Source organism: Paenibacillus ihumii (assembly GCF_001403875.1).
Lineage (GTDB): Bacteria > Bacillota > Bacilli > Paenibacillales > Paenibacillaceae > Fontibacillus > Fontibacillus ihumii.
Genome location: NZ_LN884299.1, coordinates 1,961,679 through 2,192,364 on the forward strand (window position 1 = coordinate 1,961,679; position 230,686 = coordinate 2,192,364).

Sequence of the window (230,686 nt, forward strand, 5' to 3'; positions counted from 1 at the left end):
CTCGTGCTCACCCGTCCTGATGTGATCCAGGGGATTCACGAGAAGTACTTGGAAGCTGGAGCAGATTTAATATCGACGAATACGTTTGGTGCGACGTCCGTCGTACTTGCCGAATATGATATACAAGACAAAGCTCGAGAAATCAATCTGGCTGCGGCTCGCCTCGCGATCGCTGCGGCCGACAAGTACAGCACGCCCGAACATCCGAGATATGTGGTCGGAGCACTCGGGCCGACGACAAAGACGTTGTCGGTTACAGGCGGCGTTACCTTCGACGAGCTGATCGAGAGCTATGAGGAACAGGCGCTTGCGCTGGTTGAGGCTGGCGTAGATGCTCTTCTGCTTGAGACGTCGCAGGATACGCTCAACGTGAAGGCGGGCAGCATCGGAATTACACGCGCTTACGAAGCAGCTGGCAAGAAGCTGCCGCTCATGATTTCGGGAACCATCGAGCCGATGGGCACGACGCTGGCCGGACAGAATATCGAGGCCTTCTACATTTCCCTGGAGCATTTGAAGCCGATTTCCTTTGGTCTTAACTGCGCTACGGGGCCGGAGTTCATGCGGGATCATATCCGCACCCTGTCCGATATGTCGAGCGCTGGCGTGAGCTGCTATCCGAATGCCGGCTTGCCCGATGAGAATGGTAAATACCACGAGTCGCCGGAATCGCTGGCAATGAAGATGGGCGCCTTTGCGGAACAGGGCTGGTTGAATATCGCCGGGGGATGCTGCGGAACGACGCCGGAACATATAGCCGCACTAGCGGAGACAATGGGCCAATATGCACCTAGGGCGATGAACGGCAAGCATCCGGCAGCGGTATCCGGGGTTGAGACGGTATATATTGAGGAAGATAACCGTCCGATAATGATTGGCGAACGGACGAATATTTCCGGATCCCGGAAGTTTAAGCGCTTGATCAAGGAAGGCAAATTCGATGAGGCTTCGGAAATTGCCCGTTCCCAGGTGAAGGGCGGAGCGATGGTCATCGACATTAACCTTCAGGATACGGATATCGACGAGGCTTATGCCGTACAGAATTTTTATCCTATGGTGACGAAGAAGATCAAAGCACCGATCATGATTGATTCCACCTATGATCATATTATTGAGCTGGCGCTAAAATATTCCCAGGGCAAGGCGATCATTAACTCGATTAACCTTGAGGATGGGGAGACGAAGTTCCAGCAGATCGTTCCGCTTATCCATCGTTATGGCGCGGCTGTTGTCTGCATTCTCATTGATGAGCGCGGGCAGGCCGTATCCCGAGAGGCGAAGATGGAGGTGGCCACGCGTGCTTATGAACTGCTCGTCAATAAGTATGGCGTGCAGCCGGAGGATATTATATTTGATCCGAATATGTTCCCGGTAGGCTCGGGCGACCCTCAGTACATCGGCTCTGCGGTGGAGACGATTGAAGGGATTCGCATGATCAAGGAGAAGTACCCTAGAGCGAAGACGATTTTAGGACTGAGCAACATTTCCTTCGGATTGCCGGATGCCGGGCGCGAGGTGCTCAACTCTGTGTACCTGTACCACTGCACGAAGGCCGGCCTCGACTATGCCATCGTCAATACGGAGAAGCTTGAGCGTTACGCCTCGATTTCAGAGGAAGACCGCAAGCTGGCCGAGGAGCTAATTTTCAACACCAATGACGAGACGCTGGCCGCTTTTGTCGCTGCGTTTCGGGACAAGAAGGTGGAGAAGAAGTCCAAGGCCGACAATTTGACGCTAGAGGAACGGCTTGCCAATTACGTTGTAGAAGGCAGCAAGGAAGGGCTGATCGCGGATCTGGAGGAGGCTCTCAAGAAGTACAGCCCGCTGGACGTCATTAACGGACCGCTCATGGCGGGAATGGAAGAGGTCGGCCGCCTGTTCAACAACAATGAGCTGATCGTGGCCGAGGTGCTGCAAAGCGCTGAGGTGATGAAGGCGTCCGTCGCTTTCCTGGAGCCGTTCATGGAGAAGAACGAGTCCTCGGTGAAGGGCAAAATTCTGCTGGCTACTGTCAAAGGCGACGTGCATGACATCGGAAAGAATCTGGTGGAAATCATTTTATCCAACAATGGTTACCAGATCATTAATTTGGGTATAAAAGTACCACCGGAGCGTATTATTGAAGCTTACCGCAAGGAGAAGCCGGATGCGATCGGACTGTCTGGACTTCTCGTGAAGTCCGCGCAGCAAATGGTGCTCACCGCTCAGGACTTGCGCAATGCGGGAATCGAGGTTCCGATTCTTGTCGGCGGAGCGGCGCTCACCCGCAAATTTACGAAGACCCGGATCCGCCCGGAATATGACGGCATGGTCATCTATGCCAAGGATGCCATGGATGGACTGGACCTGGCGAACAAGCTGATGGACCCGGCCAAAAGAGAAGAGATGCGCTTGGAAATGGAAGCCGAGCAGGAGGCGGAGGCCAGTGTGGCCGTAGCGGTCAAGGAACTGCCGCAGCTTACTCGCGTTGAAAGATCCAACATCTCGACCGATGCGCCGGTGTTTACGCCGCCGGATCTGGAGCGTCATATCCTGCGCAATTATCCGATAAGCCATATCATTCCGTATATCAATATGCAAATGCTGCTTGGACATCATTTGGGGCTTCGCGGCTCCGTCGAGCAGCTGTTAGCCAAGGAAGATCCTAAGGCGGTCCAGTTGAAGGAGACCGTCGATCAAATTCTGTACGAAGCGGTCACGGACGGCATCATTCAGGCTCAAGCGATGTACCGGTTCTTCCCTGCGCAATCCTCGGGCAATGAGATCATCATCTATGATCCTGAGAACCATGCAAAGGTGCTGCATAGATTTGACTTCCCGCGTCAGCGTGTAGAGCCGTACCTCTGCTTGTCCGATTTCCTGAAATCCGTTGACAGCGGCATAATGGATTATGTCGGCTTTCTCGTCGTGAGCGCTGGCCAGGGCATTCGGGATCGCTCCGAGAAGCTGAAGGAGCAGGGCGATTATCTTCAGTCTCATGCGCTGCAATCGGTGGCCCTGGAGGTTGCCGAGGGGCTTGCTGAACGGGTTCACCACATGATGCGCGACTCATGGGGCTTCCCTGACCCGCAGGATATGACGATGAAGCAGCGCCTCGGCGCACGTTATCAAGGAATCCGCGTATCCTTCGGCTATCCGGCTTGTCCTGACCTTGAATATCAAGGTCCGCTCTTCGAGCTGATGAAGCCTGAGGATATCGGGGTCGAATTGACGGAAGGCTTCATGATGGAGCCGGAAGCATCGGTATCCGCCATGGTATTTGCCCATCCGCAGGCGCAATATTTTAACGTCGACAAAGCTTAGCGAACATTCAGCAAAACCCTCCGATCCCGGAGGGTTTTGACCATAAGAAAAGCAACTGAAGACAGAAGGAGAGAGCAGAATGGAGCTGTACTTTTTGGGAACTAACGCCGGCGTTCCATCATTGGAGCGAAACGTCACTTCGATCGCCCTCCGCATGCTCGAGGAGCGTCGGACCTTCTGGCTGTTCGATTGCGGGGAAGGGACGCAGCATCAAATTCTTCGTTCTCCTCTCAAGCTCAGCAAGCTGGAGAAAATATTCATCACCCATCTGCACGGGGATCATTTATTCGGTCTGCCCGGGCTCATCTCCAGCCGAGCCTATCAAGGCGGTGAGGACCCTTTGACGATATATGGCCCGCCAGGGCTCAAGCAGTATATTCATACCAGCCTAGAGCTGAGTGAATCTCATATCAGCTATAGCCTGGATATCGTTGAGCATGAGGGGGGAGTCCTGTTTGAGGATGACTCCTTCCGCGTGGAAGCCTCGCTGCTGGAGCATCGGGTTGCCAGCTATGGATACCGAATCACCGAGAAGGATTTGCCGGGCAAGCTTAATGCTTCCGTGTTGGAGAGCTATGGCGTTCGTCCAGGCCCGCTATATGGCAAGCTGAAGCGGGGAGAGAGCGTGGAAGCGCCGGACGGCCGATGGCTTCATGCCTCCATGGTACAGGGCAAGCCGAAGAAGGGCAGAATCATCACCATTCTCGGCGATACTCGGCCTTGTGCTTCCGTGCTGCCGCTGGCGCGAAATGCAGATGTTCTCGTTCATGAGTCGACTTTTCTTCATGAGATGAAGGATACGGCGCATACCTATTACCATAGTACAGCCCGCCAAGCTGCTGAAGCTGCGCGCGAAGCGGGGGTTAAGCGCTTATTTCTGACGCATCTAAGCTCCCGTTATAAATACGAGGATCAGATTCTGCAACTGGAAGGGGAGGCGCAGGAAATATTCCCGAATGCCCGAATTGCGAGAGAGCATGTAATGTACGGGATAGAGCGGAGCCTAGACGCCTGATTATTTTCCGGGAAAGCGCAGAATTTGACAGACCGCTTCAAACTTTGCTAAGAACGCCGCAGCGCCCTTTTCCCGCTTCGATGCCTTTCGACTCGATACGGCTCCATTTTGCCAGAAGGGCTTGGGATTGGAGAGAAATTTGCCTCTGGTTTGTTTTTCTATGTAGAATATACGTAGTTAACGTTTACGGGAGGGCGAGTCATTGAAGAAAATTCCTTTTGTACTGCACGGCTTTGGTACGATCGCCAGAACGCATATCGTTGCACTGCGGACACTGCCGGTGATCAAAAAAACATCATTTGTGCCGGTGCTCGATACGCTAGTGACGCGCGAGCCGGATTTACATAAAGAGCAAGCCTATGCCATGGGCTTTGAACATATAACGGATAGCCTGGAGGAGGCGCTTGGCCGGGAGTCGGTGGCTGCGGTCAGCGTGTGCACCCCGAATGCCCTGCATCCTCAGAGCATTCACCTGGCTGGCAAGGCTGGCAAGGCGCTTTATTGTGAGAAGCCGATTGCTGATAATTATCAGGAATCCGAGCGTGCCGCAGAAGGATTTCCTAGCCGCTTGACGGCCCAGGTTGCCCTAGTGTTCCGTTACCATCCGGCGGTTCAGCGAACTTCCGAGCTGCTGCGTCGCCGGGCAATCGGTGAGGTTCTGCAATGCAAGATATCCTATCTTCGTTCGGGATATCTGGATCAGGAGAGGCCCTTTAGCTGGCGAGTCAGCAGAGAGCTGTCCGGCGGCGGGGCTATTACCGATATCGGAGTGCATGCGCTGGATCTGGTATGCCATTGGTTCGGAGATTTGGCGCGAATCGACGGCACGACCGAAACCTTCATAAGCGAGCGCCGAGCCGAGCCGGGAAGCGAACGCAAAGTGGACATTGAAGTCGATGATTGGGCAGCCATGAATTACGAGACGGTTACAGGTGTCCGTGGTAGTGTAGAGGTATCGCGCATAGCATGGGGAAGCGATGCCTTCGCGATCCAAATCGTCGGTACCGACGGAAGCTTGATCATGGACCTGGAGAAGGACGCTTACCCGAAGGTGCATTTGCTGCGCGGAGGATTGAGCCATCTTCCAGAGCCGGATGGACTTAAGCTGCTGCCTGACGCCAAGGCGACGATGGGACTGTTCGTCGACTCTCATTTTGCAGCGCTGCATCATTTTATGCTGAGATATATCGGGCATGATGAATTCCAGGGGCTGGCCCCCACGCTGGACGATGCGCTGCGCGTAGAGAAATATGTGGATCAAGTGCAGATGAAGGAGTGTGCGCGTTGACGAATTGGAGAGCTTATCTGATTGACCTGGACGGTACGATGTATCATGGCAGCCGCATGATTTCTGGTGCCGATCAATTAATTAATGCTATGAAATATCACCATATTCCCTATTTATTTGTTACCAATAATTCTTCGCGTACGCCGGATGATGTCGCCGAGCATTTACGTCAAATGGGCATTCCTGCAGAGGCGAAGGATGTATGCACTTCAGCTGTGGCTGCCGCAGAGTATATCGCGAACATGCAGCCGGGGGCCCCGGTCGCGCCAATCGGGGAGCATGGCTTGATCGAGGCGTTGAAGCAGGCCGGTTTGTCCATCGATACCGAGCGGCCGGAATTCGTAGTACAGGGCATCGACCGCTCATTCTCTTACGAGAAGCTGGCCCAGGCCGCAAATTGGATCAGGAATGGAGCCCGCTATGTCCTAACCAATCCGGATCTGCTGCTGCCGGGTCAGGATGGCCTGATGCCTGGCGCAGGCACGATTTCCGCGTCAATCGCCGCTGCTTCGGGAGTGAATCCGGTTATCATCGGAAAGCCTTCGAAAATTCTGATGAAGCATGCGATCGACCGGTTAGGCGTCCGTCCTGATGAGACTGCGGTAATTGGTGATAATATGCATACCGACATTTCAGCGGGTGCGCATGCAGGCTGCGGCACCATTCTGGCGCTGACCGGGGTGACGAACCGCGATAACCTGGCCGAGCTCATGGAGAAGACGGGGGTTAGACCACATATCATATGCGACGATCTGACCGAGGTTCGCAGCTTGGTTGTCGGTTCAATCGAATCAGCGACCTAAAGGTATATTGAGATAGAGAAAGGAAAGATGAGAATGCCGGAACTGCCGGAAATGGATAATTATCGAATTCAACTATCCAATCATATTTTGGATTTGCCTATATCAAATATCGTGATTAACCGGGAGAAGTCCATAAATTTGGAGCCGGCTGACTTTACGGATGCCCTGCTGGGCAGACAAGTGATTTTTATTGAACGGCGGGGCAAGCATCTGCTGTTTCACTTGGACAATGGACGCCGTCTCCTGCTGCATCTGATGCTTGGAGGGCTCTTATATCTGGGGTCTTCGGAGGATCGTCCGAACCGCAGCACGCAAATCGAGATGATATTCAATAACGGGATTGTGCTGTATTTTATAGGCCTAAGACTTGGCTATTTGCATTTGCATACGGCTAAGGAAGCGGAGGAGCTTCTGTCTGGCTTGGGCCCGGAGCTGTTTGACCGCAAAATGAACGAGGAGAGGTTCAAGGCGATTTTCAGCAAACGCCGAGGCAGTCTGAAGACAGCTCTCGTGAATCAGGAAATCATCGCAGGGATAGGCAATTGCTATGCCGATGAAATTGCGTTCGCTGCCGGGCTTAGACCGTCCGCCAAGCTGCAGAATTTAACCGGGGAGGATCTGTCCAGATTGTATCAGGCTGCGCGTGATGTTCTCATTCACGCAACCGAAGCCGGCGGCTACATGGAGCTCCCGTTGACAAAGGATGATAAGCTCACTGGCGGCTTCAACGAATTGTGCCAAGTGTATGACCGGGAAGGGGAAAAATGCTACCGCTGCGGGGACGAGATTGTAAAGACCGAGATTTCAGGCAAGAAGGTCTTCTACAGTCCGGGCTGCCAGCATGAGTATTAAGGAGCCCATCGTAGGCGGACATCTAAGCATACGGGGAGGCTACGCCGGCGCTGCTCAAGCAGCAGTAGCTTCCGGCGCAGGCGCATTTCAGTATTTTCCTAAGAACCCGAGAAGCTTGACCGTCAAAGACTTCGACAGGCAGGATGCCGAACGCTGCCGCAAGCTGTGCGAGCAGCATGGGATATTGTCGGTGGCCCATACTCCTTATCCGAGTAATTTGGCCGTGGACAGGAATGCTCCCCGCGAACAGTTCGAAAGAACCGTGGATTCGCTGCGAAACGATTTGGAAATAGCGGAGGCTTGCGGCTCTTTAGGAATAATCGTTCATTTTGGCACATATAAGGCTGGAAACCCCTTACAAGGTTATCAAAATATTATACAATGTATTAATGAGGTGCTCTCCGGCTGGCAAGGCCAGGCGAAGCTGATCATAGAGAATCAGGCCGGGGATCACGGAGATATGGGGATTACCTTGGAGGAGCTGGTTCAGATCCGCAAGCTGTGTCATCTGCCGGATAGCATCGGTTTTTGCCTGGATACCTGCCATGCCTTTGCATCCGGAATGTGGGGCGGCCGAGATGACCGCGCCTTTGACGGCAGAGCTTCGGAATTGGGCTATTGGGACGGGTTAACCGTAATTCATCTGAATGATTCGAAATATCCGGCTAACTCCCGTAAAGACCGGCATGCCCGTGTAGGCGAAGGTTATATAGGAGAAGCGGGCTTTCGCAAGCTGCTTAAGCTGGATGCGGTACAGGGTATACCTTGCATTTTCGAGAGTGAGAAGGGCGAGGATGGAACCTATAGAGAAGATATGGAACGGGTGAGGCGGTGGGTTAAAGCCTAGTGCTGGAATTCCGCGGGAAAGGACGAAGAACATTGATTCATGTATATATGGATGATTTGCGGCGTTGTCCCATAGGTTTTACTTTAGTAAGGACCGTCGATGAATGCATAGAGCTTCTGAGAATTTCGGAAGTCGACATCCTGTCGCTGGATTACGATATGGGTCCGGGAGAGAAGACAGGGGCGGAGGTGGCTTCTGTAATCGCAAGGGAAGGGCTGTATCCCAGGGAGATCTTCCTGCATACTTCTAGCATGGCCGGGAAGAAGAGCATGTACGAAATTTTGTATCAGAATAAGCCAGAGTGCGTCATTCTGCATAACGGACCGATTCCATTTGAACGTCTGGATGAAATTGAGAGTTTAACCAGAAGAAGCGCCCGCAAATAGACGAGTTAACGAGGCCGTGCGAGGGTACGGCAATTACTTCTGGGGGTTGTACGAGTTGAGAAGCCAAGAATTAGAACGAAATGAGGAAGATGATAAACGAGATGACATTGGGATAAGCCATTGGATTTGTACGGCAAATCACGGGTTTGCCCCTTATGCACAAGAGGAGCTGCGCCGATTATTTGGCGCGGTGAAGAGCACAGTACTGATCCCGGGAGAAGTGCTGCGCGTCGCGCTGCAGAACTCAGCCGAGCAGGTAATCGAGGCGGTATCCAGCAGCCCCCCTGTATTTTTACGCCACCTCTTTCCTATTGAATGGGAATGGCATGGGGAAGAGGGGGGGAAGCTTGAGGAGTCAATAGAGAAGCTGGCTGCATTCGCGCTTGCGGATCCGAGGCTTCAAGGCGCTTCCAGAATTGCCGTCCAGCCCCGAAAGACGGAGCAATCGCTGTGGGAAGGTACGACGGCAGAGCTAAAGGATACGCTTCAAGCCAAATTAAGCGGGCTTCATGCCGAGTTCGTTGTTCGTGAGGCCGATATGATTCTCTCTGTCTTCGTAGGCCGAGAGGCTGTCTATGCAGGAATATCCCGTCCGGAGCATAATATTTCCGATTGGAATGGCGGGGCTGTAAGATTTCAGCGGGAGGAAGGACAGATTTCCCGGGCCAAATTCAAGCTGCTTGAAGCTGAAATGACCTTTGGCATTGATTTTAGGGCTTTCCGCGAGGCGCTGGACATCGGTGCCGCCCCTGGCGGTTGGACTTCATTTTTGTTGGAGCGCGGACTAACAGTAACAGCTGTAGACCCGGCAAAAATGCATCCCTCGCTGTTGAACTCGCCGAATCTTACCGTGCTGCGAAAAAATGCCGGAGAGGTGAAATTTCAGGAGCAGCAGTTCGACCTGCTGGTTTGCGATATGAGCTGGAGCCCGAAGCTGACGGCGAAGCTGGTAAGCGAACTGCTGTACGCGTTAGTGCCGGGCGGCACGGCAATCGTAACGGTCAAGCTGCTGAGCAAGAAGCCGATGGCATTGATCCAAGAGGTGATCGATACGTTTCAGCAATCCCGCATGCAGGTGCAGAGGGCTAAGCAGCTGTTCCATAATCGGGATGAAATTACGCTATATATGATTAAATATTAATGAAGTTAATTAGTGTGGAAAAAAAAGACTTTACAAGTAGCGGCAAAATCACGTATACTAATTCCAAAATTATACATTAGCCAATGAAGGGAAAGCATCCCATGATTCTGCTCCGGCATGTCCGGAGTCTGAGCGTGGGGGCTTTCCTTTTTTTGCGTGGGAGGAGGATGGATTCATGGTGCCATTGAATGAACCGCTCGCCGCCGGCGCAATCATCGCGGGCAGATATCAGGTTGAGCGGATGATCGGTGCCGGTGGCATGAGCCGTGTGTATCTCGTTTCCGATTTAAAGCTGCCTGGCAAAGCATGGGCTGTGAAGGAAGTCGCTGCGGCCCCGAGCCTTCATATTTCATTGGAGGAAGAGGCTGAACTGCTGATCGCTTTGGATCATCACAGATTGCCAAGAATTATAGACATTTGCAGACCCTCCGAAACGGGATATGTGTACATGGTTATGGACTATGTGGAGGGCGAGCATTTGGATCGTTACGCTTCAAGGCAGAGAGGCCACTTGACGCTGCAATCCCTGGCTGCCTTCGGGCGGCAAATATGCGAAGGGCTCCATTACTTGCATAGCCACCATCCGCCGATTGTCCACCGGGATTTGAAGCCGGCCAATCTTCTGGTCGACCGGAATGGAGAAATCAGATTTATTGATTTCGGCATTGCCCGGAGATACAAGGAGGATCAGCCGGAGGATACCGTCTTGATCGGCTCGGTCGGCTTTGCCGCTCCTGAGCAGTATGGAGGAAGGCAGAGCGATTGCCGGACAGATCTGTACTCCTTAGGGGCGGTACTCCTCTATCTAGGAACCGAAGGGCTGCACAGCAGCTGGTCAGAGGAGGCGGCAGCCGTTATGAGGCGCAACGGCTTCAAGTCCCTGCTTCCCGTCCTGCATCGCCTGCTGCAGTCTCAGCCCCAAGACAGATATGCCTCCGCTGAAGAGACAAGCCGGGCGCTGGCGGCGATCGCGGGGGAGCCGGTGCGAAGAGGGGGCGAGTCTGCAAGGCGTTGTGCTGTCATTGCCGTGATGGGAGCCTGTCCGGGCGTAGGTGCAACGCATACGGCTATTATGCTGGCTCATGCCTTGTCGCAAATATTCAAACGGGTAGCTGTTGTCGAGATGGAAGCGAAGGCAGGCGCATTTCGGCAGCTGCAGCAAATCGTTTCGGGACGGGCGATAGCGAAGACAGATCCTGGCCCGGGAGCACCGCGGCGCTTTCGCATCCACCAGGTTGATTATGTCCGTCATCCGGCCCGGTCTGAATGGATTGAGCTGTTATCGGACGGATACGACTATGTAGTTTGCGATCTCGGCTCCTCCGGGCGGAGGGAGCTGCTGGAGGAATTCGCGCGTGCTGATCTGCCGATCCTCGTCGCCTCCGGGGCCGAGTGGAGGGAGGAGGAAGCAGCGGCCATCCGCTTCCGGATGGGCGAGGCTGCCCTTCGCAGGTGGGCCTGCTTCCTTCCCTTGGGCGGGAGAGGGGCTAGTCGCCGGCTCCGCAAGCGTCTAGGCATCGAGCGAGTGTATGAGATCCCGATGGAGAGTGATCCTTTTGAACCCGGGCGAGAAATCGCCGTCCAATTGATTGATATATGCTGTCCCGGGTATGCGGACAATTTGCGGCTGCAGGGCAGAGGTTTTGGTTTTATTAGAAGAACGTTGGAAAGGAAGCGATAACTACATGTCCAGACTGAGGCAGCGCACTAAACAGTTGCTTGTTGCCGGCATCGCGGGAGGGGGGATCGTCGGTATTCTGTTTGCGGGCTATGCGGTATACCAAGCAAGGCAGGTTGATGAGATGAGGACATCCCTTGTCCGGGAATACGAGATTCAAATTGAGCGGCTGAAGGAAGAGAAGGCTTCGATATTCGGCTGGACGCTTGCCCGTAATATTTCCGCCGGCCACCCCATCCGTGCCGAGGATCTGAGGAGGGTAGAGCTCCCGGCCGACAGCGTCCCTGCAAATTATATTAAATCAAAGGATGAGATCGACGGCAGAAACGCCAAAATCGATTTGACGTCACAAACCCTGTTGACTCCGGAACTATTGTATAAAGAGGCCCCTACGCCACATGATCTGCGCTGGCGGGAAATGGGATTCGTACAGCTGCCGGCGTCGCTGCAGAAGAATGATGTCATTGATGTTAGAATTCAATTTCCTACCGGCCAGGATTACATACTACTGTCCAAGAAGAAGGCTGAACAACTGAATGGGGGCTCAGTGACAGTAACGCTGGACGAAATGGAAATCCTGTCCTTATCCAGTGCGGTTGTTGACGCTTACTTGCATAAGGCTTCGATATACGCCCTTGCTTATGTAGAGCCGCAGCTGCAGGCCAAAGCTATTCCGACCTATCCCGCCAATAAGGCTGTTCTGGAGCTTATCAAGAAGGATCCCAATATCGTATCGCGGGCCGAGTATGCTTTATCCCATGCATCGAGGCAAATATTGGAGGCAGATTTATCCGTTATGTCGCCCCAGAAAGCAGCGGAGTTTGCCGGACACCATGCCGAGCGAAGCGCGGCGGCGGCGCAGCCTACCGGCGATTCCTTCGATCTAGATTCCTGATATAACGATAAGGAGGTGATGGGGTGGAGCATTGGATTTTCACCGGGACTGCGGACAAGCGCGATTTGCTGCTCTACATATGCAAGGTGCTGGCTTCAGCCGGCCGGCGTGTCCTGTTGGTGGACGCAACCAGCAAAGGAAAATACGGATATGTGATCGAAGGGATATCAACCGGGGAAGGAATGATTGAGTTCCACGGCTTCGACGTGGCATTGGCCAGCGCTGGTAGTGATAAGCTGGAGCGCTGCGATGGCTATGATTACTGCCTTTATGATGTTGATTATGCTTTCTCAGCCGGAAGGAAGCTGTGGAGCGAGGCCGGACAGATCATATGGGTAACCAGCTATGATCGCTTTGAAATAGCGGACAGCTGCGGTTTCTTCAGCAGGCTGTTCCAGACGTGGCCGGAGCTGCGGGGGATCAAGGTGCAACCCGTATTTACCCGTACGATGGACACTCTTATCGATGAGCAATATGTGCTGAGCTTCATGGAGCAGCTTCCGATTGAATGGCAAGCTGCGGACATTCGGATTCCCTGGGACGAAATCAATTTCGTTGTGCAGATGGAGAATGAGTACTCGCAAACCTTGCGGATGAAGGCCATCACCCGGGCTTACAAAAGGGCAATTACGGAATTGATCAGCCGGTTGGCTGGCTGGGAATCCAAAAAAGTAAAAAGAGCGTTTCGCAAAGCGGAAAGGAGAAAGGCATGAGTAAAATTGTGTTTTGGGATATGGGTTATGGAGGATCAGCGGAGGTAGCGGGAGCCTTTGGAGTACAGGCTGGGCTGCATGAGAAATATCATTTGCTATTGCTGAATTGCGGCTATGCCGGCACAGGCATGGAGGAGGGCTTTCCCCCGCGTGATATGGTGCTGGATCATGATTTGCGCTTGCCCGTCCGGGATCAGGGCATGGAGGCGCTGCAGCGGCTTGCCGAGAGCGGACGTTTGCCCCAGTGCAATTTGATGGACTATACCTATCCCCTGCTGCCAGGCCGGCTTGATTTAGCGGATGGCTTGCAGGCAAAAGGTGAATCTGTAAGGCATTCCCTTCCGCCTGCTGAGCTTGGGGCTATCGTGAGTATGGCGGAGCAGTGCTATGACATTGTCATTATGCAGGAATCCGCCCTAAATGCTTCATTGCTGGACAACCCAGGACTTCGTAAGGACGATACTTTAATTGCAGTATTAAGGCAAAATCGGGTCGAGCTGGACACATTCTTTGAGATGTCCGGGACAAGCGCTTTTTCTAACGGCAGCACGCCTCAGGCCATCATCGTTCATCAATATGATGCTGCATCGAAATGGAGCCTGCAGAACATTAAACGCCGTTATAACTGCGATGTGGCGATGATCGGCATTCCGTACCATACCGAATTTAGTGATGCATGGAACGGGCAGGATATCATCTCCTTTTTCCGGCGCTACCGGCTGCTAAAGGGCAGAGGGTATGAGAGGGAGCAATTTCTTTTTAGCTGCAAAGAGCTTGTACGCATAGCGTTGGCCGCAAAAGAACGCAGCGGTGGTCCTATGATGGATAGCAAGGTGAAAGGAGCATAGCGCGTGAATCAATTCGCCAATCTGGTCGGTATTCTGTGTGTCCTGCTGCTTGTCACAGGCTACGTATGGGTCAAAGCCCGCTCTACGGGCAGTACGGCTTCAGGGACAGACGAACAGGAGGAGACTTCCTCCCTAGATCGGCTTGCTGCCTATGTAAAGAAGCAGCTGCATGAAATGAGCCGGGCTGAGCTTAACGATTGGGGCATGAGCGAGGAGGTCTGGCAGCGAAAAGTAAAGAGCCGGGCAGAACTCCGCAAAGCGATCCGGGGCTGTACATGGGGCGATCGCAACGACAAGCGGTATGTGAAGGCCTACATCAAAGATTTGCTGTTAAAAGGCTGCGGCATAGATGCCCAGACCATAGACAGGTATATTCCTTTTCAGCGGCGGGAATTGCTGACACCCCAGGATCAGTTCGAAATCCTGCTATATTTGTACACCCAGCGTTATGGGGACGAAGCTTTAATGATGTTGATTGAGACGCACCGTTTGGATGAACCGAAGTACTCGGCGGGGGGGCAAGACAGGCATTATGAAATTACGGCCGAGGATATCGGACATGTATTTTATGCGGAATACCGGGAGCTTGAATTTCGGGAAAAGCTGGACATCGTTGTACAGCGCGTCTATCAGCAGTACAAAGGCTTCTCGGTGGTCGATGAAATTCGGGAGCAGCGGATCGATGGGGTTAGCGGGGGAGTGAACGGCATTCCTGCATTCGAGGACGCCGGGCAGCCCGTACGTTCAGGCATGCTCCCGGATTGGGAAAGCTCCGGTGAGACGGAGGATGCGGACGGACGCGCGACATCGCGTTTGTGGGAAAGCGTATGGATTTTTTATATGGGAAAAAGCATTCGCTTGTCCTTCCTGGGTTTTGGGAATGAAGCCGAGCTCAAGCGGGTTTGCCAGAATATATATAAATACAACTTGCCGGGGCAGTTAACTGAGGCGAATGGATATAAAGTTAATGAAATGAAGGACGGGTCCCGGGTCGTCGTTGTTCGCCCGCCCTTTGTCGAATCATGGGCCTTCTTCGTTCGAAAATTCGATTTGAGAAGCGCGGCGCTGGAACAGCTGATCGAAGGCGTCAATGCGGAGCTGCCGATAGAACTGCTGAAATTTCTGATGAAAGGCAGCCGGATTACGTCGATTACCGGCTCTCAAGGCTCCGGCAAGACCACGCTGCTAATGGCTTTGGTCAAGCATATTTATCCATCCTATACTCTAAGGGTTCAGGAAATGTCCTTTGAACTGAATTTGCGAAGGCTATACAGCACAAGAAATATTTTGACCTTCCGGGAGACGGAGTATATATCGGGTCAGGCTGGTCTGGATTTGCAGAAGAAGACGGACGGTACTGTGAATATTCTTGGCGAGGTAGCCAGTGATGACGTTGCCGCCTGGATGATCCAGATGGCTCAGGTGGCAAGCTTGTTCACTCTGTTTACTCATCATGCCAAAACATTTCGCGATTTGATCGAATCGCTGCGCAATTCGCTGCTCAAGACCGGTATGTTCCGGGATGAACGGATAGCGGAAATGCAGGTTGTCAGTGTAATCGATTTCGATATCCACTTGCGGAAGAATATGTCCGGGCAGCGTTATATTGAGAAAATTACCGAATGCGAGCGTCAGGTGAGGGGTTATCGCGAGAGGGTGGTGCTGGAGTACAAAGACGGCAAATATATGTCCGTCGAACCGATTTCCCCGCGAATGATAGAGGAAATGGCTCGAGAAATGACGGCAGAGGACAGCGAGGCCTTCACGCTCTTTGTTGACCGTTACTGGAGGGAAGAGATTGGAGCTTAAGACGGTATTAATCTGGATTTTCTTGATTTCTCTGCTGTTATTCATCGGTTTATTGGCGGCCTCCAGACGGACTTCCCGATTTGAGCCGCATAGCGTGAGCGGAGATCGGGGGATGGCGGTGCTTGCTCAGAAATATATGACCGCATTTCTCCTGCGCTCCTACGCAATATTCATGAAAATTCCCCCTTTGCGTTATTACGTTCGAAAGGTACGCAGCAGATTATCGTTCATGCATATGTATGCCGAATTTGAGCTGCGCAGGAAGACGATGATGCTTGTTTACGCGATATGTCTTACATTTGGCCTGGGTATGGCCATACTCACCTGGATGAATCCGAGCGTTTTGTTTTTCGTCACGTTATTAATCACGGCGGCAGTTCTGCAGGGATTATTTCTGGACGGGTTCGTGAATCGCATGGAACGAAAGCTGATGGAGCAAATGCTGGAGTTCTTGGCAGCGGTTCGTCATGCCTATCATCGTCATGGCATGGTTATCGATGCGATGGAGGAAGTGGCAGAGGGGCTGGGTGAAGAGATTGGATCACATGTTCATCGAATTAACGAGGCGCTAACCGCTCCCCGTCAGCAAGAGGCGCTGGAGCATTATTACGAGACGGCGCCCAATCGTTTCTTAAAGGCGTTCGCCGGAATATCCAGTCTCGTAATGGAATTTGGGGATAAGACAGCCAGGCAGGGCTCCGTCTATTTGCGGGCGATCGCCAGTCTTACGCAAGAAATTCACCTCGACCTGATCCGACGCAATAAGTTGGATTATTTGCTGAAGGGTCTGCATGTCATTGCGCTTGCACCTATTTTTTTTACTAGGCCTATTGAAATATGGGCCAGACGGAATTTTCCGCTAATGGATCAATTTTATTTAAGCAAAGCGGGCATCGTGATCAAGGCAGTGATATTTCTCGTCATTCTGGTTTCCTATATTTTGTTGCAAAAGCTAAAAAATGAAGAAGAGGCATCCTACCGGGCTGCTGACATCACCTATCCCTGGGAAGCGCGGCTATATAAAACAGGCTGGATCAGAGCTGTAGTTCATTGGTTTGTGCCGGCGCGCACATCACTCGCTTATTATCGCCTGACCCAGCTGTTCAAAGACAGCAATCTCAAAATGAGGGTCGAGTGGTTTCAACTGAGAAGAGTTAGCCTGTTCCTTGCCGGCTTCATATCTACTGTTGCGCTATGCCTCACACTCCATATGGCCGCTCAAAGCAGAATATTGCGGGAGCCTCCGGAGCACGCGGTATTTTTCGGCACACTGTCTCCCCAGGAGGAGCAAAGGACGGCCAGAATTATTTCTATGGAGAACGCGGCGATGGGAGAGCTCGGCATGTCTTCACAAGCAGGATACGATGCGGCGCTGAAGTCGGCGGAGATGGCCCGTGATTTGCATGGAGAAATTGTGGGTCAAGATGAGTTGAAGGCGATGGCCGTCCGGATCCTTGACAAGCTTGACCGCTATAATCAGGAGTATTTGAAATGGTGGGAGGTGGCGGCTGCTTTGGCGGCAGGCTGTTTGGCTTTTGAAGCACCGGTGTGGCTGCTTTGCTTCCAGCGAAGAATGAGGCTTGCCGATATGCGCCAGGAAGTCTATCAATTTATGACGATGGTTGGGATATTTAAAGAGCTGGAACGGATCTCGGTGGAGGAAATTTTGGAATGGCTGTATGTATATGCGGTGATTTTTAAAGTTCCGATCGAGAGATGTCTCCTGAATTACAGTCAGGGAGCGGAAGCGGCTCTCAGGGAGATGAAAGAAGAGGTCACGCTGGAAGAGTTCGGGCGTTTCGCAGACAAGCTGCTTCTGGCCGCCGAGAAAATTACCCTTGCTAAGGCTTTCGATGATCTCGAGCATGAAATGTCGTACCAATTTGAGCGCAGGCGGCTGGAGTATGAGAAGTCGCTGGATACCCGGGCCGGGCTCGGCCGTTTGATCGGCTTTACGCCGATGTACAGCCTAGTATTCGCTTATCTGGTCGTTCCGCTGATCTGGATGAGCTTCAAGCAGATGGATTTGTACTTCGAGCATATTCAAAAAATATAACCATTTGGATTTGGGAGGAAATGAAATGAATAATGCTTCATCCGCATTAAAGGTTGCCGCTGGCATCTTCCTGACGATTGCTCTCATCACGATCGTAGTCATTCTGTTCGTATCTGCACAGGAGGCGACCAAAACCGCGCAGAACAATTTTTCGGATATTCAAACCGAGCTGTCCCAGGCCTCATTTACCGTGTATGACGATACGACCGTCAGCGGATCCCAGGTGACGAATGCCCTCAGGAAATTCAAGGACCGCGAGCAGTTCGGGATACAGGTCAAGACCGGAAAGAACAAAAGCGGACAATGGTATGGCAATATGCTTCGCGTGGGGGATCATATCCCGATTGAAGATTATGGCGCGGTCATCAGCGATAAGGTCGGAAATATCAGCAATTCATGGAATGAAATTTTGGATGAATACGTCAATCCGAGCGGAAAATTCAAGGCTAGGGTCATCAAGGATAATTCTAATGTCGTTAGGGGTATTATTTTTACGCAGACGACCGTACTGACAAGTCCTTAAGGGTATGCATGATCCTTTGAAAAGCATGCTGTGGCTGCTCTTTGCTTGCATAGTCTGCCTCAGCGCTCTGTGGTTTGCCTCGGAACAGGCCGAGCTTGAGCAGGATGTGCTGGAACAGCTAGTCCCTTATGCTCAGAGGCAAAAGGATATCGTTCATACTCGAGCCGGAATTGCCGTGCAGGATGAGCGTTATAGCGGTGCAGAGATCATGCATAGTTTGAAGGTGCTGGAGGGCCTGGGCGCTGTGGTAGAAATAGACGGAAAAAGGCTGGATCTAAGAGGGGCAGACAGCGATGATTATTCCGTACAGGATGCGGCCGTGATGAGGGCAGCCGCTTTTCTGGATTTAAGGGCGAGCTATGGGGTGCAGGCTGATTATGATTCCGCAGGCCATTTGCGGAAAATAAATTTTCGCAAAAAATAAAAGGGGCTGTACGATGTCAAACGCGTTATCAAAGGTAGCTGCAGCGATATTGGCCGTTGTTTTGCTCTATTTGGTTCCCGCTGTCCAATCGGCGCAGCGGGAGGAGGATTATCGGGCCCTGGCAGCTTACAATACGCTGGTTCGCTTTACGGATGCGGTCAGAAATAAAGGCTATGTATCGCCAGGGATGTATCATGATTTTATTCATGAGCTTGGAGCGGCAGGAGGGGAATACAGGATCGAATTGGAGCACAGGCACAAAAAATATCATCCAGAATATGACGATCCAGCTGATTCCGGCACTTTTCTGGACCGCTTCAGCATTCATTATGAGGCCTTCTATAATCATGACATAATGACATTGCTGTTCCCGGAACAAGCCGCCTTCGGAACGGATGATGAACCCAAGTACAGAATGGAGGTCGGGGACTATTTTACGGTGACGATTACCCGTTTGGGACGCACGCCGATCATGGTATTTGATCATTTCCTGTATGGGGCTGCTGAGCAGAGGGGGTCCCATGTATTACATTACGGGGGGATGGTGCTTAATGAAGATTACTGACTGGGCGATCGTTTTCGTTCTGCTGGTTTCGCCCATCCTTTGGATCAATTATTTGCATACCGGGGATTTAAGGGAGGCCCATCGCCTTCAGCACCGCTACAGCTCTGCATTGCGCACGGCCGTTCAGGACGCGGCTTATGCCTTGAATCTGAACGAGCTGCAGCAGTTCGAAGCAGGCTACAGCTCAGCAAAATTTATGAGGTCGGATAAAGAAGAGGCCTTATCCGCTTTTATGCAGACTTTATCGATTAATCTGGGAATTGAGGATGATAGGCTTGCCCAGGAAGCTCTGATGACTTATATACCAGCAATCGCAATTATCGAATATGACGGGTATTCCATATATGCTCTAGACGAGAGTGAGAACGAACAGACAGGATGGCCGGAAATCTCGCATCGCTGGAGACCGAAGAAGCCATATGTATATTCGGATCAATTTGGCAACAGCGTCGCCTTTACACTGGATGATACAGTGACAGCTTATGAGAGCATGACCGGCAAGTGGCATAGGGGCAGGCAATCCGAGCTGCAGGGGATGACGGCAATTCCATTGCTGCAGGATACGAAGGCGTTTGAGCAGGTAAGAAGAGCCGCCATCGTGAGGGGTATCCAGGATGATCTTGCCGGATACATAAACCGCCATAACGAGTACGCACTGCGGCTAGGAGTGGATTATCTTTTTACATTGCCGATTCTGTCGCAGGAGGATTGGTCGAATACTATAAGCGATGTCGGAGTGATCGTCTTTTTGCAGGGAATACCGGTCGGGGATTTCTATTATAACAACTATGCCTTCGGAGGAGGACGGCTGGTCCAGAGCCGGAAACTGCTCGGGGGCATGGATGAAGCGACGGGGATCAAATACTATTTTCCCGAAGCCTGCTTGTCCCGCTATCGTGTTGAGCAAATATTCACTAACGCCCGGGAAGCCGCGCTGGCGGGTTACCGTGAGGCCGATTGTCGTTGAGCCTTAAAATAAAACAGTTTCAGACCTTCTCCTTCTTATGCTAAAATAGGTTCTTGAATGTCATATAGAAGGAGCATTGGGCGCTGATATGAGTTTATTAACTGTAGAGAACGTCTCCCACAATTTTGGGGATCGAACGTTGTTTAAGAACGTTTCGTTCCGTTTGCTGGCCGGCGAGCATGTTGGCTTGGTCGGAGCGAATGGCGTAGGCAAGTCCACTTTAATGAATATTTTGACCGGCCAGGTTCTGAAGGATGAGGGGAAGGTTGAATGGACGCCGAAGGTACGGTACGGCTACCTCGACCAGCATACGAAGCTGACACCTGGCAAGACGGTCCGCGATATATTGAAGGATGCATTTCTTCCTCTCCTGGAGCTGGAGAAGGAAATGATGGCGATAACCGAGAAGATGGCGGATGCCTCTCCCGAGGAGCTGGAGCTGCTGCTGGAGCAGATGGGTGAAATTCAAGAGCAGCTGGATATCGGTGATTTCTATCTTATCGATGTGAAGGTTGAAGAGATGGCGAACGGGCTCGGTCTGTCGGCGATCGGTCTAGACCGCGATGTCTCGGCTTTAAGCGGCGGCCAGCGCACCAAGGTGCTTCTTGCCAAGCTGCTGCTCGAGAAGCCCAATGTCCTGCTGCTGGATGAGCCGACTAACTATTTGGACGTAGAGCATATCCAATGGCTTACGAATTATCTTCAGAATTATCCGTATGCCTTTATCCTAATCTCCCATGATACGGAGTTCATGAATAAGGTAGTTAACGTCATATACCATCTCGAATTTGCGAAATTGACGCGTTATTCGGCGAACTACGAGAAGTTTCTGGAAATGGCCGACATTAACAAGAATCAGCATATTGAGGCTTACGAGAAGCAGCAGGAGTATATTAAGAAGCAGGAGGATTTCATCCAGCGGAACAAGGCAAGGTATTCGACGTCAGGCCGGGCGAAGAGCCGGGAGAAGCAGCTGGATCGTATGGAACGAATCGATAAACCCGAGGAGGCCGCTAAGCCGGTATTCGGCTTCAAGGAAGCGAGAGCCAGCGGAAAAACGGTGTTTGAAGGTATCGATTTTGAAATCGGTTATACGCATGCACTGCTCCCTAAAATGTCGATGACGATTGAACGCGGCGAGAAAATCGCCATCGTCGGCTGCAATGGTGTCGGCAAATCGACTCTGCTGAAGACGATACTTGGCGTGATTCCGCCAATTAGCGGCAAAACGTATCAGGGTGACTTCCTGTATCCGGCGTATTTCGAGCAAGAGGTACGGCCCGGAAACGCAACGCCGATCGACGATGTATGGAATGAATTCCCTCATCTTAACCAGCATGAAGTACGGGCGCATTTGGCGCGCTGCGGCCTCAAGAACGATCATATCACGCGCCAGCTCAGAGCGCTTAGCGGGGGCGAGCAGGCCAAGGTCCGGCTGTGCAAGCTGATGATGCGCGAGACGAACTGGATTCTGTTTGACGAGCCGACAAACCATTTGGACGTCGTGGCCAAAGAGGAGCTGAAGCGTGCACTGAAGGAATTTAAGGGCACTGTTCTGCTAGTATCCCATGAGCCAGACTTCTACGAAGACTGGGTAACGAAGGTGTGGGACGTCGAGCAGTGGTCCACAAAGTAAAGGAATCATGTTATTCCGGTAATTCAAGTCTCTTGCGAAAGGAGCGAAAGGGAATGCAGGGTAAAAATCGATCTGAAGCTTCCACAGCGGTCTTGTCTGCGGGTCCGAGGGACCGTACGGACCGGTATTCCAGGCAGGAGCGCTTCGTCATGATCGGTTCGGAGGGTCAGCGCAAGCTGTCCGAAGGCGCGGTACTTGTAGTCGGGGCGGGAGCGCTCGGGACGGGAATTGCCGAGACGCTCGTCCGGGCCGGCGTTGGGCGCGTGGTTATTGCGGATCGCGACTATGTGGAATGGAGCAATTTGCAAAGGCAGCAGCTGTTTGCAGAGGAAGATGCCGAGCTTCGCCTGCCTAAGGCGATCGCAGCCCAGAAGCGGCTGCAGGCCATCAACAGCGAGGTAGCTGTTGAAGCTCATGTGATGGATGTAACCTACGCTGAAATAAGCTCCTTATTGCCGGGAATCCAGCTTATCCTGGACGCTACCGATAACTTTGATACGAGAATGGTCATTAACGACATTTCGCAGAAGGAGGGAATTCCCTGGATTTACGGTGCCTGCGTTGGGAGCTACGGAATTACCTTCACCATTTTGCCAGGGGTAACCGCATGTCTGAATTGCCTGCTAGGCTCAGTTCCGCTAGGGGGGGATACCTGTGATACGGCAGGTATAATTCCGCCCACGGTGCAGATGGTTGTGGCTCATCAAACGACGGAGGCGCTGAAGCTTCTGACGGGACGGACGGATAGCCTTAGAGGTACGCTGCTTACGTTCGACCTATGGCGCAACGAGCAGGCTTCACTCAAGATGGACACGGCCAGGAAGGCGGATTGCCCATCCTGTGGTTCTCATGCGACGTATCCGTATCTATCGCACAGCGGCTCGCGAAAAACCGAAGTGCTGTGCGGCCGGGATACTGTGCAGATCCGCCCTGCCAAGCCGCGTGAATGGAACTTGGAGGAGACCGCCAAAGCACTGATGCGTCTGGGAGAAGGAACAGCCGAGTTCAATAAATTCCTCCTGTCGTATACGATCGGCGAGCGCCGGCTGGTTTTATTTAAGGATGGACGAGCGCTGATCCACGGGACGAAGGATATCGTCGAGGCTAAAGTGCTCTATGACAGATATTTCGGATAAGAAGATTTGTAAGAAGGCAGACCATTTCCGCGAAATGCGGGAATGGTTTGTTTGCATTTTGTCCATCTTAATAAATAAACTCGGGATGGGGATGCAGAAGGTGGGCAGCGAATAGAATGGAAATTCACATATTGTCGGCAGGAGGGGAGTCCCTCGAGAGCAGCCGCTTATACCGGCAGCTGAAGGAAGCGGGATATGACGTAGCATGGTTTCGCAACAAGGAGGTTACGAAGGAAGCGCTGCTTAAGCAGAAGCCGGATATTATGCTGGTTGAAAAGGGGCTATCCGACGTGGACGCTATGGCGCTGCTCAAAGCGCACGAGGGCGTATTGTCGTTTCCGATTATTACTGTTCTGCTTGAACGCAGCACGGAACAACTGATCGAGGCCTTCGCTGCGGGAGCGAGCGATGTGGTAGACGGCAGCGTGCCGTTTGAGGAGCTGGCCATACGTATGGAGCACTGGGTTCGAATGTATATGCGGTTGAATGACGGACAGCCGAGCGAGATCATATTCGAGGATTTGCGGATCGAACCGAAGAGCCGGAAGGTATTCCGGGAAGGGGAGATCATCAAGCTGACGCCGAAGGAATATGACCTGCTCGTATATCTCGCCAAGCATGCCAATACCGTCTGCCATCGGGATGATATTTTGCAGGAGGTATGGGGCTATGACTTTGCGACAGGGACCAACGTAGTGGATGTATATGTCCGTCATTTGCGTAAAAAAATCGACCGCGGCAGGGCCCGGAAAATTATCCATACCGTCCGGGGGACGGGCTATATGATGCATTAGAACGTGAAAGAGGCTTTCCCTTGGCAGCATAGCCGCTGCGGGGAAGCCTCTTTTGCAGGGTGATAGGAGTTTTTAGTGCCGATGCTGCAGCGCAGCCTCATTCCAAGCTCGCAAGCTTTTCGACATAAAATGAGTCAATATAAACTACAGTACGCGACGAGCTTTAATATAAGTTCTTTTCCATGTTCCGGAGTTCAGATCGGAGATCGTTACCCCAGGCTTGCCGTAAGTATGCAAAATTTTGCCATTGCCTGCATAGACGGCTACGTGTGTGATGTTTTTTCCAGTTGAACGGCTGCCGCTGGAGAAGAATACAAGGTCGCCAGGGCGCAGGTTCGATTTGGATACCGCTTTACCTACTTTGGATTGGGCTGCGGATGTACGCGGCAGGTTAACGCCGTAATTCTTGAAAATATGCTTCATAAAAGAAGAGCAGTCAAATACGCGAGTAGTTGAAGTCGAAGCACCGAATTTATAAGGTGTGCCCATATATTTTTTTCCGAAGTTAACGACTTGAGTTCCTTTAGAAACAGCCACGCTTTCTGCGGATTGAGATGCTGCGGCTGCTTGTGCTGTGCCTGCACCGCCTGCAAGGAAAGTTCCGAACCCAAGGGCTGAAACAATACCTACCGTCAATACTTTTTGGGATATAGTATGCATTTTCATGTTGTTTGTAGTACCTCCAAAGTTTTTTTTTGACCGGTTCGATTTGAAGTATAACAGGTTTGAAGCCAGCCATAATTTGCTAGAATCGTGAAGGTGGCTGTCTCCCGTGGCTTTGAAGGGGTTTATTAAAAAACTATTAAAGTTTACAAAAAATTAAGAATCTAAAATGGAATCAGGTCGAAAAAAGAAAGAAAACCTTGCGGCCGCAAGGTTTTCTGGATGTTTAAAATGCTGTAACCAGTAGTTACAATTTTGTCTTTTATCAGCGTTAATCCCGGCTTTGAATGATCAAGAGGAGGCCGCTCTCGATCCGAATCGTGCCTTCCTGCTCCAAGAGCCGGTTGCTGATCCCAAGTGATTGTCCCATGCGAAGCGTTGCGTTCTCCAGCGGGTACATAAATCCTTCCAGAGTGATTCCGGTCACCTCCGGGGTAAGAGGAACCAGGGATGCGTAGGTGAAGCCGCGATTCTGGATGACGCAGGTGGAACCGGTAAGGGTAATATAGTTATGTGTGTCGTAAATGGCGCTTTGGATTTGGTGCTGTAATCCCCGCAGCATGATTTGGATGTTAGCCAGCGTATGGTCTAGCCTGGAACCGGTAACGCCCATCATGATAATTTCCCTGGCCTGCTTGTCCATGGCAGTCATATAGGCCAGCTCAGTATCTGTCAAGTCCTTGTGGATTGGATCACAGGTTATGATCTGGCCGCTGGAGCTTCTTACTTTCTCCAATTCCTCCGGAGTGATGGAATCAAAATCACCGACGGCAATATGAGGCTGAATTCCATGCTCAACTAGAAATAACGCGCCGCGATCTGCCCCAATAACCAGATCATTTGGACCAATCTCTTCTATAAATACAGGGTTCATATTGCCGCCTGCAAAGATTAGCGCTCGTTGTTCTGTCATCTCTCTACTTCCTTTCATTTTGCGGAGTATGCCCCGACTCCAGTATAAAACAGATTTGACGCTTGCACAATTTTGCCAGGGGGGACTAAAATGAACTTACAGCGGGTAAAAGCATAAGAGAAGACAAGGAGCATGTTCGGCTGCGGCAAAAGGCCTGGTTAGCTGCGGCATATAAGGGGCATACAAGGCGGCATATAATATAGGAAATGAAAAAAAGAAGCCGAAAATGGCTTCCCTTTGGCAGACTGCTTTGAAAGCGCTGACACACCCGATGGGCCTACAGCTTGCAAATGGCATATTTATTGAAGAAAATGTAGCAGGGCATCCGGCAGCTCATTTTGCCAAAACCCCCATAGATGCTTACCGTCCTTCTCAAGGTACCGTATTTGGGCGCCGCGCTCTTCCAAGAGCGATTTGGTCGCCCGATTCAGCTCCACAAAGTTGTAGGTTCCCGTGTCGGTCGTATATTGATCTTCTTGCAGGCCGACGATCATGTACAAGGAAAGGAAGGACAGATCGGCTTCCTCGGCTACCAGCTGCTGGGTTTTTTCGTAAAACGCGCCGGACAAGCTGATCACTTTGGAAAACAGTTCAGGTTTTTTCATAGCGATATGCAGCGAGATGGTGCCTCCTAGCGAATCTCCGGCCAAAATACGTTCGTCCGCTTCGCGGCGAACCGGATATTTGCTCTCAACGTAGGGAATAATTTCTTCAGTGAAGCAGGAAATATAAGCGTCGAAGCGGTTGCCGAAAGGAGCATACTCCTCGGTACGCACCGATGTATCAACCTCGACACCCACAATGATGAACGGGTCCAGCCCTTCATCCAGAATCAGGCGGTTCGCATGGGTGGCAATTCGGCCGTAATTGAAAAACTCTTCTCCATCCTGGCAGTAGACGACAGGATAGCTAAGGATTTCATTATAGCCCGGAGGCAGATAAATGCGAAGAGACCGTTTCTCGCCCAGGTATTTGCTGTCGATTTCTTCCTTGACGATCGTTCTTTTTAAATAGCGCGAATCCGTCATAGTACAACACGCTCCCGTCTTTGCATTTTGCTTTTAAATGGCTGATAAGATAAGATAACCGTTAGAGTAACTGTACTTTTGATAGGCCCTAAAACGGCCGACTGTTATAGTTAATTGTATACCCTGTTATACATACAAAAATAAGTGTAAAGTACAAATTACCGGAATATCTTTGACTTATTGAGTGAAACAGATGTATAATAATTCTATAACAGCAGCACATGATAATCAAATTTTTTGTCGAGGTGAAGAAAATGAGCAAGAACAAGAGCAGGGTTCCTTACGAAGTATACACTGAGGAAGTCGAAGCTTTGTCCGTGCTATCCCCGGACGGTGAAATCGTTAACAAAGATAAAGTTCCTAATTTAAGTGATGATCAATTGAAAGAGTTAATGTACCGCATGGTATTTACCCGAACATGGGATGAAAGAGCCATTAACCTGGGCCGTCAAGGCCGTCTTGGGTTCTATGCGCCTGTATCCGGCCAAGAAGCTACGATGGTGGGCAGCGAGTTCGCTCTGAACAAGGACGACTTCATTTGCCCGGGCTACCGTGATATGCCGCAGCTCGTATGGCACGGTCTTCCGCTGTACCAAGCGTTCCTGTATTCCCGCGGACATCAGCACGGCGGTCAAATTCCGGAAGGCGTCAACGTACTTATGCCACAAATCATTATCGGCGCCCAAGTGCTTCATGCCATGGGTATCGCAATGGGTTACAAACTGAAGAAGCAGCAGCAAGTCGCTATCACATACACAGGTGACGGGGGATCCTCCGAGGGCGATTTCTACGAAGCACTCAACTTTGCTGGAGTTTATAAACTGCCGGTTATTTTCTTTGTGCAAAACAACGGGTATGCGATCACAACTCCGTTCTCCAAACAAACTGCAGCTCTATCTATCGCTCACAAAGCGGTTGCAGCGGGTATCCGCGGCGTGAAAATCGACGGTATGGACGTGTTTGCCGTTATCAGTGCTGTTCAAGAAGCGGCTGAGCGCGCTCGCAACGGTGAAGGTGCTACATTGATCGAAGCCGTTACTTACCGTTTCCGTCCACACTCCTTGTCCGATGATACTTCCAAGTACCGTACGAAGGAAGAAGAAGGCCAGTGGAGCGAGAAGGATCCAATCGCACGTCTTGCCAAATACCTGGAGAAGAAAGGCCTCTGGACGGAAGAAGATACAGCTCGCGTGAAGGAAGAAGCTAAAGCTACGGTGAACGAGCATATCAAGAAAGCAGAGCAAACCGAGAAAATGACCATTCCTGGTCTGATCGATAGCATGTTCGAAACGACGCCTAAACATCTGGAAGAGCAAAAAGCAGATTTCCAGTAAGACGATAAGCAGGACCTAAGAGCATTAATGAATGCTTGGCAGTAAAAGTCTGATTGTTTCTTAATGAGGAGGATATGAATCTAATGGCACAAATGAATTTAAAAGAAGCGATTCGTGATGCGATGCGCGTGGAATTAGAACGTGACCCTAACGTTCTGATCTTCGGGGAAGACGTCGGTAATGTCGGTGGCGTATTCCGTGCTACGGAAGGCTTGCAAAAACAGTTCGGTGAAGAGCGCGTTTTCGATACGCCGCTCGCAGAATCCGCAATTGGCGGTATGGCAGTAGGTTTGGGAATCCAAGGATTCCGTCCGATTGCTGAAATCCAGTTCGTAGGTTTTATCTTTGAAGCGCTCGATCAAATCGTGGTTCAGGCAGCCCGTATGCGTTACCGTTCCGGCGGCCGCTACAACGCGCCGATCGTATTCCGTACTCCGTTCGGCGGGGGCGTTAAAGCAGCTGAGCTGCATACAGACGCTTTGGAAGGTTTGATCGCGCAAACTCCGGGTATTAAATTAGTAATTCCATCCAACCCTTATGATGCAAAAGGTCTGATGATTTCTGCGATCCGCGACAATGACCCTGTATTCTTCATGGAGCACTTGAACCTTTATCATGCTTACCGTGAAGATGTGCCTGAAGGCGATTATACAGTTGAAATTGGTAAAGCCAAAGTCGTTCGCGAAGGCTCCGACGTAACGATCGTGGCCTACGGACTGATGGTTCACACTGCGGTCAAAGCAGCAGAAGAGCTTGAGAAGAACGGCATCAAGGCAGAGGTAATCGACCTCCGCACGCTTGTGCCTCTCGACATCGACACCGTGATTGAATCGGTGAAGAAAACAAACCGCGCTATTATCGTTCAAGAAGCGCAAAAATCTGCAGGTATCGCTGCAGAGGTTATCGCTCAAATTAACGAGAAAGCGATCCTTCACTTGGAGGCGCCGGTTCTTCGCGTAGCTCCACCGGATACCGTATATCCGTTCGCGCAAATCGAAGATCAATGGCTTCCGTCTCCGGCAAGTGTTATTGCAGGAGTAAATAAAGTACTCGAATTCTAATCTTAATGAACTAGGAGGTCTTCCAGGTGGCTAAATTTGAATATCGATTCCCTGAGCTCGGCGAGGGGCTGCATGAAGGCGAAATTATTAAAATGCATATCAAAGTCGGCGACAAAGTAACCGACGACGATATTATTATGGAAGTGCAAAACGACAAGGCGGTTGTAGAAGTTCCTTGTCCGGTAAATGGTACAGTGCAAGAGGTGTTCGGTACGGACGGCGCTGTGTTCCGCGTAGGTCAAGTCGTCGCTGTTATCGACGCTGAAGGCGACATTCCAGAGCAAGAGGGCGCAGCAGAAGAACATAGCGCTCAAGAAGCCGATGCAGCACAAGGCGGAGCGGATACGAAAGATTCTCCGGCAACCGAGAATCCGGCGGCTGGCAAGGACAGCGCTGCTGCTCCAGCGGCACCTAACCGCGAAATCCTGGCTACGCCTAGCGTACGTAAATTCGCTCGCGAGAAAGGCGTAGATTTGAGCCAGGTTCAAGGCTCCGGCAAAGCAGGCAAAATTACACGCGAAGACGTGGAAGCATTCCTGAGCGGTGGCGGAACACCGGCTGCAGCCCAAGAGAGCGCGAAAGCTGCAGAAGCAGCTCCAGCAGCAGCACCGGCAGCGGTCAGCGTAAGCGCCGAAGAAGAGCGCGTACCGTTCAAAGGCATCCGCAAAGCGATCTCCAATGCGATGGTTAAATCCGCGTACACAGCTCCTCACGTTACGATCATGGACGAAGTTGACGTAACCGAGCTGGTAGCGTTCCGTACGCGTATGAAACCGATCGCCGAGAAGAAAGGCACGAAAGTGACTTATCTTCCGTTCATCGTCAAAGCGCTCGTTGCAGCAGCTCGTCAATTCCCTGCGCTTAACGCTTCGATCGACGAAGAGAACAATGAAATTGTATACAAAAAGCATTACGATATCGGTATCGCAACCGATACGGACAACGGTCTGATCGTTCCGGTGATCAAGGATGCGGACCGCAAGAGCATCTGGATGATCGCAGACGCGATTCGCGATCTGGCTGCCCGTGGACGTGAAGGCAAACTGTCCCCTAACGAAATGAGAGGCAGCACGATTTCGATTACGAACATCGGCTCAGCAGGCGGTATGTTCTTTACTCCGATCATTAACTACCCAGAGGTAGCTATTCTCGGAACTGGCCGCATTAGCGAGAAGCCGGTTGTGAAGAACGGGGAAGTTGTCGTAGCTCCGGTTATGGCTCTGTCCCTCAGCTTTGACCATCGTCTGATCGACGGTGCTACTGCTCAATACTTCATGAACTATATCAAAGAGCTGCTCTCCAACCCTGAGCTGCTCGTAATGGAGGTATAACAACATGGTCGTAGGAGACGCTTCTCTTGATATTGATACACTGGTAGTCGGTGCAGGTCCCGGCGGTTATGTGGCAGCCATTCGCGCTGCCCAGCTCGGGCAAAAAGTTCTGATCGTCGATAAATCGGAGCTTGGCGGTGTGTGCTTGAACCGCGGATGTATTCCTTCCAAGGCTTTGATCTCTGCTGCACACCAATATGAGTCTGCGAAGCATGCGGATGCATTCGGTATTTCTGTGGAGAACGTAAAAGTGGATTTCTCGAAAACACAGGAGTTCAAAAACAGCGTTGTTAAAAAAATGACTCAAGGCGTCGGCGGCTTGCTGAAAGGCAACAAAGTCGAGGTATTCAATGGCGAAGTGATGTTCATCAATGAGAACGAAGCTCGCGTATTCAATGATTACGAAGCACCTCGCTACCGTTTCAAGCATTGCATCCTGGCAACAGGTTCCCGTCCAATCGAACTTAAGCCATTCCCATTCGGGGGACGCATTCTATCTTCTACTGAAGCTCTGGAGCTTCAAGAAATTCCGGAAAGCCTGGTCGTAATCGGCGGCGGATACATCGGCGCGGAGCTTGGCCAAATGCTGTCCAAATTCGGTACGAAGGTAACGATCATTGAGGGCATGGATACGGTACTGCCTGGCTTTGATAAGGATATGACTCGTCTTGTGGCGAAGAGCATGGAGAAAACAGGCATCGAGATCGTAACGAACGCGAAAGCGGAAAGTGCAGTTCAAACCGATAAGAACGTTACGGTTAAATATTCCGTTAACGGTGAGAACAAAGAAATTACGGCAGACTACCTGCTTGTTACTGTAGGACGTCGTCCGAACACGGACGGAGAGCTGGGCCTTGACCTGGCTGGGGTTGAGCTGGACGATCGCGGGCTGGTTAAAGTCGACCATCAAGGACGCACCTCCAATCCGAAAATCTTCGCAATCGGCGATATTGTCCCTGGCTTGGCGCTTGCTCACAAAGCTTCTTATGAAGGTAAAGTAGCGGCTGAGGCCATTGCAGGACTGCCATCTGTTGTCGATTACAAAGCGATCCCTTCCGTTGTATTTACGGATCCTGAGTGCTCCAGCGTCGGCTTGACCGAGAAGGATGCGAAGGAAAAGGGCATCAAAGTGAAATCGGGCAAATTCCCGTTTGCTGCTAACGGACGCGCTACATCTCTGAACCAGCCGGACGGCTTCATGAAGCTTGTCGCTAATGCAGAGAACGATCTTGTTATCGGCGCACAAATTGTGGGTATAGAAGCATCCAACCTCATTACTGAAATCGCGCTTGCGATTGAAATGGGCGCGACGCTTGAAGATATCTCTCTGACGATCCACGCTCACCCAACGCTTGGTGAAATCGCGATGGAAGCAGCAGAGGTTGTCGAAGGCAAGCCGATCCACATTATTTCTCGTTAATTACACGTAACTCTTAAGAGGTACGCTAACTCCTAAGCATATTTGATGAGCTGTCTCCGCGGGTTGGGATTTAACCTGCGGGCAGCTCTTTTTTTGTTGGAATGCATGAAGCATCGGCACCCTAATACGATGTACAATAGTTTTAACATTTATAAACATACAGGAGAGATTGGAGAGGGTTAGGAGCGCGTACTAACAGGGTTCCATGTGCTACATGATGGAGAAGGTTGGGAACATGTACTAACTGGAATCCATGCGCTACATGATGGAGAGGTTGTGTACGGTAGTAACTAGATTACGAATACAAATGATGGGGACGGTTGTATAGACGTGCTAACTGGATTCCATGTATTTAAATGAAGTTGCTAAATAGGAAATGTAATATTAATTGTAATTGGTGTAGTTAAATTGAGATTTTAGGATGATACGGCTCATAGGGAGAGTATTATATACATGAAATACAGCTATTTTCTCAAGAATGCCCGGATCAATGAAAATAAGGTCATAAACTCCAATTAAACTCATCAACTCATCAACTCATCAACTCACCAACCCCACCAACCCCACCAACCCCACCAACCCCACCAACCCCAAAAAATGTTTATCACTATAGCTGCTGAAATTTACCTGTATTATGGTTGCTGTAGGAATTACCTGCTGTTGATTACAACTTTGGGTTGGGCATCATCAAGTGCTGAACTGCTAAATAGATCTTTTGTCATTATCTTAATAAAAGCCTAGATAATCTACAAAAGAATTACAAAAAATATACCAAGAGCTGCTAGGTTAATGGTAAGATGTAACTATAGTTTATAGAGCTTGCACATAGATTTGAAATCGCTTGCGAAATTAGGGAGGGTGGAAGGATGCAGTATAAGGATAAGGCCAGATCCTTAGCTGTGGCAGCTTTGCTGCTGGTAGGCATAACGGTAACCCCTCCGGTGGAAGCGGATCACCCGCTAATCGTAACGCTGAATGGACAGGAGCTAAAGTCCCGGTTTGAGGTAAATGACGGCGAAGTTTATGCTCCGCTTCTTCCTCTAGCCGCAGAGCTAGGCTATACTGCGAATTGGAATGAGCAAGACCATAGAATAGATATTCTTACCGATTCTGCGACAACCAACAGGAATCAGCTAGAAGCTAAGATAACCAAGCAGCAGGTAGCCGATTGGATTATCGAGCAGGGCGAAGAAGACCGTTATTATGTAGAGGGCTTGTCCTTCGAGCTGGTCGATTTGGACGACGATGGGGATGCAGAAATCGTAGCTGCGATTGACGGTGGCGCGAATATAGGGAATTATTTTATTTTTAAAAGAGCTGCAGATGGCCATTATCAACTAATTTTCGAAACCAGCTGGAAGGTGGACTCTTTAAAGCTGGGTGAACCTGTCCAAGTCGAGGGCAAGCGGTTATACGCGACGGTTGAGCGAACCGGCGGGACTGGACTGGACGTTGAAATAGCCCATCTTTGGTATCTCGAGCAGGGACAGGTGGTTGAAGCCTGGACAGGAATCGTGAAGAAAATGAACGCGATGCTGGCGGGCTCTTATTCGCTTGTTGTAGGAAGCTACCGCGTTGAAGACAACGTACTCTATGCTTGGAAGACGTTGAGTTTGCTTGAAGATGACGCAGAGACCGTTCGAGGAACGCCAGTTACTACGATGACTACATTTACGTTCGATGGGAGTTTTTTTAAAGAGAAATAACCTTCAAAAGACAGCAAGAAAGAAGAGTGCGGGAGACGCGCTCTTTTTTTGGTGGGAGCTCATTTATACCTAATCTGTATCTTTCTAATTGACATTTTCATTCAACGCCTCTATCATTGAATGTAAACCAGATATATACTAGGTTATGTCCTTTTGTCACGCTGTTGAGGAGGAAATAGGATGGGTCAAAAACCAAGCCGTTCAACATTTAGACAGAGACTGGATGAAATGGTGTCTGTGTTACGGGAAGAAATTGTAACGGGCAAGCGTGAGGTCGGAGAATATCTGCCATCTGAGGTGGCATTAGGTGAGCAGTTTAATTTGAGCAAGAATTCTGTTCGCAAAGGGCTGGAGAGGCTTGTCTCCGAAAATTTGATTATTAAAGTGCCCCGTATCGGCAATCAGGTGGCCAGGCCTGAGCAGGAGGGACGCACGACGATAAGATTCGGATACTACAAATCAGTCATAGAGGAAGCAGCGTTGGATGAGCTGTTAGCGGAGTTTGAAAAGGAACATCCGCATATTCGCGTGCAGCTTATTCCGCTTCCATACGATAATTACGGTGAGACCATATCCGAATATATGGAACGGGAGCTGCTCGATGCTGCAACCGTAAATAATAATGATTTTCAGTCATTTCTTGGTTTAGGCCATAGCGATTTACTGGAGCCGCTGGGGGATAAACCGGAGCTGTATCCATTTCTGTCGGATGCTTTTCGGCATGGAGAAAGGCTTCTTGGCCATCCGCTTATCTTCTCGCCGGTTGTCCTATGTTATAATCGGGATCATTTCAAGAATAGTGCCATGGCTGAGCCGGACAGCAGCTGGAAATGGAATGATTTGATCCGGGTTGCAGAGGAGCTGACGGACGATAACCATTATGGCTTCTACTATCATCTGCTGTCCAACAACCGTTGGCCGATCTTTATGCTGCAAAGCGGGATGAAGCTGGAGCGTAACGAGGCGGGAAAGGTGCGGCTTTACAGGACCAAGCTCATGGACGGGATGCGCGTATGCCGGGATATGATCGCCAGGAAGGATATTCTGCCGAGCTATATGTCCGAATGCGACCACGACGCCGAAGAACTATTCCAGCAAGGCAAGGTATCGATGATCATGGCCACTTATTTCAGCTTGAACTACTTAAGAAACTCCGAATTTGAATATGACGTGGCCCCGCTGCCTTATTTGGAGCACGCAACTACCCTTCTGCTTGCGATCGGTGTGATGATAAACCGGAAATCCAAGTGCAAGGAAGCCGCTAGGACGTTTCTTGATTTCTTGCTGTCTTATAAATCGCAGCTGCTCATCCGGCAGCGTACGCTGAGCATTCCCGCCCATAAGCAGGCTGCGGAATGGACGGGCAGCGATTCGATGAATAGGCCGAGCCGGTTCTTTATGTATCGGGAAATCATCCCTTCCTTTAGGTACATTTCCGAGCTGAATATCAAGCCGCATCAGATAGATGTGATTCGCAATGAAATGAAGCTGTATTGGTCGGGCATGGAGGACGAACAAGCTGTTTGTTCTCGTCTAGAGCAGCTATTGAGCGAATAAAAAATGGGCTGAGCCCATGTTAAAAAGCAGCTTATCCCTAGGGGACAAGCTGCTTTTTTGACGGCTTTTGGGCTGTCTTTAATATGACGAAAAATCAATGGCTGATTGACAGCGTTTACAAATCGCTTTAAAATCAGTTTAAGAACCAGATATATACCAGAGAGAAGCGATTCAAGGTGTTTTTACCGAAAATGATCGATGATAACGCAAAAGGTGGTGGGATTTTATAGAAAGACAACGAAAAACCGAAGCTGCAGCTTGTTGGTACTTAACTAGTATATTAATGCAGTTATCAAGATGTTAAGAAGGGATGGTCAACCTACATGACAAAAAAGACAAGCGCATTATTACTAACGGTGATGTTCCTATTCTCTGTACTGCTTGCCGGATGCGGCGGGAAAGACTCCGCGCCGCCTGCACCGGCACCGGGCGATACGAACAGTTCCAATGCTTCCAGCGATGGGAATCAGAGCGCGAAGAAGCTGTCAGGCAATATTACCGTTTGGGTGCATCCTTATGTCGGAGATGAGCTGAAGGACGAAATGAATGTTGTCTGGGATCAGATCGTCAGCTCCTACAATAGCAAATACCCGGACGTAAAGGTCAAGATAGAAGAAATTCCATGGAAGAACCGGGAGCAGAAAATTCTGACCGCTCTCGCAGCCAATAATGGCCCGGATGTGTTCTATCAGCTCCCGGACCAGATTCCGCAGTTTGCCACCAAAAATGTACTTGAGCCTCTTGATAGCTATATGGACGACAACAATATGGAGGATTTCAACCAGGGCGCGCTGGCTGCCGGAATCTACGAGAATAATTTATATGCGTTGCCGATCCTGCAAGAAGCCCAGACGCTCATTTACAATACGGACATTATTCAGGCGATCGGCGAGGATCCGGCCAAGCTTCCTGCCACCTGGGATGAATTCAACGTTTGGGCTGAAAAAGCGGTTGCTCAAGGATTTTTTGCCCGCGATTTTCCGGGAGGAATAGCCTGCTGTAACTCCACCTTGTACCCGATGCTTTGGCAGCAGGGCGGAGATGTGATTGACAGCGGCGGCAAAGTGATCATTAACAATGACAAAGGCGTGGCCACCTTCCAGATGATCAAGGACATGTATGATAACGGTTGGATTCCGAAGGATTCCATCTCCAATCAGGATCAGTTCCCGGAATTTTTATCCGGCAAGATGCTCGCCATTTGGGGATCCGGCTATTCGCTCGGCATTTTGAAGGAAGAGGGTAAGAACTTCGTGCTTGGAAGTCCGCTTAGGGGACAGGAGGAATCCAGCTTTGGAACCGTAGGACTGTTCGCGGTACCTTCCAACAGCAAGAATAAGGAAGCAGCCGTAGAATTCATTAAAGAATTGACCAACACGGAATCACAAAAGCTTTTCAATCAGTTGACCAAGTATATCCCGGCTAGACAATCCGCGGCTGGCATCTACGATGGCGATGAGGAAATGCAGAAATTTATCGAAGTGGCCGCCGTGTCCAGACCGGGTGTCATGAGTCCGGTAGCAAGAACGATTATGCCAAAAATCCAAGCTGAAATTTCAGCCATGCTTGAAGGCAGCAAAACGCCGCAAACAGCTGCCGATGATGCAGCCAAAGCCATTGAAGAAGAGTTGAATAAACGTTAGATTCTAGGCGGGATTCATCCAGGGCAGAAGCCGGGTGAATCCTGCCACTACCAAACTAGAGAACCGTAGGTGATTAAGCTGAATAACACGAAACGTCCAAATGTTGGCGTAGGGCAGGCGATTTCCGGGCAGCCGGGAGCATCGCCGGGGGAGAAGCTCATGGCGCAGCTGAAGCGAAACGGTATTATATATGTCTTTTTAATCCCGATATTGATTCACTTCATAATTTTTCAGGTCATTCCGCTGGGATTCAGTCTTGTATTGACCTTCATGGACTGGCCCGTTATTGGAACGCCGACTTATATCGGCCTTGAGAATTGGCAGAATTTCTTCACGGATAAAATTGCTTGGAAATCAATATGGAATACGGTTCTGTTTTCCGTTTATTATATTATCCCGGCGATGGCTGTCGGGCTAGGCTTGGCTTTATTAGTCAACTCCCAGGTCAAGGGTACGAATTTCTTCAAAGCGGTGTATTTCCTGCCGGTCGTTACCTCCTTCGTCATCATTTCCGGGATTTGGGCCTGGATGTTCAAGGGTACGGATTACGGCATTATCAACTATGTGCTGAGCTGGTTCGGCATCGATACCCAGCTGTTCTTCTCCAATTCCAAGCAGGCGCTCTTACTGCTCGCCGGACTGAGTGTGTTCAAGGTTTGCGGCAGCAATATGGTTTATTATTTCGCCGGGCTGAAATCGATCCCTAAGCATCTGTATGAAGCAGCGCGAATCGACGGGGCATCGTCATGGCGAATATTTTGGAAGGTCACCTTCCCATTGCTGCTCCCGATCCATTTCTATGTCGGGATCATGACGACGATCGGCTCCTTCCAGGTGTTTGATTCCGCCTTCCTGATTACCGGCGGCGGACCGAATTACGCGACGACAACGATCGTTTATTACTTGTATGAAGAGGGTTTTACGGGTCTCAGATTCGGTTATGCCAGCGTTCTGGCCTATATGCTGTTCTTTATCATCTTTGCGATTTCGCTCGTACAGCGTAAATATCTTGGCAAAGAAGTGACCTATTAGGTTGAGAGAGAGGGGTTTTAGGACTTGTCAATATCACTTCAAAAGCGGATTGTGCTGTATATTTTGCTGATCGCCTTTGCGATTATTCTGTTCTTCCCGTTTGCGATGATGATTCTTGGCTCCCTGCAAAAGGTGGAGAGAGCCACCTCGGATCCGTTATTCTGGATACCTACGGACCCGACGCTGTACAACTTTGATCGGATCCTCGGCCGCAGCGAATTTGTGTCCTGGATCAAGAACTCGCTTGTGCTTACGATTATTCCCGTCATTTCACAAATTTTTCTGTGCGGGGTGCTCGGTTATATATTCGGCAAGAAGAAGTTTCCCGGCCAGGAGATCATATTTTGGACGATGATGGCTGTGGTCATGGTGCCCAGTCAGCTGCTCATTATTCCTAAATATATCATGTTCAGCAAGATGGGCTGGATTAACACGTATGCAGCCATTATTGTTCCGGAGCTATGGACGATTATGGGCGTCTTTCTCGTAAGGCAGTTCATGATGTCGATTCCTAAGGAAATGGAGGAGGCGGCCTACATGGATGGCGCCAACGACTTCACGATATTCTTCCGAATTATGCTGCCGCTGGCCAAACCAGCGATAGCGACGGTAGGAACCTTCGGATTCATCGCGTGCTGGAATGATTTGTTCACGCCGCTCATCTTCATGACCTCCGAGAGCATGTACCCCATTACGGTAGGGTTGGCCTCCATACTGACGAAGGAAGGAAATTTCGGAATTGAAATGGCGGGTTCGGCCATCTCCTTTATCCCTACATTCCTGATCTTTATTTTCTTCCAGCGATATTTCACCGATGGCATCGCGATGTCAGGGATCAAGTCGTAGCATCACGCTCGGGAGCAGCACGCTCTGAACCAGCATGATCAGAATCAGGAGCAGTACGCATAGATAAAAAACAGCGAATGGAAGGGAGATTCAACAGTTGAAAACGGTTGTAGCAAGGGATGGAATCATACAGACGATGGACTATCCGAAACCGATTCTTAAGCCGAATTTCGTATTAATAGAAACCATGTATTCGGCGATCAGTCCCGGAACGGAAATGTCGATGCAGAGAAGAACAGGCATGGAGCCGATTCAGCTGGGCTATAGCGCAGCCGGGATCGTTAGGGAAATCGGTCCGGACGTCACCCATATTCAGGTCGGCCAGAAAGTAGCCTGTTATGGAGCGCCTTTCGTAAAGCATGCCGGCTGGCTGGCTGTGCCAAAGCATTTGGTCGCGGAAGTGCCGGAGCATGTAGATATCAGGGAAGCGGCTTTCGCCGGATTAGGGGCGATCGCTATTCACGCCTTAAGGCAAGCGAATATCCAGTTTGGGGAGCGGGCGGTCGTTATAGGGCTCGGCATACTCGGTCAAATTATTGCCCAGATTGGCCATGCTGCCTCTTATCAAATGATGGCCTGCGATCTGCTGTCTGAACGGTGCGAGAAGCTAAAGGATGCAGGTATTCCTGATGTGTTCACGAGCCTGGAGGAGCTTGAGGCGGCTATCCCGGAGGAGGGCGTGGACACCGTCCTGCTCTGCGCCGGCGGAGATTCTTCCGGCTTGATTGACCAGGCGCTGACCTGGCTGCGCGATCGGGGGAGAATCGTGATTGTCGGAGACATTAAAATGCAGTTCGAACGCGAACTAATGTTTGCCAAGGAGGCGGAAATTATTATTTCCCGCGCCGGAGGACCTGGGCGGTACGATCACAACTATGAAATATCCGGCTTCGACTATCCGCCTGGATATGTACGTTGGACGGAAGGACGGAATGTCGGCGAGTATGTCCGTTTGCTGGCCGATAGACGGGTAAGCGTGGGTCCGGTTATATCCTCTGTCCTGCCGGTTGAACGCGCCTATGAGGCCTATCAGCTGCTGGAGAAAATGCCGGATAAGACGATTGGCGTTCTGCTGGATTATGGAGTGAGCAAGGGGGAGAAGAAATGGTGAACAAGGTGAAGGTAGCCCTGATTGGCGCTGGCCAGCGGGGCGAGGTATATACGGATTATGCCCTTAAGCGTCCGCTGGAGATGGAGCTGGTTGCGGTCGCTGATCCGAATGAGCGACGCAGAGAGAAATTCAAAGCCGCGCACGGCATTCCGGAGGAAAACTGCTTCAAGGATTGGCAGGAGCTGCTGTCCAAGCCGCGACTAGCGGATGCCGTCCTGATTTGCACGCAGGATAAGCAGCATTTCGAGCCGACGATGCAAGCCTTGAAGGCCGGATACCATGTGCTGCTGGAAAAGCCGATGTCAACCAGCCCGGAGGAATGCCTGCTCATGGGGCAGGAAAGCGAGAAATCGGATCGCATCTTCTCGATTTGTCACGTGCTGCGGTTCACTCCTTTTTTCACAAAAATCAAGGGATTGCTTGCGGAGGGACGCATAGGCAGGCTGATGTCGATTCAGCACAATGAAAATGTAGGCTATTGGCATCATGCGCACAGTTATGTGAGAGGAAATTGGCGCAATACGGCGGAATCCAGCCCGATGATCCTGGCGAAATCCTGTCATGATATGGATATTTTGCTTTGGCTGGCCGGAGATGAATGCACTCATATATCGTCCTTCGGGATGCTGTCGCATTTCAAATCCGAGAATGCTCCTCAAGGTGCGCCGCTCCGCTGTCTTGATGGCTGCCCGGCGGCCAGCACATGCCCTTATTACGCGCCGGATATGTATCTCACCGAGAATATCGATTGGCCGACATCTGTCATCAGCACGGATCTGAGCTTTGAAGGGCGAGTAAAGGCGCTGAAGGAAGGTCCGTACGGCCGCTGTGTATACCACTGTGATAACGATGTGGTTGACCACCAGGTTGTCAATATGGAATTTGCCAATGAGGTTACCGCCACTTTTACAATGAGCGCATTTACGAATGAGCCGAGCCGAACCATCAAGCTTATGGGGACTGGAGGTGAAATTCGGGCGGCGCTGGAGAAGAATGAGATCGAGGTCACTTACTTTGATAGCGGATACAAGGAGACGATCTCCTTGGAGGTGCCAGGCGGACATATTGGACATGGCGGGGGCGACCATCGTCTTATCGAGGATTTCCTTGCGATGGTCAGGGAAGGGAAGACAAGCCGGGGACTTACCTCAGCTTCCTATTCCGTATCCAGTCATTTGATGGCATTTGCTGCGGAAACTTCAAGGCTGGAGAAGAGGGTTGTTCATCTGCCCGATTACGTTCGCAGCATTCTGGCGTGACACGCTCAAGGGGAGGGAGCAGGTGGATGCTGAATGCTTAATTCCATTTTGCATGCTGAACAAGGAATATCGATCGGTATTGTGACGCCCATCGAATTGTTCGATGAGGTATCCCGCATCTTAAAATCGTTTCCTTCCTTTGTCCCGGTTTACGGAATTTATCATCAAGAGGAAGAAATGGCCTCCCTGATTCATAATATGATACAGCAGCGAGTCGAGCTGCTGTTCTTCACGGATCAGGCGGCTTACCAAATCTCGAAGCAGGCGGCGCGGCTGTGCGTTCCCGCTTATTATGTTCCTGCGACGGACAGCGGCCTGTATCGGGCCTTATTTCGAATGACCCGGCTTCATCATGCGTCGGCGCTTTCGATCGACGGCATCTCTCGCGGGGCTCTGGAAAGGATGGATAGGGAGCTGGGCATGTCTGGAGTCAGGTTCATGCTATTTCCCGGAAGCAGCCAAGCGTCCGAAGAAGAGAGGGCCGCCTTTCATAGGGGGCAAATCGAGTCGGGAGAGTGCGAGGCAGTGATTACAGGCTCGCGCAAGGTGGCAGGCATGTTGGGAAAGGCAGGGGTGCCTCATGAGTGGGTAGCCCCAACCGAACAGGATCTGACCGTTTATTTGGAGAGGGCCTTGCTTGCGACAGAAACGCGGCGAAGCAAAGAAGCGCAGATCGTTGTTGGCCTCATACAAATCGATCATTTCAAGAAGCTGATCGAAGCGCAGCCCACCGAACATGACGTGCAGCGCTTGAAGCTGGATATTCAACGTTCTATAGTCGGCTATGTCGAATCACTGGAAGGCCACCTATCGGCGCTTGGCGGCAAAGATTATTTATTCATTACGACGAGAGGGGCATTCGAGCGGGAGACTGGCGGGTATAAGTATATGAGGCTTGCCGCAGAAATGAAAGAATTATTTGATATTACCCTTAGCATCGGCATTGGATTCGGGCATTCGGCTCACGAAGCGGGTGCTCATGCGAGAAGCGCATTGCGGCACGCAAATGACGCTGGCGGTAATATGGCTTATATCGTCCGGGAGGACAAGAGCCTTATCGGACCGTTGGAAATGGCGGAGCCGCTCGCTTGCGATCTTGCGCTCATTGATCGCGAGTTGATCGCAAGGGCGGAGAAGTACGGATTGACCCCGGGCTATTTAAGCAAATTAATCAAACGCGTTACCCAGTCGGGGCTAACCGACTTCAACGCCCAAGAGCTGGCGATGACGCTGAACGTCTCCGTGCGCAGCGCGCATCGTTTCTTGGTCGGATGGGTGGACGCAGGAATGGTTGAGATCGTAGGCGAGGAAAGGAAATCCCGAGGCAGGCCGAAGCAAATTTTCAGGCTGTCCTTCCTAAGGCAGTTAATTCGATAAAGAGAGCGCGGTGATCAAGCTGGAGCGGCCCCTTCAAATCGGCATGATCGGCCTGGATACTTCGCATGTCAGTATTTTTGCCAAGCTGCTGGAGCATTATCGAACCGAGCCTTCCTCCTGCCTGGCAGGCACGATGCTGGGATGCGCTTATCCCGGCGGATCTTCACGGATGGAATTAAGCTACACTCGCGTAGAGCAGTATAAAAATGAGCTGGTTCAAAAGTATGGTGTCCAGATGGCGGGCAGCATTGAAGAGGTAGCGGCGGCATCGGATGCCGTTATGATTGAATCGGTTGATGGCAGCACGCATTTAGAGCAGTTCAGGAAAGTTGCGCCTTTCGGCAAACCTGTGTTTATAGATAAGCCCTTTGCAACTAGTCTGGCCGATGCTTATGAGATTGTCGACCTGTCAGAGCGATATGATGTGCCGTTAATGAGCTCTTCCTCACTTCGTTATGCGGAGGCTTTGACAAATGCGCTGCAGCATGGCGAGCAGGGGGAGATCATCGGAGCGGATGTGTACGGCCCAATGCCCTTCGTTCAGGGACAGCCGGGTTATTTTTGGTACGGCATTCATGCCGTCGAGATGCTGTTTGCGATCATGGGCCGGAACTGCCGGCAGGTTCAAACGGTATGCAGCGGCGAGCATGAAATGATTGCGGGAACCTGGGAGGACGGCCGAATCGGCACGGTACGCGGAAGAAGGCAGGGCGGCAGCTTTGGGGCACTTATTCACAGGGAAAGCGGCAGGGACTACGTGGATATTCAAGCTGCCAGCAAGCCTTATTATGAAAGCCTGCTGGAGCAGGTCATTGATTTTTTCCGCACCGGCCGCTCCCCCGTAGATCTCAAGGAGACGCTCGAGGTTATCGGCTTTGTTGAAGCGGCTAACAAGAGCCGGGAGACGGGGAGAGCTTGTTCGTTGTAACTTCATTTTTTGCTATTGGCAGTCAAGCACCGGAAGGTGCTTTTTTGTTGTGATCAGACGCGACGGGCCAAAGCGGAATGGGATAGGCGGAACGGGGAGTTGGAATAAATGTAATTTGAATTCACGGCTGTTTGCTTTACAATATGATGTACGTACTTAGTAGACGGCCTATAGAGAATCATAACAAGGGGTTATGAAGGAGGTAAGGAAATGATTCAAGGTCTATATGAAGCGCATCTGCCGGTCAAAAATTTGGAGGCCTCGATGAGCTTCTACAGCAAATTAGGCCTGAAGCTGGCTTGGCGCGATGAGGATACGGCTTTCTATTGGATCGAGGAAGGCAGAAGCTGGCTGGGGCTGTGGGAAGGCCGGGAGCATGCTACGCCATACCATCCTTCCTTGCGCCATATCGCCTTTCGCGTATCTTATGAGGATTTGAAGCAGTCTTTGGCATGGCTGGCATCCATCCAGGTTGAAGCGGTTCCATTCGGGCGAGGAACGTCGGTCGAACCATTTGTTCGTCCCTATCAGGGCAATGCCTCGGTGTATTTTAATGACCCGGATGGGAACAGCCTGGAGCTGATGTGCTATGTTCAGGTTCCAAATGAATTAAAGCATATTACGGAGAAGCTTTCCTTGGAGGAGTGGGAGAGCTTAGCCCGTCCATATTAATAAATGTGTTTACTTAGAGGAGAGATAAGGGCATGTGTCCGGAGCGAGAGGGGCAATTGAAGCAGTGGATTATGGATTGCGAGCCGCTGCTGAGCGATTTACATACCCTGAGGAGGCGGGGGCTGCCCGAATGTTACATTGCAGCTGGGTATATTCGGGGCTACGTGTGGGATCGGCTGCATGGCTATGCATTCCGCTCGCGGCATGACGATATTGATGTCATCTACTTCGATCCGTATCACTGCGAGGAGGAGAGGGATTTGGCGCTGGAGGCGCAATTTATCTCTGAGACGGGCAATCAGCGCTGGTCGGTGAAAAATCAGGCGCGGATGCACTTAAGAAATGGAGCCGCGCCATACAGGTCAACGCTGGACGCGATGAGCCGATGGCCTGAGACGGCCACGGCCATCGGCGTCCGCCTGACGGCGGAAGATGAGCTGGAGCTCTGTGCCCCGCATGGATTGGACGATCTGATGGGCATGGTGGTGAGGCGGAGCCCTCTGTTTGCCGACCGCCAGTACTATTTGGAACGGGTCCGCGCGAAGAAATGGCTGCAGCACTGGCCATTGTTGACCTGGATCAAGGACTAGCTCCCGGGTACAATTCGATTTGGCAGTACAGGGTGCTCATAGAGGATGCTAGGATCGGTTGCATTCCGTGTTCAGGGGGTTATACGGTCAGCCGAATAACATATTGCATGCAAAATGGAGAGGAGAAGGAATTGCAGATGAGACGGGTAGATGTGGTTTACACGCTTTTGGTGAATGAAGACGGCACGAAAATTTTAATGGTCAAGAATAGCGGCAGGAATGCCTGGACCCTTCCAGGCGGGGCGGTAGAGCCCAATGAGACGCTAGAGATGGCCGCGATCCGCGAAGCGAAGGAAGAGACGGGGCTGGATGTGGAAATTACCGGCGTGGTCGCAGTCAATGAAGGTTTGTTCACGGAGCTTGATCAGCATGTTGTGTTCGTTACTTTTCGCGGACGGATTGCTGGAGGGCGCATGGAAATCGTCAGGCCCGATGAAATTCACGCCATTGAATGGATCGATGTGGAGCAGGCGGATGAGCTTATGCCCTTCTACAAAGAGAAGCTTAGAGATATCGTGCGAAGAGATGTTGAAGTCGCTTATTACGATGAGGGTGTCCGGGCAAAGTAATCCGTAAATCGCGCAGCTTAATTCGAGTCTTTGCTCCCATTCGGCGGGACACTTTGCTATAATGATTGAGAATTAGATAATAGACTACAGTGCGGGGTGCGATACATGAGAGCATATTTAGATTTGCTGCAGGATGTGCTGGATAACGGAACGGTAAAGGAAGACCGCACGGGCACGGGAACGCTGTCCGTATTCGGCCGCCAGCTTCGCTTTGATCTTAGCAAGGGATTTCCGCTTGTCACGACGAAGCGGATCCATTTGAAATCAGTAATCCATGAGCTGCTCTGGTTCCTTAGAGGGGATACGAACATAGCTTACCTGAAAGAAAACGGCGTGCGTATTTGGGACGAGTGGGCGGATGAGAACGGCGATCTCGGCCCGGTATACGGCTCCCAATGGCGATCCTGGGAAGCGCCGGACGGCAGAAAGATCGACCAGATTGCCAATGTGATTGAAGCGATCAAGCAAAATCCGGATTCGCGCCGTCACCTTGTCAGTGCCTGGAATGTCGCGGAGGTGGACCAGATGAAGCTGCCGCCATGCCATTTTGTGTTCCAGTTCTATGTTGCGAACGGGAAGCTGTCATGCATGCTAATGATGCGTTCCGTCGATACGTTCCTGGGCCTGCCGTTCAACATTGCCAGCTATGCGCTTCTGACTCATATGGTAGCGCAGCAATGCGGGCTGGAGCCAGGCGAATTTATCTGGTCCGGCGGAGATGTCCATATCTACAGCAATCATTTGGAGCAGGTGAAGACGCAGCTGGCCCGGGAGCCTTATGAGCTGCCCAAGCTGGTCATCAAGCGCAAGCCCGACTCGATCTTCGACTATGTCTACGAGGATTTTGAATTCGTCGGTTATCAGCATCATCCAACGATCAAAGCGACGGTCGCTGTATAACGATGAAAGATGAAGAAGGGGAAGGGGTGTGCTGGATGAGCGTATCGCTGATTTGGGCCATGGACCGGAACGGCTTGGTCGGCAAAGGCAATGATCTCCCTTGGAGGCTGCCGAACGACATGAATTTCTTCAAGCAGCAGACCCGGGGCAAGACGGTCGTCATGGGGCGTAAAACATGGGAGTCCTTAAGAATCAAGCCGCTTCCTCAGCGCAGGAATATCGTGCTGACGGGTGACCGATCGTATGAAGCCGAAGGCGCTGAAGTGGTTCATTCCGTGGAAGAGGCGCTGGATATCGCCCAGGACGGCGATTTGATGATTATCGGCGGTGGAAGCGTGTATGGGCAGTTTATTCCGCATGCCGACCGATTGCTCGTGACCCGGATCGATGAGGAGTTTGAGGGGGATGTGCATTTTCCATCCGTGGATTGGTCCGGGTTTGCGCTGGTTGAGGAGATTCCGGGAATACGGGATGAGAAGAATTTATACGACCACCGATTCATGATCTATGAGCGGCGTAAGAGCTAAGGAGCATAGAAATTTGACCAGTAATCTTCTAAAATATGATATAATATAGTGTGCATCGGAGCTGCGCAGAGCGCAGCTCTTTGTTTTGGCTAACGAGAGGAAATGAAGACGTAATAGTGAAAGAAAGGCGGCTTAAACGATGAAAACGCTCGTTATCGCAGAGAAACCGGACATGGGTCGAACGATCGCTGCCGTCATCGAACCGAGAGCGAAGAATAACCGATCCTATTTGGAGGGCGAGCAGTACATCATTACCTGGGCCATCGGGCATTTGCTCGGCCTCGCCGAGCCGGACGCTTATGATGACAAGTACAAGCGCTGGAATTTCGGCGATCTGCCAATCCTGCCCGAGCAATTCAAAATCGTGCCTAACCCGAAAACGAAGGATCAGCTGAAAACGATCGGTGAGCTCGCCAAGCGCTGCAGCGGTATCGTGAACGCCTGCGATGCCGGGAGGGAAGGTCAGTACATATTCGCCCTGATCCAGCAGCAATTGAAGCTCAAGCAGCCGGTGAAGCGGCTGTGGATTTCCGATTTGACAGCGGAGAGCATTCAGAAGGGCTTCGATTCCTTGTATGAGGAGGCGGAGTTCGAGAATTTGACGCAGGCGGCAAGAGCGCGGAGTGAAGCGGATTGGCTGATCGGAATGAACGCTTCGAGAGCTTTTACGACCAAGCACCGCACGCTGCTGTCGGTCGGCCGGGTGCAGACACCGGTGCTGGCGCTAATCTACGATCGGCAGAAGGAAATCGAGAGCTTCGACTCTTTGACGTACTACGAAATTAAGGCGGAGCTGGAGCAGCTGGGCCGCAAATATACGGGGACGTGGCAGGGAGACCGCCTTACAGATGCGGAGAAGGCGGCTGCTATTGCGGATAAGGTGCGGGGCAAGGAGGGGCGGATCAGCGAATACGAGGTGAAGGACACGAAGGAATATCCGTTTAAGCTGTATGATTTGACGCTGCTGCAGCGCGATGCGAACGCGAAGTACGGCTATTCGGCCAAGAAAACGCTGGACTTGGCCCAGGCGCTCTATGAACGCCATAAAGTCATCTCGTATCCCCGTACGAATTCAAATTACGTGACGGAACAAAATATCGATGGAATGCATAAAGCGCTGCATATGCTGAAATCCGGCCCCTACCAGCAGCTGGCGGAGGGCGCGAATCCGCAGCTCGTGCATGTGAACAATAAATCGGTCTGCAACCCGGCACGGGTCGAGGATCACCACGCGATCCTGCCTACGCTTCGGCGGGCGGGGACACTTAGCAAGGAAGAGCAGAATGTATACGATCTGGTCATCCGCCGCTTCCTCTCGCATTTCTATCCGCCTGCGGAGTACAAGCAGCATTCCGTGCTGACTGAGGTAGCCGGTGAAACGTTCAAGACCAACGTGAAGGAGCTCTTGTCCTTAGGCTGGAAAGTATGCCAGCCGGAAGATCCGCGGGCAAGCAGCCGCGGGAAGAAGAAGGACGAGGAGGAGGAGCAGGAGGAGCTGGTCAGCGAACCTTTCCACGTCGAGAAGGAGAAGTCTGTACAATGTCTGGATGCCCAGGTCAAGGAGAAGGCTACTCAGCCGCCGAAGGCTTATACGGAAGGTACCCTGCTTAAAGCCATGGAGAGCGCCGGGAAGCAGCTTGAGAACGAGGAGCTGCGGGACGCGATGAAGGACGCTGGACTCGGCACGCCGGCTACGCGTGCAGCGACGATTGAACGCCTTAAGAAGGTCGGCTATATCACGATGCAGGGCAAGCGCATTACCGTGACCCAGAAAGGCAGAACGGCAATCGAGCTTATCCGCCATGCGGGGATCGAGCTGCTGACTTCCCCGGAGATGACCGGGCAGTGGGAGCGCAGGCTGTATCAGATTTCCAAAGGAGAGGCCGCCAGGGAGAAATTCATGGATAACGTCAAGCGGTTCACGCTATCGATTATCGATAAAGTCCGGGTGCAGCCTAAAGCCGATGCTTCATTATTCGAGATGGCGGAGGGAGACCGTAAGGGCGGCCGGGGCAAGGGAGCGAAGAGCCCAGGGCAGCGGAAAGCGCCGGGAGCAGGTCAGAGCGCAGACGGTAAGCCGAAACGCCAGGGGGCATCGGCGAAGCAGGCTTCTTCCGCATCGCCGCCGGGTTCCTTGCAGCCGCTGGCGCCTTGTCCGCGGGAGGGCTGCGGCGGCCAGTTGATTGAAGGACGCAAGGGTTATGGCTGCACTCATTATAAACAAGGCTGCGGCTTTGTGATCTGGAAGGAATTCGAAGGGAAAACCATTTCCGTGAATATGCTGGCTGCATTGGCCAGCAAGGGACAGACGCAGCTATTGACCTTCAAACGGCCTGAGGGGGACTTTAAAGCCCGGATCGTTCTAGCCGACCCCATGAGCGGGCGGCTGGATTTGCAGCGGGCGGAAGCATGATTGTCCGTAATTAAGAAAAATTCGTGCATAAAGAATAAGGTTGCCTCCGAAGCAGGCAACCTTTCTTGTGATTCTATGCATGGCGTTAAATCAGGCTTAGCGCAGCGGCTTTATAAACAGCTCTTGCGGGCCGTTAGCGCCAGGCTTTCGGCAATAATCCCCGGCACTTCCTCCAGGGACGAAACCGTATACATAGACGTATCTGCATTTTGCTTGATATCGACCAGATTGTACGACCATTCATTCGGATGCTTGATATAAATCGAGTGGATTCCTGCAGTCAGCGCCGGGGAAATATCGGTGCGCAGGCTGTTGCCGATCATCCAGGTGCGCTTCCGCTTGAAATGCCGCGACTGCAAAATTTCCTCCAGCGCTTCGGCGTTCTTGTGGGTACGGATGTAGATCCGGTCGCCAAAATAAGCGGACAGCTTCATTCGCTCGATCTTGCGCTGCTGGATGGACTCATCGCCGCCGGTATATAAATGTAGCTCATGGCCTTGCTCGCTCAGCAGGTTCAGCGTGTCCACCATGCCGGGATAGGGCTCTACCTCCTGGTCATACACGCTCATGCCGAGCCGGGTCAACTGCTCCTCTTCCGTGAAGCGGGTATCGCGGCCGATCATAGCGCAGAAATACCGGTAGGTGTCGACGAGCGATGCAGCGAAATGGCTGCTGACGAAGCCCAGCTTGTTCACGCCCGCGACGTCGATTTCAATTTGCTTGGCGATGATGTCCTGCGCCGTCAAACGCTCGGCCGGAAGCCACTCCAATAACTGGCTTGCGAACCGATCCAGGATTTGATCAAAGTATTTATTGCAATGGATCAGCGTATCATCCAAATCAAAAATGATCTGCTGATGCAGCGTAATGCTCAATACGGGTCACCCCTTTGCAGCGGTACGGTATTACTATAACCGGATATAGGATTCCAAAAACATCTGCAGCTCCGAAGCCCCGTCCGGACGAATGCTGAATTTCTCCGAATTTACATCAACGAGATGCACGCGGAGCAGGCCGGCTACGCGCAGCCGCATAAGATGATGCATAAGCCTGTCCCCGGACTCATCAAGATTGTGAATCATTTCTTGCAGCGATTTAGGCTCGTTCGCCACATAGCGCAGCAAGCGCAGTCGTTCCGGATTGGCCAGGGCGCGTGTTAGCCGCAGAAGGCAAGTAGGCGGCTCGTCCTCATCCAGCTCGGGAATGTCGATCGGGTATTGAATCAGCAGCGCGCCGTGATAGAAACAGTAAGTGTTAATGGGCCTGAAATGCACCGAGGGGACAAGCACGACCTGCTGGATCGGCAGGTCCTGCTCTAGCACGATTCCGCCGGACGCATATTCTACGAGCGCTTCCGGATCCATTTTGTGCAGCAGGGTGTCCTTCTCGGCAGCGTCCTCCTCCAGAAGGGGGGTATATTGCGGAGCGACATCGAGGAAATACAACTCGTTCCATTTGCGCAGTAGCGGAACATAGCTGCGCCGTATGCGCTCGACTTCATCTGTATTCATATCGGGAATATAGGATTTAACACGATGGAGAAGGGTATCATTCGCAGCATGCTCCAGATCGTTGAGAAAGTCATCGACCGTATGATTTTGGCGATGTACGGCCCAGGCGTAAAGCACGTCGTAATCGGAAAAAGGGTACTGCGCCGCGGCTGCGAACTCCAGCTGTGTATCGCGGCTGAAGCGGGATCCGATCTCTTCCAGCCATTCCAGTCCTACATCCAAATTATTTACCCATTTGCGGGTGGTAAATACTATGAAGCTGCTAAGGAGCTCATATATTGAAGAAACGTCAACTTTGACATCGTATGCCATGACAAGAAACCTCCCTGACATCTATACATCCATATCCATTATGGCTTGTTTGCTATGAGATTGTCCACTATAATGTTTATTGTTGCAGGCCGCCTCAGGCGGATGCCTTGATAGAAATTATATCTTACAAATGAGTGTTGAAAGTCGTCATCTGTTGACGATTTTCTTTCTTTTTAGTGAAGGAGCAGGATTGACAACAATGGAATTTCAACGAAAAAGCCTGGTTTCACCCGTATTCATTCTCATTATGGTCGTCATTGCCGCCGGATTGAGCCAGGGGCTGCTGCTCCCGGTATTATCCATATTCATGGAGGAGCGAGGCATATCCTCCTCTGTGAACGGTCTGCATGCAGCGGCGCTGTATATCGGTTCCTTCGGGATGTCGCTGATTGCCGTAAAGGTGCTGGAGCGCATTGGCTTCAAGAAGCTCATTCTTGGAGGAATGGTGCTTGTCATGATCGCACTGCCGTTATTTCCGCTCATCTCCAGCCTCGAGGTCTGGTTTATTCTTCGCTTGCTCGTAGGCATTGGCAATAACGCCCTGCATTTCGCGTCCCAGCTTTGGATGCTGCTCATTACTCCTCCGAATCAGCGCGGCAGGAATATTTCGATTTACGGCATGTCCTACGGCATCGGCTTCAGCATCGGGCCGCTGGCTATACGGCTGCTTCCTTACGGGCAGCTCGTTCCATTCCTGCTGCTGGTTCTCCTCTTTGCACTGGTCGCGCTGCTCGTCTACTGGAAAATACCGAATACCGTTCCTGACAAAATGGACGAGAGCAAGGAGCCAGCCGTAGAGCGCAAAACGATCCGGATCTACCGGCTGGCCTGGTTTGCCCTCATTCCTTCGCTGCTGTACGGATATATGGAGGCGGCGATGAACAGCAATTTCCCGATTTACGGTCTGCGTACCGGACTTACGGCCGGCGATATTTCGACCCTGCTGCCGTTCTTCGGCATCGGCGGGCTGATCCTTCAGCTGCCGCTCGGTTATTTGAGCGACCGGTTTGGCCGCAAAATCATCCTCATGCTCGCCGGCAGCCTGGGCGGTCTCTTGTTCCTGATCGTACCTTTAATAGGAAGCCATTTTTTTGGACTGATGCTGATCTTCATGGTTACCGGCGGACTGGTCGGCTCCTTTTTCTCTCTTGGCCTGGCGTACGCCGCCGACATATTGCCGCGGCACCTGCTGCCTACGGCCAACGTGATCGCTTCCATTCATTTTAATCTCGGCAGCATCGTAGGACCGAACCTGGGCGGGATCGCGATGCATTACGGCTCGGCCGGCTTATTGTTCGTATTCCTCGGACTGCTATATTTGGCATTTACGGTATCAGGATTCGTATTCCGGCCGGACGCCGGGAAGAAATCAGCAAATATGAAGATGGTGTAATGGATTTTCAGCGCCATTTCCAATAAACTAGAGGAAGAGAAGCATTGACCAAAGGAGAAATGACATGTTTAAGGTGAACAACCTCAAGAAATCGGTAGAAGGCAATACCAAGGAAGTGCTGCACGGAATCAGCGCCGAATTTGAAACGGGCGAAATGATCGGCGTTGTCGGCCCAAGCGGAAGCGGCAAAAGCATTCTGCTCCAATGCCTCGCTCTCCGGGAAAGCTGGAATGACGGAGATTATACTTGGGATGGGAAGACGGTCATCCGCGGAGGGGGCAAAGGGGCGGGGAAATATCGTTCAAAATGCGCATACTTGGAACAGAACCCCACGCTGAATCCGGAGAAAACGGCTCTGAAAAACGTGCTGATCGGACAGGCCGGACAGACTCCGCTGCTGCGCCGCCTGACAGGCATGGTTCGCTCGGATGACTATATGGGCGCCATGGACGAGCTGGAGAAATTCGGCTTGCTGGACAAGGCGCATCTCAAGGCCGGGAATCTGAGCGGGGGAGAGCGCCAGCGCGTAGCGATTTGCCGGGCGCTCGTTCACGGGGCCGGGTTTATCGCTGCTGACGAGCCTGTCATCGGCCTCGATCCGCATTCGGCGGACAAGGTAATGGCTACGCTTAAAGGCCTGTGCACCGAACAAGGGAAGACGGTAATCGCAGCGCTGCCGATCGAGCTGGCCGAGCGGTTCTGTACGAGAATTTGGGGCATTTACGATGGACAGCTGAAGCTTGATGTGAAGGGGAGAAGACTCACCGGGGAAGAGAAGCGCCAAATCGATTTAGCATGAAAAGAGTGATACGATTGAATGTAAATAGATGGCTTCCCCTGCTGGGAAGCGCCCTGCTGCTGCTAGTGCTTAGCGGCTGCAACTTTATGATGGATCCGAAGCTGCTGATGAAGACGCCGGAGCTCAGCTCGGAGAAGGAGACGCTGAGAAGCGTCATCAATGCGGAGCTGAAGGGGGCGGTCATCCGGCCCCGGGATGCGACGGACATCAGCTCGATAAGGGTAGTCGATCTTAATAAGGACGGCATCATGGAAGCGGTGGTCTTCTATGAGACTCCGCTGGAGAAGGTCAAGGTTCACGGGATGATTCTGGAGAACCAGAATGATACGTGGGTGCCGAAGGTAAGGTTCGACGGGGAAGGCCAGGTGCTGGAATCCTTCGAGCTCAAGGACGTTACCGGAACCGGAGAGATCAATATCGTTGCCGGATTCTCCAGCGGGGAGAACCAGACCCAGAAAGGATTGATCGTCTATTCATATACCGGCTCTTCGGTCGAAAGAATTCTGGAGCTGCCCTATAATTATTTTATCATCGATGATCTGAATGATGACGGCCAGCTGGATATTACGGTCGTGTCGCTGAGGAAGGATCAGTACACAACGGTTACGACGTATCAGTACGAACAATCCTCGTTTCAGGAGCTGGATAAGCTGCAGCTCGACAATGCAGTTAGCGGCTACTATAACGTCGTCCATGGCAACATTACGCCGGAGAAGCGCGGAATTATCCTCGATGCTATTTCCGGGGAGCTTTCCGGCTATTCGATCATCATCATCATGGAGGACGGGAAACTGATTGACCTTATTCCCGACCAGAGCTCCACGCTCAAGGATTATCAGATCATGAGCGGGGACGTCAATGACGACGGCATTCTGGAGATCGGCATGCTGGAAACGCCGAAGGGCTGGGAGTACATCGCCTTCGACGATATTCCATGGCTGTTCTCCTATTACAGATGGGATCCGGATAAAGGATTAACGTTCGTCATGCAGCAATATATGGACTTGGAAGGGCGGTTCTATTTTAATCTTCCTAAGGAATGGTGGGGCAAGGTCACGATTGATATCAAGTCCGTCAAGGACGAGCATATCAAATTCGTCGATATTGATACGAATGCCACGCTGGCGGAAATCCGCTTCTTCTCTTTGGCGGAGTGGGAGCAGGTTCAGGAGGATTGGGAGCTGTTCGCCCGCGATAATGATAAAGTGATCGGGTTCCTCAGCCACACCGATTTGAAAGTGAATAAAGGCGAGAAGGAAATTAAGCGTTAGATGGCTTAATGCAAGGAAAAGGGAGGAAGGCAAAGTTGAGTAAAGTGTTGATTTTGGAAGACGAGGAGTCCATCCGCAGCTTTATTGTGATCAACTTGAAGCGCAACGGCTTCGATGTGATCGAAGCGGCGGACGGCAATGAGGCATTGGACCGGTATAACAGCATCCCGGATATCGATATCGCATTGCTGGATGTCATGGTACCGGGAATGGACGGATTTGAGGTATGCCGCAAGATCAGGGAAACGAATGAACGGATCGGCATTATATTCCTGACCGCCAAGGTTCAGGAGCAGGATAAGGTCTATGCGCTATCGGTCGGGGCCGACGACCATATCAGCAAGCCGTTCAGTCCGACCGAGCTCATCGCCCGGATCCAGTCGCTGCTGAGACGGGTCAATGTATACCGGGAGAACAGCGCGAAGGTATCCTTTACCTCCGGTCCGTTTACGCTCGATCTGATCAGCAAGCAATTCAAGAAAAACGGTCAGCTGATCGAGCTGACGCCAACCGAATTTTCGCTGATTCAGTATTTTCTGGAGAAGGAGAATACGCCGCTTAGCCGCGATTTGCTGCTGGATCATGTCTGGGGCAAGGAATACATGGGCGATCCGAAGATCGTTGACGTGAACATTCGCCGGCTGCGCCAAAAAATTGAGAACAACCCTTCCGAACCGATCTTCCTGCAGACTGTGTGGGGGCACGGTTATAAATGGAAGGGCGAGGGGCAATGATCAAAAAAGGAATCGGACGCCAAATCGTCCTGCATTATTTCATCGTAGTATTTGTAACCTTGTTTATGGTAGAGGTTATTTTCGCATTTGCCTTAAGAACGTATTACTATCAGACCATTGAGAATCATATGTCCAACCACGCCACTAGGACGACGGATTATTTCCAGAAATTCGTGAAGCTGTACGCCGAGAGGGATCCGGATTATTTCACAGAGATTCTGCGCACGTTCGAACTGGATAATACGGAGCTAATGATCTTGAATCGCAAGGGCGAAGTCAGGGCCAGCAGCACGCAGTTTCAGGCGGATCGGCCGATTCAGACGAGCGATGTGCCGCAGGCCGTCGCCGGCGGCGTGGGCAAATGGGTAGGACGCCAATCGACCGGGGAGTGGGTCATGGCCGTATCGACGCCGCTGCAAGTACGGGGGGAGAACCGCTATATCGTCAGATACGTCACCTCGCTCGAGGATGTGAACGCCAAGCTCATGAATTTGACGCTGCTCTCCGTCGGCGTCGGCTCGGCCGTCCTTGCCCTGGTCACCTTGTTCAGCATCGGCCTGGCCAATTCGATCGTGAAGCCGATCAATAACATCAGAGCTGTATCCGCCCAGATGGCCCGGGGGAAATTCGATGCGCGAATCAAAGGGAACTATAAATACGAGCTTGGCGAGCTGGCCGCAACCCTGAACTATATGGCGGAGGAGATCGTCCGCAGCAATCAGATCAAGGATGATTTCATCTCCTCGATCTCCCATGAGCTTCGTACGCCGCTGACGGGAATCAAGGGGTGGAGCGAGACATTGACCTCCGGCGGCTTCGATCCGGAAGAGACGAAAATCGGCATGCAGATTATCTCTAAGGAGACGGAGCGGCTGATCGGCCTTGTCGAGGAAATGCTGGACTTCTCCAAGCTTCAACAAAATGAAATGAAGCTTGTGATCGGCCGGGTGAACTTGAAGGAGCTGCTGCAGGAGACGATGCTGAATGTCTGGGCCAAGGCTGAACAGAAGCAGATTCAGTTGAAGCTGGATGACCGGACGGATCGGCCCGTGATTATCATTGGCGATGGCAATCGCTTGAAGCAGGTCTTCCTGAACCTGGTGGATAACGCGGTTAAATTCTCGAATGAGAACAGCTGGGTTCATCTCGTCATTTCGCTGAAGGACAGCAGTACGGCGCTCGTCCAGGTGGTCGATAGCGGAATCGGAATCAGCGAGGAGCATCTTGCCAAAGTCAGCGATCGCTTCTTCCAGGTTAATCATAACCGGGGTGGCACGGGGCTGGGCCTGGCCATCAGCAAGCAGCTGGTCGAGCTGCATAAGGGAGAAATGGACATCCATAGCGAGCTGGGTGCGGGAACTACGGTATCCGTTACGCTGCCAGTTCTGGAAGTGGTGGGCGAAGCGGATTCCGGCGAGACTGCCGACGAGGATGCGGGGAGCTCCGGCGCTGTGAATGGGAAGGACACAAGTAGTTCAGATAACCGGGATACGCGAGAATGATTAAATGATTGGAAGACAGTGCCATAGCCTGTATGAAATAAATTTAAATATGCGGTAATGACAAAGAGCGGATCATGATGATCCGCTCTTTGCTATATACATAATAATATGGGGATGGACAAAGCTCTTAGGATGACAGGCCTTCTGCCCGCAAGCGGGCGGTATTGTCGTATACTTCCTTAAGTAAGCGGGAAGGCTGGGTACGGACGGCAGGTTTAGCCAGAACGGTCTCATTCGGTCCGATCACGATGATTTCGTTCGCGGTACCCTTGATGATGGCTCCGTCCTTAATGACGGCACCTTCGCCGATGATCGCCCGTTCGATCAGGACATTGCGGCCGATTTCCACGTTCGGCATGACGATGCTGTCCTTGATTTTGGTATACCGGCCAATGATGGCTCCTCCGAATATGACCGAGCGTTCCGCGCATCCCTCCAAGCTGCAGCAATCATGAATCATCGATTTCTTAATCTCGGCGCTGCGCGCTTTGACGGAGCCCAGTTTCGTGCGCATTTCACGCGTATACATCGGCCACTGCTCGTTCAGCAAGGACCATCCGCCTTCGCTCAGCAGATCCATATGGGCATCCCATAAGCTCTGGACGGTTCCTACGTCACGCCAGTAGCCCTTGAATTCGTAAGCGTGAAGCGGCATGGAACCGGCCAGCATTTTAGGGATGATGTCCTTGCCGAAGTCATGACTGGAATGAGGGTCGTTTGCATCCTCAATCAAATGGCGCTTCAAGAAATCCCACTTGAACAGGTAGATTCCCATAGAGGCCAGGTTGCTTGCCGGCTGCTCCGGTTTCTCGGCAAATTCGGTGATCCGATGCTGCTTATCAATGGACATGACGCCGAAGCGATGGGCTTCGTCCCAGGGAACCGGCATGACGGATATGGTAGCCGTTGCCCCTCGGCTGACGTGGGAATTCAACAGCTCGCGATAATCCATATGGTAAATATGGTCACCGGACAAGATCAGGACATTGTCAGGCGAGAAACGGTCTACATACTCGATATTTTTATAAATGGCATCGGCGGTACCCACGTACTCCTCATTTCCTGTATGGCCTGTGCTGTATGAAGGAAGCAAAGCAATTCCACCGTTCTCCGTTCGGGGCAATCCCCAGGCTTCGCCGTCTCCGATGTGCTGATGGAGCGATTCTGCTTCGTATTGTGTCAGAACACCGATGGTATCGATTCCTGAATTTACGCAGTTGCTGAGAGGAAAATCGATAATACGGTATTTGCTACCAAATGGTACTGCCGGCTTTGCCTGTTTGGACGTTAGAGGGGATAATCTTCGGCCTTCCCCTCCGGCCAACAGCATGGCAATGCAATCCTTTTTGTTCATGTCGTTTTCCCTCCCTGTGGATTTTCAAGTAGTAGTACTTACATAAACGAGATATGCAGACCTTGAAACGAGAAGAAGAAAAAATGGATGAAAGTATACAATTTATTTTTCAAACGAGAAAATCGCTATTCAGTGATGAAATTTATGGGTAATTTAGTTGGTGGAACTTATAAGAAAAAGCAGGTGATCCCTTGTCATTGGCAGAGCAATCGTCCAAGCAAGTTATTTCCGAAAGCGATATTTACTTGTTTCATGAAGGCACGCTGTATCGCAGCTATTTCACGTTCGGTGCTCATCTGACGGTAGAGGATGGCCGTACGGGGGTCAGATTTACCGTGTGGGCACCGCATGCATCCCGGGTTGGCGTAGCTTCGGACTGGAACGAGTGGAGTGGGCAGAACGATTTACTATATAAGATACCCGATTCGGGAATTTGGACTCGCTTTTTCCCTGGAGTGGGGGAAGGAACTTTTTACAAGTACGAAATTACGGGGCCAAGCGGCGAAACCTTCCTTAAGGCTGATCCGTTCGCCTTCCATGCGGAGGTGCGCCCAGCCACGGCATCCATCGTCAAATCGGTATCCGGATATAAGTGGAATGACGGAAACTGGAGAAGGAAGAACAGAGTACCTTATCGCAGGCCTTTGAACATTTACGAAATACATTTTGGCACCTGGAAGCAGAAAACGGATGGCAGCTTTTATACGTACCGGGAAATGGCTGACGAATTAATCCCTTATGTCGTAAGTATGGGCTATACCCATATTGAAATCATGCCGCTGGCCGAGCATCCCTATGATTTATCATGGGGTTATCAGGCTACGGGGTATTATGCGCCTACGAGCAGGTATGGCGAGCCTGCGGATTTGATGTACTTCGTCGACCGCTGCCATCAAGCGGGAATCGGCGTGCTGCTCGATTGGGTGCCCGGGCATTTCACAAAAGATGCTCACGGGCTGCGAATGTTCGATGGAACACCGCTGTTCGAATACGGCGATCCCATGCTGGCGGAGAAGCCGGGCTGGGGAACGCTAAGCTTTGATTTCTCCAAGCCGGAGGTCCGCTCGTTCCTGATCTCGAATGCCCTGTACTGGATGGATGTGTACCACTTTGACGGACTTCGCGTCGACGCGGTAACCAGCATGATTCGCCTGGATTTTGAGAAGCATGCCGGACAGTACCGGCTCAACGAGCATGGAGGCATCGAGAATCTCGAAGCGGTCTCCTTCCTCCGTCAGCTCAATCGGACCGTATTTCAATACTATCCTCACGCTCTGATGATGGCCGAGGAATCCAGCGCATGGCCGCTCGTAACCGCGCCGATCGAGGACGGCGGACTTGGCTTCAACTATAAATGGAATATGGGCTGGATGAACGATACGCTCGCCTATGTCGAGAAGTCCTTTCAAGAGCGGAGGAATCACCACCATTTGCTGACTTTTCCGATCTGCTACGCCTATTCGGAGAATTTCATTTTGCCGTTATCGCATGATGAAGTCGTCCATGGCAAAAAGTCCTTGCTGGACAAAAATCCGGGCAATTATGAAGAGAAGTTTGCAGGACTGCGGCTGCTGCTGGGTTATCAGCTTACTTCGCCAGGGAAGAAGCTGCAGTTCATGGGCGGGGAGTTCGGTCAATTTATCGAATGGAAGGATCAGGATCAGCTCGACTGGTTCCTTCTGGAGTATGAGTCGCACCGGAGAATGCTGGAATATACGGCAGCTTTGAATAGACTATACCTGCAGGAGCGCGCGCTCTGGGAGCTCGATCACAGCTTCGATGGCTATCAGTGGATTAATCCGCATGATGCAGCCCAAAGCGTGATTTGTTTTTTGCGCAAAGGCAAAAAGGCTGGCGATACGCTGCTTGTCATCATCAATTTTCAAGCCGTTTCACGAACGGATTATCGTGTAGGGGTGCCAAAATCCGGGGAATACAAGCTTGTATTCAACAGTGACGATCTCGCTTATGGCGGCACGGGAACGATGAAGGAACAGACGCTGGCTTCCGTCAAAGTGCCTTGGCATGAGCAGCCTCATAGTCTGGTGATGAGTATGGCCCCGCTAAGTATGACGATTTGGAAGAAGACGGTGAAGCGGCAAGCTGCTTCAACGAAGAGGAGGACGAAGAAATGAAAATACTGTTCGCTGCGGCGGAAGTAGCGCCGTTCATCAAAACGGGCGGATTGGCTGACGTCATTGGGGCGCTGCCTCAAGCGCTGCGCCAGGCGGGCCATGATGTCCGGATCGTACTGCCGAAATATCGGGATATGTCCGCTCGCTACAGTGACCTCCTTGAACACTTGGGGGCGGTAGAAGTTCCCGTCGGCTGGCGCCGGCAGTATGGCGGTATCGAGCATCTGGTCTGGGAGGATATTCCGGTTTATTTTATCGATAACGAGTATTACTTCGGCCGGGACGGAGTATACGGACATTGGGACGATGGGGAAAGGTTCGCATTCCTCAACCGGGCCGTGCTGGAAATTTTGCCGACGATCGAATTTTGGCCGGACATCCTTCACTGTCATGACTGGCATACCGCCATGGTTCCGCTGCTGCTTAAGGAGCACTTCCGCCATGACCCTAATTACGCTGGCATTCGTACCGTATTCACCATACACAACTTGCTGTATCAGGGACTGTTTCCTTACGAGGTGCTTGGTGACCTGCTGAGTTTGCCGCACAGTTATTATACGCCGGAGGGCGTCGAATATAACGGTGCTGTAAGTTTTATGAAAGCAGGCTTGGTGTTTTCAGATCATGTTACAACCGTCAGTCCGACCTATGCCGAAGAGATCAAAACAGCATATTACGGTTACGGGATGGACGGGCTACTTCGCTCTCTAGGCGACCGTTTGTCGGGAATTGTCAACGGGGTGGATACAAAGCTTTACAATCCAGCAACGGATCACGTTCTTGCGGCCCGCTACAAGACTAGCGCCAAGAAGAAGCAGGAGAATAAAGCCGCTCTGCAGGAGGAGCTGGGATTGCCGGGATCGGCCCGAATTCCGCTCGTAGCGATGGTCACACGGCTGGTCAAGCCGAAGGGACTGGATCTGGTCATACGGATTCTCGACGAATGGCTGCTTGGCGAGGACGTTCAATTCGTCATTCTCGGCACCGGGGATAAGGCTTATGAGAATTGGTTCCGGGAAGCGGCGCATCGTCATCCCGAGAAGCTGTCGGCACAAATCACGTTCAGCGACGAGCTATCAAGAAAAATCTATGCAGGAAGCGACCTGTTTCTGATGCCGTCAAAATTCGAGCCCTGCGGGATCAGCCAGCTGCTTGCGCTGCGTTATGGCAGCATCCCTGTTGTCCGCGAGACCGGCGGGCTGAATGACACGGTAAAAGCTTATAACGAGGCGACCGGCGAGGGAAATGGCTTCACATTCAAGAACTTCAATGCTCACGACTTGCTGTATACGCTGCGGAGAGGGATCATGTTCTATCATCAGCCCGAGCACTGGAAGCAGCTGCTGCGGAATGCCTTTGCCGGTGATTACAGCTGGGGAACATCAGCGAAGCAATATCTCGGCATTTACGAACGATTAGTTGTCAGCGAATAAATACGGTTATATACGACGGCGAATACCCCAATGCTTCGATTAAAGAAGCATTGGGGTATTCACGTTGAGCAGTCAGCTTAAGCGCACATCCTGCCAATTATTTCAGCTTGCGGTACAAAATTCGATAACCGAAGGGATCCAGGCTAATATTCATAATCCCTTTATCAGGCATGACGCGTTCATGGGTCAGTGCGTCGAGCCAGTCGTTCGTAACGATAGGGTGGGACAGCGTACGTTTCTTCTCGGTATTGTTCATCCAAATCGTAAAATGGGCGTTGTCGTCGATTCGCTCATAGATGATGCATGGATCATTAGTGTCTGCGTGCAGAAAGCGGAATCGGCCTTCGCGAAGAGCCGGATGCTTCTTGCGCAGCGCAATCATCAGCTTGTAGAAGTCGTACAGCTCGCGGTCCTGCTTGTCCGGATCCCAGATCATGCATTTGCGGCAGTCGGGATCGCCTTCCCCAGTCAGGCCAACCTCATCACCGTAGAAAATGCAGGGGGTGCCGATGTAAGTGAACAAGAAGACTACGCAGAGCTTCAGCTTGCGCTTGTCATGGCCAACGCTGGTCAGCAGCCTCGGCGTATCATGGCTGCACAGCATATTGAAGATGACTTCATTGGTTTGCTGCGGGTAGCGCATAATAAGTGAACCCATTTCATTGGAGAAGCTGTACCCGTCCATGGCCCCGTTAAAGAAGGCGAGCACCTTGTCGGCAAAAGGATAGTTCATGACCGTATCAAATTGATCCCCAAGCAGCCAATTGAGGGAGTCGCTCCATACTTCGCCGATAATATAGGCCTCGGGATTGGCCTTTTTGACAATTTGCCGGAAGTCGCGCCAGAAATGGTGGTCGATCTCATTGGCGACGTCCAGGCGCCAGCCGTCGAGATGGATCTCTTTAATCCAATATTCGGCTACGCCCAGCAAATATTCCTTCACTTCAGGATTCGCGGTGTTGAATTTCGGCATGTTGCCGAAGAAACCGAATGTATCGTAGGTTGGAATGCCGTTTTTGATGGACACCGGAAATTCGTTAATGTGAAACCAATCGATATATTTTGAATGCTGTCCATGCTTCAGCACATCCTGAAACGGAGGAAATTGCTCGCTGCAATGATTGAATACGGCATCGAGCACCACTCGAATCCCTTTTTCATGACAGGCCGCAACCAGCTTTTTCAATAGCGCATTATCCCCGAAATGAGGGTCGACGTTCTTATAATCGATCGTATCGTACTTATGGTTGGATGGGGACGTGAAGAGCGGCGTGAAATAAATAGCGTTAATGCCGAGGTCTGTCAAATCATCGAGATGATCGAGTACTCCCTGCAAATCCCCTCCAAAAAAGTTGTCGGTTCGCGGTTTGCCTCCCCACGGCTCCGTATGTTCCGGATCATTCAAAGGGTCGCCGTTCGCAAAACGCTCGGGCATGATCTGATAAAATACGGCCTCCTTGGCCCACTCCGGCACCTTGAAAACATCGATTTCGTGAATATAAGGAAATTCGTACAATTCGCCCGGCGGCGTCGGGGGCTGATGACCGATTCCGCTATCCTGCATATACACGGTCTCGCTGCCGGCCACCAGCTTGAAGGCATATGAGAGCCGTTTGAATTTAGGCTTCACCGCGACCTCCCAATAATCGAACATCGAGTCATGGGCCGCTTTTTCCATAGCTAATTCCTGGTAGGTCGTTTGCCAGTCATATTTATCCCCGGTCATGGCGAATACCTTCTCTACGTCATCCCGTTTTGTGCGCACACGCAGATGAATCGTCGTGGGATTATAAGCGTAAGCCCATTTATCGCGAGGCACATGGTACAAAGCTTCAAGCAGCATGCGGTCACCTCCTTAACTTCATGGTACAGCTAATTAATAACCAATTGTCCCTGAGTATGAACCATTATTCCCTGAATAAGGGGAGCTCATGAATGGCTAGGTATTCAGCGCTTATGTCTGATCAAACAGAAGGCGGAGCTCTGAAAAACGTCAATGAACTTTGTCACAAATCCGATGTATAAAATGGTTGATTTAGGTAATGCGCTGCCGTGATAAAGCGATAGGAGTTCCAAGCCATAATTAAGACTGGGCGGGTAAAAATGGATATAGAATCCAATTTATACGGGATTGATTTAAACCGCTAAAGCATTGGAGGAAGCGCGGCAATTGACCAGGGGTATAATCGGGAATGGACGAAGGAAGGAAAAATGTCGAAAATTTCTTTTGCATATATATGCATAATGATCTATAATTAGCCCAGTGAAATCATGAGACGATGATTTATTTTCAGAACAAGCAAGGAGAGAGAGACAAATGAAAAAATGGGGTACATTATTAATGGCTGTGCTGCTGCTTACTACGGTGCTGGCGGCCTGTGGACAGGACAAGGAAACGAAAGACAACAGCTCGCAAGGAGCTGGCGCGGGAGAGACGAAGAAGCTCATTCTCGGATTGAGCGCCGACTTCCCGCCTTATGAATTCCATATCAAGAATGATAAAGGGGAAGACGAAATCGTTGGTTTTGATGTGGAAATCGCCAAAGAGATTGCAAAGGATATGGGCGCGGAGCTGGAAATCAAGGACATGGTTTTCTCCTCCCTGCTGAACGAGCTTGGCAGCGGCCGGGTGGACATCGTTATCTCCGGACTGAGTCCTACACCTGACCGGGCTAAGGAAATCGAGATGTCGCAAATCTATTACAACGCCAAGCAGGCCGTCGTGGCCCGAGAAGCGGATAAGGACAAATATTCGACGCTTGAATCGCTGGAGGGCCTGAAAATCGGCGTCCAGAAGAGTTCGATTCAGGAGGACATCGCCAAAGAAATTCCCGGCGCAAAGCTGACCTCCCTGGCTAAAATTTCCGACATCATCATGCAGCTGAATTCGGGGCGTGTGGACGTCGCAATTATCGAGGGTCCGGTGGCTGAATCGTTCGTGAAGAACGTCGAGGGAATCGTAATTACGGATGCAGTGCCGGAAACAGAGGACGAGGGCTACGTAGTCGGGATCAAGAAAGGGAACAAAGAGCTGCTTGATCAAGTCAACGCTACCTTGGATCGCCTGAAGAAGGATGGCAGCATTGATAAGTTCGTACAAGAAGCCAGCGATCTGTCCATTCGTTAATCGGCGCTGGTCACTATGACGATACAGCTTGATGGCAGGAAAATAGCGGAGCACCTTCGCTATTTTTCTATTTTATTTAAGAAACGGGCGACAGCGGGGCAGTTTGTCTTTTCAATTGGAGGAATGATAGGTTTATGGATTTTTTTGTTGACTTTGGAACGATGTTTTGGGAATACCGCAGTTACTTTCTGACCGGGCTGCAGTATACGTTATGGCTCGCAGCGCTCGGTGTATTCTTCGGGTTCATTCTGGGCTTGGTCGTCGCCCTGATTCGAATGTCGCCATGGGGAATCGTGCGCTTTGTCGGCCATGCTTGGGTGGAATTCCTGCGCGGCACGCCGATGCTAGTGCAGCTGATGATTATCCACTACGGCTTGTCCTACATGTTCGATATCAATTTTGATCCTATCGAATCCGGGGCCATTACGCTGTCCATTAACAGCTCGGCTTATTTGGCCGAAATATTCAGGGCGGGCATTCAGGGCGTAGACCGGGGCCAGAGCGAAGCGGCGCGTTCGCTGGGGATGACGCAGGGGCAGACAATGCGGTTCATTATTATTCCGCAGGCGATCAAAAACGTGCTGCCGGCGATCGGCAACGAGTTCGTGGTCATCGTTAAGGAATCGTCCATCGTATCTTTTATTGGGGTGACCGAGATGATGTTCCAGGCTGGTGCGGTGCAGGGTATTACATACAACGGCATGCTTCCGTTCCTGATCGTGGCCGTGATGTATTTTATCGTGACCTTTACGCTTTCCCGCATTTTGGGTCGTTTCGAAAGGAGATTGCAGGCTAGTGATAACCGTTAAGGATTTGCATAAAAAGTTCGGTCAGCTGCATATTTTGAAAGGCATCGATCTGGAGATCAACCGCGGTGAGGTGGTCGTTGTTATCGGGCCCAGCGGATCGGGAAAAAGTACGTTTCTGCGCTGCCTGAATCGGCTAGAGGAGCCGACGAGCGGTGAAATTAATTTCGAGGGCGAGCTGATTACCGGTAAAAATCATAATATCAACAAAACCCGCGAGAAGATGGGCATGGTGTTCCAGCATTTCAATCTGTTTCCTCATAAGACGGTGCTGGACAACATCATGATGGCTCCGATCCAGGTGAAAAAGCAGGGCAAGCCGGAGGCCGAGACCAAGGCGCTGGAGCTGCTGCGCAAAGTGGGCCTTGAGGACAAGAGCAAAGCTTACCCGTCCCAATTATCGGGGGGCCAGAAGCAGCGTATTGCAATAGCACGGGCGCTGGCGATGGAGCCGCATGTGATGCTGTTTGACGAGCCGACGTCCGCGTTAGACCCGGAGATGGTAGGCGAGGTGCTTGAAGTCATGAAGGAGCTGGCCATGGGCGGTATGACGATGGTGATTGTTACGCATGAGATGGGCTTTGCCCGCGAGGTTGGCGACCGCATTCTATTTATGGATCAAGGCGTTATTATCGAGCAGGGAACGCCGCAGCAGGTGTTCGGTTCCCCTCAGAACCGGCGTACACAGGATTTTTTAAGCAAAGTACTATAATTCCAAAATAATATAGTTATTATGTTATCGAGCATGGCCCATGGCCGTGCTTTTGTGCTTTTGTGCGTTCTTAGCTAAAAATTTAATTTTTTGTCATGGTTGGCGAATTGATATTTTCTTGATAATAGCTGGTTCGTTTACCATTGGAAACAATTGCATGCTCCATAGGTTACAAAATTGTGATATATTCATTACGGCCGAAACTCTGCGATAGCAGGTGCGGGGGACGATTTATGCAAGCATTGGCGTTAAAGTTCGCACAGGGCTGCTTGCTAGGGGTGAAGCGCATGGATTTAAATCTGCGCCGGGAGCTATCCTTTTTCCCGAATCCGACAACTAACTCCGCAGGCACTTAAAGGAGGAACAGCATGTTAAAACAGCTTAGAAGCCGTAAATGGAGCAGAAGTATCAAGGTGGCGGTGATTGCAGCAGGAATAACAGGCGCACTGAGCGTCATGCCAGCTTATGCCGATTCAGTACATAAAGCGAAGGATGGAGATACCTTCTTCCTTCTAGCTAAACAGTACGGAGTCAACTTGGACAAGCTTATGCAAACGAATCCGAGCATTGAAGCAACGAATATCTACGAGGGACTGAGCATAACGATTCCCGGCCAAGGTGTGCAGGCCATGTCTGCTCCAGCGAGCGAGGTACAGGCGCTATCGACGCTTAAAGTGCTTTCATCGGAACGGGTCGTGAAGGCCTGGGGGAAGTCGTTTAATTACAAATCTACGATCGACGTCAAAGCAACCGCCTACTCCGCAGCGGCCAGCGAGAATGGAAAGTGGGGGGCCGTCGATTACTACGGCAATCCCCTGAAGCTTGGAACCATCGCCGTTGATCCTAAGGTAATCCCGATGGGAACAAAGGTGCTGGTGACCGGACACAGCCATCCTGATTTGCCGAAAAATGCGTTCGTTGCGACGGCAACCGATCAAGGCAGCGCAATCCAAGGCAACCGCATTGATATTTTCATTCCGGCGAGTCCGCAGAAGGTTAGCCAGTTCGGGTTTCAGGATTTGAAGCTGTATGTCATAGATTAATAAATACACAATGGCCGGCTGATGTGGCAGGGAGACATCGGCCGGCTTTTGGTTTGCTGATCGACTCCTAAATTGATGATTTAGTAAAAAAGCGGCACCAACCTAGTCATCCTTCCGTATAGATAAGGGAAGTATTCACAAGGGAGAGAGGCTGCTCACATGAAGCGGATTGGAATCATAATTGCGGTGATAGGCATTCTAATTATGGCAGCCCTCACGCTGCTTGGCGGATGGGGGAAGTACATTTTAATTCTGTTAACGTTATTTCTTATGCTTTATTCGGCTCTTTTGATTCATGAGCTGGGTCATCTTGTTATCGGTCGATGGCTTGGATATTCGTTTCGCTTTTTGATTATCGGCCCGGTGCGTTTCACTAAGGAAAAGGGCAAGCTGACCATCGCTTTGAATTCTTCAAGCAACTGGGGGCAGTGCGCTATGCAGGTGAAGTTTAGTGAATATGAAACGGATCGCCATAGGCTTGTTTGGTATTTGGCAGGCGGAAGCCTGGCTAATTTGGCGATCGTGGTGACGGGGTGCGCTTTGTATGCAGCGACTGGCAGTATGCCGTGGTTATTGCTTGTGTTGTTTCACTTTGCTTTTGGCCTTGTGGCGATTGTTCCCTTGAAGGCGGAGGGCGGAGCTTATAGCGATGGACTTGGCATTCGGTTACTGCGGCGAAATGGTCGTTCCGGCAGACTGTTTTACGCTTTGTTTAAGCTCTCACACAAGTACGCATTTGCGGCGGATAAGGAGGGGATTGATCGCCATCCGCAGGGGATTTTCATCGAGCTGGAGGAGGAACTGCATAGGGAAGCGCGGCTTCAGTGCAATGATCGTTATGAACTCGACATGATCATGAATTTGCTCTATTTCGTCGCTGCATGGCAGACAATGAATGAAAGGTTTCAAAAAACCGTTGAACTGCTGCAGCCATGGATCGAGCAAGACCGTTTAACGGGTGCAATGAAACAGGAGCTTCTTTTATCATACTCGTTTGCCAAGCTGGCAACAGGTGGAGATATCGGGACCGTGCCGGATAAAACGACAGTTCGCCATCCTGCCATGCTGACCATCCTCACCCCTAAAATCGAAGCGCTTCGTTACTGCCGCAAAGGGAATGCGGAGCAGGCGATCGCTGTATTGCAGCACGCCAAGAACGGTATTCTCACAAACAAACCATATTTGCTTGGAAAAGCAGCGGATGCAGCGTTGTTGGACAAATATATTCAAATTATGCGTAATCATGCTGCAAGCCGGTAGCAACAATAATTATTTGCTCGGCTTGCCGGCTTGCAGCAGTTCGGGAACGGTGACGAATTGATATCCTCGCTTTTTCAGTGACAGGATAATTTCGGGGAGCGCTTTAATTGTTCCTGTCAAATCAGAGCCATGGCCTCCACCGGCATGTTGAAGCACGATGGAGCCTGGGCCGACAGACTTTAATATATTTTGTTTGACTTTATCCTTATTTAATCCTTTCCAGTCTAGTGAATCCACATTCCAGTTGATAATGCGATACCCTTCCTTTTTAGCCCACTTTAGCTGGGCTTCATTTATTTCCCCATAAGGTGGCCGTATGTAACGAGGCTTGATGCCGATCGTTTGGTAGATGATCCTTTCTGTTTGTAGAATCTCGCGTTGGAACTCGTTTACGGACTTATTTTTGAATAGGGGATGAGAGTAAGAGTGGTTTCCGATTTGATGGCCTTCGCGATATATCCGTTTCAAAAGATCGGGATGTTTCTCCACTCGGTGTCCAACGACGAAAAATGTCGCTTTTATCCCATGTATTTTTAATATGTCCAGCACTTGAGGCGTAAATCGCGGATCAGGAACATCATCGAAGGTGAGAGCAATCTGTTTGACGCGCGGACCGCTGAATTTGAAGGTTTCCGAATATTTACGCCGCAGCTCGCCAAGAGATGGAGGGTTGCTTGACTTTGTTTCTGTTGTGATGCTTGTGAATCGGACTGCTTTTGCCGCGCTACTTAAGAGCATATTGAAATTCACCGCTTCAACAGCTTGTCCGCTTAACAAGGAAGCGAGAAGGGTGAGCGTAAAGGCGGCATGGACCAGATTCAACATGGGATAACCATCTCCTTTGACCTTATGGTGTATTTAATGGTATGCCCACTCCATGCGCAGATTATGAAAGCTAATTTTTAATGTATTGTGATAATAATCACAGACTTGACAGCTTAAAAATAGCATCTTAAATGAAGCGAGAAAGTGAGGTTTATTGTTAAATCATCAAACTGGAGAGGTGAGGGACATGGCAGAGGTGATAGCCAATATCGAAGTGGCCCCTGGAATATTCAGGATACAGGCTTCTGGCAGTTATCCTGGCAGAATGGGGCAGTTCTATATGGTTCGGGCGTGGGACAACTATCCGTTGCTCTCCAGGCCGCTCAGTATTTTTAACCGTACGGAAGGAAAAATTGAATTTCTTTATCATGTCGCAGGTGAAGGAACGGAACGCTTTAGCCTTTTGAAGCCCGGAGATGAGCTCCATCTGGAAGGACCATTCGGCAACGGCTTTCCCGAGGCAGAAGGCAGAATAGCTCTCGTTGGCGGCGGCATCGGCATTGCTCCGTTGTTTTACGCTCTTGGAGCGTATCGTCAGGCAGACGTATATCTGGGGTTTAGCAGAGAGCCATATTTGGTCGAAGAATTTAAGGCGGCGACAAGCGGAAAGGTCGTTGTCAATGTTGGGGGCATTATTCTAGACGAGGTGAATTTCTGTGTCTATGACCATATCGTAGCCTGTGGCCCCGAGCCCATGCTCCAGGCCGTTCAGCGCAAGAAGCTGGAGTCGGCTAGCCAGGCCAATGTGTATGTCTCGCTGGAAAACCGCATGGCCTGCGGTATTGGCGCCTGCCTTGTATGCAGTGTCAAATGCATCGATCAACGGCGGAAAGCCTGCAGTGATGGACCAGTCTTTCTTGCCGAGGAGGTGGTGTTCGGATGATCAATACGACATGTATGATCGCAGGCATTACATTTAAGAATCCGGTTGTTATGGCCTCGGGCACATTTGGATTTGGCCAGGAGTACAGCAAGCTGTACGACATTAATCAGCTTGGCGGCATATCCGGCAAAGGACTGACTCTGTATCCGAAGGATGGGAACGACGGAATTCGGGTATATGAGACACCCTCAGGCATGATGAATAGCGTTGGACTTGAAAATCCAGGGGTAGAGGCGTTTTTGCGAGACGAATGCCCTCGGTGGGAGAAGCTGGATCTCGTACGCATTGCGAATTTGGGCGGCAATACAATAGAAGATTATGTTGAAGGGGCTAGATTGATTGATGAGGACAACCGTCTGCGCGAACGGCGGGGAGCCAAGGCGGTAGATATGATCGAGCTGAACATTTCCTGTCCAAACGTTAAAGCCGGCGGATTGGCCTATGGCATCAAGACGGAGGTAGCCCGCGAGGTCGTCCGGGAAATCCGCCGGTCAACGACGCTGCCGTTGATGGTCAAGCTGTCGCCGAATGCGGAGGATCTTGTAGGGATGGCCGCGATGTGCGAGATGGAGGGGGCTGATGCGGTGTCGCTCGTTAATACATTTTCAGCGATGAAAATTGATATTTATCAACGGCGGAGTGTGTTTGACAACTTGTACGCCGGCCTGTCGGGACCTGCCATCAAGCCGATCGCGCTGCGCATGGTTCATCAGGTGAGCAAGGCTGTCTCCATTCCGGTGATGGGGATGGGGGGAATACGAGGCGCCGAGGATATCGTCGAGTACGTGATGGCCGGCGCGACGGCTGTTCAGGTAGGCACGCATAACTTCGTGGATTTGCGGGCAGGGAAGCAGCTGGTTGATGAGCTGCGAACCTTCATGGAGCAGGAGAAGATCGGCTCGCTGGATGAAATAAGGGGGATCGTATAGATGGGGCGCTTTGCGGATCTGTCGCTGCAGGAAATCGTCCTGGGCCGGGATGTGCTGCTTCTCGTGTCCGGCGGCGAGCGGCATATCGGCGCCTCCTCCACGGCTTATTGGGTGGATGGGCAAGTGCGGGTGCATACCTGTGCCGTTCCGGGGCATAAGGAGCATTTATTAAGCGAAGCGCTGGCGCTGCGGGCCGCCGCAGCGCTTGAACGGACAGTCACGCTCATCATGGGAATTCATTATGAGCAGCTCGGCCGGGATGAAATCGGGGCCGTTTCCTTGAAGGCTGCGGCGCTGGTGGACGATTATTTGACTCGGGCGGCGCACGGTTAAGAAGGTTTGAAAGAGCAGCCCACCAGGTTAATAAATAGAGCAGGCCTTCCAGCGCTGCTCTTTTTCGTCCTGCACATTGATTCCTGAGGGAAGTAAGCTGTAACATGGATAACATGAGCTTATTGCTGGATAGCATGGATGGAGGAATGGACTGATGTTAAGGAAGAAGAGCGAAGAAGATAAATTCCGGCGCAATGCGCTTAATGTTCCCGAGGCGCAGGCCAGAGTATTGGCCTGTGCCCGTCCCGGCGAAATGGAGCTGGTTCCCATACTGGAGGCAGCAGGTCGTATTCTCGCCCGCGATGTGAATGCCCCGCATCCGTTTCCTCATTTTCGCCGCTCAGGGATGGACGGCTATGCCATACATAGCTTGGATACGAAAGGCTGCGATAGTGACCGGCCTGTCCAATTAGAGGTCGTTGACGATATTCCCTGCGGCAGCCTACCATCGGCCGAGGTGGAACGGGGCATGGCTGCGCGCATCATGACCGGGGCTAAGGTGCCGGATGAGGCTGATTCCGTCATTATGCTGGAAATGACCGAAGCCTTTGAGCAGGAGGGCAGACGGTATATACGCATCAAACGGGAGGTAGAGGCCGGCAGGAATATCACTCCGGCCGGATTCGAGCTGGCCGCGGGGGAGCTGTTCATGGAGAAGGGTCGGCGAATCGGCGCCGGAGAACTGTCGGTGCTCGCTACATTCGGCATCCATCAGGTGCCGGTGGCCAGGAAGCCGAGAGTAGCCATCTTCTCGACCGGCTCCGAGCTGCTCGCCATTGATGCGCCCCTTCAGGACGGCAGAATCCGCAACAGCAACACCTACATGCTCGTTCAGCAAGTACGTGAAGCAGGCGGGGAGCCATATATGCTTGAGGCCATCGAGGATGATTTGCAGAAGGCGAGGCAGCGTGTGGAGAAGGCCTTTGCCGAGTATGATATCGTCATCACGACCGGAGGCGTGTCCGTCGGTGATTATGATATCATGGCCGAGCTGGTTCGCGAAGAGTCGCTCGAATTGCTGTTCAATAAGGTGACGATGCGTCCGGGGAGTGTCACGACAGCAGCCGTTAAAGAGGGCAAGCTGCTGTTTGCCCTCTCCGGTAATCCGGGGGCCTGTTTTGTTGGCTGCGAGCTGTTCGTCCGTCCATTTATCGGCACGATGCTGGGGCTGCAGGAGCCATTCCTGCCCCGAGCTCAAGCGGTGCTGGGCAGGACGTATGCCAAAGTCAATAACTATACCCGGTTCGTTCGGGGCAGCCTGGCGTTTGAGGATGGGCGGCTCGTGGCTTATCCTGCCGCACTGGATGAATCCAGCGTCATGATTACGATTAAAGACAGCGATGTTCTTATCGTGATCCCCCCGACAAATGCGGGCGTAAAGGCCGGAGAGCTGGTTGATGTTCTTCTTCTGCCCGGATGCAGGCTCTAGCTGGGCTTACTTTGGATTTTTCCTGAGAGGGGAGAGGATACCATGCCGGTAATTCAAATCGTAGGTTATAAAAACAGCGGAAAAACGACGCTGATTGGCAAGCTGCTGCAAATCCTGAACGCCATGAATTTAAGAGTCGCGGTCATTAAGCATGATGTTCATGGATTCGAGGCGGATCGCGTGAGTACCGATACGTTTCGCCATCGCCGCGCCGGCGCAGTCGCAACGGCAATTACTTCTCCCTGGCGCACGGCGATTATTGAGGAGCGGGAGACAAGGCTTCGCGAGCTGGTCAAGCATTTCGAAGATTATGACATGACGATTGTAGAAGGGTTTAAGCAGGAGACTTACCCGAAAATCGTTCTGATTCGCGATAAGGCGGATCTTCCACTGCTGCAGGAGCTGACGGAAGTCCGGGCCGCTGTGTTCAGGCAGGAGGCGGAGGGCTGTCTCGATAATGACGGAACGGGAGGCATTCTCGCCGGATCGGATTTGCCTTGCTATCATATAGATGACGTTGAAGAAATAGCCAAGCTCATCATCGTGTCGATTTTGTCGTTGGAAGAATGAGCAAGCAATCCCCTTCGGGCGTACCCGAAGGGGATTTTGCGTTACTCAACCAGATCGACTAAGTATCCGAGCTGGCCCGCCGCTCGATCGCTTCGGACATCGTTTTGTCCGTAAGATGCGCATATACTTCCGTTGTCTCGGTCGAGGCATGTCCCAGCTGTTCCTTTGTCTTGTAAATATCATTCTGCAAGTAGTAGTCGGTCGCGAAGGAATGCCGCAGCTTATGAACGGTTAAATAAGGCTTGCCGAAGCGCTTTGCATATTTAATGATCATGGCTTGAATGGCCCGCTTCGTCATCCGCTTGCCTTCCTTCTGGCCATTGGGAAGGGCAACGAACAGCGCCTTTTCCCGTTTTGGCGTGTTATATCGCGTCTGGCGCAGCTCCAGATACTCGATTAGCTCATCCTTGGACTGCTCGCGGAAATAGACGGGGGTCTTAAAGGTCTCATCATTGTTGCCCTTCCGGAATACATAAATGATTTTGTTGGCTAAATCCAGATCATCGACATTCAGGTTAACCACCTCCGAGACGCGAAGCCCGGAGTTCAGGATCAGGCTGGCGATGCAGGCGTCCCTTTCCTTATTCAGCTCGTGGGCATATAAAGCTTGTTTATTATTATGCACGTCTGCTCCATAGCCCTCGCGAATATACCCGATGAATTCCAGCAGCTCGTCGTCCTCCAGCAGCTTTCCCTTGAGCTTAGCAGCGGTATCCTTGGGCTTATGTATTCGTTTGATTTCAACCTTGGCCATAATATTGCGTTTGAGCAGGGGATAGAAATCCTCGTCCTCCGCAATTTGGCTCAAATAGTGGAAGAGAGAACGAAGCGAAGACATTTTGCGGGAGACGGTAATTTTGGAGTTGGCCCCTTCGATCCGCGTCGTCAAATACAAGCGAAAGCCTACGATGCTCTCCATGCGGAGCGTCTCCAAATCCAGCAGCGTAATTTCGGCATTCGACTGTGCGGATGAGAGCCCCTCCGCGCGCAGCCAGCTAAAGAATGCTTCATAGTCCCGGATGTACTCCAGCAAGGTGGAGGGGGAGAGGTCAGGAAGCTTATAATCAATAAATTGCTGCACGAACCAAGGCATATGAACAACTCTCTCGTCCAGCTTTTTCCGATCGATTGCTTTTTGAATATTCATACGGCGTACCTCCGATTCAAACGGTGATGCTTTTATTGTAGCATAAACCATGACCGGGCTGCCGCCAGCCATAGGGGCAAAAGCCCTCAGGCTGAAAGCAGGTCAAAAACGCGAAATCAAATGAAGAGCCTAAAAAAGCATATAAATGAAAAATACAATACATGAAAAATTCACAATAGTAAAATCATTAGCTTCGACGCGCTCTAGCTGCTTCTCTCAAATCCAACATATATAACATTCTATCAACTATGAAGGTTTAAAAGGTAAAGATGCCATCCTCATGTTATAATAAAAACACATCATCCATATTTCCTGATAAACAGTCTGCTGCCATTAGCAGTAGTTTTTTTGTGATTCTATCACTTAGCAATGCTCACAATTTATATATTCTATTATTTTTATAAAAAAGAAGGGGCCTTACTTCATGAATTTTAGCGTAATGTATTTATCCTTTTTCGTACTTCAGGTGGAAGGGAAGGAAGGACAAGCATCCAACTCGTACAAGCATTATCAAACGCTGGACGGGTATGAATACATGGACAGTGAAATCAAGCTGTTCCTGGACGGGGAATTTGCGCGGATCGCCAAACGGAAGGTAGAGAAGAATCCGGCAGCCGAACAGGCGCCGACCAAAATCGGCCGCTTTATCGTGGAGCCTGGCCATGAGCTCGACAGCAATCCGAACTTCAATATGTTTGCCCGATTGCGAGGGGCTGACAATAAGGAGGATTTCAAGAATGCATGCGACGATCTCGTGCGCAGCTACCTGGATACGAGCTCGGTCCGCGGCGGTGCGCTGATTATCGTACAGGCAACCTTGCCGAAATATTCGGACGATCCTTTTATTTTCGTATTGAAATGCGATTTCGAGCAGAAAATCGCCCGAATATCGGATGAGCAGAGCTTGATAAGCCAGGTCGAAATGGCGATCAGTGCCCGGAATATGAAATCCATTCAATATCCCTACATGCTGGAGGAAGGCATGGTCGATGAATGGGAGCTGAAGATCCATCAGTCGTCCCATGCGCGATATTTTGAGGATTTCCTTAAATTCGTAAGCTATGAGATGTCTATCCCGGAGATCGTCAACGAGCAGGTCATGGAGTTTGTCCACACCTTTGTCGAGACGAAATGGCCGGATGAGAACGAAGAAGAGCGGCAGCAGATCGAGAAAGAGCTGGAGCTGTGGGCTGCAAGCGAGAAAAGGGATATCCAGGCGAAATGGGAGCCAGAGCAGGTCGTAGAGGCTGCCGAGCGCATTGTGGAAATCAAGCCGGAAATCGAGCTGAAATTCAGAATAGGCGATACGCTGGTCAAAGGGCGCCTGGCTGATTTTGGGGACCAGATTCATATCGCTCAGTTAGACGGGCGTTATGCGGTCATTCTTGAAGGAGATTCCTTTCTGTTTGATAAAGCATTTTCTCCAGTAGAGCTGCTTCAGCCAGAGCCGTTTGAGGTTGTAGCGAAGCGAATTGCCGAGAAAAAGGTGGATGACGATGAGGTTCCGTTTTGATTCAAAACAATTAATATCGTTAATCAATTTATATTGTTAATGTCATTAATTAAACGGGCGTAAAGCTATTTTGGCTTTCCTTGCTTGTATTTCTCATATTTTTAATGTCATTAAATATATATGAATAAAGCAATCCCGAAATAAAAAACAAACCTGAGGCTGTAGAACCCCAGGTTTGTCGTATTATAGATCTAATTTTTTGATTTCGGATTTCAGCTTATTGGCCGAGTGCTGGAATTTCTCCAATTCCTCACCGCTCAGCTTCAAGTCGAGCACCTCGCGGACACCTGTCCGGTCAACGATGCTTGGCACGCCCAGATAGATATCGGATACGCCGTTATAATCCTGAAGCAGCGTGGATACGTTTAGTACGGAGCCATCGTCCTGAAGAATGGAGGTGACGATCCGGTCGAGTGCCAGAGCGATCGCGTAGAAGGTAGCGCCTTTGGCATTAATGATCTCATAGGCTGCATTTTTGGTGCTGTTGAAAATATGGGTGCGTTCCTCCTCCGTGAATTCCAAATCGATGCCGGCCACATTGGCCAGGCTCCAGAGAGGAACCTCCGTGTCTCCGTGCTCGCCGATGATATGCGCATGGATACTGCGCGGATTGATTTGCTTGGCCTGGCCGATCAAATAGCGGAAGCGCGCACTGTCGAGCAGTGTACCGGAACCGATCACGCGGTGGGAAGGGAATCCGCTCTTCTTGAGCGATACGTAAGCCAGAATATCTACCGGATTAGTCGCAACGAGAATAATTCCGTGGTTGTTGTATTTTACAATATTTTTGATAATCGTGTCGAAAATGCCGGCATTACGCTTTAACAGATCGATACGCGTCTCTCCCGGGGCTTGGGACGCGCCGGCCGCGATAATGATAATATCCGCGTCCTTGCAATCGCTGTAGTCGCCAGCCCATAGCTTGACGCCGCCGGTAAAGGGGAGGCCATGGTTCATGTCCAGCGCCTCTCCGAGCGCTCTGTCTTTGTTCGCATCGATTAACACCAATTCGGATACCCGTTCACGCAGCAGTAATGTATAGGCGGTGGTAGCGCCTACAGCTCCTGTGCCGATAATAACAACCCGGCTGGATCGTAATTGTGTAGTCAACTCATCATCTCCTTCTAAGCTATGGCGGTATGTATTAACCTTCTTCATTGTACATGAATCGATTAGAAATGAAAGTAAATTCTCAAAAGTTTAAACTATTGAATTTTAAGCATTATTTCGGGAGTTTTCAACAAGCATAATGATATTTTGCTATTTTCTGAGATTTTTCACAGATTTTAATGAGAACTTTGTAACCATAGGGTAACCTTTCTGTAAGGACGAAACCCCTCGTTTTATATTATTCTAGTAATACACATAGAGAGAGGGAAATGGTGATAATCATGATGATGTCGAACAACAAGCAGCTTGAGCCTAGGAGAAAGACTCGAAAAAAGTCGAGAAGAAGGTTGAGAAAGCCGATCATCTTTCTTGCCCTAGTATTATCCTCAATTGCGATAATTATGTCCGCAATCGCTGCGTCAGAGCATATGAACGTACGATCCGCCGGGATGAATACCGCATCTGTCGTTATCCCTAAATTGAACGGCGGCAACGAGAAGAACACGGAGCAGGGAATCATACCTGGAGAGAGTGAACAAGAACAGCAGACTGATGCACCTTCAGCGTCTGGAAGCGATTCTGAGGCAAAAGACGCACTCCCCGAGAACAGCCAAGAGCCGGAAAGCCAGGCAGACTCCTCGGCTAACGCGACCAAGCCTGCTAAGGATTCGAAAGCCAGTGTACCTAAAGTGGTCTACCTGACTTTTGATGACGGGCCAAGCAAATATACCGATGATATTGTAGCTATTCTGAACGAGCACGGCATTCATGCTACTTTCTTCGTGATCGGCAGCCAGATCAAGGGCCGTGAAGACTCCCTTAAGGCCGCTTCTGAGCAAGGAAACTACATCGGTTTACATAGCATGACCCACGATAAGAATATATTGTACAAAAGCGGCAGCTCCGCCAAGTTCCTCAAGGAATTCAGTAAAGTGCAGGGCATGGTAGAGGAGATTACAGGAACCGCTCCATGGCTCATTCGGGCACCTTATGGCAGTATGCCGCAAATCGGCAAGGAATTTCGGAACGACATCGTCAAAGCAGGGTTTAAGATGTGGGATTGGACCATTGACTCCAAGGATTGGAAATACACGAACCATCCGGATAAAGTCATGCAGGAAATCAAGAGCCAGACGCACCGGGATGTGGAAGTGATTTTGCTGCATGAGAAGAAACAGACCGTTGAGGTTCTGCCGCAGATCATTGAGTATTTAACCAATAAAGGATATGCCTTCGCGGTCTATAAGCCGGAGCAGCACTTTTCCGTGAATTTTGCGGACGATCAGCGCTTGTAGGCACGCCTCTTAGGAAGCTATTAATCTGCGATTCTCCTGTATGATATAATTGATCTGCAGGTTCAACTGGTAAGTGAGGTGCTGATATTTGAGCTTATGGTGCAAATTAACCGGAGCAGTGCTGATTTCCTGCCTGCTTATCACAGGGTGCTCCTCCAAGCCAAGCGAGGTGGCACCCCCGGTTCAGGAGGAAGCCGCCGAGGAAGGGCAGGTCATTACGATCGAGAACCCTGAAGCGCTGGCGGAGCCGACATCCGCCAATAAGTCCGTGAATATGGAAGAGGGGAAGCGGTATCAAATCCAGACCAGGCTTACGGATTTCCATCTTCTCAGCGAAAGCGCAGGCATTGCCTGGGGATCAACGCGCAGCGAGCTGCGGCTGTATCTGACCCAGAACAGCGGCAAGACATGGACAAGCATATCACCGGCCGCCTCGGTCCAATTTCCATACCATCCGAAATATAATCGGGATATCTTCTTTATCGATGCATCGCATGGCTGGATCGTCCGGAACCCGGTCGGCTCAAGCGATGCCATCGTACTGCGTACCCAGGATGGAGGAGCGACCTGGAAGATCGCTTCGCTGCCGGGCTCGGATAAAGTGGAGGCGATCTATTTCGCGGATCACACTCATGGCTGGATATTGGCGGCCAGATCGTATCCGGACAAAGAGGAGAAGTCGTTGTACCAGACGCAGGACGGAGGAGCGACCTGGTCCAAAATCATGAGCAGCCCGTCTATGGCGGACGCATCGCAAGACCATATGCTTCCAAGCACTGGGAGCGAGATTTCGATGGTATTCCGCGACCGGCTGCACGGTTACGTCAGTATGATCAACTCGGGCATTCCCAAGCTATATGTTACCGATAACGGCGGCGTCAGCTGGTCCGAGATCAAGGAGTTCTTCTCCACTGCCAAATATAAATCCTGTGAGAGGTTTGTAGCGGGCGAACTGCAATTTTTCGCCAATGAAACTTTAAGCGGCTGGATTCCCATTGGTTGCGTGAAGGAGGGCAGCACGAAATTCAATGGTTATTACACGGCTGATAATGGAGCTTCCTGGCGCCTGGCGCCTTTTGAATCTTTCTGGCAGAGCGGGTTGAACGAATCGCTGCCTCCTTCTTTTATAAGTAGCGGGGAGGGCTGGCTGTACTTCCAGTCGCAGATATATCATACTTTGGATCAGGGCAAGAGCTGGACGGCGCTGCCGGAGAGCAAGGTTCTGACCGAGATTCTGGCGGAGTATCCAGAGATCGTTAAGCTGGAATTCTCGAGCGATCAGGTGGGCTGGCTGCTTGCGGCTCAAAGCAACCAGAAGCGCTCTCTACTGCTGCAGACCTTAGATGGAGGTATCAGCTGGCGGGTACTATAGCTAAATGCAAGAGCCATTTACTCCTGGAAGGATGGGAGTAGATGGCTCATTCTTTTTTGAAAATGAGATTATTTATTTTATTTGTGAAAATAATCACAAAATAATACGGCTGATTGTGATATATTTTACTCAGAAGGAACAATGCTTCACTTCACCTACTTGAATCCTATAGGAGTGATTGAGATGAACACGAATAAACAAGACCAAGTGACCCGCAACCTGCTCCAATTTTGCTACAATTGCGAGGATGCTCATCTGTGCACCACAGAAGAAGCTTGCAAGGCCTGTTGGGCGGAAAACGGATTGTACGAGGAGGAGGCAGAAGCAGCCGGGGCGGAGGAGACTCGTCAATTGCTGCAATTCTACTATGCATAGTCCCATATTCAGGGCAGGGTCAACATAACCTTCGGTTCAGGGATTTAGAACCGGAGGTTATGTTGTTTTTAGCATGGAAATTATGATCCGGGCTATGACAAGTTTCACTCCCCATGGCATATACATAGAAGTGAAGAACAGGGATGACCAAAGAACCATTTCATATGTGTTTTTACCGGCGTGAATGTAAGGGAGGGAGAAGGATGCAAGCTTGGGTGGAAATGTTCAGCGTCATGAATACTGCGCTTCCTATTTTCTTCATTATCATCCTAGGGATCATTCTCATTTCTGTAGGCCGGGGAATACTGCGTTACGTATTGAACTCCAAACAGCCGCTGCTCACGGTCCAAACAGTTATCGTAGGCAAACGTACCGAGGTTTCTCATCGCCATAATACGGAGACGTCAGTCAGTCAGTCGGACAGCAAATACTACATAACGTTTGAGGTCGAGAGCGGAGACCGCTTGGAATTTCCAGTGAGCGGATATGAGTATGGACAATGTGCGGAAGGAGATCGGGGCAAGTTATCTTTTCAAGGGAACCGTTATTTGGGATTCGAGCGTCTGGCCAAATCGTCCCTGAATATCGATGAAGGATTTCGTGATTACAGGAGAAATTATTGAATAGCCGCTGATAATGACCGGGTGCCTGGTCGGTACCTTATGAAAATAAAAAGAGCTGCCCGCAAAGGCAGCTTTTTCGTATTTGTACTCTCATGAATAGGATAACGCTTTAACTTTGGCTGTATTGGCCAGAATATCCTGGGCAACCTTGCGGCCGCTAGAGAACGCGCGCTCCGCCAGCTCGCCCTTGCCCTCGCAGCCGTCGCCGCAGAAGTAGAACGGAACCTGATCGAGCTGATTAGGCAGCAGCTTATTGGAATGGATATTCTTCACGCTGGCGACCATGGCCTTCTTGGATACGCGCTTGACGGCTGTATTGTCGCGCCAACCTGGATAGTAAGTGTCAAACAGCGCTTCCATCTGCTGCGTCTTGCTCTCCAGATACTGCTTCTTCTGGTCTTCATCCGCGAAGTCGTCATTTAAATAAGCAATGCCCTGAAGCAGTTGACCGCCCTCCGGTACAATAGTATGATCCGTCGCCGAGACGTCGCTGATGAACAGCTTATTGTTCATATCGCTGATATAGTGGAAGGGACGATTGATGACCTTGGAGAAGCCCACATCGTATACAAGCACCTCAGTTGATGTATTGTTCTTGTAAGGCTCCAGCGCCGGTCCCCATGGCGTTGATTCGAGCAGCTTGGCAACCTGCTGTACCGGCATAGCGAAGATAACCTGATCGAAGACTAATGATTCGCGAGTTTTGGTGTTCAGTATGAATTTGTTGTTTTCCATAGCAATCGATTCTACAGGCTCTTTGCAGGCAATTTCCCAATCCGGGTTCCGCGAAATTTTATCGACAAGCTGATTCGTGATCGTCGACCAGCTGCCGAGAATGTAATTCACGGGCTTCTGGGAGAGGAACAAATTATGATAGTACTCGGCGATTACTTCGCCGGATACTCGTCTTGCCTCTTCCGGAGTGATAAAAAAATTAGAGCTGACCAAATGCTCCCACAGCTCTTTGACATCGGAGGAGGCATTGAATTTGTCCAAATACTCGCCCAAGGTCGGATAATTCTTCAGCTGGTGAATATTAGTGATGACTGCGGCGACTTCGGCAACGAAACGGATTTTCTCCATTGCCGTCAGCACTCCGGTCTTCATAATATTAACGAAATCAAGCGGAGCCGGAGTAAGCTGCCCATTCTTCGCATACACAACGTTTCGTTTGTCTACCTGTTTGCTATGAAAGCGAAGATTAAGCTCGTTCTCCATATCCAGAAGCGTATGTCTGTCAATGCCATAAACTGCATGTGCTCCGTAGTTTAACGTAAAACCTGATTTCTCATAAGTAAAGGCTCTTCCCCCCAACTGTGGGCTACGCTCGAACAATGTTCCCTGTATGCCCGGACTGTCGGACAGATAAGCAGCGGCCGTTAACCCAGCAAGTCCACCGCCAACAATCGCGATTCTCATTAGTCGTACCTCCCGTTCGTTTTGTGAAGCGGATATGCCCCCGCTTCTCGCAACAATTCTGCCCCGGATGATTTCGATGATCGAGGCATGGATTCATTACTAGTATATGCTATTCATGTAAGCGCGTCCATAGAAATAGACACGATTTGTTCAAAAATGAAATCGTATTCACCTAAGCTCCCGGCATAGCGGGCTTGACATGGCGATCGATAAAAAACCAGGCACAAATATAGGCGAATGCACATAGGATATATCGTTCATTAGAGATTGAAGGAGGAAAGCCAATTGGCTGTCATAAAAACAAACTCCGAGGATGTCAAGCTGCTGGCAAGGCTGATGCGCGCCGAGGCGGAGGGGGAAGGAGAGCAGGGCATGCTGATGGTTGGAAACGTAGGCGTTAACCGGATTCTCGGCAACTGTCTGGACTTCAGGGGCATCCGCAGCATGGATCAAATGGTATTTCAGTCGCCGGGCGGATTTGAAGCGACGCAAAGGGGCTATTTCTATCAAAGGGCGCGCAATTCTGACATACGCCTGGCGCAAAGGGTGATTAACGGTGAACGGATTTGGCCGGCGAGCAACGCTTTGTGGTTCTTCAGGCCTGCCGGAGAATGCCCGGGGACCTGGTACAATCAGCAGAACACAGGAAGATTCAAATCCCACTGCTTCTTTACGCCGACTTTTGAGAATTGTCCATCCGTATTTTGACGGGAGCCTGCTCCCATAAAAAATCATATCGACTTAGAGGAGGTCTATATTTATGTTCAATCCAAACTATCGGCCCGTCAGCTATAAAATCGGCAGCAGTCCAGCCGGAGCCTATGGCGGCGGAGGCGGTCAGCCGGCTTCATATCCAGCCCAAGGAGGCACGGCTCCATATCCGGCTCAGACGGGTGCAGCCTATCCGCCTCAGGTGCCGAGCGGCAGTCCGATGACGGCGACGGGAACGGTTGTGCCTACGGCAATCCCTCAGTTCGAGCAATCCTACATCGAGAACATCCTTCGTTTGAACTTGGGCAAGGTAGGCACCTTTTACATGACCTACGAGAACAACTCCGAATGGAACGCCAAGGTGTTCAAAGGAGTGCTCGAAGCCGCGGGCCGCGACCATATTATAATCAGCGATCCGGCAACGGGAGTCCGTACAATTCTGCTTATGGTGAATTTCGACTACGCAACCTTCGATGAGCCGCTCGCCTATCAATATCCGGGAACGATCGGAAATCCGCCAAGATAATACGGGTGAGGCTGTCTATATCCGGTACAGCTTCAATAACAAGCAAGGCTGCCTTTGCAGGAAAAGGGCAGCCTTGCTGATTTGTAGGGGCTATTGCCGGGCACAAGCCGGCTTGCAGGAGCCGAATCGCTAGGAAAAGCCAGCAAAAGCCATGCCCGGCTGTAACAAGTGCAACTTTCTGTGGAAAACAAAATAAATTAGACCTTTACTCTTGTCTGTTGTCATACCGTGCCGTTTGACTGTGTAGTGTATAATAATATAATTAGATGTAAAAGGTCATGAACCTGCCACAGTCAAAATTAATTCAAACCGCGAAGGAGGTGCACCTGTTCTCCGCTTGAATCAGCGGGAATAGGAAACGTATTGACTGACCCTTTACCGAGTATTTATCATGTGGGACTTATGATTATATTAGTTCTGCTTAACGGATTTTTCGTATCGGCCGAATTTGCGATCGTGAAGGTTCGCGCAGGCCGTATCGATGCCTTGATCGAGGAGGGGAAGAAGAGCGCAATGACAGCAAAAGGGCTCATGAGCCGGCTGGACGGCTATTTGTCCGCTTGTCAGCTAGGAATTACGCTCAGCTCTCTCGGTCTGGGGTGGCTTGGCGAGCCGGTTGTGGCACGTCTGCTGAATCCGCTCTTTCAGCTCACGGGAATAGGGAGTACGGCTGCTTACACCATATCGCTAGCTACTGCGTTTTTGCTGATCGCCGTGCTGCACATCGTTTTAGGGGAGCTGGCCCCCAAGACCGTAGCTGTGCGCAATGCAGAGAAAGTTACGCTGCTGTCGGCGCGCCCCATGCAAGTGTTCTATCGTTTGATGTATCCGATGATCTGGGTACTGAACGGCTTGTCGAACGGACTGCTTCGCATATTTGGCATTGAGCCGCTTAAAGAGCAGCACGATTCGGCCCACACCGAGGAAGAAATCAGGGTAATGATGAAGGAGAGCAGCGAGAGCGGCTTGATTGACAGTACCGAGATGTCGCTCGTCGACAACATCTTTGAATTCGCGGATACTACAGCACGAGAGATCATGATACCCCGTACCGAAATGATTTGTTTGTATACCCAGAATACTCTGCATGAGAACTTAGAAATCGCTTTAGAAGGAACACGCACACGTTATCCGGTATGTGCCAACGATAAGGATCACGTGATCGGATTTATTCATATAAAAGATTTGATACGTTCGAATTCCGCAAATTATCTGGATCTGCTGCGTCCGATCATGGCGGTGCCCGAATCAACACCGATCAGCGACTTGATGAAGCGCATGCAGCGCAACAAGACGCAAATCGCCATACTGATCGATGAATACGGCGGAACGTCGGGACTCGTAACGCTTGAGGATATCGTCGAGGAAATCGTCGGCGAAATTCAGGATGAATTCGACGAGGAACGGCCCGGCATCGAACAAATTGGCGAGAACGCTTATTCCATCGACGGGCTCATGCTGATCGAGGCGGTAAACGACAGATTCGGCTTTGAGCTGGATTCCGATGATTACGATACGATCGGAGGCTGGCTGTATTCCAGGATCCAGGTTCTGCCGCCGCAGGTTGGGCAGTCCGTGGAATTCGGCGGATATTCATATATTGTGGAACAAACCGACAACAAGAGAATATCGCGCGTGAAGCTCGTCAAGCAGGAGCTTATCCCGCTGGAAGGAGCAGGCGCGTAGCATAGATGATAATGAAGCTCAAGAAGGGTGCCCATTCGGGGGCACCCTTCTTATATATCCAGACCATTTGCAATCCCGAGCAGTTGACTCTTGCCCAGCTGACCGGCAGCCATAAAGTAAATATCTTCGATCATAAAGGTAATTTGGGCTGTCTTCCCAGGGGTATAATAAGCCACTGTTCCGTTATCCAGCGTAAGCGTCTCGATATTCTCCTCATAGGGCATCCGGATGATCTCATCCTCCCTAAGGGTCCTGAACATCATGGTTAATTGCTCTCCGCTCCTGCTCTCGAACAATAGATATACGCCTGCGGCCGGGCTGTTCTCTTCCGGATTCGTGACGAGGGCTTGACTGGGGATTAATTCAGCCGAATTAAACACATAGCCCTCCGGCAGGTAAGTGATTCTAGGCAGGGGGAAAGGGAGGCTGTCCCGCAACTCGCCCAGCTGCGTTTTCATGGACACAGGAAATGCCTTCGGACAGAGCTGTTCCTTCAAGCTCCTTTCGTCATTCGCAGAGTTCTGGGCGTACGTTACGCTGCCAGGCTCCGCTTTGCGTCCGTTGCCAAAAATGATCTGGCTCATTCCGTTCCCCCAATTTCTCAATTCCTGATAGATGGGAGAGACCGCCTCCGTCACAAGCGGCGGCGTAAACAATACCGCTGTGAACAAGACAAATACAGCAATCAAGGCGATTACCTCGAAACGGCGCAGCCATGCCCATCTATTCCGGCGTTTGGCCCGCTTCTTAAGCCGGGGCTGAATTCTGCCCCAGGATTGCTGCTTATAAGCATCCGTATATAGAGGCAGTTTCTGGGCGGCCTCCTCAAAAGCATCATCAAACCAATCGTTAAACTCCGCGGGATATCCGGGAGCGCGGGGATGGCTTCGCTTCAATTTGATCACCCCACTCTTTAAACAGCATTTTTTTGATACCTTCCCGGGTACGGTACAGCCGCTGCCTGACGACATCCTCGCTGATCTGCAGCCTTTCGGCGATTTCCCGGTAGCCCAGGCCCAGCTTCCAGCGATACTCTATCAGCAGGCGATATTCCGGCTTTAGCTTATGCAAATACTCGATGATAGCTTCTTCCATCAGTTTCGTCTCCACCATCTGTTCGACGGAGCCGCTGGAATTTATAAACGGATCCATTTCTATATAAACACTGTCCGTATCCAAATGGTTACGGTACTTTTTACTTTTTCTTAAAAAATTGATGGCCGTGTTGCGCGTAACGACTTTGAGCCAGGATTTCATTCCGGCCTCGCTATCGAAGGCAGGCTTGTTCTCCACGACTTTAAGGAAGGCTTCCTGTATGATGTCTTCACTGGTTTGGTGATCCTTCACTATATAATAAACAGAGCCGTAGACAAGATCGTAGAAAGCATAGTAAATCTCTTCCTGAACGGTCTCTGCCAAGTCGTAAAAATCAGCGGCGAGCAACCACTTAAGGCGTTCCGACATGATTTTCTCCTCTCCAGTTCCCCGTAACGATAATTCATAAACACCTACTAAGCATTCTACATGATTTTTGCCTATAGAGGAATCTTTTGCCTGTTACCCTGAAGCCTTGCGTTAGATTGCAATTGTTTTCCGCTTCTTCCAGGGGGGTGACGCCATCGTGACTTTCATCTACAATGGAGTAGGTTGTTGTCCTACATATCAAATACAGACACATCAGGAGAGGAGCTTTGCATTAACATGAAACGGCTAATATGGATGGGATGTTGGGCGTATCTGCTGATCGGTCTGGCGCATGTCGTCGTCGGATCGATTATGCCTAACCTTCTTGAACACTATGGTAAAGAATACACGGCGGGGGGAAGCCTCATTTTCGCGCAGTTTGCGGGATTTTTGGTGGGAGTGCTGGTGTCGCCGCTGCTTATATCCAATTTTGGCAAAAGAACGGGGCTGATCATTGCGACAGGAATGCTCTGCCTGGCGGAAGTATGCTATACCTTACTGCTCCCGTGGGAGCTGATGTATGTTGTCGGGACAGTGGCCGGATTTGGCTTCGGGATGATCGAGGCCGTCATCGGAACGCTCATTATCGTTGCCGTTAAGGAAGGGACTGCGGTGGCGATGAGCAAGCTCGAGGTGTTCTTCGGCGTTGGCGCCCTGGTTATGCCGCTGATTGCGGGCTGGCTGATTCGTACGGAGATGTGGCGCTTCTCCTTCCTGTTCATCGCCCTATCGGCAATGCTGATGCTGCTCGCCTGGTTGAAGAGCGATTTCGGCGAATTAAACGGATTGTTGAACGCGAAAGAGGCGAAGCGGGAGAAGAAAGGGTCGCTGCTGGCCCAATATAAGGGGGTCCGCGGCCTGCTGCTTGCCGTATTCACCCTGTTCTTCTTCCTATACGTTGGAACGGAAATGAGCTTCGTGAACTTCCTCCCTTCCTTGCTCATTGAGAAGCTGGGAACCGAGAAATCAACGGCTGCATTCAGCGTGACTTTGTTCTGGCTTGCTATGACGATTGGCCGCTTGTTCTGCGGCATCATTGCGGAGCGGATCTCCTACAGCCGCTATGTGCTGTGGAGCTGTGCGGCCAGCCTTGTGCTGATATCGCTATTCTCCATAACCGGGCAGCTATCCATCATGTTCGTGCTGATATCGCTGTTCGGGCTGTTCATGTCCGGGCTGTTCTCCATTGCCCTGGTGTTCGCCAGCAAGCTGCTGCCGGGCGCGGAGAAATCTACACCAAGTATTCTGATCGCCGCGGGCGGAACTGGGGGAGCTGCTTTGCCGCTGGCCATGGGCAAGAGCATGGATGCCGCCGGGGCGGATACGTCAGCCTGGATGCTGTCCGCATTCGTCGGACTATTATTAGTACTCAGCATTACCGCGATCGTGATTGAACGGTTTCGCGCAAAGCGTATTGCCGAAGCCTGATACTTTTGCCATAATCAAATGGGAGAAGACGAAGAAGGGGGAGCTAATTTGAACTGGATGTATGTTGTTATTATCGTTATGGTAATCATTGCTGCAGTAGGTACGCTCCTGGTGGGAATGTCAAGACAGAATCGGGCGGGCAATCCGAATTACGATAAGCGGACGAAGAAATATATGGTGGGGCTGACGGCCATGTACGCCTTATCGATTATAATCATTACCGCATTGTTCGTAATGATTCTCAATTGAGCCTAAATTGAGCGAGCTTGATTGGAGGGAGAAGTAAACGAAGAGCCAAGTCGGCGCGAAGATCCGCGTCCGCTTGGCTCTTGTTTTTGTCTATTCCTGAGATTAGATCGCCCAGTTGCCTTTGGAGAAAATCTGCTCCTTCTCCCCGTTGGCTGAAATGCCGTAAATATCCATTTCTGCAGATCCGATCATGAAGTCCACATGAATAAGGCTTTGGTTAATGCCCGCTTCCCGGAGCTGCTCCTGCGACATGGTGGTACCCCCATTCAATGTAAAGGCATAGCCTACGCCGATGGCCAGGTGATTGGAGGCGTTCTCGTCAAACAAGGTGTTGTAGAACAGCAATCCGGATTGGGAAATCGGGGAGTTGTGCGGTACAAGCGCCACTTCCCCCAAATATCTCGAACCTTCGTCCATCTCAATAAGCTGCTTTAACGTAGCCTCGCCTTTCTCTGCCTTATAGTCAACAATTTTGCCGTTCTCGAAGGTCAGGGAGAAGCGATCTATAATGTTCCCGCTATAGCTAAGCGGCTTCGTGCTGGATACCGTGCCGTTTACACCGGTCTTCAGCGGAGCGGTGAAAACCTCCTCCGTAGGCATATTCGCCAGGAAGCTGACGCCCTTGTCGTTATCACTCTCTGCAGCCACCCATAGGTGGTCCGCCGGAAGCTCGATCGTCAAATCGGTCCCGGGAGCGACATAGTGCAGCTTCTGGAACCTCTTGTTATTGAGATATTCCGCTTTCTGGCTCAGGTTCGCGATATGCTCCTTCCAGGCAGCGACCGGGTCAGGCTGATCGACGCGCACTGTGCGGAAAATCGCTTCCCATAGAGCATTAACCTGCTGGTCTTCCGGGAGATCCGGGAACACCTTGGCAGCCCAGGCTTTAGAAGGGACTGCAACGATCGACCAGGTGAAATAATTAGCCATTTGCAGCTGGCGGTATTTGCTCATCGCTTTGGAATAAGTCTTCTGATGATTGGTCAGGCGCTCCGGCGCAACCCCGTTCAGCAGGTCTGGATCTGAGGAGATGACATGCAGTACTGCTGCATCATTCTCGACATATTCCAGCATTTCCCCGGCATACCATTTTGGCTCATCGAGGAACGATTCGTCTGCAGCCAGATCATAACGCAAACGGGTCACGGTATCGTCGCTCCAGTTGACCTTCACGAAGCGGGCCCCTTCGTTATAAGCCTCCTTCACGATCAGCCGCACCAATTCGGCGGAATCCAGGGTGGCGTTGATGATCAGATTCTGCCCTTTTTGGATTTGAACCCCGATCTTTACCGCCAGCTCCGCATATTTCTGCAATTTCTGTTCGAAATTAGCCATACTCATAACTCCTCCATTAGTGTCTTAGAAATTTTAGCTATTTATATATTGTACTACGAATCGGAAAGGGTATCCAAAAAGAACACGCTTCTTAGACATGAATTGCATCCTTAGCCGATAATAAAATCCCCCTCCGGATAGCGGAACAGTTCCTTTCGCGATTTTGGGGTTATAGCGTAAGCGAGCGTTAGCGGGCCGATTCGGCCCAGAAACATAACCAGTGTGAGTACAACCTTGCTGAAATCCGTCAGCTTCGTCGTGACGTCCAGACTTAGACCCGAGGTGGCGAATGCCGACGTCGTCTCAAAGAGAAGGGCCAGGAAGGCGCGGTCTTCAACGGCCGACAGGATCATTGCCGTGAGAATCACCAGGAACAGAGCCAGCCATGTCTGCGTGATTGCCCGGAGTATGGATACCTTCGAGAGCCGCTTGCGGAAGAATACGATATCTTCTTTTCCCCGCAGCATCGCGTACATCGCTCCGATCAGGATTGCAAAGACAGTAACCTTGATGCCGCCGCCCGTCGAGCCGGGGGCCGCCCCGATGAACATGAGCAGCAGGAGCAGAAACTGCGTGGATTGCTGCATCTCAGCCACGTTGAGGGTTGATACTCCGCCGGAACGCGCACTGACCGAGTGGAATACCGAAGCGAAGATTTGATCCATGAGCGATAATTCCTGAAAAGCAGGGGATTTAAATACCTCCATTACATAGATCAACACCGCGCCGGCGACGATCAGAATTCCCGAGACGGTCAGCACTACTTTGGAATGCAGGGTTAGCCTTCGCGTTGCCCGGAATGACAGCAAATCCGACAGCACGATGAAGCCGATCCCGCCTAGAATGATCAATATGATCGTGACGATATTGACAAAGGGGTCGCTGACGTAAGCGGATAATCCGCTGTAAGGACCATGAACCGTGCCGAACAAATCGAAGCCCGCATTGTTAAATATCGAAATGCTGTGAAATACTCCATAATAGATCGCTTGCCGCAGCGGCATATCGAAAGACCACCTGGCGGCGAGCAGGAGGGCTCCGGCCGATTCAATAACTACCGAATAAATCGTAACGCGCCGGATTAAGGACACAAGTCCCTCCATCGTATTCTGCTTCATGGCCTCCTGAAGCACCAGGCGGTCGCGCAGCGAAATGCGCCGGTTGAAGGCGAGAGCGATCATCGTTCCCATCGTCATGAAGCCAAGGCCGCCGATTTGGGCAAGTATGATTAAAGTAATCTCACCGAATAGCGAAAACTGGGTGGCTGGATCGACGACGACTAGGCCGGTGACGCAGACGGCTGACGTGGCCATGAAGAACGCGTCAATCAGGCCCAGCTTCTGTCCGCTCGCGGAGGCTGGGCCCAGTGACAGCAGAAACGTACCCATTACAATGATGATAGCGAAGCCGAAGGTTAATACTTTGGCTGGAGATAAGGAATCCTGCTTTTTTTTGCGCTTAAGCACTTTAGAATGCACCTCAATATTGACTTCTTGAATTTGATCCAAAACATGTTACGATATGTAAAGCTGCATAGGATCAGGGTTAACTGCTTGCCGCAGGTATACCGATTATAGAGCAATTCTCTAAAAATTTACACCGTTATCCGTAAACAAAATAAAATTCGTAGAGCAGAGGAGAGACGTCAAATGGAGCTGAGCATCATCAAGGCGGATATGCAAAGACAAGAGGACGGGACCTACATAGGCAGGACGGTTTTTCAGGTTCCGTCGCATAAAGCTAACTATGAAATTACGTTCTTCAGCAAGAAGGGCAATGATTGGGACTATAGCCTGCATTATGCGGACGAACCGGGGATCGAGGAGCAATTTCTGCTCGTGGATGAGCGGATCGAAGAGGATGACGAATGGTTTGACCGGCTACTGGATGCCGCGTGGGAGACGCTGCCTTCTGAATGAGTATGTCCTGGCGGCGTTATACATTGAGAGCTAAGGGGAGGAGATTGTTTGCTGCAAAGGCCCTTTTACCGGATAAGTTTAGGAATTATCATGATTCTGACCATTATTTTATTATTATCCAAGGTCAGCTTTATTTTTAATCCAGTCGTTACCTTGATTAATATTTTGATCGTTCCGGTGATGCTGTCCGGATTTTTGTATTATTTGCTCCGGCCGATCGTCCAGTTCCTGGAACGCAAAGGCTGGAATCGAATGCTGTCCATTCTTGTGATTTACTTGTTGTTTGCCGGCGTTGTCACGGTCTTTCTGATCGTCGTGTGGCCGCCGCTGCAAAAGCAGGTGACCGATTTCCTGAACAATGTGCCGCTGCTGCTCCGGGAGCTGCAATCCCAGTTCAACGAATTGCGGCAATCCAGGCTGTTCTCCATGTTCAGTGAAGAGAACTCGCAGATATCGAACAAAATTACGGAATCCATTAACTCGATTATCGAGGCCGCGACCAAATCGATTTCCCATGTCGTGACCTTTCTGAATGATTTCTTCATCGTCGTGGGAACCGTGCCGATCCTTTTGTACTACATGCTGAAGCAGGATGATCGGGTGACGCCGTCTTTGACCCGCATGCTGCCGAAGCGCTACCGCCGTGACGGTGAGCAGGTTATCCATGAAATTGATAACGGATTGAAAGGCTTCATTGCTGGGCGGATGATTAGCGCTGTCTTGCTGGCGATTATGGGATTCATCGGATTCTGGCTCATCGGACTGCCTTATCCGCTGCTCCTGGCTGTCGTTGGGGCGCTGTTCAATTTCATCCCTTACTTCGGTCCATTTCTTGGCGCTATTCCCTGCGTGATTGTCGCCTTTACTGAATCGACGTCAATGGTCATCTGGGTCATCGTGATCGTTGTGGCCTCCCAGCAGATTGAGGGGAATTTGATCTCTCCTTATATTTACGGCAAGACGATCAACATCCATCCGCTCACCACAATTATACTGTTATTAATTGCAGGTGATTTTGCCGGGATCCTCGGTATGATTCTAGCGATTCCCGTGTACATGATGGCTAAAATCATCATCGTCCGCATCTATCAGCTATATATGGCCCGCAAGCAGGGCGAAGAGGAGAGCGAGAATTTAACGGATCAGGAGAACGGCGCTGCGGTTCCTGCATCGGAGGATGCGAGGCCTTAAGCTCATTTCCCCGCAGCGGTGATGAATGTCATATCTCATCCCCGTCCGTTGCGAGATGATGAATACACATCAATTCTCGGGGGATGATAAGTATGGCAGTAACCGCCAAGGGCGGGAGGTACTTCTACGCCTGGAGTACAATACTTCCTGACGGATCTTTGTGCCTGCCGGATCAAGCCCTGCAGGAATACAATATCAAACCGAACTCCAAAATTATCTTGATGACAGGCCGCAATACGGCGAAGGGCTTCAGCGTCGTGTGCAAGGATTTGATACCGAATTCACCGCTTGCCGCAATCTTTAGCAGCCTGCCTGAACTGCAGAATCATACACTGCCGGAAGGGCAGACCGTGACTTTTAAAGAGCGCATGTTCTGCTGGGCCCTGTTGAACAAGGACCGCTATCTCAAGCTTCCTCTGGGGACGTGGCAGCAGTTTGGCTTGGAGCCCGGGGATCAACTGCTTTGTCTGCGGGCGACCCATTTGGCCTTCAATATTCTTTCAGAGGGTCCTTACATTGAATTAGCCAAACAAATGCGGGATATTCAAATCTACGAGTAACTGTGTAACCCAAGTAACTGCTATCATTATTTTATTGAATACGGTTCCACCCTTGGGCATCCATCTCGCCGGAAGGAGAGATGGGTGCCCTTTTTTTGCGGGCCATAATAGCGCCGGTCTTGGGTAATGATACAAGTAACCCAAAAATACTCAAGAAAGGGGCTGCTTGCTTGAAGGCAATTACTTATCAAGGAAAACGGAATATCAAGGTCAAGGAGGTCGCTGATGCCAAGCTGCAAAAAAAGGATGACGTGCTCGTGCGGGTTACCTCGACGGCGATTTGCGGCTCGGATCTGCATATTTATAACGGAGAAATTCCCGGGATATACGATGATTATGTGATCGGGCATGAAGCGATGGGAATCGTGGAGGAGACAGGGCCCGAGGTGACGAAGGTCAAACGGGGCGACCGCGTCATCATTCCTTTCACGGTAGCTTGCGGCGAATGCTTCTTCTGTACTAACCAGATGGAGAGCCAATGCGATTCCTCCAATGAAAGCAGGGATACGGGCGGTTATTTCGGCTACTCCTCGCGCTACGGCGATTATGCGGGCGGCCAGGCGGAATTGTTCCGTGTGCCTTATGGCAATTTCATCCCTTTTGCCATCCCTGAACAGGATGAAATGGAAGATGAGCAAGTCTTGTTTCTGTCGGATATTATGCCGACAGCTTATTGGAGTGTCCTTAACGGCGGGGTTAAATCCGGTGAAACCGTCATTATTCTCGGCTGTGGGCCGGTGGGGCTGCTGACCCAGAAATTCGCCTGGCAGCTTGGCGCCAAACGGGTCATTGCCGTGGATCATGTGGATTATCGGCTTGAGCATGCGAAGCGCTCCAACCATGTAGAAGTGTTCAACTTCGAGAAATTCCCGAATCTGGAGGAGCACTTGAAGGAAATTACCCGCGGCGGCGCTGACGTCGTCATGGACTGCGTTGGGCTGGATGCGAAGAAATCCGTGGCAGAGATGGTCGAGACGGCGCTGATGCTGCAGGGCGGCTCGCTCAGCGCTTTCAATTTCGCTACGAAGGTCGTGCGCAAATTCGGAACGATCCAGGTTACAGGAGTATATGGCTTGAAATATAATCTGTTCCCTTTCGGTGATCTGTTCGAACGGAATATTTCCGTCAAAATGGGTCAGGCGCCGGTGATTCACCTCATGCCCGAGCTTTACGAGCAGGTGCGAAGCGGAAAATTCGATCCGACGGACATCATTACGCACCGTCTGCCGCTCTCTGAGGGGGAACGTGGATATGAAGTGTTTAGCAAGAAAGAGGAAGATTGCATAAAGGTCATCTTGAAGCCTTAGCGGCTGCGTTGGAATCCATTTAGCACCGCCTGCTCCACACGGTTGCGGGCGGTTTTTTGCTAGTAAAAAAGGGGGGAACGCGGTGTATAATGAAAGAGTAATTTGGGGAATTGGGCTTCAATTTATTTGGTTTACATTGGCCGCAGCGGCGGCGAAGGCCGCCTATTGACAATTTGCCTATAATGTAACTACACTGGTTACATTATAGGCGGGAGGGATATCCATGACGATCAGCTCGCGGTTCGCCGTCGCAATTCATATTTTGACCGTTTTGGAGCTCAACAGGGAAGGCGTTAACACATCCGAATATATATCCGATAGCGTGAACACGAATCCGGTCGTAATTCGGCGCATTACGGGGATGCTGAGCAGAGCTGGCCTGGTCGATGTAAGGCCCGGCGTCGCCGGCTCGAAGCTGGCCAGAGCCGCTGCCGACATTACGCTGCTGGATATTTACCGCGCGGTACATGCCGTCGACGAGAACGGACTGTTCGCCGTCCATGACAAGACAAATGACAAATGTCCGGTGGGGCGCAATATCCAGTCAACGATTGAACCTATATTTTCCGAGGCTCAAAGGGCGATGGAGAGTACACTGGAGAAGGTGACGATGGAGGATATTGTGCGCGATTTGAAGAGTAAACCGTAGGAGAGCGTTGGAGTGCGGATGCTCTATGGATATGCAAGAAAAGGTCGATTTCTCGGATGAGAATATCGACCTTTTTTGTATTGGCGAGAATCGGTCTACGATTCCTGCTTTTCGATTTTGGCGATGTTGTTGAGCTTGTATTTCACGGGATGTTTGGTTAATTTTTTAGCAACGATTTTAGCCTCGAAGGTGATCGTATCTCCAATCTCCAGCTCAACCTTCTTCATGGTCGCGCTGTGGCTGGACCAGGCATCGCCGATTTCGAGTTCGGGCTCGGTGACGGCTGCATTCTCGTAAATGACCACTTCGTCGTCGTTATCGGAGAAGTGGTTGGGGATTGTAGTGAAATCCTTCACGACAGCCACCATTTTCACCTTGCCTTCGGGCAGCTCCAGCTTGGCTTTTTTGGTTCTTTTAGCGCCGGGCTTCGGGGCCTCCTCAGCGGGGGCCGATGCTGTTACTGCCGCTTCATCAGTCTGCTTCTGCACGGCCTTCTGTTCCGGTGCGGGCTTCGCGGCAGCCGCTGCTTCATTCCCGGCCGGCTTGTCTGCTGCTGGCTCATTAGCCTTGCCATCCGCAGCTTCCGCGGGATCCCCGGCTCTTACCCCGTAATTAGCGGCCTGCATTTCCTTCAGGTAAGAAGGGTGAATGCAGTGCTTTTGATGATTATCCAGCTGGATGACAGCCGTAATATGGTCAACATAGCCGATAATGCTGCAAGCCTCATTTAAGCCGTGGCCCTTGTAATAGAAAGTTTTAACCTTAGACGCTCTGTCGGATAGCAGTCCCCATTCCTTGCATTTGTCCATGAGTTCTGCCTCGTCCGCAAAGGCCGTGTACGTATCCGGTTCGATCAGAAACGAATGCACCATTTATTCTCCGCCTTTTTTGTTTATTCCCTCATATTTTATCATGTTTTGCCCATAATAGCGGAATTCTTAATATAGGAATCTCCATAAATAAAATGTGGCATACGCTTCCCAGCCCGGCCACGCCGCAAACAGGCTGCGGATTTGCTGCTTCGTCGGCTTATGCTGGCTTCCCGTTAAATGCTTAATCGCATGATGGAGGCCGACATCATCAACCGGTAAGGCCGAAGGCATTCTCAGGCAGCGCATCAGCACGTAATTCGCCGTCCAAGGACCGATTCCGCGAATGGAGACCAGCTGTTTCTCAGCTTCTTTTACACAGCCAGCCATTTGCAGCTGCTCCTTCGTCAATTTCCCCTCAGCGATCAACTGGGCCGTGCCGATCAGGTACTCGCATTTCTTGACAGTCATCCGAAGATCGGCTAAATCCCCGGTTGTTAATGCGGCGATCTCTGCTGCAGAAGGGTAGAGCCAGTAACGCTCGCCATTGCAAGCGATATGTCTGCCATAGCGCTCCACGAAGCGTCTTTTTAGGGTGTAGGCATATTGCAGATGGATTTGCTGGCCAAGGATTCCCCAACTGATCGCTTCAAATAAATCCGGGATGCCGACTATGCGCAGACCGGGAAAGGAAGATATGGCGTGCTTCAGCAGTTTGTCTCTTTGCGCCAATTGATAAAAGGGCAGCAGATCCCGGTCCAGATCGAACCATTCCTTGACATAGTTTATGGCATTGGTAAGGAATAGAGGACACGAAGGAGCCGTGCCGCCTTGAAAGGAAATTTGCAGAGTGTTGTCCCTAATTTCTCTGATTTCAATGACCGCTGTTAATGGCCCGGAAGCAATGGCTCTATAAATTCGCCCCTCTCGGATTTGGTACAGACATTCATTGGGCGACCTCTGTAAATACCCCAGGATTTGCTTGAAGCTAAACGGCTCGGGAACGGTTATGATACCACTTAAATTTGAGCTGGAAGCCAATGCGCTTCCCTCCATTCTGACTTTATTATTCTACTATTTGGTTTTAGCATAAAAGTTCATTTTTTAGTTTCGAAATCTTGCTATTACAACCGGGTAAGCATCCCAATTAGCGAATCAGGAGTTATACTTGTGATGGAGGCGAGCAAGTTATGGTGAAACCAGAATGGCCTATGACCGATGAGATCTGGCACGCGATTATTCGCAACGATGCGTCCTACGATGACCAGTTTATTTATGCGGTGCAATCAACCGGGATTTTCTGCCGGCCCTCCTGCAAATCCAGGGCCCCGAAGAAGGAGCATATCCGCATATTCGGCAGCCCGGCTGAGGCTATAGCCGCGAATTTCCGTCCCTGCAAACGGTGCAAGCCAGCGCATGGGCGAATGCCGGACGATGAGTGGGTGGAGCAGATTACAGATTATATTGATGCTCATTTCCGCGAGAAGCTCACACTGGATATTCTGGCCGATGTGTGCCACGGCAGCCCGTATCATTTGCAGCGCACGTTTAAGCGAATTAAAGGGGTGACGCCCGCCTTATATATTCAGCAGAGAAGAATCAGCAAGGCTGCGGAATATTTGGAGAGGACCGACAAAGCGATCGCGGAAATCGCCGAGAGAGTCGGCTTGGGCAGCACAGCTTATTTCATTACACTATTCAAAAAAACAACAGGGCAGACTCCTGCGGAATATCGCGGCAAAAAAGCGGCTGTCCTGCAATCGGAGGTGGATTTGCATGAAATCGACAACTGAAACAGTACTGTACTGGTCACTTCTGCAAACGGATCAATGGCATATGCATCTGGCGGCTACAGCAAGCGGACTATGCTATGTCGGCTCTCACAATCAGCCTTTTATGGAGCTGTCCGCCTGGGCCAGTAAAAGATTCCGAAATCATCGTTTGATAGAGGATGCGAGGAGATTGCAGCCCTATACTATGGCGTTGACCCTGTATTTGCAGGGGGAGGCAAAGGAGTTTGGCGGAGTCCCATTGGATTTGCCCGGGACCGAATTTCAGCGAAAAGTGTGGCAAGCCCTTATGGAAATTCCGTATGGAGAGACGCAGTCCTATTCCGAAATTGCCCGCAGCATTGGGCGATCTTCCGCTGTCCGCGCCGTTGGCGCGGCGATCGGAGCCAATCCGCTGCTGATCGTCATACCGTGCCATCGCGTCTTAGGCAAGCATGGAGCCCTTACCGGTTACCGCGGGGGATTGGACATGAAGGCGCGGTTGATGAAGCTGGAGCAGGAATACAGGGCACATGCTGGAGAAGTTTCTTAAGGCCTGTTGAAATCTCCATCAAGCTAACGAAAAAAATGCTGAATAATGACGAACATGATTTAAATTTTCTATAATTTAGTATAGATGTAAATATGTGATAAAAGTCCTATTGATTTCTGATCCATCCTCCTCTAATCTGTGAAAGGGAGATGATGTTCACAAAACCGTCAAAAAATGCAGACGTGTGCATTGCCTCACCATTCCATATCGGGAGGATGAATTGTATGAAGAAGAAAGTCAGTTTTTTTCTCGCCCTATCGTTAGTGATGACGTTATTCGGAGCGCTCCAGGCTTCCGCTGCGTCCATTACGGTAGACTCTACAATTATCGTTAAGGCAGGAACGACGTTTGATGGCAAAGGTCAAACCTATGTTGCCAACCCGAAAACGCTTGGTGACGGCAGCCAGGCCGAGAACCAGAAGCCGATTTTCCGCTTGGAAGCGAATGCAACCCTGAAAAACGTCATTATCGGTGCGCCAGGGGCAGACGGAGTTCATTGTTACGGCAATTGCAACATCACTAACGTGACTTGGGCGGACGTAGGCGAGGATGCGCTCACGCTCAAATCTTCTGGAACCGTTAACATTAATGGTGGAGGCGCTTACAAAGCCTATGACAAAGTATTTCAGATGAATGCCGCAGGAACGATCAACATCAAGAATTTCGTAGCCAACGATATCGGCAAGCTGGTGCGGCAGAACGGCGGAAGCACGTTCAAAGTAGTTATGAACGTTGATAACTGCGATATTTCCAAAGTAAAGGATTCCATTCTGCGAACCGACAGCAGCACATCGACGGGAAAAATCACGAATACGAGATATTCCAATGTTCCAACCTTGTTCAAGGGCTTTGCATCCGGGAATACCAGCCAGTCCGGAAATACGCAATATTGATTTCGTACCGTCATTTACAGGAATTACGGCCTGCCATTGACAGCAGCAGTTGTCAATGGCAGGCCTTTTATATATTTTAAAGATAAATGTTGACCTTCACGTTGCGTCAAGGTGTACAGTGAAAATTGTCAGGAGGGGGTCCTATGGAATATACCGTGCAGAAGCTGGCTCAGCTCGCTGGAGTCAGTACGAGAACACTTCGCTATTATGACGAGATTGATATTCTTAAGCCGGCAAGAATCAACTCGTCGGGTTACCGGATCTATAGTCAGGCCGAGGTGGACCGGTTGCAGCAAATCATGTTCTACCGCGAGCTGGGCCTGCCGCTGGAGCAAATCAAAGCGATAGTCACCTCGTCTGACTTCAATAGCGTGCTGGCGCTTAAGCAGCACCGGGAACAGCTCCTTGACAGAAGAAAGCAATTGGAGCGTCTCATCACTAACGTAGATAAGACGATTGCCATGCATGAAGGGAGAATCAGTATGTCTGACCAAGAGAAATTCGAAGGCTTCAAACAAAATTTGATAGAAGAGAATGAACAGAAATATGGCAAGGAGATCCGCGAGAAGTATGGGCATGAGAGGGTGGAGCAGTCCAATGAAAAGCTGCGGGGAATGACCCAAGAGCAATACGAAGAGATGATGCGCTTATCGGAAGAGGTGAACCGGACGCTGGCTGAAGCGTATAAAACGGGCGACCCGGCGGGTGAGCTGGCTCAGCGGGCAGCGGACCTGCACAAGCAGTGGCTATGCTATCATTGGAGCGAGTACAGCAAAGAAGCTCACGCGGCAATCGCGCAAATGTATGTGGATGATGAACGCTTCACCGCGTATTACGATGCAGAGCAGCCGGGGACAGCGCGGTTTCTGCGGGATGCGATTCTCATTTATACAGGGATGCGCCAATAAAGCGGAGGAGATAGATCCTGCCGATCTGATTCATCTCTTAATAATACGGGTAATCATAAACAAGTGGGAAGTGGTTATGATCAATGAACAGACGGAAGGACAGAATCCTGTATTCCGAAAGGTAGTTGATTCACCATGTACTCTCTCAAAAGAAAGAGAAAATCGATACTTCGTCGATTGTTCTCTGGTAAGGCACCCTAGCTATTGGAAGGCAGAACCAAGGACGGCAGCGCCTTAAGGCCAGCGCCGTAAACGGGTTGTCCCATAGATTGCTTATAATTAAATGAAGCAGCCGCTTCCCACGTTTAAAGACTCTGCGCCCCTGGCGCGGAGTCTTTTTTGAATATTGAATTTATTAGTTTTCCTAATCGAAGATATAAGATCATTCTAATTGACCCCCTGCGCAGGCTATGATAAGTTTTATTAAATGATAAATTAGATAGTAATACTAGGAATTAAAATTTTTAGTTTCTATGTATGCTGCGTGAGGTGGATATGTTGGAACTACAAGTGAGTAACAGCCCTTTTAATCAGGAGCAGGCAGAGCTGCTCAATCGTCTTCTTCCTACGCTTACGGATCATCAGCGGGTCTGGCTGAACGGATACCTGTCGGCTTTGCAGGGAGCTGGCGCGGCTGCCGCGGCAGCTGCGCTCGTTCAAGCGGTTGCTCAAGCCGAGCCGCCGGACGTTTCCAAGGAAGTCACCGTGCTGTATGGATCACAGACGGGGAACAGCCACAATCTGGCTGCGAAGCTGTCCAAGAAGCTGGAGGAGCAGAGCTTCCAGGTTACTTTAGCGTCGATGAGCGATTTTAAACCGAATGCGCTAAAAAAAATAGAGAACCTGTTTATCGTCGTAAGCACGCATGGCGAAGGAGAACCGCCGGACAGCGCGATTGCCTTCTATGAGTTCCTGCACAGCAAGCGGGCTCCGAAGCTTGAAGGCCTGCGATATTCCGTGCTGGCGCTCGGCGATACCTCTTATGAATTCTTCTGCCAGACAGGGAAAGATTTCGATAAACGCTTGGAGGAGCTTGGCGGCGAACGGATAGCTCCACGGGTAGACTGCGATGTCGATTTCGATGAATCCGCTGCGGAATGGATGGGGAATGTCATCGGGGCGCTTGGCAAGCTGTCGGCTTCGGGCACCCAAGCCAGCAGTGGAGTCCCGGCGATTGTGAGCAGCGGTGCCGAGTCTGAATATTCCCGAAGCAACCCGTTCTATGCGGAGGTTCTGGAGAACCTGAACCTGAACGGCCGCGGCTCGGATCGGGAGACCCGGCATATCGAGCTTTCCCTGGAAGGCTCGAACCTGAAGTATGAACCGGGTGACAGCCTGGGCATTTATCCTGAAAATCATCCGCAGCTGGTCGAGGATCTGATTGCAGCGATGGGCTGGAACGGCGAGGAAACGATCACTGTGAACAAGAACGGCGAGCAGCGGACGCTGCGGGATGCGCTGCTGCGTTATTACGAGATTACAGTGTTGACGAAGCCGCTGCTGGAGCAGGCCGCTCAACTGAGCTCAAGCCCGGAGCTGAAGAAGCTGCTTGAAGCTGGACGGGAACAGGAGCTGCGCGCTTATTTGGACGAACGCGACCTGCTTGATTTGGTAACGGATCACTCCTTTGCAGGGGTAAGCGCCAGCCAGTTCGTATCGATTCTAAGAAAAATTCCTGCACGTCTGTATTCGATCTCCAGCAGCCCGCTGGCTTATCCGGACGAGGTGCATCTCACCGTACGCTCGGTTCGTTATGAAGCGCATGGCCGGAACCGCTACGGGGTTTGCTCGGTTCAGCTTGCCGAGCGGGTAGAGCCTGGGGATACACTGCCTGTATTCATTCAGCATAACCCAAGCTTCAAGCTGCCGGTGAATCCTGACACGCCGATCATAATGATCGGACCGGGAACGGGTGTTGCGCCTTTCCGGGCTTTTCTCGGCGAGCGGGAGGAGACCGGGGCGGAAGGAAAGACTTGGCTTTTCTACGGGGATCAGCATTTCTCCACGGACTTCCTGTATCAGGTAGAGTGGCAGCGCTGGCTTAAGGACGGTGTGCTGACCCGTATGGATGTCGCGTTCTCCCGGGATACCGACAAGAAGGTCTATGTCCAGCACCGGATGCTCGAGAAGAGCAGGGAAATTTATGAGTGGCTGCAGGAAGGCGCAGCAGTATATGTATGCGGGGACGAGAAGAAGATGGCTCATGACGTGCATGCGGCACTGGCCACTATTCTTGAACATGAGGGTGGTCTTAGCCCGGAGCAGGCTGCGGAGTATTTGACGCGGATGCAGCAGGAGAAACGTTATCAACGGGATGTTTATTAAGCGGGGAATCCCGAGGATTACGAGAGGAGAATTCCAGTATGTCAGACAACAATTTATTGTCACCTAACAGCGCGCCTCACAGCGATGTGGAAGATATTAAGATAAGGAGTAATTATTTGCGGGGAAGCCTTGAAGAGACGCTTCAAGATCCGATTACGGGCTCTATCCCGGAGGACGATAACCGCCTGATGAAATTCCATGGCAGCTATATGCAGGACGACCGGGACTTGCGGAACGAGCGCCAGAAGCAGAAGCTGGAGCCAGCCTATCAGTTCATGCTGCGGGTCCGCGCGGCGGGCGGCGTCGTTACACCGGAGCAATGGCTTATGATGGATAGGGTGTGCCAGAAATATGCGAATGGGACGATCCGCTTGACGACACGGCAGTCCTTTCAGCTTCACGGGGTCATTAAATGGAATCTGAAGAAGACTATTCAGGAAGTGAACGAGGCGCTGCTCAGCACATTGGCCGCTTGCGGGGACGTTAACCGCAACGTCATGTGCAACCCGAATCCGTATCAATCGGAAATTCACTCCGAGGTATACCAATGGGCCAGCAAAATAAGCGATCATCTCGATCCGCAGACGAATGCTTATCACGAGATCTGGCTGGACGGCGAGAAGATCATCGATAGCCAGGACAGCCAGGTTGAGCAGGAGCCTATATACGGACGCGTCTATTTGCCGCGGAAGTTCAAAATCGGCGTAGCCGTACCGCCGTCGAACGATGTTGACGTTTTCTCGCAGGATTTGGGGTTCATTGCAATTATCGAGGACGGACAATTAATAGGCTTCAACGTTACAGCAGGCGGCGGGATGGGCATGACGCACGGGGATGCAAAGACGTATCCGCAGATATCCAAGGTGATCGGCTTCTGTCTGCCGGAGCAAGTCATCGACGTAGCGGAGAAGACCGTCACAATCCAACGGGATTACGGGGACCGTTCCGTTCGGAAGCATGCGCGCTTCAAGTATACGATCGATGACCGGGGCATCGATTGGTTCATCCAGGAGCTGACGAATCGCCTGGGCTGGAGCCTGCAGGAAGCAAGACCGTTTCATTTCGAGCATAACGGGGATCGTTACGGCTGGGTGAAGGGCAGCAACAACAAATGGCATTTTACACTCTTTATCCAGAACGGGCGCGTCAAGGATGAAGAGGATTACAAGCTGATGACAGGCCTGCGGGAGATCGCCAAGATCCATACCGGGGATTTCCGGCTTACGCCGAATCAGAACCTGATCATCGCAAATGTAAGCAGCCAGAAAAAGAAAAAGATCGAGGCTTTGATCAGCGAATACGGCCTTACCGACGGCTCGCATTATTCCGCGCTGCGGAGAAATTCCATGGCTTGCGTGGCATTTCCGACCTGCGGACTGGCCATGGCCGAATCTGAACGTTATCTGCCGACCTTACTCGACAAAATTGAACCGATGCTGAAGGAGGCCGGCCTGCAGGACGACGATATAGTCATTCGGATGACGGGCTGCCCGAACGGCTGCGCGAGGCCAATGCTTGCGGAAATTGCCTTTATCGGCAAAGCGCCCGGCAAATACAATATGTATCTGGGCGGAGGCTTCTCCGGGAATCGGCTGAACAAGCTGTATAAGGAGAACATCGGTGAGGCGGAAATCCTGGAATCTCTGCAGCCGATCCTTAGCCAGTATGCGAAGGACCGCCAGGAGGGCGAGCATTTCGGCGATTATGTGATCCGGGCCGGATATGTTCAGGAAGTTACCGATGGGCAGAATTTTCACGCTTAAGACGGTTCCAAATGCACAAGCGTCTCACTCGAAAAGTGAGGCGCTTTGTTTTTTTGACCTCAAAAGTTAATTATTGACATGAAAAAAATATTATGTCATTATTGTGTCAATATTGAAACTATGTTGCTAGAATCGAATAGTAGGGGGCCTATTATGAGAATCAAAGATATGATGTATGTGGCATTATTTGCTGCAGTCATGGCTGTTTTAGGTTTATTGCCTCCTATCCCGCTCCCGTTCATCCCGGTGCCGATCACGGCTCAAACTCTGGGAGTTATGCTGGCTGGCAGTATACTAGGTGCTAGATTAGGCGGTCTAAGTCTGCTCATATTCGGGATTATCGTCATTGCGGGAGCGCCCCTGCTGTCCGGTGGAAGAGGGGGCTTAGCCGTTCTGGCCAGCCCTACCGGAGGATACTTCCTGAGTTGGCCGATCGCTGCCTTCGTGATCGGTTATCTGGTGCGGCGCGTATCAACGCGGATGAACCTCTGGAAGCTGCTGCTAATCAATGTGGTTGGCGGAATACTGGTCATTTACGCCATCGGTATCCCTTATATGTCCCTCATGACGGATGTCCCGATCGGCAAAGCCATCATCGGCAACATCTCCTTCATGCCCGGCGACCTGATCAAGGTTGTAGTGGCATCGCTGATTGCGATCCGTATGCTGAAGGCGAATCCTCATATGCTTTATCAGGCAAGCAGCCGCTCACACAAAGCCTGATATCTGCCATTGTGAATGATAACGTAAGGTTTGCCTTATATTGGCAAACCTTTTTTCAACCAAACAAGTCCACTGCTTAACTGGTCTTAATCCATCATTTGGAGGTCATGCCTATGATTCGATTTTCGGGTGTCTCGTTCCATTACCCGCAGCACAGCGACATTCTGAGCGATATTTCCTTTGAGATTCAAGCCGGGGAATATGTGGCCATCGCCGGGATGAACGGCATGGGGAAATCCACCGTAGGCAAGCTGATGAACGGTCTGCTGCTGCCCACGAAGGGCGAGATCCGGTACCAGGGCCGCTGCACAAGCGATGAAAGGGAGCTTGGAATGATCCGTGACAAGATCGGGATGGTGTTCCAGAATCCCGAGAATCAGATCGTTGCTTCCACTGTCTTTGAAGATATTGCCTTTGGCCTGCAAAACAACTGTTTGCCCCCCGAGGAAATCTCCGCGAGAGTCATTCATACTTTAGAGCTCGTGGGTATGCTCGATTACATCGATGCAGACGTCAACTCCCTGTCGGGCGGTCAAAAACAACGAATCGCGATTGCCGGCATTCTGGCTGTAGAGCCGGAAGCGATCATTTTTGACGAATCTACCTCCATGCTCGATCCTGAAGGCAAGGAGCAGGTGCTTGGCCTGATCCGGGAGCTGAACCGGAAGGGGATCACCATTATTTCGATTACCCATGATATGGAGGAGCTGGTCGAGGCATCAAGAGTGATCGTGCTGGATCAAAGCGGCATCCGGTACGACGGGCCCCCGGCAAGCCTGTTCGAAGAAGCTTATTTGTCGATTCCCGGGCTCGCTGCGCCTTTTGCCGTAAGCATGAGAGAGGCTTTGAGAAGCAAGGGGCTTCCGCTGCCAAACACCCTATTTCGGATGGAAGAATTGGTGGAGTGTTTATGGAAATTACATTGAAAGACGTATTCTTCTCTTACAATGCCGGGACGCCGCTGGAGAACGAAGTGCTTCGCGGGCTTAATATGACGCTGGAGAGCAATAAAATTACCGCTGTCGTTGGAAGGACAGGCTCCGGCAAATCCACCTTCGTGCAGCATTTGAATGGCCTATTATATCCGACGCGGGGAAGCATCAAAGTTGGCGATGCATGGATTATGAATAACAGCAAGAAGAAGACCGTACTCTTCGACAAGGTCGGTATCGTATTCCAAATGCCGGAGCATCAGCTGTTCGAGGATACTGTCATCAAGGACGTTTCTTTCGGACCCAAGCAATTAGGCTGGCGCAATGAACTGATTCGCAGCAAGGCGCTGGAGGCGCTAAGATTGGTCGGCCTGGACGAATCCTTCGCGGACAGGTCGCCGTTCGAGCTGAGCGGCGGGGAGAAGAGGAGAGCTGCGATTGCCGGAGTGTTGGTCATGGAGCCGTCCGTACTGATTCTCGATGAGCCTACCGCCGGTCTGGATCCTGCGGGGAAGCAGTCGCTCATGGAATTGCTGCTGAGCTGGCGCGAGGAGCAGCAGCGAACCCTTGTTATCGTAACGCATGACATGGATTTACTGGCTGAATACGCCGAAGATGTTATCGTTTTCGAAAGCGGTAAAGTCAATGTGAGAACAGATCCGCTGACCCTTTTTACGAAGTACCGGGATCGCATAGAGGCCTTGGGCCTGAAGCTCCCGATGGCGCTGACACTGGTCGAGCATTTAAATGCCAGGCTCAGAAGCCCTATGGTGATAAATTCGGTGAAGCGGGAAGCCATTCTGGCGCAGGTTGCCGATCATTTTTTGGTTGCCAGCGGAAAGGGAGGGAGCTGACAAGCATGGCTATATCCCATCATCTGATATTCGGCCAGTATGTCGATAAGAAATCGATCATTCATCAGCTGGACCCGCGAACCAAGCTGCTGATCGTCATGGCTCTGATGATCGCGGCGCTTTTCCTCACGAGCCTGGCATCTTATGTCATGCTGGCGCTTATGGTTGCGGCTGCGATTGCCGCTTCCAGGCTCCCCGCTTCCTACATTATAAGAGGATTAAAGCCCGTATGGCTGATCGTCATTGCGACGTCGGTCTTTCATCTCTTCTTGACGCAGGGCGGAGAGGCGTTGATCCGGCTTGGCCCGCTCTCCATCTATGAACTAGGCGTGTTTAAGGCGATTACGATTACAGTCCGCATCGTGCTGATGTTAGCTATGGCGACCCTGCTGACGTTAACGACCAAGCTGAGCGATTTGACGAGCGCGATCGAAGCCCTGCTGTCCCCGCTTCGAAGAATAGGCGTTCCGGTGCAGGAGATCGCCATGATGATTACTTTTACGATCCGCTTTATCCCGATTCTCATGCAGGAGACCGACAAAATCATGAAAGCCCAAAGAGCCAGAGGCGTCGATTTTTCCTCCGGACATATTTTTAGAAGATTGCTGAGCTTTATTCCGGTCATCGTACCTGTTCTGATGCTGGCTTTCCAGAAGGCTGAGAGCGCCTCCCAAGCCATCGAAGCCCGGGGATACCGGCCGGGGATGAAGCGAACCCAGCTTAGAACGCTTGCTTTTCAAGCCATCGACTACAAGGCCTTGCTCCTGTCCGGATTATTATTAATCATGCTGATCGCACTAAGAATGTGAGGAGGAAATATGAGAGTATATCCATGCAGTCTTGAGGAATACCGCGACCTCATTTCCGTTTCCGTTGGCAGCAGGCCGTCTCATATATGGTTTAAAAACGCAGCCTACCTGAACGTATACACGGGGCAGGTGGAGAGGGGCCATATTTACATTTCCGGCAAACGAATCGCCTATGTCGGCAGCAAGGAATATGCGGTATCGCCGAATACGCAAATCGTTGAGATGGAGCAGGGGCAGATTATCGTTCCCGGTTATATTGAGCCGCACGCGCATCCCTGCCAAATGTACAATCCGTTTGCCTGGGGCGCGAGTCAGCTCCGCGGCGGGACGGTGCTGTCGATGAACGATAACTTGTCCCTTCTAATGCAGCTAGGCGAGAGGGCGATTCCATTCATCGAGGAGCTGGAACGCATCAGCAGCCATATGTTTATGTGGTGGTGCAATGTTGATCAAGTGGGGGCTGGCGACCGCGGGACGCTTCAGGCATGGCTCGAACATCCATCCGTGATCCAAGGCGGCGAGTTTACCGAGTGGTTCAAGCTTCTCCAAGGCGATGAAGAGCTGCTGGAAAGGCTGTATATGCTGAAGAGCAGGCCTTTCATGCGGGCAGAGGGGCATCTGCCAGGCGTCTCTGATGAGAAAATCAGCGGGCTCGCGGCGGCTGGCATTGGAGCGGATCACGAGTCCCTGAATGCGGAGGACGTGCTGAAGCGACTAAGGCTCGGGCTGTATGCGACCCTGAGATACTCCTCCATAAGGCCCGATCTGCCGGATATTTTGGCGGGCCTGGTAGGCAATCCGCGTTTTAATTTGAGCCGCGTTATGCTGACGAGCGACGGTCCGTCTCCGCATTTCACGGAGGCGCACAATACCGCCAGCATGATCAAGCTGTGCATGGAGGCCGGTCTGCCCGCCGCCGACGCCTACAGGCTGGCGACCTTGAATCCGGCGACTTATTACGGCCTGGATGAAGATCTGGGCGGCATCGCTCCAGGGCGGCTCGCCAGCTTCAATGTCCTGCCCTCGCTGGACGAGCCGTCTCCGCTCCATGTCATGCAGAACGGTAAATGGTGCATTTGGAACCGGAATGACCTGCATCCAGCCGACGAAGCCGCTGTGGCAGGCTGGCTGCGTTCCTGGTTCCCGGCTCGAAGAATACCGGTTGAGCTGCTTCCGGAGCAAATCACCGTCCAAAGCCATACAGGCATCGAGCTGATCAACGATGTCATTACCAAGCCGTACGAATTTGTCCCCGATGACCTGCTGGACGCTGAGGAGAGCTTGATCACGCTGCTCGACTCCAAAGGAAAGTGGGCGCTACATACCCGAATCAAAGGCTTCGCTGCCGGGGTGCTTGCGCTTGCCAGCACTTACAGCGCCTCCGGCGATACATTGCTGATCGGAAGGAATGAAGCGATCATCTGCAGCATATTGCGCGAGCTGAACGAGCGGGGCGACGGAATTCTCGTGTACTTCAATAACGGCAGTCAGCTCTATATCCCGCTCCCATTAGGCGGCACAATGAGCGACGGGAGTATGGGCGAGATCAGCAGCGCTCTTGATCGTTTTACTTGTATGATGCAAGAGCACGGCTATTGCTATCGCGATCCCGCGTATACGCTGCTTTTTTTGACTGCTTCGCATTTGCCTTATATTCGCATGTCCGCCAAAGGGCTCTATTTGGTTAAGAACGGGCAGGTCATAGCCAGTCCTATCTCCCTGGACAACGGCTAGCTATCCTCAATGATATTCCGAAGGGACGGTGAAATTAATGCGGATTACAGATGCCATTCATTTGCAGGCTGCGGAGAATCCGGACAAAACCGCTCTTGTCGTCGATCAACGCCGGCTGACGTATAGAGAGCTGGGCGAGGCGATCAACGAAGCGGCTTGTGAACTTCTGGACCTGATGGACAGCTTCAATAACGAAGGGGACACGAGGGTCGGCTTTTTGCTGGATAACAGCGTGGAGTTCGTGCAGTATTTTTTGGCGGCAACCGGGCTTGGCTTATGCTCTGCCTTATTCGATCCCAAATGGGCTGACGCGAACATCGAGACGGTTCTGGAGGAATGCAAGCCGTCCATCCTGATCGTTGGCCTTGATTTCCTTCCCCGCATCACAAGCATTTCTGATTCCGCAGGCATTATTGTGATCGATGAGAACACCGCAGAACAGGCTATTGCTGGCAATAGAGGCAGCGCCGTTCATACACCCGTCAGCGACAGCCCAGACCGTTCCCGACTTCACAGCATTTCTGCGGAAGACAGTCTGTTCTATATGGGGTTTACCTCCGGCACTACCGGAACGCCCAAAGGCTTTCTCCGCGCCCAGCGCTCCTGGATAGAGAGCTTCCGCCGGGCCAGGGAAGCATTTGGGCTTAGCGCTGCCGACCATGTCCTCGGGACCGGGCCGCTGGTTCACTCCTTGACAATCTATGCAGCCATTCAAACGCTGTATCTTGGCGGAACCTTCTACCTGCAGCGAAAATTCGAGCCCGCTCAAGCTCTTGATTTGCTGCACACCTACCCGATTTCCCATATTTATTTGGTTCCTACGATATTCGAGGCGCTGTATCATACAGCGCATTCCCGTTACTCCAGCTTCGTCCCGTCACAGGTAAGTACGCTAATCACAACGGGGGACAAATGGACTCCAGAGTCCAAGCAGAAGGCAGCGCAAATCTTTCCTCTGGCAGGCATCTACGAATTCTATGGCGCCTCCGAGCTGAGCTTCGTCACGGTGCTGGACCCGGCAGGCAATCTAGCCAGGCCAGACTCTATCGGTAAGCCGTTTAACGGCGTGGAGGTGTCGATTCGCAAGCCCGACGGCACGGAAGCTGAGGAAGGCGAGGTGGGACAGATCTATATTAGAAGCGGTATGATTTTCTCCGGCTATTTCAAGAATGATGAAGAAACGAAACGGGTCATACACGGGGAATGGGCCACGGTAGGAGACCTGGCGAAGCGGGATTCGGAAGGCTTCCTCTATATGGTGGGCCGCAGCAAGAATATGATCATCAGCGGAGGCCTCAACATTTATCCCGAAGAGGTCGAGAAGGCGCTGCTCACGATGGAACAAATCGAGGAAGCCGTTGCTGCCGGACTGCCTGACGCATATTGGGGGCAAAAGCTCGTAGCCCTCATCAAGCTCAAGGCAGGCGCCGAAATCAGCGACCAGGAGATCCTTGCGTTCTGCCGTAATCAGCTTGCCAGCTACAAATGCCCGAAGGCCATCCTGCGGGTGGATTCATTTCCTTACACGAATAGCGGAAAAATATCGCGGACGTCAGTCCATGATTGGCTGACCGGAAGGGGGGGATAAGCAAGCATGTCTGTTCCTGTTATTGCTGCTGCAAAAAGAACAGCCATCGGCAGGTATGGCGGAATGTTCAAGGAGGTTCCGCCCGAGCTTCTCGCCGCCGAAGTCATTCGGGCCATCCTGGACGAAACTCGCATTGAGCCTGGCGACATCGATGACGTCATCCTCGGCAATGCGGTCGGTCCCGGCGGGAATATCGCCAGATTGTCCGCATTAACCGCCGGACTGCCGGTCGAGGTGCCGGGGGTTACGGTCGACCGGCAATGCGGCTCGGGGCTCGAAGCGATTCATCTGGCGGCGCGGCTGATTCAAGCTGGCGCGGGCGATATTTACTTGGCGGGCGGCGTAGAGAGCACGAGCCGGGCCCCGTGGAAGATCGAGAAGCCCCTCTCTCTATATGGCCGGGGACTTCCCGTTTTTTCGGGCCGCGCAAGATTCTCGCCGGACTTTATCGGTGATCCGGACATGGGCAAGGCCGCCAACAATGTCGCCGACAAGTACGGGATTACCCGGGAGCAGCAGGATTTATATGCATTTCATAGTCAGAGGAAGGCCGCTGACTCGATTCGCAGCGGACGATTTCGGGGCGAAATCGTGCCGATCTCGGTTATGACCGGCCGGGAAATGAAGGTTATCGATACGGACGAATGTCCCCGCCCGGATACAACGCTCCAGAAGCTCGCGGCATTGCCGCCTGCATTCGATGCCGAGGGCACAGTAACGGCGGGGAACGCTTGCCCGGTCAACGACGGTGCGGCCCTGGTTCTGATCATGTCCTGGAAAAAAGCCCGGTCCATGGGCTTGCAGCCTGTTCTGAAATTCGCCGATTCGGCTGCGGCCGGTGTGGATCCGAATTATTTGGGCATCGGCCCGGTGCCGGCGGTGAACAGGCTGCTGGCGCGAAGCCGATTGACGGCAGAGGATATCGATATCGTCGAGTTTAACGAAGCCTTCGCCTCGCAGGTACTTGCCTCTTTGCAGCAGCTGAGCATCCCGGAGGAGATCGTTAATATCGGCGGCGGCGCGATTGCGCTTGGCCATCCTTATGGCGCCTCCGGGGCGATTCTCGTCACGCGCTTGTTCAGTGAAATGACGAGGATGCACGGCGGAAGGGGGATTACGACGCTAGGCATCGGCGGCGGTATGGGGCTTGCGACGTTATGGGAGAGATGCGAATAGACGGAAAAGGAGGCAGCCGCATGCAGCTTGATCAGCAAACGGCGGTCATTACCGGCTCGAGCCGCGGCATCGGCAGAGCCATCGCGGTAAGAATGGCGCAGGAAGGCGCCCGGGTCATCGTTAATGGAACCGAGGCGAGCCGTGTTAACGAGGTCGTACAGGAGATTCGCCATAACGGAGGCATTGCGCTTGGCATCGCCGAGTCGGTCGACACGATGGACGGGGCAGCCCGGATCATCGCGGCGGCGCTGACCGAGTTCGGGCAGATCGACATTCTGGTGAACAACGCCGGAATTATCCGCGACAGAATGGCGCATAAGCTCAGCGAGGAGGATTGGGACGCGGTCATCGCCATTCATTTGAAAGGCGCCTTCGCCTGTATCCGGGCAGCTCTGCCCGCTATGAGGGAGAGAAGGCAAGGCTGCATCATCAATATGACCTCGACCGCCGGTCTGGCCGGAATGGCGGGGCAGCTCAATTATAGTGCGGCCAAAGCCGGTCTTCTTGGCATGACCTGGACACTGTCGCAGGAGCTTCAGCATTACGGAATCAGCGTCAACGCCATTGCTCCTGCGGCTTTGACGGACATGACGGCTCCGTATATCGAGCGAGCGAGGCGGGAGGCAGAGGCTAAGGGTCAAAGCCTCCCCGAGTATTGGCATATCGGAACGCCGGAGGAGGCAGCCGAGCTTGCGGTCGCGTTAAGCCTGCCGCAAAGCCGGGAAATTTCCGGCGCCATATTCTCCGTCAACGGAGGCGATATTGGATTATGGGCACGACCCGAGCATCAACTGCTGGCCTCGCGCTTGGCGGGCAAATGGGAAGCAAGCGAAATCGCCGCTGAATTATTCACCAATTACTTGAATTGAGTCAAGCTATGGAGGAATGAGCTATTGAAGAAGAAGCGTATATTTATCGGCATGATGGCCGGAATGGGCCGGGTCAACCGCTGCCTGCCGATCGCGCTCATGCTGCGGGATATGGGGCATGAGGTCGCTTTTACAATCTGGGGCAATGCGGGTGCAGCCATGGAGCAAGCCGGCTTTCAAGCAATCCCGATCCCGCCGATTCCAGGGCCGAAAGTCCAGACATTCGATCCCGATTTTGCGAATTTCCATCACTTCCTGGCGATGATGGGCTACGCCGATCCGGTGTATATGAAGAACGAGCTCGAGTCCAGGCTGAGCGCGACGGCGGACTTCAAGCCGGATCTCGTGCTGACGGATTCCAGTCTGTCGGCGGCTTTCATTGCCCGCAAGCTCGGCATTCCGCTCGTTTCCATTCATCAATCCTGTTCTTTACCCGGGGGCATGCCATTTAACCCAGATGCAGCGGCAAATCTGGCTGAGGGAGGTAAAAGTGGCGGAGATGATGAAGGAGATGGTCAAGAGGATGGTAAAGAGGGTAGTAAAGAGGGTGGTAAGGAGAGTGGCGAAGGGAACGTCGTAGGGAACGAGGTCACTGCGGCGCTTAACGAGACGCTGGCATTACATGGAATGGGGCGAAGCGATGGCGTGCTGTCTTTTCTGGCCGGTGATTTGGCGATCATACCGAGCATTCCTGAGTTTGATCCCGTTGACCCTCAGGCCCTCTCCATCCCGCTGGAGTACGTCGGACCAGTCGTTTGGAGGGATGCCAGCGCAGAAGGGCTCCCGTCCTCGTGGCTGGAGCGGGAACGGGGCCTGGCCGGGCGAAGGCGGGTATTCGTCTATACGAGCAGGCTCGTAGAGTGGGGCGTCGAGAGCGGCGGGCATATTTTCAGGGAGGTGGTCAATGCGCTGGGCCATACTTCAACGGAAATATTAATCGCTACGGGGTTCAATCCGCTGGAGGGAGTCCAGGGGGATATCCCGCCGAATGTAACTTTTGCTGCTTACGTATCCGGGGTGATGGCTGCCGAACGAAGCGACCTCCTGATCCATCATGGCGGACACGGGAGCTGCATGACAACGCTGCTGACAGGCACGCCTTCCTTGATGATCCCGACCTGGGCGGAAAGGGAGTTCAATGCCAGGCAGCTGCAGGACATCGGTGGCGGATGTATGATCCGTCCAAGCGAGGTAACGGGCCAGCGGCTGGCGGACATCGTAGAATCGATGCTGAGCGGCGGCGCTTTGGAGCAGGCGCAAAAATTAAGAGATGATATCGCTGCCCGCCATTATGGGGGGGCCGAACGCGCGGCCGCTTTGATTCATGGCCTGCTGTAGGCGCAGGCAGCACGATCGCCTGACGATTCGCACAGTGGTAGCATCGCCCCTTTACAAGACGGGAGCTCGGGATTGCTTTTAATATCAGAGCTTATTCATAAGGAGCTGAGAAGAACCATGAATTTTGAACTGACCGAGGAGCAAAAGCATATTCAACGTACCGTACGCAATTTTGTCGCCGATGAGCTGATCCCCCTGGAACGCCAGCTTCTTCTCAACGAGCGTGAAGGACGGGATGGGATCAGCCGGGAAGAGCTTAGAGCGCTTCAGAACAAGGCTAGAGGCCTTGGGCTCTGGGGCATAGAGACCCCGGAAAAATACGGGGGAGCCAATCTGGGCACGGTCACAAGCGCCATCATAAAAATGGAGCTGGGCCGCACCTGCGTCCCTTTTGTGCTGGGAGGGGAAGCCGATAATATCCTGTTCATGTGCAATGAGAAGCAGATGGAGCGATATCTGTACCCGGTCATTTCCGGCGATCGGCAATCCTGCTTCGCGCTTACCGAGCGGGCAGCCGGTTCGGACGCAGCACGCATTCAAATGTCAGCCAAGCGGACGGTGGGCGGTTGGATATTAAATGGCGAGAAGGCATTCATTACGAATGGGAATGAAGCGGATTTTGCCATTGTCTTCGCCGTTACGAGCCCAGCGTCCGGGAGGAAGCAAGGGATTACCTGCTTTCTTGTTGATCGGGAAATGGGCTGGACGTCGGAGCCGATCCTGACGATGGGCGGAGATAAAAGCCCGTCTCTGCTGACGTTCGATCATGTGCTTGTTCCGGATGAGAATGTATTGGGTGAGGTGGATCACGGGCTGACGATGGCGATGCAATGGATCAGCAGAGGGCGCTGGGTCGTACCCGCCATTGCGGTTGGGGCGTCAGAGAGGCTGCTGCAAATGGCGGTCGACTATGCGAACGAAAGGGTAACCTTTGGTGATACGCTGGCTTCGAGACAGAGCATTCAATGGATGATCGCGGATTCCGCCGTTGAGGTTGAGGCGCTGAAATGGCTTGTCCTGTATACGGCATGGCGGGTAGAAAAGCAGCTGGATGCGCGCCATCACGCCTCGATGTCGAAGCTGTACGGCGCTGGCATCGCCAATCAAATCGTGGATCGGGTGCTGCAAATTTACGGCGGCATGGGTTATTCCAAAGACCTGCCGATTGAGCGCTGGTACCGGGAGATGAGAGTATGGCGAATCTACGAGGGCACGGATGAAATCCAGCGGCTCATTATTGCAAGAAACCTGTTGAAGGGGAATGTTGAAATCGGCCACTGGGATTAAACGAATACATAGACAGCTGCGCCGCTATATGCCAATGTTCGCTGTCCCTGGCTGGATGAAGGGGCCGCTGCCTGCGGATGGGGTTCGGAAATGGAAGCATCGGGCCGCGTGATGAATATTTCCAGCAGGCAATGAATTGCCTGCTCGTCTCCGGCCGCTGCCGGCTCGGCGGAGGCTTCTTTTCCGCCTGTCCCGAAAGGGCAGGCCGATTGGACAACAGCCTTGGCGTAGACGGTATCGCCTTCCACAATCGGAATGTGAAAGCGGCACTGCAGGCTGCTAAGCAACATATTATCTGTCTCCAGCTCCTGCAGCAGATTTCCGACCATGCCTAATATGAGCATGCCATGGGCTACCTGGCCGGGAAGGCCGAAATCGGCAGCCTTCTTCCTGTCCAAATGAATCGGATTGCGGTCGCCGGAAGCAGCGGCATAAGCCAGCAGCAGATCTTTGGTGATCGTCCCTAGGCAAACATCGAGCAGAACCGTTCCGGAGGCGAGAGGGCTCTTCGTATCCCATATGCTGTACACCATTGGCGGTATAAACCGTCCTGTATTTACAGGCAGGGAATGGTCTGGGTTCGGGTGCGATGGCGGCCGATTCAGCAGCAGCAGCGTTGTATTCGCCTGCAAGAGCGGCTGATGATATGAATCCGTGAGCTCCATGATGCAATCCAGCAAGTGCATCCTTCCCTGGGAGCCCTTTGTTTCGCGAATGCTGGCAGGGCGGATCCGGTAGATCAGCTCCTCGCCATACTGAAGAGCCCGATGATATTGCAGCGATTGCTGTCCATGAATGACGATTTTGCCGTCGTTGTCGCCGGGCAGCCATGGAAGATTGACGTTCTGCCAGAGCGTAAGGGGAAAAGTTACAGGAACGCGGCAGCCATCCGGGCGAAAGGTTCTAGGAAAGCCCTCTAGGAAGGAGGCGATGACATCCTTCGTAATAATCGTCCGCTGATGCGGCGCTGCGGCTTCGTGCTTCAGCCGTTTATGCTCCATGATGGACCACCCCCATGAAATCTTCGATCATCATTCTACTGTTGTTCCACATTCTACCTTTACCTTGCATTATCCTTCAATCAGTAACCAATAGATTCATATATCTCCGATAATATCTACGGAACATCTATGGTAACATCTCGATAACCTCTATGGTAGCATCCCTGATAATATAGTCGATAATTTCAAAGTACCGCCAACGAACAAGGGGCTGTCCAAAAGTAAACTTTACGACCGGTTGTTCATGAAGTGACCAAACACGATCTCTGTCTCCGGTCGCTCATGAAGTGACCAAACACGCGGTTGTCCTTGAAGTGACTAAACACGATCTCTACCTTCGGTTGCCTTTGAAGTGACCAACATGCTCTCTGCCTCCGGTTGCCTTTGAAGTGACCAAACGAGCGCTCTACCTCCGGCCGCTCATGAAGTGACTAACACGCTCTCTATCTTCGGTTGCCCATAATGACTAAACACACTCTGTACCCCTGGTTGTCCTTGAAGTGACCAAATGCGCTCTGTACCTCCCTTTTACGCCGAGCATGAATCGCGGTTTCACGTTCTAAATGGATTTATAGTAGTTAGTTTCTGCTGAAAAGAAAGGAAAGGAGATTTAAATGGATTTCATGTCGCTAGAAGAAGGGAATTGTTCTTTCTGGGCGGGATTGTTGATTTTAGGTACATGAAATCCATCTACTCCCCTGAAACATTCGTTTAGAGCATAATTAGAACCATGAATTCCATTTAGTGTTTGAGTTCTATAGCTTACGTTTGAATTTTATAGCTTACTTTTAGTTTTATAGCTTCCGTTTGAGCTTTATAGCTTACTTTGAGTTCTATAGCTTGTGTTTGAGTTCTATAGCTTACGTTCGAGTTCAAAGTTCAATAACTTATCTAAGACGAGCAAAAAAATGGGATGCAGGCAAGGGTGAAATCGATTCCCGCAAAATTGGATTCCTCAGAAACGAATTACTAGAAACGAATAGCTTTTGAAAAGAAGGGGCGCTCCTCAGTCATCTAAGATAACTTCTGGGACAGCGTCTCTATTTTTTTACCCAAAATCAGAAAAAATTGCATGAAAGCCGGCCCAACACACGAAAACAAAAGTATTACCCCACATAAAGTAAACAAAAACAAATATAAAACAAGAAATAATTATGTATTTCTGTTGACTTGTATGGTATTTTGGGATTAGGATGATGACATACCTTATTTTTAAGGAGATGGGTATGAATGAATAATTATATGGCTGTGGACATCGGCGCTTCTAGCGGCCGTCTTGTGAAGGGGAAGCTTCACCGTGACAGACAGAGGATCGAGCTGCAGGAGATTCACCGCTTCCGCAATTCATTTACCGAGACAGAAGGCCATCATTACTGGGACGTTGATTATTTATTCGCGGAAATTGTGAAGGGGCTGCAGAAAGCGAAGAAGGAGGGAGTAAATGCTTGCACGCTCGGCATCGATACGTGGGCTGTCGATTATGTGCTGCTTGACGAGAATGGAAAGCGTATTCACGAGGTGTATGCTTACCGCGACGGGCGGACGAAGAATGCTCCGGACCGCCTGCATCAAAGCATTAGCAGAGCCGAGGTATACAGCAGGACGGGAATTCAAGAGCAGCCCTTCAATACGCTGTACCAGCTCTATGTTCATGACCGCGCCCAGCTCTCCCGGGCCGACAAAATCGTGATGGTGCCCGACTATCTATATTATCGCCTTACCGGCAAACTTATGAACGAGGTGACAAACGCGTCAACGATGCAGCTGCTGAATCTGGCAGGCAGAGATTTTGACGAAGAGCTGCTGAGTCTGCTTGGACTTCGCCGCGAGCAGTTCGCGAGACTTACGGAGCCGGGTGTGAAGCTGGGCACCCTCTCTCCAGACCTGCAGCGCGAGCATGATCTGCCCGGCTGCGAGCTGATCGTCATTCCAACGCATGATACGGCTTCAGCCGTCGTAGGGGTGCCTGCGCAGGCGCATAAATCCTGGGCATATATTAGCAGCGGAACTTGGTCCTTGCTTGGGGTAGAACGGAGCACTCCGCTGAATAGCGGCGAGGCGATGAACGCCAACTATACAAATGAATGGGGCGCTTACGGAACGTACCGTTTTCTTAAAAATATTATGGGACTCTGGATGATCCAGGAGGTGCGCAGGGAGACACAGGACGCCTACAGCTATGCCGAGCTGGCGGAGCTGGCTGTGCGGGAAAAGCCGTTTCAGCATTTGGTTCCTTGCAATGACCAGCGGTTTCTGAACCCCCGCAGCATGATGGAGGAGATCCGGGATTGCTGCCACAAGACAGGGCAGTCCTCGCCGGATACGATCGGCAAGCTGGCGCGCTGTATTTTCGATAGTCTGGCACTGACATACAAGGACAGCTTGGAGGAGCTGCAAGGCCTGACAGAGCGGCGCATCGATACGCTGCATATTGTCGGCGGGGGAGCCAATAACGAGCTGTTATGCCAGCTGACCGCGGATGCCGCGCAAATCGAGGTGATCGCCGGGCCATCTGAGGCTACCGCCCTTGGCAACATCGCCGTCCAAATGATCAGCACCGGGGAGCTGCAGGGGCTGGAGGAAGCCCGGAATGTTATTGCCGGCTCCGTTCCGCTGAAGATTTACCACCCCCGCCCGGCCCCCGGCATGGACGACATCGAGGCGCGCTGGAAACAAATCAAAGCCAGAATAGGGCAGCGCAGCTGAACCTTTACTCATTTATCATCTAAATCATTCGGAGGTTATCGACATGGTACAAAATTTATGGGACTCATCCCAAGCATCCAATTTTCAAGGAGGACTCGAAGAGCTTGTTTATCGCTCCAATCTTATCGGCTCGGATCGCCGGGTATGCAACTGGGGCGGAGGCAATACGTCGAGCAAGACCGTTATTAAGGATTTCAGGGGCCGCGACATCGAGGTGATGTATGTCAAGGGAAGCGGCTCGGATCTCGCGACGATGAAGCAGGGGAATTTCACCGGCCTGCGCATGGAGGATGTCCAGCCGCTGTTCGAGCGCGAGGAAATGTCTGATGAGGACATGGTTGCCTACTTGGCGAATTGCATGATTGATTCGAAGCATCCGCGCGCTTCCATTGAAACGCTGCTGCACGCTTTCCTGCCCTTCAGGCATGTAGACCATACGCATCCGGATGCAATCATCAGTCTCTGCTGTGCGGATAACGGGAAAGAGATAGCTAGGGAAATCTTCGGGGACCGCTTTGTCTGGGTACCCTACATCCGGCCGGGATTCACGCTGTCCAAGATGATTGCCCAGGGCGTTCTCGATAACCCTAAGGCCGAGCTTGTGCTGATGGAAAAGCATGGACTGGTCACCTGGGGTGACACCTCCGAAGCCTGCTACGCCAAGACGATCGCAATTATTAACGAAGCTGAACGATACATCGAGACTCGCGTCAACGAGGCGAAATTGTTCGGCGGCATGCTCCATCAGCCGCTGCCAAGCGAGGAGCGCCGGAGCATCGTTGCGAAGCTGATGCCATCGATTCGCGGCGCGGTCAGCGACGGCAAGAAAATGATCCTGACCTTCGACGATGAGGAGGATGTGCTTGCCTTTGTCGGCAGCAAGGATTCAGCCCAGCTGTCCCAGATCGGCGCAGCCTGCCCGGATCATCTCGTGCACACGAAGGTTGTTCCGCTCTTTATCGACTGGACGCCGGATGCAAGCGATATCGAAGGATTGCGCCGGAAGCTGATCGAGGGCGTTGCCGATTACAAGCAGCAGTACAAGGCTTATTTTGAACGCAACAAGAATGAAGGCGATGTTATGTTTGAGGCGGCTCCGCGAGTTATTCTCATACCGGGCATCGGCATGATCAACACGGGGAAGAGCTGGGCCAATTCCAAGGTGAGCGCCGCTTTGTATCATCGGGCAATAGCGGTGATGCGCGGGGCGACGACGCTCGGCAATTTTGTTTCCCTTAGCGAGAACGAATCGTATAACGTAGAATACTGGCCGCTTGAGCTGTATAAGCTGTCCTTAGCTCCCGCCGAGGCGGAGTTCTCCCGCAAGGTGGCGTTCATTACGGGCGGAGCAGGCGGCATCGGCAGTGCGACGGCTCGACGGCTCGTTAGCGAGGGAGCGCATGTGGTGCTCGCAGACCTGAACCTGGAGGGCGCTCAGCAGGTGGCTGATGAACTCAACGAGAAGTACGGAGATCATATTGCCCTGGCTGTGAAAATGGACGTTACCAGCGAGGAGATGGTCCGCGCCGCCTACGAACAGGCTGCCCTGCACTATGGAGGCGTTGACATTATCGTGAATAATGCAGGGCTGGCGACGTCAAGTCCTTTTGACGAGACCTCGCTGCAGGAGTGGAACCTGAACATGAACGTGCTGGGCACCGGTTACTTCCTCGTAGCGCGGGAAGCCTTCAAGCTCATGAAGGAGCAGGCGCTCGGCGGCAGCATGGTATTCGTAGGCTCCAAAAATTCGATTTATGCGGGTAAAAACGCGTCCGCTTACAGCTCGGTGAAGGCGCTGGAGGCTCATTTGGCGCGCTGCATCGCTGCAGAGGGCGGAGAATTCGGGATTCGCGTGAACACGATTCTGCCGGATGCAATTCTGCAGGGCTCGGCGATTTGGAATTCGAACTGGCGCAACGAACGTGCGGCGGCATACGGGATCGAGCCGGATCAGCTGGAGGAGCATTATCGCAAGCGCACGACGCTGATGGTCAATATTTATCCGCAGGACGTGGCTGAAGGCATCGCCTTCTTCGCCTCCTCCAAGGCGGAGAAAACAACCGGCTGCATGCTGACGATCGACGGCGGCGTACCGGCGGCATTCACGCGCTAGTGTCGACGATACAGCATCTACTGGTCGTTTAGCATCTATTTGCTGTATTTTTGCAGGGTTATTCACCGCTTAATTTTTTCATATGGCAATAGAAGGATTTGAAAAGCGTTGATTTCAATGGTTATCGGAGGAGGGCTTGTCGATGTCGGATAAAGCGTATATGTTATTTGAAGAGCAGCAGAAGCTGCGGGGGATTGATCTGGAGCAGGTGAAGTCCAGGCTGAAGCAGCTTAAAATCGAGACTCCGTCATGGGGCTATGGGGACTCCGGAACGCGCTTCAAGGTGTTTCAGAAGGTTGGCGTTCCGCGGAATCCGTTCGAGAAGTTCGAGGACGCTGCGGTCGTCCACCGTCTAACGGGGCTATGCCCATCCGTGGCGATCCATATTCCGTGGGATCATGTCGATGATTACGGCAAGCTGAGAAGTCATGCCGAGAGTCTAGGGCTCTTGATCGGCGCGGTGAACCCGAACCTGTTCCAGGATGACGATTACATGCTGGGAAGCGTCACGAACAGCGATCCGGCGATTCGCCGCAAGGCGACAAATCATCTGCTGGAATGCGTAGATATCGCCAAGGAGACGGGCTCGAAGGACTTGAGCCTGTGGTTCGCGGACGGTACGAACTATCCGGGCCAAGGCGATATTCGCAAACGCAAGCATTGGATGCTTGAAGCATTGGCGGAAATGTACGCAGCTTTGGCGCCGGATATGCGCATGCTGATCGAATACAAGGCCTTTGAGCCGGCTTTTTACCATACGGATATCGCCGATTGGGGCATGGCATACAATTACGCGCTGAAGCTCGGCCCTCAGGCCGAGGTCTTGGTGGACACCGGGCATCATCTGCCTGGAGCTAATATCGAGCATATTGTCGCTTATCTGATCGATGAGAAGCGGCTCGGCGGATTCCATTTTAACAGCTATAAATACGCGGATGACGATTTGATCGTCGGTTCGGTGAATCCATATGAATTGTTTCTGATCTTCTATCAAATCGTGCTTGCGGCCAATGACGCGGATGAGCAAATTCGCAGCACGGTGGAGAAAATCGCGTTTATGATTGATCAATCCCACAACATTGAGCAGAAAATACCAGCAATGATCCGTTCCGTGCTGAACGTGCAAACACAGTATGCCAAAGCGCTGCTCATCAACCACGATGAAGTCGCGGAAGCGGCTGAACGGGGCGACGTGCTCGGTGCAGAGGATGCCGTGCGCCGGGCGTTCGAGTTCGATGTCACGCCGCTGCTTCATGCGGTGCGCGAGGAAGCGGGGCTGCCTGTCGATCCGATGAAGGCATATCACGCCTCCGGCTATGGAACCGGAATACTGGCCAGAGGCAAGGGCGGAGCAAGCTGGTAACGAGCATCGACAAAGTCTGCACCCTTGGTTGAAGTCAATGCACTCGAAGTGAAGGGGCTTCTAGCCGAAGTGAAGGGCCTGTAATCGAAATTAAAGCCGGTAGCCGAATGATGAAAGAGATGGAGTGAAGCTGAAATGCTGGTAGCTGAACGCTATGAATACATCGTGCAGTTGATCAATGACAAGGGAAGCATGCGCGTATCGGAGCTCAGCGAGCTCTGCGGAGTCACTGAAGAGACGATCCGCCGGGATCTCGACCGCCTAGAGCAGGCTGGCCGGCTCCGGCGCTCCCATGGCGGGGCAGTGAGCGTCAGGCCGAAGGGAGATGTGCCGGAAATTCCCTATGCGGAGCGTGAGATTACGCATGCCGAGCAGAAGATGCGGATCGCCGATGAGGCGGTCCAGCGGATTCAGCCGAAGGAACGCATCCTGCTGGATGCGAGCACGACGGCCTGGTACATGGCGTCGAGGCTCCCCGATATTCCGCTTACCGTACTGACCAATTCGATTCGCGTCGCTACCGAGCTCAGCAGCAAGGAGAAAATCGAAGTGATCTCTACGGGCGGGCTGCTTACGAGCCGTTCCTTGTCTTTTGTCGGCCCGCTCGCCGAACGTTCGCTGGAATCCTATTATGTAGATAAAATGTTCCTCTCCTGCAAAGGGGTTCATCTTGATCGCGGGATCAGCGAATCCAATGAGCTGCAGGCCCGCATCAAGCAGAAAATGGTGGCGATAGCCGATCAAGTGATCCTGCTGGCCGATGCCAGCAAATTCGGGCAGCAGGGCTTCACGCATGTCATGAATCTCGAGCGGGTAAGCGCGATTATTACGGATGACGGGATCGGGAAGGACACGCTGGCCGCTTTGTCTGACCGGTCCATTTCCGTAACGGTCGTGTAAATGGAGGAATGTTGAATTACTTACCTTGACCAGAAGGCTCCAGGAAGAGAGGTTTGCCATGAAAGTATCCTTGTTTATTACATGCCTTAGCGATGTCATTTATCCGCAAGTCGGCGAAGCGATCGTGCGCATCCTTTCCCGGTACGGCATTCCGGTGGATTTCCCCGAAGCCCAGACGTGCTGCGGCCAGCCTTCCTACAATAGCGGATATTGGGAGGAGACGCGGACGGCTGCCCGGACACTGCTGCAGGCCTTTGACGACAGCGATTTCGTCGTATCGCCATCGGGCTCCTGCACTTATATGCTCCATCATTACAGAGAGCTGTTCAAAGATGAGCCCGAGTGGCTGGACAAAGCGAAGCGCCTGCAGGAGAAAACCTACGAGTTCACGCAGTTCCTCGTTCAAGTGTTGGGGATTACGGATGTTGGCGCAAGCTTTCCGCATAAGGTCACCTATCATCCTTCCTGCCACGGGAGCAGGCTGCTTGGCGTCAAGGAGGAGCCGATGCAGCTTCTTAACAGCGTGAAGGATCTGCAGTTCGTGCCGCTTCCGTATGCCGAGGACTGCTGCGGATTTGGGGGCACATTCGCGATCAAAATGCCGGATATCTCCGGCGCTATGGTCACCGAGAAGGCTGAGCATGTCAAGGAGAGCGAAGCCGAGGTGCTCGTCGGGCTGGATATGGCCTGTCTCATGAACATTGCCGGCCATTTGCGCTATCGCAATGAGCCGGTGCGGGTGATGCATTTGGCAGAGCTGCTCTATGAGGGAATGATTAATGAAGGAATGTTCAACGAGAGGATGCTCATTGAAGGGATGCGGGGAACATGAGTGCGATGAATCCGATGGCGGTTGATGTCAAGAAAAGGGCCGAGCTGGCCTTGAACGATGATTTCTTGAGGAAGGCGGTCCGCTTTACGACGGAGCGGCTCAGAAGCGGCAAGCTGAACGCGGCTGAGGAGCTGAGCAATTGGGAGGCGTGGCGCGAAAGAGGCCGTCAGATCCGTCTGCATACGATCGCCCACCTGGATTATTATTTGAACTTGTTCGTGGAGAATGCCCGCAGCAATGGGGTACATATCCATTTTGCCGATGATGCTGCGGAGGCCGTGCATATTTCCTTGGAGATCGCCAGGCGGAAGCAGGCCAAAAGCGCCGTGAAATCGAAGTCCATGGTCACTGAAGAACTTCATTTGAATGAGGCGTTTGAAGAGGAAGGCATCGAAGCGATTGAGACGGATTTGGGCGAATATATTATTCAGCTGGCCGGTGAAGGGCCCTCGCATATTGTTATTCCTGCAATCCACAAAAATCGGCATCAGATTGCCGAGCTGCTGTCGAAGGAGGCCGGCGAACCGCTTGCTCCCGATACGACAGTGCTGGCCGGGTTCGTACGCAAGAAGCTGCGCGAGAAGTTCCTGGAGGCCGATCTGGGCATTACCGGCTGCAATTTTGCGATTGCTGAGACGGGCTCCATGGTGCTGTTCGAGAATGAAGGCAATGCCCGCATGGTGTCCACGGTGCCGAGGACGCAGATTACGTTCATGGGCATGGAGCGGATCATCCCTTCTTTTGAGGATTTGGAGGTGATGGCGACTCTGCTGCCGCGTTCAGCGACGGGTCAGAAGCTGACGATGTATATGTCATGCATCTCGGGTCCCCGCCGGGAGCTGGATGCGGACGGCCCGGATGAAATGCATATTATTATCGTCGATAATGGGCGTTCCCTGCAGCTGGGCGATCCCGAGTTCCAGGAGCTGCTGAACTGCATTCGCTGCGGCGCCTGTCTGAACGCCTGCCCCGTGTACCGCCATATCGGCGGCCATGCCTACGGCGGCACTTACAGTGGCCCGATCGGGGCCGTGCTGACGCCCGCTTTGAACGGCAATGTCAGCGAGTGGAACGATATTGCCAGCGCATCGAGCCTGTGCGGCGCCTGTTATGAGGCTTGTCCGGTAAAAATACCGCTGCATGATATGCTTGTCTCCTTGCGGCGGCGCAAGGTTGAGCAGGGGCAGGGGAATAAGCTGGAGACCGCCGGAATGAAGGGATTTGCCGCAGTGGCAGCCAATTCCAAACGGTTTGCGGCCGCTGTCCGGGCGGCACAGATCGGGCAGAAGGCTGTCGTCCGGGATGGCGGCATCCCGTTGAAGCTCGGTCCGCTGAAGGGCTGGAACAGCTACCGCATCGCCCCGCCGGTCGCCAAGCGTACCTTCCGGCAGCGCTGGGCAGAGCTTGAGCGCGAGCTGCAGGAGCTCCAAATGGCGAACAATCAGCCTATCCGGTCGAATGGGCAGGCAGGGCATAGAGATAATGGCTTGCGAGCAGCATCGGATGCACCGGATGCATCCGATGGCAGGGGTAGGGCATCAAGTCCAATGGACCCGGCGATTCGTGAGCGAATGGAGCGAATGATTCGGCAGCGGCAGAATGGAGGGGACGGAAATTGAGCAGCACACAGACACAGGAGGAGTGGCTGAGCCGGATGGAAGCCCAGTCTAGGGCTAAGCAGGAGCAGTTCATGAACCGCATTGCCCAGCGGCTGAACCGTCCGCGGTTCACAGAGCAGCATGAGGAGATCGAGGGACTGGAGCGGCATGGGGAGACCGAGAGGCTGGAGCAGCATAGGGAGATCGAGAGATTTGAGCAGCGTGGGAAGCCTGAGGGACTGGAGCAACATGAGAAGGCGGAAGGACTGGGGCAAGGGGGGAAGACCGAGAGACTGGATAAGCATGAGAAGCCAGAGAGACTAGAATGGTCTGGAAAGGCGGTAAAGCCCGAACAGCCGCTGCGCGGAGCGCCGGAGTTCTGGCGAACGTTCCACTGGGATAAGCAGGAACGCATCGAGCGGTTCACGCAAAATTTCCGAAGCGTCGGCGGCCATGTCGAGCGGCTGGCTTCGCCAGAGGAGGCCAGCGAATTTATCGCGGATAAGGCTCGCGAGCTTAGGGCGAAATATATCGTCAGGCAGCAGGAGCCTGATCTGGAGCAGCTTCACCTGGAAGCGAAGCTTCCTGAGGCGGAGGTAGCCGTATGGAATTCTGACGGCTCCGGGACGGACTACTGGAAGGCGCGTGCAGCCGAAGCTGACATCGGAGTCGTCATGGCCGATCATGCCGTCGCTTACACGGGCTCCGTAGCCGTCATGTCCTCCCCGGAGAAAGGGCGCTCGGTCAGCCTGCTACCCACCGTTCTCATGATCCTCATCCCCGCAGATTGCATAAAGACGAGGCTCGGGGAAGTTTTGAAGGAGTTCGACGAGTTGGGCCCGGGCCGGCTTCCGGCGGGCATTCATTTCATATCGGGACCCAGCCGCTCCTCGGATATCGAGAACGACCTTACAATTGGCGTGCATGGCCCTGGGATCGTGTACGCCTTGATCGTGGGTTAAGCGAACGGTGGCAGCTGCCGCCTTAGCGGTGGAACAGACCATCGTCAATCTATCGCCAAACAGGACGAATAGAGCAAACTACTCATAGAGCAACGACCGCTGAGATGGGGCTGTCCCCAAAGCAAACTTTACCACCGGTTGCCCTTGATATGACCAAACACGCTCTCGGCCTCCGGCTACCCATGGTGTGACTAAACTCGCTCTCCACCTCCGGACGTCCAATGATGGGCCTAAACACGCTCTCCATCTTCCTTTACGCCGATTATGAATCGCGGGTTTCTCGTTCTAAATGGAATTATAGTAGTTAGTTTCTGCGGCAAAGCAAGGAAAGCAGATTTAAATGGATTTCATGTCGTTAAAAGATTGGAATTGTCCATTCTGGGCTGGATTGTTGATTTTAGATACATGAAATCCATCTACTCCCCTGAAAAATTTGTTTTGAGCAAAAATAGATACATGAATTCCATTTAGTGTTAGAGTTTTATAGCTTACTTTTAGCTTTATAGGTTACGTTCGAGCTGGATAGATTGTGTTCGAGTTCGACAGCTATGTTCGAGTTCAAAGTTCAATAACTTATCTAAGATGAGCTAAAATGGGGTGCAGGCAAGGGAGAAATCGATTCCCGCAGAAACAGATAGCTTTTTCATAGAATGGGGCGCCCCTCGGTCATCTATGATGCCTTCTGGGACCGCCAGATAGCCGCAAAACTTTGCGGCTTTTTCTTTTTCATTTTTCTTCGGACTTGGTAAGATGTGTATACTTGGTAAGATGTGTATACTTGGTAAGATGTGTATACTTGGTAAGATGTGTATAATGGAAGAAAGCGGTTCAAAAGGATCCAGCCTATCTTTAATCGATGGGGGATAGTTTTATAGGAACAGGGGGCACAGTATTGGAATTTCCCGTCTATATACATATTGGAAGCTGGCGAATTCATCCTCATTTCTTATTTGAATCGCTGGCCTACTTCATCGGCTTCCGCATTTACGTTTGGCGCCGCAAGAAAAGCGATATCTCGGTCATTAACATGTTCTGGCTTGTCGCCGGCGCGGCTATCGGTGCAGCTCTCGGCTCGAAGCTGCTGTATTGGCTGGAGTCCCCGGAATGGCTGCTGTCGATTTCCGAGCACTGGCGAGAGCTGCTGGCGGGAAAAACGATCGTCGGCGGTTTGCTGGGAGGACTGATCGGCGTGGAGCTGACGAAAAAACTCGTAGGCATCACTCGCTCTACCGGAGACGAATTTGCGTTCCCCTTGATGATCGCGATGGCGATCGGGCGGGTGGGCTGTTTTTTAACCGGACTGGATGATCATACCCATGGAACGCCTACGAATTGGATCACGGGGTTCGACTACGGTGACGGGGTAATGAGGCATCCGGCGCAATTATATGAAATTGGATTTTTACTGCTTCTGGCGCTTGTATTATTTTCGGCGAAAAAGATGAGCGCTACACGCGGAGGACTGCCAAACGGCATAATATACATCTGGTTCATGTTCGGTTATCTAGCCTTCCGTTTTGCAATTGACTTCATCAAGCCGACGCCCCATCCTTACCTCGGGCTCAATAATATTCAGCTTGCTTGCGTGCTCGGCATGATTTATTTTGCTTATCGCATGATTCAGGTTAACCGTACTGCGAATCTTCTGAAAGGGAGCCATGCCTCATGACCACCAAAAATCGGCCGTATTTATTCTATGAGCTGACCAACAGCATTTGCTCGAAGTGTCTGAAAAAAGTAGAAGCCAAGGTCATTATTGAGAATGACCGTGTTTACTTGTCGAAATACTGCTTTGAGCATGGCCGGGAAAAAGTGCTGATCTCCACCGACGTGGAGTACTACAAGCGCTGCCGCGAGTTCATCAAGCCCTCGGAAATGCCGCTGCACTGGAACACGCCCATCCGCTACGGCTGCCCCTATGATTGCGGCTTGTGTCCGGATCATGAGCAGCACAGCTGCCTGTCCATCGTCGAAATCATCGACCAATGCAATTTGAAATGCCCGATTTGCTATGCCGACTCTTCCCCGGAGAAGAAGCTGTGGCGCTCTCTGGAGGAGGTTGAACGGATGCTGGATGCTGTCGTGCGGAACGAGGGCGAGCCGGATATCGTGCAGATCAGCGGAGGGGAGCCGACGATTCATCCGCAGTTTTTTGAAATTCTGGATTTGGCCAAAAGCAAGCCGATCAAGCACCTGATGGTCAACACAAACGGCATCCGCATCGCGCAGGATCGGGAGTTCGTGAAGCGGCTGGCCGGATATTTGCCCGGCTTTGAGCTGTATTTGCAGTTTGACAGCTTTGAGAAGGAGGTGCTTCAGGAGCTGCGCGGCGCCGACCTGCGGCAGATTCGCGAGAAAGCGATTGCACACCTGAATGAGTTCAATATTTCAACGACGCTCGTAGTCACGCTGAAAAAAGGGTTGAACGATCACGAGATTGGAGATATTATCCAATACGGCCTCAAGCAGCGAGCGGTTCGCGGCGTGACTTTTCAGCCGATCCAGGCGGCGGGACGGACAGAGGATTTTGATCCCGCCAAGGATCGATTAACGCTGAGCGAGGTCAGACAATCGATAATTGATCAGTCCGGCGTATTCGAAGCCGAGGATATGCTGCCGGTTCCTTGCCACCCGGACAGCCTGGCGATGGGCTACGCGCTGAAGCTGAATGACGGAGTTGTCCCTTTAACGCGGATGATGGACCCGCAAATATTGCTTGAGGGCGGGCGCAACACCATCGTGTTCGAGCAGGATCAAAGCCTTAAGCAGCGCGTATTTGAGCTGTTCTCGACCAATCATTCGCCGGAATCGTCAGCGATGTCTCTGAAAAGTCTGCTATGCTGCTTGCCGTTCGTGCAGGTGCCTGAGACGATTAGCTATGATAACGTGTTCCGCGTGATTATTATGCAATTCCTTGATCCGTATCATTTCGATGTTCGTTCTGTCAAGAAATCCTGTGTGCATATCGTACACCCAGACGGAAGAATCATTCCTTTTGATACATATAATATTTTTTATCGGGGTGACCTGGAGGAGCGGCTGCAGGCCATCCAGGCCGAATGGGAAGGAGCCAAAGCATGAGCGAAGATCCTGAAGAGCGGGAACGTGATGACCTTCCTGCTGATGGTGAAGGGCAGAAAGAAAGGACAGAGTCCGCCGAGAGCCCAGCGGGTTTAGATGAGCAACCGGTGGAGGTTAAGGAGCAGAATCCGCCGGCCCGTGTCCATTCTGCGGAGGTGTTCAAGGGCATCGGGATCCTGCTCTTGCTTCATCTGCTGCTGATATTTGTACCCCTATCCTACTTTTTTATCGGCATCGTCCAAATCATTTATTTAGTCCCGGCTGTGACGCTGGCCTTTGTCCTAAAGCGGGTCGGCATAGGGCAGGGGCTGCTGATTGGCGGAGCCGTTACCTTTCTGCTCAATGCGGCGTGCTTCGGCGTGCTTATATTTGGCTCTTAGGCTGCCTCTGTTATATCTCTGCCATTCCTTTATTATTCATTTCTCAGCTTATAGACTATAATATCCATAGAAATGAAGGGGGATTGGTATGCTCGTTATAAGGAGATTGGTATGTTCGCTATAATAGGTATAACTGCACTCATTCTTTACGGCTTGCTAGTATTCTATGTCGGCCGCAGCTGCTGGAGCTGGATAAGAGGAAAAGCGCCGTTTTGGTTCAAGTATGTATACATAGGACTCATAGTGCTGCTGTCCACTTCTTTTCTCTTAGGCAGAATAGGAGAGGGTCTGGTGATGTTCCAGATACTTGGGGCCTATTGGATGGCCGTATTCTGTCTTCTGCTGCTCGTGCTGCCCGTCGTTCATGTCGGCCTGTGGCTGCTCCGGCTGACCAAGCTATCGCGCTCCACAGCCCAGACTGGGGTAGGACTGGCCGTGCTGGTTACGCTACTGGCAGCTATCGCTTATGGAACTTTTAACGCCTATAGTCCGGTTGTCCGGGAATATCACGTAGACATTCCCAAGCCTAATCCAGTGGCCCGGCAATTGAACATTGTGATGGCGGCGGACATGCATTTCGGGCAATTGTCGGGAAGGCAGCATGCGGTGCGGCTGGTGGAGCGAATCAACGCGCTGAAGCCGGACATCGTTCTCTTTCCGGGCGATATCGTGGACGATGATCTCCGTCCTTATGAGGAGAAGGGGATCGATGATATTCTCAGCGGCATCTCGGCAAGATACGGCGTATATGCCGTCTTAGGCAACCATGACCGCTGTCAGGGGCAGATGGATCATTTCATCGATGTGCTTGAGCAGGGAAATATGACGATTCTGTACGATGAGGCGGTGACGATCGACGACAGCTTCATACTGATCGGCCGCAAGGATCGGATTGATCGGGAACGTGCGCCTTTGAGCGAGCTTGTTGCAGGGCTGGATGCTTCAAAGCCGCTTATCCTGCTGGATCACCAGCCCTATGATCTGGATATCGCCGAGCAGCAGGGGATCGATCTGATGCTGTCAGGGCACACGCATCGGGGGCAAATCGCGCCTGCGCATCTCATTACCGGTCTGTTGTTCGAGAATGACTGGGGTTATTTGCAGAAGGGGAGCCTGCATTCCATCGTGACCTCCGGCTTCGGCTTTTGGGGACCGCCGATCCGGATGGGCAGCCGATCCGAAATCGTGCAAATCCAGGTCAACTTTTTGGAATGACCAAACAAAGCTGCCGAGATTCTCGGCAGCGGATGGGGTGAGAGACCGTTCAAGGTTTCTTTGTTATCTCCAAGAAATGATTTAATTTCGTATTAGTGTAGAATTGCAGCGGGCAAGAGCAGAGTTTAGTCTGAATAACAACACGAGAGCAATTAGTTGATAATAAAACTAATCATGTTAATTATATAGACATAAAGCCGGACTATTGTACTATTACCCCTAGTAACATCGACAAAATAAGAATATTCATAGTAAGTTCATGAATTAGCAACTTCGTTAATTAAGCTCCCTAGCGGGCGTTAAAACGTGTACTTCGCCGATGGCGAAGTTTTTTTGTGTATGGATAAAATATGGTAGGGCAACAGACGTTGAATTAAGACGCTGGAAGCAAAGGATTAACCACATTATAATGCTGATACCTATCTTGTTGCCAAGAAATAAGGCTGTATACACGATTTCAATAGAATAGATAATTTAAGTTTTGACTTACCAGGAATTCCCCTATATAATAGCTAACAGATTAACAATGATAATCATTATCAGTTAGTTCCAGGTTATATTATTATCTGAATTCTAGGGGGACATAATGATGCACAGAAGGTTATTGAACGTTTTAATGATTATTTTTGTCATACTGGTAATGGCAGGCTGCGGAGCCAATCCAACAGGTAGCCTGGCGACGAATGGCAGCTCTACCGGCAATACAGCCGGCCCGAATACTAGCAGTGAACCCGCGGGCGAGCCTATTGTAGTGAAAGATGCTAAAGGCGAGTTTAAACTGGATAAGCCTGCAAAGAAGGTTGTCGTGTTGGAGTGGACATTCACCGAAGATATTATTGCGCTCGGCATGCAGCCAGTGGGGAATGCCGATAACGAAAACTATAAAGTTTATGTAACTTCCGAAGCACCGTTAGATGAAAGCGTGACGGATGTAGGAATGCGCGGTGAACCGAATTTGGAGACGATCGCTGCGTTGAAACCAGATTTGATTATTGCTAATATGAACAGCCACGAAGCGATTTATGAACAATTGCAAGGCATTGCGCCGACATTGATTTTCAACTTGTATCCGCAAGAGGGTGAGGGTGATCAATATACGGTCATGGAGGATACATTTAAAACGATTGCAGCAGCCGTCGGCAAGACAGCGGAGGCAGACAAGGTTCTCGCTGACTTGGATGCACATTATGCGGAGGCTAAAGAAAAGCTGGCTGCGGCAGGCAAGGATGGCTTTAACTACGTGCTGACACAAGCCTACAGCTATCAAAACGCAGCCACACTACGACTTTTTACAAACAACTCACTTGCTGTACAAACTTTGGATCGTATTGGTATGAAAAATGACTGGACACCTGACAAATTCGAGCATTACGGATTCAGCTCGTCGACGGTTGAAGCGTTGCCAGCAGTTCAGGATACGAATCTGATCTACATCGTTCAGGAAGATGATAATATATTTTCGAATGAGCTGAAGGATAATTCCGTCTGGAATGGACTTACCTTTGTGAAGGAGAATCGCACCTATGCCTTGGACAGTGCCACATGGGTATTTGGTGGCCCAATTTCCTCCAAAGTTATTGTAGATGAAGTTGTAGCAACGTTAACGAAATGAGCGTTATGATGAAGCGAATCCATAGCAAACAAGCCAAATCCAGAGTGACCTGGCCATTAATCGGAATATTTGGGGGCGGCATTGCCGTTCTCTTCGTTCTGTCTATCCTTAGCCTGGGCTTCGGGGAGGCAAAAATTCCAGCATCCGCTATAATGGACGGTTTACTGAACCGGCGCGATGTGATGGAGCATAATTTGCTCTGGGACATTCGGATGCCGCGCACGGTCATCGGACTTCTAGCCGGCGCTGCTCTTGCCGCGGCAGGGGCCTTGCTGCAAACAATTACGAGGAATCCGCTTGCAGCCTCAGATACACTAGGGATAAATGCGGGAGCTTACTTTATGGTGGTTCTCGGCATGGTTGCATTCCCTGCTGCACAACAGCAATTTCCATTTCTGCTTGCAGCTGCAGGAGGACTGCTAGCAGCCCTTGCTGCTTATATTTTAAGCGGGGGCAGAGGGGCCACGCCTGTAAGGCTGGCATTGTCAGGTATGATCGTGTCCATGGTGCTTGGCGCATTTACATCGGCTCTTCATATTTTCAATAGTACCAAAACGCAAAATTTATTCTTATGGGGCTCGGGTTCTTTAATCCAGTTGAATTGGGACGGTGTCCGTTTTGCTTGGCCTTTTATTCTGACCCTTGTTGCCGCGGCAATGTTTGCTGGCCGGCAATTCGATACGCTGGAGCTGGATGAGTCAACCGCGCGTTCACTAGGACAACGAGTAGATTTAACACGGGCAGCGGGTCTTGGGATGTCCGTCTTGATGGCTGCAATCGTCGTGAGCGTGGTCGGCCCGATCGGATTTGTCGGCCTGGTCGCTCCACATCTTGTCCGGCTTAGCGGCATCCGCAAGCATCGCTTGCTTATACCCGCAAGCGCTTTGTGGGGAGCGATTCTAATTACAGCGGCAGATACGCTTGCGCGAATGGTAAGGAGTAATGTGGGGGAGATGCCGATCGGTGCCGTAATGGCCATCATTGGCGGCCCTTGGCTCATCTGGCTGGTGCTTACCAAGGTGAAAAATATATCAGGATCTGGCGCAGGACAGTCATCCATGAGTGTAGGAGGAGCTGCAAAACGCATGAGCTTTGCTCCGACCGCGATTTATATGGTCCTGATCCTCCTTGCCACCATTGTAATTAGCTTATCTTTTGGTGGAACGAGAATACCGGTTGGCGAATTATTGGGCAGTCTTGCTGGCGGTGGAGATTCATCGTACTCCGTCCTGCTCAATTTACGGCTTCCGCGTACGCTTGTTGCGGCTTTAGGGGGTATTGCCCTTGCTGTTAGCGGTGTTTTAATTCAAAGCGCAGTTCGAAATCCGCTGGCCGATGCCTCGATCATCGGTGTGACCGCAGGCGCTGGACTTGGCGCAATGATCGTGCTTGTGGCATGGCCAGCTCTGACGATAGTTGCCCTCCCTTTTGCTGCTATGGCGGGTGGAATCGTCGCTGCAGCCTTTGTATTCTTTCTGGCATGGCGCAAATCCTTGAGTCCATCCGTGCTCATTCTGCTTGGAATCGCTGTATCTGCCATCGGCTCTGCGGGAATCCAGGTCATGATTATTAAGGCAAGCCTTTGGAACACAAGTGCCTATATTTGGTTGACGGGTTCTACTTATGGCCGAGGCTGGAACCAGTTTTACAGCCTGTTCATCTTTTTAATGATACTCTTGCCGATTGCTTATTATTTAGCGCGAAAGTTCGATTTGCTGGCATTCGGCGATGAGAGCTCCATCGGCTTTGGTCTGCCGGTACGGGGAACGCGGCTAGCTGCGATGATTCTTGGGGTTTTACTTGCATCGGCAGCCGTTGCAAGCGTGGGGACGATTGGTTTCCTCGGTCTCATGGCCCCGCATGTCGTACGGATGATGATTGGGCATCATACAAGACGATCGATTATTTTGTCAGGACTGCTTGGGGGGCTACTGCTTGTTCTAGCCGATACGATCGGAAGATCGATTATGGCTCCGAAGGAAATTCCATCCGGTCTCATAATTATGTTGATTGGAGCGCCGTATTTCTTGTTTTTGATGTATCGTTCACTGCAGCAAAAAGGGTAGCGGTATACTATGGCACATTCCAAGCAAAGTCATTATAGAAGAAACAGGTTAGTTAGCCAAGCTGTCGAGATTGCCTCGACAGTTTTTTTTTTGCTAAGATGTCGGAGGACAAGAACTTGTATTTATAGCTGATTAGATGCTGCCTATTGTTAATCAACTAATATTTTCTGGTTAAACTACGGGTACCCTGAAGAAGTTCGAGCAGGTGTCTCGCTTAAATATATATCAGGTCTTTTATATGTGGCGATCGAGGTTTACTTGCTATAAAAAATAAAGTATATTATTTAAAGTGCAATTAACGTCGATAAAAATTATCCACGTTGTTGCATAAAAGTGAACCTAAAGGCGTGATAAGCACAAATGCATATGAAGACGGGTGTTGAACAATCGGTCTACGCGATCTTCCTGCTCAGTCTGCTGCCCGACAAGGCGGTGCTGCCGGGGGAAGCGATCAGCCAGCAGCTAGGGGCCTCGCCGACCTATTTTCAAAAATTATTGCGGAAGCTGGTTAGCGCCGATTTGATCACTTCCGTGCCCGGGGTCAAGGGCGGCTTCAAGCTGAAGAAGAGGCTGGAGGACATTCGAATCTATGACGTGTATCTCGCTATAGAGGGGCAGCAGACGCTGTACTCCTCCAGCGGTATTTTAAACGATATGCTTGAATTGCAAGCGGAGGATCAATGCTGCCTGTTGACGGATTTGATGCAGGAGGCGGAGACGGCCTGGAAATCCGTGCTCAAGCGGGAAACCATCGCCGATTTGGCTGCGGAGATGCAGGAGGAGCGATTCAAGAGCAGGCTGGAATGTTTACAAGCCTGGGTCAAGGAGAAGATGGTGATATAGCGGAAGCTGCGAAAGGCTTCATTAATATGTGAAAGAAGGGAAACCCATGAGTAATCATCCTAAGAAGCTAAATGAAATTTCATATTCCGTGCTGGATCTCGTCCCGATTATCCAAGGAGGATCGCCAGCCCAGTCTTTCAAGAACAGCCTGGATTTGGCTCAGCACGCCGAACAATGGGGCTATCGTCGCTATTGGCTCGCGGAGCATCATAATATGCCGGGAATCGGCAGCTCGGCGACCTCGGTGGTTATCGGGTATATCGCCGGCGGAACGAATACGATCCGGGTTGGATCGGGAGGGATCATGCTGCCGAACCATTCGCCACTGGTCATTGCGGAGCAATTCGGCACGCTGGAAGCCATGTATCCCGGCCGGATCGACCTCGGCTTGGGACGCGCTCCGGGAAGCGACCAGAGCACCATGCTGGCGCTGCGGCGCGATCCGCGCGCGAACGGGCATGATTTCCCTGATCAGTTGGAGCAGCTGCGGAGTTATCTGGATGAAAATTCACGCCATAATCGCGTAAGGGCAATACCGGGTGAAGGGCAGGATATTCCAATCTGGCTGCTTGGCTCCAGCGGCTTCAGCTCGGCGCTGGCTGCCAAGCTCGGCTTGCCGTTTGCGTTCGCCAGTCATTTTGCACCGGAGAACACGATACCAGCATTAACGCAGTATAAAGCCCAGTTCCAGCCTTCGGATGTGATGGATGAGCCCTATGCGATGGCGGGCATCAATGTATTCGCAGCGGACACGACGGAGGAGGCCCAATACTTGGCTACCTCGTACCAGCAGCAGTTCCTGAGCCTGATCCGCAACCATCCCGGCCAAATCCCGCCGCCTGTGGAGAGCATGGAGGATATCTGGACAGAGTATGAGAAGGCGCTGGTCATGAAGCAGCTCCATGCATCGATCATCGGCAATCCCGACGAAGTAAGGGAGCAGCTTCAGGCATTTGTCGAGGATACCGGGGCGGACGAACTCATTATCAATACGACGATGTATGACCATAAATCCCGAGTTCGATCTTATGAGATCGTAGCTGAAATCACCGGCATGAAGCAGTAAGTTAACGTAACAATAGTTATGTAAACCAACAAGCCAGATGGAAAAAATTTAAAAATCCACTCGATTGGTATTCCCATTTTTTGATGATTATGTTATCATTAAATGCGAACAAAGGTTCTATTGTTTTATCACCAGGTCAGGCCATACTATAACCTTTACCCAATCCAAGATGAGGTGGTATCCAAATGGCGCTTCAATGTAATCAGATTTTTGTGAACCTGCCGGTTAAGGATTTGTCAAAGACGAAGGAATTCTTTACCCAGGTCGGATTTGAATTTAATGCTCAGTTCACAGATGAGAGAGCAGCCTGCCTGGTCATTAGCGAGCATATTTTCGCTATGCTGCAGGAAGAGACTTACTTCAAATCTTTTACGAAGAAGGAGATTCCGGATACAAGAGAGAATGCGGAGGTTCTTCTCGCATTGTCCGCGAGCAGCCGGGAGGAAGTCGATGAGATCGTTAACAGGGCTCTGGCCTCCGGTGGACAGCCGTTTAATGATCCGGTGGATCATGGATTCATGTACACTTGGAGCTTTGGGGATCCGGACGGCCATTTATGGGAGGTCATTTATATGGATCCGGCAACGATCGAACAGGGCTAAGCTATATATTTAATGACGTGAAATATTAGGGAGACACCCGAAATAACACCGCCAGCAGGGCGGTGTTTTTCTTGTGGCTGCATTGCTTTCTCATGTATGATTGGAAGGGGTCTTTATTAGACAAAAGCCGACATACGGTTTCTATTCCCATAAAACCAGGTTAGGATGATCATTTTATGAAAATTTTACTTGTGGAAGACGATAGAACGATCGCCTCCGGGCTGGAATATTCGCTGCAGCAGGATCAGTTCGACACGGTTTTGTGTCATGATGCAGCCTCCGCCGAGAAGATCATAGCCGAAGAGCTTGACGAAATCTCGCTCTGTTTGTTCGATCTGTCCCTGCCGGACGGGAGCGGCTATGATTTGTGCAAAATGGCGAAGGCTCGCAGAGACATTCCTGTTATTTTCCTGACGGCCATCGATGATGAGGTCAATGTCGTTATGGGGCTCGACATGGGAGCCGATGATTATATTACAAAGCCGTTTCGGATTCGCGAGCTGCTGTCCCGCATTAAATCGGTGTTAAGAAGATATCCTGCGCAAGCACAGAACCAGGCAGCAAAACAGACGATTCAAATCGAACATATTCTCGTGAATACGCTGGAAGGAAAGGTGTACAAGAACGGGAACGAAATCCAGTTAACCGCGTTGGAATACCGGCTGCTGCTTATTTTTGCCAACCATATCGGCCAGGTTCTCTCCAGAAGCCAGCTGCTGGAGCGGATTTGGGATGTAGCCGGGGATTTCGTGAATGATAATACATTAACGGTGTACATCAAAAGGCTGCGCGAAAAGCTGGAGGACAACCCTCAGGAGCCGACAATCATCAAAACAGTGCGCGGCTTAGGCTATAAGGCAGGTGATTAGCATTCTGCGCAATCGAGAAATTCAAATTTTATTGCTCCTGATGGGCACAATCAGCCTTGCAGGCACCGTTCTGGCTGCAAGCTTCGCGTTGAACACAGCCATCGTTACCTTGATCACAGCGGCTCTGCTCATCGGCTGCTGTTTCGGGTTCACGTACTGGAGATACCGCGAAATACAGAAGCTCTCCGGTTATTTGCGCCAAATCAGCAGCGGCGACTACTCGCTGGACGTTCGGGATAATCAAGAGGGCGAGCTGAGCATCCTGAAGAACGACATCTATAAAATGACGCTACGGCTTTCCGAGCAAAGCTCCCTGCTGCAGCAGGACAAAATCAAGCTTACCCATGCGATCTCCGACATATCCCATCAGCTCAGAACTCCGTTGACCTCCATGACCGTGATGGCTGATTTATTGAGCGAGCCTGAGCTGCCCATGGAGAAGAGAAGAGAATTCACGAGCAATATCCGCACTCAGCTGGAGCGGATCGGGTGGCTCGTTGCCTCCTTATTGAAATTTTCGAAAATTGATGCCGGAACGGTCCAATTCAAGAAGGAAGCTATATTCGTGAAGCATTTGGTGCAAAAAGCGCTGGAGCCCGTGCTCATCCCCATGGATATTAAGGAGCAGACCATTGCAGTTGAAGGCGAGGACGGCGTTCGCTTCACGGGAGATCTCAATTGGACATCCGAAGCCGTGCTTAATATTCTAAAGAATTGTGTTGAGCATACCCCGTCCGGCGGCAGAATCGCCATTTCTTTTGCAGAGAATGTTTTATTTACGGAAATTATCATTGCCGATAGCGGCAAGGGGATTCCGAAGGAGGATTTGCCGCATATTTTCAAACGCTTCTATAAAGGCAAAAATGCCAGCGAGGACAGCGTCGGCATCGGCCTTGCCCTTGCGCAAAGCATCATCACGAGCCAAAACGGCGATATTGAGGTGAAAAGCGCAGCAGGGAAGGGGACACAGTTTCATATCAAGTTCTACAAACAAGTAGTGTAGCAAGACAGCAAACAGCATCTGCAATCAACAATCTCAGGCAGCAGGGCTCGCCCTTCCTTCAAGTGACTAGAATGTCACTTTAGTAGTCACTTGAGAGTCATACAAGACAGATATACTGATCTCAATACAAAGTGGAGGTCTTCATATGGATATTTTAAAAATAGAACATCTGTCGAAAACGTATGGGAAAGGCGAGACCGCAGTTAAGGCGCTCGATGATGTTTCTTTTTCCGTGCAAAAAGGGCAGTTCGTAGCGATCATCGGCCCTTCCGGCTCGGGAAAATCGACGATTCTGCACATGCTTGGGGGTGTGGATCGTCCGACAAGCGGTAAAGTATTCGTGGACAATACGGATATTTACAGCCTGAACGAGACGCAGCTGGCTATTTTTAGACGGCGGCAGATCGGCTTGATTTATCAGTTCTACAATCTGATTCCGGTGCTGACGGTGGAAGAGAACATCAAGCTGCCCATGCTGCTCGACGAGCATAAGGTGGATAAGAAGCAGTTCTCCGATCTCGTAAAGATTTTGAATTTGCAGGAGCGGTTGAACCATCTGCCTAATCAGCTGTCTGGCGGTCAGCAGCAGCGCGTCTCGATTGGAAGGGCGCTCATCAGCAATCCTGCGATCATGCTGGCGGATGAGCCGACCGGGAACCTGGACAGCAAGAACAGCCGTGAAATTATCGATTTACTGAAAATGTTCAATAAAACCTTCAACCAGACCCTCATCGTCATTACGCATGATGAACGGATTGCGCTTCAGGCAGATCGGATTATCGCGATCGAGGATGGAAGAATTGCCAGCGATGAGGTGGTTCGTCCATGAATATTGTGAATAAGCTGACCCTCCGGCATTTGAAGGAAAACAAGCGGCGGACGCTGGTAACCATCATCGGCGTCATTATTTCCGTGGCCATGGTCACTGCCGTAGCTACGCTTGCCGTATCCTTTATAGATTTAATGAAGCGGCAAATCATTGAGGACGGCGGGGAGTGGCATGTCTTATATAAGGACGTGAATAAGACTCAGCTGGAAGCGATAAAAGCCGATAAGTCAACCCAGACCCTGATCATATCCAGAGATCGCGGTTATGCGCCCCTTCAAGCGAGTCAGAACGATAATAAGCCCTATTTGTTCATCAAGGATTATAATACGGAAGGATTTATGCATTTTCCGATTAAGCTGAACAAGGGGCGGCTGCCGCAGGCCAAGGATGAAATCGTCCTATCCGAGGAGGTTTCGGCAAACGCAAAGGTCGACTTTAAAATCGGGGATACGTTAACCCTGGACATCGGCGAACGGTCATTTACAGATCAAGAGGGGAACCGCCAAACCCTGTCTCAGCTTGACCGCTTATTTACGGGGGATAGCGGACGCGAAATTTTAGAGCTACAAAATAAAATGACCTACACCGTGGTCGGCATCATCGAACGCCCATCCTGGGAGCCGACCTGGGCGCCGGGCTACACGGCTCTGGGTTATATAGATGAGAGCCTCATCGCTGACGACGAACGGGATACCTTCCATGCTTCGGTCATTCTGAATGAGATTACAAGCGATTTATATGATGACGCCGAGGGTCTGGCGGGAAGGATGGGGCTTGAGGAGAGCTCTATTCAATATAACAATAGTCTGCTTCGTTATTACGGGGTGACTAATAACGCTGGCTTCAGCAGCACTCTTTTATCGCTGTCTGCGATTATCATGGTCGTGATTATTGTCGGCTCAGTTTCGTTGATCTACAATGCATTCGCCATTTCTGTCTCGGAACGGGCCCGCCATTTAGGGATGCTCTCCAGCGTAGGCGCAACAAAGAAACAAAAGAGAAACTCCGTGTTCTTTGAGGGGGCTGTCATTGGACTGATCAGCATTCCGATCGGTATCGTGGCTGGATTTGCCGGAATAGCCATTACCTTTAGGTTCATTAATTCCATGATCGAAGGGGCATTAGGAATCACGGAAGAGTTGACGGTGATCGTTACACCCGCTTCCATTCTGATCGCCTGCGGGGTATCCATGCTGACAATATTCATATCAACGTATATTCCAGCCAGGAAGGCTTCTAAAATTTCGGCGATCGATGCCATCCGGCAGACGAGTGATGTGAAGCTGACCGGTAAAGCTGTGAAAACGTCCAAGCTCGTTCGGAGGGTTTTCGGCATGGAGGCGGAGATCGGCCTAAAAAACCTCAAAAGAAACAAGCGGCGTTATCAAGCTACGGTATTTTCACTGGTGATCAGCATTGTTCTGTTTCTGTCGGTATCCTTCTTTACCGAGAACCTGAAAAAATCGCTAGCGCTCTCGCAGGAAGGGGTGAACTACGATATTCACATCACGTTCGGAACACAGAACACTGCTGAGAATGAACGATTAATTCGTTCCATCGGGAAGTTACAGGATGTCACGGAGTACAGTGTTATTACACGTCTTGATGCCAATTCCTGGATTGAACAATCGAGGATCGGAAAGGAATTGCAGGAGCTGGCCGAGAGTGATCCAAGCGTACTGAAAAATGGCAAATATCCTTACTACGTAGAGATCAGCGCTATTAACCCGGAAAGTCTGGCCGTTTATGCCCGGAGCGTCGGGGTAAATATGGAGCAGTTAGAGGATACAAAGCAGCCCAAAGCGATTGTCATTGACACGGCAAAATATCAAGATATGTCGGCAGGAAAATATGTAGAAACGAAAACCATTAACGCAAAAGCAGGCCAAATGATAGAAGTCATTATCATCGATAGCGAAACCGGGGAAGAGAAGAGGGCAGAAGAGATCGAAATTGCTGGCCTGACGGATGTGCTCCCTACGGGGGCTTATCCTCCGGGAGTAGGCGGGGTAACGATGATTGTCTCGGAGCCGGTCATGAGCCAGCTATTGGATGAAGAGCCGAGTATGGAAGCAACCTCGCATCTGTATTTGAAAAGCTCCGATCCCATGGCCACGCAGCAGCAAATCGAGGAAATGAAAGAAAGCAATATATATGTTTACAATGTCTATAAAAACAGGCAGCAGGAAGAACAGATCGTTATGCTCATGTCCGTATTTGCTTATGGCTTCATCGTGTTGATTACCGCCATTTCTATAGCGAATATTTTCAATACGATTTCCACGAGCATCTCGCTGCGCAAACGGGAGTTTGCGATGTTAAAATCCGTGGGCATGACGCCTAAGGGCTTCAACAAAATGATCAACTACGAGAGTATATTTTACGGCATCAAGGCGCTGCTGTATGGTCTGCCCATCAGTGTCTTAATCATGTATCTCATCCACCGGTCATTAATGAACAGCTTTCAATATGGCTTCACGCTTCCAGGGCTAAGCATGTTATATGTTATTGCCGCGGTATTCGTGATCGTCAGTTCATCGATGCTGTATTCCAGCTCCAAAGTCAAGAAAGAAAATATTATCGATGCGTTGAAGCAAGAAAACATTTAAATACAAACTGTGAGATAAACAGAGAGTCTCCGAGGTTATGGAACCTGGCAGGAGACTCTTTTTGCGGAGTTCGATGCGCCGCATCAGAGGTTGACATTTTTTAACAATCAAAAGATAATAATTGTAACTTTGGAAAAAGGAGGGATGATAGAGAGCTAGTTTGATTTCAATTGAATTCATCTGAATTCATTAACGCAGGATTCAGTCGCACCTCGCATATTAACCCTCTAAAGGAGTGAAGTCATGTACGATAAAATCGTAGACATTTTGTGCTCTATCAAAGAAGATCATCCGGAGCTCCGCCAATCCCTGTCCCCCGAAACAGATCTGAACAACGATATAGGCCTCGATTCTCTGCAAATGATCCAGTTTATGCTCAAAGTCGAGGAGCAGTTAAACGTAGTCATTGACTATGACCACTTCGATTACGAGCATCTCCAATCAATTGAAGCATTTCTCACTTTTCTAAATAGCTGCCAGCCGCAAGAGCAGGCAATGTATGAAGATGTTAAACCGTGAAGCCGACATCATCCCGAAAATCGTGATGGGCACCTTTGATCCCGAGACGCGCTGGAGGAATCCGGACCTGGCCAGGCTGCCCGCTATGCCCGATAAGGACCGGGAAGCGATTGTTTTATGCATGGACGAGCTGCTTTTTCCATTTTGCGGCTCGGAGGATACTCTCTACAGCCGCTGCAAAATTGATCCGGCACTGCAAGAATACCTGCACGGGTTGGGCTTTGCTTTTCGGCCCCGATACTCCTTTGATCTGAACGACAATAGAGAGTCCCTTCCTGAACCGGATGCTTTCAAGCGATGCATGTTCAGGCTTGCAGCCGAGCAAGCTCTGATTACTAGACCGGCAAACAGGATGCTGCAGGCGGCCAGTTCCGCTTATAGCAAGGGTACAATTCTGCCGGAATCTACCTCTCCCATGAACGCCACCGGTTATTCAAGACAAACACATTGGCCGGATGAAGCGGTGTTCGCCTTCTCCACAAAAAAATTGTCTCCATACGCCATTACGGCGGATACGGAAGCTTACCTTCATGCCGCCGGACCGTTTGCCCCTTTGCCGGGCTTCGAGACGGTAGTGCGTGTTAATTCCAAGATGTACTCCAACCAGCTCCTGGCTAGAATCGGTGAGAAGTGCTATGGCACAGAAGTGAATAGCGCAGCGGAAATGGTGACGGCTGGAAATAGACTTCTGATGCGGGGGCCATATCTGCTGAAAGACCCCTTCGGTGTGTCGGGCAAGGGCAATCTGCTCATCGACAGCGAAGCCATGCAGCGAAGGATAGCAACACATCTGCATAAACAAGAAGGGAATGGATTGCGTTCTCAATTCCTCCTGGAGCCTCTGCTGCCAAAAAAAACCGACTTCAGTTCTCATTGGCTCATCGAGGAGAGCGGGAAGAGTGAGTTCATTTCCGTTCAGCGGATGCTGAATCATCAACAGAATTACAGCGGATCTATTAAAGCAGAGGATGCTTTTATTGGCCAGCTTGAGAAAAACGGCTATTTTAGCGTGATTGAAAACGCACTTCGGCTTCTGGCAGAGGACGGTTACCATGGCTTTGTCTGCTTCGACTCTATGATCCTGGAGGACGGTGAAGCCGTACCCATCGTGGAGATCAACGCCCGCAAATCCATGGGCCTGATTAACGCTTATCTTGATAAAAGCTGGGAGCCGTACGGCCTTGCCGGCTGGCTCACCTTTCTGTCCCTTGGTCTTCCGGAAGGCTTCACGTTCGGAAAGCTGCTGCACACTCTGCGCAAATCCGGTCTTCTGTTTACAGCTCCAGGAGAGTACGGAATTATTCCTCTATCCTCCAATACCGTCATGGTGAACGAGACTCTGGCCCGTCGTCGTGCCGCTGACGGAGCACAGAACAGACGGGGCATGCCGAAGGGACGGTTGTACGTATCCGTGCTGGGCCGTGACGACGGACACCGGAGCGAACTGATCACAAGCCTGCGGCAAGTGCTCGCAGACTTGTCCGTTAAAGTGTACGACTAAATCTGGAACTCGGAGGCTGGCGCATGAAATCATCTTCGGTTACCTTGCTGGCGTCGGGGAATTCGCTTGGCGCCTATATTCCGGCCATGCATCTGCACAAATATCTGCTAAGCCAAGGTGTTGGAACGGAAATTCACGTTCTGGAGAGCTTGTATCGCGAAGAAGTCCGGCATAAGATCCGGTTCACCAAGCAAGCCTTCCATGCGGATTTCTCCTTTGCCCTTATGGGGCATAAGCTGGCCAAGCCCGTCGACTCTTCCCTGGGCGAGGAAGCGGTCCAGGGACTGCTGGAAGCCTGGAAACGGGCCGGTATTTTCCGCTTTGCCGTGTTCACCGGCTTCTGGCTGCCGATCCTGGAGCGCTACAAGGCGGCTGCCGGCGGTCTGCTCGACATCCGGCTGATCCGGATGGACGCGTGGGATACGCCGTCGTTCAAGGTACACAGGCAGCTGTACCCCGGCTACAACAACATCTGGTTCTACGAGCCTTCGAAGCTGTCTCCGGGCACCTATATTGCTTCAGACGAAGCTGAGCCTCTGCCTTACGCGCAGCGTGAAGGACGCATTCTGATCCATGGCGGCGGCTGGGGGATCGGAACTTATGCTGAAACGATCTCAGAGCTTCGCAAGCTCGGCCACAGACTTGACGTAATCGTCTATGATCCCTCCGAGGTGGCAGAGGACGACGGGGTTACGCGGTACTTCGGAACAGAGGCCTCCTGGGATCCGTGGTGCCGAGACGCGCAGGGGCGGCATACGTTTCCGCCGATGATCCGCTATGTCCGCAAGGACGGCGTTCTCCAGGAGCTTTCGCTCGGGGATTACTCCGCTTACACGGATCTGATGCGCAATTGCGCAGCGGTTATCAGCAAGCCGGGGGGAGCCACGCTGAATGACTCGCTGTCGTTCGGAGTCCCTTTTGTCATGCTGGAGCCGTTCGGCGAACATGAGCTTCATAATTCAACCTATTGGGAGGCCTGCGGTTTCGGCATCCGGTTTGCGGAATGGAAGGCCCAGGATTTTTCGAAGCCTGTACTGGAGAAGATTTGCAGACGCTTGCTGGAGCAGCGATCAAAAATTAACCATTTTGGGAGGAATACTTATGCAGCCGAAAACAGCAGTTACGTTTGACCGACTAACATTCCGTAATATGAAAAGAACCCTGGTTCCGCTGGCGGAAACGGGCCGAAAGCGCCGGGAAGATCCGACTTATGCGGCCCCTGTACCCTACGAAATCGGGATCAAGCTCAATAACGGCTGTAATCTGCGCTGCAAGCATTGCTTTGAATGGAATCCGGACGGCTTCCATCACGGCTTTGCCAAGGAAGTGAAGAACGATGAAATCGAGATTTCGGTGGTGGAGAAGCTTCTGGCCGAAACAAGAGAACGGAAATCGCGCGTATTTCTATGGGGCGGGGAGCCGCTGTTCTACTCCAAATTCGATGAACTGGCGGAGCTTCTGGCCAGAGAAGACCGCTATACGACTATTTGTACGAACGCGATTCTTATTGAACAGAAGCTGGATTCTATTCTGAAAATGTCGGACAATCTGGTCATGCTGGTCAGCCTGGAAGGCTTCGAGAAGGAGAATGATGCGATCCGGGGTAAAGGCACCTTCAAGAAAGTGATCCGCGCCATACAACTGCTGCTGGATCTGCAGAAGCAGGGCTTGTATAAAGGCAAAGTGTCCGTAGCCTTGACGGTAAATGACCAGATGGTCAGCCAGCTATACAGCTTTATGGAATTCTTCGAAGAGATGGGCGTAGATTCCGTTTACTTCTGCTTCCCTTGGTATATCCCTTTCGATACAGCGGAGAAAATGGACACCTACTTCGATGCCCATTTCCCGCACCTTGCCTCCCGCTTTGCGGACGGCCACAAGAACAGCTGGCACTCCTTTACGTTCCACATCTCACCGAATAATTTCGATACATTAATCAATGAGCTTAATAGGGTCAATTCCCGCGTGTGGAATATACGCATCCGCTATCAGCCTGCGCTGGAACCCGAAGAGGTGGAAGGATTTATCCGGGGCAGCGAGAAGCCGGCCATGAACCGGACAAAGTGCTTCTCGATATCAAACCGGATGGACGTGATGCCGGATGGCACAGTGAATCCATGCAAATTTTTCCCGGAATTTAGTGTCGGTAATTTGAACGAAGAAAGCGTGGCGGATATTTTCCACGGCGAAGAGCTCCGAAAACAGCGCGAGGTTCTGGCCTGCGGTCTAATGCCGATTTGCTCAAAATGCGTTCTTCTTTATAACAATGGAATTTAAAACAGGCAATCGTTCAGGAGGAGCGGGGATGGACTTTATCCATGTGTTCGAGCTGCACAAATCGTTTGTGTATTATCGAAAAGAAGCCGGGCTTAAGCATTCGCTGAAAAATTTGTTTGCCCGCAGGGCACTTGTGAAGGAAGCGGTTAAATCCGTTTCCTTCGATATCGGCCCCGGGGAGTGCGTTGGATTTCTTGGGCCCAATGGGGCGGGGAAGACCACGACGCTCAAAATATTGTCGGGCATTCTGTATCCGACAAGCGGGGAGGCCAACGTACTCGGCTATGTGCCATGGGAACGAAAAAACGAATTCAAACGGCTGTTCTCCATTGTGATGGGCCAGAAAAACCAGCTATGGTGGGATCTTCCTGCCAGCGAGTCGATTTATTTGAACAAATGCATTTATGATGTGGACGATGATCTCTACCGCCGCAGTCTTGCCGAACTGTCGGAAATGCTTGACGTGCAGGAGCTTCTGGACGTACAGGTACGGCGGCTGTCGCTGGGCGAACGGATGAAAATGGAGCTGATCGCAGCTTTGATTCACCGGCCTCGGCTGCTTTATCTTGACGAGCCGACGATCGGCCTCGATTTCCCCTCCCAGAAGAAGGTCAGGGAGTTCCTGAAATACTATAATGAGCAGTACGGCGCGACAATCCTGCTGACGAGTCACTACATGAAGGACGTGGAGGACCTGTGCAAGCGGACGATTGTCATTAACGAGGGAAGTCTTCTATATGACGGGGAGCTTCACAAAATCAACGATCTTTTTGGCGAGAACAAAATGATAAGGCTGCAGTTCTCCGAGCCCGTCGCCGAGCAGCGGCTGGTCAAATTCGGGAAAATCGTCAGCGCAGACGACTACAACGTTGTTTTGGAGCTGCCGAAGTTCCGTATGAAGGAAGTGTCGCGCGCTGTACTCGATTCGTTTCCGATCGTCGACTGGACGATTGAGGATGTACCGATCGAGGAGAGCATTTCGAAGCTCTACCGCAAGGAATCCGTCGGATGAACAGACGCAGATTGTATAGGGCTGTTTTTTCGATGGGCGTCCAGCATTCGATGGAATACCGTTTACATTTCTTTCTCGGTCTGCTTGGGGCCGTGTTTCCGATTCTTGTCCAGTATTTCATCTGGACAGCGGTGTATCGGCATTCCGGCCAGTCGGCGCTGTTCACGTATTCGTACACTCAAATTATTTTATATACGATTTTGGCGGGATTAGTGTCTAAGCTGATCGCGACCCAGTTCGAGCACCAGATTGCCGACGATATCAAAAACGGCGGTCTTAACAAGTATTTGATCAAACCGATCAGCTATTTCGGATATCGGCTGGTGTCTTTTTTCGGCCAGAAGGCGATCTATTACGGGATAACGGCATTGCTGCTCGCCGGAATTATCTGGACCGCATCAGCCCGGGGTGTACTCGAGCTTCAGGCCGTACGACTGATCTTGTTTGCCATCACGCTATGGGGGGCGCTTTTGCTCAACTTCCTGATCGCCTACTGCATCTGTGCGAGCGCTTTTTATTTGCATGAAATCTCTTATTTTTTCGTTATTACAAGTCTGCTCATCAATATTTTGAGCGGCGGCATGTTTCCGCTGGAGATTTTCGGAGAGTCGGTTGTGAGGGCGCTTCAATACACACCGTTCCCGTATACGATTTATTTTCCGGTCAATGTTCTCAGCGGCAAAGTGGAAGCGGCGGCTATGTACCAGGGGCTGCTTATCCAGTGTGGGTGGATTCTGTTGTTCTTCTGGCTATCCCGTCTGACGTGGCTCGTTTCCATGAAGAAATATTCGGCAGTTGGGGGGTAGCGGTATTTACGGATGTTTAAAATCGCGAGGAAATACATGCGCCTGTACGGCATTTTCATCAAAAATTGTCTCATCGCCCAGATGGAGTTTCGGGGCAATTTTATGATGAGCCTGCTTGTCGAATCCGTCTACCTGCTCGCCAAGCTGTTATATGTACTGGTCGTGTTCCGTACCGACCTTCACGTAGACGGCATTCCGCCCGAAGGGCTGCTTCTATTTATAGGCATGCACACCGTGGCGACAGGAATTTATGTCGGCCTGTTTTTTACAAATTTCACGAAAATTCCGGAGTATATTCGAGATGGCTCGCTCGATTTAATGCTGACCAAGCCAGTCTCCCTCCAATTCATGGCTTCCTTGCGTTACGTCGATCTGGCGCTGCCGATCCCCGATATTCTCGTTGGGTTCGTCATGATCGGTATCGGCTGGCAGGCCATGGACATTCCGTTGACGTTCCTGCAGCTATCAGGGTTTATCCTGCTGCTGTTCGTCTCCGTTGTCATCACATACTGCCTGATGATTGTCCCGGCGCTGCTATCATTCCGATTTATCCAGACGGGCTCTGTATCGGAAATCGCCCATTCCGTCTGGGACGCCAACAATTTTCCGATGGCGATTTACCCCGCCTGGGTTCGCCGGATAGGAACCTTTGTTATTCCTCTATTCCTGATTACCAATTTTGGACCGATGTTTCTGCTTGGGCAGCTCAACTGGCTCCATGCGGGACTGGCGCTAGCTGCTTCGCTTCTGCTCTTCGCGGCAGTGCGGCTGCTCTGGAAACAGGCTGTGAAGGGATACAGCAGCGCGAGCAGTTAGGACTTCTTTTCTGTCGCAGCCAATTGATCGATCACATGGACAATGCCGGTCATGATTCCGAATCCATTGTTAAGAAGGGGGACAATCCGTTGAACGCAGTTCAGCTTCCGGTGTTAAATCCGCCGCTTAAAGGATTTTTGCGGTGGGCTTATACACTTTCGATCACCAGCGCCCACAAAGAAACGATTCCATGGTATTATAGCAACTTTATCCAGCTGTTCTGCAAAAAAAACTTTCTGGAGGACGGCAGGCAGTACTATGTTGATTTTTTTCGCGGCAAGCCCAACGAGCTGAATTTCAACAACCCGTTTCTGCTTACCTGCTCGGTCAATTATACGATTCTGGAGAGTTTGGCATTGGACGCCTGGCCAAAATTTTTCGCGGATCAAATCCGCAGCGGCTATTATTGCGTTGTGTTTTTGGATGAAGCTAGACTATCACCGGCGGCCTCCTATCAGAAGGAGCCGTTCCCTCATCATCTTTTTATATACGGTTTCGATTGGGACAAAAAGGTCTTCTATGCGTCGATGTTCGACCATACGGGAGTTTACCGCAATTTGCCGATCCCGTTCGAAGAGTTTCAGGACGCCGTTCAATCCATGAGACATCTGTTAAAGGAGAAGCTCACAGCTGATCATCATACGTACTTTTATAAATATGAACCGCATTTTCCATATCCTTTCGATAGAACAGCCGCGATCGACCAGCTGCGTGATTATCTAAACGGGGAGACCCATCTTAACCGGATCAATTACATTCCAGACAACGAGGAAGCTTTCGGAATCAAAGTATATGACTATTTGCAGATGTATTATGATGCCGTGGAAAGCAACGATCCCCGGCTCGGCGACCGCAACGATGTAAGGCATCTTCATGTGCTCTGGGAGCATAAAAAAATGATGAGCGAGCGGATTGGATACTTGGTGGATGAGGGGATAATCCCGTATGATGAAGAGCTTGTGGAGGGCTACAAGGATATCAGCAAAAGGGCGATGAAGCTGAGAGATCAATACATTCGTCATGACATTCGCGCAGATCAAGAAATGTTTGAGCGGCTGCGGCTCCGGTTCGAGCAATTCCGAAATGAAGAGCCTGTTCTCATGCATAAACTAATTACACTGCTCGAAGGTTGAAAAAAGCCCCGGAGAGAACCCGGGATCCAGATGTAAAACTTAGGAAGGCCTGTGGAGATGCTTCGACAATATTTACCAAGGGGCTGTGGTGGTAGCTCGAATATTTCAGTGAGTTCCGAATGCCAATCGAAGGGAGAGCGCAATTGATGCGCTCTCTTTTTTATGGGGTAAAAATTACCAGTCCCTTTCCCGCCTGGAACAAAAGGCTGCAACAACTTCATGCAGTGTTTTGAGATGTTAAAACGCAGAAAGGATCTCTATAATTAAAGACATAGAAAAAAATCTACAAAATTCTTCATCATTCGACAAGAAGATGAAAGGTGAAAGAAGGTGAAGTGCTTTCATCCAATTAACGCAAAGGCAATCTCGCCTGGTTTCCATTCTTTTAAAGCAGAAAGGATACACAACCATCAAATTTTATGCTGAGGAATTGAAATGTTCCGAGCGTACGGTCCATTCGGATTTGAAAATAGTCGAGCAGTTCCTTTCAAGTAAAGGCTATGAGCTGGAAAAAAGGTCTGGCGTAGGCATAAGGGTCAATAAAGTCGATCGGAATCCTCCTCTTCCAGAGGTCCGGCAGCAATTAGATGATTATTCGACCTCGGGAAGACGCAGAAGGATCATGGAGCTGCTGCTGTTCGAGAATAAAACAGTTACGTATGACGGCCTGTCAGAGCTGTTCCTGGTCAGCCGAACCTCGATCAAAAATGATTTGGCTTTCGTGGAAAAAAAGCTAACTAGCCGCAATAACTTGAAGCTGCTAAGCGATTCCCAGGGCACACGTCTTTGCGGGAAGGAGAAGGACCTGCAAAAAGCCTATCTGGAGTTTAACCGCTATGTTCTGGAAGACAGCAGCATGATTTTTGAAAGCGATGATAAGCAGAAGCTGATGATTCTAGGCGCTTATTACGGCAAGGATGTCGTGAGCGTCTGCTCCAGAGTGCTTTACGGATACGTTAAAAACGACGTGACAGCCATTGCTGAATATTACGTTTTTAATGTGTTGAGCATGATGATTATTTTAGTGTATCGGCTTATGAAGGGCCATCATTTAGAAGAACAGAGGCCGGTATCTGGAGACAAGCTTGAAAGCGCGTACTTCAAGCAGAGTGCAGAGAGCATGTTGAACAAGATCTCGCTCAGATTGAATCTGGAATACAAGGCGACGGATGTGGACTATCTCGCCTCCTATCTGATCTCCAATAAATTTGCGCCTTTGCCTTCAGAAAGCAGATACAGCCATTACGTTGACAAGATCGTGAAGAAGGCCGGGGATTCCCTGCATCTTGATTTTACGAAGGATACCAAGCTCAGGGAGCAGCTGATTCATCATTTTCCGCCGATGCTTTATCGCTTGCGGGCAAGGATTCCTACGAGCAATCCGCTAATTGTGCAAATCAAAAACGAGTTTCCTCTTATATTCAATGTCATTTGGGTTGTGCTAAGCGAATACGAGGACGAGCTCGGAGTCATGTTCAATGAAGAGGAAGTCGGATTTCTGACGATTTATTTTCAATCCGCGATCGAAAGAGCGAAGGTAGGCAAGAAAATTTTAGTGATCTGCCCCAGAGGAATTGCCACCTCCGAGCTGCTGGTCAACCGGATCAAAAATGTTCTGCCCGCCTTTGACATGATCGAAGTCGCTTCAGCCAAGGAGGCTGTGAAGCTGAATCTCAAGGATATTGATCTGATCATTTCAACCGTTGATCTAGATCTTCCCGAGAGTAAAGTCATCGTCGTGTCTCCGCTGCTTAGCGAGCAGGATATGAAGAATATTTCCGATCTCTACTATGACAAATTCCTTCTGGCCAAAGAGACTAAAAATGAGTGGAAGCCCTTGCCTCATTTAGGAAGATATCTGAAGGATGAATTCATATTTTTCGACGGGAATTTTCAATCGAAGGATGAATTGATCGATGCCATTGGAAGCGAGCTGGTTGCGGGCAACTTTGTGACCGAGAGCTTTATAGAAAGCTTAAAGAACCGTGAGCTTATGGGCGGAACCGATCTCCCGACAGGAGCGGCCCTGCCCCATGGGAACCCGAAATATGTGAATGAAACGATGATCGTATTCGTCCGGAATAAAAAGAATATCGTTTGGAACAAGAGTTCCGTTAGAACCGTGATTTTTATCTGTTTCGCGGAAAAAGATACAAAAAATATAAAGCATGTACTTTCGGATATTTATTCGATTGTAGAAAACAGAGAAATGCTGAATCAGATTTATATGATGTCTGATAAGCAGGAGTTCAAAATGAGGATTGGATGTGGATCAGTTTGAAGGATGTAATTAACAAAAAAATGATCTTTCTGCAGCAAAACTTCGCGACGCGGGACGAGGTGCTTCACGTTCTGATAGACAGCGCGCTGCAAAACGGGTTGATTTCGGAGCAGAAGCCTTTCCTGCAGGCTGTGTTGGATCGGGAAGCGAACGTTCCGACAGCCATAGGCTATCAAATTGCCATCCCCCATGGAAAAAGCGATGCTGTGAAGCAGCCTTTTATCGGTTTTTTGCAGGCAAAGCAAGATTTCAAATGGACCGAGGGGTATGAGGAGGAAGTTAAGCTGGTCTTTCTGATTGGCGTCCCCAAGGAGAATGAGCAAAATATTCACTTGAAGTTCATTTCACGATTGAGCAAAAAGCTGCTAGATGACGATTTCAGAACGAAGCTGCTGGAAAGCACCGATGTTGAGCAGGTCTATCAATTGTTGAATTCCATTTATTAATGGTTCAAATATAAAAAACTTGAGGAGGAACAGCAATGAAGATAGTAGCAGTAACAGCTTGCCCCACAGGAGTGGCCCACACTTACATGGCCCAGGAGGCATTAGAGAAGGAATGTCAAAAGCGAGGATACGAAATTCAAGTGGAAACGCAGGGCAGTATGGGCATCGAAAATGAGCTGGAGCAGGATGTGATCGATGAAGCAGATGTAGTTATTCTGGCCGTGGCGATCCGAATCGACGGTGAAGAGCGGTTTGAAGAAAAAATGGATAATGGGAAAGTGCTGCAAATTGAACCGGCGGATGCCATCAAGCATCCTGGCGAAGTGTTGGATAGAGCTGAGAAACTTTAGAGAGGGATATGACAATGGCGAATAAGTTGCGAGATGTACTCAAGGAAATTCAGAAGGCATTTAGTACAGGTGTCTCTTACATGCTGCCGGCGGTCGTAGTCGGAGGGGTTTTCCTAGCCATCTCATTGGCCACAGGCACGGCTACGGATGAAGGAATGCAAGTAACGAGTCCGTTTATGCAAAATCTGCTTGATCTCGGGTCGGCCGGCTTTGCCATGATGATTCCGATATTGGCCGGTTATATCGCATATTCATTGGCTGGAAAGCCAGGGATTGCTCCGGCGATGATCCTGGGTTACGTAGCCAACAATCCGATTGGGGAGGACGGAGTAAAGACCGGTTTCCTTGGCGCAATGATTCTTGGTGTGGCCGTCGGATTAGTCGTCAAGTGGTGCAAGACCTGGAAGGTTCCGCCCACGATTAGGACGATCATGCCCATCTTGATAGTGCCTATTTTTTCAGTACTCACCATAGGGCTGTTGTATATTTACGTCATTGCCGGTCCGATAGGGGCAGCGATGACATGGCTGGTCAATGTGCTTGGCAATCTGCAGGGTGGAAACGCTGTCTTGCTCGGATTGATCATCGGTGCAATGACAGCCGTCGATATGGGCGGTCCCATCAACAAGACGGCTACGGCGTTTACGCTTGCTCTGATGGCAGAGGGAATTTACGGACCAAACGGCGCACACCGTATTGCCGTCGCGATTCCTCCGCTGGCCATGGCGGTGTCTACGTTTATCGACCGCAAGAAATATGCTCCCGAGGATAGGGATTTGGGCATTTCCGCCTTTTTCATGGGATTGATCGGTATTACCGAAGGGGCGATTCCTTTTGCCGTAAAAGATATTAAGCGCGTTCTTCCAGCCATCATTATCGGAAGCGCTGTCGGCGGAGGACTGGGAATGCTCATGACTGTCGAGGCCTTGGTGCCGCACGGCGGACTCATCATATTGCCTGTAGTTAATAACAAACTCTGGTATGTCATCTCGATGTTTGTAGGCGTGCTCGTCTCCGTGCTGATCCTGCACTTTACGAAGCCGAACCTGGATCAAGCCGGAAAAGGAAATCAACAGAAGAAGAGTGGGAACTCATCTATTGAAGCGACGAAATAAAGAAATATAGAAATGGAGCTGGTTAGAGTGGATAAACTGCCGATAAAAAAAGTTGTTGAAGGTTTGCTGGAGTTGCAAAAGACAGGTGAAAGCGCGACTTTGCTGGGAATCGGGCCGATGTCGAAAAATTGTGTACAGGCTACCCTGGAGCTCTCCAAGGAATACGATTTCCCGGTCATGTTCATCGCCAGCCGCAACCAGGTTGATATGGATGAGCTCGGCGGAGGCTATGTGAACGGCTGGAACCAGTTTACCTTTGCCAAAGCGGTGCAAGAGGTGGCAAATGACATCAGCTACGACAATTTTTATTATATGTGCCGCGACCACGGCGGCCCTTGGCAGCGGGACAAGGAGAGAAACGATCACCTGCCGCTGGAAGAAGCGATGGAGCTAGGGAAGCGATCCTATGTTGCCGATATCGAAGCGGGCTTCGATCTGCTGATGATCGACCCGACCAAAGATCCGTTCGAAGTAGGTAAAGTGATCCCGTTGGATACGGTGCTGAAGCGGACGGTGGAGCTTATCGAGTTCTGCGAAAATGAGCGTAAAGCGCGGAATTTGCCGGAAATCGGCTATGAAGTCGGTACGGAGGAAACTAACGGCGGATTGACCTCGACGGAAACGTACGAGACTTTTATTCTGCGCTTGCAAGAAGAGTTGGAGAAACGGGGCTTGCCGATGCCGACGTTCATCGTGGGGCAAACGGGCACGCTGACCCGCAAGACGGAGCAAGTGGGCACCTTCAACTTCAGAAATGCTTATGATTTGGCGCAAATGGCGAAAAAGTACGGCGTAGGCCTGAAAGAGCATAACGGCGACTACTTGGACGATGCGACGCTGCTGGAGCATATTCCTTCACAGATTACAGCGACCAATGTGGCTCCGCAATATGGCACAGAGGAGACTCGCGCATATTTGAAGCTGTCGGCGGTGGAGGCGAAGCTGGCTAAGAATGGTTTGATTGATGATCCTTCCCGTACCCGTGAAGTGCTGCTAACGCATGCAATTCAAAGCGAGCGCTGGCGGAAGTGGATGGTGGGCGAGCAGCAGGAGCTGACGGTAGAGGAAATTATGGCGGATGATCAGCTATCGGAGGAAATTCTGGATATCGCGGGCCACTATACGTTTAACGATGATGAAGTGAAGGCTGAAATCGAAAAATTGTACCAAAATCTTGAGAAGCATCATATTCAAGGTCAGCGCTATGTCATCGATCATATTAAACGCCCGATTCGTGATTATGTAGAATGCTATAACCTCAAAGGCGCAACCACACGTATACTTACTAAGGTTCAGCAATAGGAGGATTTGAATGTTTGATCAAACGGATCTGCAAGCTATTCATACTATTCGTACATTAAGCATCGACGCAATAGAACAAGCCAATTCCGGTCATCCGGGGCTGCCTATGGGCGCAGCCCCCATGGCTTATGTCCTGTGGACCCGCCATTTGCAGGTTAATCCATTAAGCTCGATGAACTGGACGAACCGCGACCGCTTCATCCTCTCGGCTGGACATGGATCGGCGATGTTATACAGCTTGTTGCATCTTTCCGGCTATAAAGTTTCGCTGGACGATTTGCAAAATTTCCGGCAATGGGGCTCGAACACGCCGGGACACCCGGAGGTTGGACATACGGACGGCGTGGAAGTCACGACGGGGCCGCTGGGACAGGGACTTGCAATGGGTGTAGGGATGGCGATGGCAGAGGCGCATTTGGCCGCCACCTACAACCGGGATGGTTATGATATTGTAAATCACTATACCTATGTCCTGTGCGGCGATGGCGATCTGATGGAAGGGGTTGCCCAGGAAGCCAGCTCGATGGCTGGTCATATGAAGCTCGGCAAGCTGATCGTTCTGTATGATTCCAATGATATCTCGCTGGACGGCCCCACTTCAAAAGCGTTTACCGAGCAGGTGGGACAGCGATATGAAGCTTACGGCTGGCAGTATATTTTAGTGGAGGACGGTAATGATCTGGAGGCCATTGATCGGGCCATTGCCGCAGCCCGCGAGGAAACCGGAAAACCGACTCTGATCGAGGTTAAGACGGTAATTGGTTACGGTTCACAAAATCAAGGCACCTCCAAGGTACATGGCGCGCCGCTCGGCGGAGAGGATGTCCGGCGTGTGAAGGCCTTTTACGGTATGGATCAAGATAGCTCCTTTTCGGTCAGCCCGGAAGTCCGGGAGCGCTTTGCTGAAAGGATGGTTACCTCAGGCGAGAAAGCAGAGCGGGAATGGAATGAGCGCTTTGAAGCTTATCGCGCTAAGTACCCTGAGCTTGCCGCACAGTATGAATTGGCCTTCTCCGGTGGTTTGCCGCAGGACTGGACCAAGGGCCTGCCAGTATACGATGAAGGCACGGCTGCCGCAAGCCGGGTGACCAGCCGCGACACGATTCAAGCCCTGTCTCAAGCTATTCCTTATCTGTGGGGCGGTTCGGCGGACCTGTCAGCTTCCAATTATACGGTAGCTCAGAACACCACCGACTTCGAAACGGGAAATTATGAGGGGCGCAACATCTGGTTTGGTGTGAGAGAATTCGCAATGGCAGCAGCCATGAACGGCATTCAGCTTCATGGCGGGACAAGAGTGTACGGGGGCACCTTCTTTGTGTTCGCGGACTACTTGCGGGCTGCGATCCGCTTATCCGCCATTCAGCAAGCCCCTGTCATATATGTTCTGACACATGACTCGGTAGCGGTTGGAGAAGACGGGCCTACACATGAGCCGATTGAACAGCTGGCCAGCCTCCGCTGCATGCCGAACGTCCAAGTTATTCGTCCCGCCGACGGAAATGAAACGGTTGCCGCCTGGGAAATAGCGATGACTAGCCGGCATACGCCTACGATTCTCGTGCTTAGCCGGCAAAATCTCCCCGTTATCCCCGGCACGCGCGAGCTGGCCCGAGAAAAGGTCAAAAAAGGCGCTTATGTTATTTCTGAAGCGAAGGGCACCGTACCGGAGGGAATTTTGATCGCCACGGGCTCTGAGGTGAACCTTGCTCTAAAAGCACAGCAGGTGCTGCGGGAAGCGGGAAGCGATGTATCCGTCGTTTCCATGCCGAGCTTTGAATTGTTCGAGCAGCAATCTGAGGAGTACAAAGAGTCGGTTCTGCCTTCTGCGGTTACAAAGCGGCTTTCCATTGAAATGGCCTCTACCTTCGGCTGGGAAAGATACATCGGTAGAGAGGGCAAGGCCCTGGGGATCGACCGATTCGGAGCCAGCGGCCCGGCAGACAGAGTTATACAAGAATACGGCTTTACCGTAGAAAATATCGTAGCGCTTTATAATACTCTGAAATAAACGTTGCTAGCTTTGATTCCGCCAATCCCCGCGTGCAGCCCGCTTGGGCCGCCTGCACCGGATTGGCGGTGCTTTTTTTGGATATAGGACGAAACAGATGGAGGGGAAAATGTACAGTTTTCTGTTTGACATTGATGATACCGTCTATGATCAGTTATCTCCATTCGCACAGGCGTTTGAGAAGCATTTTAGCCAATACGCCAGCATTCCGCTGAAGGATTTGTATCTCTACAGCAGGAAATTCAGTGATGAGGTATTTGAGTTGAGCGAAAGCGGGAAAATGGGGCGGCGGGAAATGCATATTTACCGAATAACCAAGGCTTTTCAAGTGTTTGACATTCAGATTACGCCAGAGGAAGCGCTTAGCTTTCAATACGATTATGAAACGTTTCAAAAGAACATTCAGCTGCTTCCTGATGTTATCCAGGCTCTTAACTACTGTAAAACCCATCGGCTCCCTCTGGGTGTAATTACGAACGGCCCCCGGGATCATCAGCGCAACAAAGTGAAGCAGCTTGGCTTGGAACGGTGGGTCTTGCCTGAGCATGTGTTTATTTCCGGTGAATGGGGTATCGCCAAGCCCGATCAGCGTATTTTTCTGCACGCGCAAAACGCCATGAATCTTGATTCGGAGACAACGTATTATGTGGGCGATTCGTATGCCAATGATGTCATCGGTGCCAAACAAGCGGGGTGGAAGGCCATTTGGGTTAATCGTAGAGGGCTTGCCCCTCTTTCGGCAGATGTCAGGCCGGACTATGTTGTAGATGAGCAGCATTCCATTGCTGAAATAGTGAGCGGCATTTGCGAACAGGGGCAGGAGAAGCCCTGAGGTCACATTACTCGGCGAGGGGTATGAGCGGGTGCCTTTTAGCAAATTTTATTAAAAGCCCGAAATAACGGGCTTTTTTATATGCAGTCAATAAAAATAATATTGAGAACAAGAACACATACGCATAGGGGTCTCATGTCTATCAGCATCGAAAGCCTGTTAAGCTAAAGGGTACCTAACGCAATGTTATCTTTTATATTTAAACTACAAGTACATAGTTAGCGCTAATAAATGAGTCAGTCCGAATATTAATTACAATTTAGTTTAGTTGAAGTGCTATAATAAAATAATTTTTTTTCTTGACTTGGTGTTCACTCCAAGTAGTATTCTGTATTTACTTTTGGAGACACAGGAAGGAAGAATTAAATGAACGAACATAATAAAGTAGTATTGATTACAGGGGCTAACTCTGGCGTTGGATTGGAATTGACGAAAAAGCTGCTATCACAGGGCTGGGCAGTAGTTGCTTTAATCCGCTCTGACTTTCCAAATGATCAACCTATAATTATTGATGCTCTTAAAAAGAAACATTTAAGAGTATATAAAGCTGATTTAGCCGATTTCTCCAGCCTTAGAAACGCACTTGGCCAGATTAAGAAAAATGAGGCCCAAATTATTTGCTTTTCAACAATGCAGGAGTCTCTTTTGCTGAATATAAATATTCCAAACAAGGGCGTGAAATACATTTCGAGGTTAATACATTAGCTCCTTACATCATTACGATGGAACTTAAAGAACTGTTACTAAAGGGTCGAGAGAAAACTATAATCAATACATCTTCCAATTCTTTGTTATTTTTGAAGCATTTTGACTTAAATACAGTAATCGAACCTAAAATAACTCCATTTAAAAAGATTATAGGTCCTTATGCAAACAGTAAATTGGCCCTTTCTTTGTGGATGAATGGAATTGCTCCAGATTTATTGACTGAGGGTATAAAAATTCGAAGTGTCTGCCCAGGACCAAATAGGACGAAGTTGACCAAAGGAGAAGGAATGCCAAGCTATATCCTTCCAATAAGGAATCTTATTTTTACTCCACCAAGCAAAGGGGCATCCCGCTTATACGATGCTGCTTTCGATTTCAACGATGAAGTTACCGGTATTTTTATAAACAAGGGAAAAGAAACTGCAATCAAATTCTCGGAGCATGAGGAACCGGTGCTTAATCGACTGTGTGATATTTACAAACATGAGTTTCTCGTTTAGATTTTAATTAAATCTATTTGCAGGCTGCATAACATACTGTGTATAGAATCTTAAATGAAATAAATATCAAGATAGTGGGTGATGATTGGGGACTTATTCCATCAAGCAAGTTTCCGAGAAAACCGGATTAACCGAAGATGCGATCCGCTACTATGAAAAGATTGGCCTGCTTCCTTATGCAAAAAGAAAACAAAATGGACATCGAATATACGATGAAGAAGATACAGAGGTAATGGAACTGATCATTTGTTTGAAGAAAACAGGAATGTCATTAAATGAAATGAAAAATATTTTACAATTGCCTATAAAAGAAAGCCTTAGTTCGGTACTCGAATTAAAAAGAACTCTTTTAGATTATAAAGAAAAAGTTATAACTCAAATACATGATCTTCAACGTATTGTGGAGTTTATTGATGCTAAGCTGGAAAACGATGAAACTCTATTTCGGCCCCAAATAAAGGTAGCAAATATTGTTAATCCCGGATAGGAACAAAAAATGATGAGCAAATAATTCCTTAAATTGGCGGAAGAGTCTTAGAGCCTTAGAAATAAATAATATAGTAGTAACAATTCTGCATGTTGCATCGTTACGCTAGCGTGAGGACGGTAGCTCTATAAACGACAAGCAAAGGCTGCCGGCATATCCTATCGGATCTGGCAGTCTTTGTAATCAGTTAACGGGCGGGGTATGAGAGGTAACTTATTATTTTATAATAGAAAATGTTGTTGAGGGACAAGAACATCGTCCCATAGAAAGTCGCTAATTTAGCAGTTTTTTTATTTTATCGGTACAAGTTCTTGTCCCGAGCCAAGGACAAGAACTTGTACCGATTGCCGTAATGGACAAGAACATGTTCCGATTATCGATTAGATAAATATCTAAACAAAAAAACAGATGTAATTAAAACCTCAATGAGTACCATGATTGTCCAATGAGATAAAAGCACCTACATAATTGATACAATGGTTCCTACAATATGAGCAGTTACAGTTAGAGGGTTAAAGGGATTAACAGAAGGGATTCCATTAGCCAAAGAGAAGAAATGAATAAAATGCAGATTTATCGTTGGGGTTTGCAATTTTGGGCACTTACTGTTCGATAAAAATAAAGTGTTTTCTTAGTGCTTAGGTTAAGGATAGTCCCCTGTTTAAGCACTACATGCTACCCGCGTACGTTCTTTAATTAGTAATTGGAAATGGAATATAATGAGGAGTACGTAGCTTAAGCGAAGACGCGAGAGCGTGCTTTTTATTGAACTAACGAGCAGTTTTGCTTGGGAACTTAATGGTAATATGTGGTTGTATACTTAGTCAATGAATGGAGGCCAGCTAATGAAGGTAAGAGAAGCATCTATTGAAGACGCAGAAGGAATTGCAACTGTACATATTAATAGCTGGATGACAACTTATGCAGGTATCGTTTCGGATTCATACTTAGCTACTCTTTCCGTTGAAAATAGGACGAAGAGCTGGGTTTGGACATTTGAAAATCGAACAGAACATGAAAAAGTATTTGTTGCGGAAGACAATGACGGACGAATTGTCGGGTTTTCTTGTGGTGGTCGAAACCGAAATGAAGAATATTTGCATGACGGTGAACTTTATGCAATCTACTTATTAAAGGAGTTCCAAGGTATAGGTATTGGTAAATCACTCTTCAATTCAGTTGTTGAAACATTAAAAAATAATGGCTGCTCATCGATGATGCTGTGGGTATTAAAGGATAATCCATCTTTAGGGTTTTACAGCTCACAAGGCGGCCAACAAGTTGGTCAAAAGAAAATCACAATTGGGACGGATGATTTGGTCGAGATAGCTATTGGATGGGAGAGCATATAGCGTTTGAACTAACGTAAGACATTAGTTCAATAAATTGTCTTTTATGTCTCGTTGTACCGAATTGTCAAGGAAGGACAAAAGCTTGAGCCGATTACCGAATTGATAAATATCTAATATGTGTCTCTCTTGTTGACTTTCAAGCGATGTTAGATTTAATGAATGGGTTCCTGACATTACATAAAAAGCCTTCATCAATCAAAATAGTAATTTAGTACCTAACCAAATTTGGAAATTATTGCTATAATTTAGAAATAGTAAGAACAATTAACATAAATATGGAGGAATTTATTCATGAAAAAGTTGTTGTCCGCAATTTTATCAGTATCCATCATAGTTGCTGCATTAACACCAGTAGCAGCTATGGCAGCGCCTGTAAGTACTACTACAGTCACTATTAAGGAAAACACTGTTGAACCTGAATGGAAAACGAAGATTGCTAAAGAAGCAATAGAAGCTTTGGCAAAAAAACTTTCGGATAGAAAATTTATTGAAGCCGTCAAAGACTATTTGCCAGGTGACAAGTTAAAGGACGCGTTCGATGAAGCGGCTACCGAGATTGCTAATGAATTGAAATTTATCGCATCACTTGGCGACCAATTAGAAGAAGCAGTACAAAATGCAATCGTTCAGGCTATTATGAGTGTAGCAGGCGGTTCAATTAATAGTTCGACGGCAAATACGATTGCAAATGTTCTAGTTTTTATATTTCTTTAAAATAAGCGGGTGAAACATTTTGTCTGAATCGCTAGAAGAAAAGGTACAACGGTTGGAATTATATGTGAACTTGTTACGCCAAATTGCACTTGAACCGGAACAATATCGTCTATGGGATTGGATAATTGCAAATGGCTTAAATGTGAAGCAGTTTAATGAAATTAAAGCTATCCTAAAGAAGTATGTATTGCTCCTTAATCATGAGCAAGATACTAGTAAACCTTCCTTCGATGATATTTCTAAAGAGTTAATTGAGGTTTTATCTCCTAGTGAGTATCTGGCTAACGTTAGAGGAGTAAATCAGTTATTAAGAAATGCTGTAAAGATGCCCCCATATCAGTCCTTACAATATTATCTTAATGATGCTCAGGAATAACAAAATGTTTGAGCACTTGATTCAACGTTCCATAAGAAACAGGAAGGCTGAGGCTGCTTCTTCATAAGCAGCCTTTCTTTGTACAAAAATAAAGCACATTAAACGAGGGGCGGAAAATAAAAATTGAGAAAACCACTAGTCATTTTTTTTGTGTTGTTCGTATTTTTTGGTGTTGTCCCATTCACCACAGCATTCTCTTCTTCAGATTACATAGTTGTTTTTAGTAATGAAGATGATCTGCCTAAGTATTACCAAGATGTCATATACCTATCCGGAGGACAAATTAGAAAGGAATACCCGAGGATTGGCGCAGTCAAAGTGAATTCAGACGATCCAGATTTTTTAGCGAAGGTTTCAAGCTTTATTGGTGTAGAATCGGCAGGTATTCCAAATGTTATCGTTCCGGAAGACATCGATTTATTACCTGTTGAAGCAGTTAATATATCATCCTTAGATAGTGGTGGTCACGATATGTATGAATTGTTTCAATGGGATATTAAACAAGTGACAGGAAATGGAGAATCATGGAAATTAAATGAGGGTATGGGAAAAACTTATGAGGGTCAGGATATCGTAATTGCCGTTGTTGATACAGGGATAGATTATACTCACCCTGATCTAGAAGGTAATTATCTGTATGGACATTCGTTTGTGGAAGGCGAAACTGACCCTATCGATAGGAGTGGTCATGGCACAATGGTTGCTGGAATGATTGCAGCAAACGGAAGGGTTCTTGGCGTGGGACCAAATTTAAAAGTAGCATCTTATAAGGTGTTTAACCATGAAAATGAGGCTACATCCTTTGAAATTGCTGAAGCTGTTGTTCATGCAGCAGATGCTAATGTTGATGTAATAAATCTCTCTTTGGGAGGATACATTTGGGTTAAAAATCCAAAACAAGATGTGCAAGACAATATGGCAGAAATGAAGTTGGTAGATAGAGCTATCAAGTATGCAATTAAAAAAGGGGTTGTTGTTGTCAACTCTGCTGGAAATGAGGGATTAGATACCTCAAGCCCGGCTAAACTTACGAAAGCACTCCACGGAGAAAATGCCAGGGGTGCAACTTTCAGAATTCCTAATAATGAAAAAATGATAATTGTGTCTGTCGGGACTATCAATGAAAAAAAAGCAACGTATTCCAATTATGGAAAAGCAATAGATGTAATGGCGCCAGGGGGTGACACTGGTGGCCGTTGTGTTTCAACTAGTTTAGACGGAGGCTATGCAAGTGGCGTAGGTACGTCACTTGCAGTTCCAAAAGTGTCTGCTCTGGCTGGGGTAATCATCGCTAAACACGGTAAAGATCGACTAAAGCCAGTAGAGGTTGAGCGCTTATTGTTACGATCCGCCAAAGATGTTTTACAAAGAGGAATTGATAAGGAATCTGGCTATGGATTAATCGATGCAGTTAAAGCATTAAACCAACGGTAAAAAACAATATTAAAAGGACATTAGTGTAATTGTTGTCTTCTTGACTGAGACAAATATACAACAACGGCAGAATGATTAGAAAATCGGGGTGAAACGAATATCCATGCGTGATATAAAGATAAGACTAAATATCCGCCGAGTAAGGTTATTTTAGTTCGATCTAATGCCGGTATTCGAGTATACAAATCTGTCCCAAAAACACTTGGGTATGTTCCAGTAAATTCAAATTTATATTTAAAGTATGGGGGTGTTTTACTATAATGATTTCAGTTTCATACTAACTACAGGGGAAGTACCCTTAAGAAGGCTTTTGTCTTGTTAGGGGTGCTTTTTGTATTAGGATTGCTATGTTATTCGTAGTGTAAAAATACCAAATCCAAAAGGGAATGGAAGCGTGTTGGAACATCGTTTATAGAGTATCTCTATCATGAAATAAAATAATGTCCAGGTTTGTCGGACAGTTCCCTTTAGGGAACATACGTGCTATAATAAGTACGCCAAACACGTATTTTGCGCACTTTTGATTTTAAGCGATTTGTCTGGCGAAGCCTTGTCAGTTGTCCATTCTAATTAGAGCACAAATGATAGTTTTTTAGCTTTTTGAACGGACATTTATAATCAAATCGTCATTTTCACCTTAAAGGGAATTCCAATATAGATTTTAAGAGGGATTGCATTGACTACTAAATATTACATAGAAGAAATCTACACCGAGCCGCTTCAGGCCTTTACCATTTGGATGAAGCAATCGGGGTATACTGAAGCAACCAGAAAAGAGTATATGAGAGAAGTATATGATTATTTATACTCTCTCGATGAATTGCCGGTGCAGCAGGCGGGGAAATTGCACGTCGTCAGCTTTCTGGTGTCCAAACAAGAATCCGCTGGCGACAAGACAAGGAATCGGACATTATCCGCACTTCGTTCCTTCTACGCGGCGTTGATTGATTTTGAGCTGGCTAACCGGAACCCTGCCCTGGAAGTCAAAAAGTCGAAGACCGAGAAGAATAAAATTCCTGTCTATCTGGAGGAAGATGAGCTCAAAAAAGTACTTGCGTACGTAGAAGGACGTTATCGCAATAGAAATCTGGCTATCTTCTTATTAATGGGCTACTGCGGCTTGCGGGTAGGCGAGGTGCACCGCATGAACTTATCACATTTCAAGAAAGAAAAGGGAACGCTCGAGGTGTTAGGGAAGGGCCGGAAATGGAATGAGATCCCGTTGCCTGATTTAGTCGTGGAATACCTAGCAAAAGTGGAAAAGGACCGTATTCAGCCTTATAGCTCGAGAGAAGAGGCCTTCTTCGTGTCCCAGAAGGGGAGGAGACTGTCCATCCGCCAAATTCAGAAGATCGCAGCCGGCGTCTTCGATGCCTTCAAGCAGGATCATCCGCATTTGAGCGATTTGAATTTATCCTGCCACAAACTGCGGCACTCCTTTGCTACGATGCTGCTGAGAAACAACGTCGATATTCGCGTCGTAAAGGAGTTGCTGGGACATGCCTCGATTGAAACGACGATGATCTATACGCATATCAATGATGAACAGAAGCGCAGCGCCATGACTGCGATCGAGGTGCCTAAGGTTTGATACGCCATTACAATGATCTAAAAATGATTCATATTTTAATGAAAAAATCCCACGCCATGTGGGATTTTTCATTGTTAATTATGATCATAAATCTATTCTTCGACAGGTCTCTTTACCTGAAGTGGAGGGGGGATCAGCCAGCCCTTGTTTTTGTTCATTTCCAGAATTCGAACTCCCAGAGCCGTTTTTGTAAGGTGGTATTTGGCGAAGAGCGCACCGATATCCTCTCTGATGGATTGTCCCATAGTTTGGCTGCAAGCGACGAGGCCTAATGCCGAATCTGCAGCAATTTTCGCTCCGATTTCCGGATCGGTAAATCTTGCGCCTGCGGGAATATCCTCCAGCTTGACGGGTGGCCGCTCCGGCAGAGCGGGGGATGGTGCAATCCCGTTATCCGTAAGGAGGGCGTCGCATTCTTTGATTTCTAACTTAGCTTGATCTATGAGATCCTGCAAAATCTCCTTTAGCTCATTATCGCCTGCATGATTATGAAAAGCCTGATAGCAGGACACCGTTCCTTTAGCCATCATCGATGTTTGCCATACACTAAAGATTTCGCCGTAATGCATGGGCTCGTCTTTTGGATTTCCACTAAGTATTCCCATCTGCTCATTTCTCTCCTTAAAATATGTTGCTGTCATTATTAACCGAAGAAGCTTGAATTATTCTTCTTATTCATTAAGGATAATGGTTCCAAGCACCGCTTCGTATTTATTTTCGTTAGTCAGCACAAACTGCAACCATAATATCAAACTAACGAAGCGGGAGGTAATTCCATGTATTTTTATAAGGAAGACTTGATTAATCTGATCGTCCCCGATCAGCCCGATCCGGCCGCTGCAAAAGTATTGCAAGAAACTTTAGGCGGGCGATTTGGCGAAATGCGTACCATGATGCAGTTTTTCTTTCAAAGCAATAACTTTCGAGGTCATGCAACCCAGTTTCGCGATTTGATCCGCGGGGTTTTTTTGGAGGAGTTAAGCCATGTTGAGCTGGTGCAGCATACCATCAACCAATTGCTTACGGGTGCAGGTGCTGAGGGAGCGGGGGATTCCGGCTTGAATGCAGCCCCGCTGGATGAGGCAATCAAGCATGCCAATCCCCATCATTTTATTATGGGAGCGCAAAGCTCGCTGCCGGTCGATGCTGCAGGGAATCCATGGAATGGAAATTATGTGTATGATCATGGCAATCTGATCAGCAATTTATTGGACAACGTTGTTCTTGAATCAACGGGAGTGCTTCAAAAGACAAGAATTTATGAAATGAGCAGCAACAAAGCGTTCCGTGAAACGCTAGCGTTTCTGATTGTACGCGATAATGCCCATCAGAACGCCTTTGCTAAAGCGCTCGAAACATTGGGAGTTGAGTGGGGAAAGCTGTTTCCTATTCCGAACTATGATATCCACAAATACCCAGAGTGTAAGAAATATGTCGATATGGGCTTTCACAATGCGCAATTTAATTTTCGGCTGGATTCTACTCGCATCGCTGAAATCTTTAACGGCCAAACACCGAGCCGCAACGGCGGGGAGCTGCAAGTGGTGCCACCTCCGGAAGGCTTTCCTCTGCCGAGCCTGCCTGAATTAGCTAATGAACATAGTCCGGGGCTGCATGACTTGAATACATGAGGCGGTTAGTAAAATTAATACTTTGAATAAAAAAAGCCTGCAAAAGCAGGTTTTTTTATTGTTGCCGCAGAATAACAAATATAGCTATGCAGAGCAGCGTTTCATTTATGTCATTAAACTCTATATAAGGTTGTGAAAAAATGAACTACATACAATTAACAAAAGCTAATATACATGATGAACACATCTGCTGCGCGCTAGGTGCTAAGCAATACATAGATGCAGTGCACGAAAAGAAGCAATGGTTATGTGAACGGATGGAGGAGGGCTTGGTCTTCTATCGGCTGGATGAGCGTGCAAAGGTATTTATTGAATACCTGCCCGCAGAGAAAGCCTGGGTGCCTGTTGAAGCTCCGAATTATATGTATATCAATTGTCTTTGGGTTTCTGGCCGGTACAAAGACGGCGGGCACGGGAGAAGGCTGCTTGATAAATGCACAGAAGATGCTAAGGCGCTTGGCATGGATGGGATTGTGCATATTGTAGGGAAGGCAAAGTATCCCTATTTAAGCGATAAGCGCTATTTCGAACATATGGGCTTCGAGGTGGCGGACCAGGCTGAGCCTTATTTCGAGTTGGCTGTTCTAAAATGGAATGAGCTGGCTGTAACGCCCGCCTTTAGGCGCACGATCAACAATGCCAATCCAATGGAAGAGGGCATTAGCATCTATTACACTGTTCAATGCCCCTTTGCGGCGGGGATATTGGACGAGCTGCAAAAGGTTGCAGAGGGAAAGGGCATTCCTTTTCGTGCCCATCGTCTGAGAACGAGGGAAGAAGCCCAACAAGCTCCGGCGGTCTGGACTACCTTCAGCATGTATTATAATGGCGAATTTCTTACGCATGAAATTTTAAGCCCGAATAAGCTGGAGAAGCTGCTTCACCAACGGCAAAAACAGGCCTCGCGATCCTCTTAAGAGAAATCGCGGGGCCTGTTCTTTATTTGATTTATTGCTCCGTAATCTTAATTTCTTTAATCTGAACAGTCTCTGTCGGTGAGCTTGGTTCCCCGGTGAAAGGGTTGGCTTGTACGGGGGTAGCAGCAATATCTGCCACGACATCCATGCCCTCGGTAACTTTACCGAAGATGGTAAAATTCGGCCTTTTGTTTAGTCCGACACTGTCTTCGCCGGTACAGATAAAGAATTGGCTGCCATTCGTATCGGGTCCCGCGTTGGCCATAGCCACAATGCCCGGCTCATATTTGTGATCTGTCTGCTCATCCTCAAATCTGTATCCCGGACCGCCTGCACCCGTTCCCTCCGGGTCGCCGGTCTGGATCATGAACGATTCGATAATCCGGTGGAAGATGACATCATTGTAGAAGCCTTGCCGGGACAGGAATACGAAATTATTCACGGTCTTGGGTGCATCTTTAGCGAACAGCTCAATGGTGAAATTGCCCTTCGTCGTCGTAAGTTCCGCGGTATAGGACTTGTTCGTGTCGATCTCCATAGCCGGAGGATTGTCCCAGCTCATCGTCTCCTTCTGTGGCTCAGGTTCCGGTTTAGGTTCCGATTTAGGTTCAGCTGGCGGAGTTGTTTGCGCTGCAGCTTTGCCCCCCGTTTGTTGTTTACCTGGCTCATCCTTGGTTTCGCTGTACTTGCTGCAGCCGCTAATAACGAGGATTGCTGAGAGCAGCAGTAGGAAAGGTAGTACCAGAAGCTTTTTTTGCATAAGTGCTTGTCCACTCCTTTTTACAAATCTTGTTCTATCATACCGACATTTCGTTGAAAATTCCAGACTTGGATGATGGGGAAAGCATATCGAGATGATCCTTATGATTTGCCTAATAACGTTTCCGTTTATCCCTTGTTTAATAGGTTAGCGCATTCTAGCATTACTAATCATTATTAATCTTTATTCGCAAAGGAGAACCCGCTGTATAAGACGGGTTCTCAGCCATCAAACTATTTAATTCTTTCAGGTTTGTTCCAGCTGCGGAGGGATCGTCTTGGTTCTGGCCTTGAGCCAGTATCTGTTTAGTAAATACATTACGCCTATTCGTCCAGAGTTGCTACCCGCGTAAATAAGGAGGAATGCACAGAAGAGCATTTGGGGAATGATGCTAATTGAGCCGGAGAGAAAAAAGCAAAGGTTCATGAACATGCCGGTCAAGGCAGCAGAGAGAGTACAAATTCCAAACAGCAATGCTAGACCGATCAGAAATTCTCCCCAAGGAACCAAGAAGTTGAATACTTCTACATTAGGGAGAACTGAGGATTCCAATACACGACCCCACCAATATTGAACGATTGGATTGTCCCCTTTGGAGTTGGCAACGGCGTTTTGCAGATAGCCTGTGCTATCAAAAGGTTGAGATGAAGTGAGCTTCATCCAGCCGGCAGTCAGCCATTTCCAGCCTAAGTAAAGTCGAAGCAGAAATAGAAGGACAGCACCGGCTTTACTTTCTTTAATGAGAAAATCGATTTTTGCCATTTTTTTCAACTCCTTTCATAGATAAATACATACTACTCATTTGATGCTTGAAACTTTAGTAGAATCAGACCTAAGCCCCAACCTAATTTTAACTCAAATCTAGTATGAATTCCCATAGTCTTCAAGACCTGCCTATTATTGCGCAATATTGCCTAGCAGTGCTATTTAGCGTTGTTCGATGTTCTGGTGTATAGACATCGGCAGCTAAGGAGAGCTTATAAAATAACTTGGTCTTAGCGGAAGGGCTGAATGGATTGGACTTTTGGCAAAGCAAGGAATCATTAACGGCATTGGAATGGGTTCTAAGAGGAGGGGTCAGTTTTATCTTCTTATTAGTGGCAGCCAAATTTATGGGGCAGCGCTCGATCTCTCAACTGAGGTTCCTTGATTTCATCATCGCTCTAACCCTTGGCAACATTATTGCGCATCCGCTGTCGGATGAGGAGCTGGGCTTGAAAGGTTCCATGATTACTACCGTTGTCCTGATCGTCCTATACATAACTGTTAGCCATCTAAGCCTGAAATGGCCTTTGCTTAGAAGGTACCTGGATCCAGCGCCGATTACGCTTATTCAAAACGGACAAATTCAATTTCATCATCTATCCAAAGCCAGAATTTCAGTTGATTATCTGTTCTCCGAGCTGCGGAAAGAGAAGATAGAGGATATTCAAAAGGTATCCCTTGCTCTATGGGAGCCAGGAGGAACCATATCCGTATTCCTGCAAACTCCGAAGCAGCCGGTTACTCCGGCAGATATTCAATTGTCTACCCAGCCATTCTCCATAACCAGGCCAATCATTGTGGACGGCAATATCAACATGCCGCTGCTGAAGGAAAGGGGGAAGGATCCTGAATGGCTGAACAAGCAAATCGCTTCAGCTAACGTAACTATCAGCGATGTCATGCTGGCGATCGTTGACAGTAAGGATCATGTACAGGTTCTTAACAGGAAAATTCAATGAAAAAATACAATGACTCCAAATATTATTGACAGGCTGGTGAGCGATGCATGTTACAGGCGCTGGTAGTGCTGTTCATTCTCATTCTGTTGATTGCGGTCTGGCTCTATCGAAACAAGCCGGTGCCGTCTCCGAGCAATCCGGGTTTGCTCCATGTGAAATCCAATGCGGGGGAAGATGCCAAGAAAGTGATTCTTATCGTCATCGACTCCCTGATGGCGGAAGCCATCGACAAAGGCATGGCGCAAAAGGAGCTTCCCACCCTCCAATACCTGATCGGGCACGGCCAGTATTACAAGGAAATGGTGTCCTCGTTCCCGACGATGTCCGTCACGATCGACAGCTCACTGCTAACGGGAACTTACCCGGATGGCCATCATGTGCCCGGCTTGACCTGGTATTCGCTCCAAGACAAGAAGCTCATCAATTACGGGACCGGGCCGGCGGAGGTTATCGATCTGGGCGTGAACTCTGTTATGGCGGAAGCTCTAATCCATTTGAACGGCAGGCACCTGAATCCTGAGCTGCCGACGATTTATGAGGATCTGGCCCGAATCGGCAAAAAGACAGGCAGCATTAACGGCCTGATCTATCGCGGTCCGGTGGAGCATACGCTGTCTCTGCCGGCCTGGATGCACGGTCCTACTCCGCTGCCTAAGTCCGTTTCAGTTCAAGGACCGGACTATTTGGCACTGGGCTCGCTAGCCGATCCGTTAAAGGGGCTAGTCGAGCATCCCGACGGCGTAACTCAACGACTCGGCATCAACAATGATTTTTCGCTCTCTACGGCCAGTTATTTGATCAAGGAGAATAAACTCCCTGACTTCTTGTTAGTATACCTGCCGGATCTCGACCCTCAGCTTCATAAGCACGGTCCTCCGGATCTGAAAGGGGTCAAGGAGACGGATCGCCACCTGCAAGCGCTGCTGGAAAGCTTCGGATCCTTCGAGGAAGCCTTGCAGCAGGCGAAATTCGTCATCGTCGGAGATAACGGGATGTCCGAAGTTCTGCCTGCCGGCGAGAATCCGGTAATCGAGCTGTCCTCGCTGCTTAAAGCTTATAACGTCTATCGCAAGGGAGATGCCGTAACGGAGGATACGGAAATCGTTCTGGCCGTCAACGACGCCATGGCTTACGTCTATAGCCTTCAATCCCATAAGCTTGAGGACATCGCAGCCGAATTAAGAGCCGATTCCCGCATCGATTTGATCTGTTGGCGGGAAGGGGAATGGATTCGCGCTCAAGGTGCCGACTCGAAAGAAGTCAGATACAAGGCAAATGGCGATTTACAGGATGCTTACGGTCAGAATTGGACGGTGGAGCAGGAGCCGAGCGTTTTGGATTTAATGATAGACCCGGACGAACGCAGGATCCAATATGGCCGATACCCTGATGCGATGCGGCGGCTTCATGGCGCCCTCCATTCCCATGCCGGGGAATATCTGGTTGTGATCGCCAAGCCGGGCTATGAGCTGTCCGATAAGAACTCGCCGTCCCATAAAGGAGGAGGGAGTCATGGGTCTCTTGTCCATGCGGATTCGCTTGTACCGCTCATCATCAGCGGAACAGATGAACGGCCGGAGCATCTGCGGATCGTGGACTTAAAAGCCTTTCTGCTGAAGCTTGTGGCTGGGAAATAAGCCAAGTAAGCGGCGCGCCTCCTGTCAACTACCCGGTTACTGAAAAAGACAGTATACTAGAAATAAAGAATAAACCGGGAGTGGAAAAGGGAGAGCGATGATTAAAACAATTTCAGATATTGCCGCCATGGCGGGTGTGGCCAAGAGCACGGTATCCCGTTATTTGAACGGAGGCTCGGTCAGCCAAGCTACACGGCACCGGATCGAAAAGGTCATTAAGGAGCATCATTATGTTCCAAATACATTTGCTCAAAGCTTAAAAGCCAGAAGAACGAATATCATCGGAACGGTTGTGCCGCGTCTTGATTCTTTTGCCACTTCCCAAACGCTGATGGGAATCGATGAAGAATTGCGGAACGCAAGCTTTCAAATGCTGATTTCGAATACGAGCCAAGATATGAAACGGGAAATCGAGGCGATCTATGATTTTGCGAGACAGAAGGTTTCGGGGATTATTTTGCTGGCCGCCCAGGTGAATGACGAGCATCTTAAAGCTGCAGAAGAGATCAATATCCCTATTCTGTTAGTGGGACAGGAGCATCCTCAGCTTCATAGTCTGATTCACGATGATTATCATGCAGGGTACAGAATAGGCAGGCATATTCTGGAGATGGGCCACCGTCAGATTGTTTATCTTGGTGTGACGGAGAAGGATATTTCCGTAGGCGTGCGGAGAAAAGAGGGCTTCAGGAAAAGCCTGGAAGGCACAGCCTGCTCCGTCACCTATTACAAAACAGGCTTCAGGATGACCGATGCGATGGCCACGGCCTCGCGAATTTTGGATGAAAACACCGCCTCGATCATCGTATGCGCTACGGATAATATTGCCCTCGGGGTGATGAAAGCAGCTTATCTGAAGCAAATCGACATCCCTTCCGATCTGTCAGTGACAGGCTTTGGAGGCTACGACGTCACAGAAATTATTCATCCGACCTTGACGACGGTTCGTTATTTCTACAAAGAAGCGGGGAAAGCCGCAGCCCACAATATAATTAAGCTTGTTCGCGAGGAGGAAATCAATCCGGTTACCATGCTGGATATCGAGCTCCTTGAGCGAGAAAGCGTTGACAAAAGATAAATGGTTGTTTATAATTCGAGACAAAACCGGTTCCATAATTCCAGGCTAGAAGCGTTTGAGTTATGGAACATCTTTTATCGATGTTTTGGAACCGGTTCCTCTTTTTTGTTTGGAATTGGAACCGGTTCTATAACCCAAATAATGAGTGGAGATGGGGGCTTCCGATGACAATATCCAGGGAAGAGAAGTACAGGAAAATAGAACAGGCGAGGCCTGGAGAGCTGGAAGAGCTTCAAGAGCAGGTCAAGAACTGCCCATGGCGTCAAACCTATCACATTCAGCCGCCATTCGGCCTGCTGAACGATCCAAATGGCTTTGCATACTATCGGGGGGAATACCATCTGTTCTATCAATGGTTTCCCTTGGGAACGTATCACGGCATGAAATATTGGTATCATACGAAATCGAAGGATTTGGTTCATTGGCAGAACGTCGGAATCGGGATTGAGCCCGGCGATCCCTATGATTCTCACGGGGCTTATTCTGGAAGCGGGATTGTTAAGGATGACGAGCTGTATTTGATGTATACAGGCAATACTCGGGATGAGGAATGGGTGAGGCATCCTTATCAGAACCTGGCAACGATGGATCGGAGCGGAAAAATTACGAAGAGAAGCCGCCCGGTGATCGACTCGGTGCCTGCAGGCTATACGGATCATTTCAGGGATCCGAAGGTCTGGGAGAATCATGGCCAGTATTATTGTGTTCTGGGAGCTCAGCGATGGAATGAAACCGGCTGCGTCGTGCTGTACAAGTCCCAAGATTTGCAGGAATGGAGCTTCGAAGGCGAAGTCGGTACATGTCTGAACCACTTCGGATATATGTGGGAATGCCCGGATTACTTTGAGCTTGAGCATCAGGGCGTATTGCTGTTCTCGCCCCAAGGCCTGGAGCCGGAAGGGGATCATTACCGGAACATATTTCAATCCGGATATGTGGTAGGCCGTCCGCTCGACCTTAGGACAAGGAAGCTGGACCATGGCGCATTCCAGGAGCTGGACAGGGGCTTTGACTTCTATGCGCAGCAAACGACGGAAGCAGCGGACGGACGGAGGATTCTGGTAGGCTGGATGGGCCTTCCGGATGCCAATTATCCTACGGACCGCAACGGGTGGGCCAATTGCCTCACCTTGCCGAGGGAATTAACGCTCCGCGGCGGGAAAATCATTCAGCAGCCGGTCAGGGAGCTGGAGAAGCTTCGCAAGGAAGAGGTCAAGGTGGAAGCCGTATTGCAGAACGAAACAGCATGCTTTGCCGGATTTGAGGGAACTACCTATGAATTGATATGCGAATTTGCCGCTGCGGACGCCGAGCGGTTCGGCATTGAATTCCGGGCAGGGGAGCACGAGAAGACCGTGTTAATGGTTGACCGCGCTTCGAAGAAGGTCATTCTGGATCGGACTTTGTCCGGCCATGCCATTGCCGAGGAATACGGAAGCGTGCGCCGCTGTAATCTGGATGCTGAAAATATCAAGTTTCAGCTCTTTGTGGATACCTCTTCCGTAGAGATATTTGTCAATGAGGGTGAAGAGGTATTTACAAGCCGGATTTTTCCGGGGCCGGAGAGCACGATGATCCGCTTCTTTGCACATCAGGGAAGCGCAGCCTGCCGAGCATCCCTGTGGAGGATATAGCAGCGGGGCGGCATTTAAACAGCATAGCTCTGTAATTTTACACAAGGCGGTGACAGCGTGGGACAGTTATTTGCAATCGGTGAAGTGTTAATTGATTTTATCCCCTTACAAAAGGGCCGTCCGCTGAAGAAGGTCTCGGCCTTTGAGCGAGCTGCCGGAGGGGCGCCGGCCAACGTCGCGGCTTCGGTGGCGAAGCTTGGCGGAAACGCCTCCATGCTTACGAAGGTGGGGAAGGACGCTTTTGGGGACTATTTAATCGACCAGCTGGCGGAAGCGGGGGTACGGACCGATCTCATTCGGCGAACGACGGAGGCCAATACCGGCCTGGCCTTCGTATCGCTGCGGGAAGACGGCGAGAGGGATTTCTCATTTTATCGCAACCCCTCCGCCGACCTGCTGCTATCCGAGAAGGAGATTGACGCGGATCTGTTCGGAGCAAAGGATATTCTGCATTTCGGTTCAGTCGATCTCGTGGACAGCCCGATGAAGCAGGCGCATTTGAAAGCGATTCATGCCGTGAAGGAGCAGGGAGGGCTCGTCAGCTTTGATCCGAACGTGCGGCTTCCTCTATGGAAGAGTCCGGAGGAATGCCGGCGGACGGTTCAAGCCTTTATTCCCGCCGCCCATATTCTAAAGATTTCCGAGGACGAGCTGGAATTCATTACGGGGATAGCGCCAGTCGATCAGGCAATCGCTTCTTTATTTCAAGGGGATGTCAAGGGGGTTATCTATACTAGAGGAAAGGAAGGGGCGGTTTTATACATCTCTGCTGATGAGAAATATGAAGGACGAGGATTTCACGTTAAGGTTGAGGATACTACAGGGGCCGGAGATGCTTTCGTCGGAGGTTTTCTCTACAAGCTGCTGGAACAGGGAGCCGCTCAGGACAATGTTACAGAGCTTCTTCGCTTGAAGCATCATGAAATTCTCCAGTTTGCCAATGCCAGCGGGGCGCTGACAGCTGCGGGAAAAGGTGCGATTCCTGCCCTGCCCGCGCGGGCGGATGTGCTGCAATTTATTGAAATGCAATCGTACAAAAGGGGATGATTACGGATGTCTGAAAATCGTGATATCGCAAAAAAGGTCGTGGAGGCCGTCGGCGGGAAGGATAATATCGCATCCTTCGCACACTGCGCTACAAGGCTGCGCATTATGGTTCATGATAAGGATTTGATCGATCAAGCCGGCGTGGAGAATATTGATAAGGTCAAGGGAGCCTTCTTCAACTCGGGACAGTTTCAGATTATTTTTGGAACCGGAACGGTGAACCGCATCTATGAAGAGGTGGAGAAGCTCGGCATCACGGGAACGACGAAAGAGGAGCTCAAAAGCCAGAGCAAGAAGCAGGGCAATGCTTTTCAAAGAGCGATTCGCACGTTCGGAGACGTATTCGTACCGATTATTCCGGTGCTTGTGGCCACCGGATTGTTCATGGGCCTGCGCGGCTTGCTTACACAGGAGCAAATTTTGTCCCTATTCGGGTTGACGGCCGCAGATATCCCGGCGAATTTCCTGCTCTTTACGCAGGTATTAACCGATACCGCATTTGCCTTCTTGCCAGCGCTCGTAGCCTGGTCCTCATTCCGCGTATTCGGCGGCAGTCCGATTCTAGGTATCGTTCTGGGTCTGATGCTGGTTAATCCGGCCCTTCCCAACGCCTACAGCGTGGCCAATGGCTCAGCAGAGGCTTTGATCATGCTTGGCTTTATACCGGTGGTGGGGTATCAGGGCTCTGTGCTGCCTGCGTTCTTCATGGGGCTCCTGGGAGCGAAATTTGAGAAAATGCTGCGGAAGCGCGTACCGGAAGCGTTGGATTTGATTTTAACGCCGTTTATCACGCTGCTGGTCATGATCACTCTTGGATTATTCGTAGTCGGACCTGTGTTTCATTCCTTGGAAGAGTGGGTACTGCATGGAACCACCTTTATATTGGGTCTTCCTTTCGGCATTGCCGGACTAGTCATCGGCTTCTTTAACCAAATCATCGTCGTCACCGGGGTTCATCACATCTTCAATTTTCTGGAGATTCAGCTGCTGGAGCAGTTGGGCTCCAATCCGTTTAACGCCCTGGTTACCAGCGCTATGGCTGCTCAGGGAGCGGCTTGCCTGGCAGTAGGCTTGAAGACCAAGAACGTGAAGCTGAAATCTCTCGCCTTGCCGTCTTCGCTGTCGGCTTTCCTGGGGATTACGGAGCCGGCCATCTTTGGCGTCAATTTGCGGTATATGAAGCCTTTCATCATGGGATTGATCGGCGGGGCCGTAGGCGGTTTCCTGGCCTCCTTATCAGGCTTGGCTGCAACAGGGATGGCGATTACAGTTATACCGGGAACGCTTCTTTACCTGAATGAACAGCTCCCGATGTACATCCTGTGCAATTTGATTGCGATGGCCATCGCATTTATCCTGACTTGGATGTTCGGTTACAAGGATGAAGCGGCGCCAGAGATGGCGGTAGCCGCGGCCGCGGCAGTAAATCCGCCGGTGCAGGGAAGCGCTCAAGACGCATCAGGCGTTCCTGGTAAAGGCGCTGCGGAAACTAGCCAAAGCTCTGTTCCTTCGCAGCATGCGTATATATTGGATGTCCCATCTCCCTTATCCGGCAAGATCATAGCGCTGGAGGATGTCCCCGACCCGGCTTTTGCCCAGAAGCATATGGGAGAGGGATATGCGGTTGAACCTTCCGAAGGCAAGGTATTCGCCCCGTTTGACGGAGAAATTGCTCACGTTATGGAGAAGAGCAAGCATGCGCTTATTCTTGCACATGACAGCGGCTTGCAGCTTTTGATTCATATCGGGATCAATACGGTTTCCTTAAAGGGTGAGGGGTTTGTAACCCATGTGCAAACCGGGGATATTGTAAAAGCCGGGCAATTGCTAGTAGAATTCGATGTGGATGCCATTCAGAAGGCTGGACTATCTACGGTCACTCCCGTAATTGTTCCGTCAGGAACGGATCAGGTCGCAGGATTGACCGTGAAGGCAAGCCATAATTCAGTAACGGCCTACAAGGAAGCTGTCATGGCCGTCCAATTGAAATCGGGATAAGAGTAAGGGGAGACCACGCAGACATGACGCGTTGGTCTCTTTGTTATATTAGGCAATCATGATAGCGGAATATATGTGCTTTTCTTCAACATTTCGGGTCAATCTGTCGGTTGATCATAACGGAGGGTTGGTGTAAATTTTTACTGAACGGTGACTGTATTGTTCGCCCATAACTAGAAAATCATGTATATTCCCGAAAAGGAGGAAATCCTATGCAAGAAGTTATTCCGGTTTCAGAGATTACAGGGTTCAAAACAAAGGCCGATGAATTCAATCCTTACTCCTGGTACAAAGAGAAGCTGCAGCATGAGCCAATCAGTTATCACGCAGAGACGAATACTTGGAATGTATTCCGATATGAGGACGTAAGGCGCGTGCTCAGCGATCATGAATATTTCTCAAGTGTACGTACAAGGACGATCATTGATGTAGGGACGAATACGAAGGAGGGTCATATTGCCGAAAAATTCAATCTCAGCGTAGATCCCCCTGAACATCGCAAACGGCGGGCCTTGCTTGCCAGCGCCTTCACTCCCCGCAGCCTTAAATTATGGGAGCCGCGCATTCATGGCATCGTTGAGGAACTGATTCGCGGGATACCGGAGAAGGAACCGGTCGACATTGTGAGCAGCTTGACGTCGCCGCTTCCGACGATCGTGATGTCCGAGCTGCTTGGCGTGCCGTCGGAGCATCGCAGCTTGTTCAAGGAGTGGGTGGATATACTCTTCATGCCGACGAACAAGCAGAACAAGGATGGGATCAATGAATTAAAAAGCAAGGCAGCCAGGGAATATTATTCCTTCTTATATCCCTTGGTTCTAGATAAGCGTGCTCATCTGCAAGAGGATATCATTTCTGATTTGATCCGGGTAGAGGCCGACGGAGAGCGGTTCACCGATGATGAAATTGTACGTACAACGATGTTTATTCTGGCGGCAGGCATTGAGACGACGAGCCATTTGATGGCCAATACGTTTTATGCTTTTCTCTATGATGAAGATACGGTATATCGTGAGCTGAGGCAGGATGCCGGACTGATTCCCAATACAGTAGAAGAGATGCTGCGTTACCGTTTCCACATCAGCAAAATGGACCGTACAGTCAAGGAGGACAACACGCTTCTCGGCGTAGAGCTGAAGAAGGGGGACGTCGTGATCGCCTGGATGAGCGCGGCTAATCACGATGAAGCGATGTTTGAAAATCCTTATAAGCTGGATATTCATCGGGAGAATAGCAGGAAGCACTTAACGTTCGGCAGCGGTCCGCATTTTTGTTTGGGTGCCCCGCTGGCCAGGCTGGAGGCAGCGATTATGCTGGAGCAATTCGTTAAACGATTCGGCCAAATCGAGCCTGTCGCCGGCTTTCGTTTAGAGGATTACCTGCAGCCATCGGCGGCCGGGCAATCCTTGACCTCCTTGCCGCTCGTAGCTTATTATGCTTGACTAGCAAGCACTGATGCAGTCGCTCAGCGAGCTAAAATGGAAAAAGGGCGCTAACCCCGAAACAGATTAACATGAAACCAGACAGCTTGTTAATTAAGGCTAGATGACGGGCTTTGAGCAGGCGGATTTGCAATAACGCGACTGCTCCGACTAGAAAAAGCCACCAGATCATAGAACCGATGAACACTCCTCCAACCAGTAAAGGCACATCCGAAGACGCGTGGGAAAACAGAATGCCAGAAGCTCCAAAAACGCCTACAAAAAATAGAATAGTCATCGGATTCGATAGCGTTAGTAGAAAAGCGACGAAATAGGAGAAAAGAGAGCTTTGTCTGGTATCTTGCTCCTGTATTTGAACCTGTCCTCCGGATTGCATAAATTTGATGCCCAGATAGCAAATAAACAATCCGCCCAGAAGCTGAATAATCCCTTTAAATTGTAAGAATAGGTCGCTCAGCCAAAACAGGCCAAACCCGGCGATAAAGCCATAAACAGCATCTGCCGTCGCTGCTCCAAGCCCGCTGAAAAAGCCGGCTTTTAGCCCCGAGGCCAATGTTTTCTTGATGCAAAGGATGCTGATCGGGCCAATGGGGGCTGCTATGGATAAACCCAACAGCATGCCTTTCCAAATCCATTCCGAAAACATAAGGACTCACTCCTGTTAGTCATCTTCCTTCAAGGTGGAAAGTATAAACACCGTATTCGATCTAACGATGTTGTAGCTGCTCTTTAACGTATAGGTTATGAATCCTTCTAATTTGGAGATATCCGGTAAAGCTACCTTCAATAGATAGTCGTATTCCCCAGAGGTGTGATGACATTCCAGCACATATGGAGATTCAACGATTGTTTTGCGAAAATGCTCCGTTTCCACGGAACCGTGCAGCTGCACAAAAATGTATACCATACAATTTTGCCCCATGGACCGCCGGTTCAGCTTGACTGTAAATTGCTCAATGATCCCGTTTTTCTCTAATTTTCGTATTCGTTCAGCAATCGAAGGGATGGATAAATGAATTACCTTGCTTATTTCCGAGCTAGTGATTCGGCTATTGGCTTTGAGCATTTGCAGAATTTGCAGGTCAATTTCGTCCATTTGCAACTCTCCTTTTAAGGTAAATTATACGATAAAGATGAATTAAATAAATAAAAAACCATAAATACCCTATACTTTTAAGAATTGATGTGTTCATCGTTAAAATAATTAATCTGCCGCACCGAATCGCAGATGCTGACTTAAAAAATTAATGCAATCTTAAAAGGCTAACCCTTGAGAAGGGTTAGCCTTTTCGCTATCATCATTCATTGACTCTGTTTATAATGACTTGACCATCCCCCCGTCAACGAGAAGCGTCTGCCCGGTCGTATAGGAATTCGCAGTCGAGGCCAGAAAAACCACCATTTTGGCGAGCTCATCCGGTTGGCCGTAACGGCCTAAAGGAATGCTCTGCTCTGCACGGGCCCGAATATCTTCGATATTCGTATTCATGGATTCTGCTTTCAGCTTATCCAAGTGATAAGTCCGATCCGTCGCAATTCTTCCGGGAGCTACCGTATTAATTAGAATGCCGTCGGCAGCCAGTTCATGGGCCAGGGTTTTGGCCAGACCGGCGATTCCCGCCCGGTAGGTATTGGAAAGAATAAGACCTTCAATGGGCTGTTTCACTGAGGTGGATGTGATATTCACGATGCGGCCGTTCTTCGAGCGTTTCAAGTGGGGGAGGGAGCAGCGAATAAGGCGAATAACGCTCATCAAATTTTGGTGAAAGGCCTGCTCCCATGTCTCGTCCTCGATATCCTCAAATTTTCCGCTTGGAGGTCCTCCGGAGTTCGTAACTAGAATATCCAAGCCTCCGAAGGCTTCGGCAGCCGCTTGAACTAAATCCTCGATGTCCTGCTTCATTGAAAGATCAGCTGTCTTATAGTGAACTTGTGCATCATAGCGCTCTCTAAGCTCTTCCGCTGCTGCTTTCAAATCTTCCTCATGACGCGAGCAAAGCATAATATGGGCTCCCTCACCGGCAAAGCAGGCTGCGATCGCTTTCCCGATCCCTTTGCTTGAGGCAGCTACGAGTACTCTTTTTCCTGTAAGGTTCAAATTCATAAGTCAACACTCCTTGTCTGTGGTATAAAATTCCATCTACAACTTCCGGATTGGGGTGGCCAAAGCGATAATGACCTCCAATGCTTTAGCCCCCGCCGCTACAACGAATACGGCTCTGGGATCGGCCCATTCGGACAGAGCAGCGCCAGTCATCGCTCCCAAAGGCATGGCTAATCGGGTCAGTACCCTGGAAAAGCCAAGCACACGGCCGATCATGTCTGAAGGAATCGTCTCCTGCCTGACGGAGGTAACAATCGTATTCCAAGCCACATTACAGACCGTAACCGCGAAGAAGGCGAGGCCCGGCGCCAGCCAAAACTGGCTGAAGGCGGCAAATATGAAACCGATGGTGCCCAATGCAAGCAGCATAGGAATGAGCACGCCTCGGCGGAACCGATGCTCCAGCGGAACGGCCAGCAGGCTGCCAATAATTCCCCCAAACCCGAGCAGGGTATAATTCAGACTGCTCTGCTGGGCGTCCAGCTGCAAGGTGTTCAACAAGTAGAACATCAGCACGCCAAAGGCCGCACTATATCCAAAGTTGCCAATCATCGCCTGGAGGGAGAAGGATAAGTTGATTTTCGAACCAACGAGCCATCGAAAGCCTTCGCCGATATCTTTAAATATATGGGAAAGACTAGTCAGCGACTTCGGCTTAACGAAGCTCGGCATGAGCATAAGCACGACTAATGTACCGAGAAAAGACGCCGTATCGAGCCACAGCGCATGAAACCCGCCGATCGAAACAATAAGCGCGCCTGCCAGCAGCGGTCCTGCCAGCTCCGCAATTTGATTCGTTAGCTGGTAGGAGGCATTGGCCCGCGTTAATTGGTTCGGCACCAACGATGGAATAATCGCTACGATGGACACATCGAACATAAGTGAAAGGATGGTGAGTATGAAAGAAATAACATATAGATGCCATAGCTGCAAAAAACCCAAGAAATGAAGAACCGGAATCAGAGCAACAAGCAGCGCCCTGGCGACGTCCGTAACAATCATAAGCCTTTTACGCTCCCAGCGATCCACTAGGCTTCCAACGATGGGGCCGAACAATACGATCGGCAGGACGCTTACCGCATACATCGATCCCATAATGATGCTGGATTGGGTCAATTTATAGGCAATCCATGGAATGGCGAATGTAAACAATGAATCTCCCAGCCTGGAAATAAACATGCCGATTAAGAAGCGAATATAGGAGAGGGGCAATTGCAGCAGCATAGGCGCTGCAATTGCCTGTTCATTGCCAGAATGCGGCGATATAGATGTTTTCGGATCTGTCATGAGTTTACCTCTTTTACGATTGGACTATCCTGAAGAATTGCCATGGCCAGCCGCTCTACCAACGGCTCCTGGATCAAGGAATCATGATCTCCGGGAAGCGTGACAGCTCTGACGCCTGCCGCAAGCTTCCTCCAGCCTAATGCCGAATCATTACCCGTTCTTCGAACGGTGTCCTCGGAGGAAATGAGTGTGAGATAGCCATCATAAGGCTTCGGGACATGCTTCGACATGAGCTGAATATGATTCGTAACGACCTCTAGATGCTGTTTAATCCACGCCGGATCATTTCCGTCATAACGTACTTGGACTTTTCGCTGGGAGACCAGCCAGTCCAGCTGCTCTGCACGGTTCATTTGAAGGAAGGATTCCCGCCAGGAAATCGGCTCCTCCTCGAACAAATAGGAGAGAAGATGCTCAGCCTGATGCTCAAACGGATATTTATATCCATCCTTATCTATGATGATTAGGCATTGAACTTCTTCCTGCTGCTTCCGCAAGAGCTGCGCCATCTCATACGCAATCATTCCTCCCATAGACCATCCTCCCAAATGGTAGGGGCCATGCGGCTGCAGGGCTTGTACGGCTTCAACATAATATTGAGCCAACGCCTCCAGATTTTCAAAGAACGGCAGCTCAGCTTCTGCCAAGGGCGATTGAATGCCGATCAAACGGTATTTGACTTGAATTCTCTGAGCCAATGCATAGTAACTATGAACGCTTCCCGTTATCGGATGGACGCAGAAGAAAGGGATTTTGCTCTGATCCTCAGAGAACGGGACAAGACAGCGCATTGGTGTTCGTATCTGCGATGCCTGATTTGCCGGAGATTCGCCGCTGTGTTGCAGAAATTGCGCCAGCTCTGCAATCGTCTGATATTGGAACAGCCGCTTTAACGATACATGCCACCCCTTCTCTTGAGCCATAGCAATGAATTGCATGCTCAGAATGGAGTTTCCCCCAAGCTGAAAAAAGTTATCATGTATTCCGATTTGGGGTCGTCCCAAGACTTGCGACCAGATCGCGGATAAGCTGCGCTCTATATCATTTCGCGGAGCGCAGTAATTTACCGCTGGAGGCTGGATGACCGGCTCCGGCAGAGCGCTTCTGTTTACCTTCCCTTGCAGAGTGCGAGGGAGCTCCTCCAGCCATACATAAGCATGAGGCAGAAAATAGGCCGGCAAATGCTGCAGCACATACTGATTCAATTCTTCATGCGACGGCTTATGCCGGCTTTTTGGAACAAGATATGCCACAAGGGACTTTGCTCCGTCTGACAGGGGCTTCGGCAATATAACAACCTCTCGGATCTCAGGTATCTGGGACAATACATACATCAATTCTGAAGGCTCTACCCGGTAGCCATTGATTTTAACCTGATCATCCAGACGGCCTAGAAATTCGATCGCCCCGCTAGGCAGCATCCGAACCTGATCGCCGATTCTGTACAATCTTTCCGGCTCTCCTCCCGCAAAGGAGGCGTAAATGTATTTCTCCCCAGTGAGTTGTTCCTGCCCTAAATATTCTCTCGTAACCGCTGAACCGCCAACCCAGAGCTCGCCGGCAGCTCCTCTGGGCGCCAATTGGCCGTGGGAATCAACGATATAAAATTGGACATTGGGCAGCGGATATCCTATGGGTATGCCGGCAGCGATTGAATCGGCATCCTCAATAAGGAAGGTGCTGATGCCCACCGTCGTCTCCGTAGGTCCGTAATGGTTATAAATGAGACAATTCCCTTTATAAAGCAGCAGTTGACGAATCCACTCCGGATTGGAAGGCTCTCCGCCAAGTATTAATCTCTGCTTAGGCATAAAAGCTTGGATTCCCGAAAGCTTCTGCAGGGCGCTTAAATGAGATGGAGCAATCTTCAGGCAATCGATTGGGTTCTGCTTGAAATAGGCCGCTAGACTGACAGCATTCAAGGCAAGCTCTGAATTGATGATATGCAATGTGCCGCCCGTATAAAACGCAGGAAACAGAACGGTCTGGCAGGAATCGACTACCAGCGGCTGTACCATAGCGAAGCTTGTGCAGGCAGACAAATTCAGTGCCTTCGTAACGCCTGTGACATAGTTGACGATCTGACGATGCTCCACGACGACGCCCTTAGGTCTTCCTGTGGATCCCGTAGTATAAAGAACATAGGCTGCTGATTCCGGGGAACTGGTGCAGACATCGAACGACTTCATTTCATTCTTAATCAGGGGCCAATCCTCATCCAGCCTGACGATCGGACAGTAGGTATCCAGTTGATTCGCCAATGCGCCTTGCGTCACAATGAGCGAGGCGTTGGAATTTTCGAGCACATAGCTTATGCGCTCGGGGGGCATGGATGGATCTAGCGGAACATAAGCGCCGCCGGATTTAAGAATACCGAGCAGCCCAACAATCATATCCACGGAGCTCTCCATGAATAGCCCCACAAAGGATTCTTTCTTGATGCCAAAGCGTCCGAGAAAATGAGCGAGCTGATTGGACCTTTCGTCCACTTCCCTGTAGGTGAGCTGAACGCTGCCGCATACGCATGCTATCGCCTCTGGTGTATTTCGCGCTTGCCGGACAAACCATTCATGCAGGCATAAGGTATCGTCTATATTTATTTTTGCACCGGCTCCCATTTGCACTATTTCGGCCTGCTGGGAAGGAGAGAGGAGGCGAAGCTGTTGAAGCTCTGCCTCCGGCGACTCTACTATGCTTTGCAGCAGCCTCTCAAAGCTCTCCAGCATATTCGCCATGGTGGCAGGATGAAATAAGTCGGGCTCATAGGTGATCGATGCGCTTATACCGTCCTTATGCTGGGTAATCGAAAGCGTAATATCACATTTGGATGCTTCCGAGCCTGTCTGTCTTCTTTCGGCCTCCAGCCCCTGAAATTCCGGCAATTGCGATGGCTGTTCCATCAAAAACATGGCTTGAAACAAAGGGGTTCGATTCAGATTACGATCCGGGTTGAGCACTGCGACTAAATGCTCAAAAGGGACATCTGAATGGCTGATCGCCTCGAGCACCGTGGCTTTCACCTGGCTTAAAAATTTCATAAAAGTCAGGCGGCCCGATGGAGCGGAGCGAATTGCCAAGGTGTTGACGAACATCCCCACGAGATCCTCCAGCTCCGTGTGATTGCGATTCGTAACCGGCGTTCCTACAATCATATCCTCTTGTCCGGTATAGCGGGATAACAGGACGAAATATGCCGACAGCAGAGCCGTAAAGAGGGTCGCTTCTTGTTGATGGGCAAGCCTCTGCAGACGATGCATCAGCTCTTGAGACAGCCCCCTGGTACAGGCTTCCCCGCGGTAGCTCTTCTCCATGGGCCTCGGATAGTCCAAGGGTAGCTGCAGCACCTCAGGCGCATGGGTAAGCTGCTGCGTCCAATAATCCAATTGGGAGTTCAAGCCGCAGGACTCGATCAGCTGTCTTTGCCAGTCTGCAAAATCCGCATATCTGCAGGCAAGCGCCGGCAGCTGAGGCTCCTTCTTCTCGTTACCGCTGTTATATAAATGCGCCAGCTCCCGAAGGATCAAGTCGACTGACCATCCATCAGTAATCAGATGATGCATCGTTAATATCAAAATATGGCGCATCGGCTCAAGGCCAATCATTTGTACACGCAGCAGCGATCCTCTATTGAAATCGAAGGGGCGCGAAACGGCCGAAGCAATCATTTGTTCGATCATTTCTTCCGTGAGCTCCTCGCAAGAGGGATCTGGATTCAGCCACTCCAAACGGCAGTTTCCAGGATTCGTTCGCTGTACCGGATACCCGTTCTCCATTTGAATCGACGTTCTTAGGATATCGTGCCTGGAAATCAATTGATTCAGGCTGGACTGCAGGTTATTGCAATCCAAGGGTCCGCGAAATTCTAATACGACGGGCACATGGTAGGTGCTGGTTCCCGGATGCAGCGCTTCAAAAAACCAAATTCGCTGCTGAGCGTACGACAGGAGCGCGGATGCCGAAGGATCTCCTTGCTGCAGCTTCCAGGAGACAGGACCCGTGTTTTTGTCCTGGATTACCCGTGACAGCTCCGCAAGGGTAGGATGATCAAATATTGTTCTTAAGGTTAGCTCTATATCGAAGCAGGATCTGATTCTGGCTGCAATTTTCAATGCGGCCAGAGAATCGGCGCCAAGATCGAATAAGTTATCTGCCATGCTCAATTGTTCAACTTGCAAAATGGAGCTGACAATGGTGGAGAGCAGCCAAAGGCTGGCCAGGCCTATTTCCCTCTGGATCCGGATTATCCGAGGGAGCGGCTCGAGCATATGGTAGCGGAGTCCGGCATCCAGGCGGTCATTACAGAGGAGAAATTTTCAGGTCAGCTGGATTCGGAGCTTGAGAATGGTATGCGCTTCCTCAGGGCTTAAGGACGGATTTGCCGTGCAGGAAAGATGCGGAGTGCGCGCGATCTCTGTTAAGGTTCGCATATAAAGCTTCATCATCGATTCCATCTGAATTTGCTCGAATTCCTTCGCGTCCCAGACCAAGGCCAACCGCAGCTGGTCCGAAGCGGCCTCCCGGTAAAAATCAGCGACCAACGGATAGATCGGCTCGGAGAAATCCATGCTTTCCACAATGCGAACTCTCTTGCTCTGCTCGATTTCCTGATAGATATGAAAATGAGTATAGTTGAATAATGTTTCGAACAACGGTGCTCCGCCATGATCCTGAACGATTTTGGCCAACGGATGAGTATTTCCAATTTTGACAATAATCGCAATCCAGATTGCAGCCGAAGTTTCCTAGAGACAGTATTTTTGCTCCTGGACTGTAATGAAATAAGGCTTCGGTCTCGATCTTCTCCACCGTGACATGAGTGGCTTTACCGTAAGATTGGGCATAGAGTGTCCCCTCTATATTCTTCCTTACTTTGCAGAAGCCCACATTATTCTCCTTAATGATGCAGCCTCTTGGACATAATCCGCATTGAACCTTGTTATGATCCAATTTCTTGTAAAGTTCCAATACACCAGTCCAGATCATATCCATGAATACACCAGCCAGGATGTGATTCAAATGGCGTTAGACAACAATGTGGATATTCTGTCCTGGACCTATAATGATCCCGCCGTATGGTTTGAATTCGTAATGGATACAGCCAGGGAAGCCAAGAAGCATGGGATTCGCAGCCTCTTTAAATCGGCCTTCTTCCTGAGCAAGGAGGCTGTTGAACAGCTCTGTGAGGTGATAGACGTATTTGCCATTTCCATCAAAGCGATTGATGAGAAATACTATCATAAATTTACTAAAGGCTGGCTCAAGCCTGTTCTTGATAATACCAAAATCGTGCACAGCAAAGGCATTCATTATGAGATCAGCAATCTCGTGGTCACCGGTCTGACGAATACGACGGAGAACTATGACAAGATGATCGATTTTATCCTGGAGGAGTTATCGCCGGATATTCCCATCCATTTCACTAGATTCCATCCCGATTACAAATACATGAACTATGAGAAGACTCCGATGGAGGATGTAGTGGCCGCCAGAAATCGAGCCTTGGAAAGAGGATTGCGCTATGCTTATATCGGCAATGCCTTTGAAGGCGAATCTCTAAATTCCTACTGTCCTGAGTGCCATGAAATGTTGATTGAGCGGTATGGGTTACACACCTTTATCAAGGATTCGCTGGATGATTTCGGGGTATGCACCAATTGCGGCTATCAGACGACCATTAATCATATTGACCGGTCCCTCGCTTCGAAGAATTGGTCCGAAGAAGAGGAGGAGCGCTATGAAAAGATTTGAGCACCAATGGACGCCCGACTTCTTTCTCCTCCATGTGCAAGCTAATAACCCCTCTGGGACAGGGGGGACGCTGGAAATTGTAAGGCTATTGGAGAATGGACAGAGAAAGAGCGAGCGGGAGGAGTTGAAGAGGGATGCAGACAGCCATCGTTTCATCATATCCCGTTCCCATCCGTTGGAAGCCAAGGTCGCGATCGAATATCCGAGTCATTTGATTCTGGAGGTTTACAAAGTCGATGACCGGGCGTATTATCCTACGGAATCCTTTTTTGTGCTGTAAGGGCAAGACGCAAAGCAAACAGCCAACTTCGTATTACGAGTTGGCTGTTTGCTTTGCTCCTGTTCCGAAGAGCAGAGCTGATTATAGGATATAAGGGTTAATAATAATTTCCTTATGATGTAAATTTTTGCTGAATGATTTCGTCTAAAAGATGGGAGAGACTTTTACATTTTATAATAGAGGAGGAGAAAGGATGAGAGAGCTCTGTAACGAGAGATTACAAGGATTGTAATCAAATATAAGGATAGAAGAAGAGGGCTCAGGGATCGCAGCATCTTGATCGATGCATAACGCAAAGGACTAAGGAGAGCTAAGCAATGGCGTTTGATTATCGGGACGACAAGAGAAGCATCCGATCGAAGGAGCGGCTGAAGGAAGCTCTATTCGAACTTCTGTATGAAAAGGAATGGCGAAGCATCACGATCCAGGATTTAACTAACCAAGCAAAACTAAATCGCTCCACGTTCTATCAGCATTACGAGAATAAATATGATTTACTTGTACAAAGTGTTGAAGATTTGTTCCAGTCCTTGAAGGAAGCGGTGCTGTCCGCTAACGTAGACAGAAGCAGTCCGAATACGGTCAGCTATGGCTACCTGTTAGCTTTCTACCGGAATTTAAAAGCGCAGAGCTACTATTTCAAGGTCATCCTGAACAGAGGGTACGAGCTGGACATGATGGAGCTGTTCTCCGATATCGTACAGGAGGCGATGGGACAAGCTGTAGATTTGCATCAACCCATGAACGGCGTACCTGCGGAAATCCATTGGCGCTACAGCATTGCGGCTCATTTCTCGGTGGCGAGCTGGTGGCTGCAGAATGATTTTCCGTATTCGCCAGAATTCATGGCGGAGGCTGTGCTCAAGCTGACTCAGGAAGCGAGGCATCCTATGCTGCTGTAGAAAATAAATTACACACTTGACAGGTATGATTAATTGGTTTAATCTGATGTCAAGCCTGATAGATCATTGATCATTATCTAATTATTCATTAGTTCAGGATAAAATTAAATCATTAGCCGATTGGTCCACCAAAGGCTCCTGTGATCAATACCGTGAATTTTTCCGGTAGAGAACCAGGGGCCTTTTCTGTGTTCGGCGTGCCCAGCTAAGCACGCATCTTCTAGCCGGTGAAAGTCCGGTCGCGGGAAGGGCCAAGCCCCCGCGTAGCTAGGATACCTACGTATGGCGAAATCTGTACGTAGAAGCGTATCGACGAAAGTACCTGTCAGAGGCAGGGCGAGCAACATACCAGGCCGTAACATGAAAGTGAATCCTGCCGCGTCGTCAAAAAGGCCTCGCAAGAGGGAAAAGAGGAAGCCGAGTCCCGCGTACATGGACGAAGGCCATGGAAGCTGCCTAGAACTTGGAGCGACAGTGAAGAATCGTCTGGCTTAGAGTGAAGGACATTGTGTGCACGAGGATGCAGTGAACTGGTAGGGCCCTCTCCTGCACGGTTGCAGAAACCGGAAAGAGGCCTTCTATAAGCCCCAGAGGTGAAGTGAACGGTCTGCAGGAAGGGAGTCCGAGGGGCTCATAGTACCGTGGAACGCAGGACAACACAACCTGCGGGAGGGAAGGAGCCCTGCTTTGTTCAAGTTTCTTGAGGAGGTACGAGTCAGTGAATGCCAAACGGCTAACAACACCAGAGGAAAACGTTCAACAACTCCAAGGGAAACTCGGTCATGCGGCCAAGGAGAACAAGAAGCGAAGATTTCACGCGCTGTACGACAAGGTCTATCGGGTAGACATCTTATGGGAAGCGTGGCGAAGGGTACGAGCCAACGAGGGCTCGGCAGGAGTGGATGGAGAGACGTTGGCAGACATCGAGAAACAGGGAGAAATGCGTTTTGTGCTTGAATGTCAACGGCTACTGAAAGAAGGGAAGTACCATCCACAACCCGTTAGACGCCACTACATCCCGAAGAAAGATGGCAAACTGCGACCGCTGGGGATCCCGACGGTGAGAGACCGCGTCATCCAGATGGCGACCAAACTCGTCATGGAACCCATTTTCGAGGCGGATTTTCAGGACACGTCTTTCGGTTTTCGGCCTAAGCGGAGCGCGAAACAGGCGTTGGAGCGAATCCGGAAAGCATGCAACCGCAAAGGAAATTGGGTGGTCGACGTCGACATCCAAGGCTACTTCGACAACATCAATCAGGAGAAACTGATGAAGCTGATCGAAATGCGGATCAGTGACAGGCGAATCTTGAAGTTGGTGAGGAAGTGGTTAGGTGCGGGAGTGATGGAAGAAGGAAACATCCGACGCTCAGACTTGGGTACACCGCAAGGGGGAGTGATCTCACCACTGCTGGCGAACATCTACCTGAATTACTTTGATCTTCTGTGGGAACGACATGGCGGTAAGCTTGGGGAACTGACGCGTTATGCAGATGATCTGGTGATCATCTGCAAGACGAAGAAGGACGCACAGCGGGCCTATGAACTCATACGAGCGATTATGGAACGCCTGGAATTAACCCTGCACCCCACGAAAACGCGCATCGTTGGACTTTGGACTGGGGAAGAAGGCTTCGATTTTCTGGGCATGCATCATCGAAAGACGAAGGCCGAAACATCCAAAGGCCAAGTGTACTACACAACCCAGCAGTGGTTGTGCCGGAAGGCGGAAGAGCGAATACGGGAAGGGGTAAAAGAGCGATTAGCTCCGCCAGGTATGCGACGCCTGAGTTTCGAAGAGCACGTGGAGTACCTGAATCCAAAGATTCAAGGCTGGCGCAATTACTACTACACAGCTTACAGCCAGAGGAAGATGGCGAAGTTGGATTGGTATATCCGGCAGCGGTTTGCGAAGTGGTATGCTAAGAAACACAAACGCAGACGATGGTTGAGTTCGCTGCGCGAAGTGAAGTCTTTGTCTATTCAATATGGACTTAAAACGCTCTTGTAATCTGCATGCTCATGATGACGAACATCGGAAAGCCGTATGAGGGAAAACCTCACGTACGGTTTGATGAGGAGGGGCTGGGCCCCGCCCAGCCTTTCACTCTAGCTAATCATGTGGACTTTGTGCATTTCACATGCAGAGACGGGAGGATTCAGGGGGAGGAGCGTCATGGATAACAAAGATTGGACACGAATGGAGGAGGCGGATTGGCATTTCCGCAGGCTCGTCAGGCGCTTCGTTAAGGAGCGGGACAAAATTACGATCGAAGGCGTATCGCTTCCCGGCATGCTCATTCTGAATGCTATTATGCGGTACGGGGAGCAGAAGCTCGGGGATTTGGCGGAGAGATTGGATTTCACGTCCGGCGCGGTCACCGCAATCTGCGACAAGCTGGAGAAGCAGGGCTTTGCTCTTCGAAGAAGAAGCGAGGAGGACCGGAGAACCGTAGCCCTGCATATTACCGAGGAGGGAAGGAGGATGGTCGAACGCAACTGGGAAGCGGGTACATATATGATCGATGCCGTCTTTGGCGCATTTACGTCCGAGGAGCTCGCCAATCAAATCACTTTGTTCCGGCGCCTTCATGACCGGATGGAAGGCTTCGCAGAAGGGGTCCTGCGCCAGACGAAGCCTTCGGACAACGGTGACGGCGCGGGAGCAACGCGCCGGACGGCCCAGCTGCAGCGGAAGAACCGGTTTATTTCTTACTGAAATGGATTCACTAATTTATTCGTTAAGTGCGAAAGGAGACAATAATATGGGACATCCTACGATTTATCCAACGGGGACGACAGTATATTTGCCGGAAAAGGCATGGAGCGGCTATACGATTTACCAGGCTGCCGATACCGGGGCGCTGCTTATTGATATGAATGGAAGAGAGGTTCATTTATGGAAGAGTCTGCGGGGCTTCCCGAACAAAATTTTACCGGGCGGCTACGTCCTGGGAAGCACGTCGGAACGCGATCCGAAATACGGGTTCCAGGATGAGGCGAATTTAGTTCAGGTCGACTGGAACGGCAACATTGTATGGAAATTCGACCGATACGCCTGGATCGAGGATCCAGGGCACCCGGCACAGTGGATGGCGCGGCAGCATCACGATTATCAGCGGGAAGGCAATCCGGTCGGCTATTATGCGCCAGGGCTTGAGCCGAAAGTCGATTCCGGCAGCACCATAATCCTCGCGCACAAAAACGTGCAATGCCCCGAAATCTCCGCTACCGAGCTGCTCGACGATACGATTATCGAGGTAGACTGGGAGGGGAATGTCATTTGGGAGTGGGCGGTCAGCGACCATTTCCATGAGCTGGGTTTCGATGATGATGCCAAGGCGGCGCTGTATCGGGATCCCAACACCCGGGGATTCGGCACGCACGCCGGGGATTGGATGCATATCAATTCTGTATCGGTGCTGGGACCGAATAAGCACTATGATGATGGCGATGAACGCTTCCACCCGGATAATCTGATCTGGGATGCCCGCGAAACGAATATTATCGCGATCATCGACAAACGATCAGGCCACATTGTCTGGAAGCTCGGCCCCAATTACGATACGAAAGAAACGGAGCATCTCGGCTGGATCATCGGCCAGCATCACGCTCATTTGATCCCCAGAGGCCTGCCGGGCGAGGGCAATCTTCTCGTGTTCGATAATGGCGGATGGGGCGGCTATGGCAGGCCTAACCCTGAAGCGCCGGATGGGCTCAAGGTGGCTCGCCGGGATCATTCCCGCATTTTAGAGATCAACCCGGTAACGCTGGAGATCGAATGGCAGTATACCCCAGCCGAAGCAGGATTCCAGGCGCCGCTCGACTCGTATCGGTTCTACAGTCCTTATATTAGCTCCGCACAGCGGCTGCCGAACGGAAATACGCTGATTACCGAAGGGGCGGATGGGCGGATTTTTGAAGTTACCCGGGAGCATGAGCTGGTCTGGGAATACATTTCGCCTTACAAGAACAAACGCAATTCCAACATGGTCTATCGGGCTTACCGCGTCCCCTATGAGTGGGTACCGCAGCTGGAGAAACCAGTGGAGACCGAAATTGAACCGATTGACGTGGCGGACTTCCGTCTGCCCGGCGCCGCACCTAGAGGTGCCATAACAGCGGTTGAAGTCGAGGGAACTGCAGCTTACGGCGAGGGCGCCTTCTGCGTGGCTACGACGGATGAGGAGGACAGAAGGGAGAGGGACTCCCGATGAGCAGACAAAGATTCCGCCGCCTTAGCCTGAACCTGACCATCATAACCATCCTGCTTGCTTCCGCGGTGCTCGGCGCTTGCCAAACCACAGCAGGCCCGGCTAAAGACAGCGCGCTAAAGCTGAGAATCGCCGATATTTCCACCAATACCGTGTTTCGCATAGCCAAGAATAAGGGCTTCTTTGACAAACACGGCATAGACGCCGAGCTGGTCAACTTCGCAACACCGGCAGAAGGAGTCAACTCCTTGTTCATCAAGCAGGTTGACATCGCCTTCGGCGCGGACTTTCCGCTGTTGAATGCCGTTAGCAAAGGCGACTACTCCATCTTCGCTTCCTCCGGGACGTCGACCGATCTGAGCGCCAGCGAGTGGAAATTGTTCGCCCGCAAAGAAATTGCCAGTGCAGCAGATTTGCAAGGCAAGAAGTTAAGCTTTTCACGCGGCACATTTATTCCGTATCTATGGGATGTGTATCTGCAGCAGAACGGCATTCAGTTATCCGAGGTGACGCTAGTGGGCCAGGGCGGCTTTGATGAAGCTTATGTTGCCCTTAAAAAAGGGGAGATCGATGCCGCCTGGGTATATGGAGCCGTGCTCAACGAGAAATTCGCGGCGCTCGAAGAGGCCCATGAGCTGGCAGATATGTCCCAAACTCCTGTACGGCTCGGCACGGGGCTTATTGCTTCCAATGAGCTTATTCAAGACCACAGGGACAGTCTAGTGGGGTTTCTGAGAGCATTGGATGAAGCCTCCGCCTATGCTCAGGCGAACCCGGATGAAGCTGCGGACATCATGTACGCCGAAGTCAAGCAGCCTAAGGAGGCCACCTTGAAGGATCTTCCCAAGAACCCCTGGCAAATCGGGTTCACCCAGCAAGCGTATGAGGGATTGGCAGGCCAAAAGAATTACATGGTGGAGAACGGCATTATCGAGCGGGACTTTAACCTGAACGACAAATTGAATCTGGAGCTGGTGCGAAGTGCGTTTCCGAATCGCGTCGTTCCATTGGAATAGGGAGAGGGTGAGACCATCATGAGTTCATTACCGAAGGAGAACGAAATTCATATCGAGCGCTTGAACAAGAGCTATGCGACCCAGGCTGCCGGGGATCTTCATTACATTATTCAGGATGTGAACCTGGTGGTTATGGGAGGCGAGTTCTTCGTCCTGCTGGGGCCAAGCGGCTGCGGAAAATCGACCCTCCTAAGCCTGATCGCGGGTTTTGTATTGAAGACCTCGGGCCAGGTCAAGGTAGGCGAGAAGGAAGTGGAGCGCCCCGGCCAGGATCGGGCGGTCGTGTTCCAGCAGGCGGATTCCTCCCTGTTCCCTTGGCTTACGGTAAGGGAGAATGTAGAGTTTGGCCTGCGGATGAAACGGATTCCCACTGCCCGGCGGAAGGAAGTATCCGATCGGTTCATTTCGCTCGTAGGGCTTCAGGGACATGAGAACAAATTCCCGCGGGAGCTGTCCGGCGGCATGAAGCAGCGTGTCCAGCTAGCGAGAGTTCTCTCGAATGATCCGGCCATTCTGCTGATGGATGAGCCGTTTGGAGCGCTGGATGCCATGACCCGGCGCACGATGCAGAGAGAGCTGGTAAATATTTGGCGGGACACCGACAAGACCGTGATTTTCGTGACCCATGATATTCAGGAGGCGCTGCTGCTCGGCGGCCGTATCGGCATTATGTCGGCAGGACCCTCCTCCCAAATTACGCATATTTATGATGTACCGCTTGGTTACCCCCGGGATTTGGCCGATCCGGAGTTCCACGTTCTTTACAACAAGATCCAAGCGCATTTTGAGGAGTAGAAGAGGGAAGCGGAGGAAACCACATGAGTGGGAAAACAAAGAAAGTGTCGCTGCAGCTGCTGTTCTGGTTCGTAATCCTTGGCCTCTGGCAATTACTGTCGCTGGTATACGATCCGGAAATCCTTCCGGGGCCGCTATATACAGCACAAGGCGGCTACGAGCTGCTGGCCGACGGAACGCTGCTGCAGTATATCGGAATTAGCGCATACCGCGTATTATTGGGCTGGACGCTGGGCAGTCTGGCGGCCGTCCCGGCGGGCATCTTCATTGGTAAAGTGAACGCGATCCGCTTGTTTGCGGAGCCATTCCTCAATTTTATAAGATTCATTCCGCCGATCGCCTTTATCACCTTATTCCTGGTCTGGTTCGGCATTGGAGAAACGTCCAAAGTGATGCTGATCATGTACGCTACATTCTTTATCGTTATTCTCAACACGTTGACGGGCGTCCTGTCCGTGGAGGAGGATAAAATCCGCTCTGCGCGCAGTATGGGAGCATCGGAATGGCAGATCGTGATTCATGTTATTATTCCAGCCACCGTTCCGTATATCTTTACGGGTGTCCGTCTTGCGATGGGCACGTCATTCATGGCCATTATCGGAGCTGAAATGATCGCTTCCAACGAGGGAGTCGGGTATCTGATCTGGAACTCACGGCTGTTCTTCCGGACGGATTGGATTTTTGTCGGGCTGATCTGTCTGGGATGGATGGGCTTTCTAACCGATCGTGCAGTAGCGCTGCTTGGACGAAAGTTGCTGTCGCGCTACGGTGTGGTCAGCACAACATCACTGAGGCGATAAATATGAATAGAAACTAAGAAGCAAAAAGGTCCCTAATCTTTTTAGGAGCCTTTTTGTTTAGATTTGGATAGTTATTCGCATTTTAAACTACATAATAATTGTTATGTAAACTTAGATGATGGATTTCCAATTCAAATGGGCCATCCAGTATAGTCAAATGTCTTAGCCAATTCCCTAGATGGCCCGTAGAATGGATAAAGAGGAGGGATTCCACTGAAGTCGAACATAAAAATCGTTAGATATCAGAAGGATGAGAAAAAACGAAAATTAACTCTGCAGAAAATGAGATATTATCAACGACGGCTTCATAAAACAAACTCCTCAATGAGATTCTGCAGGCTTGGGACAGTGTCGTTCTCCGTCATGGCCACCATTTTCGTGCCGCCGGTTAAATCCACAAGCTGATAGAAAATCGAGGTCATCGCATCCTCATTGGGCACGCCCGACAAACCGTCATGGCGGTTGTAGATCGTATTGTATTTATCATAGCCGACGATATCACCTGATCGTCACCGGGATACCATGCGGGAGAAGTGGGATACACGTAGCTGTTGTAGGTCCAGATCAAGTTATGCAAGCCGTACGTCTCCGTAAGTTCGGTATAGAGCATATCCCACAGCTGTTTATACACCTCCGCGCCTGCCGAAGCCCACCAGAACCACGCGCCTTCTCCGTTCAACCCGCCGTTGCCCTCCGCCTCATGATAGGGACGGAAAATAACCGGCACATGGTTATCCTGCAGAATCTGCAGCTGTTCTCTTAATCTATCCATTTAAAGATGAAAGCAAAACAACCCGGATTGCCTATACGACAGTCGGGGTTGTTTTAATCATTAACTATGATTTGTGTGCTGAAGAGTTTGTATAAATATCTGCTCAATATGATTATCATCTAAGGAATAATATACGGTTTTACCGACCTTCCGGCGTTTTACAATCCTCATATTTCGTAAATACCTTAACTGATGAGAGACCGCAGATTGCCCCATTCCTAAGAGTACCGTCAAATCATGAACGCACAGCTCTCTTTTTAATAATGCACTAATTAATTTCACTCGAGTTGGATCGCTGAAAGCTTTGAACCAGTCGGCAAATTGAACAGCTGCCTGATCGTCAATCAGCTCTGCCTTAATTGTATTTAAATCTGTATCCGATCCAAGGCAAGTTGTGTCACATTCCTCAGCAGAATTTAGAGACTGTGTCATTAAAATCACCTTTCTGTTAGCATCTTTTCCATTATTATAACAAAAAAAAGGACTTAAACGAAATGATTACTATTAAACAGCAGGTGATTATACCCGGATTATTGTTCACGAGGAGGTTGTAAGATATGATTTACGACATGGTATGCATCGTTTTTGACCCATCCTAATAAAGCTGAACCTCGGCTGCTTAACCATGGTAAACCAACAAAATATAATCCATGCCTATTTGAAACGCCGTTTTTATGGTTAATTTGGTTGAAATCATTAAACACTTCGGGAATATCTATCCATGAAAAATCTTGACGGAATCCAGTTGCCCAGATTATATTATCAACTTTCATCGATTTACCATCCTCAAAAATTTTTTTCTCAGAAATCAATTTCTTCATTTCAAGTCCATAAATTTGCTCAGGCTGTCGCTTGAGCCATTTTCCACGTTTACTTTCAAGTCCTGCATCCAAAAGGCCAAATAGATTGTAGTAGTAAAATATACTTTTTCCCATAAAGAATAAGGGCTTGAAGGCTAGTTTCCCGCTAGTCGATACATATACATCAAAGTCATCAGCCAATTCAGCAGCAATTTGGGCTCCCGAATTCCCGGCTCCAATAAGAAGAACGTTGCCCGGCCTCAACTGCTTCTTGTTTCGATAAGATGAGGAATGAAGCTGAACTATTTCATGCTGTATTTTATCGTGAAAAGAAGGGATATAAGGGGTTTGAAATGGGCCGGTTGCAACAACAATATTTTTTGAGCTTATCCGCCCCTTGGAAGTTTCAATTAAAAACCCATTCTCCATTGCTGCCAGTGAATAGACATCTGTTTCTAATTGTACAGGAATAGCATGTTTTTCTCTGTATGTAGTCAAATAGTCTGCTATTTCAACCTTGGAGGGAAGTCCATTTATTTCTCCATGCAATGAAAGTCCTGGAAGAGAACTATATATTCTGGGCGTAAAAAGCTTTAATGAATCGTATCTTTGCCGCCAAGAATCCCCTATGGCCGAGTTTTTATCAACAACCAGATATTTTAATTTGCTCTTGCCTAGATAATATGCAGCAGCAAGGCCAGCTTGTCCAGAACCGATTACGACAACGTCAAACATCTTCCACCATCCTATAATATGTTAAATTACCCTTTGACATGGAAAAAAATAAAGGAATATAATTCATTATATATGAATGAATGATCATATGTAAATATCAAAGAGGTGATAGAGAGCAAATCAATGGATTGTGGAATCACCCTCATTTTATTTGTGATATAATCCGAATAAAAAAGAGGAGATCGGGTAGTGGTTACAAGGGAGAGTTTAGAAAAGAATCAAATTAGCGTGTACGCCGCAGCCTTAATTGTTGGGGGGATTGTGGGATGGGCAAGTCCACGAACGGGTGGATTTCTAGAACCCATGGTTTCCTTTGGGATTGCTGTGCTTTTATTCAGTATGTTTTGTCAAATTCCCTTTCTTAAGCTAAGGGAGGCACTCTCTAACGGACGTTTCATGGGAGCCTTACTGATTGTGAACTTTATTTTTATTCCCTTGCTGGTGTACATATTAATTCAGGTTTTTCCTCAGCCAAGCCCGGTTTTGATTGGAGTCTGCTTAGTACTTCTAACTCCATGTATTGACTATGTCATTGTTTTTACTCAATTGGGTAAAGGGAATGAGAGGTTAATGCTTGCGTCCACTCCGGTGCTTTTTGTCATACAGATGGTTATGCTGCCTTTTTATCTTTGGCTATTCATGGGTCAAGAGGCATCTCAAATCGTAAGGATCGCTCCATTCATTGAAGCCTTTATTTATTTAATCATTGCCCCTTTATTCGTGGCCTTGGCCGTCCAGTTATCAGCTAAAAAACATGCTCGCGGCCTTAAAATATTGGACTTTACGGCGTGGCTTCCCGTGCCGCTAATGGCATTCGTGCTCTTTTTGGTCTTAGGCTCTCAAATGGATCGAGTTGTCAAGGATTTCGATGTCATTATCGCTGTGATCCCGATATATGTATTATTCCATATCGTTTCGCCACTCATTTCGCGAATCATCTCATCGGTGTTTCGCATCGGGCCGTCAGATGGCAGGGCCCTGATTTTTAGTGCAGGAACTCGCAATTCCCTTGTAGTGCTTCCGCTTGCCTTAACCTTACCAGGGGAGAAGGCCACAATAGCAGCGTCTGTCATAGTAACTCAAACCGTTATTGAATTAATCGCGGAGCTATTATATATCAAATTTGTGCCTAATTTTATTTACCGAGATCTAAAAGTCGCATGATTGCGGCTTTTTTTGTTTTTTAACGATACATGATCTTGTCAAAATTTTGGATAACTACCGCAGGATTAGGGTAAATAAAGCAATATGTTGACAGCAGTGAGAAAGAAGGAATATACTATATATGAACAGTTGTTCATGTATGGCTTTTATTGATGAGGTGAGATAAACAAATGGGAACGGGTACTTCTGCGGTTAAACAAAAGCTGGTGCTAGAGGGTCTGGATTGCGCGAATTGCGCTATGAAAATCGAAAACGGTGTCCAGAAGATTGACGGGGTTTCCGCTTGTTCGGTGAATTTTGCAAATAAAACATTGACCATGGAGGTGGCGGCTAACCGCTCGGATGACATTCTCGAGCAGACGAAGAAAAAAATTCGTACACTTGAGCCTGGTATAAAAGTACTGGAATACGGAGCGGCGGGATTGCAGGCGGGGAGCCCAAAGCGGGGATCCTCCAAACATAATCACGTTCATAGCCATGATCACAATCACAGCCATGACCACGGAGCCGAAGCGGCAGATGATGAGCACGGACATTCCCATGACCATGGAGCACAAAGCGTCAAAATCATGGTTGCTCGGTTGATCGCAGGTCTTGTCATCGGCGCGGCAGCGTTTGCGTTATCCCTGAGCCGGGAGCTGGAACTCATTCTGTTTATTGCGTCCTATCTCATCGTGGGCGGGGATATTGTTTTTAAAGCGCTGAGGAACATCGTAAGGGGTCAGGTATTCGACGAATACTTCCTCATGTCGATCGCGACTGTTGGCGCTTTTGTGATTGGGGAGTATCCCGAAGGCGTAGCTGTTATGCTCTTCTACCAGGTTGGCGAGCTGTTCCAAAGCATTGCCGTCAACCGGTCGCGAGAATCAATCAGCGCGTTAATGGATATCAGACCGGATTTTGCCAATTTAAAAACGGGCGACGATATCAAACGTGTGAGTCCGGAGGAAGTGCGAATCGGCGATTTAATCGTCGTGCGGCCTGGTGAAAAGGTGCCTCTTGACGGTAAAGTCATCGAGGGGAATTCAGCAATGGATACCTCGGCACTAACTGGCGAGTCCGTGCCGCGCGAAGTGGCTGCGGGGGATGATGTGCTGAGCGGATTCATCAACAAAAACGGGGTGCTGACGATCGAGGTCGCAAAGGTATTTGGGGAATCGACCGTCGCCAAAATTTTGGACCTGGTGGAGAACGCAAGCAGTAAAAAGGCACCGACGGAAAACTTTATAACGAAGTTTGCTCGTTACTATACGCCGTTTGTCGTCATTGTCGCCACATTGCTGGCCGTTGTGCCTCCGCTGCTCTTCAGCGGCGCGACCTTCTCGGATTGGGTGTACCGGGCTTTGGTGTTCCTCGTCATTTCCTGCCCTTGCGCCCTAGTGGTTTCGATTCCGCTCGGCTTCTTTGGGGGCATAGGGGCTTCGTCCAAGAACGGCGTCCTGGTTAAGGGCAGCAATTACCTGGAAGCATTGAACGATGTCAAGTATGTCGTATTTGATAAAACGGGAACGCTCACCAAAGGTGAATTTAAAGTAAACGGCATTTATCCGCAAAATGGATGGTCCGAACAAGAGCTGCTGCGCCAAGCTGCTTTTGCCGAAATGCACTCTACCCATCCGATTGCGGAGTCCATCAGGGAAGCTTATGGACAGGAATTGAATGAAGAACAGCTTTCAGGCTACAACGAAATATCTGGACACGGGATTCAGGTAGTGTTCGAGGGCAAGGAGGTTCTGGCCGGGAACGCGAAGCTCATGAACCGGGAAAATGTTGATTTTGCCGCGCCATCCGAGCTGGGCACCATCGTGCATGTTGCCATCGACAAACAGTATGCCGGATATTTGGTCATTGCCGACGAGGTCAAAGAGGACTCGGCGCAGGCGATCCGTTCACTGAAAAATCTCGGCGTGAAGAAGATCGTCATGCTGACGGGCGATATCAAGGCAGTAGGGGAGGCGGTTGGTAAAAAGTTGGGGGTGGACGAGGTTCGCTCCGAACTGCTGCCGCAGCATAAGGTTGAAGAACTAGAGAAGATCGACCACCAAAAATCGAGCAAAAAGGAAAAGATCGTGTTCGTCGGCGACGGCATTAACGACACGCCGGTTTTGGCCAGAGCCGACGTCGGCGTAGCCATGGGCGGACTTGGGTCCGATGCAGCCATTGAAGCCGCTGATATCGTCATTATGACCGACGAGCCATCCAAGCTGGCTTCCGCGATCCATATTGCGAAGAGAACCCGGCGCATCGTATGGCAGAACATCCTTTTTGCACTGGTCGTCAAAGCGGTCTTCCTGCTCCTGGGCGCGTTCGGAATTGCGACGATGTGGGAGGCGGTGTTCTCGGATGTGGGCGTTACTCTGCTCGCTGTGTTGAACGCCATGCGCGTATTGAAGATCAAACCTAATTTGGCTTAAAGGATTGGAGATATGGACAATCGCTGGAATAAGTTGATCTATCGGGCGGGGGCTCCGTTTTACGATGCTTTATTTAATGCAGGCCCATTCGCCCGGGCTAGAAAAAAGATCTTTTCTGATTTGGCTCTCGAACCTGGCCAGCGCGTCCTGCTGGTTGGGGTAGGGACGGGGGCCGATCTGCGTTTTTTCTTCGGAAAGACGCTTGAAATCACGGCTGTCGATCTCTCGCCGGCGATGCTTGCACAGGCGAAATCAAAAGTAAGCGAAAACGAGCCTATCCAGTTTTTGGAGATGGATGCGCAGGATCTGCGATTTGCTGACCAGTCCTTCGACCTGGTGATCGCCAGCTTGATTTTGTCGGTCGTTCCCGACGAACACAAATGCATGTCGGAGCTAGTTCGAGTTACAAAGGAGCGAGGCAGCATCGTCATTTTCGATAAGTTCAAGGGTGGGGAGGGGAAAATGCCGCTGATTATACGAATGCTGCGGCCGCTTATAGCCATATTGGGCACGGATATCGGCCGGAATTACCAGGCAATCCTTAAACCACACCTTGCACGGCTGAACATTCGAGAGGACAGCCCAGCCATGTTCGGGGATATGTATCGCAAAATCGTGCTTGAACGAAAATAAAGTTGTGTATTTATAGCCAAGATGGTGCCTTTTATTGAGAGGACCCAGTCTTGGCTATAACTTTAAATAAAGGAGATCAACATTGGGCAGCCGTGGAGTACGAAGAATTTAACTACTTCATCATAGGTCATCCTGACCTTGTTGCCAATTATTACATACCGTATAATCTCATTATGTGACAATGCGTGCGCAGTAAGAAAAAGAACAAATTCAAAAAAGATGAGGAAATCACCCATGAGAAAACGGCTTGTATGCACGTTAGCTATCATGCTAAGTTTTGCTGCATTTACCCCCGCCATCTACGCTTCTGAAGTCCGATTATCCGTGGATGGGCGCGACGTACAGTTCCCGGATGAGCACCCCTATGTCGATCAGAGATCCAACCTTACGATGGTTCCACTTGCTCTTATATCCGACAAGCTCGGGGCTGCTACGAAATGGGACGGACAATTAAAGCAAATCACAATTTCGCTTAACCGTGACACTGTTATTTTGGTGGTTGGCGATCATCATGCACTGGTAAATGGAAAAAGAGTAGACATTGAAGGGGCGGCAACGCTCAAAAACGGCCGTACGATGGTTCCTTTGCGTTTTATAAGTGAAGCTCTGCATGCAAATGTAGAGTGGCTGCCTAAGGATAAGCTGGTGAGCATTATGAGTTCTGTCGGCAATGTTCCAAAAGGAACATGGATATGGGACACTCCCATCATCAAACAGGATCAAGAGCAGATGATAAGCTTCGCAAAAATGAAGGGAGTTACATCTATTTACCTTCAGGTAAATAAAGATATTGATTCAACGATATATGAGAATTTTATACGAAAAGCTAAAAGCGAAGGAATTTTAGTGGAAGCACTTGGAGGGCGCCCCGAATGGGTCTATAAGTCTGGGCAGAAGGATATTCAAAGATTCATTGAATGGGTTAAGACCTATAATTCCTCTGTTGACCCGGAAGCAAGCTTCACGGGACTGCATTTCGATATTGAACCTTATACGCTTAACGAATGGTCAAAGGGCAACAAGGTGATTCTTGATAGCTGGATGGACAATATGAGACTGATCGAAAAAGAAACCAAAGGCAGCGGCTTGAAAATTACAATGGATGTTCCGTATTGGCTAAATACGGTTCATGTTCCCGGGAAGAAATACAGTATGAGCGCTTGGATGCTGGAAAAGTTCGATTGCCTCGTCATCATGAATTATCGAAATCATGCGTTAGGCGATAATGGAATTGTGGAAAATGCACAGGACATGCTGAGAGAAGCCTCCACGCTCAAGAAGAAAATTGTTATTGCAGTTGAAACGGTTAAAAGCGAAGAGGGGCCGCGGGTCTCATTTTATTCCATGAGCAATGAAGTGATGGAAAAGGAGCTTCAGTCCGCCCATAATAAATTGGCGCGCTACGCAAGCTATGCCGGCTTTGCTATTCACGATTTCAAAGGCTGGCAGGATATGAAATAATAAGCCGGCAAAACGACGAGAGATAATTGTGTTGCTATTGGCATAGGAAAGTTAAATATTCTGATGAAGTGCCAAATTCTACGAGACTACAAATTCACCCAAAAAAAGAGGGGGAACCCGGAATGAAGACGATCAAGTGCATGATGGATCACCTGTATTGGGCGGACGAACGCATCTTGGACGCAATCGAGGAGAGTGAGACGGAGAACAAGGACCTTCTGAAGCTGGTTCGGCACGTTGCAGTCGCGGAACGAGTCTGGCTGTCCCGATTGCAGGGCAAGGGGAGCGGGCAATATTCGTTGTGGGAGGAAGCGGAAGACCTTGCAGCGATCCGGACGATGTTCGAAGAAAACGCCGAGCAATATCGCGTGTATATCGAAGGGCTCAAGGAATCCGAGTTGGACGAGATGATCGACTATGCGAACCAGAGCGGGGTTCCGTTCCGAACGTCCGTCCGGGACATCCTGCTGCAGGTCCTCTTACACGGGCAATATCACCGGGGACAGATCAACCGGGCACTTCGGATCGAATCAGCAGAGCCTGTCCAAGTCGATTACATCACGTTCGCGAGGCTGTAACAGGCTAATAATCATCATTACTCTGTCATTATTTGATGCTGGTTATCAGCATTATGGTTATTAATGTATAATCAGGATGACAACTCAGAGAACATACGACCCAGCCTAGGATAAGAGCAATATAAGGCTGGGCTTTTTATTTAAGTTAGAGCAGCTCTGTAATTCTTATGAAGGAGGAGACACATGGAAGAGCATGACAATCTTTATGGATTACAGGGGGAGTTATTGCATACACTTATAACCAATTAAACGAGGTCATAACCATGTTGAAAGATACATGCGCACAATTAACGGATGATGACCTTGATAGGGTTGTAACCTTTGGACATGAAGATGAAAAGGAAGCAACCGTTCGTTGGGGTTTATGGCATATAGCTGACCATAGCCGTTATCATCAGGCGAATATCAATCAGCTTAGAAAATGGTTAAAGAAAACTTAAATCCTAATGGTTTGAATAATTGATTAATCGAACTCATTAAAGTATCAGGGATCGATGACAAATGTAATGTAATCCAATCCCAGCAAAATTGTGGTTTTTTTTATATATGTTCACAAAACTCGTATTTTGTACATATGTCTGTAAGTCAATAACCCCTTGTAGCGGCTACCCGAAAATCTCATCAAAAAACCAAGTTGACATGTTCTCTGAGTTTAGATAAATTACAATTCTACTTCCCTATCTGTTGCTTAATGAAATTGCATGGAATCATAGTTAGATACTTATCTAAAAATCCATGCGGTATCCGATGTTCTTTCTGTTTATACCATTTTTTTCACACTCATTCTTATCTTCCTTGAAAATTCCTCCTTATCACCCCCTTACATCAATACGGTTCAATTTACAGATTCTTCTTCCTAACTTATAGAACAGATACTTAATACGTCGCTTTTGGAGCAAACTGACCTTGATTCTTTAGAGCATAGTCAAAAAAACGAAGGATAAGCTCATTTTGAGTTTCAATCACATAGTATTTATCGATATCAGCTCTTCTTCCTTCTTGCAAAAGGTTTGCCAATATAGGCGAGAATAAAGGTAGATCGGTTAAACTTAAATGTTTTGCGCCTTTAAAATGAACGTTGTATGCACCTTTAAAATTTTTATTCGAAATACTATTCGCTATATACGAAGAACTTCTGTCGAGCTGTATCCACACATCATCCGAGTAAACATTAAGAAGCGGGATGGTGAAAGGTTCGGATTTGGCAGTTAATTCGTTCGTAACTTTATCGTACACAAGCTCACTAAAAAACGGAGCATCTATATTTACTACGGCGTCAATGTCATCGCGCTCCCTGCTCAGTGCTACGCTTGCCGTTCCCCCCATCGAATGACCGAACACGCCTACTTTCTGTGTATCGATACGTTCATATACAGGATCTTTTTTTTGTTCGGCTTGTTCCAGAATCGTATCCATGACAAAATCCATATCATCCGTTCGCAATTTCATCCATTTTTGATTAAGCTCGAAATACTCGCCAAGCGAATAACCCCCTTTATTTGCATTGTTGAATTCTTGCATGTACTCAGGATTAATCGTCACGACCTTCCCATCCTCGGAAACGGTATAAAAAGAATGATAGGGATGGTCAATCGAAACGACAACATAACCGTGGCTCGCAAGTTCTGTAAAGGTAGAAGTGTTGCTGGATTTTATACCGAATGCTCCATGAGAGAACACAAGCAAAGGATAGGTTCCTTCTGCCTGTTCAGGATACCAAAATTCCACGTTAACAAACCGATTGTCTCCCTGATCTGTAAATTCTTCGATCCGATTCTTATCCACATAGCTGTAAGTCGCGGTCGCCACTGCATACGGACCTGTCACTTGCGGCAGCCTATGCTGTGGAAAAAGTAAAACAGGAACAAGGGTAACGACGACGGTCAGTGCTAACAAAAGGAATTTCCATAACGTAGAGAAAGCTTTGTAACGCGGGGGGTGTGTTTGCTTGCGCAGGAGCGAAAACATTTCCTTGAACGCTAATATAAAGAGCAAGCCTGCAAACAGTCCCCAAGTGTACTCCCATACGACAACTTTACCCAAGCTCAGCATCATGAATCCTATAAACATTGCGATTCTCGTCCAACTCTTTATCTTGCTGCGGCTTTGCTTGGTTACAATGGAATAAACGGCAATGGCCAGCTCGAAGACCAACGTAACAACAAGTATTAAAATTTCCATAAGACTTCTCTGCTCCTCCTCTGACTTTTTATGAGTTCATCATAATAAATGGAAGAACAGGTGTATACGCACAAACGATAAGCTGTAGCTGAGAGGCAATAAGTTGTAAAAAACAACGCAAAGATATGTACTTACGCTGCAAATACGATAGGAGCGGTTTGTGTATATCTTCTAAACCTCTTTTTTAAATGCTCTTAGTCTTTCATTGATCTTTTGAGCTTCCTTTTTGTCATTCCTATAGGTCAGTACGCGAACGATAACGTATACGGCGGCAATTTCCAAAGCCAATAATAGTATGTCGAAAGTGTCGTATACGAGATTCAATAGGACAGCCAGAGAAATTAATAGAGCTTCCAGAAAAAAGAAATGTAAAATCACTCGAAGGCGCATTTTATTCTCGCTAATCGCATGCGGCGTATATAAAATAATTCCGGTCAAAGCACCCAGAAAAGAGAAAGCCATAATTGTAAAAATCGTATTTAATTCGAAACTTGCATCAGGAGCATAGATTTGCCGCAAAATAGTGATGATTATAATGATGGAGGCGAATATAATTAAGAAATCTCTAATCATTTCTTTAATGAGCTCGGAATACTTCATATAAATCCCCCTTTTATAATCCAAGCATGTGTTTAAGCATTGGTACATACTGCCGTGAAATGACTACCTTCTCCCCGTTATCCAATAATGCTTGAAAACGGCCGCTGATCGACGGATGAATACTAGAAATCTTGGCTATATTTAGAATGGTGGATTTGGAGGCGCGAAAACAATGTTTCTCTTTGCAAAGTTCCTCCAGTTCATAAAGCTTTTGTTTGACTTCATGAACGTTGTTCTTACAATACGCAAACACTTTTCCGTCAACAGCTTCAAAATAATAAATATCACTAATTTTAATGCGGCTGATCTTATCCTCATGATAACCAAGTATAATGAGTGTTTCGGTTTTTATTTTATTAACGAGCTCATGTATTTCTTCGTCTACTTGGTGACACCTGATGCGGATCTCCTCTTCCTCTGTATCGTCTATTACTTCGATGAAAATTTTGATAAAAATCACCCTCGAAAATTCGAATTAAAACTTGCTGACGTTTATAACGTGAATCACACAACGAAAACGCGTAAGCTTCTTAGTTGTTCCTCACACATAGTCATTAAGTGATGATTTTACGTCTTCGATTAATTCCTGCAACTCATCCCATTCTTCCCGCGCCTAGTGCTCTAAATAATCCATTAGCTTGCCTTGATTTCTGTAGCGTTCTTTTAAATATTCAAATCGCTAATCGGCCCAAGCTTTTGTCCTTTGCGGCAAACGGTACAAGTTATTGTCCCTTGACAGTTCGTATAACGAGACATAAAAGACAATTTATTGAACTAATGTCTTACGTTAGTTCAAACGCTATATGCTCTCCCATCCAATAGCTATCTCGACCAAATCATCCGTCCCAATTGTGATTTTCTTTTGACCAACTTGTTGGCCGCCTTGTGAGCTGTAAAACCCTAAAGATGGATTATCCTTTAATACCCACAGCATCATCGATGAGCAGCCATTATTTTTTAATGTTTCAACAACTGAATTGAAGAGTGATTTACCAATACCTATGCCTTGGAACTCCTTTAATAAGTAGATTGCATAAAGTTCACCGTCATGCAAATATTCTTCATTTCGGTTTCGACCACCACAAGAAAACCCGACAATTCGTCCGTCATTGTCTTCTGCAACAAATACTTTTTCATGTTCTGTTCGATTTTCAAATGTCCAAACCCAGCTCTTCGTCCTATTTTCAACGGAAAGAGTAGCTAAGTATGAATCCGAAACGATACCTGCATAAGTTGTCATCCAGCTATTAACATGTACAGTTGCAATTCCTTCTGCGTCTTCAATAAATGCTTCTCTTACCTTCATTAGCTGGCCTCCATTCATTGACTAAGTATACAACCACATATTACCATAAATCCCCATCCAAAACTGCTCGTTAGTTCACAAGGCTATCTATTACTTCAATGACATTTTACCAACCCTTATTTGAATTTGTGTTAAAAATTCCGCTTCTAGCATTGTATCTCTATTATCAACTTCGTATATTTCAAAGGGGTTCCCTAATGCTCGTAGGTTGTTCTCTTTTACATACCTAATGACATCCAGCAATCTGTCAGCGCTCTGGTGATAACTTCCACGGTAGTAATATGACAAATATTCTCCTTCAGGAAGTACAAAATCATATTCCTTTTCATCTTGGTTCAAAATAAAAAATACAGATTCAAATACCACCGGTTTACCTGGAGTAAGCTCATTAACTAATACAGAAGCCCCGTAGAGTTGGTTCCCAAAATCAGGGATTTTGTTCTCATGCTTCGAGTGAAGCTTTTTTACGGCGAAGTCCATTTCTTCATCCCTCGTAATCCTAGCATTAAAATTCAAACAAGGGCGGTCAGGCATTTTCTCTATTTTAAAAATACCTGTACTGACTTCTGATGTTGCTGATAATGCTTGTATCCTTTCATAAATCATCTGATTCTTTTGTTGTAGCTTCATTATTTGAGCTTGTAAGAGCCTCTGCTCTTCATGCAAAAGTGCCAAAGACTTATCAAGACGCTGGTCATCGAGATACTCTTTGATTTGTTGCATAGAGAAGCCGAGCATACGAAGATCCCGAATAATGTTTAGCTTATATATATCATTAAGACCATATATCCGATAATTACTAGCGTTTCGCCGCGGTTGTAATATACCCAACTCTTCATAATAGCGCAATGAATCAACACCAATGCCGTATAGTTTCGATATTTCGCTAATCTTATAATAGTCCCTCATATGCCTTACTCCTCTGCAAAAATAAATTTCGCTATAATACTTGACTCTAGTATTGTACCAGAGTTTAGTGTAATTCTTGGCAAGGCATTAATAAAAGCACAGATATTAGGAGTGAGGAAGTTGATTCAACAAAAAACATTTGATCAAGTATTCAAAATCATGGAAAAGTCCTTTCCTACTACAGAATTCCGGACATATTCAGCTCAAAAGAAGCTGCTAACGAATCCGTACTATCGGTTATTAACCGAGAGAAATGATAATAACGAGGTGATCGCGTTTCTCTGTAGTTGGGAATTTAAATTTTTTAGATATATAGAGAATATTGCAGTCTCATCGACGATTCGTGGAAGGGGAGTCGGAAACAAATTAATGAGGCGATATATAGATCAATCCAAATTACCAATTATACTAGAAGTCGAACCCCCGGAAACTGAGTTGCAGCAGAAGAGAGTTCGATTCTACGAACGGCTCGGATTTCACTTAAATAGTCATCATCATATCCAGCCTCCACTACGAGAAGGTAACCCCATTTTGCATTTGAATATCATGAGTCACCCAGAGCTTTTGACGGATTCGCAATACGAAAAAATTAGATACACCCTGTTTCAGGAGGTCTACGACTTTAAGTGTTAACCCCAAACACGAAAACAGCCATCTCCTCCCCAGCGGAAGGAAATGGCTGTTATGAAGGTACCGGGTGGACGTGTTTTTCGTCAGCGCGCCTTCGCTAGTTTCGTGCCGCGAACCGATGCCGCAGCGTATACGGCAAGCGCTGTCCAGATGAGCACGAAGCCGATGAGAAGAACCGGCGAGACCGATTCCTTGAACACGAATACGCTCAGTAACAGCATGATCGTCGGCCCGATGTATTGTACGAATCCGAGCGTGGACAGCGCCATCCGGGCAGCCGCTCGCGCAAAGAAAAGCAACGGTAGCGCTGTTACCACGCCAGAAAGAAGCAGTTCGACTAACGTGGACACAGGTAGCGTCCATGCCGTCGTCTTTCCCACGGCGGCCAAATAGATCCAGTAGCCGAGCGCAACAGGCAGGACTACAGCTGTCTCCGACAGCAAGCCTACAGAAGCGTCTTGTCCGATCTTCTTCTTCGCGAGGCCATACAGGCCAAACGTCGCAGCCAGTGTGATTGAGATCCATGGGAACCGTCCGTAGTCGATGGCGATGATGAGCACCGCGGCGCCAGCGATGGCTATCGCGAGCCATTGGCCACGACTTGGCTTCTCACGAAGGAAGACAACAGCAAGCAGTACATTCAACAACGGGTTCAAATAATAGCCGAGACTTGTCTCGACAACATGGTCGTTGTTGACCGCCCAGATGAAGATGAGCCAATTAGCAGCGATCAGCAGTCCGCTAGCGGTGAGCGACAGCAGGAGCGAGCGGCTAGCCGCAATCCGCTTTATGTCACCCCAGCGACGCTGGACGGCGACGAGAATACCCATGAAGACGAATGACCAGACAACCCGATGTGACAGAATCTCGCCCGCCGGTACACCATTAAACAATTTCCAATAAAGCGGGAGAACCCCCCACATGATATACGCGATAATAGCATTGACTAACCCATTGTTCATATTCAATTCCCCTCTTCTCACTCCGATGTCTTAACGGATTATACGCCTTGATCATCGTTTAAGTAAAGGGATTAATATTTTGGCCCTAGTAAACAGCCTGAATCGTCCAAAAACCATTATTCTCTGATAATTCAACTAACTTCTCCTACTGCCTTGTAGTTACGAGAAAATAATTAACTCGATCCATCTCTTCTTGGCCATTAAAATAAGCACCATAACCGGTTAGCAGTTCAATAATTGTCTTATTCCCTTTTTTAGCAGCAATGATTAAAGGACTCTTTTCTTTAGAAAGCCTATAATTAGGGCCAGCCCCTGCCTTAAGTAAGGATTCAACGATAGTACTATCATTTAAATAAAGAGCATTTAATAATGCACTGTTACCGTATATATCTAGTAGATTCGGATCTGCCTTATATTTGAGTAAACAGTCTGTAACTGATAAATTGCTTGATAACATAAGAGGAGTTCTTTGCCTATTGTCTCTTACATTTGGATTAGCCCCTCTATCGATTAACTCTTTAATTACTTCATAACGGTTACCAATTGCGTTAAGATGTAGTGGTGAATTTCCATTATCATCAATCACATTGTGTAGGATTAATTTATAGAGTAGCATAGCCAAATCCCTCTGTTTGGGCCTTAGAGTAGCATATGTCGTGCCATCCATAGATCAGCCTCAGCCCATAACTGCTCTGTCCGCGATCCCTTTGATGAAATGCTTCTGAAGAAACCTGAAATTAATTTTTATATCATTGACTCAATCTTATCTTATCGTTTATAGTACCTACGTGCTTCAATGCAAAAAAGCCCAAAAGCATAGAAGTAAAAAAGCGATGAAAGAGTATAGGGTCTTACGTATTTTCAATCACTAACCTCATGTATAAGGAGCTTCAGCATCATGGAGAGACGTCTTAGTTTTACACAAAGTATTATTCTTATCGTGTTCATTCTTGCATTTCTGTTTGTTTCGATCTTTATATTCAAGGCAGAGCCTCATATCCCGCTTCTGGGCACAACGATCGGCACTGCTGCCATATTGCGCTTATACGGATTTTCCTGGGGCAAACTTGAATCCTCTCTCATTCAAGGCATACAATCCGCTATTATGCCGATCTTGATTCTTTCGCTTATTGGAATATTAATTGCGGTTTGGATGATGAGCGGAACAGTGCCGACCATACTGTATTTTGGAATGGATTATATTGAACCTCATTATTTTGCAGTGAGCGCGTTATATGTCACCATCATTGTATCGATGTTCACCGGAAGCTCGTTCACCACGGTCAGCACAGTCGGTGTTGCCTTGATGGGAATTGCCATGACAACGGGAATTTCACTTCCTCTGGCAGCGGGGGCTATTATCTCGGGGGCCTGTTTTGGGGATAAGATGTCCCCGCTGTCCGATACAACGAATTTTGCACCTGCAGTGGCCGGCATCTCTTTATTTACCCATATTCGTAATATGATGTATACAACAGTGCCTGCGTTAATCGTTACAACGATATTATTTCTTCTGATCCCGACAACCGGGTCTATGGATTTGAGCTCTATTCAGCCTATCAAGGAGTCATTGCAAGACGGGTTTCATCTTCACTGGTTAACGCTGCTGTCACCCCTAGCGGTCATTGCCTGCTCAGCAAAGCGTATACCTATCCTTCCCACATTAGTCGTAGGCATTGTTACCGGACTATTAATAACGGCATTTGTTCAGCAGGACACCTCTATGAATAACTGGTTTAGTGTGATGCAGAGCGGTTATAAGAGTAACATCGTGAATGAGACTGTAGCTGAGATCGTGAACCGAGGCGGCCTGCAATCGATGATGTGGTCCGTGTCACTGATCTTGATTGCTTTATCATTAGGCGGATTGCTGCAACACTGCGGAGTCATCGAAGCCTTGTTCCGGAAGTGGATTGAGCCGCTAAAACGGAGCAGCAGCATTGTTCTTATGACGGGTGCATCTTCAATCGCCGTTAACGGCATGACAGGAGAGCAGTATTTATCTATCCTGCTGCCGGGCCAAATGTTTAAGGAGGAATATAGCCGTAGACAAATTCCGGCCAAAACCCTGTCACGAACTTTGGAAGATTGCGGAACACTCGTCAATCCTCTGATACCCTGGGGCGTCAGCGGAGCTTTTTTCGCTGCGACCCTTGGGGTTCCGGTTCCTGAATATGCCCCATTCGCTACATTCCTATGGCTAAGTCCGATCATCACTTTCGGCTTTGCCCTGATCCCGCAATTACAGCGGAGTTCGCTGGGAAAAAGTAAGTAATAAAATCGGTACAGGTTCTTGTTCTTATTTCAAGACAAGAACTTGTACCTTTAAAGTAATGGCTATGTTAACAATTCTAATACTGCCCCGTTAGTATAAATGAGCAGTATAGCATAAATGATTAAAATTTACGTTTATGATAGGGGATACCTTCGCCATCTTCACAATAGGATTTGAGACTATAAAGGAAAATAGCCCAATTGTAATTACAGGAGCGATAAAATGGTGTTACTTCTTTCCAGTTCGTATGACGCAAAGTAATAAAAGACTTCCCGTTCTTCTCTTGAATATCAAAGGAAATCATCGTACCAATCCATTCTGGATCTGAATCTATACACTCCCAAACGACCTTTTTATTAGTAATTAATTCATCTATTCTCATCTTAGTTATGTCATTGCTGCCAAATCGAAATTCATTAATAAAGCCAATCTGATGATGAACAATGAGTTCATTAGTCCATATTTGCGACAGTCCTTCAGCAGTAGTTAAAGCTTCATAAACCTTCGACGCTGGAACATGTACGGTTTGCAAATGCTCGATATTTGCCATGCCTTACTCCTTTCTAACTGCAATAATGTTGTTTGATGCTTATGATAACATATGATGAATGTAATAGTTTCTTTTGGATTGCTTTGTTGCAGTTGCAGTTATAGCCTTACTATGGGCTGAATAACTCCGCTTTTCAGATACTTTTTGATCAACATCAGGAGATACTAAGGGGGCTTATGGACCCTGTCATGGGCAAAACTGAGTTTTTGAACGAATGCATAAATTTATGCTGCAATAGGTTAAAAAAACTGACCCGTCGAACGTCGGTCAGTTTTTTAGTCTTCAATAAGTTGTTAAGCCATATTCCCCCCACTTACCTATAACCTTCATCCTCATAATCAGGCACTATTGCCTGATCATTGAATCTAATGACATAATCCTTCCTCGTCATATACGGAAAAGGAGTAGCCATCAAAAAACCAATGCTATTCGGTGCCTTTAATTCCTCCCCCAGCTTTTCACTGAGCGCCAGGAAGGAATGCAGCTGCTCATCGGTGTTTTTCACCCACAGTCGGAAATAATCATTCTGGACCTTCTTATTGCAATAGATAATCCGTAGATTTTGCCTTACTGGACTATAGAAAATATAAAAATCACTTTTAAGATCATCTAGCATGGAGAGACCATGCTTCTTCCAATTCTCTAGAAATTCCTCATCATTCAAGTTCCATCCAAAAAAAATATTGTTGGGGGATTTTGTCTTATAATCTGTGGACACAAATATACAGTTATTTCTTGCCATAACAGTCACAGTGCGTACCATAGCTAGATCATCTTCATACAGACAGTACGTCATATCACTACACCAATGAATTCCTTCATGACACACACGCGCTCCAGCAAAATTCCCTCCCACACCATATTCAATAAGACCATCCATAATGGACTGACACTGAATATAACTGATCATGGTTACTAACTTCCAGCTCGGATCACCTGATTGCAAGTGTTTCTGAATAAACCTAATGAAGAGATCTCCGAATAGAACGGCACCGCTACCCAGTTGTACGATATCATGCTCCGTCGTCTCTTTCCCATCATAATGCAGAAGTATGGGGCGCTCATCATAGAAGCCGATCAGAAGCTTATACTCGTCAGAAGTGAAAGAGTTAGAGAGGTATGTCAATACCTCGTAGATCGTAAGTCCCAGCTCCAAATTTTGTTGTATAAATTCTAATGCGGAATAGATACTCGGCATCATTCCTGCATAAGAGATCAAATACTCCTGATGAAGAATAGAGAGCTTAAGCGCCCCTTCCTTCACCATATAATTGTGATATGTCTTTTCTATTTCTCCAAAACTCGTTTGGGTTCGATCCTGGCTCTGGCTTACACTAGAGAGAGCGGAGTCTGCGATCATATAGACATTATGCTCATCCCTCCAGCCGATCACATAGGTCACTCTATACATTCCCTTCTGATTTTTAATTTTTATTGTGAGGTATTTATGAATATGCTTCGCCAGTTAACCCTATATTTCGTTACTACGGGATAGACTTCGTAAAAAATGTCATATCTAGGATATTCGTGAAACTTTTTAACTATCCTGCCCGTGTTTTAACTAAAATTCTTTTCAACTTGCCAACTGCCGATGAGATCATATCGGGAATGTAACAATGTTCTTGTCGTTCGACAGATTCATTGATAAAACACATCGCTTTAAAAATTTGATATCTTATTCCTATCTATTACTTTGTTTTACCCGTAACGCCGAGCTCGGCTGCTTGTGAGTGATGTAAATCACTTACTAAATGCCAACAATGATATATATACAATTTATGGTGCTTATGCAATTTATGAATAATTTGAAAAATGGGGGGAGTAATTTAATGAGAAAACAATTGTTCTTTATTAGCGTTATCTCAATTATTGTATTAAGTGGTTGTATAAGCCAACAGCCAGAAAATAACAAAGGGCTGATAGAAAGTAACGCAGATATTAAACAGTTAGTTAGTGATTATAGTAATGGTAATATAGAAGACCAAACTGCTTCAATAACTTCCACACAGCTAATAGTTACAAACCAGAATAATAGTCGGTTAACCTATGCATTGCCGAAAGACGAGTTCTTTGTTTCGATTGCACCATATATTGAACAAACACATCCTTGTGCTGCCCATAGCTTGACTGGTTGCCGAGGAGAATTGGTAAATAAAGAGTTTGAGATATATATTGAAGATAGCGAAGGAAACGTTATAAAAGATGAAAAATTAACGTCAAATTCCCATGGATTTATTGATTTATGGCTGCCGAGAGATAAAGAATATCATATCTCAATTACCGAAAATGAGAAAACTGTGAAATCCAAGTTTTCAACGTTTGAAAGTGACAATACATGCATTACAACCATGCAATTGACATAAAAATATTGTATTTTCAATCACTCCAGCCTTAACTATGTTTGCAGCAAAAAACCTCTCCCAAGTTAAACAAACTTAAAAGAGGCCATATAGCGGTATATATCGTTCGAACAGTCAGTATTTCGTATGAAATTCCAGCGGCTCCAGCGGTTTCAATCTGGTCGCTCGAAATAAACCGTTTGCCAGCAGAGGCGCGAGCCGGGCCGCGCTTGGCAGAAGCTGCTGAACGGCAGGCTTGTTCATGAGCCATTGCAGCAGGCTGCCCCATCTTAAAGGGCTGGCGAATTCCTGCTGGATCGCCTGCGTATAGCGATGTTCCCATTCCATTAAAGAAATGCTTCCCCGCAAAAAAGCGTCGGCGAGCGGAGCGCATAATGCAGCCGAGCGCAGCGCCATGGACATTCCGTCCCCGCTCAGCGGAGCGATCATCGCGGCAGCATCGCCTATGCGAGGATGCCCATCCCATGGCGAGGGCTTGCGCTGAAGATAGACGGGAGCGATGGCAGCTTGCGTATCATGGACGGGCACAGCCGTTGCAAGCCGCTCGGCGAGTCTCCGGTTGCGCTCAATCGCCGCTTCCAGAATGGACAACACCGATTTGCCCGCCTTCACAAATTCGCTACGGTTAAGCAGCGCCGCAGCATTCACGCTGCCATCCTCAACCGGACATAAACCTAAGTATCCCCCTTGGAAGAAGTACATCTCAATCACTGGTTCCATCTTTAAACCGGCATAATGGGTTTTAACACCAATGTAGGCTTGCTGGCACGAAGCGGCTGCATCCGGACGGTGTCCTTGCCCTGCATTCGCCATCCGCGCATTGGCTCCCCAGGCCGCAATAACAGCCCTGGAATGGAACAGTTTTACATCCGCCCCCTGCCTAGCTCGAACGGTATACCCTTTTTCGTGCTGCTCAATCCCAGTAACCGTTGTAGATAGGTGTAGCTGTGCTCCAGTCTGCATCGCGGTTGTATGCAGCGCCTCATCCATCATGTATCGGCTAAGTCCCCAGGCAGCGCCAGGGATCGGAAGCTCGATTTCACCGCCCTGCTCGAAGATGAGCTTAGCCCGTTCAATCCGCGTCGGATGAAGAGATGCGACCGTCTCGGTCAAACCAAGAGCGCGCAGCGTGCTTTGGGCTTCTGGCGAAAGAAATTCCCCGCACACCTTATGACGCGGGAAGTTCCGCCGGTCGATCAAGGCCGTCTCCCACTGCTTACCCGCAAGTGCCTTAGCGATACAGCTTCCCGAGATGCCTCCCCCGAGAACGACGGCATCCACCTCATACTCCAATCCGATCAGCTCCATCCGCTTGTCCGCTTAAATATGAATCTGGCTTACCGATCACTACTGCATAACGGAACAACGGTCTCCAGGAATACATGAGCTGATGGATTCCCATCGCCTGCTTCAGGCGCTTCCAATCCTGCGAGCGGAAGCCTTTAGCCACGGATAGAGGGCCGTCATTCAAGATATACCTGTTCAATGAAATCACCCGGGTCGCAAGCCATACCGCCGTCCAAGCGATCCAGTGCCGATGGATATCATTCACCACAACGCCAAGCCGGGCCGCCCGCAGCATGCTTGTAACGGCATGGGGCAGCTCTTCCTCTGAAAAATGATGCAGCAGTTGTGTGCCTGTCACAATATCCGCTCCTGCATCAGGGAGCCTAAACAAATTGCCGCGTATGACCTGAACGCGCGGCTCATTAAGATACAATTGGCGCGCTTCGGCGCAGGCCTCTTCCGTCATATCGACTAACGTGATCATCATGGCAATGTTTTGCCGAGTTGCCCACTGCAGAACGCGCCGATTCACATCCCCGGATCCAGCTCCGACGTCCGTAATGGACAACTGCTTTGGCTTGCCCGCCGCCCGCCACAGCTGCTTAATTCCGTATAGCGTTGGCGCGCTTGCCGCGAACAGCCGATTCAAGCGGCGAAGCTCCCGCAGGGCCTCGCGAAGCTCCTCGCCTCCACTTGTGAAATCGTCCATGAGCTCAGCCGCCGATGCCCGCCGATGCAGCTTAGGAAACATAATGCGCATTCTCCGTGCGGCGTTTGGATGGCACGCTGGAAGCAACATAAGTAATATTGATCATCTCTGCCGTCAACCCTGGGCCGAAGGCTAACGCAATTCCGGATGCCCGCTCCGTTCCTTGCTCCTGCAGCTGCTCCCTCATTTTCTTCATAACGAACAAAATCGTGGCAGAGGACACATTTCCAATATCCCGCAGGACACCGAGACTTGGCGCAACCTGTTCATCCCTCAGACCATATTTCGATTGCAGCGCTTCGACAATGCCTTTGCCACCCGGATGAATCGCCCATAATTCGGGAGGCTTGTCACCACCAAGATGCGCTGCTTCTGCAGGAACATAATCGCCAATCAATCTTGGAATATTCGGGGACAAATATAGGTCAAACCCATCATTGCCGATCTCCCAAATCATTTCATCGGCGCTCTCAGGCAGCAGCACCGAACGATCATCACCAAGCTGGTAAACATGCTGATGCTGCGAAGATGCCGCACCAATTACGCAAGCCGAAGCTCCATCGCCGAAGAAAGATGCGCCGAACAAAGCCTCCCGATCCCCGGAAGGCTGAATATGGAGGGTGCACAATTCCACACACACAATCAATACATTCGCGTTCCGGTCTCCGGACACGAGCTGCTTCGACAAACATATCGCCTTCATTCCGGCTGCGCATCCGATGAACGTGAGCGGGATTCGCATAACCGAAGACACAAGCCCTAACTCTTGAACCAAGGCCGCATCGATGCCCGGAAGGAATTGCCCGGTGCAGCTAACCGTGATCAGATGCGTGATCTGCTTGGCATCTATCTTCGCATCCGCCAAGGCCGCTCTCGCCGCAGTTAAAGCAAGGGGGACGGATTCTCGCTTATAGACCGCCATCCGTTCTGCCGTTGAGGGCACTTTCGAACGATCTTCTTGCGGCATGTAACGGCATGCTGAAGCTTCTAGAAGCAGTTCCGGCTCGCATGTATACCGGCTCTCGACACCGCATTGCTTAAATATTCTTCTGGCCCAACGGGCCGAATCCGGGTTACTGCTCAGCGCATCAACAATCCGTCGTGTCGTGTCAGCCTGGTCCATGCGATAGGGCGGCAACGCGGTACCGATTCCTGTGATAGCAATCATTGGTCTTACAGCTGCCATTGCATCATTGCCTCCTTAATATACGTTTACGGCTTCAACTTCACGGTATATCAAGTTCATCCAGAGCCGTTCTCATCAGCTTACCCATCTTATGAACATGACAAAACACAGCCCGATTCGGACTGGGTTTTACCTAAAGTTATATGTCTATGCAAACAGTGGCTTCATTTTGTACAGTTGCATTTCTTACAGTAACTCCGCGTTGCTTTCCTCTGAACCTGCTGCCTTGAGAAAAGCCTTCCTGACTTCCCCAACGTCAATTTTGTAGCTACAGCGAATGGAGAAAATAAACCCGTCGGCGTAAGATGTTGCGATACAGTTAAACAGTGAAGGGAACGGCAGCGGATTCGGCTGTTTTACGACGGTATCATCGTAGCTTTCCCGCAAATTCCCCTTGGCGCTATTGCCTAAATAATTAAACATGAACAAATCAATCTGCTCATACTGTTCCCCAAACTGTACCAACCTCTTGGTTCTCGACCAGTCGATACGACAAGCAGGATCGGTGAGCAGATGCATAAAATTAAGGTTTCTATCCTTTAAAAGCTCCAGCCGGGCTCTGACAGAACACATTGTCTTATCCGGACTCCACCCCGCATCGATGAAGAGAGGCACGAAATCAATAAATTCGCCGACGGTATTGTAATATGACGCTTCTTCATATCTTCGTCCATCGTATAAGAACAGCAAGGGAAAATGTTCCGTCTCCAAGTAGACCTGCAAGCCCTTGGTATAGACGGAAATCGCATGCCCCAAGGAATGTTCTTTGGTCGGAATAGCCACATCGAACATGAAGGCTTCATCACTCGTCCGATGCTCCAGCCGGCGTAAAATATCCTGCTTGCTCCGGTGAAATGCCTCCAGTTCAAAGGCCGAGATCCATTCTTGCTCGGTGATGCCTTGCGGTCCGCTTTGAATTTGCTCGACATACTCAAGGAAAGGCTTCACTTCGTCCGAAGGCGAAACTTGATTCAACAGAAGATTTCTGTAGTAAGAGACCATCTGCCGCTCGATGACTTCGGTTGTCACGCGGTCGCAAATAGCATGATGCAAAAGTGCGATCACATAATGCTCGCGCAAATTTCGTTTTAACAGAATCATTTGATACAAGATGCGCTCCCCGTCGTATCGGGTGTTGTGAACGAAATCCTGCAGCATGTCCATAAACGGGTCGCAAGAATTGTAGCCCGATACGTCGATCAGATAAAGCTTCGGCGGACGGGAGGATGGAAGGGCGTATTCCTTCCAGCAAAGGCTTGGCTCCCCTTGGACGGGAACGCTTCTCAACAAGCCTTGGCTCTGCACGAGTTCAGCGTAGGACTGGTCCAGTAGTGTATAATCCACGTACTCGTCCAGCTTGAAGAAAACGACGCAAGGAGGCGTTTGAAACTTGATTTGCATCTGTTGTGCCGCCCCAAACGGATATTCCTGCATCACTTCCCCCGTTTGGATCCACTGATCCGTTTGACGGTAATCATTTTGAAGCTCCTCGCGAATGGTTGTTGCCTCATCCGGTTTTATTTCGTTTAAACCGAGGCGCCGGCAGAAAACTTCTTCATCGAGCGTTTCGTTCAGATCAACTTCAATTCTTTGATGTAAAGGCACGATATAGTGTGGCAGCAAATTTTTGACGACCTTCCCGTTCATCATCTGTACTAGGCTTTCGACGCGATTCTTTTCCACATCGTCGCTGTATAGAACATTAATGCTTTTCGTTTCTTTGAACACATCTCTGACTTGATACGAGACCAGTTTATACACGCCCCCTGTTTCTTGGTGCAGCCAGGAAACAAGAGCTTCTTTCGCTTCGATGAGTCCTTCCTCCTCCATCGCCGATTGAAGGTAAGCGGCGATGGCTCGGATCGATTTATAGTGATAAATATCCGTTAAGGTAACACGGCATCCGGCCTTTTCCATTTCCGACATCAAGGCCAGCGCTTTGAGAGAATGCCCGCCGAGATCAAAGAAGCTGTCCAGGACGCTGAGGCTTGGCACCCCTAATACCACTTGCCAAATCTTCGCCAGCTTCGCCTCCAGCTCCGTCGCGGGCATGGCTTGTTCTGCTCCGGTCTGCCGGTTTACTTCGGGAGCCGGCAGCGCTTGACGATCCACTTTGCCGTTGACGGTGAGCGGAAATTGCTCCAGTTGCACGAAGTAGGACGGAATCATGTAGTCGGGCAGTATTTTCTCTAGCGCACTTCGAACTTCACTTGCAATGAACGCCCGATCTGCTACAAAGTAGGCGCATAATAGCTTCTCCCCGCTGTCCTCCCTGGCGATCACCACAGCCTCCCGGATCATCTCCACCTTCTCAAGCTGCGCCTCAATCTCTTCCAGTTCGATCCGGTATCCCCGAATTTTCACCTGTCTGTCGATCCGGCCTCTGTATTCCAGCGTGCCGTCTGCCCGCCAGCGGGCCAAATCGCCCGTCCTGTAGCAGCGCTCTTTCGGGCGAAATGGGCTATCGATAAACTTCTCCGCTGTCAGATCCGGCCGGTTCAAATATCCGCGCGCCACGCCTTCTCCGCCGACGAGCAGCTCTCCCCATGCTCCGATTGGGAGCAGCTTCAATGCATCGTCCGTGACGTAAGCCGTGGAACGGCTGATCGGACGGCCGATCGGCACCGTTCCGCTCTGCTCTCCTTCGATCCAATGCACTGTGGAGAACGTCGTATTCTCTGTCGGGCCATAACCGTTCATAAGTACCAGTCCGGGATTATCGCGCAGCACAAGATTGACCTGCGGTACGGATAGAGCTTCGCCCCCGACAAGCAGGGTTTGCAAGCCGCCAAACAGCCTGCTGTCCCGCTGCGACAATTGATTAAAGAGGGATGTGGCAAGAAACATCGTTGTAATTCCGTAATCCCGGATTGCTTCCTTCAATTTTCCCGCGATCAAAATGACTTCGTTGTTCACAAGATAAAGCCGCCCGCCATTAAGCAGCGCTCCCCAAATTTCAAACGTGGAAGCGTCAAAAACGACCGCTCCGGTTTGCAGGATTCGCGTTGTTTCATTTAACGTAACATAGTTGCAGTTTTTTACCAACCGGGCTACGCTTCGCTGCTCAATCATTACGCCTTTCGGCATGCCGGTCGATCCCGACGTATAGATGATATAGGCCAAATCATACGGACCCGATACGGGCTCCAAATTCGATCCGTCCCCGTCGTAAATGTGGCTGTCGTCCAAATTCAGCGTTTTCCCGCCAAAGTCTATATGCCCCGGTAAATGGTTTTTGGTTAGCAGCATTTTCGCGCCTGAATCCTCAAGCATATATTGGATGCGTGTCTCAGGGTACCCGGGATCGATCGGCATGTATGCCCCCCCGGCTTTCAAGATGCCAAGGATGCCCACGATCAAGTCCGGGGAACGCTCCGCCATAATGCCGACCGGTTGATCCGGCTGGACGCCTTCCGCCCGAAGGGTTCGCGCCAGCCGGTTAGCACGCTCATTCAGCTCGCCATACGTCAACTGCTGTTCCTCAAAAACGACTGCAATTTGATCCGGCGTTCGTTCCACCTGCTCCTCGAACAGCTGGCAGATTGACTTCTCCCACAGGTCAGTATCCTTGTTGTCGAACCGATCCGGCAAACTCGCCTTTCCCACCATCGTATTACCTCCCGTACATAAGATCCGCCGTTTGGATATCCTGCAGAGCAGGTAAAAACGGTTTTTCGTTATCCACGTACAGCTCGGTATCAAGATAGTACAGCTTTTTATCATCCAGACATTGCTTGATGTAATCTTCGTTCACGATACTTTTGTCCTTGACATTGGCTGCGAACGCTTGAAGCTTGGGCAGCGCGGTTTGGCGATAGTCCAGCCACGAATGATGAAACCCGGCCGGCTCTTCCAGGCAGTAGATGTCTTGATGGAGCCCTTCGGCAATTCCCTTCTTCCTTAGATAATCCCCCGAGAAAGGCATGCTTCTGAAGAATCGTCCTGTCATCGCAAAGACGCGATAGCTCCAATGAGGAGCGCCGTGATTGGAACGGCAGAATAGATTCAAATAAAAGACGGAATAGTGCATTTTGACGGTAATGACTTGACGTCTTTTCACCTCCGAGACAATCCGGTCCGCCATCCGGCTATCGATGATCTCGTCGAAATCAGCCAGAATGATTACATCGTCATCCTCGACCCGCTCTCGTAAAATCTCAGAGCACAGGCTTCTCTGATACGCTTCGTTATGAAATGCGCTGTTGTAGCTCAGCAAGCGCCAATACCAGCGGTCAAAGTTCGGCGCTTGACAAGTCTCAGGGTTAAAATACAATTGATGCCGCTGCGGCTTGCGAAACACGTTGTCGGCATCGAGTGAATGGTAAATCACCTTCGGACCGAGATAAGTCGGATCGAAGTTCCGAGGCTTGTCCACATAGCTGAATGTCTTGTTGGCCTCGATCACGTGCAGCTCGTCGATCCAGCGGGCATCTTCTTTCAGTTTGATCTCCGCCACCCGTTTTTCGTTGAAAAACGGGCAAAATTGATAAATTTTCATGACCGGAAGCTCCCTTCTCCTGTCGTTGTGAACGAGTTAACCTTGATGCATTGGCGCAAATATCCTGCAAACCGGTGCACCAGCCCGGCCACGGTTTGTTCTTCGTAGTGCAGCGTGCTGTAATAGCAGGTCAAGCTCAGCCTGTCCCGCTTCAAGCAAGCCGTCATATTTAACCAATAAGCGGAAGGGTTGTCCGGCGCATTGGTATTTCCGTACGGAAGGGTCAACGGCTCGTAGAAGTCGTCGGCTTGCCAAGCCGTTTCCTCCGATTGATAATGGAACAGCATGCGGCTGTCATCGACCAGCGGCTCCGCTTCCGGATGAAGCTCCGGTACGATATGCCGCAAAGCAAAATAGTCCATACCTTCATTGGGAATCTCCTGCAGCGTCCGCTTGACATGCTCCAGCAGCGCCTCAGTATGGCCTGCAAGCTCCTGCTTCCCGAAGCGGATTCGTACGGGATACGCCCCGGCAAAAAATCCGACCGTGCGGTCAATCGCGATGCCCGGCAAAAAGGATTCGCGCTGGTAGGACATCAGATGCAGCAGCAGATCCGGCTGCTTTTTCAGATCGAAGCAAGCCTGGGACAATGCCGTTAACAGAATGCCGAGCGGGGTGGTATGCCGCTGAGCCGCCAATGCTTTCAACAAGCCGACCTGCGGAGAGCCTACCAACAAATCATCGGTAATCGTCGCCATATGACGGTGAACGGGCCATTCCTTCGCTACCCGATCGACCTGCAAGGACTTGCCGCCTCTGACAACCCCTCTCCAATAGGCTTCCGATTCGGCCGAAATGCCTCCGTGTGCGTATTGTGTCAGCGCCCAGCACCAGTCGCGGTAGCTGCTCCCCGCTTCCTGATCGAGCTCTCCATTAGCCCCAATGAAGAGAAGCTGCCGGAAATCTTCCAAAAAGATGTTCATCGACATCCCGTCAAAAATCAAATGATGGAACAAAAGCAGCAGCACCTGCCGGCCTCCGCTGCCGTAATGGTCGAACAATACGGCTTTCCACAATGGACCGTTCCCGATATCGAATCCATGCTGAAGCTTCGAGCAATACTCCGAGATAAAGCTGTCATGAGACACTGCGGCCTCCCGCAGATCCACATATGTTAAAGCCCGGTCCATATCGATGTCCCGTTCATACTGGTACCATTCTCTGTGATCGAGCTGGGCAAAGGTCAGCTTCAGCACCGCATGCCGATCGACCAGAAGCTGCAGCGCTCGATTCATCTCTTGCTTTGTGATCCGCTGCTTGAGCAAAGCCAGATAAGGGATGTTGAACATGTTGCGGTTCTTCAAGTCGCGGTTGAAGAAACGTCTCTGCACCGCCGACAGCGGAAATCCGCCCTTCGGGTACGTGTGCTGTGCCATGGCTTTTTCCGTATCCGGTCGGGCCGCCAAAGCCGGGGCCGAAGCCGAAGCTGAAAGCGCTCCGTTCAAGGAGCGGGCCAAACGTTCGATCGTTTGCTCCCGAAAGATTTGGTTGACCGTCACCGGATAGCCGTCCTTTTGCAGCAGGCTGACGATGCGCAGCGCATGCAGTGAATGGCCTCCCAACGCGTGAAAATCCTCGTCCTTGCGGATGTGATCGAGCTTCAGCACGTCGCGCCAAATCTGCTCTATCAGTTGCTCCAGCTCCGTTGCGGCACCGGGTTCAGACGTTTGGACGGTACGCCGTGCTTCCGGCAGTGGCAATCTTACCCGGTCAATTTTCCCATTCACCGTTAACGGAAACGACTCCAGCCGAACGTACCGGAAAGGAAGCATGTACGAAGGCAGACTGTTCGCCATAAAGGCTTGAAGCTGGTCTTCCCGAATGTCTAGTTCATCCCTCTCCGCTGTATAATAAGCGATCAGCCGCAGCTCCCCATGGAGCTCGCGGGCGATCACGAGACTCTGCTTAACGGCGGGATAGCCGTTAAGACGGTGCTCGATCTCTCCCGGTTCGATCCGGAAGCCGCGAAGCTTCAGTTGGCCGTCGCTCCGTCCCATGTATTCGATATTCCCGTCCGGAAGCCATCTCCCGAAATCTCCTGTCCGGTACAAGACCAAATTTCTTCTTTTTTCGCGATCTTCGGAGGTAGCGTACGGATTCGGAACAAATGCCTTCCGCGTCAGCTCCTCCTGCTGCCAATAGCCGCGCGCGACGCCGTCTCCTCCCACATAGATTTCTCCGACGGCTCCGACAGGCTGGACACGCCCCCTTTTGTCCAGAATATAGCAGGTCGTATTGCTGATCGGCTTACCGATGGGGATGTTGCGTTCAAAGGTCCGCTCAATCGGATAGCTCGTCGAAAAAGTGGTGTTCTCCGTTGGACCGTAGACATTGAGGATTGTAAGCGCCGGATACTCCAGCCGTAGACGATTAATCGGCTTCGGAGACAACGCTTCACCGCCTACAAGCAGCCAACGGAGTCCGGCGAACATCGATTCGTTCGTCTGAATCCATTGATTGCATAATGCGACACTGAGCCATAGCGCGTTGATGCCCCATGCTTTCATCCTCTGCTCCAGCAGGCGGACATTCATCAGATCGTCTTTGGAAACGACGAACAGGCGGCCCCCGTTCAGCAGCGTGCCCCAAATTTCAAACGTGGAAGCGTCAAACACCGGGGAACCAGTATAAAGCAGCTTGATATCCGGAGAAAACGGGAAATAGTTCGTATGCTTCACCAGTCGGACGATGCTGCGATGTTCGACCATAACCCCCTTGGGTTTGCCCGTCGAACCGGACGTATACATTAGATAAGCAAGATCGCAAGCGGCCGCGGGGCGAGCGCCAATTTCATCCTGACCCGCAAAGGTCTCAGTGTCGAAATCATCGGCACAGAGCAGCTTTAAGCTCACACCTCTGCACGCTTCCGCAAGGCTGTCTGCTTCGCTGCGCGAGGTAATGATCGTGTCCAGTCCGGCGTCCCGGATCATGTCGCGTATGCGGTCCGCTGGGAAATCGGGATCGATCGGCACGTAGGCGCAGCCCGCCTTCAAGATGCCTAGAATGGAAACGATAAATTCGATCGAGCGCGGCAGACAGACGCCGATGAGCTTCCCGCGAACCGGCGCATCCTCCGTGAGCAAGCTCGCCACATGATGTGATAATTGGTCAAGCCGTTCGTAAGTCACGGCCTGGTCATATGTGATTACCGCCGGTTGGGAAGGCCGGAGCCGGACCTGCTCCCCGAATAGCTCGGGAACCGAGCTCTCCCTTGGGTACTCCGTGAATGTACGGTTCCAATCGTAGACAATACGGTTGTAATCGTCCGCAGTCATTAAAGCAATGTCTCCGACAGCGCTGTCCGGATGCTCTACTGCATAATGCAAAGCATGACGCAGATGCTCGATCAACCGGCGCACCGTTTCCTGCTCCAGCCGGTCGGCATCATAAATCAGCTTGATGACGACCTGGTCTCCATCGCTCGCAATGGTAATCGTCAGCGGGTAATTCGTTTTTTCTCGTTCCTCCATAGCCGACATGTACAGTCCGCTCGCCGGCTGGCTATAGTCGTTCAAATAATTTTCGTAAGCAACGATGCTGTGGAATAACGTATGGCCTTGTACGGAGCTCCAGTCCTGTAATTCGTTCAGGCTGACATAGCAGTAATCGTTCAGCTTCTGAATCGTGTGATGAAGCTCCTTCACATAGCTGGCGACGGACTGTTCCGTATTCCAATGCATCACCAGAGGAAGCGTATTAATCAGTAAGCCCGTGATACGGTCCGCCTTGGCAAGGTCGGATCCACGGCCGGACACGACCATGCCGAATACGGTTATATCCGCGTCCTGAAGCACTTGCAGTACTTTTCCCCAAGCGAACTGTACCAAGGTATTGAGCGATATTTTCGTTTGCTGCACAAACGCTGTCATTTGCCTGGTCAAGCTTGAGTCCAATTCCAGCGTCTCGGTCTGCTGTCTGCGGATCGGCTGATGCGCATCGAAGCGTATACCGCTTTTGTCCATCGGCAGCGGGGTCGGTTCGGTTATGTCAGCTAAATAAGCCTTCCAGAAGATTTCGGCTTCCGTCCGATCCTTCTCCATCAGCCACCGGATATAGGGTTCCAAAGGGAGCGAGGGATTACGGCAAGGCGTTATGCCCCGCAGGCTGCATTCATAAAGATCATGAACCCGATTAAGCAGCAGCGGAAGGCTCCATCCGTCCAGCAAAATATGATGGTAGCTCCAAACTACCCTCCATTCCTCTGGACTACAGCGAATCAACGCAAGGCGGTGCGCAGGCCGTCGCAGATCGAAGCGGCGTTCGCGGTCCAGCGTCATCCACTGCTCGAAGTGCTCCTGCTGTCGATCCGCAGGCTGTAAGGCGAGATTCTCTACCGTCCAATCCAGCTCCACGGTTTGGAGAACACACTGTACCGGCTCGTCCAGCGCTTCCCAGAGGAAGCCTGTCCGTAAACAATCATTTTCAGCAACGACACGCTCCCACGCTTCCCGATAACGGGCAGCATCGAGCCTGCCTTCGTATGTCCAGCTTGTCTGCACGAAATATTGGTCTGAGGAGGGATGATTCAAATAATGAAAAAGAAGTCCTTTCTGCAGCGGGCTAAGCGGCATGATTTTATCCAAGCCATATTGCGCTTGGTACGTATTGATGATTTGATCCAGTGAAGGCTGATCAAGCAAAACCAGTGGAAAATCGCTCGGCGTAAACTCTTCGCTCTCTTTCTCCTCGCAGTGTTCAATAATGGAAAGCAGATAAGAGATGAAGGATTCGGTTAACCTGGCAATCGTCGCTTCCTCATAGTGGCGTCTGCTGTATTTCATAAATAAATGCAGTTGGCCATGAACGATGGAGCAGTTAAGCTCCAGCAGACTTGTTCCGTGGTTCCGCGGCGAGCTATAGTCCTGTGCGGCATCGCGGCTGAAGCTTAACCATTCGTTCGCTTCTCCGGCTTCGGTCTGATCGAATTGGCCCAAATAATTGAACAGCGCCTGCGGCTCGGATGCGGTCAAGGACGTTCGAACCGTCTCGTCAGGATGACAATACCGCAGCGCCCCGTACGAGATGCCCCGGTCAGGAATGCGGCGCAGCTGCTCCTTGACGGATTTGATCGTTTCTCCCAAAGAAGCGTCAGCCGACAACCGGATGCATACGGGAAACATCGATGTGAACCAGCCGATGGTTCGGGTCAGGTTCATGTCGGATACGGAGTGCTCCCGTCCATGGCCCTCCAGCCGGAAGGCGACCGTCTGCTGTCCAGTCCAGGCGGACAGCATCTGCGACCAGGCGGTAAGCAGCAGATCGTTGATCTGCGTATGGTAAGCGTGAGCGCACCGGTGCAGCAGCCGCTGCGTATCGCTTG

202 protein-coding genes, 1 pseudogene and 1 riboswitch (2 of these 204 only partly in view) are annotated in these 230,686 nt (G+C 50.0%); of the genes and pseudogenes, 158 read left to right on the plus strand and 45 right to left on the minus strand.

Annotated features, from left to right (window positions below; all coding sequences use genetic code 11):
• From metH to BN2762_RS16415, 21 genes are all read left to right on the plus strand, one after another.
• On the plus strand, positions 1-3,303 hold the 3' portion of the coding sequence (gene metH / locus BN2762_RS16315; RefSeq protein ID WP_055107975.1) for a methionine synthase. 138 nt of this gene lie to the left of the window's left edge; 3,303 of the gene's 3,441 nt are visible here — the last part of the coding sequence; the start codon falls outside the window, past its left edge; it ends in the stop codon at positions 3,301-3,303.
• Between the two features lie 79 nt (positions 3,304-3,382).
• Entirely contained in the window at positions 3,383-4,318 is a 936-nt protein-coding gene (gene rnz, locus BN2762_RS16320) for a ribonuclease Z (protein ID WP_055107976.1), read from the plus strand.
• Positions 4,319-4,520: 202 nt separating this feature from the next.
• Positions 4,521-5,606 (plus strand): Gfo/Idh/MocA family protein, encoded by a 1,086-nt coding sequence (locus BN2762_RS16325; RefSeq protein ID WP_055107977.1) that lies wholly within the window; start codon positions 4,521-4,523, stop codon positions 5,604-5,606.
• Positions 5,603-6,409, plus strand: coding sequence for a TIGR01457 family HAD-type hydrolase (locus BN2762_RS16330; RefSeq protein WP_074048642.1), 807 nt, complete (start codon positions 5,603-5,605; stop codon positions 6,407-6,409). The genes BN2762_RS16325 and BN2762_RS16330 overlap by 4 nt, the downstream gene beginning before the upstream one ends.
• Positions 6,410-6,442: 33 nt before the next feature.
• Positions 6,443-7,261, plus strand: coding sequence for an Fpg/Nei family DNA glycosylase (locus BN2762_RS16335; RefSeq protein WP_055107978.1), 819 nt, complete (start codon positions 6,443-6,445; stop codon positions 7,259-7,261).
• Positions 7,251-8,108 (plus strand): deoxyribonuclease IV, encoded by an 858-nt coding sequence (locus BN2762_RS16340; RefSeq protein ID WP_055107979.1) that lies wholly within the window; start codon positions 7,251-7,253, stop codon positions 8,106-8,108. Before BN2762_RS16335 ends, BN2762_RS16340 begins: the two co-directional genes overlap by 11 nt.
• 35 nt (positions 8,109-8,143) lie before the next feature.
• Entirely contained in the window at positions 8,144-8,494 is a 351-nt protein-coding gene (locus BN2762_RS16345) for a cyclic-phosphate processing receiver domain-containing protein (RefSeq protein WP_055110130.1), read from the plus strand.
• Between the two features lie 55 nt (positions 8,495-8,549).
• Positions 8,550-9,635 (plus strand): SAM-dependent methyltransferase, encoded by a 1,086-nt coding sequence (locus tag BN2762_RS16350; RefSeq protein ID WP_055107980.1) that lies wholly within the window; start codon positions 8,550-8,552, stop codon positions 9,633-9,635.
• A 175-nt stretch (positions 9,636-9,810) separates the two neighbouring features.
• Complete coding sequence (locus tag BN2762_RS16355; protein WP_055107981.1) at positions 9,811-11,316, plus strand: serine/threonine protein kinase; 1,506 nt, start codon at positions 9,811-9,813, stop codon at positions 11,314-11,316.
• A gap of 4 nt (positions 11,317-11,320) precedes the next feature.
• The gene (locus BN2762_RS16360; protein WP_055107982.1) at positions 11,321-12,208 is read left to right on the plus strand and encodes an SAF domain-containing protein; all 888 of its coding nucleotides are present in this window, start codon (positions 11,321-11,323) and stop codon (positions 12,206-12,208) included.
• A gap of 23 nt (positions 12,209-12,231) precedes the next feature.
• Positions 12,232-12,921, plus strand: a complete 690-nt coding sequence (locus BN2762_RS16365; RefSeq protein ID WP_055107983.1) for a hypothetical protein — start codon at positions 12,232-12,234, stop codon at positions 12,919-12,921.
• On the plus strand, positions 12,918-13,769 hold the full coding sequence (locus BN2762_RS16370; protein ID WP_055107984.1) for a hypothetical protein: 852 nt from the start codon (positions 12,918-12,920) through the stop codon (positions 13,767-13,769). The genes BN2762_RS16365 and BN2762_RS16370 overlap by 4 nt, the downstream gene beginning before the upstream one ends.
• A gap of 3 nt (positions 13,770-13,772) precedes the next feature.
• Positions 13,773-15,578 (plus strand): P-loop NTPase family protein, encoded by a 1,806-nt coding sequence (locus BN2762_RS16375; RefSeq protein ID WP_055107985.1) that lies wholly within the window; start codon positions 13,773-13,775, stop codon positions 15,576-15,578.
• A complete protein-coding gene (locus BN2762_RS16380) occupies positions 15,568-17,634 on the plus strand; it encodes a hypothetical protein (protein WP_055107986.1) in 2,067 nt (688 codons plus the stop codon). Before BN2762_RS16375 ends, BN2762_RS16380 begins: the two co-directional genes overlap by 11 nt.
• A 25-nt stretch (positions 17,635-17,659) precedes the next feature.
• Positions 17,660-18,157, plus strand: coding sequence for a hypothetical protein (locus tag BN2762_RS16385; RefSeq protein WP_055107987.1), 498 nt, complete (start codon positions 17,660-17,662; stop codon positions 18,155-18,157).
• A gap of 4 nt (positions 18,158-18,161) precedes the next feature.
• Positions 18,162-18,581 (plus strand): hypothetical protein, encoded by a 420-nt coding sequence (locus BN2762_RS16390; protein WP_055107988.1) that lies wholly within the window; start codon positions 18,162-18,164, stop codon positions 18,579-18,581.
• 13 nt (positions 18,582-18,594) lie between these two features.
• A complete protein-coding gene (locus tag BN2762_RS16395; RefSeq protein WP_055107989.1) occupies positions 18,595-19,146 on the plus strand; it encodes a hypothetical protein in 552 nt (183 codons plus the stop codon).
• Entirely contained in the window at positions 19,133-20,113 is a 981-nt protein-coding gene (locus BN2762_RS16400; protein ID WP_055107990.1) for a hypothetical protein, read from the plus strand. The genes BN2762_RS16395 and BN2762_RS16400 overlap by 14 nt, the downstream gene beginning before the upstream one ends.
• Positions 20,114-20,201: 88 nt before the next feature.
• Entirely contained in the window at positions 20,202-21,749 is a 1,548-nt protein-coding gene (gene abc-f / locus BN2762_RS16405) for a ribosomal protection-like ABC-F family protein (RefSeq protein WP_055107991.1), read from the plus strand.
• A 53-nt stretch (positions 21,750-21,802) separates the two neighbouring features.
• Positions 21,803-22,885 (plus strand): ThiF family adenylyltransferase, encoded by a 1,083-nt coding sequence (locus tag BN2762_RS16410; protein WP_055107992.1) that lies wholly within the window; start codon positions 21,803-21,805, stop codon positions 22,883-22,885.
• Positions 22,886-23,001: 116 nt separating this feature from the next.
• Positions 23,002-23,679, plus strand: coding sequence for a winged helix-turn-helix transcriptional regulator (locus BN2762_RS16415; RefSeq protein ID WP_055107993.1), 678 nt, complete (start codon positions 23,002-23,004; stop codon positions 23,677-23,679).
• A 144-nt stretch (positions 23,680-23,823) separates the two neighbouring features.
• Here the strand turns inward: BN2762_RS16415 and BN2762_RS16420 are convergent, their stop codons facing one another.
• From BN2762_RS16420 to BN2762_RS16430, 3 genes are all read right to left on the minus strand, one after another.
• Complete coding sequence (locus BN2762_RS16420; RefSeq protein WP_055107994.1) at positions 23,824-24,345, minus strand: C40 family peptidase; 522 nt, start codon at positions 24,343-24,345, stop codon at positions 23,824-23,826.
• A 268-nt stretch (positions 24,346-24,613) separates the two neighbouring features.
• The gene (locus BN2762_RS16425) at positions 24,614-25,255 is read right to left on the minus strand and encodes a thiamine diphosphokinase (protein WP_055107995.1); all 642 of its coding nucleotides are present in this window, start codon (positions 25,253-25,255) and stop codon (positions 24,614-24,616) included.
• 299 nt (positions 25,256-25,554) lie between these two features.
• Positions 25,555-26,283 (minus strand): alpha/beta hydrolase, encoded by a 729-nt coding sequence (locus BN2762_RS16430; protein WP_055107996.1) that lies wholly within the window; start codon positions 26,281-26,283, stop codon positions 25,555-25,557.
• A gap of 221 nt (positions 26,284-26,504) precedes the next feature.
• On the opposite strand from BN2762_RS16430, the gene pdhA reads away from it, so the two are divergent.
• The 19 genes from pdhA (at position 26,505) to BN2762_RS16525 (ending at position 48,559) form a co-directional block, all read left to right on the plus strand.
• Positions 26,505-27,617, plus strand: a complete 1,113-nt coding sequence (gene pdhA / locus BN2762_RS16435; RefSeq protein WP_392391577.1) for a pyruvate dehydrogenase (acetyl-transferring) E1 component subunit alpha — start codon at positions 26,505-26,507, stop codon at positions 27,615-27,617.
• An 83-nt stretch (positions 27,618-27,700) separates the two neighbouring features.
• The gene (locus BN2762_RS16440; protein WP_055107998.1) at positions 27,701-28,678 is read left to right on the plus strand and encodes an alpha-ketoacid dehydrogenase subunit beta; all 978 of its coding nucleotides are present in this window, start codon (positions 27,701-27,703) and stop codon (positions 28,676-28,678) included.
• Positions 28,679-28,704: 26 nt separating this feature from the next.
• Positions 28,705-30,009 (plus strand): dihydrolipoamide acetyltransferase family protein, encoded by a 1,305-nt coding sequence (locus BN2762_RS16445; protein WP_055107999.1) that lies wholly within the window; start codon positions 28,705-28,707, stop codon positions 30,007-30,009.
• A 4-nt stretch (positions 30,010-30,013) separates the two neighbouring features.
• Positions 30,014-31,429 carry a dihydrolipoyl dehydrogenase gene (gene lpdA / locus BN2762_RS16450; protein WP_055108000.1) on the plus strand — a complete coding sequence of 472 codons (1,416 nt, stop codon included), beginning with the start codon at positions 30,014-30,016 and terminating at the stop codon, positions 31,427-31,429.
• Positions 31,430-32,295: 866 nt separating this feature from the next.
• On the plus strand, positions 32,296-33,135 hold the full coding sequence (locus BN2762_RS16455; protein WP_055108001.1) for a hypothetical protein: 840 nt from the start codon (positions 32,296-32,298) through the stop codon (positions 33,133-33,135).
• A 180-nt stretch (positions 33,136-33,315) separates the two neighbouring features.
• Entirely contained in the window at positions 33,316-34,692 is a 1,377-nt protein-coding gene (locus BN2762_RS16460; RefSeq protein ID WP_055108002.1) for an extracellular solute-binding protein, read from the plus strand.
• Between the two features lie 323 nt (positions 34,693-35,015).
• Complete coding sequence (locus tag BN2762_RS16465; RefSeq protein ID WP_055108003.1) at positions 35,016-36,335, plus strand: sugar ABC transporter substrate-binding protein; 1,320 nt, start codon at positions 35,016-35,018, stop codon at positions 36,333-36,335.
• Positions 36,336-36,494: 159 nt separating this feature from the next.
• The gene (locus BN2762_RS16470) at positions 36,495-37,367 is read left to right on the plus strand and encodes a carbohydrate ABC transporter permease (RefSeq protein WP_055110132.1); all 873 of its coding nucleotides are present in this window, start codon (positions 36,495-36,497) and stop codon (positions 37,365-37,367) included.
• Positions 37,368-37,397: 30 nt separating this feature from the next.
• A complete protein-coding gene (locus tag BN2762_RS16475) occupies positions 37,398-38,213 on the plus strand; it encodes a carbohydrate ABC transporter permease (RefSeq protein WP_055110134.1) in 816 nt (271 codons plus the stop codon).
• A 97-nt stretch (positions 38,214-38,310) separates the two neighbouring features.
• Entirely contained in the window at positions 38,311-39,324 is a 1,014-nt protein-coding gene (locus tag BN2762_RS16480; RefSeq protein ID WP_055108004.1) for a zinc-dependent alcohol dehydrogenase, read from the plus strand.
• On the plus strand, positions 39,321-40,583 hold the full coding sequence (locus tag BN2762_RS16485; protein ID WP_055110137.1) for a Gfo/Idh/MocA family protein: 1,263 nt from the start codon (positions 39,321-39,323) through the stop codon (positions 40,581-40,583). Before BN2762_RS16480 ends, BN2762_RS16485 begins: the two co-directional genes overlap by 4 nt.
• Before the next feature lie 33 nt (positions 40,584-40,616).
• Positions 40,617-41,960 (plus strand): helix-turn-helix domain-containing protein, encoded by a 1,344-nt coding sequence (locus BN2762_RS16490; protein WP_055108005.1) that lies wholly within the window; start codon positions 40,617-40,619, stop codon positions 41,958-41,960.
• A 10-nt stretch (positions 41,961-41,970) separates the two neighbouring features.
• On the plus strand, positions 41,971-42,888 hold the full coding sequence (locus tag BN2762_RS16495; protein ID WP_316246804.1) for a Gfo/Idh/MocA family protein: 918 nt from the start codon (positions 41,971-41,973) through the stop codon (positions 42,886-42,888).
• Positions 42,889-43,098: 210 nt separating this feature from the next.
• Complete coding sequence (locus BN2762_RS16500; RefSeq protein ID WP_055108006.1) at positions 43,099-43,560, plus strand: VOC family protein; 462 nt, start codon at positions 43,099-43,101, stop codon at positions 43,558-43,560.
• 32 nt (positions 43,561-43,592) lie between these two features.
• Positions 43,593-44,150 (plus strand): nucleotidyltransferase family protein, encoded by a 558-nt coding sequence (locus BN2762_RS16505; RefSeq protein ID WP_055108007.1) that lies wholly within the window; start codon positions 43,593-43,595, stop codon positions 44,148-44,150.
• A 137-nt stretch (positions 44,151-44,287) separates the two neighbouring features.
• Complete coding sequence (locus BN2762_RS16510; RefSeq protein WP_055110141.1) at positions 44,288-44,719, plus strand: NUDIX hydrolase; 432 nt, start codon at positions 44,288-44,290, stop codon at positions 44,717-44,719.
• 105 nt (positions 44,720-44,824) lie between these two features.
• Positions 44,825-45,619 (plus strand): thymidylate synthase, encoded by a 795-nt coding sequence (gene thyA / locus BN2762_RS16515; protein ID WP_055108008.1) that lies wholly within the window; start codon positions 44,825-44,827, stop codon positions 45,617-45,619.
• A 35-nt stretch (positions 45,620-45,654) separates the two neighbouring features.
• Positions 45,655-46,146 carry a dihydrofolate reductase gene (locus BN2762_RS16520; protein WP_055108009.1) on the plus strand — a complete coding sequence of 164 codons (492 nt, stop codon included), beginning with the start codon at positions 45,655-45,657 and terminating at the stop codon, positions 46,144-46,146.
• A 139-nt stretch (positions 46,147-46,285) separates the two neighbouring features.
• The gene (locus tag BN2762_RS16525; RefSeq protein ID WP_055108010.1) at positions 46,286-48,559 is read left to right on the plus strand and encodes a type IA DNA topoisomerase; all 2,274 of its coding nucleotides are present in this window, start codon (positions 46,286-46,288) and stop codon (positions 48,557-48,559) included.
• A 110-nt stretch (positions 48,560-48,669) separates the two neighbouring features.
• Here the strand turns inward: BN2762_RS16525 and BN2762_RS16530 are convergent, their stop codons facing one another.
• Both BN2762_RS16530 and BN2762_RS16535 read right to left on the minus strand, forming a co-directional pair.
• Positions 48,670-49,434 (minus strand): HAD family hydrolase, encoded by a 765-nt coding sequence (locus tag BN2762_RS16530; RefSeq protein WP_055108011.1) that lies wholly within the window; start codon positions 49,432-49,434, stop codon positions 48,670-48,672.
• Positions 49,435-49,467: 33 nt separating this feature from the next.
• Complete coding sequence (locus tag BN2762_RS16535; protein ID WP_055108012.1) at positions 49,468-50,382, minus strand: ArsR/SmtB family transcription factor; 915 nt, start codon at positions 50,380-50,382, stop codon at positions 49,468-49,470.
• 199 nt (positions 50,383-50,581) lie between these two features.
• On the opposite strand from BN2762_RS16535, the gene BN2762_RS16540 reads away from it, so the two are divergent.
• The 5 genes from BN2762_RS16540 to BN2762_RS16560 all read left to right on the plus strand — a co-directional run bounded on the left by BN2762_RS16540 (position 50,582) and on the right by BN2762_RS16560 (position 56,081).
• Positions 50,582-51,775, plus strand: coding sequence for an MFS transporter (locus BN2762_RS16540; protein WP_055108013.1), 1,194 nt, complete (start codon positions 50,582-50,584; stop codon positions 51,773-51,775).
• A gap of 64 nt (positions 51,776-51,839) precedes the next feature.
• On the plus strand, positions 51,840-52,574 hold the full coding sequence (locus BN2762_RS16545) for a phosphonate ABC transporter ATP-binding protein (RefSeq protein WP_055108014.1): 735 nt from the start codon (positions 51,840-51,842) through the stop codon (positions 52,572-52,574).
• On the plus strand, positions 52,571-53,845 hold the full coding sequence (locus BN2762_RS16550) for a hypothetical protein (protein WP_055108015.1): 1,275 nt from the start codon (positions 52,571-52,573) through the stop codon (positions 53,843-53,845). Before BN2762_RS16545 ends, BN2762_RS16550 begins: the two co-directional genes overlap by 4 nt.
• A 35-nt stretch (positions 53,846-53,880) precedes the next feature.
• The gene (locus BN2762_RS16555) at positions 53,881-54,579 is read left to right on the plus strand and encodes a response regulator transcription factor (RefSeq protein WP_055108016.1); all 699 of its coding nucleotides are present in this window, start codon (positions 53,881-53,883) and stop codon (positions 54,577-54,579) included.
• Positions 54,576-56,081, plus strand: a complete 1,506-nt coding sequence (locus BN2762_RS16560) for a sensor histidine kinase (RefSeq protein ID WP_055108017.1) — start codon at positions 54,576-54,578, stop codon at positions 56,079-56,081. Before BN2762_RS16555 ends, BN2762_RS16560 begins: the two co-directional genes overlap by 4 nt.
• A gap of 127 nt (positions 56,082-56,208) precedes the next feature.
• Here BN2762_RS16560 and BN2762_RS16565 read toward each other — a convergent pair whose 3' ends face one another.
• Complete coding sequence (locus BN2762_RS16565; protein ID WP_055108018.1) at positions 56,209-57,435, minus strand: glucose-1-phosphate adenylyltransferase; 1,227 nt, start codon at positions 57,433-57,435, stop codon at positions 56,209-56,211.
• A 197-nt stretch (positions 57,436-57,632) separates the two neighbouring features.
• Between BN2762_RS16565 and glgB the strand changes: the two genes are divergently transcribed.
• On the plus strand, positions 57,633-59,570 hold the full coding sequence (glgB, locus tag BN2762_RS16570; protein ID WP_055108019.1) for a 1,4-alpha-glucan branching protein GlgB: 1,938 nt from the start codon (positions 57,633-57,635) through the stop codon (positions 59,568-59,570).
• Entirely contained in the window at positions 59,567-61,003 is a 1,437-nt protein-coding gene (glgA, locus tag BN2762_RS16575; RefSeq protein WP_055108020.1) for a glycogen synthase GlgA, read from the plus strand. The genes glgB and glgA overlap by 4 nt, the downstream gene beginning before the upstream one ends.
• A 97-nt stretch (positions 61,004-61,100) precedes the next feature.
• Here the strand turns inward: glgA and BN2762_RS16580 are convergent, their stop codons facing one another.
• The gene (locus BN2762_RS16580; RefSeq protein WP_055108021.1) at positions 61,101-62,846 is read right to left on the minus strand and encodes an alpha-glycosidase; all 1,746 of its coding nucleotides are present in this window, start codon (positions 62,844-62,846) and stop codon (positions 61,101-61,103) included.
• A 474-nt stretch (positions 62,847-63,320) separates the two neighbouring features.
• Here BN2762_RS16580 and BN2762_RS16585 point away from each other — a divergent pair, with 474 nt between their 5' ends.
• The 5 genes from BN2762_RS16585 to BN2762_RS16605 all read left to right on the plus strand — a co-directional run bounded on the left by BN2762_RS16585 (position 63,321) and on the right by BN2762_RS16605 (position 67,951).
• Positions 63,321-64,130 (plus strand): transporter substrate-binding domain-containing protein, encoded by an 810-nt coding sequence (locus tag BN2762_RS16585; protein ID WP_055108022.1) that lies wholly within the window; start codon positions 63,321-63,323, stop codon positions 64,128-64,130.
• Between the two features lie 134 nt (positions 64,131-64,264).
• On the plus strand, positions 64,265-64,939 hold the full coding sequence (locus BN2762_RS16590) for an amino acid ABC transporter permease (RefSeq protein ID WP_055108023.1): 675 nt from the start codon (positions 64,265-64,267) through the stop codon (positions 64,937-64,939).
• Positions 64,926-65,648, plus strand: coding sequence for an amino acid ABC transporter ATP-binding protein (locus BN2762_RS16595; protein ID WP_055108024.1), 723 nt, complete (start codon positions 64,926-64,928; stop codon positions 65,646-65,648). Before BN2762_RS16590 ends, BN2762_RS16595 begins: the two co-directional genes overlap by 14 nt.
• A 185-nt stretch (positions 65,649-65,833) precedes the next feature.
• Positions 65,834-66,014, plus strand: a riboswitch (cyclic di-AMP (ydaO/yuaA leader).
• Positions 66,015-66,016: 2 nt separating this feature from the next.
• Complete coding sequence (locus tag BN2762_RS16600; protein ID WP_055108025.1) at positions 66,017-66,691, plus strand: 3D domain-containing protein; 675 nt, start codon at positions 66,017-66,019, stop codon at positions 66,689-66,691.
• 159 nt (positions 66,692-66,850) lie between these two features.
• Positions 66,851-67,951: a hypothetical protein gene (locus BN2762_RS16605; protein WP_055108026.1), complete on the plus strand. Its 1,101-nt coding sequence runs from the start codon at positions 66,851-66,853 to the stop codon at positions 67,949-67,951.
• A gap of 9 nt (positions 67,952-67,960) precedes the next feature.
• On the opposite strand, the gene BN2762_RS16610 is transcribed toward BN2762_RS16605, so the two are convergent.
• Positions 67,961-68,776 (minus strand): polysaccharide deacetylase family protein, encoded by an 816-nt coding sequence (locus tag BN2762_RS16610; RefSeq protein ID WP_055108027.1) that lies wholly within the window; start codon positions 68,774-68,776, stop codon positions 67,961-67,963.
• A gap of 187 nt (positions 68,777-68,963) precedes the next feature.
• Between BN2762_RS16610 and BN2762_RS16615 the strand changes: the two genes are divergently transcribed.
• The 5 genes from BN2762_RS16615 (at position 68,964) to mobB (ending at position 72,920) form a co-directional block, all read left to right on the plus strand.
• Positions 68,964-69,659, plus strand: coding sequence for a dihydroorotate dehydrogenase electron transfer subunit (locus BN2762_RS16615; RefSeq protein WP_055108028.1), 696 nt, complete (start codon positions 68,964-68,966; stop codon positions 69,657-69,659).
• Positions 69,656-70,588 carry a dihydroorotate dehydrogenase gene (locus BN2762_RS16620; RefSeq protein ID WP_055108029.1) on the plus strand — a complete coding sequence of 311 codons (933 nt, stop codon included), beginning with the start codon at positions 69,656-69,658 and terminating at the stop codon, positions 70,586-70,588. The genes BN2762_RS16615 and BN2762_RS16620 overlap by 4 nt, the downstream gene beginning before the upstream one ends.
• Positions 70,589-70,921, plus strand: coding sequence for a prenylated flavin chaperone LpdD (lpdD, locus tag BN2762_RS16625; protein WP_055108030.1), 333 nt, complete (start codon positions 70,589-70,591; stop codon positions 70,919-70,921).
• 154 nt (positions 70,922-71,075) lie between these two features.
• Positions 71,076-72,350 carry a molybdopterin molybdotransferase MoeA gene (locus BN2762_RS16630; protein ID WP_055108031.1) on the plus strand — a complete coding sequence of 425 codons (1,275 nt, stop codon included), beginning with the start codon at positions 71,076-71,078 and terminating at the stop codon, positions 72,348-72,350.
• 42 nt (positions 72,351-72,392) lie between these two features.
• Complete coding sequence (gene mobB, locus BN2762_RS16635; RefSeq protein ID WP_055108032.1) at positions 72,393-72,920, plus strand: molybdopterin-guanine dinucleotide biosynthesis protein B; 528 nt, start codon at positions 72,393-72,395, stop codon at positions 72,918-72,920.
• A 58-nt stretch (positions 72,921-72,978) separates the two neighbouring features.
• Here mobB and xerS read toward each other — a convergent pair whose 3' ends face one another.
• Entirely contained in the window at positions 72,979-74,067 is a 1,089-nt protein-coding gene (gene xerS, locus BN2762_RS16640) for a tyrosine recombinase XerS (protein ID WP_055108033.1), read from the minus strand.
• 424 nt (positions 74,068-74,491) lie between these two features.
• On the opposite strand from xerS, the gene BN2762_RS16645 reads away from it, so the two are divergent.
• Positions 74,492-75,580, plus strand: a complete 1,089-nt coding sequence (locus BN2762_RS16645; protein ID WP_055108034.1) for a DUF3900 domain-containing protein — start codon at positions 74,492-74,494, stop codon at positions 75,578-75,580.
• Positions 75,581-75,763: 183 nt separating this feature from the next.
• Here BN2762_RS16645 and BN2762_RS16650 read toward each other — a convergent pair whose 3' ends face one another.
• Entirely contained in the window at positions 75,764-76,690 is a 927-nt protein-coding gene (locus tag BN2762_RS16650; protein WP_055108035.1) for an L-lactate dehydrogenase, read from the minus strand.
• A 428-nt stretch (positions 76,691-77,118) separates the two neighbouring features.
• On the opposite strand from BN2762_RS16650, the gene BN2762_RS16655 reads away from it, so the two are divergent.
• The 4 genes from BN2762_RS16655 to BN2762_RS16670 all read left to right on the plus strand — a co-directional run bounded on the left by BN2762_RS16655 (position 77,119) and on the right by BN2762_RS16670 (position 80,355).
• Complete coding sequence (locus BN2762_RS16655; protein ID WP_230202527.1) at positions 77,119-77,985, plus strand: polysaccharide deacetylase family protein; 867 nt, start codon at positions 77,119-77,121, stop codon at positions 77,983-77,985.
• 88 nt (positions 77,986-78,073) lie between these two features.
• Positions 78,074-79,357, plus strand: a complete 1,284-nt coding sequence (locus BN2762_RS16660; protein ID WP_055108037.1) for a WD40/YVTN/BNR-like repeat-containing protein — start codon at positions 78,074-78,076, stop codon at positions 79,355-79,357.
• A 183-nt stretch (positions 79,358-79,540) separates the two neighbouring features.
• Positions 79,541-79,732 (plus strand): hypothetical protein, encoded by a 192-nt coding sequence (locus tag BN2762_RS16665; RefSeq protein ID WP_055108038.1) that lies wholly within the window; start codon positions 79,541-79,543, stop codon positions 79,730-79,732.
• A gap of 203 nt (positions 79,733-79,935) precedes the next feature.
• Positions 79,936-80,355 carry a DUF2500 domain-containing protein gene (locus tag BN2762_RS16670; RefSeq protein WP_055108039.1) on the plus strand — a complete coding sequence of 140 codons (420 nt, stop codon included), beginning with the start codon at positions 79,936-79,938 and terminating at the stop codon, positions 80,353-80,355.
• Between the two features lie 90 nt (positions 80,356-80,445).
• Here the strand turns inward: BN2762_RS16670 and BN2762_RS16675 are convergent, their stop codons facing one another.
• Positions 80,446-81,774: an FAD-dependent oxidoreductase gene (locus tag BN2762_RS16675; protein ID WP_055108040.1), complete on the minus strand. Its 1,329-nt coding sequence runs from the start codon at positions 81,772-81,774 to the stop codon at positions 80,446-80,448.
• 285 nt (positions 81,775-82,059) lie between these two features.
• On the opposite strand from BN2762_RS16675, the gene BN2762_RS16680 reads away from it, so the two are divergent.
• The 3 genes from BN2762_RS16680 to BN2762_RS16690 all read left to right on the plus strand — a co-directional run bounded on the left by BN2762_RS16680 (position 82,060) and on the right by BN2762_RS16690 (position 84,697).
• Positions 82,060-82,482: a cell wall hydrolase gene (locus tag BN2762_RS16680; RefSeq protein WP_055108041.1), complete on the plus strand. Its 423-nt coding sequence runs from the start codon at positions 82,060-82,062 to the stop codon at positions 82,480-82,482.
• A gap of 52 nt (positions 82,483-82,534) precedes the next feature.
• Positions 82,535-83,011: a spore coat protein GerQ gene (gene gerQ, locus BN2762_RS16685; protein WP_083484969.1), complete on the plus strand. Its 477-nt coding sequence runs from the start codon at positions 82,535-82,537 to the stop codon at positions 83,009-83,011.
• 402 nt (positions 83,012-83,413) lie between these two features.
• Positions 83,414-84,697: a hemolysin family protein gene (locus BN2762_RS16690; RefSeq protein ID WP_187386546.1), complete on the plus strand. Its 1,284-nt coding sequence runs from the start codon at positions 83,414-83,416 to the stop codon at positions 84,695-84,697.
• 50 nt (positions 84,698-84,747) lie between these two features.
• On the opposite strand, the gene BN2762_RS16695 is transcribed toward BN2762_RS16690, so the two are convergent.
• Positions 84,748-85,602, minus strand: coding sequence for a DUF4367 domain-containing protein (locus BN2762_RS16695; RefSeq protein WP_222861090.1), 855 nt, complete (start codon positions 85,600-85,602; stop codon positions 84,748-84,750).
• The gene (locus BN2762_RS16700) at positions 85,547-86,161 is read right to left on the minus strand and encodes an RNA polymerase sigma factor (RefSeq protein ID WP_055108044.1); all 615 of its coding nucleotides are present in this window, start codon (positions 86,159-86,161) and stop codon (positions 85,547-85,549) included. The genes BN2762_RS16695 and BN2762_RS16700 overlap by 56 nt, the downstream gene beginning before the upstream one ends.
• A gap of 237 nt (positions 86,162-86,398) precedes the next feature.
• Here BN2762_RS16700 and BN2762_RS16705 point away from each other — a divergent pair, with 237 nt between their 5' ends.
• Entirely contained in the window at positions 86,399-87,589 is a 1,191-nt protein-coding gene (locus BN2762_RS16705; protein WP_055108045.1) for an MFS transporter, read from the plus strand.
• A gap of 18 nt (positions 87,590-87,607) precedes the next feature.
• Positions 87,608-87,838 carry a hypothetical protein gene (locus BN2762_RS16710; RefSeq protein ID WP_230202528.1) on the plus strand — a complete coding sequence of 77 codons (231 nt, stop codon included), beginning with the start codon at positions 87,608-87,610 and terminating at the stop codon, positions 87,836-87,838.
• Positions 87,839-87,940: 102 nt separating this feature from the next.
• Here BN2762_RS16710 and BN2762_RS16715 read toward each other — a convergent pair whose 3' ends face one another.
• Both BN2762_RS16715 and BN2762_RS16720 read right to left on the minus strand, forming a co-directional pair.
• On the minus strand, positions 87,941-89,173 hold the full coding sequence (locus BN2762_RS16715) for an aminopeptidase (protein ID WP_055108047.1): 1,233 nt from the start codon (positions 89,171-89,173) through the stop codon (positions 87,941-87,943).
• A gap of 110 nt (positions 89,174-89,283) precedes the next feature.
• Positions 89,284-90,681 (minus strand): TrkH family potassium uptake protein, encoded by a 1,398-nt coding sequence (locus BN2762_RS16720; RefSeq protein WP_392391578.1) that lies wholly within the window; start codon positions 90,679-90,681, stop codon positions 89,284-89,286.
• Positions 90,682-90,822: 141 nt separating this feature from the next.
• Between BN2762_RS16720 and BN2762_RS16725 the strand changes: the two genes are divergently transcribed.
• The 5 genes from BN2762_RS16725 to BN2762_RS16745 all read left to right on the plus strand — a co-directional run bounded on the left by BN2762_RS16725 (position 90,823) and on the right by BN2762_RS16745 (position 94,799).
• A complete protein-coding gene (locus tag BN2762_RS16725) occupies positions 90,823-91,092 on the plus strand; it encodes a hypothetical protein (protein WP_055108049.1) in 270 nt (89 codons plus the stop codon).
• A gap of 90 nt (positions 91,093-91,182) precedes the next feature.
• A complete protein-coding gene (locus BN2762_RS16730) occupies positions 91,183-92,283 on the plus strand; it encodes an AI-2E family transporter (protein WP_055110145.1) in 1,101 nt (366 codons plus the stop codon).
• 92 nt (positions 92,284-92,375) lie between these two features.
• Positions 92,376-92,843 carry a hypothetical protein gene (locus BN2762_RS16735; protein ID WP_055108050.1) on the plus strand — a complete coding sequence of 156 codons (468 nt, stop codon included), beginning with the start codon at positions 92,376-92,378 and terminating at the stop codon, positions 92,841-92,843.
• Between the two features lie 170 nt (positions 92,844-93,013).
• Complete coding sequence (locus BN2762_RS16740) at positions 93,014-94,150, plus strand: zinc-dependent alcohol dehydrogenase (protein WP_055108051.1); 1,137 nt, start codon at positions 93,014-93,016, stop codon at positions 94,148-94,150.
• Between the two features lie 223 nt (positions 94,151-94,373).
• On the plus strand, positions 94,374-94,799 hold the full coding sequence (locus BN2762_RS16745) for an Rrf2 family transcriptional regulator (protein WP_055108052.1): 426 nt from the start codon (positions 94,374-94,376) through the stop codon (positions 94,797-94,799).
• Between the two features lie 95 nt (positions 94,800-94,894).
• On the opposite strand, the gene BN2762_RS16750 is transcribed toward BN2762_RS16745, so the two are convergent.
• Together BN2762_RS16750 and BN2762_RS16755 are read right to left on the minus strand one after the other, a co-directional pair.
• Positions 94,895-95,671 carry a hypothetical protein gene (locus BN2762_RS16750; protein WP_055108053.1) on the minus strand — a complete coding sequence of 259 codons (777 nt, stop codon included), beginning with the start codon at positions 95,669-95,671 and terminating at the stop codon, positions 94,895-94,897.
• A 66-nt stretch (positions 95,672-95,737) separates the two neighbouring features.
• Positions 95,738-96,649, minus strand: a complete 912-nt coding sequence (locus BN2762_RS16755; protein ID WP_148499960.1) for a DNA-3-methyladenine glycosylase family protein — start codon at positions 96,647-96,649, stop codon at positions 95,738-95,740.
• Positions 96,650-96,798: 149 nt separating this feature from the next.
• On the opposite strand from BN2762_RS16755, the gene BN2762_RS16760 reads away from it, so the two are divergent.
• The 16 genes from BN2762_RS16760 to BN2762_RS16835 all read left to right on the plus strand — a co-directional run bounded on the left by BN2762_RS16760 (position 96,799) and on the right by BN2762_RS16835 (position 115,129).
• Positions 96,799-97,401, plus strand: a complete 603-nt coding sequence (locus BN2762_RS16760) for a bifunctional transcriptional activator/DNA repair enzyme AdaA (protein WP_055108055.1) — start codon at positions 96,799-96,801, stop codon at positions 97,399-97,401.
• A complete protein-coding gene (locus tag BN2762_RS16765; protein WP_055108056.1) occupies positions 97,385-97,930 on the plus strand; it encodes a methylated-DNA--[protein]-cysteine S-methyltransferase in 546 nt (181 codons plus the stop codon). The genes BN2762_RS16760 and BN2762_RS16765 overlap by 17 nt, the downstream gene beginning before the upstream one ends.
• Before the next feature lie 224 nt (positions 97,931-98,154).
• Complete coding sequence (locus BN2762_RS16770) at positions 98,155-98,823, plus strand: pectate lyase (RefSeq protein WP_055108057.1); 669 nt, start codon at positions 98,155-98,157, stop codon at positions 98,821-98,823.
• 143 nt (positions 98,824-98,966) lie between these two features.
• Positions 98,967-99,731 (plus strand): MerR family transcriptional regulator, encoded by a 765-nt coding sequence (locus BN2762_RS16775; RefSeq protein WP_055108058.1) that lies wholly within the window; start codon positions 98,967-98,969, stop codon positions 99,729-99,731.
• A 498-nt stretch (positions 99,732-100,229) separates the two neighbouring features.
• Complete coding sequence (locus BN2762_RS16780; RefSeq protein ID WP_055110147.1) at positions 100,230-102,056, plus strand: assimilatory sulfite reductase (NADPH) flavoprotein subunit; 1,827 nt, start codon at positions 100,230-100,232, stop codon at positions 102,054-102,056.
• Positions 102,057-102,094: 38 nt separating this feature from the next.
• Positions 102,095-103,819, plus strand: coding sequence for an assimilatory sulfite reductase (NADPH) hemoprotein subunit (gene cysI / locus BN2762_RS16785; RefSeq protein ID WP_055108059.1), 1,725 nt, complete (start codon positions 102,095-102,097; stop codon positions 103,817-103,819).
• 153 nt (positions 103,820-103,972) lie between these two features.
• Positions 103,973-104,542 (plus strand): biotin transporter BioY, encoded by a 570-nt coding sequence (locus BN2762_RS16790; RefSeq protein ID WP_055108060.1) that lies wholly within the window; start codon positions 103,973-103,975, stop codon positions 104,540-104,542.
• A gap of 113 nt (positions 104,543-104,655) precedes the next feature.
• Positions 104,656-105,468, plus strand: coding sequence for an energy-coupling factor transporter ATPase (locus BN2762_RS16795; protein WP_055108061.1), 813 nt, complete (start codon positions 104,656-104,658; stop codon positions 105,466-105,468).
• Positions 105,453-106,328: an ATP-binding cassette domain-containing protein gene (locus BN2762_RS16800; RefSeq protein ID WP_055108062.1), complete on the plus strand. Its 876-nt coding sequence runs from the start codon at positions 105,453-105,455 to the stop codon at positions 106,326-106,328. Before BN2762_RS16795 ends, BN2762_RS16800 begins: the two co-directional genes overlap by 16 nt.
• A gap of 5 nt (positions 106,329-106,333) precedes the next feature.
• Positions 106,334-107,137, plus strand: a complete 804-nt coding sequence (locus BN2762_RS16805) for an energy-coupling factor transporter transmembrane component T family protein (RefSeq protein WP_055108063.1) — start codon at positions 106,334-106,336, stop codon at positions 107,135-107,137.
• A 9-nt stretch (positions 107,138-107,146) separates the two neighbouring features.
• Positions 107,147-108,871, plus strand: coding sequence for an adenine deaminase C-terminal domain-containing protein (locus BN2762_RS16810; protein ID WP_055108064.1), 1,725 nt, complete (start codon positions 107,147-107,149; stop codon positions 108,869-108,871).
• Positions 108,872-108,908: 37 nt separating this feature from the next.
• The gene (locus tag BN2762_RS16815; protein WP_055108065.1) at positions 108,909-110,459 is read left to right on the plus strand and encodes an AMP-binding protein; all 1,551 of its coding nucleotides are present in this window, start codon (positions 108,909-108,911) and stop codon (positions 110,457-110,459) included.
• Positions 110,460-110,465: 6 nt separating this feature from the next.
• Positions 110,466-111,635 (plus strand): thiolase family protein, encoded by a 1,170-nt coding sequence (locus BN2762_RS16820; RefSeq protein WP_055108066.1) that lies wholly within the window; start codon positions 110,466-110,468, stop codon positions 111,633-111,635.
• Between the two features lie 20 nt (positions 111,636-111,655).
• The gene (locus tag BN2762_RS16825) at positions 111,656-112,504 is read left to right on the plus strand and encodes an SDR family NAD(P)-dependent oxidoreductase (protein WP_055108067.1); all 849 of its coding nucleotides are present in this window, start codon (positions 111,656-111,658) and stop codon (positions 112,502-112,504) included.
• 24 nt (positions 112,505-112,528) lie between these two features.
• A complete protein-coding gene (locus BN2762_RS16830; RefSeq protein ID WP_055108068.1) occupies positions 112,529-113,842 on the plus strand; it encodes a glycosyltransferase in 1,314 nt (437 codons plus the stop codon).
• Between the two features lie 117 nt (positions 113,843-113,959).
• Entirely contained in the window at positions 113,960-115,129 is a 1,170-nt protein-coding gene (locus BN2762_RS16835; RefSeq protein WP_055108069.1) for an acyl-CoA dehydrogenase family protein, read from the plus strand.
• Here the strand turns inward: BN2762_RS16835 and BN2762_RS16840 are convergent.
• A complete protein-coding gene (locus BN2762_RS16840; RefSeq protein ID WP_055108070.1) occupies positions 115,126-116,130 on the minus strand; it encodes a MaoC family dehydratase in 1,005 nt (334 codons plus the stop codon). The genes BN2762_RS16835 and BN2762_RS16840 overlap by 4 nt on opposite strands.
• A 1,230-nt stretch (positions 116,131-117,360) precedes the next feature.
• Here BN2762_RS16840 and rhaB point away from each other — a divergent pair.
• The 43 genes from rhaB (at position 117,361) to BN2762_RS17050 (ending at position 166,342) form a co-directional block, all read left to right on the plus strand.
• Positions 117,361-118,836 carry a rhamnulokinase gene (rhaB, locus tag BN2762_RS16845; protein ID WP_055108071.1) on the plus strand — a complete coding sequence of 492 codons (1,476 nt, stop codon included), beginning with the start codon at positions 117,361-117,363 and terminating at the stop codon, positions 118,834-118,836.
• A 43-nt stretch (positions 118,837-118,879) separates the two neighbouring features.
• Positions 118,880-120,949 (plus strand): bifunctional rhamnulose-1-phosphate aldolase/short-chain dehydrogenase, encoded by a 2,070-nt coding sequence (locus tag BN2762_RS16850; protein WP_055108072.1) that lies wholly within the window; start codon positions 118,880-118,882, stop codon positions 120,947-120,949.
• A 142-nt stretch (positions 120,950-121,091) separates the two neighbouring features.
• The gene (gene rhaI, locus BN2762_RS16855) at positions 121,092-122,312 is read left to right on the plus strand and encodes an L-rhamnose isomerase (protein ID WP_055108073.1); all 1,221 of its coding nucleotides are present in this window, start codon (positions 121,092-121,094) and stop codon (positions 122,310-122,312) included.
• A gap of 135 nt (positions 122,313-122,447) precedes the next feature.
• Positions 122,448-123,212 carry a DeoR/GlpR family DNA-binding transcription regulator gene (locus BN2762_RS16860; RefSeq protein WP_055108074.1) on the plus strand — a complete coding sequence of 255 codons (765 nt, stop codon included), beginning with the start codon at positions 122,448-122,450 and terminating at the stop codon, positions 123,210-123,212.
• 58 nt (positions 123,213-123,270) lie between these two features.
• Positions 123,271-124,044 (plus strand): (Fe-S)-binding protein, encoded by a 774-nt coding sequence (locus BN2762_RS16865; RefSeq protein WP_055108075.1) that lies wholly within the window; start codon positions 123,271-123,273, stop codon positions 124,042-124,044.
• Positions 124,041-125,663 carry a LutB/LldF family L-lactate oxidation iron-sulfur protein gene (locus BN2762_RS16870; protein ID WP_055108076.1) on the plus strand — a complete coding sequence of 541 codons (1,623 nt, stop codon included), beginning with the start codon at positions 124,041-124,043 and terminating at the stop codon, positions 125,661-125,663. Before BN2762_RS16865 ends, BN2762_RS16870 begins: the two co-directional genes overlap by 4 nt.
• Before the next feature lie 272 nt (positions 125,664-125,935).
• Complete coding sequence (locus BN2762_RS16875; protein WP_392391598.1) at positions 125,936-126,604, plus strand: LutC/YkgG family protein; 669 nt, start codon at positions 125,936-125,938, stop codon at positions 126,602-126,604.
• An 892-nt stretch (positions 126,605-127,496) separates the two neighbouring features.
• Positions 127,497-128,273, plus strand: a complete 777-nt coding sequence (locus BN2762_RS16880; RefSeq protein WP_055108077.1) for a prolipoprotein diacylglyceryl transferase family protein — start codon at positions 127,497-127,499, stop codon at positions 128,271-128,273.
• The gene (locus BN2762_RS16885; protein WP_055108078.1) at positions 128,270-129,685 is read left to right on the plus strand and encodes a radical SAM protein; all 1,416 of its coding nucleotides are present in this window, start codon (positions 128,270-128,272) and stop codon (positions 129,683-129,685) included. The genes BN2762_RS16880 and BN2762_RS16885 overlap by 4 nt, the downstream gene beginning before the upstream one ends.
• Entirely contained in the window at positions 129,682-130,065 is a 384-nt protein-coding gene (locus BN2762_RS16890; protein ID WP_055108079.1) for a hypothetical protein, read from the plus strand. Before BN2762_RS16885 ends, BN2762_RS16890 begins: the two co-directional genes overlap by 4 nt.
• Positions 130,066-130,176: 111 nt before the next feature.
• Positions 130,177-131,280: a metallophosphoesterase gene (locus BN2762_RS16895; RefSeq protein ID WP_055108080.1), complete on the plus strand. Its 1,104-nt coding sequence runs from the start codon at positions 130,177-130,179 to the stop codon at positions 131,278-131,280.
• 589 nt (positions 131,281-131,869) lie between these two features.
• Complete coding sequence (locus BN2762_RS16900) at positions 131,870-132,892, plus strand: ABC transporter substrate-binding protein (protein ID WP_055108081.1); 1,023 nt, start codon at positions 131,870-131,872, stop codon at positions 132,890-132,892.
• Positions 132,889-134,958 carry an iron ABC transporter permease gene (locus tag BN2762_RS16905; protein ID WP_392391579.1) on the plus strand — a complete coding sequence of 690 codons (2,070 nt, stop codon included), beginning with the start codon at positions 132,889-132,891 and terminating at the stop codon, positions 134,956-134,958. The genes BN2762_RS16900 and BN2762_RS16905 overlap by 4 nt, the downstream gene beginning before the upstream one ends.
• Positions 134,959-135,318: 360 nt before the next feature.
• Positions 135,319-135,801 carry an RrF2 family transcriptional regulator gene (locus BN2762_RS16910; protein WP_055108083.1) on the plus strand — a complete coding sequence of 161 codons (483 nt, stop codon included), beginning with the start codon at positions 135,319-135,321 and terminating at the stop codon, positions 135,799-135,801.
• Between the two features lie 46 nt (positions 135,802-135,847).
• Positions 135,848-136,867: an LLM class flavin-dependent oxidoreductase gene (locus BN2762_RS16915; RefSeq protein WP_055108084.1), complete on the plus strand. Its 1,020-nt coding sequence runs from the start codon at positions 135,848-135,850 to the stop codon at positions 136,865-136,867.
• A gap of 185 nt (positions 136,868-137,052) precedes the next feature.
• The gene (locus BN2762_RS16920; protein ID WP_055108085.1) at positions 137,053-137,469 is read left to right on the plus strand and encodes a VOC family protein; all 417 of its coding nucleotides are present in this window, start codon (positions 137,053-137,055) and stop codon (positions 137,467-137,469) included.
• Positions 137,470-137,645: 176 nt separating this feature from the next.
• Positions 137,646-138,338, plus strand: coding sequence for a response regulator transcription factor (locus BN2762_RS16925; protein WP_055108086.1), 693 nt, complete (start codon positions 137,646-137,648; stop codon positions 138,336-138,338).
• Between the two features lies 1 nt (position 138,339).
• Positions 138,340-139,341 (plus strand): sensor histidine kinase, encoded by a 1,002-nt coding sequence (locus tag BN2762_RS16930; RefSeq protein ID WP_055110152.1) that lies wholly within the window; start codon positions 138,340-138,342, stop codon positions 139,339-139,341.
• A gap of 145 nt (positions 139,342-139,486) precedes the next feature.
• Positions 139,487-140,170 (plus strand): ABC transporter ATP-binding protein, encoded by a 684-nt coding sequence (locus BN2762_RS16935; protein WP_055108087.1) that lies wholly within the window; start codon positions 139,487-139,489, stop codon positions 140,168-140,170.
• Entirely contained in the window at positions 140,167-142,779 is a 2,613-nt protein-coding gene (locus tag BN2762_RS16940; RefSeq protein WP_055108088.1) for an ABC transporter permease, read from the plus strand. The genes BN2762_RS16935 and BN2762_RS16940 overlap by 4 nt, the downstream gene beginning before the upstream one ends.
• 243 nt (positions 142,780-143,022) lie before the next feature.
• Positions 143,023-143,298 (plus strand): acyl carrier protein, encoded by a 276-nt coding sequence (locus BN2762_RS16945; RefSeq protein ID WP_055108089.1) that lies wholly within the window; start codon positions 143,023-143,025, stop codon positions 143,296-143,298.
• Complete coding sequence (locus tag BN2762_RS16950; RefSeq protein ID WP_230202529.1) at positions 143,279-144,799, plus strand: ATP-grasp domain-containing protein; 1,521 nt, start codon at positions 143,279-143,281, stop codon at positions 144,797-144,799. The genes BN2762_RS16945 and BN2762_RS16950 overlap by 20 nt, the downstream gene beginning before the upstream one ends.
• A 23-nt stretch (positions 144,800-144,822) precedes the next feature.
• A complete protein-coding gene (locus tag BN2762_RS16955) occupies positions 144,823-145,929 on the plus strand; it encodes a hypothetical protein (RefSeq protein WP_055108090.1) in 1,107 nt (368 codons plus the stop codon).
• Positions 145,901-147,076 carry a radical SAM protein gene (locus tag BN2762_RS16960; protein ID WP_055108091.1) on the plus strand — a complete coding sequence of 392 codons (1,176 nt, stop codon included), beginning with the start codon at positions 145,901-145,903 and terminating at the stop codon, positions 147,074-147,076. Before BN2762_RS16955 ends, BN2762_RS16960 begins: the two co-directional genes overlap by 29 nt.
• A 28-nt stretch (positions 147,077-147,104) precedes the next feature.
• Positions 147,105-148,088, plus strand: coding sequence for an ABC transporter ATP-binding protein (locus BN2762_RS16965; RefSeq protein WP_055108092.1), 984 nt, complete (start codon positions 147,105-147,107; stop codon positions 148,086-148,088).
• A complete protein-coding gene (locus BN2762_RS16970; RefSeq protein WP_055108093.1) occupies positions 148,085-148,894 on the plus strand; it encodes an ABC transporter permease in 810 nt (269 codons plus the stop codon). The genes BN2762_RS16965 and BN2762_RS16970 overlap by 4 nt, the downstream gene beginning before the upstream one ends.
• Positions 148,895-148,906: 12 nt before the next feature.
• Entirely contained in the window at positions 148,907-149,710 is an 804-nt protein-coding gene (locus BN2762_RS16975) for an ABC transporter permease (protein WP_055108094.1), read from the plus strand.
• A gap of 23 nt (positions 149,711-149,733) precedes the next feature.
• Entirely contained in the window at positions 149,734-150,843 is a 1,110-nt protein-coding gene (locus tag BN2762_RS16980; RefSeq protein ID WP_230202530.1) for a hypothetical protein, read from the plus strand.
• A gap of 343 nt (positions 150,844-151,186) precedes the next feature.
• The gene (locus tag BN2762_RS16985; RefSeq protein WP_055108096.1) at positions 151,187-153,124 is read left to right on the plus strand and encodes a BglG family transcription antiterminator; all 1,938 of its coding nucleotides are present in this window, start codon (positions 151,187-151,189) and stop codon (positions 153,122-153,124) included.
• The gene (locus tag BN2762_RS16990) at positions 153,109-153,570 is read left to right on the plus strand and encodes a PTS sugar transporter subunit IIA (RefSeq protein ID WP_055108097.1); all 462 of its coding nucleotides are present in this window, start codon (positions 153,109-153,111) and stop codon (positions 153,568-153,570) included. The genes BN2762_RS16985 and BN2762_RS16990 overlap by 16 nt, the downstream gene beginning before the upstream one ends.
• A 35-nt stretch (positions 153,571-153,605) precedes the next feature.
• Complete coding sequence (locus BN2762_RS16995; RefSeq protein WP_055108098.1) at positions 153,606-153,920, plus strand: PTS fructose transporter subunit IIB; 315 nt, start codon at positions 153,606-153,608, stop codon at positions 153,918-153,920.
• 14 nt (positions 153,921-153,934) lie between these two features.
• Positions 153,935-155,035 carry a PTS fructose transporter subunit IIC gene (locus tag BN2762_RS17000; protein ID WP_055108099.1) on the plus strand — a complete coding sequence of 367 codons (1,101 nt, stop codon included), beginning with the start codon at positions 153,935-153,937 and terminating at the stop codon, positions 155,033-155,035.
• 12 nt (positions 155,036-155,047) lie between these two features.
• The gene (locus BN2762_RS17005; RefSeq protein ID WP_222861091.1) at positions 155,048-156,337 is read left to right on the plus strand and encodes a class II D-tagatose-bisphosphate aldolase non-catalytic subunit; all 1,290 of its coding nucleotides are present in this window, start codon (positions 155,048-155,050) and stop codon (positions 156,335-156,337) included.
• 10 nt (positions 156,338-156,347) lie between these two features.
• Entirely contained in the window at positions 156,348-158,348 is a 2,001-nt protein-coding gene (tkt, locus tag BN2762_RS17010) for a transketolase (protein WP_055108100.1), read from the plus strand.
• 109 nt (positions 158,349-158,457) lie between these two features.
• Positions 158,458-159,180: an HAD family hydrolase gene (locus BN2762_RS17015; protein ID WP_055108101.1), complete on the plus strand. Its 723-nt coding sequence runs from the start codon at positions 158,458-158,460 to the stop codon at positions 159,178-159,180.
• A gap of 366 nt (positions 159,181-159,546) precedes the next feature.
• Positions 159,547-159,885, plus strand: coding sequence for an SDR family NAD(P)-dependent oxidoreductase (locus BN2762_RS28175; protein ID WP_316246805.1), 339 nt, complete (start codon positions 159,547-159,549; stop codon positions 159,883-159,885).
• Between the two features lie 92 nt (positions 159,886-159,977).
• Positions 159,978-160,388 (plus strand): SDR family oxidoreductase, encoded by a 411-nt coding sequence (locus BN2762_RS28180; RefSeq protein ID WP_316246806.1) that lies wholly within the window; start codon positions 159,978-159,980, stop codon positions 160,386-160,388.
• Between the two features lie 85 nt (positions 160,389-160,473).
• Positions 160,474-160,875 carry a MerR family transcriptional regulator gene (locus tag BN2762_RS17025; RefSeq protein WP_055108102.1) on the plus strand — a complete coding sequence of 134 codons (402 nt, stop codon included), beginning with the start codon at positions 160,474-160,476 and terminating at the stop codon, positions 160,873-160,875.
• Between the two features lie 845 nt (positions 160,876-161,720).
• Complete coding sequence (locus BN2762_RS17030) at positions 161,721-162,227, plus strand: GNAT family N-acetyltransferase (RefSeq protein WP_055108103.1); 507 nt, start codon at positions 161,721-161,723, stop codon at positions 162,225-162,227.
• Between the two features lie 291 nt (positions 162,228-162,518).
• Positions 162,519-162,941: a hypothetical protein gene (locus BN2762_RS17035; protein ID WP_055108104.1), complete on the plus strand. Its 423-nt coding sequence runs from the start codon at positions 162,519-162,521 to the stop codon at positions 162,939-162,941.
• Positions 162,942-162,960: 19 nt separating this feature from the next.
• Positions 162,961-163,317, plus strand: a complete 357-nt coding sequence (locus BN2762_RS17040; RefSeq protein ID WP_055108105.1) for a hypothetical protein — start codon at positions 162,961-162,963, stop codon at positions 163,315-163,317.
• Positions 163,318-163,440: 123 nt separating this feature from the next.
• The gene (locus BN2762_RS17045; protein ID WP_055108106.1) at positions 163,441-164,751 is read left to right on the plus strand and encodes a S8 family peptidase; all 1,311 of its coding nucleotides are present in this window, start codon (positions 163,441-163,443) and stop codon (positions 164,749-164,751) included.
• 676 nt (positions 164,752-165,427) lie between these two features.
• On the plus strand, positions 165,428-166,342 hold the full coding sequence (locus BN2762_RS17050; protein WP_055108107.1) for a tyrosine-type recombinase/integrase: 915 nt from the start codon (positions 165,428-165,430) through the stop codon (positions 166,340-166,342).
• A 92-nt stretch (positions 166,343-166,434) separates the two neighbouring features.
• Here BN2762_RS17050 and BN2762_RS17055 read toward each other — a convergent pair whose 3' ends face one another.
• Entirely contained in the window at positions 166,435-166,947 is a 513-nt protein-coding gene (locus BN2762_RS17055) for a DUF3231 family protein (protein ID WP_055108108.1), read from the minus strand.
• A 171-nt stretch (positions 166,948-167,118) separates the two neighbouring features.
• Between BN2762_RS17055 and BN2762_RS17060 the strand changes: the two genes are divergently transcribed.
• Both BN2762_RS17060 and BN2762_RS17065 read left to right on the plus strand, forming a co-directional pair.
• Positions 167,119-167,973 (plus strand): manganese catalase family protein, encoded by an 855-nt coding sequence (locus BN2762_RS17060; RefSeq protein ID WP_055108109.1) that lies wholly within the window; start codon positions 167,119-167,121, stop codon positions 167,971-167,973.
• 140 nt (positions 167,974-168,113) lie between these two features.
• Positions 168,114-168,890: a GNAT family N-acetyltransferase gene (locus tag BN2762_RS17065; RefSeq protein WP_055108110.1), complete on the plus strand. Its 777-nt coding sequence runs from the start codon at positions 168,114-168,116 to the stop codon at positions 168,888-168,890.
• Between the two features lie 31 nt (positions 168,891-168,921).
• On the opposite strand, the gene BN2762_RS17070 is transcribed toward BN2762_RS17065, so the two are convergent.
• Positions 168,922-169,650 (minus strand): peptidylprolyl isomerase, encoded by a 729-nt coding sequence (locus BN2762_RS17070; protein ID WP_055108111.1) that lies wholly within the window; start codon positions 169,648-169,650, stop codon positions 168,922-168,924.
• 246 nt (positions 169,651-169,896) lie between these two features.
• On the minus strand, positions 169,897-170,412 hold the full coding sequence (locus BN2762_RS17075) for a DoxX family membrane protein (protein WP_055108112.1): 516 nt from the start codon (positions 170,410-170,412) through the stop codon (positions 169,897-169,899).
• Between the two features lie 254 nt (positions 170,413-170,666).
• On the opposite strand from BN2762_RS17075, the gene BN2762_RS17080 reads away from it, so the two are divergent.
• The 7 genes from BN2762_RS17080 (at position 170,667) to BN2762_RS17110 (ending at position 180,210) form a co-directional block, all read left to right on the plus strand.
• Complete coding sequence (locus BN2762_RS17080) at positions 170,667-171,374, plus strand: DUF421 domain-containing protein (protein ID WP_055110159.1); 708 nt, start codon at positions 170,667-170,669, stop codon at positions 171,372-171,374.
• A gap of 47 nt (positions 171,375-171,421) precedes the next feature.
• Complete coding sequence (locus BN2762_RS17085; RefSeq protein WP_055108113.1) at positions 171,422-173,011, plus strand: alkaline phosphatase family protein; 1,590 nt, start codon at positions 171,422-171,424, stop codon at positions 173,009-173,011.
• Positions 173,012-173,108: 97 nt separating this feature from the next.
• Complete coding sequence (locus tag BN2762_RS17090; RefSeq protein WP_055108114.1) at positions 173,109-174,089, plus strand: LacI family DNA-binding transcriptional regulator; 981 nt, start codon at positions 173,109-173,111, stop codon at positions 174,087-174,089.
• 164 nt (positions 174,090-174,253) lie between these two features.
• On the plus strand, positions 174,254-175,723 hold the full coding sequence (locus BN2762_RS17095; protein ID WP_055108115.1) for a glycoside hydrolase family 32 protein: 1,470 nt from the start codon (positions 174,254-174,256) through the stop codon (positions 175,721-175,723).
• Positions 175,724-175,780: 57 nt separating this feature from the next.
• Positions 175,781-176,770: a PfkB family carbohydrate kinase gene (locus BN2762_RS17100; RefSeq protein WP_055108116.1), complete on the plus strand. Its 990-nt coding sequence runs from the start codon at positions 175,781-175,783 to the stop codon at positions 176,768-176,770.
• Between the two features lie 6 nt (positions 176,771-176,776).
• The gene (locus tag BN2762_RS17105) at positions 176,777-178,768 is read left to right on the plus strand and encodes a sucrose-specific PTS transporter subunit IIBC (protein ID WP_055108117.1); all 1,992 of its coding nucleotides are present in this window, start codon (positions 176,777-176,779) and stop codon (positions 178,766-178,768) included.
• Positions 178,769-178,980: 212 nt separating this feature from the next.
• Positions 178,981-180,210, plus strand: coding sequence for a cytochrome P450 (locus BN2762_RS17110; RefSeq protein ID WP_055108118.1), 1,230 nt, complete (start codon positions 178,981-178,983; stop codon positions 180,208-180,210).
• Positions 180,211-180,241: 31 nt separating this feature from the next.
• Here BN2762_RS17110 and BN2762_RS17115 read toward each other — a convergent pair whose 3' ends face one another.
• The 6 genes from BN2762_RS17115 to BN2762_RS17140 all read right to left on the minus strand — a co-directional run bounded on the left by BN2762_RS17115 (position 180,242) and on the right by BN2762_RS17140 (position 188,286).
• On the minus strand, positions 180,242-180,856 hold the full coding sequence (locus BN2762_RS17115) for a LysE family translocator (protein ID WP_055108119.1): 615 nt from the start codon (positions 180,854-180,856) through the stop codon (positions 180,242-180,244).
• 15 nt (positions 180,857-180,871) lie between these two features.
• Positions 180,872-181,306 (minus strand): Lrp/AsnC family transcriptional regulator, encoded by a 435-nt coding sequence (locus tag BN2762_RS17120; protein WP_055108120.1) that lies wholly within the window; start codon positions 181,304-181,306, stop codon positions 180,872-180,874.
• 219 nt (positions 181,307-181,525) lie between these two features.
• The gene (locus BN2762_RS17125) at positions 181,526-182,314 is read right to left on the minus strand and encodes an SDR family oxidoreductase (protein WP_055108121.1); all 789 of its coding nucleotides are present in this window, start codon (positions 182,312-182,314) and stop codon (positions 181,526-181,528) included.
• 36 nt (positions 182,315-182,350) lie between these two features.
• Positions 182,351-183,538, minus strand: coding sequence for an MFS transporter (locus BN2762_RS17130; protein WP_392391599.1), 1,188 nt, complete (start codon positions 183,536-183,538; stop codon positions 182,351-182,353).
• A gap of 59 nt (positions 183,539-183,597) precedes the next feature.
• The gene (locus BN2762_RS17135; RefSeq protein WP_055108123.1) at positions 183,598-187,866 is read right to left on the minus strand and encodes a non-ribosomal peptide synthetase; all 4,269 of its coding nucleotides are present in this window, start codon (positions 187,864-187,866) and stop codon (positions 183,598-183,600) included.
• 48 nt (positions 187,867-187,914) lie between these two features.
• A complete protein-coding gene (locus BN2762_RS17140) occupies positions 187,915-188,286 on the minus strand; it encodes a hypothetical protein (RefSeq protein ID WP_055108124.1) in 372 nt (123 codons plus the stop codon).
• Between the two features lie 253 nt (positions 188,287-188,539).
• On the opposite strand from BN2762_RS17140, the gene BN2762_RS17145 reads away from it, so the two are divergent.
• From BN2762_RS17145 to BN2762_RS17185, 9 genes are all read left to right on the plus strand, one after another.
• Positions 188,540-189,349 carry a radical SAM protein gene (locus BN2762_RS17145; RefSeq protein WP_083484975.1) on the plus strand — a complete coding sequence of 270 codons (810 nt, stop codon included), beginning with the start codon at positions 188,540-188,542 and terminating at the stop codon, positions 189,347-189,349.
• Positions 189,336-189,629 (plus strand): hypothetical protein, encoded by a 294-nt coding sequence (locus BN2762_RS17150; RefSeq protein ID WP_055108126.1) that lies wholly within the window; start codon positions 189,336-189,338, stop codon positions 189,627-189,629. Before BN2762_RS17145 ends, BN2762_RS17150 begins: the two co-directional genes overlap by 14 nt.
• A gap of 317 nt (positions 189,630-189,946) precedes the next feature.
• The gene (locus BN2762_RS26210; protein WP_074048646.1) at positions 189,947-190,531 is read left to right on the plus strand and encodes a TetR/AcrR family transcriptional regulator; all 585 of its coding nucleotides are present in this window, start codon (positions 189,947-189,949) and stop codon (positions 190,529-190,531) included.
• Between the two features lie 718 nt (positions 190,532-191,249).
• Complete coding sequence (gene ltrA, locus BN2762_RS17160) at positions 191,250-192,542, plus strand: group II intron reverse transcriptase/maturase (RefSeq protein ID WP_055107312.1); 1,293 nt, start codon at positions 191,250-191,252, stop codon at positions 192,540-192,542.
• A 165-nt stretch (positions 192,543-192,707) separates the two neighbouring features.
• The gene (locus BN2762_RS17165) at positions 192,708-193,250 is read left to right on the plus strand and encodes a MarR family winged helix-turn-helix transcriptional regulator (RefSeq protein WP_055108127.1); all 543 of its coding nucleotides are present in this window, start codon (positions 192,708-192,710) and stop codon (positions 193,248-193,250) included.
• 46 nt (positions 193,251-193,296) lie between these two features.
• The gene (locus tag BN2762_RS17170) at positions 193,297-194,748 is read left to right on the plus strand and encodes an aryl-sulfate sulfotransferase (protein ID WP_055108128.1); all 1,452 of its coding nucleotides are present in this window, start codon (positions 193,297-193,299) and stop codon (positions 194,746-194,748) included.
• Positions 194,745-195,761 (plus strand): ABC transporter substrate-binding protein, encoded by a 1,017-nt coding sequence (locus BN2762_RS17175; RefSeq protein ID WP_055108129.1) that lies wholly within the window; start codon positions 194,745-194,747, stop codon positions 195,759-195,761. The genes BN2762_RS17170 and BN2762_RS17175 overlap by 4 nt, the downstream gene beginning before the upstream one ends.
• 18 nt (positions 195,762-195,779) lie before the next feature.
• Positions 195,780-196,556, plus strand: coding sequence for an ABC transporter ATP-binding protein (locus BN2762_RS17180; RefSeq protein WP_055108130.1), 777 nt, complete (start codon positions 195,780-195,782; stop codon positions 196,554-196,556).
• Between the two features lie 23 nt (positions 196,557-196,579).
• Positions 196,580-197,356: an ABC transporter permease gene (locus tag BN2762_RS17185; protein WP_055108131.1), complete on the plus strand. Its 777-nt coding sequence runs from the start codon at positions 196,580-196,582 to the stop codon at positions 197,354-197,356.
• A gap of 317 nt (positions 197,357-197,673) precedes the next feature.
• On the opposite strand, the pseudogene BN2762_RS17190 reads toward BN2762_RS17185, so the two are convergent.
• The 3 genes and pseudogenes from BN2762_RS17190 to BN2762_RS17200 form a co-directional block, all read right to left on the minus strand.
• Positions 197,674-198,119: pseudogene (locus BN2762_RS17190) on the minus strand (glycosyl hydrolase); the annotation flags it as partial.
• A 69-nt stretch (positions 198,120-198,188) separates the two neighbouring features.
• Entirely contained in the window at positions 198,189-198,560 is a 372-nt protein-coding gene (locus BN2762_RS17195; RefSeq protein WP_055108133.1) for an ArsR/SmtB family transcription factor, read from the minus strand.
• 98 nt (positions 198,561-198,658) lie between these two features.
• Positions 198,659-199,663, minus strand: coding sequence for a flavin-containing monooxygenase (locus BN2762_RS17200; protein WP_055108134.1), 1,005 nt, complete (start codon positions 199,661-199,663; stop codon positions 198,659-198,661).
• Positions 199,664-199,852: 189 nt separating this feature from the next.
• On the opposite strand from BN2762_RS17200, the gene BN2762_RS17205 reads away from it, so the two are divergent.
• The 6 genes from BN2762_RS17205 (at position 199,853) to BN2762_RS17230 (ending at position 206,353) form a co-directional block, all read left to right on the plus strand.
• Positions 199,853-200,827 (plus strand): arsenic resistance protein, encoded by a 975-nt coding sequence (locus BN2762_RS17205; protein ID WP_055108135.1) that lies wholly within the window; start codon positions 199,853-199,855, stop codon positions 200,825-200,827.
• Between the two features lie 170 nt (positions 200,828-200,997).
• Positions 200,998-203,241 carry a heavy metal translocating P-type ATPase gene (locus BN2762_RS17210; protein ID WP_055108136.1) on the plus strand — a complete coding sequence of 748 codons (2,244 nt, stop codon included), beginning with the start codon at positions 200,998-201,000 and terminating at the stop codon, positions 203,239-203,241.
• Between the two features lie 12 nt (positions 203,242-203,253).
• Positions 203,254-203,874 (plus strand): class I SAM-dependent methyltransferase, encoded by a 621-nt coding sequence (locus BN2762_RS17215; RefSeq protein ID WP_055108137.1) that lies wholly within the window; start codon positions 203,254-203,256, stop codon positions 203,872-203,874.
• A 234-nt stretch (positions 203,875-204,108) separates the two neighbouring features.
• Positions 204,109-205,335 carry a copper amine oxidase N-terminal domain-containing protein gene (locus BN2762_RS17220; RefSeq protein ID WP_055108138.1) on the plus strand — a complete coding sequence of 409 codons (1,227 nt, stop codon included), beginning with the start codon at positions 204,109-204,111 and terminating at the stop codon, positions 205,333-205,335.
• Positions 205,336-205,457: 122 nt separating this feature from the next.
• Complete coding sequence (locus tag BN2762_RS17225; RefSeq protein ID WP_055108139.1) at positions 205,458-205,913, plus strand: DinB family protein; 456 nt, start codon at positions 205,458-205,460, stop codon at positions 205,911-205,913.
• Positions 205,914-206,176: 263 nt separating this feature from the next.
• Positions 206,177-206,353 carry a DinB family protein gene (locus BN2762_RS17230; RefSeq protein ID WP_083484977.1) on the plus strand — a complete coding sequence of 59 codons (177 nt, stop codon included), beginning with the start codon at positions 206,177-206,179 and terminating at the stop codon, positions 206,351-206,353.
• 436 nt (positions 206,354-206,789) lie between these two features.
• On the opposite strand, the gene BN2762_RS17235 is transcribed toward BN2762_RS17230, so the two are convergent.
• The 5 genes from BN2762_RS17235 to BN2762_RS17255 all read right to left on the minus strand — a co-directional run bounded on the left by BN2762_RS17235 (position 206,790) and on the right by BN2762_RS17255 (position 210,909).
• Positions 206,790-208,094, minus strand: coding sequence for an alpha/beta hydrolase family protein (locus tag BN2762_RS17235; RefSeq protein WP_055108140.1), 1,305 nt, complete (start codon positions 208,092-208,094; stop codon positions 206,790-206,792).
• Positions 208,095-208,265: 171 nt separating this feature from the next.
• A complete protein-coding gene (locus BN2762_RS17240) occupies positions 208,266-208,694 on the minus strand; it encodes a DUF3021 family protein (protein WP_055108141.1) in 429 nt (142 codons plus the stop codon).
• Between the two features lie 13 nt (positions 208,695-208,707).
• The gene (locus BN2762_RS26215; RefSeq protein WP_222861092.1) at positions 208,708-209,154 is read right to left on the minus strand and encodes a LytTR family DNA-binding domain-containing protein; all 447 of its coding nucleotides are present in this window, start codon (positions 209,152-209,154) and stop codon (positions 208,708-208,710) included.
• A gap of 339 nt (positions 209,155-209,493) precedes the next feature.
• Positions 209,494-210,000 (minus strand): GNAT family N-acetyltransferase, encoded by a 507-nt coding sequence (locus BN2762_RS17250; protein WP_055108143.1) that lies wholly within the window; start codon positions 209,998-210,000, stop codon positions 209,494-209,496.
• A gap of 90 nt (positions 210,001-210,090) precedes the next feature.
• Complete coding sequence (locus BN2762_RS17255; protein WP_055108144.1) at positions 210,091-210,909, minus strand: MerR family transcriptional regulator; 819 nt, start codon at positions 210,907-210,909, stop codon at positions 210,091-210,093.
• Between the two features lie 159 nt (positions 210,910-211,068).
• Between BN2762_RS17255 and BN2762_RS17260 the strand changes: the two genes are divergently transcribed.
• Positions 211,069-211,542: a GNAT family N-acetyltransferase gene (locus tag BN2762_RS17260; RefSeq protein WP_230202629.1), complete on the plus strand. Its 474-nt coding sequence runs from the start codon at positions 211,069-211,071 to the stop codon at positions 211,540-211,542.
• 80 nt (positions 211,543-211,622) lie between these two features.
• On the opposite strand, the gene rarD is transcribed toward BN2762_RS17260, so the two are convergent.
• Entirely contained in the window at positions 211,623-212,501 is an 879-nt protein-coding gene (gene rarD, locus BN2762_RS17265) for an EamA family transporter RarD (RefSeq protein ID WP_055108146.1), read from the minus strand.
• 145 nt (positions 212,502-212,646) lie between these two features.
• Positions 212,647-213,168, minus strand: coding sequence for an ankyrin repeat domain-containing protein (locus BN2762_RS17270; RefSeq protein WP_055108147.1), 522 nt, complete (start codon positions 213,166-213,168; stop codon positions 212,647-212,649).
• A 231-nt stretch (positions 213,169-213,399) separates the two neighbouring features.
• Between BN2762_RS17270 and nhaC the strand changes: the two genes are divergently transcribed.
• Entirely contained in the window at positions 213,400-214,776 is a 1,377-nt protein-coding gene (nhaC, locus tag BN2762_RS17275) for a Na+/H+ antiporter NhaC (protein ID WP_055108148.1), read from the plus strand.
• Positions 214,777-214,897: 121 nt separating this feature from the next.
• Here nhaC and BN2762_RS17280 read toward each other — a convergent pair whose 3' ends face one another.
• Both BN2762_RS17280 and BN2762_RS17285 read right to left on the minus strand, forming a co-directional pair.
• Positions 214,898-215,326, minus strand: coding sequence for an SRPBCC family protein (locus tag BN2762_RS17280; RefSeq protein ID WP_055108149.1), 429 nt, complete (start codon positions 215,324-215,326; stop codon positions 214,898-214,900).
• A 313-nt stretch (positions 215,327-215,639) separates the two neighbouring features.
• On the minus strand, positions 215,640-216,728 hold the full coding sequence (locus BN2762_RS17285; protein WP_055108150.1) for a hypothetical protein: 1,089 nt from the start codon (positions 216,726-216,728) through the stop codon (positions 215,640-215,642).
• 427 nt (positions 216,729-217,155) lie between these two features.
• Between BN2762_RS17285 and BN2762_RS17290 the strand changes: the two genes are divergently transcribed.
• Entirely contained in the window at positions 217,156-217,689 is a 534-nt protein-coding gene (locus BN2762_RS17290; protein ID WP_055108151.1) for a CueP family metal-binding protein, read from the plus strand.
• Positions 217,690-217,800: 111 nt separating this feature from the next.
• On the opposite strand, the gene BN2762_RS17295 is transcribed toward BN2762_RS17290, so the two are convergent.
• From BN2762_RS17295 to BN2762_RS17320, 6 genes are all read right to left on the minus strand, one after another.
• A complete protein-coding gene (locus BN2762_RS17295; protein WP_074048647.1) occupies positions 217,801-218,994 on the minus strand; it encodes an NAD(P)/FAD-dependent oxidoreductase in 1,194 nt (397 codons plus the stop codon).
• Complete coding sequence (locus BN2762_RS17300; RefSeq protein ID WP_055108152.1) at positions 218,969-219,724, minus strand: methyltransferase domain-containing protein; 756 nt, start codon at positions 219,722-219,724, stop codon at positions 218,969-218,971. Before BN2762_RS17300 ends, BN2762_RS17295 begins: the two co-directional genes overlap by 26 nt.
• Positions 219,714-220,868, minus strand: coding sequence for a type III polyketide synthase (locus tag BN2762_RS17305; RefSeq protein ID WP_055108153.1), 1,155 nt, complete (start codon positions 220,866-220,868; stop codon positions 219,714-219,716). The genes BN2762_RS17300 and BN2762_RS17305 overlap by 11 nt, the downstream gene beginning before the upstream one ends.
• A gap of 186 nt (positions 220,869-221,054) precedes the next feature.
• Positions 221,055-224,474 (minus strand): amino acid adenylation domain-containing protein, encoded by a 3,420-nt coding sequence (locus BN2762_RS17310; protein ID WP_392391600.1) that lies wholly within the window; start codon positions 224,472-224,474, stop codon positions 221,055-221,057.
• Between the two features lie 7 nt (positions 224,475-224,481).
• Complete coding sequence (locus BN2762_RS17315) at positions 224,482-225,366, minus strand: glycosyltransferase family 17 protein (RefSeq protein WP_055108155.1); 885 nt, start codon at positions 225,364-225,366, stop codon at positions 224,482-224,484.
• On the minus strand, positions 225,363-230,686 hold the 3' portion of the coding sequence (locus BN2762_RS17320; protein WP_083484984.1) for a non-ribosomal peptide synthetase. It continues 3,214 nt past the right edge of the window; the window shows 5,324 of its 8,538 coding nt (coding positions 3,215-8,538); its start codon lies off the right edge, out of view; the stop codon is at positions 225,363-225,365. Before BN2762_RS17320 ends, BN2762_RS17315 begins: the two co-directional genes overlap by 4 nt.

Coding starts and splice junctions, on each gene's coding strand:
- BN2762_RS17085 (WP_055108113.1), top strand. CDS start 171,422: ATGTTACAGGCGCTGGTAGTGCTGTTCATTCTCATTCTGTTGATTGCG.
- BN2762_RS16735 (WP_055108050.1), top strand. CDS start 92,376: ATGGCAGTAACCGCCAAGGGCGGGAGGTACTTCTACGCCTGGAGTACA.
- BN2762_RS16490 (WP_055108005.1), top strand. CDS start 40,617: ATGCTTAATTCCATTTTGCATGCTGAACAAGGAATATCGATCGGTATT.
- gerQ (WP_083484969.1), top strand. CDS start 82,535: ATGTTCAATCCAAACTATCGGCCCGTCAGCTATAAAATCGGCAGCAGT.
- BN2762_RS17165 (WP_055108127.1), top strand. CDS start 192,708: ATGGATAACAAAGATTGGACACGAATGGAGGAGGCGGATTGGCATTTC.
- BN2762_RS16895 (WP_055108080.1), top strand. CDS start 130,177: ATGTTCGCTATAATAGGTATAACTGCACTCATTCTTTACGGCTTGCTA.
- BN2762_RS16905 (WP_392391579.1), top strand. CDS start 132,889: ATGAGCGTTATGATGAAGCGAATCCATAGCAAACAAGCCAAATCCAGA.
- BN2762_RS16370 (WP_055107984.1), top strand. CDS start 12,918: ATGAGTAAAATTGTGTTTTGGGATATGGGTTATGGAGGATCAGCGGAG.
- BN2762_RS17230 (WP_083484977.1), top strand. CDS start 206,177: ATGTTGAAAGATACATGCGCACAATTAACGGATGATGACCTTGATAGG.
- BN2762_RS16600 (WP_055108025.1), top strand. CDS start 66,017: ATGTTAAAACAGCTTAGAAGCCGTAAATGGAGCAGAAGTATCAAGGTG.
- BN2762_RS16535 (WP_055108012.1), bottom strand. CDS start 50,382: ATGGCATACGATGTCAAAGTTGACGTTTCTTCAATATATGAGCTCCTT.
- BN2762_RS17240 (WP_055108141.1), bottom strand. CDS start 208,694: ATGAAGTATTCCGAGCTCATTAAAGAAATGATTAGAGATTTCTTAATT.
- BN2762_RS17095 (WP_055108115.1), top strand. CDS start 174,254: ATGACAATATCCAGGGAAGAGAAGTACAGGAAAATAGAACAGGCGAGG.
- BN2762_RS17115 (WP_055108119.1), bottom strand. CDS start 180,856: ATGTTTTCGGAATGGATTTGGAAAGGCATGCTGTTGGGTTTATCCATA.
- BN2762_RS16870 (WP_055108076.1), top strand. CDS start 124,041: ATGAGTGCGATGAATCCGATGGCGGTTGATGTCAAGAAAAGGGCCGAG.
- BN2762_RS16430 (WP_055107996.1), bottom strand. CDS start 26,283: ATGACGGATTCGCGCTATTTAAAAAGAACGATCGTCAAGGAAGAAATC.
- BN2762_RS16805 (WP_055108063.1), top strand. CDS start 106,334: ATGGCTATATCCCATCATCTGATATTCGGCCAGTATGTCGATAAGAAA.
- BN2762_RS16935 (WP_055108087.1), top strand. CDS start 139,487: ATGGATATTTTAAAAATAGAACATCTGTCGAAAACGTATGGGAAAGGC.
- BN2762_RS16770 (WP_055108057.1), top strand. CDS start 98,155: ATGAAGAAGAAAGTCAGTTTTTTTCTCGCCCTATCGTTAGTGATGACG.
- BN2762_RS16585 (WP_055108022.1), top strand. CDS start 63,321: ATGAAAAAATGGGGTACATTATTAATGGCTGTGCTGCTGCTTACTACG.
- BN2762_RS17295 (WP_074048647.1), bottom strand. CDS start 218,994: ATGGAGCTGATCGGATTGGAGTATGAGGTGGATGCCGTCGTTCTCGGG.
- BN2762_RS16775 (WP_055108058.1), top strand. CDS start 98,967: ATGGAATATACCGTGCAGAAGCTGGCTCAGCTCGCTGGAGTCAGTACG.
- BN2762_RS17125 (WP_055108121.1), bottom strand. CDS start 182,314: ATGAATTTGAACCTTACAGGAAAAAGAGTACTCGTAGCTGCCTCAAGC.
- BN2762_RS16610 (WP_055108027.1), bottom strand. CDS start 68,776: ATGTTGAATCTGGTCCATGCCGCCTTTACGCTCACCCTTCTCGCTTCC.
- BN2762_RS16415 (WP_055107993.1), top strand. CDS start 23,002: ATGGAAATTCACATATTGTCGGCAGGAGGGGAGTCCCTCGAGAGCAGC.
- BN2762_RS17210 (WP_055108136.1), top strand. CDS start 200,998: ATGGGAACGGGTACTTCTGCGGTTAAACAAAAGCTGGTGCTAGAGGGT.
- BN2762_RS17290 (WP_055108151.1), top strand. CDS start 217,156: ATGAGAAAACAATTGTTCTTTATTAGCGTTATCTCAATTATTGTATTA.
- BN2762_RS17030 (WP_055108103.1), top strand. CDS start 161,721: ATGAAGGTAAGAGAAGCATCTATTGAAGACGCAGAAGGAATTGCAACT.
- BN2762_RS16340 (WP_055107979.1), top strand. CDS start 7,251: ATGAGTATTAAGGAGCCCATCGTAGGCGGACATCTAAGCATACGGGGA.
- BN2762_RS16925 (WP_055108086.1), top strand. CDS start 137,646: ATGAAAATTTTACTTGTGGAAGACGATAGAACGATCGCCTCCGGGCTG.
- rhaB (WP_055108071.1), top strand. CDS start 117,361: ATGAATAATTATATGGCTGTGGACATCGGCGCTTCTAGCGGCCGTCTT.
- BN2762_RS16765 (WP_055108056.1), top strand. CDS start 97,385: ATGAAATCGACAACTGAAACAGTACTGTACTGGTCACTTCTGCAAACG.
- BN2762_RS17195 (WP_055108133.1), bottom strand. CDS start 198,560: ATGACACAGTCTCTAAATTCTGCTGAGGAATGTGACACAACTTGCCTT.
- BN2762_RS17235 (WP_055108140.1), bottom strand. CDS start 208,094: ATGGAAATTTTAATACTTGTTGTTACGTTGGTCTTCGAGCTGGCCATT.
- cysI (WP_055108059.1), top strand. CDS start 102,095: ATGTCAGACAACAATTTATTGTCACCTAACAGCGCGCCTCACAGCGAT.
- BN2762_RS16860 (WP_055108074.1), top strand. CDS start 122,448: ATGCTGGTAGCTGAACGCTATGAATACATCGTGCAGTTGATCAATGAC.
- BN2762_RS16725 (WP_055108049.1), top strand. CDS start 90,823: ATGGAGCTGAGCATCATCAAGGCGGATATGCAAAGACAAGAGGACGGG.
- BN2762_RS17280 (WP_055108149.1), bottom strand. CDS start 215,326: ATGGCAAATATCGAGCATTTGCAAACCGTACATGTTCCAGCGTCGAAG.
- BN2762_RS16470 (WP_055110132.1), top strand. CDS start 36,495: ATGGCGCAGCTGAAGCGAAACGGTATTATATATGTCTTTTTAATCCCG.
- BN2762_RS16460 (WP_055108002.1), top strand. CDS start 33,316: ATGGGTCAAAAACCAAGCCGTTCAACATTTAGACAGAGACTGGATGAA.
- BN2762_RS16825 (WP_055108067.1), top strand. CDS start 111,656: ATGCAGCTTGATCAGCAAACGGCGGTCATTACCGGCTCGAGCCGCGGC.
- BN2762_RS16990 (WP_055108097.1), top strand. CDS start 153,109: ATGTGGATCAGTTTGAAGGATGTAATTAACAAAAAAATGATCTTTCTG.
- BN2762_RS17300 (WP_055108152.1), bottom strand. CDS start 219,724: ATGTTTCCTAAGCTGCATCGGCGGGCATCGGCGGCTGAGCTCATGGAC.
- BN2762_RS16950 (WP_230202529.1), top strand. CDS start 143,279: ATGAAGATGTTAAACCGTGAAGCCGACATCATCCCGAAAATCGTGATG.
- BN2762_RS17090 (WP_055108114.1), top strand. CDS start 173,109: ATGATTAAAACAATTTCAGATATTGCCGCCATGGCGGGTGTGGCCAAG.
- BN2762_RS17260 (WP_230202629.1), top strand. CDS start 211,069: ATGGAAAAGTCCTTTCCTACTACAGAATTCCGGACATATTCAGCTCAA.
- BN2762_RS16945 (WP_055108089.1), top strand. CDS start 143,023: ATGTACGATAAAATCGTAGACATTTTGTGCTCTATCAAAGAAGATCAT.
- BN2762_RS16800 (WP_055108062.1), top strand. CDS start 105,453: ATGGAAATTACATTGAAAGACGTATTCTTCTCTTACAATGCCGGGACG.
- BN2762_RS17200 (WP_055108134.1), bottom strand. CDS start 199,663: ATGTTTGACGTTGTCGTAATCGGTTCTGGACAAGCTGGCCTTGCTGCT.
- BN2762_RS16920 (WP_055108085.1), top strand. CDS start 137,053: ATGGCGCTTCAATGTAATCAGATTTTTGTGAACCTGCCGGTTAAGGAT.
- BN2762_RS17315 (WP_055108155.1), bottom strand. CDS start 225,366: ATGAAAATTTATCAATTTTGCCCGTTTTTCAACGAAAAACGGGTGGCG.
- BN2762_RS16605 (WP_055108026.1), top strand. CDS start 66,851: ATGAAGCGGATTGGAATCATAATTGCGGTGATAGGCATTCTAATTATG.
- BN2762_RS16910 (WP_055108083.1), top strand. CDS start 135,319: ATGCATATGAAGACGGGTGTTGAACAATCGGTCTACGCGATCTTCCTG.
- BN2762_RS17055 (WP_055108108.1), bottom strand. CDS start 166,947: ATGGGAATACTTAGTGGAAATCCAAAAGACGAGCCCATGCATTACGGC.
- BN2762_RS17105 (WP_055108117.1), top strand. CDS start 176,777: ATGTCTGAAAATCGTGATATCGCAAAAAAGGTCGTGGAGGCCGTCGGC.
- BN2762_RS16995 (WP_055108098.1), top strand. CDS start 153,606: ATGAAGATAGTAGCAGTAACAGCTTGCCCCACAGGAGTGGCCCACACT.
- BN2762_RS16885 (WP_055108078.1), top strand. CDS start 128,270: ATGACCACCAAAAATCGGCCGTATTTATTCTATGAGCTGACCAACAGC.
- BN2762_RS17215 (WP_055108137.1), top strand. CDS start 203,254: ATGGACAATCGCTGGAATAAGTTGATCTATCGGGCGGGGGCTCCGTTT.
- BN2762_RS16545 (WP_055108014.1), top strand. CDS start 51,840: ATGTTTAAGGTGAACAACCTCAAGAAATCGGTAGAAGGCAATACCAAG.
- rarD (WP_055108146.1), bottom strand. CDS start 212,501: ATGAACAATGGGTTAGTCAATGCTATTATCGCGTATATCATGTGGGGG.
- tkt (WP_055108100.1), top strand. CDS start 156,348: ATGTTTGATCAAACGGATCTGCAAGCTATTCATACTATTCGTACATTA.
- BN2762_RS16760 (WP_055108055.1), top strand. CDS start 96,799: ATGGTGAAACCAGAATGGCCTATGACCGATGAGATCTGGCACGCGATT.
- BN2762_RS17135 (WP_055108123.1), bottom strand. CDS start 187,866: ATGCTCGAGCCGCTCCCTCGGATAATCCGGATCCAGAGGGAAATAGGC.
- BN2762_RS17035 (WP_055108104.1), top strand. CDS start 162,519: ATGAAAAAGTTGTTGTCCGCAATTTTATCAGTATCCATCATAGTTGCT.
- BN2762_RS16620 (WP_055108029.1), top strand. CDS start 69,656: ATGATCAATACGACATGTATGATCGCAGGCATTACATTTAAGAATCCG.
- mobB (WP_055108032.1), top strand. CDS start 72,393: ATGCCGGTAATTCAAATCGTAGGTTATAAAAACAGCGGAAAAACGACG.
- BN2762_RS16745 (WP_055108052.1), top strand. CDS start 94,374: ATGACGATCAGCTCGCGGTTCGCCGTCGCAATTCATATTTTGACCGTT.
- BN2762_RS17000 (WP_055108099.1), top strand. CDS start 153,935: ATGGCGAATAAGTTGCGAGATGTACTCAAGGAAATTCAGAAGGCATTT.
- BN2762_RS17120 (WP_055108120.1), bottom strand. CDS start 181,306: ATGGACGAAATTGACCTGCAAATTCTGCAAATGCTCAAAGCCAATAGC.
- BN2762_RS16810 (WP_055108064.1), top strand. CDS start 107,147: ATGAGAGTATATCCATGCAGTCTTGAGGAATACCGCGACCTCATTTCC.
- thyA (WP_055108008.1), top strand. CDS start 44,825: ATGAGAGCATATTTAGATTTGCTGCAGGATGTGCTGGATAACGGAACG.
- BN2762_RS16900 (WP_055108081.1), top strand. CDS start 131,870: ATGCACAGAAGGTTATTGAACGTTTTAATGATTATTTTTGTCATACTG.
- BN2762_RS17225 (WP_055108139.1), top strand. CDS start 205,458: ATGAAGACGATCAAGTGCATGATGGATCACCTGTATTGGGCGGACGAA.
- BN2762_RS17220 (WP_055108138.1), top strand. CDS start 204,109: ATGAGAAAACGGCTTGTATGCACGTTAGCTATCATGCTAAGTTTTGCT.
- BN2762_RS16955 (WP_055108090.1), top strand. CDS start 144,823: ATGAAATCATCTTCGGTTACCTTGCTGGCGTCGGGGAATTCGCTTGGC.
- BN2762_RS16940 (WP_055108088.1), top strand. CDS start 140,167: ATGAATATTGTGAATAAGCTGACCCTCCGGCATTTGAAGGAAAACAAG.
- BN2762_RS17145 (WP_083484975.1), top strand. CDS start 188,540: ATGATCCAATTTCTTGTAAAGTTCCAATACACCAGTCCAGATCATATC.
- BN2762_RS16715 (WP_055108047.1), bottom strand. CDS start 89,173: ATGGCTAATTTCGAACAGAAATTGCAGAAATATGCGGAGCTGGCGGTA.
- BN2762_RS16615 (WP_055108028.1), top strand. CDS start 68,964: ATGGCAGAGGTGATAGCCAATATCGAAGTGGCCCCTGGAATATTCAGG.
- BN2762_RS16565 (WP_055108018.1), bottom strand. CDS start 57,435: ATGAACAAAAAGGATTGCATTGCCATGCTGTTGGCCGGAGGGGAAGGC.
- BN2762_RS26210 (WP_074048646.1), top strand. CDS start 189,947: ATGGCGTTTGATTATCGGGACGACAAGAGAAGCATCCGATCGAAGGAG.
- BN2762_RS16500 (WP_055108006.1), top strand. CDS start 43,099: ATGATTCAAGGTCTATATGAAGCGCATCTGCCGGTCAAAAATTTGGAG.
- BN2762_RS16840 (WP_055108070.1), bottom strand. CDS start 116,130: ATGGAGCATAAACGGCTGAAGCACGAAGCCGCAGCGCCGCATCAGCGG.
- BN2762_RS16965 (WP_055108092.1), top strand. CDS start 147,105: ATGGACTTTATCCATGTGTTCGAGCTGCACAAATCGTTTGTGTATTAT.
- BN2762_RS17255 (WP_055108144.1), bottom strand. CDS start 210,909: ATGAGGGACTATTATAAGATTAGCGAAATATCGAAACTATACGGCATT.
- BN2762_RS16395 (WP_055107989.1), top strand. CDS start 18,595: ATGTCAAACGCGTTATCAAAGGTAGCTGCAGCGATATTGGCCGTTGTT.
- BN2762_RS17305 (WP_055108153.1), bottom strand. CDS start 220,868: ATGGCAGCTGTAAGACCAATGATTGCTATCACAGGAATCGGTACCGCG.
- rhaI (WP_055108073.1), top strand. CDS start 121,092: ATGTCGGATAAAGCGTATATGTTATTTGAAGAGCAGCAGAAGCTGCGG.
- BN2762_RS16425 (WP_055107995.1), bottom strand. CDS start 25,255: ATGACAGAACAACGAGCGCTAATCTTTGCAGGCGGCAATATGAACCCT.
- BN2762_RS16975 (WP_055108094.1), top strand. CDS start 148,907: ATGTTTAAAATCGCGAGGAAATACATGCGCCTGTACGGCATTTTCATC.
- BN2762_RS16850 (WP_055108072.1), top strand. CDS start 118,880: ATGGTACAAAATTTATGGGACTCATCCCAAGCATCCAATTTTCAAGGA.
- BN2762_RS16505 (WP_055108007.1), top strand. CDS start 43,593: ATGTGTCCGGAGCGAGAGGGGCAATTGAAGCAGTGGATTATGGATTGC.
- BN2762_RS17075 (WP_055108112.1), bottom strand. CDS start 170,412: ATGGCAAAAATCGATTTTCTCATTAAAGAAAGTAAAGCCGGTGCTGTC.
- BN2762_RS16665 (WP_055108038.1), top strand. CDS start 79,541: ATGAACACGAATAAACAAGACCAAGTGACCCGCAACCTGCTCCAATTT.
- BN2762_RS17270 (WP_055108147.1), bottom strand. CDS start 213,168: ATGGATGGCACGACATATGCTACTCTAAGGCCCAAACAGAGGGATTTG.
- BN2762_RS16690 (WP_187386546.1), top strand. CDS start 83,414: ATGATTATATTAGTTCTGCTTAACGGATTTTTCGTATCGGCCGAATTT.
- abc-f (WP_055107991.1), top strand. CDS start 20,202: ATGAGTTTATTAACTGTAGAGAACGTCTCCCACAATTTTGGGGATCGA.
- BN2762_RS16590 (WP_055108023.1), top strand. CDS start 64,265: ATGGATTTTTTTGTTGACTTTGGAACGATGTTTTGGGAATACCGCAGT.
- BN2762_RS16705 (WP_055108045.1), top strand. CDS start 86,399: ATGAAACGGCTAATATGGATGGGATGTTGGGCGTATCTGCTGATCGGT.
- BN2762_RS16410 (WP_055107992.1), top strand. CDS start 21,803: ATGCAGGGTAAAAATCGATCTGAAGCTTCCACAGCGGTCTTGTCTGCG.
- BN2762_RS17110 (WP_055108118.1), top strand. CDS start 178,981: ATGCAAGAAGTTATTCCGGTTTCAGAGATTACAGGGTTCAAAACAAAG.
- BN2762_RS16520 (WP_055108009.1), top strand. CDS start 45,655: ATGAGCGTATCGCTGATTTGGGCCATGGACCGGAACGGCTTGGTCGGC.
- BN2762_RS16865 (WP_055108075.1), top strand. CDS start 123,271: ATGAAAGTATCCTTGTTTATTACATGCCTTAGCGATGTCATTTATCCG.
- BN2762_RS16360 (WP_055107982.1), top strand. CDS start 11,321: ATGTCCAGACTGAGGCAGCGCACTAAACAGTTGCTTGTTGCCGGCATC.
- BN2762_RS17065 (WP_055108110.1), top strand. CDS start 168,114: ATGAACTACATACAATTAACAAAAGCTAATATACATGATGAACACATC.
- BN2762_RS16465 (WP_055108003.1), top strand. CDS start 35,016: ATGACAAAAAAGACAAGCGCATTATTACTAACGGTGATGTTCCTATTC.
- BN2762_RS17175 (WP_055108129.1), top strand. CDS start 194,745: ATGAGCAGACAAAGATTCCGCCGCCTTAGCCTGAACCTGACCATCATA.
- BN2762_RS16675 (WP_055108040.1), bottom strand. CDS start 81,774: ATGAGAATCGCGATTGTTGGCGGTGGACTTGCTGGGTTAACGGCCGCT.
- rnz (WP_055107976.1), top strand. CDS start 3,383: ATGGAGCTGTACTTTTTGGGAACTAACGCCGGCGTTCCATCATTGGAG.
- BN2762_RS28175 (WP_316246805.1), top strand. CDS start 159,547: ATGAACGAACATAATAAAGTAGTATTGATTACAGGGGCTAACTCTGGC.
- BN2762_RS17060 (WP_055108109.1), top strand. CDS start 167,119: ATGTATTTTTATAAGGAAGACTTGATTAATCTGATCGTCCCCGATCAG.
- BN2762_RS16670 (WP_055108039.1), top strand. CDS start 79,936: ATGCAAGCTTGGGTGGAAATGTTCAGCGTCATGAATACTGCGCTTCCT.
- BN2762_RS16400 (WP_055107990.1), top strand. CDS start 19,133: ATGAAGATTACTGACTGGGCGATCGTTTTCGTTCTGCTGGTTTCGCCC.
- BN2762_RS16560 (WP_055108017.1), top strand. CDS start 54,576: ATGATCAAAAAAGGAATCGGACGCCAAATCGTCCTGCATTATTTCATC.
- BN2762_RS17130 (WP_392391599.1), bottom strand. CDS start 183,538: ATGCTGCTGCAATTGCCCCTCTCCTATATTCGCTTCTTAATCGGCATG.
- BN2762_RS17150 (WP_055108126.1), top strand. CDS start 189,336: ATGAAAAGATTTGAGCACCAATGGACGCCCGACTTCTTTCTCCTCCAT.
- BN2762_RS16440 (WP_055107998.1), top strand. CDS start 27,701: ATGGCACAAATGAATTTAAAAGAAGCGATTCGTGATGCGATGCGCGTG.
- BN2762_RS17005 (WP_222861091.1), top strand. CDS start 155,048: ATGGAGCTGGTTAGAGTGGATAAACTGCCGATAAAAAAAGTTGTTGAA.
- BN2762_RS17180 (WP_055108130.1), top strand. CDS start 195,780: ATGAGTTCATTACCGAAGGAGAACGAAATTCATATCGAGCGCTTGAAC.
- BN2762_RS16540 (WP_055108013.1), top strand. CDS start 50,582: ATGGAATTTCAACGAAAAAGCCTGGTTTCACCCGTATTCATTCTCATT.
- BN2762_RS17170 (WP_055108128.1), top strand. CDS start 193,297: ATGGGACATCCTACGATTTATCCAACGGGGACGACAGTATATTTGCCG.
- xerS (WP_055108033.1), bottom strand. CDS start 74,067: ATGAATATTCAAAAAGCAATCGATCGGAAAAAGCTGGACGAGAGAGTT.
- BN2762_RS16970 (WP_055108093.1), top strand. CDS start 148,085: ATGAACAGACGCAGATTGTATAGGGCTGTTTTTTCGATGGGCGTCCAG.
- BN2762_RS17250 (WP_055108143.1), bottom strand. CDS start 210,000: ATGAAGGTAAGAGAAGCATTTATTGAAGACGCAGAAGGAATTGCAACT.
- BN2762_RS16630 (WP_055108031.1), top strand. CDS start 71,076: ATGTTAAGGAAGAAGAGCGAAGAAGATAAATTCCGGCGCAATGCGCTT.
- BN2762_RS17185 (WP_055108131.1), top strand. CDS start 196,580: ATGAGTGGGAAAACAAAGAAAGTGTCGCTGCAGCTGCTGTTCTGGTTC.
- BN2762_RS16790 (WP_055108060.1), top strand. CDS start 103,973: ATGAGAATCAAAGATATGATGTATGTGGCATTATTTGCTGCAGTCATG.
- BN2762_RS16390 (WP_055107988.1), top strand. CDS start 18,162: ATGCATGATCCTTTGAAAAGCATGCTGTGGCTGCTCTTTGCTTGCATA.
- lpdA (WP_055108000.1), top strand. CDS start 30,014: ATGGTCGTAGGAGACGCTTCTCTTGATATTGATACACTGGTAGTCGGT.
- BN2762_RS16700 (WP_055108044.1), bottom strand. CDS start 86,161: ATGTCGGAACGCCTTAAGTGGTTGCTCGCCGCTGATTTTTACGACTTG.
- BN2762_RS16730 (WP_055110145.1), top strand. CDS start 91,183: ATGATTCTGACCATTATTTTATTATTATCCAAGGTCAGCTTTATTTTT.
- BN2762_RS16960 (WP_055108091.1), top strand. CDS start 145,901: ATGCAGCCGAAAACAGCAGTTACGTTTGACCGACTAACATTCCGTAAT.
- BN2762_RS16355 (WP_055107981.1), top strand. CDS start 9,811: ATGGTGCCATTGAATGAACCGCTCGCCGCCGGCGCAATCATCGCGGGC.
- BN2762_RS16835 (WP_055108069.1), top strand. CDS start 113,960: ATGAATTTTGAACTGACCGAGGAGCAAAAGCATATTCAACGTACCGTA.
- BN2762_RS16710 (WP_230202528.1), top strand. CDS start 87,608: ATGGGAGAAGACGAAGAAGGGGGAGCTAATTTGAACTGGATGTATGTT.
- BN2762_RS16335 (WP_055107978.1), top strand. CDS start 6,443: ATGCCGGAACTGCCGGAAATGGATAATTATCGAATTCAACTATCCAAT.
- glgA (WP_055108020.1), top strand. CDS start 59,567: ATGAAAATACTGTTCGCTGCGGCGGAAGTAGCGCCGTTCATCAAAACG.
- BN2762_RS16580 (WP_055108021.1), bottom strand. CDS start 62,846: ATGCTGCTTGAAGCTTTGTACCATGTGCCTCGCGATAAATGGGCTTAC.
- BN2762_RS16750 (WP_055108053.1), bottom strand. CDS start 95,671: ATGGTGCATTCGTTTCTGATCGAACCGGATACGTACACGGCCTTTGCG.
- BN2762_RS16385 (WP_055107987.1), top strand. CDS start 17,660: ATGAATAATGCTTCATCCGCATTAAAGGTTGCCGCTGGCATCTTCCTG.
- BN2762_RS16525 (WP_055108010.1), top strand. CDS start 46,286: ATGAAAACGCTCGTTATCGCAGAGAAACCGGACATGGGTCGAACGATC.
- BN2762_RS16420 (WP_055107994.1), bottom strand. CDS start 24,345: ATGAAAATGCATACTATATCCCAAAAAGTATTGACGGTAGGTATTGTT.
- BN2762_RS16455 (WP_055108001.1), top strand. CDS start 32,296: ATGCAGTATAAGGATAAGGCCAGATCCTTAGCTGTGGCAGCTTTGCTG.
- BN2762_RS16655 (WP_230202527.1), top strand. CDS start 77,119: ATGAACGTACGATCCGCCGGGATGAATACCGCATCTGTCGTTATCCCT.
- BN2762_RS16915 (WP_055108084.1), top strand. CDS start 135,848: ATGAGTAATCATCCTAAGAAGCTAAATGAAATTTCATATTCCGTGCTG.
- BN2762_RS16510 (WP_055110141.1), top strand. CDS start 44,288: ATGAGACGGGTAGATGTGGTTTACACGCTTTTGGTGAATGAAGACGGC.
- nhaC (WP_055108148.1), top strand. CDS start 213,400: ATGGAGAGACGTCTTAGTTTTACACAAAGTATTATTCTTATCGTGTTC.
- BN2762_RS16795 (WP_055108061.1), top strand. CDS start 104,656: ATGATTCGATTTTCGGGTGTCTCGTTCCATTACCCGCAGCACAGCGAC.
- BN2762_RS17015 (WP_055108101.1), top strand. CDS start 158,458: ATGTACAGTTTTCTGTTTGACATTGATGATACCGTCTATGATCAGTTA.
- BN2762_RS16890 (WP_055108079.1), top strand. CDS start 129,682: ATGAGCGAAGATCCTGAAGAGCGGGAACGTGATGACCTTCCTGCTGAT.
- BN2762_RS16550 (WP_055108015.1), top strand. CDS start 52,571: ATGAAAAGAGTGATACGATTGAATGTAAATAGATGGCTTCCCCTGCTG.
- BN2762_RS17070 (WP_055108111.1), bottom strand. CDS start 169,650: ATGCAAAAAAAGCTTCTGGTACTACCTTTCCTACTGCTGCTCTCAGCA.
- pdhA (WP_392391577.1), top strand. CDS start 26,505: ATGATAATCAAATTTTTTGTCGAGGTGAAGAAAATGAGCAAGAACAAG.
- lpdD (WP_055108030.1), top strand. CDS start 70,589: ATGGGGCGCTTTGCGGATCTGTCGCTGCAGGAAATCGTCCTGGGCCGG.
- BN2762_RS16645 (WP_055108034.1), top strand. CDS start 74,492: ATGAATTTTAGCGTAATGTATTTATCCTTTTTCGTACTTCAGGTGGAA.
- BN2762_RS16815 (WP_055108065.1), top strand. CDS start 108,909: ATGCGGATTACAGATGCCATTCATTTGCAGGCTGCGGAGAATCCGGAC.
- BN2762_RS16820 (WP_055108066.1), top strand. CDS start 110,466: ATGTCTGTTCCTGTTATTGCTGCTGCAAAAAGAACAGCCATCGGCAGG.